Raw genomic sequence first — 230,686 nt, forward strand, 5'->3', positions numbered from 1 at the left:
CTCATCCTCGAACTCATCGTATAGATCGCCTACAATCTCCTCCAAAATCTCTTCCGCTGTCAATAAGCCGGCGGTGCCGCCATACTCGTCAACAACAAGCGTCATCTGGGAGTGCTTTTTCTGCATGAGGCGCAGTACATGACTGATTTCCATGGACTCAGGGACATTCAAAATGGGTCGAACGAGTGAGGCCAGGTTCTGCTGCTGCTCCGGTGCCGCCAAAAGCAGGTCCGTAATATGGATAAATCCGATAATTTCGTCTTTATCCTCAACAGCGACAGGATAACGGGAATGCTTCGTTGCATTAATGATTTTTAGGTTTTCTTCCAAAGACAACTGAGTATACAGGCAATCCATATCCGTACGCGGAAGCATGATCTCCCGAGCAAGCATATCCGAAAAATCAAAGATGTTATCCATCAATTTGATTTCATCCTTATCAATGACACCGCTCTTCGCACTCTGTTTCATCAAAATGCGAAGTTCATCTTCAGAATGGGCCTCGCCTTCACTGGCAGGCTCAATACCTGCCAGTCGCAGCAGCGCGTTTGCCGACGCATTGAGAATCCAGATGAACGGAAAGAAGATTTTGTAGAACATCAGCAATGGTGCGGATAATAGCAGCGCCACTCCATCCGTTTTTTGAATAGCAAGCGACTTCGGTGCAAGTTCTCCGAGCACAATATGCAGAAACGTAATAATACAGAAACCGATGATGACGGACACTGTAGAGATTAGTCCCGTATCTGCTACACCCAGTTTAAACATTAGCGGTTCTACCAACAATTCGGAGATAGCCGGTTCACCGAGCCAGCCGAGCCCCAGTGATGTCAGAGTGATGCCGAACTGGGTTGCCGACAAATATGCATCCAGTTTACCATTCACTTTTAGCGCATAACCGGCCAGCCGATTTCCCTCACTCTGTAATTGAGTCAAACGGGTCTGTCTGACCTTAACCAGGGAAAATTCCGCTGCGACGAACACACCATTCAAAAATACAAGCAGAAAAACACAGACCAGATTGAACAGCAGCTGTCCGAGATGAAATTCAGTATGAATATCCAAGTCGACACTCCCCTTTTCTATCTATTTCAGGAATACACCTGGAATATCAGCGTGTGATTGCTTTTCTGGATTTGAAGTCAACACCTTTATAATACATGTCAGCCACCAGCAGGTTGGGTCCACAGCAGGACGCAGCATCACAGTGACAATTTACAGTTTGATTCAACGGGTGCTCCGCTGACCATTCATGAAATACATCATCCAGCCTGCGATCACGTATGTTGCCAAAAGCAGGGATGTCAGCAAAATCCGTAACATACACATTGCCCGTAAACATGTTAACGTTAACGCGGTTCCGACCGTCCGGATCATTCCGCACTGTCACGTTAGGCTCACTGTACAGACGATTAATCAATTCCCGATCCTGATCTGCTGCACTGCATGCAAAGAACGGAAGTGTACCGAACAGCATCCACATCTCCTTGTCACGCACATCCAGCAAACGATGAATGGCTGCACGCATATGGTCCAGAGACAGGACAGGTAGCGTGGAAGCAAAATTCGAATTATACATCGGGTGCACTTCATGACGTACACAACCCATCTCACGAATCAGTTGATGGATGCCCTCCAATTTATCGTGAGTACGAAAATTAATCATGGACTCGGCAGAGATGAACATGCCTGCTTCACTGAGTTTGCGGGAATTTTCTATCATTTTCTCATACATTTTTACCGCCACTTCACGCTTGACGGGTCTGCCGCTGTTGGCAAATCCGACTTGATGGAAATCATCGGCATTCAAATAGTTGAATGAAATATGCATCACATCAAGGTAAGGCAGCAGCTTCTCATAACGTGCGAGATCCAGCGTCAGATTGGAATTGATCTGTGATCTTATTCCGCGTTCCTTGGCATATTTCAGCAGCGGAATGATCATCTCGTCAACTGTCTTTTGACTGAAGCTTGGCTCACCACCCGTCAGACTAATGGTCTGCAGATGCTCCACTTCGTCCAGTCGTTTCAGCATCAAGGGCAAGGGTAACGCGGGAGCTTCACGCATGGTGAGCATATCCCCTACCGCACAGTGTTCACAGCGCATATTGCACAGATGAGTCACGGTCATTTCTACACTGGTCAGCACATGGCGTCCATATGTACGCAAAGAGCCGATCGGATCCCATGGATCATTAGTCGGCGATAAAGGCATCGGTTCTACCGATCCTGAGTTTAGCATGGTCATTGTTCTTCACCTTATTCCTTTTATTAACCTAAAAAGTTTTATTTACATCATACTCCGCCAATATCTTTTTGGAGTTATCTTTTATCATAGCACAATTTTGAACGAATCGGCATGAAGCGCTCTGTCCATTACATGACAAAAACGCCCATACAACACCATGGCCTGCCCGGCCCGGATATTGCTATGAGCGCAGCCGCTGCTGGCTGAATTCAACAGCCATCAGGAAAATTCATCACAGGCTGGTACCGGAGGCACCCCTTCATCCCCTTCAACACCTGTGATCATAACCGATAACGCTGTGGACAGATCTATTTCATACGGTGCCTTTAACGTCTGACCTTCCGCATCTTTTAATACGCGGATCCGCGGCCGCTGTGGAATGCGTGAGTCGATAGATGCAACAACCCCTACCTCTCCCGTACTCAGCGTCACGGAAATGCCTATGGGATAAATGGCCACACAATCACGGAATTTCTCCAACATACGTTGTTCGTACAGCGAGCCAGATCCTGTATATAAGACTTCAACCGCCTGATGAGGCAGCAGGGCCTGACGGTATACCCGATTGCTTGTCATCGCGTCATACGAATCGGCAAGAGCAATCCACTTGGCGTACTCATGAATCTCGGAGCCCTTTAGGCCAAACGGATAGCCGCTGCCGTCAATTCGTTCATGGTGCTGCAGGGCGCAATGTGCAGCGAGTAGCGGTATACCGGGTTCATTTTTTAAAATACGATGTCCATATGTAGTATGCTGCTGTATGATTTTAAATTCCTCATCACTTAACTTGGCAGGCTTGTGCAAAATATCTGGAGCGATCTGTGTCTTTCCAATATCATGCAGCAGGGCCCCAAGTCCAATTTCCATCAGCTGCTGCCTGGAGTAACCGGAAGCCACGCCCAGAACCAGTGTATACACGCATACATTCAACGAGTGGTTGTACAGGTCAAAATCACTGGAGTTCATATCCATCAGCATAATCATCGCTTCCTTTTGGCCGCCGATGTCCTCCAGAATGGTATTCATCAGACCACTTAGCGTTTTGCCAAAGTGGGGAATCCGACTTTTGGTTTTCAACCCCGACATGCTCTGAAACTGCTGCTTAATTTCTACCAATGCCCTGCGTCTGGTCTCTTCCTGAAGCATATCGGGAACAATAATATCCTCGGTTGCTGCTTCCTTAATATAAACGTAACCTACGCCCAGATCCTTCAGACGTCCTATCAACCGATCGGTCAGTTCCACTTCTTCACTGAGCAGAACCAAACCCTCTTCACTATAAATCCGTTTCCCCAGCTTCATGCCAGGCTGCAATAGGTTTATATGTACCAAACGCACAGCCTATCCTCTCCCGCTCCGTAGATGTCATTTCCACTAGCCGCCGCTTCAGCAGAAGGCAAGTACTCGTTATATCCTTTCGTGCCAGTGGGACCGCAGGCTGTCATCCAGCGCCCCTGGTCTTTTTAACTCAATCTCAAGCAAGTCCCTTATGAATTCAGGAAGTCGGTATGCTATTTCGGTTCCCTGAGCTAACGAAGGATATCCCACGTTGAACGTAAACATGTCCAGAGTCCCGACCACATATTCCTGTTCATCCCCCATTGGCTTGCCCTCGATGTATATTGCACGAATCTTTTTATATGGAGGTTCTTGTGGGTCAAACTCTACTTCCATACCATCCATGCACAGCGTACCGAGGATTTTCCCGCGGAATCCAAACCCAATAATTGGTTTTTCGATATACTCTGGCAGCAAGGACTGCTCCAGTGCCTCACGAATCTCACTGCCTTTCAGCTTTATTGTACAGGCATTGATCGGAGAAGGACATAGGGAATGCAGCATCCCCTTGCTGATGTTCCCTTGCGGTAGTTCACCCAGGAGCTGACCGGCATTAACGAGAGACAACTGCGCTCCCGTAAAATGTCTTACAGCCTGTGCCAGCAGCGATGCAAATGGTGACTCCTCTTCATACTTTATCGGAAGATTTCTGTCAATCATTACAGCTGTCTGGCCAAGAGTACGTTCTGCCTCAGCACGATGTGCGGCGATTGCCAGTGCAACATTCTCATCCAGCATCTGGTTCTTCAAGGGAATACAGCCACTGCTAACCAGTGCAAGCTGATTCGCCCCACTTTCCCGCTCCAGCACGACTTTTCCAAGCCACTGACCGAACTTCCCTGCTGCTCCAAGCACCGCATCTCCAATGACCAGAGGTTCTTCGAGTACATGGTGTGTGTGTCCGCCAAGAATAACGTCAATGCCCTCAATTTGCTCCGCCAGTTTCCGATCGGTTGAAAGACCCAGGTGAGAGAGAATAATCACGACATCCACATCAGGCCGTAATGCTTCGACTTGCTTGCGCAGCGTCTCCACCGGATCCAGCAGCTTCCATCCCAGCAAGTCATAAAAAGCCGTAAAGGGTGCGGTAGCTCCGAGCAGACCTATCCGAAATGGACCTTTGTCCACAATAAGAGAAGTCTTCATCCACCCTGGAGGAAGGCCGCTGACCTCTTCCACAACATTCCCGCACACCACAGGACACAAAAGTCCGGAATATGACTGTTCCAGCTGCTCTGGCGTAAATGTCAGTCCCTCGTTATTGCCTATCGTTATGGCATCATACCCCGTCAGATTGATTACATCAACGTTGGCTGCACCCAGTGTCCCTTCCGTTTCAACGGCCATCCGGTCCATATGATCCCCAATATCCAGAACCAGAATGTTATCGCCCTGTTCTCTCTCCTGTGCAATCATGGCGGCGATAGAGCTCATGGAACCAAAATGACTATGGATGTCATTCGTATGCAGAATGGTTAAGGTTTGTGTTTCCTTGGTGCTCATCACACCGCCTCCTCTCTATCCTTGCTTAACGCACATTCCTCTAATAGATAAGCATAACATTTTCCGCGTCGTTATGATATATTGAAAGGGTTTAGAGATCAAAAAGAGGTGACGCATACGTATGAAACTAACCATTCAACTATTTGCAGGTATTGCTGAACGTCTGGGCACTTCCCTGCTCGAATACGAATACTCGGAGAGCATCCTGACAGCAGCTCATCTGAAAGAAAGCCTTGCCCTTGCCTATCCGGAAGCTGCTTCACAGATTCGAGCTTCCTTTCTGGCAGTTAACCAGCAGTACGCTCCTGCCGATACAGTAATTGAGACCGGGGATGAACTGGCATTAATTCCTCCAGTCTCAGGAGGAGATGGCACCGGAGACTCAGATACCGAGCATAGGTCTTCGCTCTCCGAGCATCGTACCCAAGACGGTTTGTATTTGATCACCAAGTCCCCCCTTTCGGTGGAAGCTACAACTGCTTTGGTTATCACGGCAAACCACGGAGCAGCCCTGACTTTTGTGGGAACAACTCGTGAAATGACCGGAGAACAGAGAACGGTTCATCTGGAATATGAGGCCTACGTGCCTATGGCTCTCTCTCAAATGGCTGCCATCGGAAGCGAAATCTCCGAGCGCTGGCCCGGGGTAAGATGTGCAATCAGTCATCGGATTGGTCAGGTTGACGTGGCAGAGATCAGTGTCGTTATTGCTGTTTCCTCGCCTCACCGCAGCGATTGTTATGATGCCAGCCGCTACGCCATAGAGAGACTGAAACAAACCGTCCCGATCTGGAAAAAGGAAATATGGGAGGATGGTTCCGAGTGGAAGGGGCATCAACTGGGACCCTGGAACCCCATGGGCAATTAATAATTAGTCATTCCACCTCTTGCAAGGCTAATTAAATTAGTAAATAAGTCGTTGTCAACCCATTTTTTTCTTGTTATTATAAACCTATGTGTCGATATAAGTCGAGGAAAAGGTGGTTTATACGTGAGAGTGCATGTTACTGATCTTAAACCTGGGGATCTGTTAAAAAACGATGTATACAACAGTTCAGGTCTCCACATGCTGATGAAAGGTTCCTTACTCAGCGAAGACGATATTACCAAATTGCTGCAACATGGAATCGATTACGCAGATGTAGAACATACAACATCCGACCTACACTCTGATACGCAAACCTTACCTTCCGATCAAACCCGTCTGTTAGCTACCCTGTTTGACGATACGATCAAAGGTACCGAATCCCTGTTTAAGCAAGCCATGGAGAAAGGGTTTATTGACGAAGCTCAGGTCGATGAGATTTTGATTAACTTAACCTCACAACTGGAGAAGCAAAAAGATGTCGTTTCCCTCCTGCTGATGCTTGACGGTGATAATGATTATACCTACAACCATTCATTGCAAGTGGGGATGCTTGCATTTTATATCGCTGGCTGGATGGGCTACAACCCCGATGAATGTCTGACAGTGGCCAAAGCGGGTTATTTGCATGATATCGGCAAGTCCAAGATTGCTCCTGAAATGCTACATAAACCGGGGAAATTAACGCCGGAAGAATTCGAAGAAATGAAGAAACATACGTTATACGGATACGAAATTGTCAAACAGTCTACCCAGGATGAGCTTCTTGCAACGGTGGCCCTTCAGCATCATGAGCGGGAAGACGGCAGTGGCTATCCCCATGGGCTGAAAGGGAACGATATCCATCCATATGCCCGTATTACGGCCGTAGCTGACGTTTACAGCGCGATGACGACCAATCGGGTATATCAGACCAAGCAGGAGTTAATCTCCGTTCTGTGCGAGTTGTACAGCCTTAGCTTCGGCCAGCTCAATGCGGAGGCTACTCAGGAACTCATCAAACATATGCTGCCCAATTTTATAGGCAAAAGGGTTCTACTGACATCAGGGGAAACCGGCATTATCGTCATGAATAACCCTGCAGACTATTTCCGCCCACTCGTTCAGACATCTTCAGCCTTTATCGATTTAGCAAAAGAAAGAGATATCGCCATCGTCGAAATTTATGTTCAATAACTACTTTTTTTATGAAAGCAACATCTAGAAAAAGAAATACAATTAGAGCACTTCATACGAACTTATGACTGCTAGACGAATAAAAGGGAAGCCGGAATCGGCTTCCCTTTTTGCTTATTCAGGCTTGCTGCCCGTATTACACGTAGAATGCTTTAGTGATGATTACCAACAGGATGAACAGAACCAAGATTGCACCTGTCGATGTGAATGGGTTGTATCCACCTACGCCGCCTACGTTGCCACCACAGCCATATCCAACTTCGCTCATGTGATTGCCTCCTCTTCATAAGGTATACCCTAACATATGATCTTGCAGGAGGTACGAACCGGGCGAAATGGCAATATTCATTAAATGGTCTTCAGCCTGCTTCTAGCACGCGATGAATTCTCATGGGGCGCTCATTGGTTCATGTTTTACTTTTCCGAATCAGTCGGGACTTTGATCCCTTTCTCCTTGCGATACATAATAACCAGCAACCGCCAAAAGTCGTAACTGCCTGTATCCGTCATTATAAAAGAATGATAATAGTTATACGCTTCAGCTGCCCAAGGCGGACAAGGCATATTGGAAAGTTGTTTCTGCTGCGCGATCCAGGACGCTTGGGCTTCCAGCGACTTTTCCATCGCTTCAAAAGCTTTCTTCTCCTCACTCGTCATCGGCGGGGCCTCCTGCTCTTCAGATATAGAGCCGAATTCCGATTGCAAATAGGCTTCCGGCTCAACCACTCCATCCACACTCGCCGTGTATCCATAAGAAGGTGTACTCGCTTTTCGAATCTCATAATGGACATGAGGGCCTGTGCTTTGACCAGTGCTGCCTTGATTACCCAGAAGCTGACCTCGTTTGATCCGTTGTCCCACGCTAACCGCAATCCGTGAAAGATGGGCATAACAATGGAGATACCCACGATGGTCCTGTATAGCTACCGTAAGCCCATAACCGCCAAATCCAGAGCCTGTGGCTCCTTCAGCAGCAAATTGTACGGTCCCTTCCATAAATGCATACACAGGGCCATTCCATGGCTCTGTCACGAGGTCAATCCCCCGATGGAATGTCTGTCCACCATGGATCGGATGGATGCGATAACCAAACGAACTTGTGATGCGATATCCTGCAAAAGGATTGAAGCTCATAGATTCACCATCCTTTTCTATCAATAGATGCAGCAATCTATGAAATCGCCTGTGCTGTTGAACCTATTTTATACTAAAAAACAAACCTGTGATCCATTTTAAATAATTCAACGTCAGCTGGCAGATTCAAAATAAAAAAGGATCAGGGGAAAATCCCCTGATCCTTATTCAAGCAGCCATTAACCAATACTGCCTTCCATTTCAAATTTAATCAATCTGTTCATTTCTACCGCATATTCCATTGGCAATTCTTTGGTGAACGGTTCAATGAAGCCCATGATGATCATTTGTGTTGCTTCAGCTTCGGTCAGACCACGGCTCATCAGATAGAAGAGTTGATCCTCGGACACTTTGGATACCGTTGCTTCGTGCTCCAGCATAATGTTATCGTTCATGATTTCATTGTATGGAATCGTATCGGACGTGGACTCATTATCCAGAATGAGCGTATCACATTTGATATTGGATTTGGCACCTTCCGCTTGACGTCCAAAGGAAGCCAGACCACGGTAGGTTACTTTACCACCATGTTTACTGATGGACTTGGATACAATGGTGGAAGTTGTATCTGGAGCCAAGTGAATCATTTTCGCACCTGCATCCTGATGCTGATTTTTACCAGCTACAGCGATGGAGAGTACGGAACCTTTTGCTCCACGGCCTTTCAATACAACGGCAGGATATTTCATCGTCAGTTTGGAACCGATGTTACCATCGACCCATTCCATCGTTGCATTTTCTTCAGCAACAGCACGTTTGGTTACGAGGTTGTAGATGTTTGGTGCCCAGTTTTGAATCGTTGTGTAACGAACACGGGCATTTTTCTTACAGATGATCTCAACTACTGCACTGTGCAGCGAGTTCGTGCTGTAGATTGGAGCTGTACAGCCTTCAACATAGTGAACGAAGCTGTCTTCGTCAGCAATGATAAGTGTACGCTCGAATTGTCCCATATTTTCGGAGTTAATCCGGAAATAGGCTTGCAGAGGCACTTCACATTTAACGCCCTTAGGCACGTAGATGAAGCTTCCTCCGGACCATACAGCGCTGTTCAGTGCTGCAAATTTGTTGTCCGCTGGCGGAATAACCGTAGCGAAGTATTCACGAAGGATTTCCGGGTGCTCTCTAAGAGCCGTATCGGTATCCATGAAGATCACGCCTTGATCTTCAAGTTCCTTTTGCATGTTGTGGTATACAACCTCGGATTCATACTGGGCGGATACACCTGCGAGGAACTTTTGTTCTGCCTCCGGAATCCCCAGTTTATCGAAGGTTTCCTTAATTTCGGAAGGAACCTCTTCCCATGTTTTCCCTTGCTTCTCAGAAGGACGAACATAGTACTGAATATCGTTGAAATCCAGACCATCGAGATCTCCGCCCCATTTTGGCATTGGCATTTTCTCAAATTGTTTCAGTGCTTTCAGGCGGAATTCGAGCATCCACTCCGGTTCGTTCTTAATCCGGGAAATTTCGGTAACAACTTCTGCAGTCAGACCTTTACCGGTTTGAAAGATGGATTTGTGCTCGTCGCGAAAACCATATTTATACTCTTCCATTTCTGGTGCTTTTTTAGCCATCTTGCTCTACCTCCCTATCGTTATTGTACATTGTCCTCTTCGTCAATTCCTTTGCGTAAAGCATTCCAGGCCAGAGTGGCACATTTGATGCGTGCAGGGAACTTGTTCACACCGGATAGGGCTTCGAGATCTTCATAATCGTCGAAATCGACTTCTTCCCCTTTCATCAGTGAGGAAAAACGGTTAGCCATGTCGAGTGCCTGATCCATTGTTTTGCCTTTGACTGCCTCCGTCATCATCGATGCCGAAGACATGCTGATGGAGCAGCCTTCTCCCGTATACTTGGCTTCCTGAACGATTCCGTCTTTCAGTAAAAGCTGTAATGAAATCCGGTCGCCACACGTAGGATTGTTCAAATTCACCGTGACAGCGTCATTGTCAAACGTTCCGCGATTACGCGGGTTTTTGTAGTGGTCCATTATGACACGCCGGTACAGATCATCAAGTTGCATCGCCAAAATACTCCTTTGTCTGAATTAAGGCGCTGACAAGCCGGTCCACATCTTGTTCATTATTATATAGATAGAAGCTGGCACGAGCTGTTGAGCTGACTTGCAGCCAGCGCATAAGCGGCTGACAGCAGTGGTGTCCGGCACGAATGGCCACGCCACTCGCATCCAAAACAGTAGCCACATCATGTGGATGTACATCCCCCAGGTTGAAGGTGACCACACCAACATGACGCTTCGCTGGGCCATAGATCGTCAGCCCGTCAATCTCTGCCATACGTTCTGTTGCGTAAGCTGCCAGTACACTTTCATGATGGGCAATCTCATCCATCCCAATCTGCTCCAGAAAATCGATCGCTGCACCCAGACCAACCGCACCTGCGATAATTGGGGTTCCGCCTTCGAATTTCCAGGGAAGTTCTTTCCAATTGGATTCGTAGAGACCGACATCATCAATCATTTCACCGCCGAACTCAACCGGTTCCATGGACTCCAGCAGCGCCTTTTTGCCGTAAAGTGCACCGATCCCGGTTGGTCCGCACATTTTGTGGCCAGACAATGCGTAGAAATCACAGTCCAGGTCCTGTACGTCCACCTTCATGTGCGGTGTGCTCTGTGCGCCGTCAACAACAATGACAGCACCATTGCGGTGTGCAATTTCAGCAATTTGTTTTACCGGATGAATGACACCCATTACATTGGATACATAAGCGATTGCTACAATTTTTGTCTTGTTCGTAATCGTCTTCTCCACATCCGCCAAATCAATATTGCCATCTGGCTGAAGCGGAATATATTTCAATGTCGCACCTGTTTCCTTGGCTACCTGCTGCCATGGAATCAGGTTGCTGTGATGTTCCATCGGTGTGATAACGATCTCGTCGCCTTCCTTGCATACTGCCCGACCGTAGGACGAAGCCACCAAATTGAGCGCTGTGGTCGTCCCGCGGGTGAAAATGATCTCCTGTGTACGGCGTGCGTTGATAAACTTGGCAACCTTCTCACGTGCACCTTCATACGCATCTGTTGCCCGGCTTCCAAGTGTATGCACACCACGATGCACATTGGAGTTCTCAAATTCATAATAATGTTTAATCGCTTCGATAACAGCCAGCGGCTTCTGGGAAGTCGCAGCGTTATCTAAATATACGAGCGGATGTCCGTTGATTTCCTGGTGGAGGATCGGGAACTGCTCGCGAATCGATGGGTTCATTGTCCCAGTTTCCGTTCGATGAGAGACTGCAATTGGGTACGCAGTGCTTCCAGAGGAATATCCGCCACCACCGGAGCCAGGAAGCCGTAGATAATCAGACGTTCCGCATCCGTACGGTTAATCCCGCGCGACATCAAGTAATGGATTTGCTCTGCATTGACTTGACCTACAGAAGCCGCGTGACCTGCTGTAACATCGTCCTCATCAATCAGAAGGATTGGGTTGGCATCTCCGCGTGCTTTCGGGCTCAACATCAGTACTTTCTCTGTTTGCTGTCCATCCGCTTTGGTTGCACCTTTTTCGATCTTGGTAATTCCGTTGATGATGGCAGAAGCTTCTTCACGCATAACGGCGCGAGTAATCATCTGACTTGGCGTGTTTTTGCCAAAGTGGCGAGCTTCTGTTGTGTAGTTGATTTTTTGGGATCCTGAACCAACTGCGATTACTTTCGAATCCGAGCTGGAACCATTGCCTTTCAGCACGGACATGGTGTTGCTGGCTGTATCGCCATTGTTCATTTCCCCAACGATCCACTCGATTGTTCCATCGTTCTCAACCACTGCACGGCGGAAGGAAACGTCAGTAACGTTCGTAGACAGCTGGTGAACAGACGCAAAACGTACTTTTGCACCGGCTTTAACGAACACTTCCACGACACCGTTGTGGAAAACAGGGGCGGACAGTTCACCGGAAACATAGTTATCCACGTAGGTCACAGAGCTGTTTGCCTCAGCTACAACAAGCACATGAGGTGCAAATGTTGCAGATGCATCATCTGTGAGCAGCACAGCTTGAAGCGGAACTTCAATCTCAACATTTTTCGGAACATACAGGAATACCCCGCCATTCCAAAGAGCTGCATGCAGAGCAGCAAGTGAATGCTCATCTGCCTTCACAGCTGTGTTCAGATAAGGTTTCACCAGATCACCATGCTCGCGAACCGCTGTAGCGAGATCCGTGAAGATAACTCCTTTTGCTGCCAGATCAGCAGATAGCTTGGAGTAAACTGTGCCGGAATTGCGCTGGATAACCAGACTGCCTTCCGCTTGGTCCTGAACGAGATCTTTGATAGAAGCTGGTACTTCTTCCAACGAGGAAATAGCTTCACTTGCTTTGTATGTGCCGTATTCGCTGACATTCCAGCGTTCAATTTTTTGTTTTTCCAGTTTCGGAAGCGCAAGACCACTTGCAAGCTTAAGGGCTTCAAGCCGCTGCTCGGTCAACCAGCCGGGTTCATTGTTACTTTCCGACAAGGCGCGAAGCGCTTCAGATTCAACCGGAAGAATTGTTTGTGTAGTCATTGATTATCCTCCTCCGTTTTGTCTTTACGCTTCTTGGCCTACAGTTTCGTCTGTAATTCCCAGTTCTTCCTTAACCCAGTCATATCCTTCTGCTTCCAGACGGTGAGCCAGTTCAGGTCCGCCGGATTTCACGATACGACCTTGCATCATTACGTGTACGTAGTCAGGTGTGATGTAGTTCAACAGGCGTTGGTAGTGAGTAATGATGAGGAATCCACGATCTTCGCTCTTCATTGCGTTCACACCGTTTGCCACGATTTTCAAAGCATCGATATCCAGACCGGAGTCAATCTCATCGAGTACTACGATTTTCGGATCAAGCAGCATCATTTGCAGAATTTCGTTACGTTTTTTCTCACCACCGGAGAAACCTTCGTTCAGGTAACGATGAGCAAACTCAGGGTTCATGTCGAGTTCTTTCATTTTGCCTTCCATTTGACGGATGAACTTGATCAAAGAAATCTCATTTCCTTCGCCGCGACGTGCGTTAATTGCACTGCGCAGGAAGTCAGAGTTGGTTACCCCAGCAATTTCACTTGGATACTGCATAGCCAAGAACAGACCTGCACGCGCCCGCTCGTCAACTGCCATATCCAGTACATCTTCACCATCAAGCGTAACTGTACCGTCTGTTACTTCATATTTAGGGTGACCCATCAGAGCGGATGCCAATGTGGATTTACCTGTTCCGTTTGGACCCATGATTGCGTGGATTTCTCCACCTTTCATTTCCAGGTTGATGCCTTTCAGGATTTCTTTACCTTCGATCGTCGCTTTCAGACCTTCAATGACGAAATTCGTAGCCATGTGTATTGTTTCCCTCCATTGATTAAATTGATGTTTGCTGTCGAAAACGAAAAAGCGCCTATTTAATATCTGAACAGGGCTTCCCCTGAATTTCTACAAGTACCGCAATTCTCAAAGCAATAATCACTTTAGAATAATTCTAAACTGATTCTCATTGATTATCAAGTCATTTCCGAGAACACTTGTCCCATACTGGAAACATGATTCTACCTGATTCTATAATAAAAGCGGGTTTGAATCAAATAAGAAACCGTCATTCCTTCCAACTCACAGTGAGAAAAATCACTGAGATTCATTATTTCATTCGATATAACCCTTGCCAAAAAAGGGCTTATCCATATTTTGGACAAGCCCTTCATTATTTCATTCATATTTTGAGCATATCGTTAATCTTCTGTACCTGTTTGTCAAAATCCGCAACGTCCACTGCCAGCGTCATTTCGCGCGGCACCGGACCATTCGGAATGGAAATCCATGAACGGCACCCATTATATTCAGGCAGTACCGGTATCTCCATCGGTTCATTCAAACGGTACACACGGAGTATTAATACATGTAAGGGATCTTTCCGTTTCCATTTCAAGCGGTCCTCGGCAAAATCCGATGTCCACATATGAAAGTCCTGAAGTCGGTCCAGCATCTCCTGATCTCTGATCTCCAAATCCTGCGTCACTTCGGCATATGCAGTAATACGGATCGTCGAAGCTTCGGGCACCCATTCGGCCAATGATTCTTCAACATAGGAATGATCTGAGGACTTAATCAGTTCTTTACGCTGATGTTCATAAGTCGGATACAGATAAAACGCTGGACTTTTCAGCTCAAAATGTCTGGTTTCCTCCACAATTCCGCCTTTACGCATCACCAGGATCTGGCGACCGTTTTCCAGCGCCTTAATTGCGGAAGCCCACTCTTTTAATGCCGGTGTCGTTGTGCCTAACATGGCGTATCTCCTCCCGAAATGAGTCTTGTCAGCAGTATAGACGCTTTGTTTGTTCCTGACAACTTAGATCGAGATCCGGGAAACACCCTGATAGTGAGACAAAGACCTTACATAAACAGCACTATAAGTTTGGCTTAGCCCAGAAAAGAGCGCAGCATCCACATATGTTTCTCCAGATCCGCTTTGAACCCGGTGAGCATGTCTGATGTCGGTTGGTCCTCGGCGGCTTCTGCCACTTCAATACCTTCCTGATACTCATTGGACAATGTAGCAAAATCCTCAATCAGGTTTTGCACCATGGTATTCGCATCTTCGCCGCCGGCCGCTTCCTGAATGGAGGATAGCTCCAGATATTCTTTCATTGTTGCTGCAGGGCTGCCTTTCAGCGTAAGAATGCGCTCTGCGATTTCATCCATTTGTACGGTGATTTCATTATAGAACTCTTCAAATTTTACATGCAGTGTGAAAAAGTTTGGTCCTTTTACATACCAGTGATAGTTATGGACTTTGACATACAGGACGTTCAGGTTTGCCACCTGACGATTAAGTACTTGTTCTACGGATTTCGCTTGATCTGTTTTGTTTTTTGTAGCCATCTGAATCCCATCCTTTATTATAAAATTAGTCTATTATGTATGGTGGACAGTGTAACTTGCCCTGCATAATAGAGATTTAACAATATGGCACCGCTATAGGGCGGCGAGCCTTTCGGCAGCAATCTGTGAACCGTCCGGCCTATTCGTTTTTACCCTTGCACATGAAGTTCGAAACAAGACAGGCTGCTTTCATCTCAAAAAAAGGGTACAAAAAACGGGTTAATTCCGATATACTGACTTATACCAAGCAAAGAAGTAGGTTTTCCTGTTTCTTCATATATATGGAGGTGGCATCCTTGTCCCAATATCACCCTTTAACACCCCAGGAAGCAATCGAACTGGCCAAAACATTACCGGGTCCATTTACGGCAGATGCGAATCTGGAATGTCGTGAAATCGGCGATGGCAATCTGAATTTGGTTTTTCATATTACCGATCAGAACTCCGATAAAAGTATCATTATCAAACAGGCGCTTCCTTATGCGAAAGTGGTTGGGGAATCTTGGCCACTATCTCTCGTACGTGCCCGAATTGAACGTGAAATTCTTCAGGAAGAGTACCGCCTCTGCCCGGGAATGGTGCCAGAAGTGTATCACTATGACGATGATCTCGCATTGACGGTGATGGAAGATCTCAGTGATCATGTAATCATGCGCAAAGGCCTTATTGAAGGTGTCACCTACCCTCTCTTTGCACAGCATATCGGGGAGTTCATGGCAAGAACGCTATTTTTCACATCCGATCTTGGCATGAACCAACAATTAAAAAAAGAAAAACAAGGTCGATTCGTTAATCCGGATCAGTGTAAAATAACGGAAGATCTGATCTTTGATGAGCCTTATCGGATCGCTGAAAAAAATAATTATGATGCATCGATTGAGGATGAAGCTGAAGCGCTTCGAACAGATGGAGCACTCCATCTTGAGGTAGCTTTGCTACGGGAAAAATTTCTGACTCATGGACAAGCCTTGCTTCATGGAGACCTGCATACGGGAAGTATTTTTGTCACACCAGAATCCACAAAGGTTATTGATCCCGAGTTTGCCTTTTATGGCCCTATTGGATTTGACGTGGGTGCCGTACTCGCCAACCTGCTTTTGAACTACGCTTCTTTGCCAGGATGGATTCAGAATGAAACTGCCCTCCATAAGCGTGAGACACTTTTGCTGGACATGGTTCGTGATGTATGGAATGAATTTGAAACTCGCTTCCGCGCATTATGGGTTTCTGATCTCGTTGATCCGATGGCTAAAGCGCCAGGTTATGAAGACCTCTATGTACAACAATTATTCAGAGATTCGATCGGCTTTGCGGGCACCAAAATGGTCCGTCGTATTGTGGGCCTTGCCCATGTTGCCGATATTGATACCATACCGGATGCTGCTGAACGTGAACATGCTCAGCGGAAAGCGCTCGCTATCGGTAAAACACTAATTAAAAACAATCGCCGCTTGAATACCATCGGTGAAGTGCTGGACCTTGTGTCGACAGCCATCTCCTCAATCAAAGTTTAACTTAGGAACGGAGGAACATCCATGACAAACCCTGAACATCAGCCTCTGTCCTCTCTGATCTGGAAACAGGACAAGCTCGAAATGCTTGACCAGCGTCTGCTGCCGGAAACCATACTGATGCTGAAACTTTACACTCCCGAAGAAGTGTGGGAGGCTATCCATTCCATGAAAGTTCGCGGTGCTCCAGCCATTGGAATCGCTGCTGCGTTCGGTGTGGTTTTGGGTGCCAAAGCATATGATGGACTCTTTGTGCAAGGCTGGCTGGATCATGTGAAATCCATCTGTGCCCATCTGGCCACTTCACGCCCCACAGCGGTGAACCTGTTTTGGGCACTGGATCGCATGATGCAAAAAGCAAGTGACCTGGCCGAAGCTGGCACAGGCATTGAAGATAGCAACGCAGCCCTGGAAGCCGAAGCCCTCCTGATTCAAAAAGAGGATGAAGAAGTTTGCCGTATGATCGGAGAGCATGCCCTTCCACTCTTCGAAGATGGTATGGGCGTGTTAACGCACTGCAACGCTGGTGGACTTGCTACAGCCAAATACGGCACGGCAACCGCTCCAATGTATCTCGCACAGGAACGCGGCATTAACCTTAAGGTATTCGCGGACGAAACTCGCCCTGTACTTCAAGGCGCTCGGCTTACCGCATTCGAACTGCAGCAAGCGGGTATCGATGTTACGCTTCTGTGCGACAATATGGCAGGCATGGTGATGTCCAAAGGATGGATCCAGGCCGTTATCGTTGGTACAGACCGCGTTGCAGCAAACGGTGATGTAGCAAACAAAATCGGAACATACAGCGTAGCGGTACTAGCCAAAGCGCACAATATTCCGTTCTATGTAGCCAGCCCTTTGTCCACCATTGACTTGTCCACGCCTTCCGGTGATCTCATTCCGATTGAGGAACGTTCTGCAGAGGAAGTGACCGAAGGATTTGGCAAGCGAACAGCACCGCAGGGTATAAAAGTGTTTAACCCGGCATTTGATGTGACGCCTAATGAATATGTAACAGCCATCATCACGGAGAAAGGCGTTGTTCGAGCTCCGTTCAAGGAAAATCTTGCTGCCTTGTTTGCCAAGGAAGAAGCTTAGTTATATGGCTTGACATGCATGATTAGCATACAAAAAGGGCTCCCACGGGAGCCCTTTTTATTATTGTAAATGAGTTTGTTGTTGAGAAAGAGAATGCCGTCCGACTTACATCCAATTTTCTTAGAAGCATCGGAATTTGTCCAGAATCAGATCATCTTCAGTAAGGCTTCTACACCTGTCATGCCAACAGTAATGCCCATGGCCTCAGCTTCTGTTGTTACAGACTCCATAGGTGCATGCAGCAACTGTTCCAATGTGCGCACCCCTACTGCCCGAGCCGCAATGATCTTGCGATCCCCAAGCTTTTCGTTAAGTAATCCGACATCAAGTGCTCCACACATGATATATCCTTTGGATGTGTTTATCGTCAGTAACGTGGTTTTGGGCAGCTTCACTTCCACCCCGACCAACACATGCTCTCCAACTACAATCGGTTCCATGCTCACCATAATCTCACGATCCACCTCCTATTCCCACAGGTCAGGATAATTGTATGCCCCATTCCGATTCTCGGTGTGGACACCTGCGGAAAACAAACCAAAACGGTTAGAAATGTCATATTGAAGTTGTTATTAGATTCCCGGTGCAATGCGTTATTTTCTACATCTTTAGTACTATGATTATTGTTACATTAATGATATAGTGAATTGAAATGGTTTATTGACTGACATATCTACAAACGGGGCTGGGATGAATGAAAGAAACCTTATCCAACGGAGAAGAAGTTGGCTTTTTATTTAATGTCGACATTCTTATCAAGAGCCGCTCGAATGCCTTGGCGCTACAGTCCCTGTTGGAGCTCATGAACAAAGAGGAACAGATTGCGGACTTTCGGATTCAATCCGGCTTAGAGCTTGGCAAAATTATTGAAGCGACAATTCAGTCCAAAAAAGACTCTATTACCTCCCTTCACAACGAACGGAAAAAATCTCAATTGGGCGGAATGAAAACAGCTCCATCGAATCAATCAACAAATTCATCGATTTCGGCAAAACCACAAGACCAAAAGGAAACGGTTACTTCCCAGAAGGCAGCTGCACCAGAGCCGGCCAGTGCTTCTCAAGGGAATTCGTTTGATGAGTGGATTGACACCCTCATTAAGGAAAACCGGCTTACACGGATTGTGGTAAACAACAAGAACGGCAAACATCAGAGCATTCCATGCCGCATTTTGAATTTTGATCGGGATAACAGCATTGTAAGTGTCTACCATGTTGATGAAAAACAGGTCTATTCATTCCGAACGAATGAAATTGACGAATTTTTGTAGATCATTCAACGAGCGCAAACAAACAAAAAGCAGCTTACGTGGAAATTTCACAACATTCCACGCAAGCTGCTTTTTTCATTCTTATATGACCCGTTAGTTGGGTCAGGATGCTTCTCCCTGTCCATAGTTTGTAGTACCCGGGCGAGTAAAGTAGAATCGAATGATTCAAAATGCTTATGTAAGCGCAGCATTTTCTTAAGGAAGACTCACCGGATGGGGTTGTCCACTCGCTCCCAATCAGGAACGGTTTTTTCCACGTTGCCACACGTCTACTGCAAAGAACAGCCATCCAGCAATAAAAGCGACACCGCCAATTGGCGTGATGGCACCTAAAACCTTGATGTCCGTAATACTAAGTACATACAAGCTGCCCGAGAACACAATAATACCAATAAACAGCAGGCGCGCCGCCCATTTTAGCTTGGAGGATGCTCCGAGTTGACCCGCTGTTAATCCCACAATCAGCAGTGCAAGGGCATGTATCATGTGATACTGTACTCCAGTTTCATACACGGCAATGGCATCTGCGCCGATTCGTTCCTTCAGCATGTGGGCACCAAACGCACCAATTGCTACAGACAGCATCGTCAAAACAGCACCAATCGTCATCCATATTCGTTGCATTAACTTCTCTCCTTTATGTCATGTCACACTAATGATATTCTAGCGAATCTCTGAGCTGTTTACCAGTTAAGCGGTCTGGTGAGAGACATCCATACTTTTCGTGAAAATCTGATTCATATCAGGACCTGTCTACTAGGGTACAAAGTGAAGAGAAACCTTGATTTTTATCGTTAATTATGGAAAAGTAAAAAGGTCTGTACTCCTGCAGCTGTCAGGAGAATCACCATACTTAAATGAGGTTAATAACAACAACAATGATTAAGGAGGGATATGATATTAATGGAACATAAAAATACGTTTGAATCCGATTCCGGCAACAACGACCTATTTACGACTTATCCTGAAGAACCTAGTGATCCTGTACTGAACAGAATGAAACATTCCGGCCCGGGCATCGCCAGTTTTGTCATTGGACTCGTTGCACTTCTGGGTTATATTCTGACTTTCTTCCTTGCAGCCATTGCACTCAGCGGTGTCATCGGAACTCTGACAACACCTGCGCAGGTTGAGGAAATTGCTCTGCATCCGGCTGTACTGCTGTCATCCTTATTTATCCTGGTTTGTCTTGTTCTTAATTTCGCTGGTCTTATACTCGGAGTCATCGGTCTTGTGCTTAAAAAGCGTAAAAAGGTTTTCCCTATTATCGGAACTGTACTTAATGGGATTATGGTCCTTGCATTTGCAGGACTCATTCTAGCTGGCATGTATATGACATAAAACGGTCAGAAAATCGATCATATTGCCAAATTCTCATATCCAAAGGAGATTGACATGTCAAGAATCAAAATTTTTGCTGATAGCACCAGTGATCTGACACCAGACTGGATTAAAACTCATGATATCGGTATCATTCCATTGTATGTGGTATTCGGTGATGAATCTTTGAAGGATGGTGCCGAGATTACACCGGAACAGCTGTACGAGCGCGTAAGCAAGGAAGGAAGGCTGCCCAAGACGGCTGCCCCATCACCTGCTGATTTTATAACGGCTTTTCAACCTTACATAGAACAAGGGGACGACATCCTGTATATCAGCCTGTCTTCTGAACTTTCTTCCACGTATCAAAACGCGCTGCTGGCAAGTTCAGAGTTTCCGGAAGGTCGGATCTCTGTTGTGGACTCACTCAATCTTTCATCCGGGATTGGCCTGCTTGTTATGAAAGCAGTGCATGCTGCAGAAAAAGGACAGAACCTGAATGAAATTACCCATTTGGTTGAAGCGATAAAACCGAATGTACGGACCGAATTTGTCATTGATACCTTGGAGTATCTTCACAAAGGGGGCCGCTGTTCGGGAATGCAGAACCTGATCGGAAGCCTGCTTAAAATTCGCCCTGTCATTCGGGTAGCGGATGGCAAGATGTCGCCTGCCTACAAAGTACGTGGCAAACGGGAAAAGGCTCTTGATCAAATGCTGCAAAATACGCTTAGCCAGAAGCATCAGATCGATACAGACCTGATCATTGTTGTACATACGATGGCTGAAGAGGATGCACTTGATTTGCAGAAGTCTCTGCAGGAACAGACCGGTGCTCGTGTTGAGTTAACTACGGCAGGATGCGTGATCTGCAGTCATTGCGGCCCCAAAACGATCGGAATCATCTATAACACGGTTTTATAAAAACAAACTTAACGTTATGAGCGTATTTATACGTCTGAAATTAACCCACAAAGGGCATCCTGGCTGTACCTAGCCAAGGATGCCCTTCTATTTATTACTATATTCGCTTTAATAACTTTTCGTTTTCAATTCATTCAAACTTTTGAACGCGTATCCCTGTTTCCGTGCTTCATCTATGATTGAGCCCAGAGCCTCCGTGTTATCTTTGGAGACGGAATGCAGGAGAATAACGGCCCCAGGATGTAATTGCTTGAGCACCTGTTGACGTGCATAGTCAGCTCCACGCTGAACATTGACATCCCAATCCTTATAAGCCAGGGACCAGAACACATTGATGTACCCCTGAGCATGGCTCTCCGCAAGAGTGCGGTTGTTAAAAATGCCACGCGGCGGTCGCAAAAAGGTCGCTTGCTGTCCAGTCAAACGATTCACTTCCGACTTAACCTGTTCAAGCTCCGTTTTCAGCTTTTCATTGGATACCCGTGTCATATCCGGATGGCTCCAGGAATGGTTGCCTACAATATGCCCCTCTGCAGCCATGCGTTTAACCAGTTCCGGCTGATCTTTCAGATAATGGCCGGTGACAAAAAAAGCGGCAGGCACCTTTTTATCACGCAGCACATCCAGTATTGCTGGTGTATAGCCATTTTCGTATCCATTATCAAACGTGAGATATAGTTCTTTCTGTTTGGTATCTCCCAAAAAGATGGCATCATTATGCTGCAGGATCGATTTGAAACCTTCCTGATCAATGGAGGGCAGCTGCCCGTTCTGGCTTTTCTTGAATCCAAAGTGAAACGCTCCGGTCACTGGCGACGCTTCAGTATGCACCGGAAAAATGCTGAACGCCATTACGGCAGTCAACAGCATGTATGAAACCCATCGCTTCATTTCAACCGCTCCTGTTCCTGAATAATTGGTTGTCGCTTCCTATCACGATCCCCTTCAGGTAATATGCCACAGGAACAGCTAATGTATGTAACTTTTGAATCATGTCACGCGAACTTACAGAATCAGAAGCGTTTATTACTCTGTTCGGGCTGATGCAGCAATTCAATCAATGTCTGCGGCTTGCCGCTGGAAGATAACCACTCCCTAACCGTTTCGATCGCCTTAGTCTGTCCGTCACCGCGGTCACGCCAAGTTAGCAATTCTATGACTTTTATAATCAGTGCAGACATGTTGTGATAATCCATTTCTGAACGATCTGCCCTCATTTTATGATATAACGCCTCCTGCTCCCAATCGAGCAATATTTCTTCACCAATCGTCGGTTTCATTAAGGTGTAAGCCCTATTACACCCTGAGCAACGTACGGTACTTACCTGCTGTACAGCAAAACTCACTTGGATGTCATGCTCACAGTCCGCACATTGAAAGCTGACCTGTATGTTCTGTATTTTTTCGTTCATATTGCTCTTCCTCCTGCTATGGGTGTACTACATCTATACCCGAAAATGATGAAGTTCACGCTACACCTTAAATCATTAAAAATCGTGCTATATTCTTGAAAATATGTTAAAATATAATACATATCATGAGTAGGAGAGGCGGATATCCATGTCGAAGGAAGAACGCAACATTACCTGGCAGCAGTCCAGCTTAAGCAGGCAGGAACGGGAAATACATAACGGCCATCGCAGCCGTGCACTGTGGTTTACCGGACTATCCGGTGCTGGTAAATCCTCGCTTGCATTTGCCTTGGAACAGCATCTTTATGAGCGAGGCGTTCGTTGTTATGTACTGGATGGAGACAATGTACGCCATGGCCTTAACCGCGACCTTGGCTTTACAGCTGAGGATCGGCAAGAGAACTTGCGTCGTATTGGTGAAGTGGCCAAATTAATGGTGGACGCCGGGTTGCTCGTTCTTTCAGCCTTTATTTCTCCTCATGCACAGGATCGGAAAATGGTCAGAGATTTGTTTGAACCGGAAGATTTCATTGAAATCTATGTTCAATGTTCCATTGAGGAATGTGAGCGACGTGATCCAAAAGGTCTGTACAAAAAAGCACGCAGCGGGGACATCCCCCATTTTACCGGCATCTCGGCACCTTATGATATACCGGAAGAGCCTTCCCTTATTATTGATACAGAACAGCTGTCTTTGCATGAAGCCGTACAGGAGATTGTACGTTATCTCGAGTTGACAGGAGCCCTTCAACTGCCTCTTGCTCCCACCACCAGCCACGTTTAATCAGCGTCTATAGATTAATTATCGAAAATATCAGATAAAAGGCACAGTGACCATCCTGTGCCTTTTTAGAATGTAAGGGTTATTTTTCAAAACCATCCAATTACTGCCCAACGACACCTGCCTGCATATTTAATAACTTACTGAAGGTTCCTACAGGGTCTGTAGATAGTTGTTGGTACCCTCCTTGTTGGATAACCCGACCTTCCTCCAATACGATCACCCGGTCCGCTGTACGGATTGTGGATAAACGATGGGCAATCACGATTATGGTGACATGGCCTTTCAGTCGTTCAAGTGCAGCATGAATGTGCTGCTCGTTCTCACTATCCAATGCACTAGTTGCTTCATCCAAGATGAGTACAGACGGATTGCGCAGCATGGCTCTTGCCAGTACCAGACGCTGGCGTTCCCCTCCGGATAAGCGAATCCCCCGATCCCCAATCATCGTATCCAGCCCTTGAGGAAGTCTGCGGACAAACGCAGCCGAGGAGGAAAATTGTAAGGCTTGCCACATCTGTTCCTCGCTAGCATCAGGATCTACCAGCCTCAAGTTTTCTCTGATGCTGGTATGGAACAAAAATGGATCCTGCGATACATAACCAATGGAGCTTCTCCACGCCAATAATAGCTCCTCCGATAGTGGGACACCATCGATAAGAATCTGCCCACTCTCTGGTCGAACCAGTCCCATAACAAGATCAATCAGGGTGCTCTTTCCGGCACCTGATTTGCCGACAATGGCTGTCATGCCTTTCGCAGGGATCGAGGCATTAACATTTTCGAGTGAGTAAGACTGACTGCCCTCATAACGGTAATTGACATTCATACACTCAATGGAACGCATTAATTCGAGTGGTTGAACGGGATGAAGCTCTCCCCCCTTATTTCCGATCGTTTCTGTGGTTACGTTGGTGAAATCGCTAATCTCGCGACTCAATTCAGTCTCAGCCTGCAGCTTTCGGACAAGCTGAAACGCCGGCAGCATAGAGCTAATATACTCCAGATTGGACTGAATGGATGTAAACCTGGGCCATAACCGGGAAAAAATAAGGATAATAAGCAATAGACTTGCCGGGGGTACGGCAAGAACACGCAGTGACAAATAAATGAAGGCGGCAATAATCACAGCGGAAGATACGCGATGAATAAGCTGTGTACCGCTGTTCAACTGGCTGAATTGGATGACGTTACGTTCGATTCGTTTGCATATTTTTTCAAACCATCCGATATGCGAGTTCTCGAGCATGTTGCTTTTGATGTCCTTGATACCGTTAAAATGCTCTGTAATGCCATTATAGTAATGTTGGGATAATTCGGATGTCTGATCCCCAATCTGCTTTGCCCTCTGGACGAATTTTTTGAGGACGAAGAACAAAACAAGTCCGAAGACAAGTACAATGGCAGTTAACTTGGCGGACAGCCAAAAAGCGAGAGCGATCTGAATACCTGTAAAGATTAAAGACGCAGCCATTTGCAGAATCAGATTCGTTCCTTGGCTGACACGAGCGAGTTCGGTCGTTAATATATGGTTAAAATCGGATTTTCGTTTTTGGAGAAAAAAAGACCATTTGGCCATAATGATGGCCCGATAGGTTTCCTGACGCAATGTTCTTATGAATTGCTGCTGAATCCGCGTGTTCCGAATCGTCTGAAGACGCTGAAGCCATGCCTGTCCGGAGAGAATTACAACGAAAACGCCCAGTACCAGCAGCAACTGACTATTTTCGGAGAGACGACCTAGTAATTCTGATAGCCAGGGTAACTGTAAACCGGTTGAGCTCATTTCAAACACACCGATTAAACTTAACATCGGAACAAGCATATAAATGCCGATTCCCTCCATTAAACTAATGCAGATCATACCCAGCAAGTTCCAATAGAGGACGGGTCCTGTTATATCACGCAGCTTGCGCATATAAAATCGAAGTTCTGAAATCATGGATTAACCCCTTTCCGTCATCGTGTTCCTTTTCATTCGCCGCCAGAACCAGAGAAAAGGACGTAACGGAAAATATAGAAAGTGCAAAGAGCGAGGAAGCGGCAGCTGTTCCACATCCCAGGTACTCGGATATAATCGTTCAATGAAAAAAAACATTTTCTGTCTGGTGCTTCTCAGCGCAAACAGATAGGAACGGTAACTTCGTAAATTCGCCGGAGTTTCCAGCATTTCATTCATAAATAACACGCCATGTTTAGCCAGCCGTTCGCCAGCACGTTCCTGAGAAGTTAATAAGCCGCGATAACTCGCATCCAAAGGTGTGTTCAGCAGCACGGATACAAGCCGCAGAGCCTGTGCACCAATGGAGAGCCGTCCTTCCGCTTTTAAACGCCTTGTCAGCAGATTTACATCCAGAGGCATGCTGCGAATCATCTGATCGATGTCCATAAGCCAGCGTAATCTGAACCAGCCATGCCGGGCACCATGAGTCACCAGATAGGCCCACAGATCTTCTCGTTCAAGCATTCGAACCGGAGTTTGAGTATACGTGCTAAACCGACTGCGCTGCCACAGTAATTCAAAATCAGTTTCCTTACCGGAATCCGGATTAAGCCGCCAGTGAATTTCCACTTGTGTTTTTTTGAGAGGATGCTTGTAACAGATATGATGCTCCCGCCATTTCCAGCTTTGAACGGTTGGCGTGCGTTTACCTTCCTTGGATACATAACCGAGTGTTACGAGAATCTGTTCCGCAGACTCCACATCTTCAAATGGGATGAGAATGTCCAAATCCTTGGATGTCCTTAAAGACACATCTCCGTAGAGATCGTGGGCGAGCGCAGGCCCTTTTAACGTAATACTCCGAATCCCTTTTTCATTAAAAGCTGTACAAACCTGCTCCATTTCGGCCGTCAGGTGCAGCATGCGAAACGTATTAGCCGTATATTCCTGTCTTAAACCCTCTACGACAGCAGCAGGAATAAATGGAGATTCTAATGATTTGAGTTTCATATAAAGGACCGAGTACAACCTGTGATGATAGACCAGTCGTAAAAAGAGCTGCCAGTCCGTTCCTTCGGTCAAAGCTTTGACTGCTCCCGGAGCAAGCTCCTGCAGCTCATCTTTCATAATGATCAAAATCAGCTTGAGCTCCTGCGGAAACCCTCTTGTGTAGTCATCAAATTCAAGATTCATAGACAATTTCTCCAGTTCCCTTCTCCGGACAACGTTTGCCGAACACGCCGACAACCGTATATTGGTCCATAGTATCTGCTCCGGTCACGATTAATTTCCCACTTCGCAGCCAGGCATGAGCCATCATTTGTCCTTGCTTGTTGCGCGCAGTTCCCATATATAGCGTACTCTCTATTTTGCGGCGTTCCAGCATTTTCATTGCAGCGATCGCCATGACTAGACAGCGACTCTCCCATAAGGTGTACTTGCTTGCCAGCATAATGGCTTTGGAAACGTTCCTAATCGCTAAAATCTGATTTCGATTCATTCCGTTCATGGGGGTTTCATACAGCGCTGTACCGAGCCCTGGGGCGATTTTGGCAAAGGGTCTTGCTTTGAGGATTCGGGCCCACCCCAAATGAATGTAGGCTTCCCAAACCATAAGCCGGACCTCGCGTGGCAACGAAAGATAAGCTTTGATTTTACGCAGCATTGTCCTAACCCTCGTGAGCGATGTTGATTAATCCCTCACGGGACATGTGCTCAAGAAACTGAACAACTTGTTCGTGACACGTATCCGCATCAATTTCGTACTCGGAGGCCAGCACTTCGACCAAGTCAGCCAGTGTCCGTTCCTCGGCCAGTAGATCCCAGATTCGTCCTCCGGTACTGCCAAGATTGTAGTATTTTCCGCTTTGGATACTCATCATGACTTTTTCCCCGCCCATGTCACTGACGAGGTTGCCTTCCTTCTGCTTTACACGATCTTTCCAATCGAATTGTTTTGTACTTTTCATTGTCCTGTATGCACTCCTTTGCGTATATGATCTGTGATTCGTTCGACCATCTCGAATGCAGTAAATTCAGAGCCTGACCTTGTCAATCTGCAAACTTCTACACTGGCAGACAGTCTGGAGACTGTTTCGAACAACCACTGCGCAAGACCTTGCCGTGCCACAAGAGCACTTCGGAAGGTATGTGTGCACAGCATATGAAGTCTTTCCAATCCCTGAATCTGTGTCAGCTTGGTGGGCTCGTGAAGGGCATCCGGTTTGGGATTCAGCTCAAAAATGCCGGCAAGCGGAACAGCTCTCTCATGGAAATAATGCTGCACAGGTATCGCGTATTTCGTAATCTCGGCATGTACGGTGGCATAGTTTTGTTCTTTCATACCAAACCCGTCCAGACTGGGCTGCCACAGTTTCTGCTGTGGATACCCCGGGGATACAATGGCTCTCCCTCCGGCGTCCCAGGTTATGGCAACCACATCATCGGTCAGAAGCGGATATCCGCGCGAAGCCAGAGCAGCTGATAAAGTGGATTTGCCCGCACCCGAATGCCCAACAAATGCATACGCCCATCCATCGATCACCACGGCACTTCCATGTAGTGGCAGAATACCCCGCTGCATCATAATGACCGCCATACATGTGCCGAGAATAAACAATCGGACCTTTTTTTCATCTGCGTCCTGCTTAGGGCTAACAATAATTCTTCGTCCTTGTTCGATCAGGAACAGGCCTGTATCTTCAATTCGAAAAAACAGACGGCCGTCACGAGATACAAAATTTTCATTTCCCACATTCCACTCTTCCCACAGTAGGGTTAAATCGTCAGACTGGATATGTACGTCGATATCACCAGCATCCGTGCTGTCTTGCACGATCTGGAGTTCTGGCATTTGAAATTGGCTTAGCCAACGCAATCCATATGCTTCATACTGCACAGGCACCAATGAATGACTCCTCCTTAGCAAGGCTGAATGTAAAAAAGCCCTTATATTCATATGACTCAAATATAAGGGCGGTGGCGAAAAGATCATGTTGTCTTTCCGCCCTTTAAGTATAATGGCACTTCGTGAAGCTTAAAAACTTAGGAAGTTGGATCGTAGAGGTCTGCATCATGCTCGGAGATCCAGTCAATTTGTCTGTAACCAGTTCCAGCCATAGTTTGGTTTACTTCCAACACTTCCAGTGCAGGTGCTTGCCATTCCTTCTTTTCCATTTGTTGTTCACCTCCTTTCAGAGTTTACATTGGTACCTCGCATGTTCATTTCTCATGGTCAGAACTTGCGAATAAAGCGATATACGATCAAGCTGTGCATCATCAAACGCATATCCGGGTGTGATGCCAGCTCGGGTCGTGGATCGGGAATGTTCTTAAGCGCCGACTGTATTCGTTCGGTGTTTAATATGCCGGCCACACGGCTATCAGAACAAAGAGATTGTACTTCTGCTGTAAACGCACCCCAATCGGGGATCATCCGATGCAGCCAATCCGCGGGCTGAATGCCGCGAATACGCTGATTGAGTCTAACCTTGTCAGGCAGTTCGGGCGATGTCGCACGCCTGATTAAAGAGCGATCTGTCCCCTTACTGACATACTGTTCAATCGGAACGGAGAGGCAAAATTGAATGACACGTGCGTCACTGGTCGGATCACGCTCCCATGCACGATAACGCAAGGAACATTTGGTTGCCACTGCTCCATTTTTGTTGGCAATAGCCAGATTATTAAACTTCTCAGCTCTGACTTTCAGCGCATCTGCTCTGGCGCCGCCCTGAAGCTGAACCAGTGATCCGAGTCGTTCCAGCACGCCTGTTCTACTGGCGAATTCCGGATGAATGAGTTGGTTGGCAGAGGCACTCGCGGCCCCTTTTGAGGGGTTATGGAAATGTTCCGGGTATGCCTTTTGCGCCGTAATGCGTGCAATCCTCGAAAATTTCATTCCGGTCCGCTGAGAATATTGTCTCATCTCCTGCAGCATGCGGAACCAGCGTCCACTTTTCATCAGACTGGCGTAATAGTCCAGCGCTGGCCCCCAGGAGATGGTGAAGTTCCCCCTGGCTCCAGTAAGTAGAACTCCTGCATCCTGCTGACTTGCCTTTTCGTAAAATCCCCGGATCCAGAATGAATTCTCGAAATACTTATACGGCATCTCCATCATGTCCAGCCAGGTATCTATTTCACTCAAAGGACTTCTGCCCTCGAAGTCCAGGTAGTTCTCCGAAATGTTTCCGATATGCTCGACCGTAGAGCGAATGAAAGGCCGCTCATCAGCGAGCAGTGTTTTGGAAGTATAATCTGTGAAATCAGAGACAGGTACATAACTGTATGCATTTAATCTTTTCCCCTGGCTGCGCAGTGATCCCGAAGCAAAACCGGCAACAGCCCCGGAATCCAGCCCTCCACTTAATGCAGCTGCCACCTGCCGATGTGTTCGCAAGCGGGCACTGACTGCCTGAGAGAATACTTCACGAAACGCTTCGACGTATTCCCCGTCCGATTTGAGATGCAACGGCTCAATTTCGTTCCAGCGGTGATACTGCTTCAGTTCCACTTTTCCCACTCCAGCCCGGAAGACAAGGGTGTGTGCAGGTGGAAGCTGGTTTACTCCATGATAAGCCGTCATATGGATATCTGCCGATCCATGCATCTCTGGAATGGCCAGAAATTCGGACAACCAGGTCTCATTCAAATCCTTGGTTACCCCTTCCAAGTCAAGCAGGGGAGCAATGAGTGTGCAAAATGAAAAACGTTTGCCGTCATGACGGTAATACAACGTCCTCATGCCGGTAATATCTCTCGCTGCAAACAACGTCCGCTTGCGCTCATCCCAGATTGCAAAAGCAAAGTCTCCCAGAAGCTTGCTCGCCGCTTCTTCACCCCATCGCTGATAAGCTCTCATAATAAGTTCACTGTCTGAGAGTACAGACAGCTGACTTCTGGAGATGAACAATTGATCAGCGAGCTGTTCCCGATTATCCAAAATAGCGTCTGCGGTAATCGTGAGACCGCTGGCCTCATCAGCCAGAGGCAGTTTTTCATTGACCGATTCGGGCGTGATCCACTGAGCATGACAGCTAAGGAATGCTTCATTCCCCTTCCATACCCCCGTTGTATCCGCAGGAATATGTCCCAGGCTTGCATACAAGTGCCAGCTATCTTCCCATAGCGCTTGCTGACCATCGGTATGAACAATTCCCGCTATCGCGCTCATGACTTTCCTCCCCGAAGTATCTTGCGCTGGGATGCCCAGGCACTGATTTGCTGTCCAAAGGGTATCCATGATTTAATTCGCTGAAGCTTGCTGTGAGCAGAAGCCAGCTGCTGCTTCAATCGTTCCCGTTCACTGTAGCCTCGCTCCAATCGGTTATCTGCCGCACGGAGTGCAGCTTCCAGTTGTCTGATCGTTGCGAGTGCAGCCAGTGTCGGGTCTGTATTCGGCTCTGACGGACTGGTAATTCCATGTGCCTCATTTATCGTTGTACCTTCATTAGAAGCTCCCTGTATGTGATAATGCGGTTGCCATATGCAGCCCGTTGCTTCCGTAAACTGACGGCTTAGTCGTTCAATGACTTCCTGATCCGGGTCAGCTTCGTAACGGACTCCTGTCCATTGTTCTGCCTCATGCAACTGTTCAGAGTAACCCATACGATGAAATACGTCTGCGCCCAGTACGCGGCAGTATGTTTCTACTTCAGAAGCGTTCAGTATACTTTTCCAGTTGTTAACAGAATTTTTGTGTGCTTCTTGATGTGTAGACAAGAATGGGTCACCGACCCCCATGCTGTAGAACATATTGGATTTCGTACTGTCCACATGACGACCATATTGCTCGATTCCCTGTTCATATCCAACACCGAGAAACTCGCATAACTTCTCCATTTCCTCTCTCGGTTGGGAAACCAGCTGTTCATATCGGAGCTCATACGCGTTCGCATGTGGTACTGCGAAGTAATCATTCAACCGAAGTAATCCGAGCGTGAGATCGACGGCTTTCATATTCATGTTTGGACTCTGCAGACTGCTGATGAGATTAAAGCCTTCTCCATTGTTACGGTTTACTTTCTTGTATGAAGCAGCGATGGAAAGTGGATTACGCTGGAGATGGATGCGTTTGGATTGAGGAAAAAGTCGATCCAGCCATTCAAGCATATAGTAATAACGCGGAGATTTATCGACAACGAAATCTGCCCCGTTTCCCTGCAGAAATCCGTTATATATTTCAAGAGCAAAGCTCCTGCATGCCTTCTCAAATACATCATCCGAGACCATGGCACTATAAAATTGACGAATAATGGGGCTTCCTCCGTAAGGACGGGCATCCGCTTTTGACAGATCCACCAGGCTCATCAGAAACCACATTTCTTGTGTTGCAAAGATGCGGCTGTGATTTTGCAGCATAACGGTGGAGAGTGAGCTTCCACTACGAGGGACACAGAGTAAAAAGACAAGTCCGTTACCTTGAACATCTACCACTGGCATCTCCTCCTCTGTCCAAATATAATGAGCATGCAGTTGGTATCATCGAATTCTCATCCTTTTATTGTTAAAACAGAAGATGTATAGTCGCAATTCTATGAAGTTTCGACACCTTTCAGATACGGTGTGTATTCATAGTTTTACTCTATGATACAAAATGTATCATGTCAATCTTTTATTTTCACTTTTTCATAATTTCCTTTCCGCTTCACTCTATTCTCATCCGGATCAGTTCAGCACTCCATACTTATTCCACTGCCCCTCTCAAATATGACTGTGCACAAACATGAAAAAAACTCCGAATCTGTCTCTTATGAACAGACCCGGAGCAGCTATTTCTTTATTATATTTTATTGAAATAAATGGAATTATCCGCTATGTCCAGCATTCGGACCATGGATAGGCATGGTTCCCTTCAAAGTGCGGTTGTCCTCCCGATCTGCTTCAAGTGCGTCGTTCATGCCCTGCTTGACTTTCACTGTCATCAAGACAGCCATACCCGCGATGAAGAAAAAGAGCAGGGAAAGAATACCCCATCGGCTTGAACCTGTAATCTGACCCACCCAGCCAAAAACAAAGGGGCCAAAAATGGATGAGAATTTGCCGGTAATATTTACGAAGCCGAAATACTCTCCTGTTCTGCCAGAAGGCATCAGGTTGCTGAACAGTGAGCGGGCAGTCGATTGACTGACTCCTTGTACGACGCCAACCAGTCCCGCAAGCATGTAGAAATGGATCGCTTCCGTCATGAAAAATCCGAGTATGACAATACACATGTAGATAGACAAACTTAACATCAGCACCGGCTTCGCTCCCCAGCGTTGTGCCCATGCGCCCAGCAGCAAAGTGCAAGGGAAACCGATGAATTGGGTGAGCAGCAAGGCAAGCATCAGATCAGCTGTCCCGATTCCGATACTTGTCCCATAGATGGTCGCCATCAATATGATCGTATTAATCCCATCATTGAAAAACCAAAAAGCCACCAGCATCCGAATCAGCTGGGGAAAACGCAGCATCTGGCGGAAGGTTTGACGCAACCTTCGCATCCCTACCTCTGCATATCCCTTCCAGGAGCCAGGCATGTCCGGTGCCGCAGGACGACGGGGAGCATGACGGAACAGCGGGATTGAGAATAGCAGCCACCAGAGCGCTACAGAAATAAAGGCGAGTCTGGTACCTGCCAGGGTGCTTCCCATGCCAAACCAACCAGGCTGCTGAATCATGAGCATGTTGATGGCCAGAAGCAATCCACCACCAATGTAACCATATGCATACCCTTTGGACGAGATCATATCCCTGCGGTCTGCTGCCACCAGATCTGGCAGCATGGCATCGTAGAACGTATTCCCCCCGGCAAATCCTATGGTCGAGATGACAAGCAAGGCAGAAGCCAGCAGCCAGTCCCCTTCTCCAACCGCGCTGAAGCCAAGGGTCGCAATCATTCCGGTTATAGCAAATACCCGTAGAAAATCACCTTTGCGGCCGGACAAATCAGATAGTGCTCCCAGCAGCGGGGTTAACAAGGCTACACATAACATTCCGACCGAATGCGTGTAGGCCAGGTAAGATGCCGCTGTGTCTGCATCCAGAGTTGCTGCCGCTACTGATGCATAGAAGACAGGGAGTACGGCGGCCAGCACCGTCGTTGCGTATGCAGAATTGGCCCAGTCGTACATTATCCAAGCTTTAACTGCCCGTTTATCCAAGTCAGATCCTTCCTTTGCATGCATCCGTGTCAGAATGCCAATTCAATGCCTGTTTTTATTGTAAAGGAAGTTTGTCACGCATGTTCATCGTTTCTGTAAAAAGTTCGGTATACGGCAGCATTTGGAGCTGCATCCAAAAACGCAGACGCATAATTGTATCATTTTATCTCCTCTCGCATCACATATCGTCACCGCCCGTGAATATACTTAATTACCGACAGGCCAAACTGTGCCGCGTAATTAATGGGGGGTGCCTACATGTCAAATTCACACCAGCCTTACTCGTTCGTCGTATCCCGGGAAGATTGGTCGCTTCACCGCAAAGGGTACCAGGACCAGCAGCGCCATCAGCAAAAGGTTAAAGATGTCATTAAGCAAAATCTGCCTGATCTGATTACGGAAGAAAACATTATCATGTCCGATGGAAAACAAATCATTAAGGTACCAATCCGCAGTCTGGATGAGTACCGTTTTGTGTATAACTACCAAAAGCAAAAACACGTCGGTCAAGGCGACGGTGACAGTCAGGTCGGAGATGTCATCGGTCGTGATCCTGCCTCACAAAAGCCGGGTAAAGGCGAAAAAGCCGGTGATCAGCCTGGTCATGATATTGTAGAAGCTGAAGTCAGCATTGAAGAACTGGAAGATATGCTGTTCTCTGAACTGGAGCTTCCGGATCTGAAGCAGAAAGATAAGGATCAAATCGAAACCCACACGGTGGTATTCAACGATATCCGCAAAAAAGGTATGCAGTCCAATATTGACAAGAAACGAACCATCCTTGAGAATCTTCGCCGCAATGCCACGACCGGGAATCCGGGCATTCACCATATTAGTCCGGATGATCTGCGCTACAAGACGTGGGAAGACAAAATTATTCCGCAGTCCAATGCCGTTATTATCGCCATGATGGATACGTCCGGATCGATGGGTTCCTTTGAAAAATACTGCGCCCGCAGCTTCTTCTTCTGGATGACCCGGTTTCTGCGTCGTCAGTACGAAAAGGTTGAAATTGTATTTCTTGCCCATCACACAGAAGCCAAAGAAGTGACGGAAGAAGAATTTTTCACCCGTGGCGAGAGCGGAGGCACCATCTGCTCCTCTGTATATATGAAGGCTCTTGATATCATCGACCGGCGTTACCCGCCTTCAAGTTACAACATCTACCCTTTTCATTTCTCGGATGGCGATAATCTCACCTCGGATAATGAGCGCTGCGTGAAACTGATCGGTGAGTTGATGAAACGCAGCAACATGTTTGGATATGGCGAGGTCAATCAATATAATCGCAGCAGCACATTAATGTCGGCTTATCGTCATATTAAGATCGATCAGTTCATGTACTATGTAATCAAAGAAAAAGGCGAAGTGTACAAAGCTTTGCGCAGCTTTTTCCAGAAACGGGAAGGAGGCAGCGTAAGATGACAGATGAAATCCGCGACCTTGAATACGCCATTGCCGAGATTATGGAGATTGCCGATGGATTCGGCCTCGATTATTATCCAATGCGTTATGAAATATGCCCCGCAGATATTATTTACACTTTTGGGGCTTACGGGATGCCAACCCGGTTCAGTCACTGGAGCTTTGGCAAAACGTTTCACAAGATGAAGATGCAGTATGATTTTGGTCTCAGCAAAATTTATGAGCTCGTCATTAATTCCAACCCTTGCTATGCTTTTCTGCTGGATGGCAATTCCCTGATTCAGAACAAATTGATTGTGGCACACGTACTCGCGCACTGTGACTTTTTCAAAAATAATGCCCGCTTCTCCAAATCGAACCGAAATATGGTCGAAAGCATGGCCGCCACGGCGGACCGGATCAGCAACTATGAAATGGAGTATGGGACTGAAGCGGTTGAGGCGTTCATCGATGCCGTTATTGCCATTCAGGAACATGTGGACCCCCAACTCATCAACCCCCGTCATTTGGACAAACAACGCTATATGGAGATGAAAATGCGGGAGCAGCGTGGTGAAAAACCACCACGTCCGGAAGGACGTTATGACGACTTATGGTCGCTTGATGATGTGCAGAACGAGGAGCCGCCTGCTGAAGGAATACAGGTTCATCACTTCCCACCAGAACCGGAAAAAGACATCATGTGGTTTATTCAGGAGTTCTCGGAGGTGTTGACGGATTGGCAGCGGGATATCATGAGTATGATGCGTGAAGAAATGCTGTATTTCTGGCCACAAATGGAAACCAAAATCATGAACGAAGGCTGGGCCTCCTACTGGCATCAACGTATTATACGCGAGCTGGACCTGAGTAGTGAAGACACGATCGAATTTGCCAAATTGAACTCTTCTGTCGTGCAACCTTCCAAACAAAGTTTGAATCCCTACTATTTGGGGCTTAAAATTTTTGAAGATATTGAACGCCGCTGGGATCATCCGTCCAGGGAAGAACAGGAGCGTTGGGGCCGTAAACCCGGCCAAGGCCGAGCCAAAATGTTCGAGGTTCGTGAATTTGATTCCGATACCTCTTTCATCCGAAACTACATGACCAAGCAGCTAACCGAAGATCTTGACCTCTACGTATTCGAGAAAAAAGGCCCGGACTGGAAAATTACCGACAAGTCCTGGGAAAACATACGCGATCAACTCGTCTTTTCACGCATTAACGGAGGATCTCCGTATCTGGTCGTTCAGGATGCAGATTACCTGCGGACAGGTGAGCTTGTGCTCAAACACCAATATGAAGGCATTGAGCTGGATCTGAAATATATGGAACGTACCCTTCCTTATCTGTACCGGCTCTGGGGACGAACCGTGCATGTTGAGACTCGCGTCGAGGATAAGCCGATCTGGTTTACGTATGACGGCAAGAAGCACCATCGCAAATTTATGTGAACTTCCTTCTATATAATGGATGACAAAAAAAGCGGCAAGTCCCTGGCAGATGGCGGGGACTTGCCGCTTGGCATTTCTAATCAATCCTATTTTAAAATGATGGGTTCTCCTTGCAGGCGCAGCGGCACAAAAAAATCATGTTCAACTTCATTTGCTGGCAGCGGACGGCTGAAATAGTATCCCTGGATTTCCCGGCAATCGTTCTGCATCAGGATATCCAGCTGACCTTTCGTTTCAATCCCTTCGGCAATAACATCCATTTTCAAATTCTGCGCCATTGTTATGATGGTTGCCACAATAGCCTGGTCACTTTGGCTCTCTGTAATATCCGTAACAAACGAACGATCAATCTTCAGCTTATGAATCGGAAAATGCTTCAGGTAACTCAGCGAGCTATACCCTGTGCCAAAATCATCAAGACTAATCTTGACCCCAAGCGAAGTAAGCTCATTTAGGATACCTATTGATACTGAAGCATCCATCATCATGCTTTCCGTTATTTCAAGTTCCAGATAGCGGGCTTCCAACCCCGTTTCCGCAAGGGCACTCTGAACCTGCTCCACCAGATTGAACTGATGAAATTGCTGGCTGGACAGGTTAACCGATACCGGAATCAGCGGGCCACCGCTGGCATGCCATAGTTTCATCTGCCTGCAGGCTTCACGCAGCGTCCAGTTTCCTATGTCATAAATGATGCCTGTTTCCTCGGCAAGAGGAATGAACACATTGGGTGTCAAAATCCCCTTGAGCGGATGCTTCCAGCGAATTAGAGCCTCCACACCGATCATCCGGCTATCCGCCGTACGAATCTGGGGCTGGTAATACAGAACCATCTCATTACGTTCCAGCGCTTTGCGAAGATATCCCTCCAGTTCAATACGCTCATACAATTCGGAATCCAGCTCAGTTGTATAAAACTGAAATCCGTTTTTGCCATTCTTCTTCACTTCATACATGGCAGTATCCGCATGTTTCAACAGGGCATCCGCTTCTGTTCCATGATCCGGATACATGGCAATACCAATGCTGGCAGTAACGTAAAAGTCATTCTCTTTTAACCGATATGGCAACTGGATGGCTCCAACAATCTGTTCTGCAAGGATGGTGACACGCTCGACATTCCCCTGCTCGTTTGTAACCACCAGCGTAAATTCATCTCCACCCATACGGGCCAGCATAACATTATCCATGCCTTTTAAATCGGACTCACGGATCGCCTTAAGGATTCTGTCGCTAACTTCCCTTAGAAATACGTCCCCGATGGAATGTCCCAGTGAATCATTAATCATTTTGAAACGGTCAATATCCATCACCATCACGGCAAACGAACCTTGAGATATCGCTGAAGATGCAATCGTTTCGGCAAGTACCTCATCCAGTTTACGTCTGTTCGGCAGTCCAGTAAGTGGATCATGCAGAGCCTGATAACGGATCGTTTCCTGTGCCCTCTTCTCCTCGGTGATATCCTTGATCAGAATATGACTGCCGACATCATTACCTTCAATTAATACAGGCACCACACTTATGCTCAAATCCAGATGTTGCCCATGAAACCCTCTCATGCTTGCCGTATAATAACGACGTTCAAGGCTGCTATTTGTCCAGCCCGAGCTTTGAAGCCCTTCTGAACTCCATTGAATATCGACGTGCTTCACAATTTCGTCCAGTGAGCGATGGATGACCGCCCTCTCCGGATATCCTGTAATACGCGTAACCGCAGCATTTATGCCTTTTACAACCCCCACATTATCCACCGAAATAATGGCATCCGAATGGTTTTCATACAAAGCCTGATACCACTGTTCATTTTCACGAATTCGCTGATCTTTTATGGACATTCGTTGATTAATATAAATGCCAAAGAGTGTAAATCCAAGCGTGATGAACGTGCCTGCTGCAATCAGATATGCCAACAAATCCGGTTCAATCTGCATCACGGAATTTGCCGTTGGAATATGCGTATGTTGATGAAACTGTGCCGCCGACATCCCTGTATAATGCATGCCTGTGATACCGATCCCCATAATGAGCCCACTACCCATTTTGTACACCCAAGTGAACCGCGTCTGATGCTGGCTTAAATAAAACATGAGCCATAATGCTGCAAAGGAAGCACCTGCTGCAATCAATACAGATACAAATACTCTATCTGCCTCGTAACTAATCGGAACCGACATAGCAACCATGCCCACATAATGCATACTGGTGATCCCTGCTGTCATAAGCAGACCAGCAACCATAATTTGTCGTAAATTGCCTGACTTACGGCCCGCAATGTGTAACGCAATACCCGATGCAGCCACCGCGAGCAGGACGGACATAACTACTTTGTCCATCGAATAGGACACATGCATGGGAAGGACAAACGCAAGCATGCCCACAAAATGCATCGACCAGATACCAAGTCCCATGGACATAGCACCGCTGGTAAGCCATACAATTCTGGACAGTCCCTTGGCCAAACTTACCCTGCCGGCAAGGTCAAGCGCAGCATAAGAAGCAAGAGCGGCAATAATGTATGATAAAATAACCAGTTCCAAATTATACGTTCCATGTATATGTTCCACTCCGTCTTTCCTTTCAACCGGGAAGATCTTGTATGCAGGCATAATGTAAAAAAAGAAGGGGCGCACTGTCCGGGTGACAGGCGCTCCCTTCGCATCATTTTGACTAGTGACCACTAACTTCCAAAGCACCGCAGCCGTACATCAGAAACCCTTTTAATTGTGATGTGTATAGTCTAAACGTCCTAGAGTCGAAAATCAACACTTTTTTCCAGTAAACGGAACATTATTAGGGTTAATAAATCTTTAAATTTACAGTGATATATCCTATAACCGTTTCTTCCTAGCCCTTCCGTATTTTCACGTTACAGGACCAATATGTGATCACACCGAAAAAGCACAGCCGACGGCTGTGCTTGGTTCGTGCATCCTTACGCTTTGACAGGCGCAGTGGTCTGACGAATAACCAGATTGGATGGCTCCGTAACAACTGGAGGAGAATAATCCGGATTCTCAATCATCGCAATCAGATACTCAATCGACTTGATGCCGATGGAATATATATTTTGGTTAATCGTTGTAAGTCCTGGCTTGAATACTTGAGCATAATACGTATTATCGAAGCCAACAACAGAAATATCTTCAGGCACACTCAGGCCGTGCTTCTCGATTTCATGGATCGCACCAAATGCGGCCATGTCCGAGGCACAAACGATTCCTGTCGGTTGATCTTTCAAAGCAAGCAATCGTCTCGCAGCCTTACTTCCCTCTTCAAAGGAATAGTCACATACCTCCAGATAAACGGTCGAGTACGGAATGCCGCACTCACGCAATCCTTCACGGTACCCCTCCAGCCGAAGATTGGCTACAGCGGGTCCAAGTGTACCCGAGATATAGGCAATTTTGTGATGACCCAGCTCATGAAGGTGTCTGACGCTCATCGCAATCGCATTGGAGTTGTCCGTAGTAATATACCCGGCCCGTTTGCCAAACAAGTCCGTGTCAATAAACATGGTTGGAATCTCTGCTTGGACCAATTCTTCGATACTTTTGTTGTCTCTGCCTTCCCCGAACACAACAACGCCATCCACATTCCGGCTGCGGCAGTGTTTGATAAACGAGTACCCCGGATCATCGAAACGTGTGGACAGTCGGACAAGATCATAACCGCTATTCTCAAGTGCTGTCTTGATGCCTTCAAGCAATTCCGAAACAAATGGATTGGTAAAAGGAACCGTCAACAGTACTCCCACCGTCCAAGAACGGCGTTTTACAAGTCCGCGTGCCACCACATTCGGTTGATATTTCAATAGTTCAATGGCTATATTGACTTTTTTGCGAGTCTTGTCACTTACATCGGGATAATCGTTCAGCACTTTGGAAACGGTTGCAACAGATACGCCCGCTTCTTTGGCCACATCATGGATAGAAGCCACCTGATCACCTCAACCTCTTTCAAATCCCCTGTCTCCGGCTGCATTCACTATAACATTCGGCAGGTTTGTCTACCCATTATAGCTCAAAATAGCCAGAAACGGTATCGCAGGATCAGGAGGTGCTTATGTCTATACCGGGCGGTCCAGTTTCTTCAGATCGAGCGCAAGTTTCTCCATCGTTGTTGCGAATACGGCAAGTTCCTCCGAGCGGGAAGCTTGGCGTCTTGCTCCTTGGGATGTGTGCTCCGATTCATGTTGTACACTTCCGAGCTTTTTCATGATCTGTTCGAGGTTCGCCTGAATTTTCCCTTGTGCCTCCCGGGAACTGGCAGCGAGCTTGCGGACTTCGCTTGCAACTACCTCGAATCCCCGGCCGAATTCGCCTGCATGTGCAGCTTCGATGGCTGCATTCAGACCGACAAGATGGCTTTGCTCCGAGATTTCACGAATGAGTTCCCCCATTTTGCCAATTTGATGGATTTCCCCTGTTAATGCCTCCAGCAATTCATGGGCCTGGTCTTGTGAAGCTGCCGTTTCTCTCGCTACGTCCGAGATGGCCTGGGCATTCTCGTTCAGTTCGCAAATCATGCCCGTCAATTGCTGGGTAATCTGCGTAACTGACTGCAGTGTATGCTGCTGATCCGCGGCGAGCTGATGCAATTTTTCTTTTTCCTTCTTCTCGTAAGCCTCAAGAACAAGCTGGGAATCGAGATTAAACATTTTGCTTAGTGCCTGAATGACACGATGCCAGGAATCAGGAATGACCTGCTGAAATATACTTGTGGCAATATCGAGATAAACCATGTATGTCCCCAAATAATAATCTTCAGATAAGCCAATGCGGGAATGCACCAGTCCAATCGCGATACGCTGTTCAATATAAGCCTCATCCACGATACCGTCAGTCATGGACAACCAGTACATTTGCTGTGTTTCTTTTAAACGGTCAATGGATGAAAATCGGGTAATCATCTCTGCGAGTTCTGGATAATTCCCAACATGATTGTAAAAGTGATCCACCACATCATGCACGACCTTTTTAAATATCGGCCTGTGGTCGGCTAGCAATTGAAGATCTGCCCTGGTAAGTCCAATATAATCGAGTTGCTTTTGTCTTGCTGCAGTAATACTCATATCTAGTTCCGTCAACTCCTTAATAACTACTAAAATACTCCAATTTATAAAATTACTGTACCGATTATAGACTAAACTACCTAAATTTGCATATATCTTTAGAACTAATTCTCCATAAATTTAACCTTTAGTGTCAGTTTTTCGGTTTGTTTAAATGAATATTTACGCAAAAAGACTCCTTAGCCTGCCGTGAAGGAGCCTCACAGCAGGCATCAGGAGCCTGATCCGGAATGGTTTGATTCAGATTAGCGATTGAGCAGACTGCCCACATAACGCAGCAGTTCATTCGCGCTGGCGGCAGTATATCCATGTTCCTCAATTAACCGTTTGATCACTTCATTCATACGCTTCAATTGTGTCGCATCCGGTGTTTTGGTTGAGGTTGTAATCTTAACGATGTCTTTCAAATCGGCAAACAGCTTCTTCTCAATGGCTTCACGCAGACGATCATGGCTGCTGTATTCGAATTTGCGCTCCTTGCGGGAGTAAGCCGAGATTCGAATGAGAATCTCTTCCCGGAATGCTTTTTTCGCATTTTCGGAAATGCCGATCTGCTCCTCAATCGAACGCATCAAGCGCTCATCCGGGTCCATCTCCTCATCGGTTAACGGATCACGAATTTTCGACCAGTTGCAGAAGGCCTCGATGTTATCGAGGTAATTTTCGAACAGCGTTCGGGCAGACTCCTCAAACGAGTACACAAACGCTTTTTGGACTTCCTTTTTTGCCAGTTCGTCATATTCTTTTCGTGCCAAGGCAATAAAGTTCAGGTAACGCTCGCGCTCTTCTTTGGTAATGGAAGCATGCTGGTCCAGACCGTCCTTGATTGCCCGCAAAATATCCAATGCGTTAATGCACTGAAGGTTTTGCTTAATCAAAGCACTGGATATCCGGTTGATGACATAACGTGGATCAATGCCGGACATCCCTTCATCCAAATACTCATTTTGCATTTCACGCAGATCGGCTTCCTTGTAACCCTCAACTTCCTCACCATCATACATCCGCATTTTTTTGACGAGATCCATGCCTTGTTTTTTCGTTTCCTTCAAGCGGGTAAGTATGGAGAAAATGGCTGCGGTCCGCAGGGCATGCGGCGCAATATGAACATGTTTCATGTCACTTTGCTGAATGAGCTTTCCATAAATCTTCTCTTCTTCGGAGACCTTCAGATTGTAGGGAATTGGCATAACGATCATCCGGGATTGCAGGGCTTCATTCTTTTTATTTGAAATAAACGACTTGTACTCGGATTCATTCGTATGAGCAACAATCATTTCATCGGCACTGATTAAAGCGAATCGACCCGCTTTGAAATTGCCTTCCTGTGTGAGCGACAAAAGATTCCACAGAAACTTCTCATCACATTTCAACATCTCCTGGAATTCCATCAATCCACGGTTTGCCTTGTTCAACTCGCCATCAAAACGATACGCACGCGGATCGGATTCAGAACCAAACTCGGTAATGGTCGAGAAGTCGATACTGCCGGTCAGGTCGGCAATATCCTGTGATTTCGGATCGGATGGACTGAACGTACCAATTCCCACCCGGTTATCTTCGGAAACAATGACCCGTTCCACCCGGACCTTGCTGATATCACCATCGTATTCAGTACGAAGTCTCATCTGGCAGGATGGGCAAAGGTTACCCTCAATGCGGACACCGATTTCCTTCTCCACTTCAGGACGAAGCTCAAGTGGAATCAGATGCAGCGGCTCCTCATGCATTGGGCATCCCTCAATGGCGTATATGGCGCCTTTCTCTGTCCGTGAGAACTGTTCAAGACCACGCTTCAGCAGCGTCACGAGTGTCGACTTCCCTCCACTTACAGGACCCATCAGGAGCAGAATCCGTTTCCGTACATCCAAACGGCGTGCTGCCGAATGAAAGTATTCCTCGACCAGCTTCTCAATGGAGCGATCCAGTCCAAATATCTCCTGTTCAAAAAACTTGTACCGTTTGTGCCCCCCGACTTCTTCCACGCCAAACGATTCAATCATCTGGTACACTCGTGCGTGAGCCGTCATTGCCGGAGTCGGGTCCTCTCTCAACAGTGCAATATAATCTTCAAATGTTCCATTCCATGACAAACGGTCACTCTCTGCCCGATATTCCGCAACGCGTTCAAAAATATTCATGCTTGGTACCTCCCATGGCTCCTTTAGTGTGATTGTCAACCATTCCGAATGGTATGAAGAAATCAATAGAATTGCAGCTCCTGCTTGAATACCAATCTGCGGTCCGGATTAGTCCCGCCACCCTCTGTCCAAACGTGTTGTATTGTTGTGAAAAGTGTATTACATACCTATGCGGCAAATCGGATAAGTTGACCTCTTTTTTTCAATTCAAGGGTCTTAATTTCAGCTATTCCCTGTTCTATCAGACATCTTGTGCCCTCAGAAAAAAAAACACGGTTATGATATAATAAAGGTTCTAAATTCAGGAAACCGGACAACGTCCCGCCACGGACAACTTCTTGGGAAAGGGGCAGAAACGATGGCAGTAAAATACGAGACCGAGTTGTATTCGCCGCTAAAAACCTTCTTCGAGCAGCGTGGCTTCATCATCAAGGCTGAAGTCAGACATTGCGACCTGGTTGGGGTTAAACCCGGTCAGGATGAACCACTTATTGTGGAGATGAAAAAAACGTTCAATCTTTCCCTGCTGCTGCAGGGGATGCAGCGATTGAAGCTCAGTCCATTCGTTTATCTTGCAGTAGAACGGAACCGGAGCAAACGAGGTGCTGTCAATCAGCGCTGGAGTGAAATTGCAGCACTGTGCCAACAACTTGGGCTGGGCCTGATTACCGTGACGTTCTATAAGACAAAGTCACCACTCATTGATGTGCTGTGCGAGCCTGCGGCACTGAACAGCACAAGCCGTGGCCCTTCCCGCAAAGGTGGAGTACGGCGTCAACGGCTGCTGCGAGAGTTCGAGGAGCGCAGCGGAGACTATAATACGGGTGGCAGTGCCCGCAGACAGTTGGTAACTGCATACCGGGAGAAGGCATTGCGCGTCGCTTCTGCCCTTCGAAGCCATGGAGAGGCGTCCCCTGCCGTATTGGCGAGACAAACGGGTGTCGGCCCAGCTGCGGCCATCTTGCAAAAGAATTATTATGGCTGGTTCGAACGATTGTCACGTGGGAAATACGTGCTCTCGATTAGGGGGGTTCAAGCCCTGACCGAACATGCGCACATGCTGGAAGACCACAAGGTGTTGGAACAAAATATGCATGTGTCAGGAAGCCAGAATTCTACAGATGACTTCAATGTTGAAGGTCTAGAGGAAATTGCAGAGGTAACAGAACAGTATCTGGTGCATGAAGGTGGTTCTTCCGCCCGGACGTCCAAAGATTGAATAGCATGCAGCACTCATGCTGCACAAAAAAAGAGCCTGTTATCTCTGAGGAGATAACAGGCTCTTTTTGAAATGATTCTATATAATAGCGATTAGAAGCTTGCTGCTACTTCAGCAGCCAATTTCAGGCCAGCGTCCACGATCTCTTGGGAACGATCAGGAGAAGCATTGTGACCTTCAACGATAACGAGCTCAGGGTTTTGGATACCCCAGAAGTTAAGTACGTTTGTTACATATTTTACGGACATTTCAGCAGATGCCATTGGCTCTACGGAGTAAACGCCGCCACGTGCATTCAGCAATGCCACTTTTTTGTCGCCAACGAGACCTACAGGGCCTTCAGCTGTGTATTTGAACATTTTGCCAGCTTGGCTCAGATAGGAAATGTAGTTTACCAGTGGTGCAGGAACAGTGAAGTTCCACAGTGGGAATGCAAATACCACTTTGTCAGCTGCCAGGAATTGATCTTGCAATTGAGCTGCCAGTGCAGCAGCTTGCTGCTCTTCAGCAGTTGCTTCGATTCCGTTAGCGGCTTTGTATCCACCTGTAATTACAGTGTTGCCGTAGTAAGGAATATCTGTATTGTAGAGATCCAGCTCAGTGATTGTATCACCTGGGTGGGATTCTTTGTATGCGCTCAGAAATGCATCGTACAATTTGACACTGACTGCTTGATCCGCAGGACGGTCGTTTGCTTTTACAAATAAAATGTTGGACATGTTCGTTCCCCCGTTAATTAAAATATATGAGTGCTTCTCCTGAAATGGCATTAAACACAGCTTATATAAAGAAAATAACAACTCATTAATACATATTATATATAAAAATGTTAGTGGATGCAATAACGTAATTACTTTGGGATATGCCACCCTTTATAAATTATTCAAAATCTCAAGCTTCCTAAATTACAACCCACAGCTGCAGCTGCAATCTGAAGGAGCCCTCTCTCGATCTCTCCCTCGTGGCGTGGTTAATTGCGCGCCGTAAATTCCGAGATGGCCTCACTGATCAGGTTCATTCCAAGCAGCAGCTCATCGCGGCCGGGATGACTGAAATTCAATCGAATGTGACGCTGATCGGGAACACCCGTAGAACATAGAGAGCCAGGCAGGAAGGATACCCCTTTGGACAGTGCGACTTTGAGCAAGGCGCCGCTATCCAGGCCCTCAGGCAGCTGCACCCACAGATACATGCCCCCTTTGGGGATCGTATACTGCACACCTTTCCAGCCAGGCCTTTTGAGCAATTCAAGCATCAGTTTCAGTCTGATCTTGTATTCCCGGTTCAGCATGGAGAGATGGTCACTCCATTTAAATGGAGATTGAGCGAGCAGCTGGTACAACAACCGTTGATTCATTGGACTGGATTGCCCGTCCGCAATCCGTTTGACCGAAGCCATGGCTTGTATCAGGGCAGGATGGCCTGCCGCCCAGCCCGTACGAAGTGCAGGTGCAACCGTTTTGCTGAACGAGCCGATATACAGAACATGCCCGCCCTGATCAGCCGTATCCAGCGCAAATAATGAGGGAAACTTGCGATAAAAGTCTGCCGTCTCCAGACCGTCGAAGTGAAGCTCGCCATACGAGTCATCCTCTACCAGCAATACTCCATAACGGGAGCACAGATCAAGCACTGCCTCTCTCCGTTCCATGGACCATAGTATGCCTGTGGGGTTCGAAAAACTGGGTGCAGCAAAAAGCAGCTTGGGTCTCAGCTGCTGCATGTGGTGCTCCAACAGATCGGGTAAAATGCCGTCAGAATCCCCAAGGACAGGAACAATTTTGGCTCCTTGCATTTCCAGAACTTCGAGACAGCCTGGAGAGGTAGGATACTCCACCAAAACGGAATCCCCCGGCTCCAGCAGCAGACGCATGACCAAATCAATCGCCTGCTGGGTTCCTGTGGTTAATAAAATCTGTTCAGGTACTGTACGTATGTCTTTTCGGATATTCCAGTCCTTGCCCAGCCACTCTCTTAAAGGCCTGTAGCCGGCCGGCTCACCATACTGAAGAGCAGATGGTCCAGAACTGAATACAGACACTGCCGCTTCTTCCAGCAGCTTGAACGGAAATAATTCCTCTGCAGGTAACTCTTCGGCCAGAGAAATGAAATAATCCCGGCCAGACATCTCACGAATATCCCGGAGTGGTGAAGACAACAGCCTGTTTGTACGGGAGGCGAAGAAATATTTCATCGGTCCGTTCCCCTTTCATCAATTCCGAACTGTGCTCGCAGTCCGCAGCCACTACAACCTATTCCTGCTGAACGCCGAATATGACGATTAACCTTCCCTCCTGTTCCAAACCTTTACTCGCATTTAAAATGAAGCACGATGATCAGGAGAGTGTCTTGGCCTGTCTCGCATATAAGGCGTAACGTTCAATCGCTTGCGCGCGGCTGCTTACATCCAGCTTTACATAGATTTTGCGCAGGTAGTTATCAATGGAACGTCGGCTGACGTTAATCTCACTGGCTATTTTATCATAGGTTACGCCCTGAACAATTCTTTCCATAATAAAAGTTTCAGTTTCTGTCAGTTCAACAAGAAACTCTTCTACCGGAGAGTCAACCGGCTGAGCCCAGTCTGTGCTTGTAAGCCAGGACAACGGAATGGACACACATCCCTCCCGCAACCCCGAAATAAGGTGTATCAGCTGGCTAGGGGAAGCCTGTTTCGACAACATACCGCTCGCACCGAGACCCATCAGATGACGAAACAGCTTCACATTGTCTTCATCTGTCAAAATAATGACATGACTGTGTGCGGACAGATTTTTCATCTGGGTTATATATGGATCGGCCTGTCCTTCAGGAAGCCGATAATCCATCAAGATCAGGTCGGGTTGATGGATTTTAACCAACTCTAGTCCTTCTGTACCGGTTGATGTCATGCCCCGTACAAGCAAATCCTGCTGCTCTTCCAATATCAATTTGGTACCCAGCATGCTGGTCGGGTGGATATCTACGATGACCACCTGCCATACTTTTTTCATGATTGTTCCCCCTGGTTATGTATTGGACAAATACTTTTCTACTTTTTTGCCTTGATTCTGCCACCATACCTGCGACAGTCCGCTTATAGAGGAAGCAAAGTCGAACAGTGTCGAAATTTGATGAAAAATAAACTTAACAGCTGCATAGCTGCTCTTTTTCTACTTCATTTCACCATAACAGTGTCATGACATTGAATTCCATATGCCTCACCCATGCAAAATATAGTATAATTTTCCTGCATCACTAGCTAAAAAAGTCGAAAATCCTGCCCAAAGTTCCTACTTATTGCATCTATAAGAAATTGTATCCTAGGACTTCCTTCCGATGCAATCTCTTTTTATCCTATTACTTAAAGAATTTCATTTTTGCGTAATCAATAGTGGCATGATAGAATGAGGACTGGAATTTTTTTTGTACCTATTAATAACCAGGAGTGATGATATGAAACCTTCTGCTCAACCTTCTGACATCCATCACACCCGGAGCGCCAAAGGCAAGGCCGGATCTTCAGTCAAGCTGTTTCTGGTCATGTGGATTGTTCTCATTGCACTGGGAGTTGTGGGAACCTACTATTATAGCAACCACCTTCAGAAACAGATGATAAGTCAGGTTCAGGCCCATAATCAGCAGCAGATTGCCGCGCTAAAAGCGGACTATGAAAAGCAGCTAACAACGATATCTAAGGAAGTAGCCGACCTGCAGGGACAAGTACAATCCTTCAATGAGCTGCTGACGTTTACCAAGGATAATGCAAGCGACAAAACGGATAACAGCAACAAGTTGTACACCCAACTGAGCGAAGTCAAAAAGCAGCTGGAAACACTCCAGAAAAAGATGGACCTGCTCAAATGATTACACCCGTCAAACAGGTTAATCGTTTTTTTCTGCTTGCACTTGCTCCCTTTATTGGACTGATCTTCTGTTTGCTGCTGCTTCGTCCCCCGCTTGAAACCGGGGATTTGATTCATTCCGGACTATCAGAGGAAACAATTACTCCCCAGACCCAGGCGATTCGTCATGAGCTTGCTGGGGCTAGGGAAGCTGCCGTTCAAACTTCTTCTTCTATTAAAAGAACAACAGAGCTGTATAATCGTACAACCAGTACGATGTCTACCATCGTACAATCGGCATCGGTGCAGGCCGCACGCCCGGAAACGATATACAATCAGCGTATTTCGGCCAAGCTGGGCGTTCCGATCGAACGGGTTAACAGTGACCGGCTAACGATTGAACTCTACCGAGTGAACCCAGGCTCGTATAAGGGCTATGCAATGAAAATCAAACTCAAAGACCCTACAGCCATGAAAATGGCTCTGAGCAGCGAACCAGGAAGAGCTGAGACGACCATGCAGGCCGTCAAGCGAAATGGTGCAATCGCCGGAATCAATGCCGGAGGATTCGCAGATAGTGGAGGCAAACGTTACCCGCTAAGTACCACGGTTATGGACGGCAAGTATGTGAACGGATTCCAGGCCAGCTTCAAGGACCTGTTTTTTGTAGGACTCAACGATACTGGCAAACTGATCGGCGGCAAATTTTTCGATAAAAGTTCGCTGGATCGCCTAAAACCACAATTCGGAGCAACCTTTGTGCCTGTCCTGCTCCAGAACGGGAAGAAAACAGTTATCCCATCCAAGTGGAAAGTATCACCCAAGAGAGCCCCTCGTACCGTGATCGGTAATTATAAGGACGATCAGCTGCTCATTATTGTTGTGGATGGATATAACGAAAGCGGCAGCTCGGGAGCCACCCTTGAAGAGCTTCAGGGCCGATTGTACAAGCTGGGCGTGGTTGATGCCTATAATCTGGATGGCGGCGGCTCCTCCTCGCTGATCCTGAACAACCGGGTTGTGAACAATCCATCGGATGGCAATCTCAGACCCGTGCCTACTCACTTTTTATTTTACAAATGATCCTCTGTAGGCATTCCTTTTCTTCCTTTATTGGTTATAATAGAAGAAAGTGCTAATTGTGCAGGAGGTGGCAAGTGTATGTCGTTCTCATTGACATTCTGGATTATTGCAATTGTACTCGCATTGTATATGACAGGCATTTTCACTGCATCCTACAACAACGACAAAACCAAGGGCCTCTAAAGGCCAAGCCTCTCTTATGAGAGGTTTTTTTTATGCTTAGATACGTGTATATACCAAGAGACAAGGCTTAAAAGAATGCTGTAATTCTTCTAAGCCTTGTCTCTTGAGGTGCAGTAACAGCATGGTTTGAAGCTGGCCATGATGAACCATTTTGCAAAAACAATCCCTGCCATTAATAGCTGACCGCCCGTTCATGGCGAATCGGCAAACGAATCTCTTGTTGAACCTGGCTGCGAACGGAGCCGCCTTCCACCAGAGTGACATAGATCCGTTCATGATCCACGGGTTCTCCCGCAATAATTTTAATTAACTGCTCGGCTGCGAGGGAGCCCCATTTCCGTTTGGAATAATCGATGGTGACCAATCTCGGCTGAACATATTTGCTCAGTTCAATGTTGTCAAAACCGATAACGTCAACATCCCGGCCAATCTGCAGCTCACTTTCCGCTAGACGGTTACATAGCCCAATCGCCATCTCGTCATTAAGACAAAATACAGCAACGGGTTCCTTATAGTCCCGAATAATCAACTCAGCCGCCTGTTCTCCGCCACTTTTCTCAAAATCCCCCTCAATCTCGATCCATTCCACATTCGCTTCACGCTCGGTGACCTGCCTTACCGCCTTCATCCGCTGGGCGGAGTCAAATGAACCTTCTGGCCCTGTAACAACATAAATCTTCGTATGCCCCTGATCAATAAGATGCTCCATTGCCAGTGTGGCTCCTGCCTTGTTATCCAGCAGCACCTGATTGATGTTGGGATGATCCAATTCCCGGTCAAGAACGACAATTTTATGGCCCCGATCGGCATATTGCAGCAGTTCCTTGCTGGCAAATGTGTGGTCGAGTATAACCGCTCCATCAATCATTCGCTCTGGAAGCATCCGATGCGATTGCTTACCACTGCAGACAATCAGGTCATAACCTTGCGCATTACAAACAGTCTTCATACCACTAAGCAAATCACCGTATACATCTCCGCTAAAGTCTGTCAGAAATACACCGAGAATTTTGGACTCGCGTTTCTTCAACGTTCTCGCGGCAGCGTTCGGAACATAGTTCAGCTCTTTGGCAATGGCCAAAATTTTGGAGCTGGTCTCGTCTGTCACTTTATTGCTGCCATTCAGCGCATACGACACGGTAGAGATCGAAACTCCCGCCTTTTTGGCGATATCCTTGATACTGACCACAATCTTCGCTCCCCTGTTATGTTGATCAGGCCCTCCGTGTTGGAGGACCTGACTTCTTTTTTAGCCGTAAATCTCAATCACATTGCTCTCGCCAAGATTCTGTTCAAGGGTTGTGCGAGAAATCCGCAGTCCTCCTTGACGATATGGCTGTTGCAGTCTCGTAGATTCCAGTTCCTTGCCATTCAACAGCATGCGTCGTACCGGTTCTCCGGTAAGATGATAGACAAATGTCACTTTCTTCCCGTTATATTGGAAGTCAAAATGCAATCCATCCAGACTGGCTGGCAAGATCGGGTCAAGTACGAGATCTTCTTCCTCTTGACGAATGCCCAGCGCGTTTGAGATCAGCTGGTTCATGTAGATCCCCGGTCCACTGGAGTAGATTCTCCATCCGCCTTTTACCTGAACATCACCGGTGCGAAGCTTACCAAACTGTTCCTGTGCTTCATATCGATTGTTGAATTTGCCGTCAGAACTGCTGAAATAAGCATTGCTTTGACGAAGATCCGCATTAGGCACGACTTGCTGAATACCTACAGGGTTGATGATGCCCAGACCATTCCAGACTTCCTCGGGATGACCAAGCTTTGCCATTGCCTCAATGTAGCGGATATGTGCATGCACATATTGTAGGCCTACTTCACGTCCGAAGTTGGATGCCTGTTCTGCACGTTTGAAATGCGTGCTGACCCCGCCATCGTATTGTGCTGGACGGTTCATGAGCCTTACCCCATCCGGACAGAACAGCTTCTCCTTAATCAGACGATAATGGGAAGCCGCCTGTTCAGGCTCCAGAAGCTCGGCAATCATGCTGCGTGTCATTGGCAAAAGGCGGTACTGGATGCCTGTCTCGCTGTCATCCGGATGCAGCATGCGCTTGGCCTGTTCCGGATCTTCCATATATACAAAACCAGGGATAACCTCTGTATCCAGCATATATTTGTTAAAATCCTTTTTCACACCTGCTGCCATGCTGCTTAATTCTGCTGCAAGTTCCGGCTTTACAGGTACAAGTGCTCTGGATAACTGACTCAGCGTTTGATACGTGAGAGCAACGGTCCAGCTGCTGACCATGTACTGTTTCAATTGGGCATTCGCCGGTTGAAGTGTATCATCCCAGTCTCCGTCTCCATACGAAGAAAGGAAGGTATCATGCAGGAAGTGGCTGCGGATATATTCCAGCTCTTTCTGTGCATGCTCCAGCACCGTTGCCTTAGCTTCACTGAAGTGGAAACCGTGTTTAACGGTGTAAGGAACCTTTTCATCCAGAATGGAATAATCTTTGGTGGCGATTAGATAGTCACTTAGTACTTTGAGCGGCCATACAATGATGTCTCCATGGCTCTCTTCCTGCTGAATTTTGAAATACCGATCGAACATGAACCATTGTGGCCAGTTGCCATCATCCTCGTACTGGTGCGAGTACACCATTTTCAGAATATCGCGAACCTGTTCATATTTCTGTGTAGCCATGAAGTATTCGACCGGTCCCTGACATACATCACGCGTTCCCCAAGCAGCACCACCATATTGCTCCAAACCATGTGGAACAGAGTAATGTACCAGCATATTGTGGGTGTACCACCATGCAAGTGCATTAACCTTGAACAGCTCTTCCGCATTTTGCTTCCCAGGACGTGACAGATGGAACCCGTTCATGACTTCCGCATAAAAGGCACGATAAGCGTCAACTTCTTCCTCGAAGCTGCGTGGGGACAACACCACATCTCCACCTTCAAGCAGACCTTGAATCGTCATTGTCCATTCTTCCGTACTGCCCAGCTGCAATGTAAAGAGTGAACCATCGCCCGAATTTACACCACTCGCCAATCGGGTTTCATCCCCAACCTTCACTGCCGCTCCGCTTACTGACATGCGGTACTCCAGATTCGGGTACTCTTTGGCACTAAGGGAACTTGGATTCGCCTTAATGCTCAGTTCGCCATTCTGTTCGGTTACACGGGCAGGAAGCTCGTATTCATTCACATTCATGGTGATCTGATTGGTAATCAGATAGCGATAGGCAATTCCTTTTTCCGATTTCACATGCAAACGTATTTCGGGAGTATCCAATGTTGTATAGTTGGTGACGATCAGCGTGTCCTGAGCCGTTTTGTAATACCAGCGCACGTAGTTGAAACCCATCTCGAAGAGGGATGGCATCGTGAGCAAATGGAAGATCCCCTCGATCTCAACGTAAATCCGCTGGCCGGAGGATTTGGCGACATTCAGTGCACTTCGCGCATTGCTCATCATTTTGTTGAAATTGGTATTGCCAACAACAATGTGCGAGTTAAAAATACCATACATATAGGAAGTGGTTGTGATCACGTTCTGACCCAGTTTCACATTGTTGCCGCTCATCAGAATATGGCCGTGTGGGCGCTCCACAAGCATTTCTTTTTCCTTGAGAACAATATGTTCATACGTGTCTGTAAAAAAAGCCAACAGCTCGCCATCGACGCTTTCTTCCTGATGTCTTTTTGAAGCCGGGAAACGGGAATTCACTTCGTCTTCGGACATAGCCAAAGCACGCAGCGGCTCACCCAGAGCCGGGTTCAGGGAAACTTTGGGCAAAGCGTTGGCAGAGCCAGCTGCTGCAGCTGCGTTCGCTGTACGTTTCGCTTCATATTCGTCCCAGGCTTGTTCCACAACTTCCTTATATTCCAGTTCCTTCACGGCTGCTGCGTGATTCGCCTGGAAAAGGCCGTAAAAGACAAAGCGGGTTTCGCCATTCAAAACCACTTTCTCCGACTGGAGGGCCGTATACGCAAATTCATACTGATATACTTCATTCGCCAGTGACGGCTTAAGCAAGCTCTCCGGAATATTCGTTTCCTTGTAACTTAAGCCGAAGAACTGGAAACCATCTGTCGAATAACCGATGGCACGGGTCAATGAACCCTGCTGCACATAAGGAAACACCCCGCCCTGAGGTTGGTTTTGCCGGGAAGCTACAATATAGCCCAGCTTGTCATCTTCAAACACGGCATGATCAATATATTGTGACAGATAAGCTTCGTTACTCCGTACAGCTCCCGGATCGGCAATACCGATGTCCTGGCCGTAGATAACATCTACTTCTTCCCCTTCCCCGTTAACCGTGACATCCCAGAACCAAACTCCTTGGGCAGCAGGCGCAAAAACAACCCGATACGTCACACCTTCGGCATTTCCCGTCCACACCAAGCGGTCTTTGTCATGATGGACCTGGCTGTCGGAATGTATGCCAAGCATTGGAACAAAACGAATACCGGATTCGTTATGAAAACGCAAATAGAGATTGTTCATAGCCCCGTCCACCGGGCTCGTCATTAATTGATTGATCATGGCCTGTCCACTTACGGCCTGGAACAAATCACCGCTCTCCCAGAACGTAAAACTCAGTTCGCCGGCTTGAATGTTAATTTGCGACCTAGTCATCGTATTCATTTATCTTTTCATATCCTCCTATCCTGCCTTCTTCCCCTGCCAAGCAGCAAAGGAAGAAGACAGTGCAGCTTCACTGCCTTTTTATGTGAAGTCCATTCACCTGAAATGTTCTTAACGTTCTGATCAATTACACCAGCTTAAACGTACTTTCCTGCGTATCGCGGCTATTAGGTCCGACAAAAATCTGGAATGTCCCTTTGTCACTGCGATAACTCAAATCGGAATGATGATAGCGAAGTTGTTCTTCATTTAAAGAAAATGTTGCAGTACCGCTCTCGCCTGGTGCGAGTGCAAGTTTCGTATAACCCTTCAGTTCACGCATTGGTCGTACCACTTCACCGGATACATCACGTACATATAGTTGAACAGTCTCCACACCTGCGCGCTGACCGGTATTAGTTACATGAACCTGAATGCTGATCGGTTGATTGGCAGTCATTTCTTGGCTCGATACTTCCAGAGCACCGTATTCGAACGTGGTATATGACAAGCCATAACCAAACGGAAGCAGCGGCTCGTTCGGACTATCAATATATTTTGAAACATATCGTTCTTCCGTCTTCTCCGGATTCAGTGGGCGTCCCGTATTGAAATGGTTGTAATATACCGGGATCTGACCTACGGATTGCGGGAACGACATGGTCAGACGTGCAGATGGATTTACTACACCCAGGAGAACATCAGCAATCGCTGCTCCGCCTTCACTGCCCGGGAACCATGCTTCAAGCACGGCATCAGATTCTTCGAACACACCATGCAGATCCAAAGGACGGCCATTGAAAATTACACTGGCGATGGGTTTACCAATCGTCTTCAGATGTTTAACGAGTTCCAGCTGCGCCGCTGGCAGGCGAATATCGGTACGTGAGCCGCCTTCGCCGCTCATTTCAGCGTCTTCTCCCAGAGCCAGGACGATAAGATCTGCCTTGCTCGCCGTTTCCAGTGCTTCAGCGATTTGTTCCGCTGTAATGGTGTGAACATCGCTACCTTGGGCAATGTGAATCTGTCCGTGCTGCAGACGCTCCTGCAGTGCGCTTCCCAGTTTGACGGCATCTTCCTTCACGCCTTCACAGGACCACCAGCCGAGAATATCCTCGCTTTGGGCAAACGGACCAATCAACGCCACATTCGCTTCGGGCTGAAGAGGCAGAACACTGTTCTCATTTTTTAGCAAGACTGCCGATTTGGTTGCCAGCTCATAGGATACCTGACGATGTTCCTTCGAGAATACAATTTCGCGCTCACGTTCCGGATCCGCAGCACGGAGTGGATTGTCGAACAATCCCAGTTTTTCTTTCAGCTGCAAAATACGCAATACCGCTTCATCTATAAGCTTCTCTTCCACTTCACCACTCTGAATCAGCTCAGGCAGATGACTAACATAACAAGGAGTCATCATCTCGATATCGACTCCTGCACGAATGGCACGGTATGCAGCTTCACGGTCATCTTCAGCCGCTCCATGTGCAATCATCTCGCGGATGGAAGCCCAGTCCGAGATCAATACACCATCAAAGCCCCACTCGTCACGTAAAATGTCGCGCATCAGCTTCTCATTTCCACTCGCTGGAATGCCATCTACAGTATTGAACGAAGCCATTACCATTTCGACGCCTGCGTCCAAAGCAGCTTTGTAAGCCGGCAAATAATATTCACGCAGGTTTCGCTCGGACATGTCTACTGTGTTGTAGTCGCGTCCACCTTCTGCTGCTCCATACGCCGCAAAGTGCTTCACACATGCAGCCAGACGGTCCGGCTCATCCTTAAGGCTGTCTCCCTGATATCCGCGTACAAAGGCAGCCGAAAACAGGCTGTTGAGATAAGGATCTTCGCCTGTCGTTTCCATTACACGGCCCCAGCGCGGGTCACGAACCAGATCGACCATTGGTGCAAATGTGACATGCAAACCGGATACTGCCGATTCGCGTGCGGCAATCTCTGCGCTTTTCTCTGCCAAGTCCGTATCCCATGAACAGCCAATAGCCAGCGGGATCGGGAAAATGGTTTTGAAACCATGAACCACGTCTGCCATAAACAAGAGCGGAATGCCAAGTCGGCTTTTTTTCATATAAGCTTGCTGCACATCAATGATGGCCTGTGCGCCTGACAAGCCCAGGATCGAGCCACTGGCATCGACAGATTGTTTTGTAATCCCCATCTCTTCCATCGGTCCTGTAATCTGGCCCTCCACATTGGTTCCTTCGTAAAAATTGGCGGTCAGCTGAAGAAGCTGGGCGGTTTTTTCTTCCAGCGTCATTTGTTTGACAAGGTCAAGCAACTGCTCATTGTTCATATCTGTTATCCTCCACTGCATGTTGTTGAAATAAAGAACCCGGCTGCGTTCGGGGAGAGACCGCGCACCGGGTTCAGAATGTTACTTCAGATTGTTCAGTTCATCCAGAACTGGTTGAACCAGTGACATTTTGCTGTTCACCCATTCTTTCCAGTTGGCTTCCAGATCGCCGCTTTTCAGAATCAGGTTGGCATACTCGTTTTGGTATTCAAATGTAGCCTGGTTTTTCGCTTTGGAATCATACAATTGAACATCCCAATCGTAGGTAGCGAGTGCACCGCCCTCAGTTCCGAGCTTCGCTTTATCTTGGAAGTGTTTAACCGATCTATCACGATATTCTTGCTTGATCGCCGGGTTAATCATACTGAAATCGTCACCCAGCAGGTACAAACCTTCGAAACGGCTTGGGTACTTATCTTCCAGTGTAGTGCCTTCAGGCAACAGACTTACCAATTCGTTGTTCTCGCCATATTTCCAATCTTTGTCTTTGAAGCCCATATTCAGAAGCAGCTGGCCTTCTTCACTGATGGAGTAGTCCATCAGATCCATGATACGTTCGAATTTCTCATCGCTGATATCTGGGGAGAAAATGGTCGCGGACCAGTAGTTTACTTGCTCCAAGTTACGATACTTGCCATCATCGCCTACGACGATTGCTGTGTGAACCAGCTCATCGCTATCAACACCCAAGTTTTTCTTCATTTGAGTATCCATATCTTGTCTGTAGGATGCCAGACCGCCAAGGCTTGTTACAGCAGCTACGCCGTTGACTCTGAAATTGTCGCTGCCTTCGCTGTTTTTCCAAGTGTAGAATTCAGGATTAAGCAGACCTTTTTTATAAGCTTCTTGCATCAGTTTCAAACCTGTAAGGGTTTCAGGATCTGCAGGACCCCAGTGATATTTGCCATCCTCGCCTTTGTAAAAGGCGGATTCCACACGAGCATGCTCACTGTTGGCAACAACGATGTTTGTCAGTGCATCATCGGCGTTGTAGGACAGAGGAACAAGTTTGTTTCCGACTTTACCTGGATCTTTGTCTTTAACCAGTTGTGCATATTCCATCAGTTCGGAAGTCGTGTAAGCATCTTTCAATTCGAACCCAACGGCTTCTGCCCAGTCTTTACGCAATGCAATGACGCCAATTTGGTTAACCAGCGGATCTGCCGGTTTGTTTTCGAAATATACCGGTCTAGGCAGAATGTAAGTTCCGCCTTTCAATTCTTCCAGCTTCTCACCAAGGCCAGTCAGCTTGTAAGCTGCCGCCACGTTAGGCCAGCGCTCTTTCCAATCATCCGGGAATTTGTAAAGCAAACCTTGGTCGATGTAGTTCATGGCATCACCGTGAACGTAATTCCAGCTGGAAACGTCAGGAAGGTCACCGGAGTTGATCCACAGACGAAGCTTCTCGCCCCATGAATCCCACTCTACGAAGTTGTAATCCCAAGTGATATTGAATTTGTCCATCCAGTATTTGTGGAACTCGTTATCCAATTGGCCATCTTTCAGTTGAATCGTACTTGCTACGGAAATATCGAGCTTATCTTTGTAGTTTCCGTTTTCGTCTTTCTCGTTGCTACCCGAAGCCCCTTCGCTTGAACAAGCAGTCACCATCAGCATGACTACACTAAGCGTGATGGCAAAAAGTGATCGTACAGATAACTTTTTCTTCGTTTTCATGTTTTACCCCCATGGTTTAGTTAGAATTTTTGACTCAAAATCCTATGTGTATAATCAGGTCTTGATAGCACCTGTTAATACCCCTTTGGCAAAGTGCTTTTGCAGCATTGGGAAGAAGCACATAATCGGAACCATTGTGACGAACACGGCGGCCATCTTCATCCCTGTGGAGAACTTGGCTGCGGCTCCGGCTGCATCCACGCTGGAAGCGTTGGAAGCATTTGTCTGGGATTCGACAATAATGGTTCGCAGTACGTTTTGCAGCGGTAACTGATCCGCCTTTCGCAGGAAGATCATCGCATCATACCAGCTGTTCCAGTACGCCACGCCGTAGAACAGCGTGATTGTTGCAATAATTGGTGTAGCCAGTGGAAGAACGACGGAGAACAGGATTCTCCACTCGCCGGCTCCATCCAATCGAGCTGACTCCATTAGCGATTCCGGCAGCGTGTAGAAGTAGTTCATCATCAGGATCATGTTGAACGCACTGAAGCTTCCTGCCAGAATAACGGACCATAGCGATCCTGTCAGATGAAGAGATTTCATGATCAGATAGAGTGGTACGATACCACCATTGAAGATCATGGTGAACAGCACTAGGAAAAAGATGAATTTCTTAAATGGAAATTTGCTGCGACTTAGTCCATACGCCATGCTTGTTGTCAGGAACATGCTGAGAGGCAAACCGATAACAAGCAGGATTAATGTATTTTTGTACCCTGTCAGGATACTTCCATCAGCGAAAAGCGCTTTATAGGAATCAAAGGTGAATTCTTTAGGGAACATTAGCATTGGATTGTCGGCATATTCTTTTTGTGTTGCGAATGAGATCATGATGACATTCCAGAATGGGATCAGAATCATCAAGGCAAGTACAAGTAATATGGCGAAGATAACGTAATCAAGAAGCGTCATTCGTTCTGTACCAATCTTCGACTTTTTGGCAGCTTTCTTGCTCATTTCATTTTTCCTCCTTTCTTATCGGAACAATCCGTCTCCGCCAAGCAGTTTGGCAAATCTGTCAGCAAGAAGCAGCAAGATCATATTCACAAGGGAACGGAACAAGCTGACCGCCGTCGAGAAGGAGAAGTCGGTTGATGACTGGAACGTAATCCGATAGATGTATACATCAAGTACTTCCGATACGTTTTTGGTTGCGGCATTCGCCAAGTTGAAGATCTGATCGAAACCGGAAGACATCAATCCGCCGACAGACAGGATAAACATAACCGTAATGGTCGGCATGATGTTCGGCAGCGTGATCCGGAACATCTGCTGCAAACGGGACGCTCCGTCGATCTGTGCGGATTCGTATTGATCCTGATCGATACCGGAGATCGCTGCGAGGAAGATGATGGCACTCCAACCACTTGACTTCCAGATATCGGTTAACAGAAGCATCGGTACAAAGTTCGACTCGGAACCCAGGAAGTTAATGGTTGGCAATCCGAGCAACGCAAGCGTACTATTCACCAAACCGTCATACGCCAGTACGTTGATGACAACCCCGGATACGATAATCCAGGACAGGAAGTGCGGGAAAGTAAGAACGGTTTGGAACCACTTTTTCCCTCTGCGCATCCGCAATTCGTTCAGTAACAGGGCTAAAATAATCGGGAACGGGAATTGAATGATCAGTTTCAAAATATTGATGTACAATGTCCGCCATACCGCGTCAATGAACGTCGGATCCCGGAAAACGTATTTGAAGTTTTCAAATCCGCTCCATGGACTTCCCCAGATGCCCAGGTTCGCCTTGTAATCTTTGAATGCCAGGGATAAGCCGCCCATTGGCATGTAGGCGAACAGGATCAGCCATACGAGTCCCGGAATAAGCAGGGTGTACGTCATTCTGTGCTTCCAGATTTCACTCCAGAGCGAATTGCCTTTCAAGTTTCCCTTCAGCTTTTTGCTAGGTCCTTCGGCTGCAGGTTTCAATTTGCATCTCCTCACTCTACTATGGTCTTGTCGTTATACAGAAAATCAAACATGGTTCTCAGGTGCTGCTCCCAAAATCTCCATTCATGAGCTCCCGGAGATTCAACATACCGGAATTGATACGCAGTCCCCTGCATGTACTCGGCAAATCTGCGGTTCATTTCAACAAATGGATCACTTTCACCGCAGCAGCTAAGTACTTCCGGTAAGGGCCGACCCTCTTGCAGCAATTTTGCTGACAGTGCGTAGATGTCCTGATCGGGCTTCACCTGTAACCGTTCTCCAAAAACCGCTTTCATTTCCTTGATCATGCCTGGTGGCATATGCGGATCATGAAGCCGTGTCTGAATGTCGGTAACCCCGGATAAGGAGACCACCTTGCGATAACGTTCGGGATAAGTCAGTGCACATTTTAAAGCACCATATCCCCCCATGGACAAACCCGCAACGTAAGTCTTCGCAGGATCCGTATTCAGGTTGAGCTGACGCCTGCATAACTCAGGCAATTCCTGAGTAATGTAATGGAAGTAATTCAGGCCGTATTCCATATCGGTGTAGTAGCTTCGGTTTGCCTCTGGCATGATGATCGTACAGCCATATTGTGCAGCGTACATTTCGATTGTAGTCAATCGCTGCCACGTACTCGCATTATCGCCTGCCCCATGCAGCAGATATAGCGTACCGCCTGAAGTCTCTCCGGAGTCACAGGACACTACATGTATGCTTGTGTTCATGCATAGTGTAGGCGATCCGGTTTCGATCGTTATGTGCGCCATATGGAACCCCTTTCATCATCAGTTGTCGCCTGTACTCTCTCTACTTTTGTTTTCCTGCTACAACTCCTTGCCATTCCCCCGTAGCCTACTAGGTTATCGAAACGATTTTCTCGAATCGTTTCAAAACATAGCTAACGTTGATTCATATGGTCTTAAAAACAGCACTTTTTACTTGGAAGCGATTTCTTCGAATCGTTTCGAATAAATCATAATCCCGATGAGTAAATCCTGTCAATAACCTTTTTACAAATTTCGCGTTTTTTTCTCAAAAAACTTCTTGTTCACGTGTAAATTTGCGTCAAAAGGCACTTTTATTGTGAAAATATAACCTTTTGGTAACCGGTTGCACATCTTTCATTGACATCACTTCAGGTTTGTACTAACATAAACCCTAATTTTGGTTCCAGATTGCGGAAACGTTTCACCAACTCTAAAATTGCGTCTTTTTTTTGCAGAAAGGATGTTATTATGTCCAGCGTCTTAAATACTTTTGTTCATCATATCGAAGCTCAGCAATTAAACGTACTCTCTGTTCGGGTGCTGCAGCATGGAGAAACAAGGGAACAGTGGAACCGCACCGAAGATACTCGCCGCTTGCAGCATTCTATAAGTAAGTCTTTTACCTGCATGGCAATAGGATTGGCTCTCGATGAAGGCATATTGACGCTTGAATCCAGGCTGGGAGAATATTTTACATGGCCGACACCTGCCCCTGATTTAACAGCCTTTTCTCCTTCAGACCTCACGTTGTATGACCTGCTGCGGATGTCTTCAGGGCATGATGTTCCAGTGCTCTGGGCAGAGGAGCGGGCTACTCTTAAGGAAAAGGATTGGACTAAATATTACATGTCACTGCCACTCGACAGAGTCCCTGGTGAAACATTTACATACAGCAGTGCCGATACTTTTATGATCTCGGCCATGTTCCAGGCAGCCTCAGGTCAGACAGTGAAGGACTATTTAATTCCCAGATTGTTTGAACCACTGGGGGTTTTCAACGTGGAGTGGGAGACCTCTCCCTTGGGCATTACCCTGGGTTGTGCGGGTTTGCAGCTTACAACTGAGGAATTAGGCAGATTTGGACAGCTATTGCTTCAGAAGGGGAACTGGAAAGGCACTCAACTGATTCCTGCGGAATGGATAGATCTCGCCACAACTCGCCAGATCGCTACCCCTGGAGAAGGGGACTGGGGGCAAGGCTATGGTTATCAATTTTGGCTGTGTTCCCATAACGCTTACCGCGCTGACGGTGCCTATGGCCAATTATGCGTGGTCCTTCCCGAACTCGACGCTGTTGTTGCCATCAATAGTGATGAACTGAACATGCAGGCCATTTTGGACCTGATCTGGTCCGAGATCCTCCCCCATCTTGAAGCCAATCTATAGTGCTGTTTCATAAGTGGTTCAAGACGATCCATACTCCGCCAAAATATCGGATAACAAAAAGAAGTATCATGCCTTTATTGGTCATGATACTTCTTTATCTTTACTTACCCGTGCTGTGGAAGCTGGGTCATTTCATCCAGACATTGTGCGCATATGTAACGCTCTTTAAACTCATTGACTTCTTCCATCGATCCGCAGAAAATACATTTTGGACGGTATCTCTCCAGAATGATATGGTCCCCTTGTACTAAGATCTCTACAGGATCTCCCTCATTCATTTGATACCTTTTACGCAAAGATTTAGGCAATACGATCCTACCCAATTGGTCAACTTTGCGAACTACTCCAGCTGGCTTCATAGCTACGGCACACCTCTCCTATCTTACTCTAAATTTCTAGGTACAATTGTACTATGTTTAAAGATTCGCCAAGATTTTGTCGAATCCTGCTGGAAATAAACATTTTTTGTCCTTTTTTTTGAAAAATGTTTTTTTAGCGAATTCTAACAGTCATCTGATCGCGAAATCTGGTCAATCCAGACCCGGGAAATTTAGCTGTCGTAGTGCCTCATACACGATAATCGCAGCCGAATTGGACAGGTTTAACGAACGAACATCCCCTGTCATGGGCATTTTCATACAAGTATCCGGATTAGCAGCAATCAGTTCTGGAGGCAGTCCTTTGGTCTCTTTGCCAAAAACCAAAAAATCTCCATCTTGGAATGTAAAATCGGTATATCGGTTCTTCGCCTTCGTGGTTGCGTAAAAAAAGCGTCCTTCAGGGTATTGCTCCTGAACCTCAGCGAATGAATCATGATATTCAATGTGAACTGCATGCCAGTAATCCAGGCCAGCCCGTTTCAAGGTAGCATCATCCGTCCGGAATCCGAGAGGGCGAACCAGATGCAGATGAGTGCCCGTAGCCGCGCATGTGCGAGAAATATTGCCGGTATTCGCGGGAATCTCCGGTTCAACCAGAACGATATGCAAAGCCATATGTGTTCAATCTCCTTTAAATTCATGTATCTGTTGCAATCCTCTAATTCTAAAGAAAAGCCTCCCACACGTCAATGTGGAAGGCTCTGGAAGGGCTCTATTTAAACGCTAAGGCTCATCATCTTGTCCCCTATCATTTATCCATTTGTTTGCTGAAAGTGGCTCATAAAGTCTGTCAGTGCCTTAACACTCTCATAAGGAGCTGCATTGTAGATGGAAGCACGAAGGCCCCCAACGCTGCGGTGTCCTTTCAATCCAACGAATCCTTCCTGTTCGGAAGCTTTAATAAATTGTTTCTCCAATTCTTCCGAAGCAAGGCGGAACGTCACGTTCATCAGGGATCGGTCTGCTGCATCAACACAACCCCGGTAGAAGTCGCCAGAGGAATCAATTGTGTTATAGAGCAATTCTGCTTTTTTGATGTTCTTTTGCTCGATGCCCTTCAGTCCGCCTTGTTCTTCAATCCATTTCAAAACCTCATTCACCATATAAACAGAGAAAGAAGGCGGGGTGTTATACAGGGAATTATTTTCGGTATGGGTACTGTAACGAAGCATCGTTGGAATCGTTTTTGGTGATTCACTTACCAGTTCCTCACGGGCAATCACCACGGTAATTCCGGACGGTCCAAGGTTTTTTTGTGCACCCGCATAAATCATGCCAAACTGATTAAGATCGAATGGCTTACAGAAGATATCACTCGACATGTCGGCAATTAGAGGTACAGAGCCTGTATCCGGGAAGGACTTAAACTGCGTACCCTCAATCGTCTCATTGGATGTCAAATGCACATACGCGGTACGATCAGGCAAACTCAAATTAGATACATCCGGCAGTTTCATGTATTTATCTGCTTCGGAAGAAGCCGCAATGTGCGTTTCACCAATCAGCTTCGCTTCAGACAGCGCCTTCTTGGCCCAGCTGCCTGTCATTACGTAACTTGCAGTCTGGCCAGCCCCGAGCAGGTTCATCGGCAGCATGGCGAACTGTGTGCTTGCTCCGCCCTGTAGAAATAGAACCTTGTACCCCTTCGGATTGCCTAGGAGTGATAATAAACGCTCCTGAGCTTCATTATGTACGGACTCGTACACTGCCCCACGGTGTGACATCTCCATAATCGACATGCCTGTATTACGAAAATCAACAAATTCTGCTTGCGCACGCTCCAAAACCTCAAGTGGCAGTGCCGCTGGTCCTGCATTAAAATTATACGCTCTATTTGTCATTTTTCCCCCGCCCTTTCCATCCGTAGCTTACATATGAAGTGAATATTATCGCTATGATATCAGTATTCCCCATCCGCTTCAAGGGCAATAAGCACTGAAGCCAACGATCAGGGTTATCAAATTACTTTATCACCCTGCAAAGTTAACGCACTACATCATCCATTCATGGAAAAGCCTCCGAGAGCGAGTCCCGGAGGCTTTTATTTTGGGAACAGAATCTGTTCCGACCGGATTAGCAGTCGAAGTAGAGGCTGTACTCGTGCGGATGAATGCGAATCGCTACTGCTTTTGCTTCATCACGTTTGAGGTTGATGTAGTTCTCGATGAATTCTTTGGTGAATACGCCACCCTCAGTCAAGAACTCGTTGTCCGCTGCCAGTGCATCAAGTGCCTCTTCCAGGGAAGCTGGTACGCTGCGGATGTTTTCTTTGTCTGCATCAGACAAGTCATAAATGTTTTTGTCGAGCGGACCATATCCAAGCTCAGTTGGGTTGATTTTGCGTTTGATTCCGTCCAGACCCGCCATCAGCATTGCAGAGAATGCCAGGTAAGGGTTAGCTGTGGAGTCAGGCGTACGGAACTCGATGCGACAACCTTTAGGTGTCACGGCTGCAACCGGGATACGTACTGCTGCAGAACGGTTACCTTTGGAATAAACCAGGTTTACCGGTGCTTCGTAACCAGGTACAAGACGTTTGAATGAGTTCGTGCTTGGGTTAGTCAACGCGATCAGAGCCGGTGCGTGGTACAGAATTCCTCCGATGTAGTGCAGAGCCATTTCACTCAGGTTCGCATATCCCGCTTTGTCATAGAACAATGGGGAATCGCCATCGAAGATGGATTGGTGAACGTGCATTCCGCTACCATTATCACCGAACAACGGCTTCGGCATGAATGTAGCTACTTTGCCATATTGACGTGCAGTGTTGTGCACGATGTATTTGTATACAAGCAGGTTATCTGCTGTTTTCTTCAATGTATCAAAACGGAAGTTGATTTCGGCTTGACCGGCTGTTGCCACTTCGTGGTGATGACGCTCGATTGACAGGCCTGCTTCTTCCAACAGACGACACATTTCACTACGAATATCCTGTTGAGTGTCGACTGGTGCCACTGGTACATATCCGCCTTTAGTGCGAACTTTGAAGCCCAGGTTTCCGCCTTCTTCCTTGCGGTTCGTGTTCCATGCAGCTTCTTCGGAATCAACGTAGTAGGAAGAACTGTTTGTGCCGCTCTCATAACGTACATCGTCGAAGATGAAGAATTCGGACTCAGGTGCGAAGAATGCTGCTGTACCTACACCGCTCTCTTTCAGGAAAGCTTCAGCTTTAACAGCAATGCTGCGTGGGTCACGCTCATAACGCTCGCCATCTGGTGTAAAGATATCACACATAACATTCAATGTAGGGTGTGCAGTGAACGGATCGACATAAGTCGCTTCAGGATCTGGCATCATAACCATATCGGACTCTTCAATTCCACGGAAACCTTGGATAGAAGAACCGTCAAAAGCTACTCCATTTACGAATGTGTCTGCATCAACAGCCGAAGCTGGTAACGAGATGTGATGTGCACGACCAGCTAAATCTACAAAACGAAAATCTACCCACTCGATGTTGTTCTCTTGAATTGATTTCAATACGTTTTCAACCGACATGTATTCGTCCTCCCAAATATTCCGAACAATAAACAACCCCACGAAAGAAAATGTCCATATTCGAATTTTTTTCTGTCGTCATTATAAAATCCCAAACATGACATCGTCAATACTTATGTAAGGTATTTTTTGCGACTATGTTAGCTATACTTACATTTTATAAATACTCAAACTTCTCATAACAACGTATTTATTCGATATTTAATCGAGTTAATGCGGTAAAGTAACCAATATAATTTCCTAAAACATGGGAAAAACATTACATCATAAATGTTTCTTATCACTATTGATTAATAAATGCATTCAACAACCCCTTGATATGAAAAACCGGACATCCCCAGTTCCATTCTCTAAGAACGGAAGCATGGGAAATGCCCGGGTATATTCATAATATTCTTGAAAATTAAACGCCTACTCTTGCTGGGAAAAACTCAGCCGGTTGTTTGGCCGTATTAAACGTTTTGCCCACAATTGGTGCAAGTTTCTCCAGATCCTGCAGCAAGTTGGCAAATTGGTCAGGGAACAGCGATTGTACCCCGTCACCGGTCATGGAGTTGTCCGGATCCGTGTGCATCTCGATAATCAGTCCATTGGCACCAGCAGCAACAGACGCCTTCGTCATCGGTTCTACCAGCTCACGGCGTCCTGTGCCGTGGCTCGGATCCGAAATAACAGGAAGATGGCTTAGAGACTGCAGAACAGGGATTGCAGATAGGTCGAGTGTATTGCGAGTATAGGATTCAAAAGTACGAATTCCACGCTCGCAGAGCATTACATTAGGGTTACCGCCAGCAAGGATGTACTCAGCAGCGTTCAGCAGCTCATCGTACGTCGCACTGAAGCCGCGTTTCAACAATACCGGTTTACCGCATTCACCCAGCTTACGAAGCAAATCGAAGTTTTGCATATTTCGTGTGCCGACTTGCAGAATATCCGCGTACTCCGCGCAAATATCAACGTATTCCGGTGTCATCACTTCTGTGATGGTCAGCAAATCATGTTTCTTTCCTGCTTCAGCCATCATGATGAGCCCTTCTACACCTGTCCCCTGGAAGCTGTAAGGACCTGTACGAGGCTTAAATGCACCACCGCGCAGTACCTGGCCACCAGCAGCTTTCACAAGACCGGCAATTTCGTCAATTTGGGCAGCAGATTCTACCGCACATGGTCCCCCCATAACGACGAGTTCTTTACCACCGATATCCACTCCCTTAATGGAAATAACCGTATCTTCAGGGTGGAAGTCACGGCTGGCCAGTTTGTAGGACTTCGAGATTCTTACGACATTCTCTACGCCCTTCATTTGACGAAGGTGCTCCTGCATTTTGGGCTCCACTTTACCAATCAATCCGATAATGGTACGATCCTCCCCGCGGGAGATATGCACCTGAAGTCCTTCCTTTTCAATCACAGCGACGATATCCTGAATCTGTTCCTCTGGTGTTGCTTTACCTGCAATAACGATCATAATTAATTCCCATCCTTCCTTGTATAAGAGCACCTAACTGTTTCGATGTGCGTCTGATTATAAATAAAGTTCTGTCGCGCTTAAACGCTTGTTCGCTTTTAAGCTTTTATCCACTAAAGTAAATATATCATAGTCTGCCTTTCACGTCAAGATGACTGTTCATACCCCACTTACAAAAAAATCCTGTGCTGCAACCCGAATTTGGGCTGAAACACAGGATTCCTCGTTGTACATTTAAGTTGTACGTGTCTTTTCCCGCACAGGAGGCAGCAGCTTGCTCATGTTGACTGTACGTTTAATTTCCCACGTCTCCGGCTGATCATGCTCGTATTGCTCCAGATAACTGATGACTTCCTTCGTAATCGGTGTCGGCGTTGAAGCCCCGGAAGTGACGGCTACCTTATTCACGCCTTTCAGCCATTCCTGCTTAATCTCGGACACATCCGATACCCGATAGGCTGTTACACCCGCAATTTCTTCCGACACTTGTGCAAGCCGGTTCGAGTTATTGCTGCGCGGGTCACCCACAACGATGACCAGATCAGACTGACCCGCCTGCTCTGCCACAGCTTCCTGACGAACCTGTGTAGCGAGGCAAATCTCGTTGTGAATTTCCGCACCTGGAAACTTCTCCAACAGACGGCTCATGATGTGCTTGATATCCCATTGGCTCATTGTCGTCTGATTGGTGATGAGAATTCTGCCAGAAGGCACGTTCAGTTCATCAATTTCTTCTTCCTTCTCGATCAAATGTACCTGGTCTGGTGCCACTCCAACAGCACCCTCAGGTTCGGGATGGTTCTTCTTGCCGATATAGATGATCTGATAACCTTCAGCCGTCTTCTCCCGAATAAGGTCATGCGTTTTGGTGACATCAGGGCATGTTGCATCCACAGTAGTCAGCCCTTTGTCCCGTGCCATCTTGCGCACCTCAGGAGATACTCCATGAGCCGTAAAGATCACTGTACCGCTCTCCACCTGACTCAAAATTTCAATCCGGTTTGGACCGTCCAATGTAATGATACCCTCATCTTCAAAGGAATCCGTCACATGTTTGTTGTGCACAATCATACCCAATATATATATAGGCCGTGGTAGATCCAGATTGCGTGCTGCCTGACGTGCCAAAACCATGGCATCCACAACTCCGTAACAATACCCTCGCGGCGAAATTCGCAGTACTTCCACTTGGTTGCCACCCGCTTTCTTTTTCGGCACTAGCTGCCGATGTAATTGCAGTCCAGTCTATTATACCTTTATTCGATAGGTGGAGCAAAGACAACTGGCATCCAAATGATGAAAGTCGTTCCTTCTCCGCGTCTGGTTACTACCTCAACGGAGCCCTGATGCTCCTCAATAATCCATTTGGCAATGGATAACCCAAGACCAATGCCCGGTGTAGCTCCGCGAGATTCATCCGCACGATAGAAACGATCGAAGATAAACGGCACCTCATCCTTATCCATCCCGATTCCTGTATCACTAATCCGGAGGCCAACCTGGCCTTTATAAAGGATTGCATCAAGCGTTACCGTTCCATCCGGTGTGTATTTAAATGCATTTTCAATGAAAATAAAGAGCATCTGCTGGAGATAGTCCTTGCTGCCGTTCACATAAATCCCATTCAAAATGGACAAATCGCCCACCCGCCACTCGGCATGGTGGTCAAGGAATTGGGAACGACGCGCAACCTCCTGGACCAAAATCTGCAGCGGAATCGGATTAAGCTCGATCTTTTGTCCTGTGTCTGCTCTTGCCAGTGACAGCATGTCGCTAATCAGCCTGCTCATGCGTTTGCCTTCGTCCGCCATGTCTTCAATCGCTTCGAGCGACATTTCCTTGACGGTCTCTTCATCCAGATTCGGTCGATCATTACCTTCTTGATCCCATAACTTTTTCAGGAAATCCACATTCCCCCGAATGGTAGTCAGCGGCGTACGCAGCTCGTGCGAAGCATCAGATACGAATCTGCGCTGGGCAGCATTCGTCTCCTCCAGGCCGCGGAAAGAAAGTTCCGTCCGTTCGAGCATGTTATTCACTGTTTCAATCAGGCGACCGATTTCATCCTTGGGACCGGTATACTGTATTCGAACACTCAGGTCATCTCCGGATTGAATCTGATTGGCTGCATCAATGACATTGACGAGTGGACGCATCGATTTGCGGGCAAGAATGAGTCCTGAAGTAATCGCCAGCGCCATAGCCACGAGCCAGCCAAAGATCAAAATGTTAAGCAGTGCCTCGAGCAATCGTTCCTGTGAGCTCACATTGGCGCCCACCTGAAGAAGACCTCTGATTTCATTGGTTCCCTGGAGAGACAAGGGCTGCTGATTGACCAGAAAAGGAGTGCCATTCACGTATATCTTGGATATTCCACGTTTTTCAAGTATTTCATTTGTCTTCAAAACCGGAAATTGGATGCGAACCTTCTCCATGTTCCCGGAGATTTTGCCCGACTGGCTCTGGTAATCCCAGAGCTGAATATAAATTTGAGCTTCCTGCAGCTGACTCTCGGTAAACGGGTCCAGGTCAAGCGTCTGTGACAACGGGTTAACCCCAATTTGGTCCGTGATTCGCGCACTCTTCGACTTCAACTGCTGTTCGACTTCCTGATACGTATTGAAATAAACAAAGGCATAGATTACGACACCCCAAAAAATAAGCACAGCTGCCAAGATGCCAGAATACCATGCGGTTAGTTTTAACCGAATGGACATGTCAGGAGTCACCTCTCAGAATATAACCCGCTCCACGAATCGTCTGGATTAAGCGTTTGCCTCCATACTCTTCTGTTTTTTGCCGGAGCATCGCAATATATACTTCCAGTACATTGGACTCTCCGCTATAGTCATAGCCCCATATTTTATCCATGATCAGATCACGAGAGAGCACTCTTTTCGGATTTTGCATAAATAAGTTCAATAATTCGAACTCCTTGGCTGTCAGCTCAAGACGTTGTCCGTCACGCATTACCTCGCGAGAATCGTTGTCGAGAATGATGTCTTCATACACAAGCCGGTTGTCCGGCGTATCTGCGATGTCCGATTTGCGGCGCAATAATGCGCGTACGCGTGCCAGCAACTCTTCGAGTGCGAATGGTTTTACCAAATAATCGTCCGCACCTGTATCCAGCCCGGTAACCCGGCTCTGAACCTCATCCTTGGCTGTCAACATCAGTACAGGCACTTTGCTGCCCGCTTCTCTTAATCTGCGACACACTTCAAATCCATCGATTTGGGGCATCATGACATCCAGCACCACCACATCCGGTTCCTTATCCATCAGTTTACTGAGGCCCTCAGCCCCGTTGGAGGCAGTCTGCACCTCATAACCTTCAAATGCCAGCCCCCGGCGGAGCATGGACACGATTTTTTCATCATCATCGACAATCAAAATAGTTGAGCGCATGGTCTTTCTCCTTTATCCTCACGTTTTATTCCCATTGTAACAGGCACTAGCACAATCTGCATCTTGGAACGGTTTGTGCTGTTCACCTCTCTCAGGCATCTTCCAAATCCGTCTCATGCGAGACAAAAAAAGCGAAAGGGCCCTCAAAACCCTTCCGCTCTTTTGAACCTACGTATACCACTCTTAATTATGGTTGTGTTTGCTGCTGTTGTTCAGATGTTTGTGAAGTATCATAATCGTTTTTGTTGCCAATTTTGATTTTGATATCCATTTTCTTGCCATCACGTACAACATTCAGTGTGACTTCGCTGCCGATCTCCTGGGTTTTGATGAAATCAATCAGGTCTTGACTTGTGCTGTACGCTGTTCCATTCGCACCAGTAATGATGTCGTAGGCACGCAGATCGGCCTGATATGCCGGAGATTGATAGATGGTGCTCGCTACGACTGAACCTTCAGTGATATCTGTTCCCATTTGTTTCGCCACTTCTGGCGTTAGAGCCATCAGAGATGCACCAATAAACGGTACCGGCTCTTTTGGAACCTCTTTGTTTTCTTTCAAATATTTCACTGCATCCGAGATGACAGTCGAAGGGATGGCAAACCCGATACCTTGCGCATCAGCGCTAACGGCAACGTTCATACCAATGACTTCACCATTAAGGTTAAGCAGCGGACCACCCGAGTTACCCGGGTTAATGGATGCATCGGTTTGCAGCAGGTGGCTGTATTCGCGAGTTTTACCTGTTTCTTCGTCCGGAATGCTAATCGTACGTTCTTTGGCACTCAGTACACCTGCAGTAACGGTATGTTCGAATCCTTCAGGGTTACCAATGGCAACGAGCCATTCACCAACTTGTGTGCTGTTTGAGTCGCCTAGCGGAGCAACAGGGAAATCGTCGTCACCGCTGTTTTTCTCGATTTTCAATACAGCAAGATCCAGATCGAAGCTGCTTCCAAGCAGTTTGGCTTCGTATGGTTTGCTGTTATTCTCCAGTGTAACCTGAATGACATCTGCTCCCTGAATAACGTGCTGGTTCGTCAGGATATATCCTTCTTTGTCAAAGATAAATCCGGAACCAATGCCCATAGGGACAAGTTGATTACTTCCTTGCTGCTGGCTTTGACCTTGATTGCTATCCGTGCCGCCATTACCTCCATTACCGAAGAAGTATTGGTACAACGGATCACTCATCGTCGACCCACCTTGACTTCCACTGCGTGTGGATTGTGTAGCCAGTGTTTCAATTTTGACAACCGCAGGACTTGTGCTCGTGACTACGGAAGATACATCCTCTTTGCCTGTTGGCAGGAGCGATGCGGTCACATTGTTACTGCTGCCCGTATTCGTAGAAGTTGATTCCTGAGCTGCGCTTTGATTCTCTGCACTTGTCAATGCTTCCTGTGGTGTAAACATGTTGGTGCGGTCTGCCGTGTACATTAATACCGTAATGACCAGCATCCCCGCGATAAAAGAGAACAAAAGTGATCTGACCGAGGAACGCGGCTTGCGATTGTTATAATTCCAGTTTCCATTGCCGTTTTTGCCACCATTTCCGCCATCTCCACCGTTACCAGAACCGTTACCGCTGCCTCCGTTGCTGCGGCTAGCCTGGTCCGTTGATCCATTGTTGTAATACATCGGAAGCGGCTTAACAGGTTCTGGTCTCGTAATCTGTACATCGCCTTCTTCACGGTCGCTATGATTCACATGACTGCTTGCTGTATCTTCCTGATTCACGGACTGAAAAGGTCCATAAGAATAATAGTAGGAGGATTCGTCCGTTCCGGATGAATTGCGGTTCTCCGCTTGTTTTGTTTGATTTTCCTCGTCTTGACGGTTCGGTCTGTAATTACGTTCGTCCATGCTTTCTACCTCCCAATCTCTTCTTCACAAGAGATATTCTTTAACTGTCCTTATTTTGTACTTTAAACCTTAACCGTACCTTAAAAACAATTAAAAAGGAGATAAAAGCACGCAATAATAGAACATTTTTCCCGTTAAATCAGCATTTTAACCCTTGTTCTTCACCCAACCCTGACGATGAGCGTAAATAGCCAGTTGTGTTCGGTCATCCATTTCACACTTCATGAGCAGGTTGCTTACATGTGTTTTGACGGTTTTGATACTTATATGTAGTTCTTCTCCGATATCTTTGTTGGTTTTGCCTTCTGCAATCAGCAAAAGGACTTCCTTCTCCCGTTCGGTCAGACCGGATTCGCTCTCTCTTGCTGTGCGCTGCCTGATGCCACGGGTCAAAGCTTGGGACACGTCCCCTGTCATCACTGGCATTCCCCTATAGGCTCCCTGAAGAGCATAGATCAATTCTTCAGCGGATACGGTCTTCAGGACATAGCTGACGGCTCCCGCTTCAATGGCCTGCACAACCAGATCATCTTCGAGGAAACTGGTCAACATTACAATCTTGGACCCCGGAAATTCACCCATGATGGCTTGTGTAGCCTCAGCACCGTTCATGACAGGCATCATCAGATCCATCAAAATGAGATCAGGCATCTCTTCCTTATTCAGCTTGCGCAGCTGGTTAAGCGCGTCCTGTCCATTACCCGCTTCTCCCATCACATGAAATGTAGGCTCAAGCATAAGATACGTTTTCAAGCCCATCCTCACCATATCATGGTCATCCACAATCATTACATTCACTTTTCCGTTCATTCCGTTTCCCCCTCTGGTTCATTCGGGAATTTCGGGATAAGTACCCGTACTGTCGTTCCCGCTCCCGGTTTCGATATTATCTGGACTTGCCCGCCAAGCTTCTCTGCCCGCTCACGCATGGTGGACAATCCATAGGACCCCGGCCGCTCAGTTTGCTGCATGAAGCCCTGACCGTCATCGCTAATGCTCATGCTGATCTGATGCTCACTTTCCCGTATGGACAGGCTAACAAGGCCAGCCTCAGCATGTTTAACCACATTGGCCACGGCCTCCTGAATAACAAGAAACAGCTGGTGCTCGATGGCGTCCGAGACTCCGCCATCCAGTTCCAGCTCTTTCACGCCTTTTAATCCATTCTGTCTGCAATAATCCGGAAACCAGCTGTCCAGCGCCTCAGCAAGATCCCTTCCTTCGAGTTCTACCGGGCGAAGCTGCGCAATCAAACCGCGCATCTGCCGCTGTGCAATGTGCGACATCTGGATTAACTGGTCAAGCACCTTTTGCCCGTGTTCCGGATTCAACTCTAATAACCGTGGCAAGGAAGAGGCAGACATGTGCATGGCGAACAGCTGCTGACTAACCGTATCATGCAGATCCCTAGCCATCCGTCTGCGTTCTTCAAGCACGGCACGTTCGGAAGCTTGCTCTTTCTCAATTACTTCCTGCTCCCCTAGGCGCTGGAGCAGTCTCATTTTTTTCTCAATCGAATCCATCATGACATTGAACTCCTGATACACCCGACCGAAAGAGGCATCATCTGCCTCAGGCATGCGAACGGCCAGGTTTCCTTTGGATACTTTCAGCATATTCAGGTCCAGAAGATCAATTTTGCGCTGAAGCCGCAGGGCAGCAATATATCCGGTAATTACGGTCGCCAGCACGACGACAGCAACATAAGTCCATGCACGCTGGCGCCCCGTTCCCATCAGCACCTCTCCGTACAGCAAGTAGAACCCGCCCAGAGTAATCAGCCCGGTCAGGGCAAAATACATCATCAGCTCCCACTTGTTGGCCTTGAGAATCGTTCGAATCATGCGTTAACCCACCTTATTTACTTTGACATCTCCGATAAATACACTTACAACGATTCGCACCTTTTTTCCTGCTTCGCGGTAATGGGAGGTTTCCGCCTGAGCGCTGCTCAGAAATCCACCCCGTTTTTGGTTCAACAGGGACATATCCCCGATAAACGAGTTGGTGGTGACGGTTACACCCAGATCCATATCTTCCGGTACAAATACCTTTACATCCCCAATAAAAGAGGAAATATTGATTTTAGTCTCGCCATAAGGGATTTGCGCTTTCGTCAAGTCAATAACCGTGTCGCCAATAAAAGCCGAGATATTCATTGGCTTTAAGGAGAACACTTCCTGTCCCATGTAAAGGTCGCCGATAAATGCTGATTTGTTAATGGTATTTCTGTTGTCGTAATCTTCATATTCACTACCGTATCCGCCACCACCATAGTGGTTTCCATACCCGTTACCATCCGGACCATGAGAATGAGAATGATGATGCTTTTTCTTATGCTGATGTCCATGATGCGATTCACCTTCAGGGCCCGTGGAGTAAGAGTCAAAAGGATTGTCCTTCTTCTCCTGTTTCGGCTTGCCAAAAGTTTTCTCGAATTGTTCATCAAAGGAAGAAGGCATCTCCAAATCCTCTGAAGACAATGGCTTGTAAGGTTCCGGTGGTGGAGGTGGCTGCATTTTGTCTTGATGTTTGCGATCACGGCGACGTGGTCCGATCAGGACAAACAATCCGCCTCCAATCAACATGATTGGAATGAGATACCGGACGAACTCACCCATGGAGTAATCGATCCAGCCCAGATTACGTGACAGAAAATACCCACCTATAGCCAGCACAATGACAGGGCCAATAAATGCATACCCGCCATTGCGCCTGATTTCGGTCACCCCTTTTACCCCCCACCAGATTAAAAACAACGGCCAATATGTTCTGAATATATATCCTATATCAATGTCATAACCCAATTGCCGAAACAAAATGATTGCGCCAATCGCAATCAGAGGTATGCCAACCCACCAGCGGTCCCGCGTAGCTCGTTTCATCGCTCATGTCTCCTTCATCTGTATTCTGTATCCAGTGTACCTTAGACGAGTGATCGTTAACAGCGGCGGCAGGTGGAATTCATCTCGGTCTCGAGACTGAGGCTTAAGGATTTTTATGTAAATGGTTCAAAAATAAAACACCCTGGAGCATTAGCTCCAGGGTGGTGATACTTCTATTTATTTCTGGAATTTACCTGCACGGCCGGTTTGGCCTGTTTGTCCAGTGTTTTCTACACCGAACTCTGCATTGTATTTTTCATCAGGTGTTTGGAAATTTTCTTGTACTTTATTTTGCTCGGATTGCTTCACTTTGCTTGCCGCAGTTTCTTGTCCAAACTCAGCATTGTACTTCTCGTTAGGCGTTTGGTACCCTTGTCCTTGTGTTCTTTTAGCCACAACGAATCACCTCTCTCTTCATATTTACGCTGCACTGCTGCTGCGCGGGGTTCGTCCCCAGTCAGTATTATGTGAAGAGAGCACTTTAGTTATTCATCCTTAACATGCCAAATTAAACGGCCTTGTCCAACCACGAATCCGGCACGGATTTATACACATCGATCGCTTCGGACAACTCATCCAGCATCTTTTCCGTGCATTTTCCGTCACCCTGTTTTATCACCTGTACCTCGACGTCCTTTTTGCCCCATTCCTTATACACTTGCTTCGTTGTCGGAAAATAAAGATCAATTTTATTGCCCTTAATGGCTGAACCTGTATCCGCAACAATGCCGTAACCATATCCGGGGATATAGAGAATGGAACCCAGAGGAAACAATTTGGGATCGGCAGCAATTGTTGACACCGTCTCCTTGTCTCTTCGCACCTTCACTCCTGAGTAAGTAATTCCATATTGAGGATGCTTTGGTCCTTTTCCTGTTGACTCCACACCTGCCGTATAGCCAGTCGCTGTCACTTTCTGAGTTCCCAGCACCTGTTCCGAGCGTGGTGCCATGACAGGCATTGAAGGATCCAGCACCACTTGTTTGCCCGGGACCTCGGGCCTCGGAATGACAATGGGCTGTGGTGACCACAATAAAGCCATATAGACCATCGTCGTGACCTGGGCCTGATCACTGTATTCATAGTCGTGGATGGATATTCCGGGCTGTTTTATAATATGTCCCGTTGTTGTTGAAGAAACGTTCTGCCGATTGTCCACATGCAGCACTGCACTTTCCTCTTCGAATGTATACGCCTCTGCCTGATTCCAAGTTAAAATCAATCCGATGGATACGGCACAACTTGAGATCAGAACCCGTAAAAGTGTTGTTGTCATTTTGTAATGCTTTTTCATTTGAAAACCTCCCCCTTACTGCAAAGGTTTTCCAAAAAGCAAAGTTGTTATACACACTGCCGATCACAGTTGTTTTTAGGAAAAAGACGACAGCAAAAAAACGCCTGGACATGGTGTAGAACCCATGCCACAGACGGCCTTCAATCAAAACGGTATACGTTATACTAAGCGTGTGCTAATTTCTTCTTTCAATTGGGCTACGATTTCATCCACAGGTTTCATGCCGAGATCGCCTTCTCCGCGTTTACGCACGGACACCGATTCGGCACTACGTTCATTCTCACCAACGACAAACATATAAGGCATTTTCTCAAGCTGTGCCTCACGGATTTTATATCCGAGCTTCTCGTTCCGCAGATCAGCTTCAGCAGAGATTCCAGCACGTTTCAGCTTCGCTTCCACTTCGCGCGCATAATCGTCAAAGTTTCCGGATACCGGAATGACTTTTGCCTGAACTGGGGAAAGCCACAGTGGGAATGCGCCCGCAAAGTTCTCCAGCAAAAATGCAGTGAAACGTTCCATCGTACTGATTACGCCGCGGTGAATAACGACCGGACGATGTTTCTGTCCGTCATCTCCCACGTATTCCAGTTCGAAGCGTTCTGGCAGCAGGAAGTCCAGTTGTACTGTGGACAACGTTTCCTCCTTGCCCAGTGCTGTCTTGATCTGTACGTCGAGTTTTGGACCATAGAACGCTGCCTCACCTTCTGCTTCATAGAAAGGCAAGTTAAGTTCTTCCACAACTTCACGCAGCATGCGCTGGGACATCTCCCACATCTCATCGTTCTGGAAATATTTCTCGGTATCCTGCGGATCACGGTAAGACAGACGGAAACGATATTCATGAATACCAAAATCCTTGTAAACCGTTTGGATCAATTCAATAACACGAGCGAATTCTTCCTTGATCTGATCGGGACGACAGAAAATGTGTGAGTCATTCAGGGTCATCGCGCGAACGCGGTGCAGACCTGTGAGAGCACCAGACATCTCGTACCGGTGCATCATGCCGAGCTCGGCAATACGGATTGGCAGATCACGATAGCTGTGCATGCTGGACTTGTACACCATCATATGGTGCGGGCAGTTCATTGGACGAAGAACGAGTTCCTCGTTGTCCATAACCATTTTGGGGAACATGTCCTCTTGATAGTGCTCCCAGTGTCCAGACGTTTTGTACAATTCCACATTACCCAGAACCGGAGTGTACACATGCTGGTACCCAAGGCTTTCTTCAAGGTCCACAATATAACGTTCCAATGTACGACGCAGTTTGGCGCCATTAGGCAGCCAGATTGGCAGACCTTGTCCAACCAGTTGGGAGAATGTGAACATTTCAAGTTCTTTACCCAGCTTACGGTGATCCCGTTTACGTGCTTCCTCGAGGAAGTGCAAATGCTCATCCAGCTGAGCTTTTTTCACAAAAGCTGTACCGTAAATACGCTGCAGCATTTTGTTTTTGCTGTCTCCACGCCAGTAAGCACCCGCAACATTCATCAGTTTGAAGACTTTGATTTTGCTAGTCGATGGTACGTGAGGACCACGACACAAGTCGAAGAATTCACCTTGCTCATAAATGGTGATCACGCTGTCTTCTGGCAGGTCACGAATCAACTCAAGTTTGTAAGGATCGCCCACTTCTTCAAACGTTTTGATCGCGTCCTCGCGGCTAACTTCCTTGCGCACAATTGGCAAGTTCTCGTTCACAATACGTTCCATTTCCTTTTCAATCTTTTGCAGATCTTCAGGATTGAGCGGGTGTTCGAGGTCCATATCATAGTAGAAACCATCTTCGATGACAGGGCCAATGCCGAGGCGTACCTCTTTGTTACCATATAAACGTTTCACTGCTTGAGCCATCAAGTGAGCTGTACTATGACGCATCACTTCAATTCCTTCTGGTGAATCCAAAGTTACGATCTCCACCAATGCTCCTTCATGAAGCGTTGTGGACAAGTCCACCACAATACCATCCAGCTTGCCGGCTACGGCATTTTTGCGCAATCCGCTGCTAATGGATGCTGCTACGTCCTCAATACTGCTGCCATCAGCATACTCGCGTACCGAACCATCCGGTAATTTAATGTTAACTGCCATTTGTCTCATTCCTCCTGTTAATGTAACCTACGTCCATCATCATGTTAATGGACTGATGATCTATTGCTGTTCCTGCTAATTGGCAAAGAACGCAAAAAACACCCGTCCCGGCAAAGGGACGAGTGTTGTATACTCGTGGTTCCACCCTAATTCAGCTGCTTCATTCTATAGTCGAATGTCCAGCCCTCATTGGCATGACGGTAACGGGCATGACCCGGCATATCCTTACTCACGGACCACCTTACATAAGGCAACATTCAATCTCCGTTTTCAAAACTGCAGCTACAAAGGGGTAAACCAAACGTGGCATCCGGAGGAAATTTCAGCCTGGTTTCCTCTCTCTGCACCGACCGTGCGTAAGGTCCTTGTCTTTGTCAACGCTTTTGCTTATTGGTTATTGGCTCATCCATAAAATATGTTCCATAATTCATGGATCAACAGTTATTATAATTGCCGAGATCGCTTGCGTCAAGGCCTGACAGCAACCCGGAACGAAGCACTTCACATTCCGGACAGTGATGGCATAATTGCACCTTGTCCTCAAAGATCTGACGAATCGTAGAAATAATCGGCAGATCCGGTGTGCGAGTATGCAGCATTACTTTTTCAGGAGATATCGATATCAGTGTGCTTACAATCATGTCTTCAATATCCATCTCAAGCTCAAGTCCCGGCATTTCCACTACGACTTGTTCATCTTTTTGCACAGGGAGCGGATTCAGCCCCGCATCCAGTACCTGAAATTCATGCGAACCTTTGTGTACCAGATGGACAAGAGGAACTTTAGCTTCCTGAAAGAAAACGAAATATTTTAACAATCCCATAAACTCTTCGTATTGACGATCCATCCAGAACTCATCCAGAGCGTATTCCACCAGCTCGTTCAGCTCTTGCTTGTATTGCTTCATCCGAAAATGAAGAATGCCCTCGAGATGGAAAAAATGAACCTCCTCCAAATCATGTCTGAGACCGTTCGCGAGCGTTAAGCGGCGCTTTTCGCGAAGTCCGGGCTGATCCAGATCGCCATTGAATAGCAAGGGCATACAGATCCGATTCACCTTTTCCACCTCATATTCGTCCATGACAGAGCAGGCTTTGGAAATCATATTTTCTACAATGGAGCGCTCTTGGGTATCCATAATAAAATCAGCCAGTCCTTTGGCAAGCAAATCACTGATTTGAGGCAGCCACTGTTGAAAGTCAGCATGATTTTCATTCCCTCGGCACACCCAGGCTGCTTTGCCGTCATTATGTTTGAAGGTGAGCCTGAAACCTCTTTTGCTTATATGTAAACCTTTGGTTTTTTCTTTGATGCAACGATAAAATTGATCCGCTTCCTCCTGCCCTGACACATCGGTCCATACGGCGAACAGCTCCACAAGAATCACTCCTTTCCTTCCTGTTCAAAGTATATGGCAAGGCTCATGGGGATATACGAAGCGGATTGATGGAAAGCGTGTCATGATTTCTCAGTATATTTGTAAAGGGGTTTGGAGTTACGGCAAAAATGTGTTATTATTTTGATAACAGTATGTTTCACGGAAAAGGGGGGAAGCCAAAATGAGACAACAACCAAGAATGCTCCGCAGTGCTTTAATCATCATTTTGTGTTTGTTCCAAGCGTTGTGCTTCCCTATTCCGATGCAGTCAGAATCCGCTGTTGGTGTATCGGTTGATGCCACTTCCAACAAGGAAGTGTTATTGCAAATACCCGAGGCTCAGCAAAAACCTGCCATCCGCAAATATTCACAAGTGATGGTCAAGCTGATTGCAGTGACGAATAACAAGCCTGTATTTTTGGTGCTTGCCTTATTGCTGATGCTGCGAATTCCTACTCCGCGTCTGCCCTTTAAACCGTTGATTTGTCTGTTTAAGCGCAGATTATATCTGCTACCCATTAAATTCACCAGTATGTATTTGTCCCTCGCCCCTACTGCACCAAGATACGTAAACGCTCTTCGCTAGGCGTTGCACCGTATGTTTGGTTGCCATGCATAGAGACACCTCTTTCCAAATAGACGGTGTGCTTGTGCATAACTTATAACCCTATAAGCAAACGTTAAATAACGACGACAAATTTCAATTATGAACGATGTTGTATTTGTTATATCCATTTTTGTTCAAAATTCAATGTAAACGGCTGTGTGTCAGGAGTACCTGGCTCTGTTTGCCCGCATCATTTAATGTTCCTTCCAATTACAGATCATTCTATTTTCGGGAAATAAGCCTGTCTTCTGTGGCCAGCCCTCAATTTAAGGAGGCATACTAACCATGGATGTACGCGAAACAGATTTGCCGGGAATCGGCAAAAAATTTCAGGTTGAAACGAGCAGCGGAGATAAAATTGTGATCATTATTCATGATGACGGACGTCGGGAAATGTACCATTTTGAATACGACGATCCCGATCAAAGCATCTCCATGATCACGCTTGATGATTATGAAGCCAGACAAATTGCCGCTATCGTTGGCGGATTGACCTATAAGCCAAAACAGCTGGAGAACATTGAAGTTACATTTGACGATCTGATTATCGAATGGTACAAAGTCGAATCCTCCTACGGATGTATCGGCAAATCCATCGGTGAATTGGATGTACGTCAAAATTCTGGGGCAACGGTTATTGCCGTTGTAGAGAAAAACCACAAAAAACATATCAGCCCCGGTCCTGAGGTCGTGATTACTGCTGAATCAACGGTTGTTGCCGTTGGCGAACGCAACCAGCAGAAACTCTTCAAATCCCTCCTCCTGACCGGAAGGGGGTGAGTCGATGGATCATCTGATTTTTGAAGTAGGTCTGGCGCTCGTGCTTATTGCAGCGGCTGGACTTTTATCAGCCAAATTACGTTTTTCGGTCGTCCCGTTTTACATTCTGATCGGGATGGCTGTTGGGCCACATGCCATGAAAATATGGCATTTGGACTTCCGTTTTATTGAAAGTCAGCCTTTCATCGAATTTATGGGCCGGATCGGAATCCTGTTCCTGCTCTTCTATCTTGGACTTGAATTCTCGGTTGGTCGTCTGATCAAATCGGGTAAGTCCATTGCCGTCGGCGGTTCGATCTATATTGGAATTAACTTTACACTTGGATTGATTTTCGGATTTGCATCCGGTTTCCCGCCTGCTGAAGCGCTTGTTATTGCAGGGATCACAACCATATCCTCCAGCGCCATCGTAGCCAAGGTGCTAGTTGATTTGAAACGTACGGCCAACCCGGAAACGGAAATGATTCTCGGCATTATCATGTTTGAAGACGTGTTCCTTGCCGTGTACATCTCCATCCTGTCCGGATTGGTACTCAGTGATTCATCCTCCATCGGAGGTGTCATCGTATCCGCGCTCGTTGCGCTTGGATTCATGCTCATTGTTATCATTCTCGGTCGCAAAGCGACACCACTGCTCAATAAATTGCTTAAAATACGCTCCAACGAGTTGTTCTCCCTTGTGATTTTCGGTGCATTGTTCCTTGTAGCCGGGTTCTCTGAAACCATTCACGTGGCTGAAGCGATTGGTGCATTGCTGGTTGGTCTGGTCCTTGCGGAGACAGAACATGCAAAACGGATTGAGCATCTGATCCTGCCATTCCGTGACTTCTTCGGAGCCATTTTCTTCTTCAGCTTCGGATTGTCCATTGATCCGTTGTCCCTTGGTGGCGAAGCTGTATGGCTGGCATTGATTGCTGTTGTCATTACGCTATTCGGTAACTTCCTGGCAGGCATGCTCGCTGGACGCAGTGCAGGACTGTCTCCAAAAGCTTCTGCCAATATAGGATTAACCATTGTATCCCGAGGTGAGTTCTCGATAATCATGGCCAACATGGGTAAAGCTGGTGGACTTCTACCGCTTCTTCAGCCGTTCGCCGCGCTATACGTACTGATTCTGGCTATTCTTGGACCGCTTCTGACCAAAGAGTCCAAACATGTGTTTAAAATATTGGATAAAATATTCAAGTTCAAAGATCCTCGGAAAAAGAAAGAGGAACCGAAGGTTTTACAGAAAGAAGGATAACACCCGTGCCTGTGCAGAATAGGCATGTGATCGTAACCCGCGGCTCTTCGCCGATCTTTCTGTGATTAACCCAGGGAGAATGGCTCGCCAGCCGCACAAAGGAGGATGACGTATGAAAGTACCTCTGATATCGGCTAATCCGGTGCCACAAACCGCCAAGACCAGAATATCATCCACCCGTCGCTTCCTGAATCTGTTGCTGGTAATCGTAGGTGGGATTCTGGCCTCCGTGGGACTTGAATTGTTCCTGCATCCCAACAAGATTATTATTGGAGGCATCACAGGCATCTCTTCTCTGTTCGCTCATTGGACCGAGATGAGGATTGGATTGTTCCTATTTTTGTTCAATGTTCCCTTTATATTTTTATCCTACAGGCTTGTGCAAAAGAAATTTGTATTGGTTACTGTGCTGGGTCTGGTTGTCTTTTCGATCGGTGCCATCGTGCTTCATCCCATGCCGCCGCTGGTTGAACACCCGCTGGCTGCCGCCGTATTCGGCGGATTATGCCTGGGTGTTGGAATCGGACTGGTGGTGCGGTATGGCGGGACACTGGATACGCTGGAAATCGGTGATCCGTCTTCCCGACCACCTGAACGGATATTTAGCGGGAAACGGATGCTTATCGAAAAAATAATCATGCTGCTCAACTTGCTGATTCTGACAGCCGCTGGTGTTGTCTTCGGCTGGGATCAAGCCATGTACTCTGTCATTGCCTATCTCATTGCTTATGAAATGGTATATATTGCATTCCGTGGATTTTCGCCCACACGCAAACTGTACATTTTGACTACACAAAGCTCACAGGTTGAAAAAGCAGTCCGGAAACGTCTGCGCCGCGAACCCGGTTCTCCCTCACCATCTACTGATCTGGCTTCTTCCGTTCCTGCCGAAGGATGGGTTCAGAACATCCCAGGGGCATTGTATTATGAAGTTCATTTTCTGGAGATGATCTGGTTGAAATCCATTGTGCGACATATTGATCCGCACGCTGGAATTGTCACTCATCCGGAGAAATAATCAAGAATGAAGAAGGCCTGAAATCAAATAAGCTCTCTCTACGCCCTGTGATATGTTATCACTCCAGGTTTAGAGAGAGCTTATTTGTTTTATCAACGTTTTTTTAATTTTTAGTGCTCCATGATTACAGTTCAACTATCGCTTTCACCACATGCGAATTTGGCAACAACCACTTGTCCATGGAGGAAGGCAGCTGAGTAAAATGCTCCCGATGCGTAATGTACCCATCCATGCTGAGCTTCTTCTGCTGTAAGATCGACATCACCTGCTCAAAATCCGTTCGCGTAGCATTTCGGCTGCCCAGAATACTCATCTCACGTTTGTGAAATTCGGGATCATGAAACGTAAGATCGGCTTTGACCAAACCTACATAAACCAATTGCCCCCCATGAGCTACATATCGAATGGCATCATTCATCGACTGTACATTACCCGTTGCATCAAATACGGCTGTAGCGTAATCTCCTTCCGTCACTTCGGCCACCCGCTCCACCGCCTGATCCGAGGCCTGAATTAGAACATCTGCTCCAGCCCAGGTTTGGCTTAATTCCAACCGGTCCGGGTTCCGATCAACGGCTATAACTCGCGCCCCTGCCTGTTTGGCAAAAGCCATTACTCCAAGGCCGATCGGTCCTGCGCCAATCACAACGACTTGTTCCCCAGGCTGCAGCCTAGCTCTTCTGACGGCATGGGCACCGATACTCAGCGGTTCAACCATCGCCGTTTCATCCAGTGTCAATCCTTCTGCCTTAATTAGATGTGAGACAGGTACACTAATTTTCTCGCGCATCCCCCCATCCACATGTACACCCATAACCTGCATGGATGCACAGCAATTGGTTTTACCGTTTCGACAGGCAATACACTGCTCACAGTGTAAATAAGGAATAATGCTTACCTGATCGCCAGCTTGAAAACCGGCTGTATTGGGGCCAATATCGTCAATGATCCCTGCCAGTTCATGTCCCAGAATACGTGGGTAGGTGAAAAAGGGCTGATTGCCCTTATACGCATGCAAATCCGTCCCGCAGATTCCAATCCGCCTTATCGATACAATTGCCTCATTTTCAGTTCGAGCGGGCTCGTCAATATCCTTTAATACCAATCGATTGATCTCTTCACACACAACTGCCTTCATCACTGTTCCTCCTTCGATGCATTCTGCAGCTGTTCGTTATACTCGGGACGACCACTTGACCAAGTCTCGTTGTGAACTGGTGCGAGAATGCGCAGTACTTCTGCCAGAAGCTCTTCATCCAGCAGTTCATCCACCCATGCCGCATTATTGCGGATATTGAGTTCACTCGCACTGCTGACTAGTGTGGTTGGAATTTGTTCATTTGCCGTCGCATACTGTACAGCCAGCTTGGCAATATTCACACCTTGTTCTGCACAGAATTGTGCAGCTTCCAAGCAGGCTCGCTTGACGCGCTCCTGTGCCGGATGCCAGGCAGGCGTGCCTCTCGTGCTTAATAAACCCATGGAGAGAGGCGAAGCATTGACGAGGCCAATTCCCTCTTTTTCCAATAGGGGCAGCAAGGATAGTAACGAGGTATCATTCAATGCGTAGTGGCAATACGAGATGATGGCATCTGCATCAATCTGCGGCAGCACTTTCTCGAACATGGACAGTGGCAGTCCGCAGATCCCTGCATGACGAATCACGCCCTGCTCTTTCAAACGCAGTAAAGTTGGATAGGCCTCTTCTAGAATGATCTCTGCCGGTACAAATTCAATATCATGCAGGAAAAGAATATCGATATAATCGGTATGCAATCGGTTCAAGCTCTCCTGCACACTATCCTGAATGCGCTTACACGAAAAATCAAATTCATTCTCCCCATAACGTCCGGCCTTGGTAGATAAAATAAAAGAACTGCGCGGCTGGCTGCGGATCGCTTCTCCAAGGACCGTCTCAGCCTTTGTCAATCCATAATATGGTGACACGTCTATATAATTCATTCCTGCATCGAGAGCTGCATGTACCGTACGAATACCTTCCTCACGGTCGATGTCGCGAAATACAGAACCCAGGGAAGACGCCCCATAGCTCAATACAGGCACTTCCAAACCGGTCTTTCCAAGTATTCTTTTCTTCATTGGCTTCCCCTTCCCAGCATGTCTGTTACCTGAGTTTCTTTCATTTTATCAGTTCAATATCATTATAAAATATCGTCAAATGTGTAATATGTACTCTTTCATGACCTGGGTCGGATCTTCTCAGGGAGAGGTAACCAACAAAAAGACCACTGATCCCCATAATACGAGCAACCAGTGGTCTTTCATTCTAATACCTATATGGATATAAACTTATTAGTTCTGCATGACAAAATCTTGTTGAACAGAGTTCTCTTCTTCATCAAACATGCGCAAAATATCATATCTCGTATTGCGCTGTGCCGGAATATAACCAGCCTCACGAATAAGTTGCAGGATTGAGCCAATGTTGACTTTATATGTAGCACCTGCAGCAGATACCACATTCTCTTCAATCATCGTGCTGCCGAAATCATTACAGCCAAATTCGAGTGATTTTTTACCAATCTCAGGCCCCATGGTTACCCATGAAGATTGAATGTTCTTGATATTATCGAGTACAAGTCGGCTGATCGCAACTGTCTTCAGATACTCTTCCGGCGTTTGGCGCTCCAGTTTCAGATTCGTATTATCCGGTTGGAACGTCCACGGAATGAATGCGAGGAAACCTTCCGAGTCATACTTGTTGGCAATACACTCGTCCTGGGCCTCACGCACACGAAGCAGGTGCAGCGCACGCTCTTCCATCGATTCACCCAAGCCGATGACCATTGTTGCTGTTGTATTCATTCCGATCCGGTGTGCTGTTTGCATCACGTCCATCCAGTCGCGCCATGAACCTTTCAAACGGCTGATTTTGCGGCGTGTACGGTCATCCAGAATTTCAGCGCCTCCACCTGGCAAGGAATCCAGTCCTGCTTCGTGAATGGCACGAACCACTTCTTCCAATGTAAGGCCATCGGATACTTCTACCATTTTCATAATTTCAGCTGGCGAGAAAGAGTGCATTGTAATGTTAGGGAAACGTTCCTTGATTGCTTTCAACAGGTCCGTGTAATAGCTGAAAGGCAGGTTAGGGTTTGTTCCGCCCTGCATCAGAATCTCGGTCCCGTTCACATCTTGTGTTTCCTGAATTTTTTGGAAGATTACTTCGTCTGGCAATACATACCCTTCGTCCGATCCAGGTCTGCGATAGAAAGCACAAAAACGGCAGTACACATCACACACGTTGGTGTAGTTGACGTTACGCCCGATGACAAATGTTCTGTATGGTTCAGGATGCATGCGTTTCATAATAACATTGGCAGCTGCCCCGATTTTGTCGACTTCGTTCGATTCAAACAGCTGAATCGTGTCTTCCAGGTCTAAACGTTCGCCCCGAAGGGCTTTATCTAAGATACGGTCTACCGTACTCATCGTAAAAAAGCCTCCCTCATGAAGAGAAATATGTTCACGATCCGTCCCGACTTGTATATATGCCAGCCTGATGCATAATTCGATTCCAAACGCTTGCGTACAAGATCTAGACGAAATGGACCGTTTCGATCCATATCTTCGTAATTAAAGACTGTTTCTTTGGATTTATGCAAAAGACGCAGGGCTTGCAAGTTCTGGTGGCAACATCGCATTTCTGTACTCTGTCTATCGTAACACAGGTTACATGTGAAAAAAAGCACCTTATGAACAGGTGCTTTAAAAATAAGTAAAAATATTTACATATTCATTCTATTATAATTCCAGCTTTTTTAGACTTAACTGTGTTGGTAACTCATTCGATAACGTATCTATTATGATTCCTGAAGAGCTTGATCCAAATCAGCAATCAGATCGTCGATATCTTCCAAGCCAACAGAGAAACGCAGCAATCCGTCGGTAATTCCGCGATCTCGTCGAACCTCAGCAGGCATGGCTGCATGCGACATCATAGCAGGATAGGACAGAATACTCTCTACGGCACCGAGACTGACCGCAACGATTGGAAGCTTGACTCGATTCAGCACCGCTTTGGCACGATCACCTGAGCCAACATCAAATGAGACAACCGCCCCATAACCCGTGGACTGGCGCTCGTGAGCTTCACGACCCGGATGCTCCAGCAGTCCCGGATAGTATACGGCCGTTATATCACTTCGTCCGCTGAGCCAAGCCGCCAGCTTGGCTGTGCTCTGTTCACTGTGTGCCATACGCGCTCCAAGTGTCTTCATGCCTCGCATCAAAAGCCAGGATTCTTGAGCTCCGAGCACGGTACCAAGCCCATTTTGAAGCTGCTTGAGTTGTCTTCCCAGCGATTCGGTACGGGCCACAGCAAGACCTGCAAGCACGTCACTATGTCCACCCAGAAACTTGGTTGCGCTATGTACGACAATATCCACACCAAGCTCAATGGGGCGCTGATAATATGGCGTCATAAATGTGTTATCAAGAATTGTAATCAGTTCATGTTCCTGTGCCCAGGATGTGACGGCTGCGATGTCCGTAATCCGGAGCGTCGGGTTTGAAGGTGTCTCCATATATACAGCTTTCGTATTCGGTTTAATGGCCGCCTTCACTTCTTCGATATTGGTCATATCCACAAACGTCGTCTCAATTTGCATCCGGCTAAGAATCGACGTGAGCAGGCGGTATGTTCCCCCATATACATCTTCCGTCACAATCATGTGGTCTCCTGCCGAGAACATCAGGAACACACTGGAGATCGCAGCCATACCTGAAGAGTATGCGAATCCGCGGGCCCCACCCTCAAGCAGGGTGATGTAATCTTCCAATGCCTGTCGTGTAGGGTTACCCGAACGGCTGTAATCATGCTGCGGCGGATTAAAGATGTCAAAATGATGGAAGGTGGACGCCTGATAGATCGGCACACTGGAAGCACCAGTCGTTTTATCCACCTCGTCACCGAAATGCAGCAGTTTGGTGTCAAATTTCAACTCGGATGAATGATCATTGGAATTGGACTTGTTGTTCTGCTCACTCATGATGTACGCCTCCTTCAACCTCGCGCTGTGCAGCTTCCAGGGCATTGCCCAAATCTGCAATCAGGTCGTCTGCATGCTCAATGCCAACGGAGAACCGCAGCAAGCGATCATCGACACCCACTGCATCACGTATTTCAAGCGGTATATCCGCATGTGTCTGCACCGCAGGATACGTCATCAACGATTCCACCCCGCCAAGACTCTCGGCAAAAGCAATCAGTTTGATATGACGCAGCAAAGGTTCAACATAACGGGCATCCTTGACTTTAAACGAGAATATGCCCGTATTTCCTCTGGATTGTTTTTTCTGCACGTCATATCCTGGGTGATCCGACAAACCCGGATGATACACTTCACCCACAGCTGGATGTTCCAGCAGATATTTGGCAATGGTGAGTGAATTATATTCATGACGCTCCATCCGAAGCGCCAAAGTCTTCATGCCTTTCATTAACTGATAGGAATCGCTTGGAGATAACACTGCACCGATGGAGTTATGCAGGAATGCCATTTCGGCCGACAACTCTTCCCCCTTGGTGATGATCAATCCAGCCAGCACATCGTTGTGTCCACCCAGATATTTGGTTGCGCTATGGATAATAATATCAGCTCCAAGCTCAATAGGACGTTGGAAAAAAGGAGTCAGCAGCGTATTGTCCACGATCGTCAGCAGATTATGACTTTTCGCCCAAGTGCTGACCGCCTCTATATCGGTAATCATCATAAGTGGGTTGGTTGGTGTTTCGATAAATACGGCCTTGGTATTCGGCTGACGAATACTTTCCATTGCCGTTATATCATTGGTGTCCACATAACTTGCGGTCACGCCGAAACGGGACAGGATGCGCTCAAGCAAACGATACGTTCCTCCATACAGATCCAGCGATACAATCAGATGATCTCCCTGTCCAAACATGGCAAAGATGGTTTGCAGGGCTGCCATGCCCGAACTACAGGCAAAACCGGCATCACCAGATTCCAGTGCGGCTGCTGCTTCTTCCAACACCTTACGGGTTGGATTAGTTGTACGAATATAATCAAAGCCTGTACTCTGTCCAAGCTTCGGATGACGAAACGCTGTCGATTGATAGATTGGAAAATTTACGGCACCTGTCACCGGTTCATTAACGGACCCGATTTGAGCCAAGCGGCTCTCGATTTTCAACTTATTGTCTTCCATTGCAGCATCCTCCTGTAATCTCGATTAGATTTGCGGGCCAATATCGTAAGGCGTCTCCTGGTACACATAGTAATTGAGCCAATTAGAGAATAATAAGTTTGCATGTGCCCGCCAGGTTGCCGGAGGAACACGGGATGGATCGTCATTTGGAAAATAATGCTTCGGCAAGGCGATATCCAATCCTTTGGATGCATCACGGTCATATTCCCATTTCAGAGACAATGGATCATACTCTGCATGCCCTGTCACAAAAATTTGCTTGCCGTCTTTGGTTGCAACCAGGAAGATGCCTGCTTCCTCTGATTCAGCCAGAATTTCGAGCTTGTCGTTTTTCTCAATATCCTCACGCCGCACTTCAGTATGACGGGAATGAGGAACGTTAAACACTTCATCAAATCCACGCAGCAGCGGCACATGAGATTTGTTGATCGTATGTGGAAATACGCCAAAGCACTTCTCATCCAGCGCGACCTTAGGTACATCAAAATGATGGTATAGTCCAGCCTGGGAAGCCCAACATATATGCATGGTCGAAGTCACATTGGTTTTGGTCCACTCGAAGATTTCCTGAATTTCCTTCCAATAATTGACGTCTTCGAAATCCATTTGCTCCACCGGCGCACCTGTAATGATCATCCCGTCAAAACGGCGATGCTCAATCTCGTCAAAGGTTTTGTAGAAAAGATTCAGATACTCCTGTGACGTGTTCTTCGACGTATGGGATTTGGGATGTACCAGAACGATATCCACTTGAATCGGGGTGTTCCCCACGAGACGAAGCAGCTGGGTTTCTGTCGTTTCTTTGGTAGGCATCAGGTTTAATATAGCAATGCGTAGTGGACGAATATCCTGCTGGTAAGCATGTGTCTCGTCCATAACAAAAATGTTCTCTCCTGCAAGGACTTCCTTGGCAGGCAATGTGTCTGGTATTTTGATTGGCATGATGTACAAACTCCTCCTTGTGCATAGATAGATGCAGCCCGCTGGCTTGATGTGTTCGCATCAATACAGCGTCAGGCAGCCATGAGCTTGTCTACAGGGGATGGGATGGAATGGAAGCCATCTCACGTGACAAACTCAAGTTTCGTAGCGAAAATCAGTGCTGAGAAGTCGGTGCATATAACAAAGACCTTCCTCGGATTCCGAGAAAGGTCATATGTAAATAGATATGCGCCTCTCTCATCTCTCAGTTACAACAGTGTCTCCTTGGACACTTAGTCGCTGCAAGAATTAGCACCGTGCGGTATACCGCCGGTTGCCGGGTTTCATCGGGCCAGTCCCTCCACCTACTCTTGATAAGATTTCGCCATATTCAATTGTGTGCTTAGTGTGGTTCACCGTCTACTTTAAAACATTAATCCTCTCACGTCAAGCATGTAGTTTTGTGTCTGTTCATGTAGGCCGGAACCGTTTGTCTCTTGCTGTCATACACTGCTTCAGGGCGCGAAATAGACACATTTTTGCGCTTGAAAGCACCATGTACCAGCGGTATACTAAACAAGTGTTGCATACCCTTATGTGAGAGGTGACATATTCAATGGATGGCGACCCGAGGCCTGACTGTCAGCCGTATTCCGACAAACTGCATAGAGAATTGACATCAGCATGCCGGCAGCGGGACGTTACTTCCGTTTGATTATAGAGCGAACGCAGTCCTGACTTCCAGGCTCCGCTGCCGACCGGCTGATCTGTTCTTTTTGCGCCCATATTGATGAAAATCCGCCTGTTTGGCGGGTGCAGAAGGAGTGGATGAACGATGAAAATCCGGTTGGTAAACAACGGTGTATTTATCCCGGTGGACGATATCCAGCAGGCGCTGACGCCACCAGCAGAGGGATTTTACTGGATCGATGCAGACGTTGATGATCTGGCGGTGCTCCAACCGCTGTTCATGATGCATGATCTGGCTGTAGAGGACTGTTTGAGTGATGAAGAACAGCGCCCGAAGATTGAAATTTATGAGAGCCATTATTTTATTGTAATCAACAGCATTCGTTTTGATGATGAAGAGATCTTTTTACGTGCTGTCAACCTGTTTCTAGGGAGACATTTTATTATTAGTGTGACGAAGCAGAAAGTCAGCGAACTTCGTACATTGAAGCCAATTCTGTGGGAACAGGAAGTCAGTACACCCGATCGTCTCCTGTATTTGCTGGTCGACTTGATTGTGGATAACTACTTTACGGTCGGAGACCGCATTGAAGCACGCATTGAGAAGCTCGAAGAAGATATTCTGATGCACACCAAGAAATCTCATCTGAATGAAATTATCGGACTGCGCAGTGAGATTCTGTGGCTCAAAAAGGTGCTGGGGCCTCAAAAAGAGGTTATTAATACGCTCAATAAAAAAGACTTGCGGCTGATCGATGATCAACTGCAAAAGTACTTCAGTGACATCTATGAGAATGCCGTGAAAATATCCGAGACATTTGAGACCTATCGGGACCTGATGGGGAACTTGCGAGAAGCTTACCAATCCAGTATCGCCAACCGGGCGAATGAAATCATGCGTGTGTTTACCGCCATTACAACGGTGTTCATGCCCCTGACGGTTATCACCGGGATCTACGGGATGAACTTCAACAACATGCCTGAGCTGGACTGGAAGTATGGATATTTTGTCGTCATTGGCCTGATGGTAACCTTGGGCTTGAGCATGTTCTTTATTTTCCGTAAAAAAGATTGGATCTGAACTGAACGTACCAAATAGAAAGACGAAGCGCTCCATTTCAGGGAGAGACTGCTTCGTCTTTTTTTGGCTTTGCGTAACTTCTGTCAGTCTATTTTTGGTTCTTATCCAGCATTCCGCTCCGCCTCTGCATGTCTCCGGAACCGAATGCGTATCATGCGCAATCTCTCATACACCTGCTCCAGATTACCGCCACCCGGCTTATCTCCGCCATAAACTTTATGTAACACGGGTTTCAGGAAGCTGTCTCCCAGTTCCTCGTATGCATTCCATACGGCCTCCTGCTCCTGCTCGGGCATGACCGCGAGCTCTGCGTCCAAAAGACTATCCGTGTCATAGCCTTCCAGATCAAGTGTCTCCAGCAGTTCGATCAGCTCTCTGCGGGATAATCCGGAGCGATTCACAATCTCTTCCAGCGTGTATCCTTCCTTCATGCCCTCAAGCACCTGCTTGCGGGTGGTGAACTTGTCCAGCTCCTGCTTGTATTTCTGCTCTTTCTGTTTGTATAACCAGCTCTCATATTCATCTTCGGACAAAACAGACTGTACCCAATCGAGAGGAAATGCGGTCGAACGTTCTACCCCGCTCGTAAGCTCCATCCACTCCTGCCCATATTCATTTGCCTTGCTCTCCCCAACACCCGGTAACTGCATCAGCTCATCCATGGTCTGTGGAACAAATGCGCTGATCATGCGCAGCAAACGATTCGTTGCAATAAAATAGGGCGCCTTCCGGTCAGATGCGGCTCTCCTCCTCCGCCATGTGCACAGATCTGCATACAGCTCTTCATTGCCATAGCGTTCACTATAACAATGGAGACGCTGTCCCCCATAACTGCGTGACTTCAAATCCTCACTTTCGTGAAAGAGTCCCTGAATCAGTGGACGATATCCTTCGCTCATCTGGATCGCCAACTGATGGCGATAAATATGAAGCAGTTCATCCCAGGAGCTCCCCTCATACCAGCTGCTGTCTTCCCGATCCCCTTCCTCATAACGACTCCACCCGAGGTGCCAGGTACCTTCTTCCTCGCCAATCCATAACTGAGCGTGTTCTTCATGCTGACCGGACAATTTGGACAATCTGTTCATGAAAATGACTTCCATCGGTTTCCCCTCCTCAATATTGCAGCTATTCACAGTTAAATGAGCCACCTTCAGGCAACAAAAAAAAGCACCTCTCCTGCAAATCCATGCAAGAGAGGTGCTTCCTCATTAACCGTACTATGCTGTTGCTCATATCTTACCACAATGGAGAAATTCGTCAACCATTTGATGATAAAAGTATTTAATTGTTCAATGCCAATTTTGCCAAAGCCAGCGAGCCGCACAGTCCGGCGTTATCACCCAGACCTGGCGGAACAACATACTCGTCGATTCCCGAGTGAAGAGCAGGGTGCTGAACATATCCAGCCAGCAGTTCCTGCAGTTTGCTGCGTACCATAGGGAAAAGATGCTCCTGCTTCATCACTCCGCCACCCATTACAATTTTTTGTGGGGAGAGAATCAGTACATAATTCATGAGTGCGTGTGCCAGATAGTGAGCTTCAATCTCCCAGGCTTTGTGATCTGCGGGCAGTTCGTATGCTGGCTGCTCCCAACGTTTGTTGATCGCCGGGCCCGCTGCGAGTCCTTCCAGACAATCCCCATGGTACGGACAGAAGCCTTCATATGTATCCTCAGGATGTCTGCGCACAATAATATGACCCATCTCAGGGTGAGACAAACCATGCACCATTTTGCCGCCTACAACGGCACCAGCACCGATCCCTGTTCCAACAGTAATATACAGGCAGCTCTCAAGCCCCTGTGCTGCTCCCCAGGTCGCTTCGCCCAAGGCCGCCCCGTTTACATCCGTATCAAATGTCATCGGCACATCAAAATGTTCCTTGAGTTTGCCAATGAGATCATACTGACCCCAATGCGGCTTAGGTGTAGTTGTAATGTAACCATACGTAGGACTTCCTTCAATCGGGTCAATCGGGCCAAAAGAACCCACACCCAAGGCTTCGATCCCCTTGCCTTCAAAAAATGCGATAACCTGCGCCATCGTTTCTTCCGGTGTCGTTGTAGGAAAGCTTACCCGTTCAAGCACCTCTCCGTTCTCTGTACCGATCCCACATACAAATTTGGTTCCTCCAGCTTCAATTGCGCCTAAAATCGTCAAGTTAGTCACACTCCCAAGTTAGTTTAAAATGGAATTCATTTTTTGTTTCTGAACGATGATATGGTGAAGAACTATTGCCCGCTCTCCAGCTTGTCCAAACGTTTCAATAACGTCTGCCTCCAGCTATCTGACAGCTCTGGAATGGCCAGTAGTGCACGCATTCCGGCAGCATCCTTTCTCCCCTGATGCATGATTCGATTGGCTTCAAGAACAGTCATGGATGCAGGATTGGTGCGGATTCGCCGCAATGCAGAGGCAGGTTCCACTTCCCCCTCCTGCATCACGCGAAAATAAAATCCGGTATAGCCGCTCTCCTGAAAATATACAGGCAGCTCTTTGAAATCATACCGGGCAGCGAGTTTGAAGCAGGGTTGTCTTGGCTGGCTCACCTGGACCAATGCTTTGCCCAGTTCGTATACATCACCAATCCGGACTTGATCCTCAGGACACCCTTTAACCGTCAAATTTTCACCACAGGCTCCCCAGTCCAGCTTGCGATTCATCAGTTGTTCGAGCACAGAATATCGACTGTAATCGTATACACAAACAGCCTTATCCGGTCCCCCATGATTCTCCAGATCCGCCTGGGCATCTCCCGTCATTCCAGTGAATGACAGGAAAACCGGACCGGATACGGGATGTTTCACAATGCCGCTGAGCACTTCACGCTTCTGGCCAGGAAGGGGCTGAGGCTGTCCCACGTTGATGGCAAGAACAGCTGTATCCTGCTCTGCTGGCTGTTGATCAGGTGTGAGTGTCATCTGCTTCATACCTCCCATTAATAAACTGTTCTTTAACGGACTGAGCCACCAAAAACGAGTGTATTGCTTAACAGACGCCCTGGTGAAGTCAGCATCTTACCACCTGCATACATGCCTGAGGATGCACCACCATCCAGATTCATCGCCTGCTTGGCACCCAGCTTCTGCATGACTGCCGCCCACTCTTTGATGGTCGCTCCCGAAACGGTTGCCAGCATGACCGAACCGTCTGCCATGATTGCAATCCCGCTTCTGGCCCCCGAGGCATTCAGAATTTTGGTATCCTTGAAGCCTTCGCTTGTTGGATTCACGGCGACTTTACCGTCTTTTACCAGACGGGGACCAGCACCAACGGCAGTAACCACATCCTGCCAAGGGATTTCTTTGCCTGCTGCATTGGTATACTTATAATTCATTTCTACTGTTGAACCTACGGTAAAGCGGTCGGCAGAGGATTTCTGATTGCCCGTGAAGACCAATACAGACCCGTTCTTCGGAATCGCCACATTGTTATTCGCCACTTTCTTGGTGACAATCCCTTTTTCCATCACAACCGCAATACCGCCTTTAAATCCGACCTTAGGGCCACGTTCCGGAGTGTACAGCATTGAAATGCTCGCACTCGCGGAAGGCGTACGGTTGATGAATGTTGCATACCAGCTGCGTGATTTACCTGTTGAATCGGTAACTTTACCTGTAAGACTTACCTGGAGAGAATCCATAATGGCTGTGCCATCTTCCTTAAAACCTATCGTTGTTCCGTATCGTCCAATATGTATAACTTTTCCATTTGTTATTAACATGCCGTACGGATCTGGTGCTCCATTGTAAGCTTCAAAGAAAGCGCCGTTAATGGCAGCTTGGGCTCCATAAGCTTTCACAATTGAAGGCAATGTGGCCGTTTGACCAACCTGTTTTTTGGCTAATCCCACGGTAACCGGTGTTCCCTTCGGAATACTTACCGTTTGCACAGTAAAATTTCGTCCTGCTGCTGCTACTTTCTGTACTTTGGTGCTAATTGCCGCTTTTGCATCGGCTGTCTGTGGAGCGCCCACCGCTCCTGAAAATAACACCGGCAAAGCCAGGACGAGGGCCATAGCCCCTGTCCACCACTTTCTACCGGCCCGTTTTGTCTGCGTGTTGCTCACCCTATTGCCACTCCCATCCAAGAGCCCAGGCTCTTCATCTCAAGTTGTTCAAACTTGTCCATCACCATATCCGGATCAAGACGCAATTCACATACATCCAGTGCACAGGCAACCGGTACAGCGCAGTGAATCTCTGCCAGTTTGCGGGACAGATGCAGCATGTCGAGATCGTTCTCGATCTTGTTGCGTACCGAAGGTGTCAGCTTATCCAGATTATCCAGGATTCCCTCAATGGAGCCGTATTCCTGCACAAGCTTCAGAGCCGTTTTCTCACCAATACCACGTACGCCCGGGTAATTGTCACTTGCATCCCCCATCAGACCCTTCATATCAATCACTTGACGAGGTGTCAGCTGCTTCTCTGCCATGAGAGATTCAGGCGTGTATACCATGTAATTGCCATGACCTTTTTTCATAATAATAATGCTTGTGCGGTCATTGATCAGTTGCAACATATCGTGGTCACCGGTCAGCACCATCACGTTCATCTCGGTCTGCTCGGTGTAATACTTGGCCAGTGTACCGATGCAATCATCGGCTTCATATCCCTCTGCTCCGATATTTGGAATACCCAGGCTGTCCATAACCTCACGGATCAGTGCAAACTGGGGAATCAGATCATTCGGCGCTTCAGGGCGATTGCCTTTGTATGCCGCATATTCTTCACCGCGAAACGTCTTGCCCCCCATATCCCAGCAGCATACCACATGACTTGGTCCGAAAGTCTGAACCGCATCCCAGAAATAACGGATAAATCCGTATACCGCGTTGGTTGGCAATCCTGCCTTTGTACGTCTGATATATCCGCTCGCAGATGTCGCGTAGAATGCCCGGAACAACACCGCCATACCGTCTACCAGCAACAAAGTAGGTTCATTACGTTGATTCACTTGATTTTGTTCTCTCCTATCCTGGTTCTATATAACTCAAACTAACGAATTACACTAGACCACTTCAATCGCAGTACCTCTTCCGATCACTGTTATCCCCTGATTTTTTTGAATCCCTTCTCCAAAGGGAAAAATCAGGGGATAAAGGTTCTGCACTTTCCGTTCCCATGTAAATGTTAATCCAACTTATATAGCAAATAAAATATCGAAACTAATTCTATCATTATAGCATAGTTCCGCCAAGCATCGTTCAGCCAAAAAAGCCCTGAATTTTGAACAATTCAGGGCTGGGATTGCCACTTCATATATGATCGGACAATCACGCTAATCTATGCTTATTTATGCGTTGTTCCATTCCTGTTCATACGCCTCTTCCTTGAATCCCACAGTCACCTTTTCTCCATCCGTAACAATTGGACGTTTAATCAGACGACCATTGGAAGCGAGCAGACGAATCTGTTCTTCGGCAGACATGCCAGGCAGCTTGTCCTTCAACTGCTGCTCCTTGTACACCTCTCCACTTGTGTTGAAAAACTTCTTCACTTCAAGTCCGCTCTTCTGAATGAGATCGGTTAATTCGAATTCGGATGGCGGTGTGTCGAAAATGGGGATTAACTCCAGCTCATGTCCCTGAGCTTCAAGCCATTTTACAGCTTTGCGGCAAGTGCCGCATTTGGCATACTGGTATACTTTCAGATTACTCATTACAACTGTTCCTCCTAAAAGCTCCGGTTTCGATTTCTCGCTTCCCTTGGTTTGCTTCGCAAATCCAAAAGTCACTCCAAATCGATACCATCGCAATACGTCTAAAAATGATTAAAACCATAGATTCGAAAGCTACTCCAGCTCTTCTCGGGGAGCTGCCTCATCATTCAAACGTTTCTCCAGCGCAGCCATATCTGATGGAAGCGGGGCATGGAACGTCATTTTTTCCTGTGTAAGGGGATGTACAAACGAAAGCTCACACGCGTGTAATGCCTGACGCCAAATCCACTGATCCCGCTCCTCGCGTTCAGCCACGGTCTGCTCATCAATTTCATCCGTAGCTAGTGTCTTGTACATTCGATCGCCGATCAGCGGACATCCGACAGACGTCATATGTACACGAATCTGATGGGTTCTGCCGCTCTCCAGCTTCAGGTTTACCGCACTTGCAGTCCCACCAGCCCACCTTGTTATCGTGGTGTATAATGTTCTCGCTGCGTAACCGTCAGGCGTGACAATACGTCGATGAGGCTCCTCCGGATCACGGTCGATGGCACCATCAATGGAACCCTGCTCGGGAACTGGGGATCCATGTACAAAAGCGATATACTTTTTATCCACCGTTCCTGCGATCATTTGTTCAGACACATGCTGGTGCACGTACGGATTTTTGGCAATGGCCAGTACCCCGGATGTCTCCTGATCCAATCGATGAATAGGCCTAAACCGGAAACGCTCTCCCTTGGACTTCCAGTAATGAACAACCCCATTGGCTAATGTCCCTGTATAATGTCCATGTGTCGGATGCACAATTACGCCGGCATCCTTGTTAACGATGAGCAGATGCTCATCTTCGTACAAAATGGTAAAAGGAATGGACTCTGGCAGAATGTCATCGGATTCCTCCTGTTCCATTCGAACCTCCAGTACATCGCCTGCGGATACTTTGACGCTGATATACACACGTTCTCCATTTAACATGACTCCCTGCTCCGTGAGCTTAAGCCTTGATAAGAGCTTGCGTGATATCTGCAGCCGGCGCTGAAGCACGGTTTTCAGCAGCCAGCCATCTTCCTGCTCAGGAATCGTGTAGACGATTGGCGAATAATATCCGCTCATTCTTTGCTGCGGAACACTTTTTTGCTCCGTACATATTCAATATCCGACACCTGCTGTCTGGCATTGGCGGTCCGTGCTACAACGAAGAAATAATCCGACAGGCGGTTCAAATAACGGCGTACCGAAGGATTAATATCTGTATGCTGACCCAATGTTACGGCACGACGTTCTGCACGGCGGCATACCGTACGGCATACATGAAGTGCTGAAGACAGCGGACTGCCGCCCGGGATAATAAACCGTTCCACTTTCGGGTTCTCTGCATCGTACTGGTCTATCCATTGTTCAAGCCGGGTGACCATGTCATCCCGTACCTTGTACTTGGTTTCGCTAATTTTCACAAATGCCAAATCCGACCCGCAATCAAACAATTCCTGCTGTACCTCCAGCAAATGTTCGCGCAAATCCTCGAATTTCCCCTCTGCATCATCAATCAGACTGATCGCCTGGCCGACAAAACAATTCAACTCATCTATAGTGCCATAAGCTTCCACCCGGTCATCATCTTTGATAACCCGTCCCCCGATGACCGAAGTTTGTCCTTCATCACCTGTTCGTGTATAGATGCCCATTTGCCATCCCTCCAAACGTTTAATTTTAATTCACATGGCAGAACATTAGGTTAATTCGGTTAATTTTTGTATTCATGCCCTTCTAACATCAACTTAACCAGTATACTTGACCTCAGATGGTTACGGAAATGCATTTTTTTCAGAAACCGGTTGTACCCTTTGCACGTATATATGAATTGGCGTGCTCTGCCCGAGTATACGTCAAATTCAGGTAAATCAAAAGTAGAGGAGACGATTATGCAAAACTGGATAACCGATTTCATGGAACAATACGGCTACATAGGCATAGCACTCATTATTGCTCTAGAAAACGTATTTCCTCCCATTCCATCGGAAATTATTTTGCCTTTCGGCGGATTCATGACGACGTACACCAGCCTTACCCTTCCTGGTGTAATCATTGCAGCTACCATTGGTTCTGTGCTGGGTGCTATGATTCTCTATGGTATCGGACTTCTGATTGACGTGAATCGTCTGGAGAAAATTGTAGATCGCTGGGGACATATTTTGCGAATCAAAAAAGAGGATATTCACCGTGTCGATGCATGGTTTGACAAATATGGAATGTGGACCGTATTATTCTGCCGCATGGTGCCTCTCGTTCGCAGTCTTATCTCGATTCCTGCAGGCATGTCCAACATGAAATTCGGTTTGTTCGTCCTCTTCACAACCATCGGGACACTTGCTTGGAATATCATTCTGGTCTCGGTCGGGGCTGCACTTGGCGCTTCTTGGGAGAATATTTTGCACTTTATGGACGTCTATTCTCTGGTCGTCTATGCGCTGCTCGCCATCATCCTGGTTGGCTGCATCATCTGGTGGATCAGACGTATAAAAAAACGTAAATAAAGATCGTTCATCACAAACAACTGCTTGTAATTTTACACTCCGTAGATAAATAAGCCTCCGTCCACAATAGTGGTTACGGAGGCTTTTGTATGCCTGTGCATCTTTCACATTTATTTTCTTTTACTCATCGTATCGCATTTCTTGCTCTTTCAAATCAATCGCCAGTCCTGATATCACCATATACATGCGATCTGAGTGGGCCTGGAGCGCCCGGTTCACCGAAGCCATTCTCGCTGCAAAGATGCGTTCCTTTTCCGATGGATACAGCGAACCATGCATTTCATTAGTAATGACCAGCAGCTTGCCTTGATAAGATAGCAAGGCATCAAGCAGCTGTTGTGTATGTACGCGTTGTTGATCCAGATCATCCGTTGCTCTAAACCCGGCAGCCATCCATGAGGTCAGACTGTCCACGATGACTATTCGCTGATCAGCCAGAAACAGATTCGATTCCCGATTGATCTGGTGAATGACCTCCGTCAGATGATGACCGTTGCCGGGTGAAATGGCGCGATAATGAGCGGATGGCAGTTCCGGAATCACCGGATCATGATCGCCTGTGGATAAATAGATTCCTTCCCGGCTGATTTGGGCTGCGTAACCCAGGGCAAACCTGGTTTTACCACTCCCTATACCGCCAGTGACCGTAATCAGCAATCCGCTCCCCTCCTTCAGTTACCATACTGCATTACGCTATTCTGTCAGCGCCTTCAGCACTTTTTTGGAATCTTCAACATTGGCAGCCGATAGCGGAATGGTAGCGAACAGATTTTGAGCGGCATAGTCCAGATCCTTGAACATTTGCATCTCTTCTAGCGGGATACCATAGAGATGTGATTCTTTCTTAATGTCAGTACCGTCGTCTCCTTGACCCTGCTCAACAAGGACTCCGCCGTCAAACACACCACGTTTATACTTCTCTGGATCAAATGTATCATCAAGCGGAATATTGGAGCCGTTACTCCCATATTGTTTCATATCCGCTTCCGGCAGGATGAAAATATCATGACTCCCTGCTGCGTACTCTACCATGATTTTCTGGACATCGTACATTGCACTCGTAATGACTTCCACTTTGGGCTCCTCACCCAGTTTTTTCTGCAAATTGGCCTGTAACTGCTCCGAGATTACGGATGGGTTACCTTGATTATCAATGATGAAAATGGTAAATCCGTCCTTCCCACCACATCCAGCAAGCAGAAAAATCAATGAAACGATTGCTGTTAGCCCCCAAAATCTCTTCATTCCAGTTCCCCCTTTAGTCTCCTAAGTACAATATATCACAATTGTTCCACGCAAAAAAATAACCCGTTCAATTAAGAGATTACATAACCACATCAAAAAAAGACCCTGAAGGGTCTCCTTTGCATTTCATATGGGTAACGTTTTCGTTAACAGCAATTTATCTCCCTTTTATCGGGTTAGCTTTCATGTATTCATTAATCTTCAAATCCAACAAGCTGCTGATTTCAATCACAATTTCCGAGGTGAAGGATTTCTCCTCAAGGAAAATCTGTTCCATCTTGCGACGAAGGATATGGATCTCATCTTCCAAGGAAATGTCATGCAAAGATTCGTGATCCGGTCTCACCGACCACCGGTCGCCATGATCGCTCTCAGCCAGATAATGCCCACGATTAGTCGGTAAATCATATTCAACACAAAACAATGCCAACCCCTCCTTGGAAAATTAGTTTCCAAATATATGAAAAACATATTTCAAATTGAAATTATATCACAATATTTTGTAAATGAAAGTTATTTTTTTCTAAATTACAAAATGGACACATTTGCAAAAAGTTTCTACTTCCTATTAACCCTCTTTTTGCAGTTTGTAAACAAAATTTCCGATTCGTTCCAATGCTTCGTTCAATTGGGTCACTGAAGTGGCATAGGAACAGCGCAGAAAACCTTCTCCCTGAGGGCCAAACACGTTCCCAGGAACAGCAGCCACCTTATTTTCGGTTAAGAGACGCTCTGCAAAAAGATCAGAGTTGAGACCCGTTTTCTGAATGCTAGGAAATGCATAGAATGCTCCCTGAGGTTCGTGACAATCCAGGCCAATATCACGGAAACCCTGTACGATAAGACGTCTGCGCTGATTATAGGACTCCACCATTCGGTCCTTCTCCCCCAGCCCATTCGTTAACGCTTCAAGCGCTGCGACCTGCCCCATGGCTGGAGCACACATTACCGTATACTGATGAATCTTCAACATGGCTGCGATAAGTTCAGGATGACCGCACATGTAACCGATTCGCCAGCCTGTCATGGCAAATGCCTTTGAGAAGCCGCTCACAAGAATGGTCCGTTCCTTCATATCCGGAATTGATGCGAAGCTGACATGTTTTTGTGTATACGTCAGTTCTGCATAAATTTCATCAGCAATTACGATGAGATCATGCTTCTTGATGACTTCTGCAATCGGCAGCCAGTCTTCGTACGTCATAATGGCCCCCGTCGGATTGCTCGGATAACATAAAATCACAACTTTGGACTTCGGCGTAATGCCTGCTTCCAGTGCCTCGGCAGTCAGCTTAAATTGATCTTTCGCATAGGTCTCAACACCCACAGGAACTCCTCCGCCTATGGAAGCAATTGGAGAATAGGCCACGTATGAAGGCTCCGGAATCAGAATTTCGTCCCCAGGCACAATTAATGCACGCAGCGCAAGGTCAATGGCCTCACTGCCGCCAACCGTAACAATAATCTCATCCTTGGGATCATACTTGGTATCGAATTGAGTATCCAGGTAATTACTGATGGCTTCTCTCAACTTGGGCATCCCTGCATTCGATGTATAACTTGTCATGCCTCTTTCGAGGGAATATACACAAGCTTCACGCATATGCCAAGGCGTAACGAAGTCGGGTTCACCAACACCCAGCGTAATAATATCCTTGTTGTCGCCCACCAGGTCGAAAAACTTGCGAATCCCGGATGGGGGTATCTGTTGAACCAGAGGTGCCAGATACGAGGTCATCTTCTTGTTGTTCCCTGTTGTCTGTTCATTCACTATCATGACACATCTTCCTTTACGGCGAGATCATGAGACGGTTATCTTCCTGATGGTCTTCAAAAATGATCCCGTCCTGCTTATATTTTTTAAGAATAAAGTTCGTTTTGGTCGAAAGCACAGAATCGATCGGTGACAGTTTCTCCGATACAAAGTTAGCGACTTCACGCAGGTTGCCACCTTCTACTTCTACGAGCAGATCGTATGCACCTGACATGAGATAAACTGATTTCACTTGCGGATACAGATAAATGCGTTCGGCGATGCCCTCAAAACCACGACCGCGTTCCGGTGTGATCTGTACTTCAATCAGGGCTGTTACTTTCTCATCATCAATTTTGCTCCAGTTAACCACGGTTGCATACTTTACAATAACGTGATCCTGTTCAAGCTGGGCCACAGCGTTCTTGATCTTGTCTTCAGACTCCCCCAACAGTGTAGACAGCAGCGCTGGAGACCTTCTAGCGTCTTCCTTCAGCAGATCCAGAACTTTTAATTGCAGATCGTTCAAATCTTTCATGACTTTCCCTCCAGCGTCATCCAGGTTCCTGAAAATGAATTAATACTTATATTACATGAATTTAACGTCCATGCAAAGATAAAAACCGCCTGCCCTGAATTCAGGCAAGCGGTGGTATGGTCCATAAAAACTTGAGCTTTAACCCAATTCACAGATATGCTTCAACCTGTTCGTAAAAAGGCTACATGTAATAAGGGTTCACGTAATTGGGTTGATGCTGAGGCACATTAGGTGCTTGGCTGTAAGGACTGGACTGTGTATTCTTTTCCTGAATGAACTGATTACACTTTTGCTGTGTTTGTTGTGCTGACTGAATCGTCTTGTCTAATTCGCTTCGAGTGGCCTTCGAAGAAGCCGAGTACATGTTGTTCTGCTGCATCAGATTAAACAATTCCCCCTGCAATCTAAGGGTACTGTTCGTCAGGTCTGTAAACATTCTGCGGGTCACCGGGCAGGAAGATTCTGTTGTTGCTGTTGTGTATTCACGCGAAGTTCGTCTTAAATCTGCAAGAATCGACTTCAACAGGTCCTGTTCCTGCATAAAATTCCCACCAGATGACAAAGATTGAGAGTACATGCGATTTCCTCCTGTGTGTTTAGATTTCCGGGACTATTGAGCTTGTGTAGGCGCAATGGACTGATGCTGCTGAAGCACATTGACGAGTGTGTTTAGATGCTGTTCATGTGAGCGAACATACTGGTTCAGAGCCTGCTGGATTTGCGGGTTATGTGTGATGGAAGCTGTTGCTGCACACTGTTTGATCAGCATTTCTTCATTGGAGATCGAGTCTGCAATATAGTTCAGTTCTTTGGGGCTAAGTGCCTGCATTTGTGTATTTTGCATGTACCGTCTTCCTCCTTAATCTAAAGTTTATGCGAGTTTATTTTTACCTTGTCCTGCAAAAGTATACTCATTTAACCATTCAATTGAGGTGATTTCATTATGGAACTTATAAATGGCAATACGATTTGGCCAACTACTTTCCAACCCCATTTCAACTATCCGGTTCTCGAAGGTGAGGTCAACTGTGATTGTCTCATTATCGGTGGTGGCATGGGAGGAGCCCTGTCCGCCAAACTTCTAACTGAACGAGGATTACGCACGATAGTCATTGATAAGAGAGAGATCGGTCATGGCAGCAGCATGGCCAACTTGGGACTGCTGCAATACTCTAATGATAAGACACTCACGTCCTGCATACATACCTTTGGTGAAAAACGTGGGATACGATTTTACGAATTGTGCCGTATTGCCCTGCAGCAGCTGGAGGACATCGTCTCCAGTTTGGAGATTGACCCATGGTATGTCCCTCGTACAAGTTTGTACTGTGCCAGCTGCGAAGATGATGCATCCATGTTGGAAGAAGAATATTGCACGCTCAAAACCTACGGGTTCGATGTGGAGCTGTGGAATCGGGACAAAATTAGCACCCACTTCCCTTTTAGCAAGCCGATCGCATTGTTCACCAATGGAGATGCGGAAGTTAATCCCTTCAGGCTGGTGCACGGCTTGCTTCAATCTGCTTCCAGAAAGGGTGCCCGGATCTACGAACGGACCGAGATGATCCATTGTGACTATGGTGAAGACGGTGTCGTCTGTTACACGCCTAATGGGACAATTCGCGCCAAGCAGGTCATTTTTTCAACAGGATACGAAACTCAAGAGATTAAGAATGACCGCGGAGCCTATCTGCAGAGTACTTATGCTATTGCAACCAAACCACTGAAGGATCTCAGTAGTTGGTATAACCGTAGCTTGATATGGGAAACGGCTCGTCCTTATTTATACATGCGAACAACCCACGACGGCAGAATTCTGGCCGGGGGACTTGATGAGGAGATTCCACATGATGACCAGCGTGCAATTAGAGCCAGAAGTAAAGGGGAGACTTTACTGTATAAAATAGCTGACTACTTTCCACTGCCAGATCTGGAAATTGATTATGCTTGGGAAGCTGTTTTTGGCAGCACCCATGATGGACTCCCTTTTGTCGGCCCGCACCCCGATTACCCCAATTGTTATTTTATTGAAGGGTATGGGGGCAACGGTACGGTATATAGCATGATTGCCGCATCCATTCTTGCAGATGTCATTACTATGGGCAAGAACGAGGACATGGAGTTGTTCTCATTAACCAGAACCAATAAACCTTCTCCTGTGTAAAATGAAAAAAGGTGCAGATCAGGAATTCCTTCCTGTTTCTGCACCTTTTTTTGTTTCTGACAATCTGATGAGGACAGCAGTGTTACCGCTGTGTTTGAGTTAGCATTTTACGCATAAAGATCCAGCCGATCAGTGGGAAAGCACCTAAAACCACAATCAGCCAGGTTAGCATCTGCAGTGAAGGGCCATTCATCACGATGAGGATAAATACAGCCAGACCAGACAAGCGCCCTGTCATAAGACAGAGCTCCCTTAATACGACAAGTTCAACCCTTTTCTCCACATTTTCGCCGCTCACTCCCATCAAGTCGAATCCTGCCGCGATCATGGGCAGCATGTATAACGGCATGGCGAGAGCTGAACCAACTCCCATAATTAAGAGTGTGCCATAGCTCACTTTCCAGATTAAGGGGAGCAGGACGACAAATAAAATGATGGCCCCCGTCAACATGCCTTTGGATCTATAGTGAGGTTTGAACCACTTGCCCACCATCCAGTAACTGACCAAGGCTACTGCAGATGTAATCAATGAAAACTGACCCAGCTTGTACTCCTGTTCCGTGGCTACATAAACCAGGAGCGCGATAAGAAAGGCAAATACACCTTCCCTAACACCCTGGGCGAACAACCCAAGACCAACAGGCCTCCATTCACTCCCTGCACGAGATAGCTGTTGCCAAGGTTCCGACCAGCGGTAGGTACCGCTGACTTTTCTCTTTTTCAGGAAAAAGCTGAAGACCACAGCTATCACGTATATCACGAGTGACACGGTAAAAATGAGACGATAACCTGAGTTATCAGCCATCCTTGAAATGATTAAACCTGAAAACCACGGGCCGACAATCCCTGTCATGGAGCCCAGTAATCCTACCCATCCATTAAACAGGTCTCTGTTCTCCCGGTCTGTTACTTCAAAGTACACTACGTTAAAAGCAATCCAGAACAGACCCAAAGCACATCCGAGCAATATACCGAGCGGCCATATCCAGTCCACCGCCCGTGGACCCGCCCAGAGAACCAGCATATAGAAGATGCCGGACAGCGCTGTTCCCAAACGCAGTGCACTCATTTTATTATGTTCCTTCACCCATTTACCGGCTAACCAAAATGTCAATCCAAGGGCAAGCTGCTGACTTACCGTAAACCATCCGAGCATGGCATAGTCTGGACGACTCTTCCACAAATATACATTCAGAAACGTTCCCGACAAAGCTCCGGCTAACACAAACAATCCATTCACGCCCAGAAGCAGAATGGATTGTCGGCCCAGAGATATCTTCATCTGCTCCCTCCTTATTCCACTTGAAGTCAGCACTTCGCAGGCAGGTCTTAGGGTTAACCTACCCCAAGCAGAGGAAAAACATGATGAATCTCAGGAATAATTCATTTTTAATGGAGTGGAAATTACTTCTTGGCGCTTAGATTTCGAATGAGACGCAGCCGATCATCTTCGGACAGACTATATTGCACTTGGAAACATCCAGAGCAGATATACATCTGTACCGTGAACGGTGCGTCCAGCAGGGAATCAGCGCTTGAAACCGCATTGGCAGCAGGTGTGAACGTGTCCGGTTTGGAGGTTTGTGTGCCCGCCAGAATCATGAATTCACGGCAATGCGGACATTCCGGCACTTCTTCCTGCAGGTCAAGCTGCTTTTCCACACCTTCTTCGTATTGGATCAGATCGTTGCCTTCATCTGCATATTTGGTCAAGGTACGCAGTTCGGGCAATTTCAGTTCTACTTCATCCCCCCACAATGCAGCAATATCAGAGGTCTGGTCACGGTCCTGAACATCATCTACATCGTAAATATCGTCTGCTGCATCTTCTTCTTCTTCATCTCCGATGTTAATGTTCAGTGTACGGTAACCCTTCAGTTCATTGTGGCAATACGGACATTCTTCTTCAGGTCCCAATTCCTCATCCCATACGATTTCGGTGTGGCACCAAGGACATACTGTTGTTTCCAAATTAGATCAACCTTTCTTTATACAATCTTCTTGTCAGGTGTTCAGGACATAAATGACACCGATAGCAAAAAACACAATAGATGCCGCGAACAAAATCCGTATCAATATTTTCATGCCAGGTCCCCCTACATGATGCTCGCGCCGATTACAAATGACAACGAGACGGAAATAATCATGGATATTAAACCAACTGCCCGATTATCTCGTGCAATTTCCTTGTCTATTGAGAAAACGGGTGTCAAAAACTCGAACAGAAAGTAGGCAATGAGCAGAAGAACAAAGCCTACAAAAGACCATGTCATCGCTTCATACACAGAAGACTTGGCCTGAATGCAGAATCGAAGCACGTTGCAGATCCCAAAGATCTTGCCTCCCGTCGCCATGGCAACAGCCACATTGCCTTTCTTGATCTCGTCCCAACATTTGTATTTGGTTACAAGTTCAAAACATGCCAGAAAAACAAGCAGCTCCATGATGGCTACCGAGAAAAAACCGAGTACCATCCCCAAGGGATGAGACAGCAATTGGTCAATCGTCCCTTTCACTCACTGTTCCCCTTCCCTGTTCCACTGCCCCTCTCACCATTGGCATTGGAACATCGTTGTTTCATGGTTGGGCTATTCCAATTCTGCAACGGTTACGCCGTTTCCGCCTTCTCCATAGTTGCCCAGCCGGTAACTTTTAATATGTTTATGCTTACGCAGATAATCCTGAATACCGGAACGCAAAATTCCTGTTCCTTTACCGTGAATAATGTAAATTTGACCCAGATTCGCCAGGAAGGCTTCATCGATAAAACGGTCTGTCTCCATCAATGCTTCCTCCAAGTTGGTTCCCCGTAAGTCCAATTCACTCTTCACATTGTCGTCACGTGTGCGCTTCATGCCAGTGACCGGTTTCTGTTTGGGCTTCGCTTCAGGCGCAGATTGCTTCAGCTCCAGATCATCCAGAGATACTTTCATTTTCATGATCCCCAGCTGCACAACCGCTTCTTTGCTACCGGACAATTCAACGACATGCCCTTTTTGGTTCAAGCTGTACACATGCACCTCATCGCCTGGGCCGATAGCCCGGGTTTTGGTTGCAGCCCCTGTGCGCTTCACTGTTTTCTTGCGTTTTTCCGGCTCGGCTTCATCCAGTTGTTTACGGGCAGCAATAAGTTTATGCTCTTTTACGGATGCGCCTTCTTCCATCGCGAGCTGACGCAGATCGGCAATAATTTTCTCTGCTTCCGCTCTGGCCTTGTCTACGATATTGCGAGCATCTTCCTCTGCTTTTTCAATCCGGCGTTCACGCTGCTGTTCCAGTTTCTCCAGCTCGGATTGATGACGACTGCGTAATTTCTCCATATCCTGACGCAGACGCTCCGCATTCTCCCGTTCCTGTTCTGCTGTAAGCCGGTTCTCTTCAAGGGATGCAATCATGTGTTCCACACGCTGATCCTCTTCCTTCACCTCACCACGAGCATAATCCAAAATATATCCCGGCAATCCAAGACGTTCGGCGATCGCAAACGCGTTGCTTCGTCCCGGAACACCTACGAGTAGACGATACGTCGGGCTCAGTGTATTCACGTCAAACTCCATGCTGGCGTTAATGACGCCTTTACGTTCGTAAGCATAAGCTTTCAGCTCACTGTAATGCGTTGTCGCTACCATGCGGCATCCCGTCTGATGCATATGTTCCAGAATGGAGATCGCCAGTGCCGATCCTTCGGCAGGATCTGTTCCTGCCCCCAGCTCGTCAAGCAGCACCAAACTTTTGGTAGTCATATTTTTCAGAATTCGGATAATGTTTGTCATATGGCTGGAGAACGTACTCAGATTCTGCTCAATGCTCTGCTCGTCCCCAATATCGGCATAGATTGCGTCAAACACACAGAGCTGACTGCCATCTTCGGCAGGAACAAACAGACCGGACATTGCCATGAGGCTCAGCAAACCAATTGTTTTGAGTGTTACTGTCTTACCACCCGTATTCGGCCCCGTCACAATAATGGATGTATAATCATTGCCCAGTTCAATGTCGGTCGGTACCACGTTTTCGATGGCGATCAGCGGATGACGTCCTTTTTTGAGCTTGATAAATCCACGATCATTCATGCGAGGCAAAGTGGCTTTCAGTTCACGGGCATGCCGCGCCTTGGCAAAGATAAAATCCAGAGATCCCAGCAAATCGACGTCGTACAACAGCCATTCCGCCTGCTCGCTGACAAGTGCCGTCAATTTCTGCAAAATCACTTCAATTTCGCGTTCTTCCCGAATCCGGGTCTCACGCAATTTGTTGTTCATCGCTACGATGGACTCAGGCTCGATAAACAGTGTTGCTCCTGAACCGGACTGATCGTGCACGATCCCGCCAAAGTAAGAACGATATTCCGCTTTTACCGGGATGACGAATCGATCTCCACGAATGGTGATCAGCTGATCCTGAAGCATCTTGGACACCGTAGAGGAACGAATCATGGAATCCAGTTTCTCGCGAATTCTCGATTCCCCGCCACGAAGCTCACGCCGAATCTGCGCCAGCGTTACACTCGCGCTGTCTGCAACTTCAGCGTTGTCATCGATGCAGACCCGAATGGCGTCTTCAAGCGCTTTTTGCTCCGACAGTTGATCGCTGATAAAAAACAATGACTCAATCTTTTCATCTTCATGAAGGGCCGCGATTTGACGCTTCAAGCGGCGAGCTGCCAAAGTTGTGTTGGAAATTCCAAGAAGTTCATGCGGATTCAGGGTTCCTCCAATTTCGGCTCGTTTCACGGATGCCGTGATGTCAACAATGCCTCCAAAAGAAGGTGAACCTTTCAGACGGTCATATGTGAATGCTTCATCGGTTTGTTGGAGTAATCTTTTTACTTCTTCCAACTCACTGATGGGTTCCAATTGTTCCGCTTTCTTTTTCCCCATGGTCGTCTGTGCATAGCTTTGTAATGTATTTAAAATTTTGCGGTATTCCAGTGTGTGTAAAATTTTCGTGTCCAAGTGTACAACTCCTTCCAAACTATATCTGTATTATAACGAAAGAAACTATGTCGCGCTATTTAACGAATCCTTCCACACATAAGTTCTGACATCATGCTACAAACTACAGGTGTCAGGATTTTGCAGCCTCTCCGTGTGATGGGATGACAAACGCATAATCCGATCTGAACTTAAAGGAGGTAAACACGTTGAACTTCTTGGGACATGTTGTACGTTTTATCATCGCTGCGATCGTATTAATGGTTGTCAGCTGGATTGTTCCCGGATTTGCTGTCGGTGGTTTCTGGAGCGCCCTGCTGCTCGCTCTGGTTATTGCACTGCTCGGTTGGATCATTGAAGGCGTTTTTGGCAAAAGGGTCACCCCTTTTGGCCGCGGGATCGTCGGCTTTATTGTCAGCGCATTGGTGATCTGGCTCGGTCAATATATTGTTGACCATGTCGAAGTTAGTCTGCTTGGTGCCATCCTGGCTGCGCTGGTGATTGGGATTATCGATCTGTTCATTCCGGTATCCACACCTTTCGAAGCGGGACGAAGCTCCAAGAATAACTAAGAAGTGCCTGATATTGCAACTGTTTTAAACACCTGCGAGTTCTCCTTCAACCTCTGATGGCCAATATGCCAGATGAGGTTTTTTCATTTCCATAGGGTCTCAGCCGCTCTTCTGGATTAGAGAGAAATTCTACTTGCTAATCTTCAAAAAAACGACTTATCCTTCATGTACAGGCCTTACCATTTTGCGGTATGATGACTTGAGAAATGTTTAAAATTTCATCTATATCATGCTTAAGGAGGCACATGATGAAAAAGACTATGGCTTGGCTTGCAGCCTGCATGTTGATCTTGGTTCTCGCCGCTTGCGGAGGAGCCAACCAGTCCGCAGACTCGGGCAGCAGCGGTGATTCCGATGCCGGCGTAACCGCAAGCGAGGAACTCGTAATCAAGGCAAGCAACTATGAATTCGACCAACCGGAATACCATCTCAAAAAAGGGGTCCCGGTTAACATTGTTTACGAAAATGTCAATGGTAATCATGGCATTCTCGTTCCTGAGCTGAATTTGCAGCTCGATACCAAAAACAGCTCTAAAGTGATTACCCCCGACAAAGTAGGAGAATTCGAAATGTCCTGCTCCGTGTTTTGTGGAAGTGGGCATAGCAGCATGATCTCCAAAATCATTGTCGAAGAATAATAAGCCCCAAGACAAGGAGCCCCCGCAGCGACGGGAGCTCTTTCTGTATTATAACAAATTGTACATTCGTACGATGCCCATGATTCCAGTCATGATCTGATTCCGTTAGGTCTGATCCTGTTCAATCAATTCGATCCATTCGTTATATTCCGTCTGCAACTTCGTATATTCATCGTGCAGCTGTCGATACTCCATGTTCAGCTGCTCTGCCTTCTCCTGCTCCATTTCACGTTCCACCTGCAGCAAACGCAGCTGATTCGCTGCAAGCTCGTACCGCTCGCCAATCTCCAGCAGTTCATTTTCCATCGTTTGCTTCTCTTCTATTGCTTCCGCGCGCAGTTGGTCCAGCTGCTGTCGTTCCTGCTCCAGCTCTTCCACCTTTTCAACAGTGGCGGCACTTTCCTTCTGCCATACGCTCAATTCGTTCTCAAGCAGGTTCCAGCGTTCCTGCCAGGATTGTTCCTGTACAGCCCATTCTTCTGCACGACGCTGCCAGACCTTATCCTGCTGTTCGGCTTGTTCAGCTCGAGCAAGAAGCTGAGCTTCCCGCTCTTTTAACTCGTTCAGCCGTGATGCGAGCTCTGCCTGTGACGCAGACAATTCTTCATGCTTGATTTGCCATTCCAGCGCTTCCTCCTCTGTCTGTGCAAGCAAACCGCTCTGTTCAGCAAGTTGTTCCGATAGCTTGGTGGCATGCTCTCTCGACTTCGCAAGCGCCTGTTCCAGCGACTGCTTTTCTTGGCCTAGTTCATCCAGCTCGCGAGTCCGATCCTCTTCGCGCTGAAGTGCATCCCCATAATCATTCCGGATTAGTTTATAGGTTTCCTGGAGTTTGTTCAGTTCTTCACGGATACGGTTAAGTTCATCTTCGAGTTGTACACGTTCCTGGTGCTCACGACTTGCCTGCTCGTTGTAGCGATTCGCTTCTTCTCTGTACCCGCGAGCTTCTTCCTTAACCACGGATAATTCATCATGAAGTGACTGTACACCAGACTCCAGTGTTTCATTCTGTTCTGCTGCCTCAAGCACTTGAGTCTCCAGCTCTCCCATTTCGACAAGACGTTGTTCTGCCAGTTCCTTCCATGACTTTTCACTTTCGGTAAGCGTACTGATTTCATTTTGCAATGTACGTACGGCAGCATGTGCCTGCTCCAGAACCTTCTGCAATCTGCGTTGTTCATTCTCCGACTTCTCTTCGGCTTCACGCAGCTTCTGAATATCCTTTTCAAGGAGTCCATGCTGCTCTTGAATTTTGCGAAGCTGTGCTGTGAGAGAAGTTTCTCGCTCCACCGTATCATTGTATTGCTGTTTCCACTCTTGCTCGGTTTCACGAGACTGCTGCAAGGCATTCTCCGTTTCGCGAAGCTGCTCCTGCAGCTGGACACTGTCTTCCTTCAGCTGTCCCAATTGCTGTTCAAGTTCCGCTATCCGGCGTATCTGAACTTCCTGCTCTTGTTTGCGTAACGTATGTTCATTCCGCAAAGTATCAAGTTGATTGCGTTCGTTCTGAAGCTGCTGTTCCTGATCCGCAACCACTTCCTGTGCCTCTGCCAGCTGCTTCCGTAGATTGCCCAGTTCGTTTTCAATCTCCGTGATGTGATCCGCAGCCCGCGCCCGCTCTTGATCAAGCTGTTGCAACAGTTTTTCCCGTTCTTCTTGCAACGCAGCTTCAGCACTAGCCGCGGCTTCTGTAACCTGAATGGCTGCAGCTTCTTTTGCTTGCTGCAATTGCTCCTCGTAAGCAGCTTCCTTTTCCATCCATTCCAATTCAGACTGCTCCGCGGATTCGTGGAAATCGGCTTTTAGCTTTTCAATCTCGGTTACGTGGTTCTGTACCATTCGTTGTTGCTGTGCTGCCTGTTCTTCCTTCACCTTGGCCAGTTGCAAGCTTAATTGCTCAGCAGCCTGCTGCTCGGCCTCCTGCAAGCGCTGATTCGTTTGGGCCTGAAGTTCACGGTATTGAAGCTCAGATTCTTCCTGAACCTTCTTCAATTGGCTCTCAGCCTGCTCCAGCTCAGACAAAATCGCGGCCTCAGCTTCCTCTTTGGCTGCCTGTACCTGCTGTGCCGCCTTCGCTTCGATCTTCTGCCGTTCTGCTGCAGCACGAGTTTCGGCTTCCTTGAGCTGAGCTGCTGTCTTATCCTGAAGCTCTTTGTACTGTGCAGTTGCCTTGATCTGACTCTGCTGCAATTCGGCTGCAGCGCGTGCCTGTACTTCTTTCAGTTGAGAAGCAGCTTGAGCCTGAGCCTGTTTAAGCTGATTTGCTGCTTTTTCTTCTGCTTCTTTCAGCCGCAACTTCATCTTCTCTTCGGCTTCCCTCAGCTGCGCAGCAGTCTGTGACTGCCATTTTTGTTCACGGGCTGCCGCCTGTGCACGTTCCTGCTCCAGCATGGCACTCAGCTTGTTTAACTCTGCCTGCTTCTCGGATTGCAGTTTCGCCATGGCCTGTTCTACCTCGGACTTCTGCTTGGTCGCTTCAGCAAGCGCCTGGTCACGACGCTCCAGTTCCTGCTGATGTTCACTTTGAATCGCATTCAGCCTGTTCAATTCATTTCTAAGTTCTGTACGTTCACCGGTCAGCATTTTCAATTCATTCCGGATCTCCTGAGTCTGTAGAGACTGCTCAGCCATATGTACAGCCGCCAGCACCGCAATACGCGGAGTATCCAGACGGGAGTGATGCTTGGAAATTGCGTTCATGCGCTCATCTACCAAATTAGCTACTTGTTTCATATAGTCGGAACTGCTGCCAACCAGTTTATAGGAAGTCCCGTAGATCTCTACGGTGACGCGTGTACGATCAGGTGTAGTCACAGTTGTGCCCTCCTTCAAGTCTGTATGTTGATTCTAAGCTGTAATGACAAAAAAGTCACATCGATCCTCTAATGCTAAGGATTCGATGTGACTTCAAGCAATTCCTGCTAATCTTTGTTCAAAAAATTGGGTTCTGTTCTATTTGCGCAATTCTGCTCCGAATTGCTCCTCCAGACGGGCAACCACACGAGCATGAACCTCAGTAATTTCCTCATCCGTCAACGTACGTTCACGGGTGCGATACACAAGAGCCATAGCTACACTCTTCTTGTCTTCACCCAATTTGCTGCCAGTAAACACATCGAATACCTGTACTGTCTGCAGCAGTTCACCCGCAGCTTCACGAATTGTGCGCAGCATATCTCCCGCTTCAATGTCCTTGCTTACAACTACCGCAATATCACGTTCTACGGCTGGGAAGCGCGGAAGTTCGCGGTAACGAATGTCTACATCTGCTTCATTGTATATTGCTTCAAGAGCAATCTCTGCGATGTACACATCATTCAGATCGTATTGCTGCTGCAGTTCAGGATGCAACTGACCCATGGTACCGATCAGTTTGCCTTCGCTACCATTCTTCCCATCCAAATATACGGAAGCGGAACGTCCCGGATGGAAGCCTTCAGGACTGTTTGCCACAAGACGAATACGTTGTTCCAGTCCGACATAGGAGAACAGGTTCTCAAGTGCACCTTTCAGGTCGAAGAAGTCCACTTTTTCTGCTCCCACATTCCACTGCTGGGAGGCACGGTTGCCGGTAAGCAGCAGGCTCAGGACCGGAATCTCATGCGGTTGTTTAGTCAGCTTTTCTTCTTCGGTGAAGAACACGCTGCCTACTTCAAACACAGCCAGTGAATCCTGCTTACGGTTCATGTTGTAGACCGCTGCATCCAGCATTTGCGGCAGAATGCTTGTGCGAAGAACACTGCGATCCTCACTCATAGGCATAGCCAGCTTCACTGCCTTGCTTCCTTCGGTCAATGCCGGGAACAGAGTTGCTTTATCCGGATGTACAAAAGAGTAACTGATCATTTCCTGCCAGCCACTTCCTGCAAGCAGGCCACGAATAGTGCGGCGCATCGCTTGGGAGCGCGTGTAGGCACCTGGTGTTGTTGGTCCTTCAATCAATGTGGTTGGAATGTTGTCATATCCATAGAGCCGTGCAATTTCTTCGAAGAGATCTACGTCACGGGTAATGTCGCCTCTACGTGTCGGCACTTCCACATCAAGCAGTCCCTGCTCAGCGTCTCCGCACGCAAAGTGCAGACGAGCAAAAATGGTTTTCACCTCAAGCAGTGACAGCTCTGTTCCCAGATAACGATTCAATCTGTCCAGCGACAGCTGTATAACGCGTTTCTCTGCCACTTCTGCTCCAGCTTCCACGATTCCCTGGTGCACTTGCCCTTCAGCATAACGTTGAATCAATTCAGCTGCACGATCCAGTGCCGTAATGACAGCCCCCGGGTCAACTTCCTTCTCAAAACGCATGCTTGCTTCGGAACGCAGCCCCAGTTGGCGCGACGTTTTCCGAACAGTACCGCCGTCGAACTTGGCGGATTCGAGCAAAAGATTGACGGTGCTTTCCGAAACCTCGGAATTCTCGCCACCCATAACACCAGCGATGGCTACCGGCTTCACGCCATCCGTAATCAGCAGCATGTGCGGTTCGAGCTTGCGCTCCTGGCCATCCAAAGTCACGATCGTTTCGCCTTCCTTGGCCATACGTACTTCGATATGACCTTTCTCCAGCTTATCTGCATCAAATGCATGCAGCGGTTGACCATATTCCAGCATCACATAGTTTGTGATATCCACAATGTTATTGATAGGACGAACACCAGCCGCAACCAGACGGTTTTGCATCCAGAGGGGAGAAGCTCCAAGTTTAATGCCTGTCACATAACGTGCTGCATAGTGACTGCATTGTTCCTGAGCTGCGATCTCCACCGAGATATGATCCGCAGCAGCATCACCGATCTCAACCAGCTGCTCTTTTGGGTCAGGCAGCTTCACTTCACGACCCAGAATGGCGCCTACTTCGTAAGCTGCACCGCGCATGCTCAGGCAGTCGGAACGATTTGGTGTCAAATCCAGTTCAAGCACATGATCATCCAGTCCAAGCACTTGGCTGATCGGCGTGCCAATTTCGGTTTGCTCCGGCAAGACAAGAATGCCTTCCTGCTGATCTTTTGGCAGCAACTTGTCATTCATGCCCAGCTCTTTCGCAGAGCAGATCATGCCGAGTGAAACGACGCCGCGCAGCTTGGCTTTTTTGATATCCAGTCCACCAGGGAGTTTCGCTCCAACCAGGGCCACAGCTACCTTTTGACCTGCATCCACATTTTTCGCTCCACATACGATCTGCAGATCTTCTTCCTGTCCGGCATCAATGATACATACGTTCAATTTGTCGGCATCCGGGTGCTTCTCTTTGCTCTTCACATAACCTACAACCACTTTGTTTACGCCCTGGTTGCGGTTCTCTACAACATCGATTTCAATCCCTGCACGTGTAATTTTCTCTGCCAGTTCCTGTGGCGTCACACCTTCAAGGGCAATATAATCAGACAGCCAATCTGTCGATACTCTCATGGACGTTCACTTCCTTAATCTATAAATTAGTTTTGCAGTTCAAGCGCTGCGCTTGCTTATCGTTAAGTTACAGCCGTCCGAATTGCTTCAGGAATGCCATATCACTGTTATAGAAATGACGAATATCATCGATACCGTACTTCAGCATCGCGATACGCTCAACCCCCATACCAAATGCGAAACCGCTGTATTTCTCAGGGTCATATCCCCCCATTTCCAGCACTTTCGGATGAACCATACCGCCGCCCAGAATTTCAAGCCATCCAGTTTGTTTACATACCCGGCAGCCGCTACCGCCACATTGTACACAGGTTACATCCACTTCCGCACTCGGCTCGGTGAACGGGAAGAAGCTTGGACGCAAACGAATTTCCGTGTGAGCACCGAACATTTCACGCACAAATTGCAGCAGGGTTCCCTTCAGGTCACTCATACGAATGTTCTCGCTGATGACCAAGCCTTCAACCTGGTTGAATTGGAAGGAATGCGTAGCATCGTCATCATCGCGGCGGTATACTTTACCCGGGCAAATGACTTTGACAGGCACTTCCCCTTTCATGCTCTGCATGGTCCGCACTTGAACCGGAGACGTATGGGTACGCATCAACAGGTCTTCTGTTACATAGAAGGAATCCTGCATATCGCGGGCCGGGTGGTTCTTCGGCAGGTTCAGTGCTTCAAAGTTATAGTAATCCATTTCCACTTCAGGACCTTCCGCTACGCGGTATCCCATACCGATGAAAATATCTTCGATTTCCTGTACCACTTTGGTAAGCGGATGCAGGCCGCCTTGACGTCCACGACGTCCAGGGAGGGTCACATCAATTTTCTCGGATTGAAGGCGCTTCGCTGTCTCTTCCTTCTGGAACTGCTCCTGCTTGCTGTCGATGACTTCCTCAATGGCACTGCGAACATCGTTGGCCACTTGCCCAATCACTGGACGTTCCTCCGCACTAAGTGCACCCATACCACGTAAAATCTCGGTCAATGCGCCCTTTTTCCCCAAATACTTTACACGCAGATCACCAAGCGTCTGCGGATCATTTACGCCGGACAACTGTTCCAGCGCTTCGATCTTCAATGCCTCTAAACGTTCTTTCATGTGTAATTGCCCCCTTTATGTGGTGTTATTGCAACAAAAAAAGGCCTTTTCTCCCCAAAAGGGACGAAAAGACCGTGGTACCACCCTTGTTAGACATCCGGCGCTGCCTGGCCCTTCCGGCCTGCAACACGTCTGTCTCACTCTGTACGGAATAACGACCGTTAACCGTTTGCCCCTACTGCTGACACTCTGCAAATGAATGCAAAGCCAAGTTCAGGGAACCGCTTCGGAGTGAATTTCGGCAGCCTTGTTCTACAGAAACGCTCTCAATCTACGGCGCTTCCTCCCTGTCCAGAGGCACTGCTTACTTGTCTCCATCATCACGTTTGTTGATTAGTCAAACCTGTATCGATGTAATTATCGATGATCGTCCATAATTATATGCAAATTCAATCGAAATAGCAAGCCGGTCATCCATCTAATTTTCGGTCGCAGCCTTCTTCTTCAGCTGTTCTAACCGCTTTTGAATTTCCCGGATCTCGGCTGCTTCAGCTGCTCGTTCCTCATCAGCTCCTGGATGTGAAAATACACCTTTACCCGCATCACTCATCGGAGACAGCAACTCGGACAACCGCAATTCCAGCCGTAATCGTTCATCGTCCGAGTCCCGCTGGTCGAGCGCAGAATTTCGAAGTTTTCTTGACTGTTCCCAATCTTCAACTCCTCCTTCGAATACCGCAACCCTACCTCCCGGTTCCAGGTCAACCAAACGGTTAGCCAGCATCTTGGTCAACATTCGATCATGGGATACAAGCACCAATGCGCCCGAAGCCTGCTTTAATACATTTTCCATGACTTCCTGGGTATCGATATCCAGATAGTTCGTTGGTTCATCCAACACCAGCAAGTTGGCACCGCCAAAGTATAGTCTTAGAAACGCCACTCTGCATTTCTCTCCCATACTCAGGTCCCCGATGCGCTTGAATACATCTTCTCTGGTAAACAGAAAACATCCCAGAATGGTTCGTGCTGAGCTCTGGGTCATGGACGGAAGACTGAGTAAACTGTCCAGCAGGGTCAGATTCTCGGGAAGTCCCTCGAGCTCTTGTGAAAAATATCCGATCTTCAGCTGTGGGTGCCGTGTCACCTTACCGTGCTCCGGTTCCAGCTCCCCGATCATCAATTTAAGCAGGGTCGTCTTGCCCGTACCATTTGGCCCACGTACGGCAAGCCGATCACCACGCTCGACAGCCATTCCCAGATCGTGAAATAATGGCTTTCCTCCCGGATAAGCAAAACTGACTTCGCTCAGTCCAAGTAGCTGGCGTGCCGCCAGCGTGTTGACTTGCAGTTCCATGTTTAATTTTGCTGCTTCACGAGGTTTATCTACCCGCTCATTCTCCAGGCGTTCCAACTGCTTCTGTTTTGCATGGTAACGCGAGATGTTTTTGTTGGCTTTGGCTTTGTAAAAGCTCTGGGTGATCTTAACCTCCACATCCGTTGCTGAATTGTGGGCCTTATGGAACCATTGCTGATAATTGCGAATGGTCTCTTCAAGCGCTTTGCGCTCCAGTTCCTGTTTGCGGTAAAGGGTTTCCTGCTCACGCCGCTCCCTCTCCTTGTGAACTTTGTAGTCAGAGTACCCGCCTTTATATTTGGTCAGCGCTTGTGGGCTGAACTCAACGACGCCTGTTGCTACCTGATCAATAAAGGTTCGGTCATGTGAAACAAAGAGCAGTGTGCCTGTGTAGTTAGTTAGCCATTCTTCGAGCCAGCGCATGCTGTCTTCATCCAGATGATTCGTCGGTTCATCCAAAATCAGAAATTTGGGCTTGCTGACCAGTAGTCCTGCCAGCCTCGCCTTGGTTTTTTGTCCACCACTCAAGGATTGATAGGGTCTGTTCCAAAATTCCGAGCTTAACCCAAGACGGGTCAATACCTTTTCCACCTCGGTCTCCCACATGTATCCGTTCAGCTGCTCATATTGCTCTATGGCTATGGTATAGGCTTCAAGCAGCTGCGGCTCCTCATCACTCCCACTCATGCCCATTCGCCGTTCCAGTTCTTCCAACTCACGTTTCACTTCATACATCCGGCCACTTTCCTTCCGTACAGCATCCAGCACCTTCATTCCGGGTTCAATTAGGGAGCGCTGACGCATGAATCCCCATTCCTGCTGCGGAATATGGCGCTCAATGCGTCCACCACCCTCCTCTTCTCCTAGAATGATACGTAACAATGTCGTTTTTCCGCATCCATTGCGACCCAGAATGGCAAGCCGCTCACCTTCGTTGATCTCCATATTCAATCCTGCAAACAATTCCATCCCGTTCCACTCTTTTGATACTTCATGTAGGCGCACCAATGTCATCATAAGACCTCATCCTTCCTGCGTTAAAATCGAATACATCCCCAACAATGATGTGAAATTCTGTCGTTAATCTCGGTCACTATTGGAGCTGCCACGGTTCACAGGAAATTCATAACGAATATTTCCTGAACAAAAAAACCGCTGGCATCGGCCGGCGGTCTGGCAATTCAGGTTTGGATCAAGCGTCAAAAAACAAGCATAAGGCACCCAGGCATGAAGAAATATACCCCTAAACAAGGTAAACGCAAACCATAACAAACACACACCTGATCCCATTGCTGAATTTGGACACACGAATCCCCTCATTGCTCAGCCGCTCCGGCTGACTGCGTCATACACGCTCTGCAGTTACTGGGGTTCAATTCATGTGTCTTACTTCATGGGACGTGTGGTTACCTCTCATTCATGTATAGTATCCATTCTTCATTATTGTACCAGAAGATGGATTAAATGCAAAGGTTTGAGTGGTTTAAGACATTGTGAGGATTCCACTTTCCGGACAAAAAGAAACCCCCTTGCGATTAACAAGGGGGTTTCTTAAATGAAGTTAAGCGGGTGATGGGAATCGAACCCACGCTATTAGCTTGGAAGGCTAAAGTTCTACCATTGAACTACACCCGCACAATTGACGATCGGGACGACACGATTTGAACATGCGACCCCCTGGTCCCAAACCAGGTGCTCTACCAAGCTGAGCTACGTCCCGTTAAGTTCCTAGGAATCTTAACATGGTTTTTACAAAAACTAATATAACATGTTCCTCCAATCCTTGCAAGTTCCATTTACCACTTTTTCCTTCGTACATAAAAAAAGACAGAAGCGATCCACGCCCCTGCCTGATGTTTATCCTGTAGGTTTATCCACATCTCGTAAAAACTGCTTCTCAAAATCGGCTGCAACGATCGGTTTACTGAAAAAGTAGCCTTGTGCTTCATGGCAATGCTGATCACGAAGGAAAAGGAGTTGTGCCTCGTTCTCCACCCCTTCGGCCGTCACCTTCAATTGCAGGTGATGCGCCATGGATGTAATGGTAGATACAATCGCCGCATTGTTGCGATCTTCCATGACTTCATTGACGAATGAGCGATCAATTTTGAGCCGGTCAATCGGCAGATCCTTCAGATAATGCAGTGAGCTGTACCCTGTTCCAAAATCATCAATACTGATATGAACACCAATTTCTTTAATTTTGCGCAGCTGCTCAAACGCACGATCTTTATCAAATGTCATGCTCTCGGTAATCTCGAGTTCAAGCCAAGAAGGCTCCAATCCGGTTTCCCTTAGAATACCACTGATGTTGTCCAGCAAATGGGAATGTCTGAATTGTCTCATTGAGAGATTGACTGATACACATAGCTTGCGATACCCAGCTTCCTGCCACAGCTTGTTCTGTGCACATGCCTCCCGAAGCACCCACTCACCCAGCGGCACGATCAACCCACTTTCTTCTGCCAGAGGAATGAACTCTGCCGGGGATATCGATCCACGTTGCGGATGCTGCCAGCGTACCAACGCCTCCATACCTACAATCATTCCACTTGCGAGATTAATCTGTGGCTGATATACAAGGTAGAACTGGCCCCGATCCAGCGCCTTGCGCAGATCATTCTCCAGCTGCAGGCGTTCCTGTGCCTTCATCTGCATTGCATGGGCATACCGATTCAGCTCAATGCCCTGTTCCTTGGCATTATGCAGGGCTGTATCCGCATTTTGAATAATTTCCTCCGGTGATCCCCCGTCATGGGGATATATGGCCATGCCTATGCCAAGCGTAATATGATAGTCATTGCCATCGACCATAACGGGCTTTTCAAACAGCTGCAAAATTGATCTTGTTCGGCGCAGTGCATTTTCTGTTGTCCAGAAGTCCGTCATCGTGACCACAAACTCGTCCCGTCCAAAACCATACACTTCCTCGCCCGGCAGAGACGAATGCTTGAGGCGCTGCCCCACTTGACGGAGGACACGGTTGGCTGCTTGCTGACCAAGAGAATCGTTAATCATTTTGAAGCGGTTAATATTCAGTACAAGCACACCCACTAGCTGTTCCTGCTCCACTGCATCGTCCAGTAACGTTCTCAATCTTTGGGAGAGGCGGCGACGATTCGGCAGACCTGTCACATCATCATGATGAGCAATATACTTCATTTTGGCTTCAGCGGCCTGCTGTTTCAGGAACGGTGTATCCACGGCCGTTGTGTAAAGTCCTTTTTGTATAAAAAAGTAACCCATGCAGTTCATACACATTGCAAACAACAGATTCAGGTCGTTCACTTCCGCAGCAGAGACCAGGTAGCATTCTCCGTAGAAAAAACACAGGGCTCCGCACAGGATAAAGGGAAGATCCCCGTCCTTGCCCTTCTTCCATTTCAGAAACAACACAACCGCAGTAATGCCGTACAGAAGTCCTGTCAAAAAGTGAATTCTCGTAAACGTTCCGCTGAGCAGACCTTCCTGGGTTAGCTTCGGCACCCAGCTCCATTCCTGGACACCCAATGTGTATAATATGACAAACGTACCCAACGTTCCGCTGAATAGTATAAATTTACGTGGTAACGCAATTTCTTTTTCTCTCACTACATAAATGAGCAGTAATCCGGCTGTACAAACCACAGAGCCAAGGGTCATCATTTTCAACGAGAACTCTGATTCCATCATCGCTCCGCTCGGCACCTCTTCTGCATATGAAACGATATGAATCAATTCAAACAGACCTATTAATAAAAAGAGTGTTGTGATCAGGACCCTGCGCAGGGTAAGCTTCTGGGTCTGGAACAACCAGCTTTGGTTGTAAATGCCGATACAGGCTGCTGCTGCAATGAATCCACCCAATAGCGTCAGAACCGGGTATCCGGATATGATTAGATCAGAGCTTGCAGAGGAACGATACCATTGACTTGCCAGGAAACACAATAAGCCGCCTAGCGCGACCCAGATTACTTTTCTCTGATCTTGCGAATTTGCCTTCATGCCGTGTTTTTCCTTCCCGGGATCACCTATCCTGAATAAACCTTTAGCCAATGTTGTGACGTTCAGGCTTGAAAACTTTCATTGTTACACCATTCGACAATAAATATTTACCAACGTTCAATTCACATGCGAATACATGCTATCTGGTACATAATAACATTTAATTCTGCGGACGTGAACTACAAATTTAGTTTAAAATAGGAATATGTATTCATATCTATGCAGGAAAACAAGGTACTAAGAACTAAAAAAACATGAATCTCCAATTGGAGTCCATGTTTTTTTAGTTTACAACTTTATTTCAGACCATTTTGCTAATGGTTCAGAACAGCGGCAGTCAATTGTGAATATTTGACCGCAATTATTTATCGAAATTCACTTCAGGCGTTGTCAGCTTGTCGTAGAAATCCACAACGTTATCCTTCTCCGATGACGAACGCAGCGCCATTGCCGAACGAGGATGCTCGTCCAGTGCACCGGTAATCATGTATGGCAGAATGTAACCCCATTCTTCTTTTTCACGCAGAGGAACCATCAATTGTTCCAAAACGCCCAGTACCGGACGCAGATTGTATTTCGTTCCCTTCAGATGCGCAACAAGAAGTTCTGTTGGGCAGTTACCGGCTGCACGGCCCATACCATACACAGAGGCATCCAGCAGTTCAACGCCGAGCTCAGCAGCCACAAGAGTGTTGGAGAACGCAAGCTGCATGTTATTGTGAGTATGCACACCAAGACGTTTGTTTGGCAAATGGGTTTTAAATTTCTCTACAAGATATTTCACATCGTTATGGTCAAGGCTTCCGTAGGAGTCAACAATGTACACAACGTCTACCGAGCTATCTTTGATCAATTCAAAAGCTTCGAGCAGCTCGTTTTCCATAACATTGGACAATGCCATGATGTTGAGAGTCGTTTCATATCCACGATCGTGGAACGTTTGAACAAGCGCAAGCGCCTTGTCTACATCTTTGCTGTAGCAGGCTACACGAATCAGATCCAGCATGCTCTCGCTGCGTGGCAAAATATCATTCTCGTCCACACGTCCAACGTCAACCAGAGCAGACAATTTGGTATTTCCTTTTTGCGGGATCACTTTGCGCAGGAAATCATCATTCAGGAAACGCCAAGGTCCTGCCTCTTCGGCACCTTTCAGCAGTTTCGGCGAGTTTTTATAGCCAATTTCCATATAATCAACGCCTGCCTCATTCAATCCAGCGTACAGCTGTTGAACGAAGTCCACGCTAAAGTCCCAATTATTTACCAATCCGCCATCACGAATGGTGCAATCTACAATCTTGCAATGATTTGTCTTCATTTGTCTGCTCCTTTTCTGACCAACTTGTGTATTCCTCTCATGATACTTGAACGTGACAAGAAAAGTAAAGGGATAAACACGTTATTGGGTCTATTGGGACTTCCAGATTCGATCCATCTCGCCCATCTCGGAAGGGTCCGGAACTTTTTTTCCATAGCGTACTGCGTTATAGGCACCAGGCAACACCTCTGAGAGTTTCTGTTCCTCTTGCTTGCCTGATGAGCGCTTATGATGAAGGATAGCCTCTGCTGCTTCCAGCGGAGTCTGCGCGCCTTCGATTTCCACGCCTCGACGTTTGGCACTATCGATCCATTTCCTGTAATAGTAACGTACACGCTCGGCTTCCTCTGATGGGGGTAATTCTTTTTTTCGAAACCATGGTTTTCGTTCTCTCACAGGCGTTTCCAGTGTTTCACTAATATCGATGTATTCGGTCCGCGGTTCGGCACTCCGTTCCTTGGGTTCCATCATCCCCTTCAATCGGTCCATAAGACGATCTATCACCTTCCGTCCCAATTTGAAGATAAGCCATAGAATCAGGGCAGCAGATGCTCCAAGGACGACCCAACCCAGTATGTCCCAGAAAACAGATGGTTCTGACGGTTCCTCCACTCCGCCCGGAAGCATTGACGGGTCCATAGTAGGGGTAGGTGTAATGGGCAGCTCCTGATTGGGAGATGAGCCTATTAACCCCCTGATCCATGCGAGCAGACGATCCCGTAGAGGAGCCAGCCATGCGGCAAGACTGGGAAATGCTCCAATTCCCGTAATGATAATCAACATCCATATCAACCGCTGATGATTCGATCTGGCAAACTCCCGAAGCACCATTCTTTTGCTGCCATCGTTTAGTACAGCCCTGTCCAGCTGCGAGCTGTACACGACCAGCAAACAGCCCACAAAGCTGATTAGACCTGATACGTATAACGTTCCCACATACGGCTGTAGCGGGTAAAGAGGTTCCAGCCAGCGTGAGAAACTACTCAGTATAATGGAACCAACCACACCGAAAATCTGCCATCTCCACATCAAGGTGGAGCGAAGTGTCGGTTCGGGCGCCAAACCTATATAGGCTGATATGATTCCCCATATAAGACCTGTGAACAACTCCGGCAATGAAAGTCCGGCTGCCAAAGTTAATACCAAAGCGAAAAGTGCTCCCAAAAGCAGAGCTGCACCTAACCGAATCCAGGTATTCATTCCCAATCGCTGAAACTTTTGCTTCAGTACCACACTTAACCCGCTTGCTAAAACATAAATGATCATTAATGTGTATGGCAGATAACCGGTTGCATAGAGCGAGGTCAGGGTTAGCAGCGGATACATATAAATGCCTGTCAGTAGGGCTGCTAACAAAGGTATTCCGAGTCTGGATCTGCTCGAAGTCGGTTCACTCATGCACTCACCGCCTTGTTGTTCTTCGCACCGCTTTGTTCACGCTCTACAGGAAGAACAGTTACCCGATGACCTTGCTCATGTAGGCGAGCAATCTCATGCTCCATCGCAGAAGAAACATAGGATGTGATTAAAAGATAACTTTGAACTTGCTGAGCTTCCTCATTGCGCTCCACTTCAGCATGCAGAAATTGCTCCATGGGAACCATGCATTTCAACTCTGTCTCCGCCATCGCTTCCAGCAGCAGCTCCAGATGTGGGCTGCCATAATCGGGCTCAATCCGAAGCGGATCACGCCCTCCGTTTACCCGATAGCCATTATGGGCAAAACCTGCAGGTAGCCCTCTGCCGATCGCATCCACCGCAGCTGTTGCAGCATATCGCAATGCACGTTCAATTGTCTCAGGCCGGGTCACCACGCTCCACATATCCGCTGATTCCTGAATGTTTACAATAATCCAGGACTGTGGATCAGCAGTCCATCCCTGCTTGTATACCTGCAGCTCACCTGTTCGTGCGCTCGCTTTCCAATGAATACGATTCATGGGGTCTCCTGCACCGTAGGGACGGACACCCAGAATGAGAAATGGATCTTCCACGATCCAGCGTGACACTTCAACTTCACCTTGCCACACCTGATAGATGGCAGGCAGTTCCTCTGCATGGACCAGTGAAGGGTATACGATCATGGACAGATGAACAGGGATGGGTTTCGAAGTGCGCCAAATGCCGAACAGATCTCCACCGGTCATTGTCACCGTGTTCAGAGTATATATACCGCGTTGAGTGCACACAAAGGGATGTTTGCGTGTGATACGCGTAAACGGTTTTAATGTAAAGATACTTTTATGATTCTGATAAATGTCGCCTTGACTGATATCCATGCCTGAACTGCTGCGAAATACAAAAGAGCCAGGCATCATCGCCTCAAGTCTCAGCCAGTGAACCGAAACCCGCTTCTCATTGGCAATCGTCTCCACCATCTCCAGCTCATCCCCTGCATAACAGCGAAGTTTGCTGAATTCACGTGTATACTTCAGTTTTCGCAATGCCGGACGTCCAAACCATATGCCTTGTAAGCCAATGACAATGCTCCCGACAACGACAAGCCATAACAATGCCATACTTACCGTCCACTGGCGGTGCCAATGTTCTCCGTAGGCACTTCAGCCTGGCTCAGAATCTCCTGAATCATTCGCTCAGCCATACCCTCCTGCTGTCGTACCCTGTTACGGAATACTAGCCGGTGAGCCAACACAGGCTCAGCAAGCACCTTGATATCATCAGGCAGAATGTAGTCTCTGCCATGCAGCGCTGCCCATGCCTGACTTGCCTTCAGCAGGGCTTGGGCTCCCCTTGGGCTAACGCCAAGCGATAGCTCGGGGTGTCGGCGTGTCTCTTCCGTGAGACGGATGATATATTTTAGCAGGTCTTCTTCGACCTGAACAGACTGGTATGTACGCTGTGCTTCCAGCAATTTTTCGCGACTTATAATTGATGTAAGATCGGCGACCGATCGACCGGCGACAGTACGTCTCAAAATTTCTACACTTTCATCACTGCTCGGATACCCCATCCGAATTTTCATCATAAATCGATCCATTTGTGCCTCAGGCAGCGGGAAGGTCCCCTGGTTGTCAATCGGGTTCTGGGTTGCTATGACGATAAATGGCCGCTCCAGCTGTCTCGTTGAACCATCGATACTGATCTGCCGCTCTTCCATGCATTCCAGCAAGCTTGATTGGGTACGAGGTGTAGCGCGATTGATCTCGTCGGCCAGCACCAGGTTCGCAAATAACGGACCGGGTCTGAACTCGAAATCCCCGGCTTTTTGATTGTAAAAGTGAATCCCAGTTAAATCTGACGGCAACAAGTCAGGAGTGAATTGTATGCGTTGAAACGTGCAATCCAGAGATGAGGCGACCGATTTCGCCAGCATCGTTTTGCCCGTACCCGGCACATCCTCAAGCAGAACGTGTCCTGATGCAATAATGGCTGTCATGATCAGCTCTATGGTTCGTTCCTTGCCTACAATAATTTGACCCACGTGCTCTGTCAGATGCTTGTTCATCTGTTCCATTCCCTGAATATCCATAATGACCTTCCTTTCACAGCTATGATTATGTATCCGCATTCATCCTAACTATAACCCGAATTGTTCGCAAAAAAAACAAAAGGAATCGACGAACGCGTCGATTCCTTTCCAATGTCCTGCAGTTACACCAATGGGAGCATAATCATAAACCGTGTTCCTTCACCCTTTTTACTATCAACAGAGATTGTACCCCCATGGTTTTTGATAATCCGATAACTTACAGAGAGTCCAAGGCCTGTCCCGCTCTCTTTGGTCGTAAAGAATGGATCAAACAGGCGTACAAGCGTGTTGTGGTCCATACCCTGACCATTATCCGCAATGGAAATCTGCACATACCTGTTCTCGGTTCCAGTTGAAATTCGAATTAGGCCTGTATGTTCTTCACCAACGTCCTCGATGGCATCCATCGCATTTTTTACCATATTCAAAATAACCTGCTTAATCTGTTTGACATCGATGGAGACATTCATCGGCGAGTCCGCTTCATCGAGCGTAATCTCGCAACCTTTCATCAAGCCTTCGCTTTCCGTCAGCAGGACCACTTCTTTGAGCAGAGAGTCTACAGACATAATCGTCTTCTGCGGTGCTGACGGTTTGGATGAGTTTAGAAATTCATAAATAATGTCGTTCGCCCTGTCAATCTCCGTCAATATGATCCTGGCGTACTCATCTTTACCCAATTGCAGCAAATGGGGGCGCAGCAGCTGTATAAACCCGCGGATCGCTGTCAAAGGATTGCGAATCTCATGAGCAATGGATGCCGAAATGCGCCCAAGCATGGCAAGTTTGTCATTTTGATAAGCGGTCTGTTCAATTTGTTTATAATCGGATACATCCTTGACACTGAACAAAAAATCTCCATCCATCTGATCTCCGTACGTAACCGTGACCAGCCAGTGTCTGCCATACTCGTCAATCAATTCATGATAGCGCTTACGGTGGAAAATGGTTTCCCGATAGATGCGTAAAATTTTCTTTTTCTTGAATCGGCTCATCTGGGGATGATGCAGCATTTGCATCAGGGTGCAGCCGCTCAACAGACTTCGGGGAAGCTCCAACAATTTTGCCATTTGAACGTTAATAAACGTCAATACACCGTTGCTGTCAAACAACATAATACCGCTATCCAAATGTTCCAGAACATTTTCATATTTGTTGTTATCGAGATGTACAGGCGGGAATCCGTTCGTTGGGTGAGGCACTGTGTCCTGAAATTCACTAATCATGTCAGGTTCCTCCTTTTCACGTAAATGATAAACTTGCCATTCGGACATCATATCATCACAGAAACAGGAAGGGCCGATTTTATTTTTCATTACCGGTGCCCTTTCATTGGGGGGCTGAGCCGCCGAAAATATGGATGGCACGTCCGGAACCCTAGCTGGTCTTTTCCCGGTAACCAACAGTTGATCCGGAAAATAATATACGTTTGTTCCATTCTAACCTATCTCCTATTCCCAAACACGAACACTTTTTTGCTCCGCCTCTTTTGCAAGTCTGTTTTTATCATAGACAAGTTTATAGAAGAGAGTCAATCGGAGAAAGTGTCGAATGGAAATTATTTTAAGAAAAACCTCGAAATAGCGTTTTCGAAAACACAAAAACGAAGCCTTTTCGCTTAAATTGCGAATCAGCTCCGTTCGTATCAGATCACGATCTATATCATGCATATTACATCTATAGCCCGCTTTTGTTATGCTGAATTTTAAGTCTGCGCTGGCTCATCACGGCTAATCGGCGTTTGAGTTCGCTCTCCCATTTCTCATCCTTCATTTCCTTGGCAAGCCTTAGAAGGTCCAAGGACATGTCGATCTGTCGCTGCACGATGACCATTGCATCCTCGCTCTCGCGGTTTACGCAATTTTCGAAGATTGCATCTTCATCCTCAGTCACATAATCCTGAAAATCAATCTCGGAAGCACCGTCACCATGCGCATATTCAGCCAAAATTTCATATTCATTTTCCACTTTGTAATGCACTTCTACCCGGTGACATACCGGACAAAACAGCAGGGGAACATTATGAACCTGGGTGCGGTAATGCTTCAGCGTGCCCTTCGTTCCCACCATACTTGCCCCACAACAGTAACTCATTTTTGTTCACCCTCCTTATTACGTGTCGGGATCTTATATTAGAAACGGCTCTCCCGTACACTTGCACCTTTTCTGAAAAGGAAATCGTTCCATCAGTGTGTCACATTCATCAAAATATTATCATTGCCATGCCCCAAAATATTTACGGGGTTTCCATACCCTATTCGCCTTCAGGCTCTTCAATTCCTCTTTCGAGAGATGTAAAAAACCTCTTATTCCTATAATACATCATTAACACGATTCTTACCCTGTCTAAACACCCCTGTACAACCTCATTTTATATTTGGAAAAAAGGGTGCAAAAAGCCCTCAATCCCGAGAGGGATGAGGGCTTGAACAACAATCGTTCAAGTTAATCAGGCTTACAGGTTGCTGTCGCCTGGTTTCCAGTTCATTGCACACAATCCGCCGGATTGCAGAGCTTGCAGTACGCGAAGTGTTTCTTCAACACTGCGGCCTACATCATTGTGGTTAACTACTTGATATTTCAGTTCGCCTTCTGGATCGATGATGAACAGACCGCGCAATGCAACGCCTTCTTCTTCAATCAGAACGCCGTAATCCTTAGCAACTTGCTTCGTGATATCGGAAGCCAGTGGGAAGTTCAATTGACCCAGGCCATTGCTGTCTTTAGGTGTGTTGATCCAAGCTTTGTGGCTGTGTACGGAGTCAACGCTCACGCCAAGAATTTCAGTATCCAAAGCTTTGAATTGCTCGGAAGCATCGCTCAAAGCTGTAATTTCAGTTGGGCACACAAATGTGAAGTCCAAAGGATAAAAGAAGAATACGAGCCATTTGCCACGATAATCGGACAGTTTCACGGAACCAAAATCTTGTCCGTCTCCCGATACTGTTTCCATTGCGAAATCTGGTGCTGGTCTACCAACCAAACGTTCTGCCATAACTAAAAATTCCTCCTTTGGGATTATGTAAGCAACCCTATGGATTGCTCATCATCAAGAAAAACGCGGACGTTTTTCCTGTTATTAAAGTGTTTTGATACTTGGTAACAAGTACAAGTAAAATGTTATCATCCGGACTTCTCAAAGTCAAGATTATAAACGTTATTTTTTTATAATTATTATAAATAAGAAATTTTCGTGCCAAAAAGATAAAGGGACAGCCCTCTATCTTTCCTGCTGGAAAGCTAAGGGCTGCCTGATCATGATGTCTTATTATGCCTGTTTACGGATCGCTGCAACGATCAGATCGCCCATTTCCGTAGTGCTGATGGCTTTGCTCTTATCTACTGCAATGTCGCTCGTACGATGTCCGGCATTCAGTACCTCGGATACGGCTGCCTCGATGGCATCCGCGCCTTCGGCATAACCGAAGGTTGTACGGAACATGAGCGCTACAGACAAAATTGTTGCGATTGGGTTCGCCAATCCTTGACCGGCAATATCCGGCGCTGAACCATGTACTGGCTCATACAGTCCGAAGCTGCCTTCGCCCAGCGACGCAGAGGCCAGCATGCCAATCGAACCTGTCAGCATTGCTGCTTCATCACTGAGAATATCTCCAAACATATTTTCCGTTACGATAACGTCAAAGCTTGCTGGACGACGCAACAGCTGCATTGCACAGTTGTCTACGAGTACATGCTCCACTTCAACATCCGGATACTCCGGGGCTACCCGGTTAACCACTTCACGCCAGAGACGGGACGTTTCCAGGACGTTTGCTTTGTCCACAGAAGCCAGTTTTTTGCGGCGTCCTTGAGCAATCTCAAACGCCTGACGAACGATACGCTCCACTTCCGTTACATTATATACACAGGTGTCGACTGCTTCTTCACCCTGTGAGCCTTCACGTCTGAACTTCTCCCCGAAGTAAATACCTCCGGTCAGCTCTCGCACCACCATCAGATCTGTACCTTCCAGTACTTCAGGTTTCAAGGTGGATGCATCCTTCAGGCAATCAAATACAACAGCTGGGCGCAAGTTGGAGAACAATCCGAGCGCTTTGCGGATTCCCAGCAAGCCCGTTTCGGGACGAAGTTCCTTGCTGTTGTTGTCCCATTTTGGACCGCCAACGGCTCCGAGCAGTACTGCGTCTGCGCTTTTACATACGCTGAGCGTCTCCTCTGGAAGAGGTGTGCCTTTCTCGTCGATGGCAATTCCGCCAAACAGTGCATGTTCGGTTTCAAAACGATATCCAAACACTTCCTCCGTGCGTTTGAGTACTCTCTCTGCTTCTGCTACAACTTCCGGACCGATTCCGTCACCTGCGATGACTGCAATTTTTTTCACGTCTGTCATGGGTTGTCCAACTCCTTCATTCATCTCAATACGTACGTGTCATACTTAACTCTCTCTTTTGTATCATATTCAGTGGTCATTTGACCAAGATATACAATCTATGACTTTAATAGATTTTGCCTATAAGAGGGTTGGAGTCTGTTGTTCTGCTCGTCTGCGTGGGGTAAAATATAATTTGAAGTCAAATTCAGGTAACTCAGGAGGGATTGCAACCATGCAATACACGTACTTGGGAAAATCAGGTCTCAAAGTCAGCCGGATATGTCTCGGCACCATGAATTTTGGGCCTGCTACAGACGAAAAAGAAGCATTCCGCATTATGGATGCAGCATTGGATGCAGGCGTAAATTTTTTTGATACCGCTAACATTTACGGCTGGGGTGAGAATTCGGGCCTTACCGAGGAGATTATCGGACGCTGGTTTAGCCAGGGTGGCGGCAGACGTGAGAAAGTGGTGCTTGCGACCAAAGTATATGGCTCCATGCATGATGAAACGGATGGTCCCAACAACGATGCCGGCCTCTCAGCCTATAAAATCAGACGCCATCTGGAGGGTTCCCTTCGCCGCCTGCAGACAGATCATGTCGAGCTGTACCAGATGCACCATGTTGATCCGGCCATTTCCTGGGACGAGCTGTGGGGTGCATTTGAAAATGCTGTCCATCAAGGCAAAATTGGTTATGTAGGATCAAGCAACTTCGCTGCATGGCAGATTGCCATCGCTCAAAGTGAAGCCAAAAACCGCCATTTCCTCGGCCTGGTTTCCGAGCAGCATAAATACAGCCTCAACTGCCGTTTGCCTGAACTCGAAGTGCTGCCTGCAGCCAAAGAGCTGGGTCTAGGCGTGATTCCGTGGAGTCCACTTGATGGTGGCTTGCTGGGTCGCAATGCACTTCAGAAACTGGAAGGCACACGCAGTGGAGGCATCGCTGAGCATATTGAGCGTCATAAAACACAGCTTGAGGAATTTGCTGCACTGTGCCGTGATCTCGGCGAGCCACAGGATACCGTCGCTTTAGCCTGGGTTGCTGCCAATCCGGCAGTGACTGCCCCCATTATTGGGCCACGTACGCTGGAGCAGTTCGAAACTTCACTCAAATGTCTGGAAGTGACTTTGGATGAAGCTGTACTTAAACGTCTTGATGAGATTTTCCCTGGTCCCGGTGGACATGCGCCTAACGCGTATGCGTGGTAATTTGGTCTACCTGCAATCATTCGTAATCCATCCTAATTCATAAACCTGTTCACTTAAGGTTATAACAAAAAGTCTGACCCTTCCGTAATCGTTGAGGGTCAGACTTTTTAGATTGTGCATCGAACTGCTGCGCAGATATCAATGCATCCTATGCTTGCTGCAATAATTATTAGAGGTTCACGTTAACCCGATTGGTATATGTTTTGCGTTTCTCGATCAGCTGGTTAAGGCCGTCCACATACGCACGTGCACTTGCGCCCAAAATATCGGTGCTTACGCCGCGTCCCTGAACGGAAACCTGATTTTGGGTCAATACAACATGCACTTCACCGAGCGCATCTTTACCATGCGTAACCGATTTGATGGAGTAATCAGACAGTGTCACTTCTTCCCCGCTTACCTGGTCAATCGCATTGTAAATGGCATCTACGGAACCGTTTCCTTCCGCTTGCTTTTCAACCGTGCTGCCGTCAAGCGTAGCAATACGGACTTTGGCTGTCGGAGTCGATTCATCGCCATATGTCACGAAGATGGATTCCAGTTTGTACACCTCAGGTGCATCCTGCAATTTCTCTTCAATCACGGCCAGCAAATCCTCGTCAGTGACTTCTTTTTTCTTGTCAGCCAGATCCTTGAATTGGGCAAAAGCCCGATTCAGAGCTTCTTCTTCCAGTTCATATCCCAGTTCAATCAAACGTTCACGGAAAGCATGACGTCCGGAGTGTTTACCCAGTACGAGCTTGCTTTCCTTCAGACCAATGGTCTCTGGCGTCATGATCTCGTACGTTGTTTTCTCCTTCAGCATACCATCCTGATGAATACCGGATTCATGTGCGAATGCGTTTGCGCCGACAATGGCTTTGTTTCCAGGGACAACCATCCCTGTCAAACGGCTGACGAGCCGGCTGGTACGTGCAATTTCCGAGAGCTGCAGCGAAGTTTTCGCCTGGAAAAATTCCTGACGTGTCTCCAGTGCCATGGCAATCTCTTCGATTGCAGTGTTCCCTGCGCGTTCACCGATTCCGTTAATCGTACCTTCAATCTGATCGGCACCGTTCAGAATGGCAGCCAGTGTATTGGCTGTTGCCATCCCCAGGTCATTGTGGCAATGTGCGCTCAGCTGTACTTTTTCAATGCCGTGCACATTCTCTTTGAGATGTTTAAAAATGTTACCGTACTCGTATGGGCTCAGATATCCCACCGTATCCGGGATGTTGACAACCGATGCGCCTTCCTCTACGGCCATGTTTACCATCTCGACGAGGAAGTCATATTCGGTACGGCCTGCATCCTCCAGGGAGAATTCAATTTTGGAAAATGATTTCTTCGCATAACGAATGGCTGAACGAGCAGTATCCAGCACCTGCCCTTTGTCCATACGCAATTTATGTTGGCGGTGAATCGGTGAGGTTGCCAGAAAAACATGAATACACGGGTCCTGTGCACCTTTCAGCGCTTCTCTAACCGCATCAATATCCTGCTCTCTGGAGCGGGACAAGCCGATAACTGTAATATTTTTAACCGCTTTCGCTACTGCATTCACCGCTGCCAGGTCGCCTGGAGATGCTGCCGGAAAACCGGCTTCCATCCGGTCAATCCCAAGCCGCTCGAGCTGATGGGCAATTTCCACCTTTTCACGAGTGTTCAGATTGACTCCCGGCGATTGCTCACCATCACGCAGCGTTGTGTCAAATACATAGATTTTACGCACGCCTCGCACCTCCTAGACTGTAATGTATGATTGCCTCTAAACCAGCAATAGCGGCACACGCATAAGCACGGCCGCTATTTCCGGTTAAAGCTGTAAAATCGCTTATTTTATAAGTGCTTGTTCAAAAAGTCAACGATTCAGCACCGAGAAGGTTGCGAGAACCTGAAGGAGGAAGAGCGGAATGTAGGCAAACCTACATGAGCACCGGACTCCGAAGGTAAACGCAAGATTCGATGTCGAGTTCGCTTCATGGGCTACTTCGTGATCAATTGAGGACTTTTGGGACTACCTCTAAGTGCAAATGCTTACTTCTTGATCCAGTGCATCATTTCACGCAATTGTCCGCCAACCACTTCGATTGGGTGTTCAGCTTCGTTGCGGCGAGTTGCTGTCAGGAAAGCACGACCGGATTGGTTTTCCAGGATGAAGTCACGTGCGAATTTACCTTGTTGGATATCCGAAAGAACTTCTTTCATTGCTTTCTTCGTATCTTCAGTCACAACGCGAGGTCCAGTTACATAGTCACCGTACTCAGCTGTGTTACTGATGGAATCGCGCATGCTAGCCAGTCCACCTTCATACATCAGGTCAACGATCAGTTTCAATTCGTGCAGACACTCGAAGTATGCCATTTCAGGAGCGTAACCCGCTTCTGTCAATGTTTCGAAACCAGCTTTTACCAGGGCACTTACACCGCCACACAGAACAGCTTGCTCACCGAACAGGTCTGTTTCTGTTTCTTCACGGAAGGACGTTTCGATAACGCCTGCACGTGTGCAGCCGATACCTTTTGCGTAAGCAAGACCGATGTCTTTTGCTTTACCAGTTGCATCCTGCTCGATTGCGATCAGGCCTGGTACACCGAATCCTTCCACGTAGGTACGACGTACCATGTGGCCAGGGGACTTAGGAGCTACCAGCAGAACATCGCTGTCTTTTGGAGCAACGATTTGACCGAAATGAACGTTGAAACCGTGAGAGAAGAGCAATGCTGCGCCTTTTTTCAGGTTTGGTTCGATTTCGTTTTTGTATACAGAAGCTTGCGTTTCATCAGGGAGCAAGATTTGAACCACATCTGCACGGCTAGTTGCTTCAGCCGGGGACAATACTTCGAATCCGTCGTTTTTCGCAGTGTCAAACGATTTACCTTCACGAAGTCCGATGACTACGTTCAAGCCGCTGTCACGCAAGTTTTGTGCTTGGGCGTGGCCCTGGCTACCGTAACCAATTACGGCGATCGTTTTTCCTTTCAATACGCTAAGCTCTGCATCCTGTTCATAATAAGTAGTTACTGGCATGTTTATAAGTCCTCCTTTGTATTGTAAAGAACCCTTCATTAATGAGCGGGTGTCTCAAGGGACCGGCATGCTGGGTATTCCAGCAACTCAGGTCTGATCCGATCCGTTCAGACACCCGCCCTTTAAAGCGGGTGTGTAGCTCTCTTTTCAAGCGTTACATCACTAAAATGTCGACTTGCAGCAGATGCAGGACTACTATGTCATTCAAGAATCAGTCGAAGTATGTTGGTACTGCTTCTTTTCGCACCCTTGTCACTTTCCCGATATGCATATTAGACCATACAATTAGATCTATTGGCAATTATACGTTGCCACGTACCAGTGCAGTTACTCCAGTCCGCGACAGTTCGCGAATGCCATAAGGCTTAAGCAATTCGATCATGGCATCAATTTTGTCGGTATCCCCAACCACCTGAACCATCAGACTGCTTGGACCAATATCTACAACTGACGCGCGGAACGTTTCTACCACACCCATAATTTCAGGACGTTCGGAAGGTTCTGCTTTTACTTTAATCAATGCGAGTTCACGGGCGACCATCGGCTTAAGGCTGAAATCCACCACTTTGATTACGTCAATGATTTTGTAGAGCTGCTTCTCAATCTGTTCCAGCGTTTTGTCGTCACCAATGGTGACAATGACCATACGGGACAAACCCGCTTCTTCCGACTGGCCTACCGTAATACTCTCAATGTTAAATCCACGTCGACCGAACAATCCGGATACCCGCTGCAGGACGCCAGGCTGATCGTTGACCAAAATCGAAATCGTATGTCTAATCATTCCTCAGCATCCCCCATCAGCATTTGATCAATTGTTGCTCCTTGCGGAACCATTGGATATACATTTTCTTCTTTGCGTACAACAAATTCTACAACGACCGGTCCCGGTGTATCCAGCGCTTCCTGCCATGCCCGTTCAGCTTCTTCCTTGTTCGTGGCACGCAGTCCTTTAACACCATATGCTTCAGCCAGTTTTACAAAATCCGGGCTTCCCGCAAGATCGATGTGGCTGTAACGATTCTCATAGATAATTTCCTGCCATTGACGAACCATTCCAAGCACCTGGTTGTTGATAATGACAATTTTGACCGGAATGTTATTAATCGCGCAGATTGCCAGTTCCTGTGAACACATCTGCATTCCGCCATCGCCGTTAATCGAGATTACGAGTCTGTCAGGGTTCGCCATCTGTGCACCGATTGCCGAAGGGAATCCAAAGCCCATTGTTCCCAGACCGCCAGAGGTTACCCATGAACGCGGTTGATTGAACTTGTAATATTGCGCTGCCCACATCTGATGCTGACCAACGTCAGTGGTAACGATCGCCTCACCTTTGGTTGTATCATTTAACAGTTCAACAACCCACTGCGGCTTCAACTCGTCTTCGGAATCTGTATAACTATAAGGTTTTTCTTGTTTCCATTGCTTGATCTGGTCTCTCCAAGCATCCGCACGCTCTGCACGTTGCACTTCCTTGTTCGCTATTTCGAGTACCGTCTTCACATCACCAACGATAGGGATGTCTGTTGCAATGTTTTTGCCAATCTCCGCCGGGTCAATATCAATGTGTACGATTTTGGCATGTGGCGCAAAACCGTCCAGTTTACCTGTAACCCGGTCATCGAAACGCGCCCCGATGTTAATCAGCAAATCCGCTTGTTGAATCGCCTGATTCGATGTGTATGTTCCGTGCATCCCCGGCATTCCGGTCCAAAGTTCATGTCCGCTTGGGAATGCTCCAAGTCCAAGAAGCGTTGTCGTAATTGGAATGCCCGTTTTTTCAACAAATTCGAACAGCTCTTCGTGTCCACCTGAGTAAACAACCCCGCCACCTGCAAGAATCATCGGACGTTCAGCTTCCTGAATGGCTTGGGCCAGACGATCAACCTGAAGCTTGTTGGGAACCGTCCGAGGGTTATAACCTCTCAGCGTAACCGGTTCAGTGATTGGTTCAAACAACGTTTTGTTAGCTGATACATCCTTCGGAATGTCGATTAACACCGGACCTTTACGGCCTGTATTCGCGATATGGAATGCCTCATGAATGACACGCGGCAGATCTTTAACGTCTTTTACCAGGTAACTGTGTTTGGTAATTGGCATTGTAATACCGGTGATATCCGCTTCCTGGAAAGCATCCGAGCCGATCAGGCTGGAAATGACGTTCCCCGTAATAACTACGAGTGGTACGGAATCCATATAAGCCGTTGCAATACCGGTTACCAGATTCGTCGCACCAGGTCCGGAGGTAGCAATACAAACCCCCACTTTACCGCTCGCACGTGCATATCCATCTGCTGCATGAATGGCACCTTGTTCGTGACGTGTTAATACGTGTTTGAAATCCTCAAAACCATACATGGCATCGTAAATGTACAACACTGCACCACCTGGATAACCGAAGACGCACTCTACACCTTCCAGCAACAAGCTTCTTAGCAGAATTTCGGAACCGCTAATGACCTCCGGCTTCATCCATTTTTCACGTAATTCATCTGTTGATCGTACTTCTGGAATTTGAGCTCCCATCAGTCATCCTCCTCTCGGAATTTACACCATTCTGACATTTGAAGTTACAAAAAAAACCTTTCATCCCTGCAAACAAGTTAATGCTTGCGAGGGACGAAAGGTTGTTGCTTCCGTGGTACCACCCAACTTTGTCCGAAATTTCGCAATAACGGACCTTACCAGGTACAAAAAACGATAGATCAAACGGACACAGCCGTTTTCCATACCTGTTGTCTGTAACGCAGACATACGATTTTCCCTAATACGCAGATGGAGTGACATCCAGTGCTTTTCAGGAAAACAGCTCCGAGGTGAGCTCGTATATAAGGGATTATGGTGGTGGTTTCAGCAGATCCAGCCACTCTCTGAGCAAAAGAGCCCTTAAAACTTCGTCCTCTTCATAGCCGATTAAATATTCTCGTTAAATGTTAGGAACATTATATGATTCCTCGAACCGATAAGTCAATACCTGATTCAGATAAAAATTTCAAACGTCTTCCATCACACTTCTTCGATTCTTAACGTAACCCCATTCCCTGCACTTCATACAGTCACCTTTTCTCTTGCTGCAGGCATAGGATATACGAGCAGCACGACTGGTCCTGAAAGGAGAATACGCATGGTGATTCGGCAACGCAAATCGAGGCTGGATGATGGGGCCATCATGAGTTTAATTGACTCACAACTTGTTCCTCTTTCCCATATGAGTACAAATGAAATCAACAAAATCCGCAAAGATATACCCCTGCGAATGAACAGGGGCATGACCTTTGTGATCTCGCCGGAACAGAATAAAGAGGCTGTTGCATTTGTTCATTTTCTCATGCATGGCGAGCTGTTATATGTGGATATGATGGCTGTTGCTACGAAGGAGCAGCGCAAACGGTATGGTCAGACTTTGCTGCAAAAGGCCGAAAACTTCGCCGCATCACGGGGCTGTAAAAGATCCAAAGTGATGGTCGATGAAGGCAATACAAAGGGACTGCAATTTTATCAAAAAAATGGTTACAGTACTGTTCGTTATATTATGACAAGCCGCTGTTATGAGATGGAAAAAACATTATAGCATGGCCTAGAAAAACCCTGGTGGACGTGGACCCTGACCATAAGGGCCGAATCCAGGGCCAGGGCCAAAGCCGCCACCAAGTCCATATCCCGGTCCGTAGCCTGGACCATATCCAGGGCCAGGTTTCGGTCCAGGTCCATATCCGGGACCGAAGCCAGGGCCAGGACCATAAGCATAAGGCAGTGTAGCAATAGCGAGCAGGTCAAACAATACCAGTGGCAAAATAGCTTTTGTGCGCACTTTTTTACCATCCATACGCTTTAGCACTAATTTATTGCCGGATACTTTCAACAGCTTTCCCGTTACCCGAGTGCCGTCTTTTTTCACCGCAACGATATTTTTGCCTATGAATTTCACCGCTTCACGACGCGTAACATGTTGTTTCATACTTTCCCCTCCTCCTCGGATCATTCAAAACAGTGTATTCGTCCAAGACCTGCTTCGCCTGTTTCTTTGTCCCTACTAAAAAATATGGGTATTCTACCTAACACTCTGATTTGAGAAAATAGCTTGTTAGAAAGCAAAAAAAGGGCCCGCACACAGCGGACCCTTTTCTCTGTAAAACTTGTTAAAAAATTTAATCGATTGCTTGTCTTACCTTTTCCCCGGATCGTATGGTTCGCCGAGTGCAGACGGAGCAGAAGAACGCCCGACTGCCGCGATAAGCACGATAATCGTGAGAAGATAAGGCAGCATATAAATAATTTCCTGGGGAATACTTTGAGACCATTCGAACAACTGCACATAATTTCGGATCGCTTGTGAAAATCCAAAGAATACAGCAGCACCGAAAGCTCCGATTGGATTCCATTTACCAAATATCATGGCTGCAATTGCAATGTATCCTTGACCGGAAACCGTATTATGTGAAAACGTGCCTGTTGTTGTCAGTGTGATAGCAGCACCACCAATAGCCGCAAGTGCACCACTGATCATTACGCCAACATAGCGATAGCGACGAACCTTCACACCTACAGTGTCGGCTGCACTCGGGTGTTCACCCACAGAACGCAGACGAAGTCCAAATGGCGTTTTGAACAGAACGTAATACGTCAGGAACACTAGAATAATCGCCAAATATGTTGTTGGGTAGACGTTCTTAAACAACGCTTCCCCGAGCAAAGGAATATCCTTCAGGAGCGGCACGTCAAATTTGCTGAAGCCCTGTACCAATGGTGAGTCTCCTGATCCTTCAAACAGCAATTTAACCAAATATAGCGTACTTCCTGCTGCCAGGAAGTTGATAACAATACCACTGATAATCTGGTCTGCCTTAAACGTAATCGACGCAACAGCGTGAATAAGAGATACAAGCACGCCCAATGCCACTGCAACCAAAACACCCATCCAGGCAGACGTTGTTCCACCCATGCCTGCTTCTTGGGCATAGTGCGCCCCGATCCCGGCTGCAAACGCACCGAAGACCATAAAACCTTCGAGTCCCAGGTTAGTTACACCGGATTTCTCTGAGAATATCCCGCCAAGGGAAGCAAAAATCAATGCGGTAGCAAAGACAAGCGTCGTATTGATAATTTGCCCAATTGTCAACAAGTCCATCTACAACACCTTCTCTTTCTTGCGCTTGGAATAGAACGGTTTAAGTACCCAGCGCACGATGCCTTGTGCCGCAATGAAGAAGATAATCGATCCAATTACAATCCGAATAATCTCCGGCGGTACATCCGCAGCAAAACTCATACCAGCAGATCCATAGGTAAGCGTACCAAACAACAACGCTCCCAGGAGCACACCAAACGGATGGTTCAAACCAATCAAGGCAACGGCAATGCCGTCAAAACCAGTTCCTGGAGATCCCGACATTACTGTCTGGTACTGGAATACGCCAAGCACCTGGAAAGCTCCACCAAGACCTGCAAGCATACCACTGATAAACATGGCTTTTACGATATTACGATTGACATGCATACCTGCATATTCAGCCGCGTTCGGGTTGTAACCTACAGCACGGATTTCATACCCTTGCTTGGTTTTCCACATGTAGATATAAAAGAGCACAGCCATAACCAGGGCGATCAATGTTCCCATGTGAACACGGGAATTGCCCATGAGTTCGGATAACCAAGTCAAACTGATAGAAGCTGATTCACTGATATCGACTGAACGGTTCTCCCCTTGAAGCAGCAAAAACTGGCGTACAATCAGGTTAGCCAAATACAGACCGATCCAGTTCAGCATAATACTGCTGATAACTTCGTTCACTCCGCGAGCAGCCTTCAAATAACCCGCAATCGCTGCCCACAGACCACCGAATACTGCACCAGCAATCAGTGCCAGTGGAGCATGAATATAGATCGGAAGACCTGCGAATTTAACCCCCACAAATGTAGCTGCTGTCATACCAACGAGAAATTGTCCTTCCCCACCGATATTAAACAGTCCTGCACGGGACGCAAAGGCAAACGCAAGACCCGTCATGATGAGCGGCGTCATCTCACGTACTGCTTCTCCGAAGTTGTACATGTCACCAAAGACCTTTTTAAACAGTGCGCCATATGCTTCAATGGGGTTGTATCCTCCAATTAGCATGACGATACCGCCCAGGATCAATCCCATAAGGATCGCAACAATAGGCAGAATAAAGGAATCACGGGTAAACCATTTCAATACTTTACTCATGTACAGTACCTCTCTTTTGGGTGCTGCCCGCCATCATCAAGCCGAGCTCCCTGTCATTCGTTTCTTCCGGCAGCACCTCACCGACGATCTGGCCCTCATAAATGACAGCAATCCGATCCGAAACGTTAATAATTTCATCGAGCTCGAAGGAAATGAGCAATACCGCTTTTCCTTGGTCACGCTGAGCAATCAACTGTTTCTGGACAAACTCAATAGCACCTACGTCCAAGCCACGCGTTGGCTGAGCCGCAATAAGCAGTTCTGGATTTTTATCGACTTCCCGTGCAATGATTGCCTTCTGCTGGTTACCCCCTGACAGGGAGCGTGCTTTCGTTTCAATGCTAGGTGTCCGCACGTCAAATGCCTCAACAAGACGCTTTGCCTGCTTTTTAATCGCATCGAAATTAAGGAATCCTTTACGCGTGTAAGGAGATTTATAATAAGATTCCAAAACGATATTTTCACTGACAGAGAAATCCAGAACCAATCCGTGTTTATGTCTGTCTTCCGGGATATGACCCACTCCCGATTCCGAAATATGACGCGGCGAATGGTTGGACAATTCTTTCCCTTGCAGACGGATTGATCCGCTATCTACCTTGCGCAATCCGGTCAGGGCTTCAATCAGTTCACTCTGCCCGTTACCATCAACGCCCGCGATGCCCAAAATTTCACCTGCACGAACATTCAGATTCAGTTCATTCAGGACGGAAATACCTTCTTTGTTCTTGGCAGTCAATTTGCTGACTTCAAGCACGTTGGCTCCAGGTGTAGCCGGTTTTTTATCCACCTTGAACGTCACATTACGGCCAACCATTTTTTCGGCAAGCTCATTGGGATTCGTTTCCGACGTTTTTACAGAGTCGATTACTTTTCCGCGACGAATAATGGTGACCGTATCGGAGATCTCCATGATTTCTTTCAGCTTATGCGTGATCAAAATGATGGATTTGCCCTCGGCGACGAGCTTTTTCATGATGACCATCAATTCCTTGATCTCCTGAGGTGTCAGAACAGCTGTCGGTTCATCAAAGATAAGGATATCAGCGCCACGGTACAATGTTTTCACAATTTCAACACGCTGCTGCATGCCGACAGAAATATCATGAATTTTGGCATGCGGATTCACTTTGAGTCCGTATTGCTCGGATAAACGCTGCACTTCGGCAGCCGCTTTTTTATAGTTAATGTTGAGACCTTTCGTTGGTTCAGATCCCAAAATAATGTTCTCTGTTACCGTGAACGGCTGTACAAGCTTAAAGTGCTGATGCACCATGCCGATACCCAGTTCGATTGCTTTGTTAGGGCTGTCGATCATGACAGGCTTGCCATTCACTTCTATGGAACCTTCATCTGGCTGATAGAGACCAAATACAATATTCATCAACGTTGACTTACCAGCGCCGTTTTCGCCCAGCAGGGCATGAATCTCGCCTTTACGAAGCTGAAGGCTGATGGCGTCGTTGGCAACAATGCCTGGAAAACGCTTCGTGATTTGTTTTAACTCAACGACGGGGGTTGCTGCACCCATGTAATCACCCTTATAACTGATATAGTGTGGTTCCGTAAACGTAAGAAAAACGTCCTATCGACGTATGTTCAAGGGAAAAGACCGCGGTTGCGGTTATTTTTCTTGAGATTATCGAATCCATTCAGCTCAGCTGAAACGTATAAATTCCATAATCTTAAGAAAAGCTCCTTCCGGAGCGTTATAGCGTTATTGCTAAAACATTGATTCTGCATTTGGAAGGTTTCCAACAAGCATCCTATAAAACAACGTACAAATGTTATGATGGCCTGAGCAAATTTTCCTGTCCTGACAATCATAAGGCCGGTCAAGACCGGCCTCTGTGATTATTCAATTCGCAGGCTAAGCAATTACTCTGTAGGTACTTTGATTTCGCCGTTGATGATTTTTTCTTTGTATTCGTCTACTTTTGCAAGGATGTCAGCAGAAACATTTTTTGTAGAAGTATCAGCAATACCTACACCGTTCTCTTTCAGAGTCAGGTTTTCGGAACCGCCAGCAAATGTGCCGTCAATAACTTCTTGGTTTACTTTCTTAACTGCTTCGTCAACTTTTTTGATCATGGAAGTCAGGGTAACATCGTCACCGAACTCCAGGGATTGGTCTTTGTCCACACCGATTACCCAAACATCTTGTCCTTGTTTTTTACGGGCAATTGCTTCGTTGAACACGCCGTTACCTGTAGCACCGGAAGAGTGGAAAATAATATCCGCGCCTTGGTTGTAGATTGTAGCAGCTGCTGCTTTACCAAGGTCTGGTTTATCGAATGCACCTGTATAGTTGGAGATCAACTCAGCGTCAGGGTTAACTGCTTTAACGCCTTCTCTGAACCCAACTTCAAATTTCTTGATCAGTGGGCTGTCCATTCCGCCAACAAAACCGATTTTGTTCGTTTTTGTAGTCAGACCGGCAACAACGCCAACCAAGAAGGAACCTTGCTCTTCAGCAAATGTTACGGATTTAACGTTAGGAGAATCTACGACACTATCGATGATCGCCAGTTTGGAATCAGGGTTTTGGTCAGCAACCGTTTTGATTGCATCAGCCAATTGGAAACCGATACCCCAAGTCAGGTCATATCCGCCTTTAACGAACTCGTTCAGGTTAGGAATGTACTCTTCATCAGATTTACTTTGCAGGTATTTTACAGCAGTACCTGTTTCAGTTTCAGTTGCCTGCAGGGCTTCCCATGCGGATTGGTTAAAGGATTTGTCGTTAACGCCACCTACGTCAGTAACCATACCGATCTGCAAATCGGATTTTGCTTCAGTGGATTCGCCACCTGTAGTTCCTCCGGCATTTGTTTCTTCCTTCGGTTTGCTTCCGCAACCTGCGAGCATTACCGAAACTGCCAGCAACATGACCAAAGACAAGCTGAGCATCTTTTTCATTTCTCTTGTTCCCCCTTAATGATATATACCTAATTCCTACCCAGGTCGATATTGAACGATGAACAGATGTCAGATATCATTTTCAAGCGGAATGTATGGTTTCTTCGACATAAAGAGCACATTCACGTCTTAACTTTACCGGATCATCAGCCGAAAAACCGAACATTATGACTAGGAGAGAAAAGTTTAGGACTTGCCTACTAGAGGTGATTATACATTCAACCAGTGTTAAAATCCAGATGTTTCATGACCAAAAATCACATATTTTTAGTCTTTTATTGTTGAAAACGCTTAAAATTTTAGCAGTTTAACACGCTAACGTCACAGCGATGTGATGTTATATAACAAAATTATACCATCATTATCACCAATAACCAGTAACTCCTAGTTTTCATTTGCATTATATGACTGTTCGGTTTTTATGTATCTGCCAGTGGTCTGATAGCTGTAAACCGCATCCAATCTAAGTTTGTCCTCTCGGACCATACTGTATTCGTCCTGCGCTTTCTGGCGTGAAAAAAGCCGCCATAAGGTACGGCGGCTTGCATAATACAATTTAAGCGTTGATTTTGCCTTTAGCTACAGTAGCCAAAGAGTTGAACGCATTGATGTCGTTAACGGCCAGATCAGCCAACATTTTGCGGTTCATGTCCACTCCAGCAAGTTTCAATCCATGGATCAGTTTGTTGTAAGACAAACCGTTTTGGCGTGCTGCTGCGTTAATACGAACGATCCACAGTCTGCGGAAGTTACGTTTTGTGTTGCGACGGTCACGGTATGCGTAAACCAGGGATTTCATTACTTGCTCGTTAGCTGTTTTAAAAATGCGGTGTTTGGAACCGAAATAACCTCTAGCCAGTTTCAAAACCTTTTTATGACGACGACGTACTACAAAACCGCCTTTTACTCTTGCCATATTAAAGAACCTCCCAAATAAATATAAATGTATCCGTGGTATGTGTACGGCCGAAGCCGATCCCCCATACGGAATTTACTAATTTTAAATTTAGCCTTTCAAGTTAGCCAAACCTTGTTTCAAACGTCTTACGTCCCCGGCTGCCATTACTGGGTTACCGTTCAGAACGCGCTTAGCACGTTTGGATTTGTGGGAAAGCAAGTGGTTTTTGTGTGCTTTGTAACGAAGGACTTTACCGGAACCGGTAATTTTGAAGCGTCCTTTCAAACTGCTGTGTGTTTTCATTTTAGGCATTTTGTGTTTCCTCCTTCAATGTTATCAGGCTTTAGGAGCCAGAATCATGATCATACTGCGGCCTTCCAGTTTCGGTTGACGTTCGATGGTGCAGAGTTCTGCAACCTCCACCTTAACGCGCTCCAGAATCCGTTGACCAATGGCGGCATGCGCAATTTCACGTCCGCGATAACGAACAGAACATTTAACCTTGTCGCCTTCTTTCAAAAACTTAACTACATTACGAAGCTTCGTTTGATAATCGTGCTCCTCAATATTGGAACGGAACCATACTTCTTTAATGTCAACAATTTTCTGGTTCTTACGGGCTTCTTTGTCTTTCTTTTGCTGCTCATAGCGGAACTTGCCATAGTCCATGATGCGGCATACCGGCGGTTTAGCCTGTGGTGCCACATTGACCAGATCCAAGTTCAGATCAATCGCCATTTGCAGTGCTTCCCGAATGGGCTTGATCCCAATTTGTTCTCCTTCAGCTCCGACAAGGCGTACTTCCTTCGCCCGAATCTCATCATTAATCATGTGATCTTTACTAATAACCGTCCACCTCCAGGTCATTTTAAATACTGTTAAACAAAAATAAAAGGGATGCCGGTCAAGCTACCGACATCCCTGTAATCAACACAATTCTTCATGAGCATACACTTCATAAATTATTGGGATCGTTGACCAGCCAACGCGAATGTTGGTCAGGTGAGAAGTCGGACTCCTGCTTGTGATTCCATCGCTATTCATTTAACGCACTTGAATACTATACCATCATTGTTGACTATAGTCAACACCTTTAAAACATTTTATTAGATACAGTGGCTTTTCAGCCATTCAACACTCTACCCTTGCTTGCTCTGCACCTCATCCAAACGTACAACACGCGTATGCTGGGTATGACTCCATTGCTTGTTGTTCTGCGTGAAGAACGCATAGAACGTAATTGGATACCAAGATAACAAATAAATCGGGAACACAATCAGATACAGATACACTTTCGCAAAAGTGACCTTCTCCAGTGCCATCGACAGCAGGAACGTGAGAATGTTCAAACCGATGGCAACGAATCCTACCCATAACGGGAAGTAACCGTAGATGTTGGCGATGTGCGGACCACTGAATATAGCTGTATCAACCCACATAACAGCTGTCATCAGGAAGGTCAGCAATACAACGTATACGTTCGCTCCATATACTGCAAGGTCAAATTTGACCAAACTTCTTTCCTTGATACTTTGCCACAGCAGCGGGAAGAAATATCTCCGCGCAACCGTAAAGTGACCTTGCATCCAGCGCAGACGCTGTCTGGCCGAAGCTTTGAATGTCAAAGGTTTCTCATCAAATACTTTGGCATCATAGTTAAATACGGGATACACGTTACGCTGCACACTCCGCATCGTAAACTCCAAGTCCTCGACCAAGCTTGTTGCGCCCCAGCCGATTTCTTTCAGCAAATTTGTCTCAAAACACATGCCTGTACCGCCAAGGAAATTGGCCATGTTCAGGTTGTGACGAGACAACTGCCACAAACGGTTAATGTACCAATACGATACACCGTAAGCTGCAGTAATCCAGGAATCCTCTGGATTTTTGGTATCGATATATCCTTGGATGACACGCGAACCGTTGCACAAGTCATTGTTCATCTCAAGCAGGAAATTGCGATCAACCAGGTTATCGGCATCAAACATCACAACGGCGTCATACTGACGCGGCAATTTCCACAGATACTTAAGCATCCATTCAATCGCGTAGCCCTTACCTCTCAGATCGGCGTTTGTACGCACACATGCATTCAAGCCATGATCTCTGACGATTTGAGCCGTACCATCCGTACAGTTATCACAGATAACAAACACATCGTACAGATCTTCCGGATAATCGAGTTGTTTCAGGTTTTCCATTAACGCACCAATGACCTGTTCTTCATTGTGCGCTGCAACGAGTACAGCGAATGACTTTGTCGCAGGATAATGTTTCTTTTTCTTTTTCTTATACAGACCGAACAGCGAAAACGTGAATTGGTACACGGCTAGCAGTGCCAGTATGACCTGCATCGTGACGAATATAGCGTCCAACATCGTTCTCTGTTACCCCCTTTTTTTCAAACCCTGTTTACTTTAGCGTTTCTCTACCTGATTCTGCATCTTTGTTTTTTTGTAATGTGCAGAATATGACCCTGGTCTTTTGTTTATTACGCATGTGTTTCAAGCATGGTTGCTACCAATTTGGCTGCTTTATCGATTTTGGATGCTTTTCAGCCATTTGTCAAAACCGCAATTTCACTTCCTGAAGCAGAAATGTGAACATTAAACGCTAAATTGGCACTTCGTGATACTGCGCCCTCGCATTCATGCCTGTTATATCTTATTTTCAGCCGTTTGCTTGATTTTTATTTCTAAAGTCCCTGCTTTTTTCATCACCCAGCACTGTCCAAACAGAGGCTTTACCTAAATAACGCAAGCAGGTACCAAAAAGTTCAATATAAAACTCACATTTTTTTAACCTCATTTCAGCCATGTTGAATCATTGTATCTTTTTTAGCTCGTCCGAGTCAAAAAGTTAAGTTGGATGATTAACCACTCTTTAACATGAATTTTACGTTGTTCACATGTCTTCTTCTTGAAAAGGACAACATTTAAAAATATGATAAACATATACCTGAAATAACCTGAACTTCACGAAAAACGGTTATATAGTAATCAGGGCAACACCGGACCCAGGAAACATACCGGAAATACTGCCGCCAATTCGGGCGGCCTGACTGGCAGGAGGCCAATATGAGCCGTTTATTCGTTAAGTTTCAAGAGTATGATCGTAATGTGTTTATGTGGATTAATGGTCGACTTCATAATCGATTTATGAATTTTTGGCTGTATTATCTCACCCATCTGGGCGGAGCAACTTTTTCTATTGCTGTATCCTTATTGGTATGGCTGCTCGCTCCGGCTCCTTGGAATACGACAGGTCTTCAGGCCTGCATCGCATTGGCCGTCAGCCATATTCCCGTGGCGATTGCCAAAAGGCTGTATCCCCGCATCCGGCCGTATCTGGCCATGCCGGATACAATTACATTCCGCAATCCCCTGACGGACCACTCATTTCCTTCAGGACATACAACCGCGGTCTTCTCAGTAACCGTTCCGTTTATGGCTATGGAACCTTTTTTGCTGATGCTGCTGCTGCCGGTTGCGCTGATTGTCGGATTCTCCCGAATTTACCTGGGATTGCACTATCCTTCGGATGTGCTCGCAGGGGCTACAATCGGTACTTTAGTCGCACTTGCAACAGTTGCATTATGGACCTAAAGCGGATATGTTAGACTAAGGAAAACCTAGCAGGAACAGGTGAAGCAAGCGTGGAAAAAAAACGAGTATTACTACTATCCGAAGGCTTTGGGGCAGGTCATACGCAAGCTGCCTATGCACTGTCCAGCAGTTTGAAAAAACTCTCTCCGGAAGTACAAACCAAAGTGCTTGAGCTGGGAAGTTTTCTGAATCCCAGAGTTGCACCACTCATTATTACGGCATACAAAAAAACGGTAACCAACCAGCCCAAACTTGTAGGATACGTATATAGGCATCAATATAAAAAGTCATTAAACCGATTGACTACACTGGCGCTGCACAAGCTGTTTTACACTCATACACGCAGCATCGTACGGCAGCTGCGTCCAAATGCCATTGTATGCACACACCCGATCCCAAGTGCCGTCATATCAAGATTGAAGCGTCTGGGGGTACAAGTGCCGCTCTGCACAGTCATTACGGATTATGACGCACATGGCACATGGATCAGTCCCGAAGTGGACCTGTATCTGGTATCTACAGATGAGGTAAAGTCCAAACTGATGCTTCGAGGAGTTTCCGCAGACAAAATACGAGTTACAGGCATCCCGGTTCACCCCAACTTCTGGGAACATCCTGGCCGGGATGAGATTCGCAACAAGTTCAACCTGAAAGACATGCCCACCGTTCTTGTGATGGGCGGCGGCTGGGGTATGCTAAGTGATGAAGTTGTTAATAAGCTTCTGACTCGGTGGCATAATGATATTCAGATCATTTTCTGTCTCGGACGGAATGACAAAATCCGGATCAGCATGGAACAGGATCCGCAATATCGGAAGGAAAACATTCATATTATCGGCTATACCAAGGAAGTGGACAAATTAATGGAAGTATCCGATCTGCTTATTACTAAGCCCGGTGGAATGACCTGCACCGAAGGTCTTGCCAAAGGCATTCCGATGTTGTTCCATAATCCCATTCCGGGACAGGAAGAAGAGAATGTTCAATACTTTACAGCCAGAGGACTGGGAGAGCCGATTACTTCCCTTGATGTTGTGGTCAAATGGATGAACAAATTGGTACATAAATATCCCGACATCGTTCGCAAACGCAAACGCCATTTGGCACAGATCGCCAAATATCGTCCGATGGAAAGTGCACAAAGCATCATCGATCTTCTGGACCTGCGGCCATTTCAGGCAGATCAGGCCTGATTGCGATGAATGGACTGCGACAAACAAGCCGTGTACACATGTGCACAGAAAAAAAGGTGCCTTCAATCGAAGGCACCCTTTTTTGGTCTTTATTGGATGCAGTAAAATACAAATTACTGAATGCCTGCCGACTTCAAATACGAAGTACAGAACGGCAGCTCATTGATTGCCTAATGACAGGCAAAACGTGCGAAGCCAAACAAATCTATACGGATATTGAGGAAGAGACAGCCGTTCGCAGATGAGCTCTCCATGTCCCCCATTTATATCAGCAGGCTGTATAAACAATTGACGTTAAAAGGGGACTGACGGACGTTATTAACGAAACCCGCATAATGAAAGCCCAGCATCTGCTGATTGAAACCGAGAACTCTGTAGCAGAATTGCAGAGAAAACGGGTTTCACCAACAGCTCCTATTTCTATCGCATGTTCAAAAAGTTCAATGGCGTAACTCCAAATGATTATCGTCGCAAAGAGCTGCACTCGGAGCAACTGTAACCGAGAATACGAAGTACACGAATTACGAACAAAAAAAAGCGACACACGAGGAAAACCAAACCATCCTCACTGTGTCGCTTGTACATTTTACTCCTGATCGTCTCCGGATTCATCCGAAGCTTCACGTACTTTATACTTGTCCAGACGCATTTGTTGATACTCCCGCAGCGCTTCTTCGCCTACGATCACTTCCACACGATGGATGTTCATGCCTTTGCCCATGAATTTTTGCTCGTATTCGGTCATGACATGCTCTTCATTCAATCCATCACGGTGAAGGTTCAGGGACAGATTGGTCATTTGCAGACCGTAGTCGGCAATCGCGTTAAGCGAGAACTCGAACAATGTCTCCGAATCGGTTTTGAAATGAATTTGTCCTTTGCTGTTAAGCAATTCCGTGTATTTCTTCAGAAAACGCGGATGTGTCAAACGACGGCGTGCATGCTTGGCTTTTGGCCATGGATCACTGAAGTTCAAATAAATTCGTTCCAGCTCTCCCGTTTCAAATACATCCTCGATCTGTTCAATGTTCGCCAGTACAAGCTTCACGTTGGGCGGAGTTTCTACATCAGCCTGACTCCAGGCATTACGAGCCTTCTCACTAGCCCGGCGCACCAATTCATCATACATATCAATACCAATAAAATTGTATTGGGGATATTTATAACTCATTTGGCTGATAAACTGACCTTTACCCATGCCAAATTCAACAAAGATCGGGTGGTCATTGCCAAACAGTTCAGCCCATTTCCCCTTGTACTGTTTGGGATCCAGAACAACAAGATCCACTTGCTCCTCCAAATTTTCCCGAATCCCTTTTCTGCCACGTAAACGCATTTTATTCCTCCGTTTGTCCATACTTGTCTCAGACTCATTTTGCCGAAGAACCGGCCAATTGTAAAGAGCAATGAAAAAGGAATCTTCGGATCTGCCACTTGGGGCAAATCTCAAAGATTCCCTCTTCGATTTATTTGGAATTGGGGTCCAACTACTTTAATAGTTCATAGTCTACCTTATCTGGGTGTGAAAAATCAAATGTCTTTTCGAAAGCATTGCGGACTTTTTGTCTTGCAGCCGCTTCCACTTTCGGATTGCCATTGAAACGAACACCTGTCAAGGCCAGTGCCTCTTCTGCCGTCAGTTCTACTGAAACATGATGAAGATTACTGTTTTTAACTTGGGAATTCATTCATATCACCTCACGGTATAGTATGGTCCATGACGTCAATTTTGATTCAAATGCTATGATGAATAGTACCCATTGGATGCTGTCTGACGTTAAGTTAAATATAACACAAGGTGTAAACTATAGCAAGGAGAAAACCTTGATTTTACAGTCTATTTTTGAGTTCGGATTCCCCTTTTTTTGAGTTTTTTGATACAATGGATAAAGTCCATGGAGACACGGATTTGAGGATACGTTCTATCACGTGAATAGATAAACACCTGTCACTTCCAAGAGGGAATGCGGCAGCCAAAGGAGCACCCTGAAGATGAATGCACCTGCAATACAAACTCCTCTTTCCTGGGGAGATAAACGATTCCATACCTGGAATTATGAGATGCGAAACGAGTTTAACAATAAAGTGTTCAAGGTTATGCTTGACGCGGGATTCACCTGTCCGAACCGTGACGGTTCGATTGCCAAAGGCGGATGTACCTTCTGCAGCGCCCGGGGATCAGGCGATTTTGCCGGCAGCAGACGGGATGATCTGGTGACTCAATTTAATACGATTAGAGATAAACAGCATCTGAAGTGGCCAACGGCCCAATATATCGGTTACTTTCAGGCCTACACGAACACATACGCTCCTGTTGAAGAACTGCGTGAGTATTTTGAAGTCATTTTACAGCAGCCTGGCGTCGTTGGTCTCTCCATAGCCACAAGGCCGGATTGTTTGCCAGATGATGTTGTGGATTATTTGGCCGAACTGAATGAGCGCACATACCTGTGGGTTGAAATGGGGCTCCAAACCATTCACGAGTCCACTTCGACGCTCATTAACCGCGCGCACGATACCAAATGTTATGAAGAAGCGGTTGAGAAGCTGAGAAAACGGAATATTCGCGTTTGTACGCATATCATTTATGGCTTGCCTCAAGAAACGCATGAAATGATGCTGGATACAGGACGTGCTGTAGCTAATATGGATGTTCAAGGCATTAAGATCCATCTGCTGCATCTGATGCGCAAAACGCCAATGGTTAAACAATATGAAGCCGGACTTCTTCGTTTCCTGGAACAGGACGAGTACATTAAACTGATTGTCGATACGCTGGAGATGCTTCCACCGGACATGATTGTGCACCGCCTTACCGGGGATGCCCCACGTGATTTGCTGATTGGTCCCATGTGGTCCATGAAAAAGTGGGAAGTGCTGAATTCCATTGACCGAGAGCTGCGATTACGCGATTCATGGCAGGGTAAATATTGGAGGGGAGCATAAGATGGGATTTCTCTCTGTTCTAAGCTGTGCCCATCAGTGGGTATCCTCCCGGTTGCAGCCTGGGGATTATGCGATCGATGCCACAGTAGGGACTGGTGCGGACACACTTTTTTTGGCACAGCAAGTTGGCAAACGCGGCCAGGTCATCGGCTTCGATATTCAAAGTGAAGCGCTGACTCTCGCACAAGCCAGGATTCGCAAACAGGAAGATGGTACGAAGCTTGGCTCCATCTCCCTGTTGGAATTAAGCCATGACCGAATGGCTGAAGCTGTTCCTGAACGATGGCAGGGTGCAGTAGGCGCAATTATGTTTAATTTGGGCTACCTTCCTGCCGAGGGAGCTGACGCCTCCATTATTACTCAAACGGACAGCACGATTGCCGCACTGGAAGCTGCCCTGAGTTTATTGAGACCACGCGGCATTATAACTGCAGTATTGTACCCAGGCCACGACGGAGGTGCACAAGAAGCAGATGCAGTCGTGGAATGGTGCTCCGCCTTGCCTGTTGATCAGGCACAAGTGGTAATATACCGCCAGCTGCAGCGTACATCTTCCCCTTTTCTGATTGGCATTGAGAAAAAGTAATTTCCTTTACTCTCCAAATGCCATAAAATGAACACATTAAAATGCACGACATCGGCGTACATGTATAACGGGCCAAGCCTTATTACCGGTTCGGTTGTTATGACGATGCGTGCTTTACATACTTGTCTGCTGCAACCGTATACAATCGGGAATGCAACAGGCATGAATTGATTAAAGCGATTCACCATTTCATATACTAGAGGAGAGATTACGATGTCTAAGCCATACCCACTGCAATTTCAACCCGAGTTCAAAGAACGTGTATGGGGAGGTCGGGCGCTGGAGCAATTCGGTCTGACACCACCTGAAGGACATATTGGAGAAGGCTGGATGATTGCTGATCATCCCAATGGTACAACCAAAGTCATTAATGGTGCGCTTGCGGGCAAAGGCCTGGATGAAGTACGGGAACAGCTGGGAACGGCATGGCTCGGAACGAAAGGCGTATCTGAAAAAGGAGGGCGTTTCCCTCTCCTGATCAAATTGCTTGACTGCAATGACGATCTGTCCGTACAGGTTCATCCTACAGATGATTATGAGGCACTTCCTCCCGGTGAACTGGGTAAAACGGAAATGTGGTATGTGCTTGACGCCAAACCGGGAGCACACATCATCTATGGATTGAATGAAGGAGTCGATCGTGCGGTACTGAAAGAAGCACTGAAGAATGGCACGGTAATGGACACACTTCGTCAAGTGCCCGTGGAGGCGGGAGACACCTTCTTTATTCCTGCCGGAACAGTGCATGCGCTGTGTGCAGGAGTTGTCGTTGCCGAAATCCAACAAAATTCGGATACGACTTACCGGATTTATGACTACAATCGCCCAGGACTCGATGGAAAACCACGTGAACTTCATGTTGAAGATTCGTTGAATGTGACTGCCTATGAAGGTGCCGGAGCAACCACAATGAAAACCAATAACGCCACACCAGGCGAATGGCTGAAGCTTGCGGAATGTCCTTATTTTGTCGTAGAAAAAGGGATTGTTACGGATCGCTGGGAACTCTCTACCCATGCTGACAGCTTCACTATTCTTGTGGTTTGCGAAGGTAATGGAACCCTGGAATGGGACAATGATACACAGGAGAAAATCGAATTAAGCGCGGGACAGTGCTACCTGCTGCCTGCCAATCTGGGTTCTTATACACTGGACGGCAATACAACAGTCCTTCGTTCTTATCTACCTTAATCAACCAGTGAAGGAGGGGTTACACGATGCAGGAATCTACTTTTGCCCTTGTGGGTAATGAAGGTACCCGTATTCATGTCTACCGCTGGCTTCCCGATCCGGAATGCAAAATCAAAGGCATTGTACAAATTGCTCACGGCATGGCCGAGACCGCAGCACGATATGAGGAATTCGCAAAGTGTCTCACCAGCCACGGGTATGCTGTCTATGCCAATGACCACCGAGGACATGGAAAATCTGTGGAAAGTCCGAAACTGCTCGGCAATGCCGGAGTTGATGCTTTCCGCTGGATGGCAAGTGATATGATTAACCTCGGCGAAGTTGCTTCCAAGGAGCATCCGGGTGTTCCTTTGTTTCTGATGGGACATAGTATGGGATCGTTCTTGGTGCAGCATTTGATGTATGCAGGCCATGAGCGTTACCACGCGTTCATTTTGTCCGGAACCAATGGGAAACGCGGCCTTCTCCGTTTTGGTGAAAAACTGGCTGTTATGCAATGTGGTATTCAGGGTGCCACGCATCCGAGCATGCTGCTCAATGCCATTGTATTTGGCGGATTCAATCGTGCCTTCCGGCCGGCAAGCACACCTTTTGATTGGCTATCGCGAGATGCAGATGAAGTCAAACGATTTATCGACGATCCGTTATGCGGGGCCATCTGTACCGCCGGATTCTTTCGTGATTTTTTCAGGCTTCTGCTGGAAATTCATATGCCCGAGAATATGGAGCGAATCCCAAAAGATAAACCGGTGTACCTCTTCTCGGGAGAACAGGACCCGGTGGGATTGCATGGTAAAGGCGTTCATAACCTGGTTGCCCAATATAGGCAGCTTCAGCTTCACGATGTGGAGTACCGCCTGTATCCTGAAGGACGCCATGAGATGCTGCACGAAACCAATCGTGAAGAAGTATGCTTGCATGTGGTGGACTGGCTAGAGCGTCATATGCCGGCTTTCAGTCAAGACAGTCCTTCTGAGGTTGATGAGGTTATCGCTGATTCAGTATAATGTTCTTCATCATATCCATACAAACGAAAGCCCCTACCGATGAGTACAGCTTATGCTGCGCTTCAGTAGGGGCTTTCGCTTTCACGAATCTATAATGATAGCTGTTTATATTTCAATCGAGTTACCCTTCAATTAACAGGGATTCCGGATCTTCCAACAGTTCCTTCACTGTGACAAGGAAACGCACTGCCTCGCTTCCGTCGATAATACGGTGATCGTACGACAATGCGATATACATCATTGGACGATTTTCCATCCGCTCTGCATCAATCGCAACAGGACGAAGCTGAATCTTATGCATACCGAGAATACCCACTTGAGGTGTATTCAGGATCGGGGTCGACAACAGGGAGCCAAATGTTCCGCCGTTGGTAATCGTGAATGTACCACCTTGCAGGTCGGAAAGTGCAAGTGAGTTCGAGCGCGCTTTGGAAGCTAGGTCCGCAATGCTCTTTTCAATCTCGGCAAAGCCCAGACGATCTGCATCACGAACGACTGGAACGACAAGACCTTCCTTGGCAGATACTGCGATTCCGATATCATAATACTTTTTGAGGACAACATCTTCCCCATCAATCTCAGCATTGATCGTTGGGAATTTTTTCAGTGCCCCAACAACTGCTTTGGTGAAGAAAGACATAAATCCAAGACCAATATCATGCTTTTCCTTGAACTTGTCCTTACGACGCTTACGAACATCCATGATTGCAGTCATGTCTACTTCGTTAAACGTTGTCAGCATCGCCGCGGTTTGCTGTGCTTCAACCAAACGCTTCGCAATCGTAGCCCGGCGACGGGACATGCGTTGACGTTCTACCGGTTTCGCATAGGTCGATCCTCCAGTTGCCGGAGCACTTGCTGGTGCTGCCGGAGCTTTGCTTGCAGGAGCTGGCGTCGGAGCAGGTGCCTGCGTGCTATGACTTTTCACGTCTTCCTGGTATACACGTCCAATCGGATCTTTGCTCTGAACCTGATCCAGCTCAATGCCACGCTCGCGAGCAAGCTTGCGTGCCGCAGGTGACGCTGTTTTGGTTCCGTTATCGGAAGATTCCGTTGCCGTTGCTACAGCAACGGGAGCAGGTGGTGCAGCTACAGCTGCTGCTTCAGGAGCTGGCACCGCAGCCTGTTTCTGTTCTGCTGCCGGCTCAGAAGCGGGTGCTCCGTTTCCTCCTCCAGCTGCGAGTGTACCAATCGTTTCTCCGATTTCAACAGTCTCGCCTTCCTGACGAATGATTTTCTCGAGTACTCCGCTCTCTTCCGCACTGATTTCGATATTTACCTTATCTGTTTCCAGTTCCAGAAGAACGTCGCCCTGATTCACGGTTTCCCCTTCTTTGACAAGCCATCTGGAAACCGTTCCTTCGGTAATTGATTCACCCATTGCAGGTACTTTAATTTCACTCACAGCTGTTACCTCCCCAGTGGAATATTATTCTTCGTCGTTTGCTTCAACGCGGATGTAATAATCAGTTGCTGTTCCATGCTATGCACACTTTGATAACCGCTGGAAGGACTCGCGTGTTCCGGACGGCCTTCATATTTCACGGTTGTTCCTTCCGGTGCAATGGCACGCAAGCGAGGTTCCATGTATGTCCAGGCTCCCATGTTTTTGTTCTCTTCCTGAACCCAAACCAGTTCTTTCAGCTTGCTGAAACGTGAAAGTACACGCTTGATTTCTTCCGCCGGGAACGGATACAGCTGTTCAACACGGATAATGTGAAGCCAGGACCAATCTGCTTTGTCTTTCTCAAAAGCATCCTCGAGATCAATGGCGATTTTACCACTGCACAAAATGATGCGTTCCACGCGATCCGGTTTGGTTCCCAGCCCAGCTTGCTCCAGTACAGGCTCAAACTTGCCTTCACTAAATGCTGTAGCGGGTGATGCCACACGCGGATTGCGAATGAGGCTTTTCGGCGACATCAATACCAGTGGACGTGCATCTTCCGTTTCTGTCAACGATGCCTGACGACGCAGCAGATGGAAGTACTGGGATGCACTCGTCAAATTGGCAACCGTCATATTATCTTCTGCACAGAGCTGCAGGAAACGTTCGAGACGTGCACTTGTATGCTCAGGTCCCTGTCCCTCGTTTGCGTGAGGAAGCAGCATGACCAGACTCGATTTTTGAGACCATTTGGCACGGCCGGCGGATACAAATTGGTCAAAAATAACCTGCGCACAGTTGGCAAAATCACCAAACTGGGCTTCCCAGATGACAAGCGTGTCCGGGGAATACACATTGTATCCATACTCGAATCCAAGCACCGATTCCTCAGACAATGGACTGTTGTAGATCGCAAATGCTGCACGTGCTTGTGGCAAGTGATGCAGCGGGCAGAACGTTGTGCCGTTCTCTGAATCATGCAATACCAGATTTCGATGGGCAAATGTTGCACGCTCTGCATCCTGTCCGCTGATCCGGATAGGCTTGCCGTCAGCGAGAATCGTGGCAAAGGCAAGTGTCTCGGCAAGACTCCAGTCCACTTTTTCACCCTCGTTCAGGGCAGTACTGCGACGCTGCAAGATACGCTGCAACTTCGGATACACATTGAAGTTCTCTGGCCATTTCAGCAGATCGGCATTGATGCTCCGCAGATTCTCCAGCGGTACTGCTGTTGGAATAAGCGATACTGCCTCAGGCTGACTGGCTTTCAATTGGGACTGTTCATGAACTTCGTTTTTCTTCATTTGTTCGTAAGCTTCTTTTAGGCGGCCCGTCACCGCATCACGAATGCTATTAATGGATGTATCATCGATAACCGACTCCTGTTTGAGTTGGTCCTGATACAGATGACTCACTGTAGGGTGACTCTTCACTTTTTCATAAACCTTTGGTTGCGTTGTTTCCGGATCGTCTGTTTCATTGTGACCGTAGCGACGGTAACCGATCAGATCAATCAGGAAATCCTTCTTGAACTTGTTGCGATACTCTGCTGCCATACGGATAGCTGCGATGCATGCTTCCGGATTATCCGCATTCACATGGACAATTGGAATCTCGTACCCTTTGGCTAGGTCACTCGCGTAATACGTTGAGCGGGAATCACTGCTATCCGTTGTAAAACCGAGACGGTTGTTCACGATAATGTGAATTGTTCCGCCATTTTGATAGCCCGGCAGTGCTTTGAAATTAAGTGTTTCCGCCACAATGCCTTCACCAGGGAAAGCCGCGTCACCATGCATAAGAATCGTCGCTGCTTTTGTAACGTCCTGTTTCGGATATCCCGGATCACGCCGATCATCCTGTGCCGCGCGAGCAAAACCTTGAACTACAGGGTTCACGTATTCAAGGTGACTCGGGTTATTAGCCAATGTCAGACGAGCCTGTACTGCTTCGCCATCTTTCACAAAGCGATTCGCACCGAGATGATATTTGACATCCCCAGTCCATCCATAATTGATTCCGGTCGATCCTTCGGACGGAACCAGATCCTTGTTCGGGGAATGATGAAATTCAGAGAAAATTTTGCTATACGGTTTGCCCAGTACATGAGCTAGTACGTTCAGGCGACCACGGTGGGCCATCCCCATCAAAATGTGACTCGAGCCCGCTTGCGCCATAATGCGTACCGCTTCATCCAGCATCGGTACAAGCACATCGTTCCCTTCAATGGAGAAACGCTTTTGTCCCACAAATGTTTTGTGAAGGAAATCCTCGAACTGCTCCACTTCAACCAGACGTTCCAGCAATGCCTTCCGTTCCTCCTGATCCAACGGTGCAGGAGACGTACGGGATTCCGCACGACGGTTAAGCCACTCACGTTCATGCACTTCATGAACATGGCTGAATTCATACGCCATCGGTCCAGTATAGATCTGACGCAAACGCTGAATTGCATCCCAGCCGTTTGTGGTCTGTCCATCTGCACCTTCCCAAATCAGGGAAGCGGGCAGTGCTTTCAAATCTTCTTCATTTAATTCAAAATGCTTCGGTTCCAATAAAGATGTATCTGAATCTTCACTTATGCCAAGCGGATCAATATCCGCGGCAAGGTGTCCATACGTTCGAATATTCCAAACCAGTTTCCCGGCTGTAACCGCTTTCTGTAATAACTGAATATCCACGCTCCCGGAAGCCGTTTGGGCGTTGCCGGAATAAGTGGCTGTATGTGCATCTCTGCCGGGCATCGGCGGAGCACCCCATTGTTCAAACAAATCCCGATATGCCGGTGTCACCGAATTAGGGTCTTGAGAGAATAATTCATATTGTTCCTGTACGTATCCCAGATTGGGTCCATAGTAACTTTCCCAGGGCTTCTTGTTGCCTTCCTCGATCGTCATCGACGTTCCCTCCGTCTTGATTTAGTCGTGTTTTTTGACGGAAATCATTGACTAAGCCGTAATTTGCGTTCGTTCAACATTTTAAGCGAAATTTTTCATGAAGTCCAATCATCGTGCTGTTGGGGGTAAATTACGTTGTTTCGACGCTCCCGTCAAGGTTTGTCTGCGTTTTCAATAACATAATAAACAATAATTGTATATCCCGTCGCGCAGATGTCGAATACTGTCCAGATCCGTTCGAGGGTTACACTCAGCTCAACTTAGAATTGAAGTCGTGTTCTACTGTCTATTCTATAAACTTTTGCGCTCAGGAGCATTTCCTATTTTTAGTTCGATTGATGCATAAATTAGATGAATCAGAGAAATGAGGCATAAACTCTACATATCGTAGATGAATAAGCTCCAAAGTTTCCGCGTTAACCCCCTTTAATAAGAATTGTGGTCCATAACCAGCCAAAACAAACCGTCAAGTTAAACATTAACCATTTGAGAACAAATTCAATAAAAAAAGACCGTGAATCCGCAGATTCACAGCCTTTATACCCAGTGTAAAAAATTGAATCGGAGTAGCGGGATTTGAACCCACGACCTCACCCACCCCAAGGGCGCGCGCTACCAGGCTGCGCTATACCCCGATATAATCGCAAATCGAATTCGCGAATTATAAATTGCATTTCTTTTGCATACCACCTGTCATTTGACCTCGAACAGGATGTTAGTTCAAACATTATCCAGATTATACCTTACGGCCGCTTTGCCTGGCAATATATAACATCATGTCTATTTTCACAAAAATAACTTCAGTACATCTTGTCTGTATTTCTATATTCAATCCGGATTTTCAACCACGCCCATGGATCATATGCGATGCAAACGGTGTTAAGGAGAGATGTCGAACCTGCTCCAAAGTAAACCAGTCGGCACCCAATGAATCCTCACCATCCGGTTCCTTCCTGATCTCATTGGCCTGACTGTCTGATTTTAAATACACATGATACAGAATACCGATATGATGCATCTCTTCCGGCTTTCCCTGATAGACCCACTGCACCACATTGGATTCCGTAGAGTGTATGATCACTTGCACATCTGTGAGACCCGTTTCTTCTTCAATCTCGCGGTGTAGAGCGGCTTCTGGTTTTTCTCCAAACTCAAGCCTGCCACCAGGTAAATCCCAATGCCCCTCATATGCCCCGCGTGCCTTATGAATCAACAGCACCTTGTGCTGCCATTGGACCAGACCGTATACTCCCAGATGTGTATGTCGATCCATTAATGACTCCTTCTTTCGTCTGTGAGATACCTGACCTGTTCTTCCAGTTTACGTATGCGCTTATTCATCTGATAAAACGATGGAGTGAAGATTAACCCCGTTATAATGACAACCACCCAGATCATACTCAAAGGCTTCAGCTCCACTTCTCAGATTCAATTGCCTGTAACGACAAACGAATAACCAGCTCAGCTCCTTCAATCAGCAAGGCAGTTAATCCAAGTTCAGAGCCGGATTGATGATTTTCACCATCCTTCCAGAACGCAGCTTCTCCAGCACGGATAACCACACGTTCACCTGCCTCTCCTTCAACCCAACCTTCACCTTCCAGCACCATAAATACTTGCTCACCCACCGCTGGATGCAGCCCTAGATGCCCTCCCGCTGCCAGTTTTAGATGAGACACATGGCATCCTGATGTGTTTTGGAGGATCGGTGTAATTTTTGCTCCGCTGCTGCCAAAGGCCGTAATGATTCGAGCATTCTCAGCTTCCATGCGATATAATTTCACTTATCGTTCTCCCTTGTAAGGGTATCCAGGTCCAAGGCCAGACGGATCATATCCACGCAACGAATACCGTCTTCCACAATTTCTTCCTCATAGTGTCTCACAAAGAAATCGCGATCGACCCCTACAATACGGAAACCGCAGCGCTGATAGAGCTTCAGCTGGTGAAAGCTTGAATTGCCTGTTCCAATCTCGACAGTTCGACAGCCCAGCCTGCCTGCAGCTTCGATCGCTTCCTTGATCATGTGTTTGCCCACGCCCTGTCCCTGTAATTCTTCCTGAACAGCAATATTCACAATCTCAGCAGTCTCTGGCCGAGTCTTAAGCAGGACAAACTCGCCTACCATCTCACCTTCATATTCAGCAATAAAACAAACCCCTCGACTTAAATATTCGTCCACCTTGGTTTTGGAGGGATCAGCCATTAACAAAAGATCGTATGGTTTTTCTTCTTCCCAGTCCAATATTCTGAACGTTAGTCTCATGCGAATCTCCACCTTTTCATCGTACAATATTCATTTACGGCCCGTTTGCGGAAGCCTATGTATCGGCAAAATCATCAAACTTGGTGTTTCTCGCCAATCGCGCCACCAGATTTATACCGTAGTAGCGAAACGTATTAAGTTCTCTTCTAATCTGGTTACAACCCACTTTTGATCAAAACTCTAACTGCTCTGCTGCTCCATCCTGATTGGAATAATGGCGAACCATCATGCCGCTGGCTCTGCTCATGCCCTGTTTCTCATAGAAAGGCTGTGTTTCTACATCGCACAACAGATCGATCATGTATAGACTTTGGAGCCTATTCAGCATTCTCTCTGTCAACGTTGTCCCGATTCCCTTGCCCTGAAACTCCGGTACCACTTCCAGCAAAGGGATATACGCACTGAGCACCCCGTCCGAAATCGCCTGAATAAAACCTATGACATTTCCGGTCTCATCATCCACTGCCAGTTCAACGGCATAGGATTGTTCCAACAGTTTTAGAAAAGTCGCCGGGGATGGGGGATTCGGCCAGCCATCAAAAAAATTTCCGCTTAGTTGTTCAACACCTATTCCGTCCAGCTTCGATCGGTATGACACCTTCATCGTTCATATCTCCCTTCAAAAAAAAGCAAACTTCATTATATCACAATATATGGATACGTATACATAGAAATGGATGATACATTCTGTTCAATCCTTATTTGGGATTAAAGCTAAATTACTGCTTATATCCTTCAGGCGCCCTACTATTTCAATACCGCATCGGTATACATCATAAACGTTTCTTTTAGCGTACGGTTCGTCGACTTTTCCCAAATGACACTTCGTTCAAAAGTACCCTCCTGAAAAAATCGCGGAAATCGCTCCGCAAACCAATCCTGCATGGGCAGATCAAGTGCCTGTTCAACAGGGATCCATAATAATTCACCTTCAGGCGGATCCTGCAGCAATTCACCCACGAATGAAGTTGCCAAATAATTAAATACCATATAACGCAGTCCCTGCTCCGGGTCACAAAACTCATCCAATCCCTTATATGTAATCTCACTGACCATTAGTCCCGTTTCTTCCTGAACTTCCCGCATGGCTCCGTCCACGATGCTTTCCGGAAAATCCACCTTGCCTCCAGGCGCAATGTATCCCGGAAATCCTTTGCGATCAGGCCTGTTCATCAACAGAACCTGTCCATTCAACTTGTCCCATACCATACACATCGTGAATATTTCAATTCTCGTATTCATTACGTTCCCCCTACTGCTGATCTCACATGGTTGTACATTAACATTTCTGGTCATCCCATGGATTTTCCTGCCTCTTCGTATAGGTAAAAAATAAAAGCAAACAGACCCCGAAGGTTTCTTCGAGGCCTGCTATTAATCGTCCATGTTCAGTCCATACTTGTAATCAATACTCTGCGTTCTTTCCACTCGGCGCGTCGGTATGCCTGAAGCAGACCAAATTTGCGGATACTTGCTTTGGGTACCGATTTGTAAGGCAGACCAACTGTGAATTCCTGCGTAAATGGAAAGTAAGAGAGTCCTACTTTATCACTGGTGAGCCATTCGGCCCGAATCGGTTGTCTCCCACATGCATCAAAGGTACAGCTGAGTCCCTCGGCAAAAAAGTCATAACGTGACGCAGGGGTGCCCGGCTCCTCCATACAGAGAAAGAGGCTTAGCTGATCACAGAAAAGTATAATTTCCAAATCGCTCTGCAGACTCTTCTTAAGCGGCTCTCCTCCGCCCAACTGCTGCTCCCAATCCGTCTGCAGCTTCTGTTCTTCGTTCAGATAGTCCCTGATATCATCATCATCAATAGGGTTAGCACCAAGGGTTTTCTGGAACAGCTCGGTGTACATCATACTGCACAACAATCCTGCATACAGACTTTTTTGACGGACTTCCTCAATCCCTTTTTGGTAAAATACAAAACGCGGGCGCAGCGGAAAATCGCGGAATGAATACGGCGACTGGCTGTAATCGTTCCAGAACGGTGCAGAATCCAGCTCAATCCAGCCCCGGTCATGTTCTCTTGCAGCAAGGATAAGCTCCTCCCGGTGACGGGAATCGGCGAGCAGTTCATCTTTCCAATGGGAAGCCATCACACCGGCTACTTGTCCATGCTCATGCTGTGCGGTCAAAACAAAATCATGCTCTCTCTCATATACGATCATTTGCTGTCACCCTTCCGCATGGTATACTTCGAATTTAACAACTACTGGTACAAATCTTTCGGATATCACTTCATTTATTCATCTTCATGGGGCAGCGTAACAGAATTGCAAATGTAAAGGTGTTGTCAGTTCCCTGAAATTTGGTACACTAAAGATTGTGTCACTGATTACATTACATACAGAAAGCGGGATCTCATGAATTTATACTCTCCTTACATCGAGTTTAACCGCAAGGAATGGGCTGAACTGAAGGAACATCAGACCACTCTTCCACTGACGGAAGCCGAATTGGAACAGCTAAAGGGATTGAATGAAGAGGTATCCATTCAGGAAGTGGAAGATATTTACTTACCTCTTACCCACTTTATTGACTTATATGCAAGAGTTTCGCGCGAATTGAATCGATTGACCGCTTCTTTTTTGAAAAAGGAACAATATCCCGCTCCCTACATCATTGGTATTGGGGGCAGTGTTGCCGTGGGCAAAAGCACAACTGCCCGTTTGCTCCAAGCCATGCTTGCCAGAGGCAAAAACAAACCCAAGGTTGATCTCGTTACGACCGACGGTTTCCTATATCCCAATGCCATTTTGGAAGAGAAGGGCATCATGAACCGGAAGGGATTCCCCGAAAGTTACGATATCAAATCACTCATTCAGTTCATGGGCGATGTGAAATCGGGTAAACCCGAAGTAAAAGCACCGGTGTATTCCCATCTTGCCTATGATGTCATTCAAGGGGAAGAGCAAACGATCTGCCAACCGGACATACTCATTATTGAAGGCATTAACGTCCTGCAGGTGAAAAAAGAAACTCCGCTGCTGGTCAGCGATTTTTTTGACTTTTCCATCTATATTGATGCGGAAGAGGAGCACATCCGGCATTGGTACATTGAGCGGTTCAAGCTGCTGCGCAGCACAGCGTTTCAAAATGCGAATTCCTTTTTCCATGACCGCTTTGCGAATATCGGTGAAGAGGAAGCAGTACTTACGGCCAGTCAAATCTGGCAGGATATTAACGCCAAAAATTTGCACGAGAACATTTTGCCAACCAAGGGGCGGGCCAGACTAATCTTAAGAAAAGAAGCCGACCACTCTATTCAGCACATTAAACTGCGTAAACTGTAGGTGCTCTCAGCAAGGTATACTGAAGGTCAATCTACCCATCTTCTAAAGGAGACAATAGCCTATGCAAACCTTAGTTGTACTCGGTAGTATCATGATGTTGCTCGCCGTAGCACTCGGAGCATTCGGTGCACACGCGCTCAAGCGCAAATTATCTGCTGACATGATCAAAATCTACGAAACCGGGGTTCAGTATCACATCGCTCACGGTCTCGGATTAATTCTGCTTGGATTGATTGCTGATCGCCTGGAACAGCCTTCCCTCATTATGGTAGCCGGATGGCTGCTGTTCGCAGGCATTCTCCTGTTCTCGGGCAGCCTATATGCGCTAAGCATAACGGGAGTTCGCAAACTTGGTGCCATCACGCCACTTGGCGGAGTCGCATTTCTGGCCGGCTGGATCTTGGTGATGATTGCCGCGTTGTAATGTAATCTTGAATTGTAGACGAAAAAGAGTGTTCTAGCCGATGTAAATGATCGCTGGAGCACTCTTTGTTGTTTAATCGATCCAGATTCTGCGAATGGAGGGTGACTTATGATCTCCTTGCTGCCGTTCCAGCACATATACATCAGGATTCGTGAGCAGCTTCCACTCTTCGTATCCAAAGGACATATCATAATGACGAATGAGCAGAGATAACAAGTTGCCGTGAGTTACTACAGCTGCACAATACTCTGGACGGTTCCATAACTCCTCCAACACTTCCATCCCGCGCGCAGCAGCGTAACGCGATGACTCTCCGCCTTCTTCGATCCAGTCCTCGTCCGTGTATGTACGTTCCAGTACTTCCATCCAGTTCTCCAGATGACGGGTACTAAGCACCCTTTCCTGAAGCCGCTCATCGGTATGTATATGCTGCCCTGCTGCCCTACCGAGCGGCATTGCCGTCTGGAGCGCCCTTTTCCACGGACTGGATACAATATAGGATATGGAATGTACAGCAAGCATTTCGGCCAAATTTTCCGCCTGACGAAGTCCTTCATCTGTAAGCTCTGCATCCGGTTCCTGTCCTGTAGCCTTGGCGTGACGAATGAGGTAAATAGACTGCAGGGTTCTCACCTCCTAGGGATCCATTCACATGTAATTGGTGTCAAGGTACTCCAGTGCACGTCTCATGTTCTCCTGATCTTCCAAACGACCTGATGAGCTGAGAAATGTCACCTGCTCCCTCGGTCTCATTCCAGTTTGCTCCGTCAATCCGAGCAGGTGCTTCAGGCGGTTGACTGTGCCTGTGCTGCCATCAATAATTTGCACGTGATCCGGAAGAACGGTACGTAAAATTTGTGTATAGAACGGATAATGCGTACAGCCAAGAACAACCGTCCCGTATGCATTCAGGTCAAGATCAGCCAGCTTCCGGCGAAAGTACGCTGCACTCTTTTCCGGATCAAAATCCAGCTGCTCACACCATTCCACAAGTTCAGGAAGCGGTATGGAATCCACACTGTGGTGGTCATCCACACGCGATACCAGTTCGTTATATTTGTTCTGACTCAAGGTCAGAGCCGTTGCAAATACAAGCACTCTTTTTCCGCTTTCACGGTTCATCTCTACTGCTGGCTTCACAGCAGGTTCCATCCCAATGACCGGGATATCATACATGGCACGCAAATCCTTCACAGCAAGACTTGTCGCCGTGTTGCACGCAATAACGATCGCTTTTACGTTTTCCCGAACGATTGCTTCAGCGCATTCGAAGATGTGACCTCTTACTTCATCTGCAGATTTGGTTCCATAGGGAACATGTAGTGTATCAGCATAATACAGGAATTGTTCTTGCGGCAGCTGCTGCATAGCCTTATGCAGGACCGTTAAGCCGCCAATGCCCGAGTCAAAAAATGCAATTTTCTTATTCAAGGGTTTCACCTCTATAACGTATTCTTTTGGGTTCCAGGAACCTCTATTTCCTGCTCATGATGACTGGAGGTGAGGTATGTTCATCGAGAATTGTTTTATTCTTCGTTTATTTTATACTGCCTGAGCCAGTCTTTGCCACTATGCCATTCGTTCACAAAATTCCGCTCCCCGAGCAGCTCCGTACTCGCCTGGGCCATAATCCATTCCTTGAGACCGTTCTCCGGACTGGATTCAAGTTCCTGCAGCAGAACGCGCAGTCCTTCCTCACCCGTATTCAAGATTTGTTCGTACGCATCCGGGCTGCCAGCAATATAGTCATTCGGATTACTGCTGGCCATAATAACAGGTTTACTAACCATCTGCTGCAGGCTGCGTTCAATTGTCCCTGCTATATTTTGTTCTTCCGTCTGAGTGGAGCACGCAGCCATCATGAATACTGTACTCAGAGATACCAAGCCGCGTACCAAACGATTACGAATCACTGTTCCACTCCTTTCAACAAAAAGTTTAATGAAACAGGGACTTGCCGTCCATTTCCCAGTATCGTTCCTCCGCAGGCACCCGACCCAGGAAATCCTCATAAGTTCCAATCCAGCCTTCAGGCATGTAATGTTCAAAGGACGCAGGCTCAGGGAACATGGAGCAAAACTGCCTTTTGTCAAAATCCACAAGGAATGACGGTACGAACTTCAACCATTCATCGCCTTCCCTGTGCTGTTCCCTGAATTGATGCAAGTGGTATCTCAGCTCTGCGGCGGTCACTTGCTCGTCCTGAATGGCCTGCAGGAATTGGGCGGCGGTGTCCTCATTCAGCACTTGAATGCCGAACCGTTCCTCCATCTCCACATTCAAAAACCAGTACTCCCGCTCGGTTACATACCAGCACCACGTTCCATGAAATAGGACTCCTGTAATGGTATTCTTCGCATAGACCGGTTCTGTCTTCATGATCAAGCCTCCTGTTCCTGCTCCAGAGCGAGAGCTGTGTCATTGCCCGAAAGTCCAAATGCATTCACCGCATTCGTGATAAATTCAGCATAGCGATCATCATAATTATACGCTTCCCGATAAATACGGATATGGGCTTCAATGACATATTGCAGATCCTTTTTTACATACGTTCGAATCAACCGAATCCATCCTTTATGATGTAGTCGTGATGCTGAAATCCATGCCGAACTGGATTAACCCCAACTTGCGGGCCACCTGCTGTGAAGGGAGATTGTCCCAGGATGTACTGTAGAGAGGAATGCGTCCGCTCTCTTGAACATGATACTGCCAGCATTTTACCGTCTCTACTGCATATCCATAGCCCCTGTATGCAGGCACAGTGTATAAACTCGCCTCAGCGCCCCGCTGTGAAACTCGGGCAGAGCAGCATACAGCAACGGCCGAATCTGCAATAATATAAGCGGCCACAGGCATTTTCACACCCAAGCGATCCATTAATACCGGGAAATGCTCTTTTAGCAGGAAACGGTTATTATAATCAATGAACTGTACATTCAAGTTCCATTCGTCATACTTCTCCCGAAAGGTATATGCAGGTCCCATCCATATTTCCTTCACGGGCTTAAACGTCTCTACCCTCCGCATCAACTTCGGAATATCAATCGGCAGCTTCACGTCATGACCCATCTGATGAACCAGTTCCAGCGGCAACTGCTCATGGTAATAAGGAAGAGGGCCTGCAGACGACATGCCAATAAACAGGGCCGGAGCATGACCACCTTCCGGTTCGTTAATGCCTGTCAGACGCTGCTGTGTGTTCATCGTATATAGGGTTTGTGCCTGCATTTCCATCAGTTCCAACGGTGCGATGTTTGATATTGGACACATGTTCGGGCTGCACCCCCTCATTAATTTCCATTATACGGGATATTTCATGCAGATACGAATGTAAAATGCGCAATTGCGAATGGAGCATGTACCGATCTTTTTATCCACCACTCACGAACAACAACTCATTGCCCCTGCCTCATCGCCAGCTTCCAGGCTTCACCCAGATCCGCTACGGATGCATAGCGACAGGCCCGATCAGGATCAACTGCCCGAACAGCAACCTCATACAACGCTCTTTCAGCATCCCACTTGGCATACGAGCGGTCCTTCTCCCCTCCAAGCAGCGAAAATGCCATCGCCCCCATATTGAATACGTTGGTTATTCCGTCAATAGGTGCCCCAAGCTCAAACTCCTCCGGAGACATAAAGCGGGATGAGCCCCACATGCGTCCCATGGTATTGGTAAAAGAGCCCTTATTATACAGATCGATATCACATATCTTGATCTTGTTTTGCTCAAAATCATAGATCAGGCTGCCATCGTAAAAATCAACCGCCACATATCCTTTCCGTTCCACCTCCATATGAAAATCCAGAATCTGCCCCATCGCCTGAATCCGTGCCTTTACGGGAAGCTGCCGGAAACGATAGTACGGTGAACGCGGATCTTCATATTTGGCAGGTGGCGGAAAACTCCAATGCGGATGCAGACCCTCTCCATCCACCCAATCAAATACACAGGCATAACCCTGGTCTGTTGCAAAATGATTCGTTAATCGAATCAGGGTATCATGCGCCAAATTTTCATAGACTGAAACAGATGATTTCAGATTACGAATCGCTTCCAGAGGACTATTTGCACTACTCGCATGAATGGTGCTTGCTCCGGCATATTTTACAAACAGCCTGTGTCCATCCTGCTGCACAATGCCAAAAGACAGATTCCCTGAATCCTGCTGATCAAATACACGAAATATATTACCCAAAGGCCGCAGCCATTCGAAAGAATGAGGCTCTAATAAAACGAAGGAAACACCGTCCATTTCGAGCTGAAATTGATCTGTCATATAGACCTCCTGAGGGGATAAACGTACGTCATGTGGGCTTCATCATAACCTTGTCCCTCAACTTCGAGGGCGTGTTTCTCGATCCCATACGTTTCAAAACCATATTTTTCGTATAGACGTCTGGCTGATTCATTTGTTGTAACCACGCTCAGATTAATTTGCCTGATGCCCTCCAGTTCACTTCCACGATCCAACACTTCACGGAGCAACCGGGAAGCAAGCCCATTCCCCCGAAATTGCGGAGCGAGATACACTCCCCAGATGAACCCTTTGTGTCTGAGTTTAAGACCATATTCTCTTTTGAACCCCATCGTTCCAACGAGTGTTCCTTCTTCTGTAAACGCTCCAAGGATGTAATCATCGGGTTCGTTATGTATGCGATCCTGCACTTCATTCATGGGAAGCGGAACGGACGCCTCGTACGATGATCCAAAGGCCTCCGGATGATTTTTCAGAGCCTCCAGGCGCAAAGGCCAGTACTTGTCCGCCTCATCCCGCCGAATATTGCGAATAGTAAACATGTCCTGTTTCCGCTCTTCACTCATTGCTCCACCACTCCCTGCATGACATATGGATAATCGATCTGAAGCTTCACATTCTCTGCCGCTTCCTGCCCGGCAAGCAATCCGAGCACATAAATTCCGAGATCAATCGACGTGGCTACGCCTCCGGCTGTGATTACATTCCCGTCTTTTACAATCCGGGTCTGAACAACTTCCGCGACGTAAGGCTTAAGCAGATCATACACATTGGGATGTGTCGTTGCTTTTTTACCAGTAAGAAAACCCGCTGCACCCAGCAGCAGAGAGCCTGTGCACACCGATACCTTCAACGGTACCTTCTCCGCCTGTCGTAACCATCCCACAAAAGCCTCATCAAACCGAAGCTTGCGCGTACCCATGCCACCAGGCACAAACACAAGATCGTACTCGGCCAAGTCCGGCTTCACTCGGTCCACCTTGAGCGTCAATCCGGATTCATCCGTGACCTGATCTGTCATCGCACAGGTTTCCCATGTGCTGCCCTTGGTTGGTTCAAAGAAATTCAACCGATTGATCACATCGTAAAATCCTGCAAAATCAAGAAAAGTCAGGCCATCAAACAAAACAAAAGCCATTTTCATCGAAAAGACCTCCCGTATTTTTATTTCGACGCGTCGCGTTCCATCGCTTCCTTGACCCAGTCACGTTCAGGCAGCTTACTATTGATTCGAAAAAGCAGTCCCACAACAGCTAAAAGCAATATGATAACGATGATTTCGAACATGACCAAGTACCTCCTGCGTTGAATTCCTGACTGCCCTATTTCAGACCACGGGCAATAATCCACTCCAGCCACTTCCAGGGAAGCAGCGTTTTGCCAAAGATGATCAGACGTGAACCTTTACCCAGGGCATAGCGAAGTCGTGGTGAACGCATTCGGGCAATCCTGGCAATCAAGTCGGCCACTTCCTGCGGATCCGGCGCAGTCTGACCCGCATGCCTGGAATAACGGAGAACCGCATCCAGTTTATCTTTATACGGAGAGTCATCACTCCGGTGAATTTCGCCCAGTCCTTTGTCCCAAATGGGTGTACGATAAGCTCCCGGCTCAACCAAAACAACCCGTATCCCAAACGACGTCATTTCATGGCGAAGGCTCTCCGTGAAACCTTCCACGGCAAATTTGGAAGCCGCGTAGGGCGCATAGCCCGGGAAACCGGACAACCCGCTAACGCTGGAGAGATTGATGATGAGTCCCTGCTGCTGTTTACGCATGACAGGGAGAACGGCACGCGTCATCGCAATGAGACCGAAGAGATTTGTCTCCATTTGCCGCCGCCAATCGTCCATCGATACTTCCTCAATAAATCCGCCAACCGCAAACCCTGCATTGTTGACCAGCATGTCGATCCGGCCATACAACTGAAGCACCCCTGTGACAGCCGCCTGTACTGAATCCGAATCCGTCACATCCAGATGTATGTAGTGCAATCGATCCGCAATACCTGCTTGTTCCGCCAGTCTATCCAACTCTCCGTTCCGGCTCAAATCCCGCATGGTTGCGGCAACCCGGTATCCCTGCTTGGCCAGTGAAATGGCAGTAAGCATGCCGAACCCACTCGAGGTACCCGTAATTAATGCTACGGGTGCAGTCTCTACCTTAGTCTTCTGTACCATCTCCCTTTCCACCTTCCTCTGCTGAATCTATTCACTTCCTCCCTGAGCATAACTTTGTTCGTTATTTCTCCTTCCGCTCAGGTATGCTGCCGCTCCACTCGGCGCAGTTTGGTCATCCCTGGTTCGAATGTATATGGAACGTAGCTGGTCCTAGGAACGATGCATGTAAGCCGTTCTCCCAGCTTCGTCAGCTGACGCTGCACCTCTGCTTGCACCTGCTCCGGATCGCCACCTTCGCCAAGGTGAAGAGCAATTTCCAGTGACCCATCACGGCGTTGAACGACGCGGTAGTGCTCAAGATCCGGAGAGGCGGCAATCACTGCACGGGTAACAAAGTCCGGAAATATAGGTACGGCTTCGCCGGTATGCCGATGTGGAAAATAAAGCGTGTCATCACAGCGACCCTCGATTCGCTCAATGGCGGTAAAGAGGGAACCACAGGCACATGGAACGGCCGCCTCGGTCAAAATGTCGTTTAGCCGATACCGGATAATTGGCTGCGATGTTCTGGAGAAGTCCGTGATGATAGGTACAAAGCGCCGGGAGGCAGGATCGATAAACTCTTTTTCAATGTGGACAATATCTTCATTCAGATGCAATGTGCCGAAGCTGCAGGTCGCACCCAGGAACCCCTCTGTGCACTGGTAGACCTGATGAATCGTTTGACCGAAGACGCGTTCCAGCACCTTGCGATCGAGCGGGTCTAACACTTCAGCAACGGATATGATTTTCTCGGGTGTTGCAGTCAATGTGCCATCCAGGTAGGCATCAGCCAGCATTCTCAGCATGGATGGAGGGGCTACCCATACGGTAGGACGATACTCTTCCATACGCTCAACCAAGGTATCCACGCGCTCCAGCAGATCGAAATATTGAAATTGCAGCCTGCCCCGCTGGACTGATTCATACAGATTGCTGTTAGCCCGCAGGAAAAAAGCAATCTTGGCAGGCTTCCACAGTCCCCCAGGCAGCACCTTGGCCAGCACCGTTCCGGTCCAGGCATCCTGTTCACGCTCACTCACGAGAAATAAACCCCGATTGCCTGATGTCCCTGAGGACAGCCCCACCGTAATGCCTTGAACAGACGGCTTGAAATTACGTGTATCCTCACTTGCTCCGGCGAGAGCCATGGCTTCATCCTTCGAAATCCCAACCGTGTTCAGCTGGTCGAAATGCTGCATCATGATGTTTTTGTCGATCAGCGGGAAGCTTCTCCAGTCCGATGCATCAGCACCTCCCCACCACTTCCGGTAAAACGGAGACTGTGTACGAATTCGCTCAACTTGCCGAGTAATCCGACGTTTCTGCCAGCGTTCCAGCTCCTCACGTGATTTCCATTTTCGAAGCCCACGGGCCAAAGCATAATGATAGACAATACGCAATGTACTCATAGGTTATCTCCCTCCATTCCCCAAGCGCTCAGCGCTTCACGGCAATGGCTGGGTACAATCCGAATCTCGGGGAACTGCTGATGCAGCTGCACAAGTCTGTCAAAATTCATCCTGTACTCCAACCGATTGGACATGATGATGCCTGCGAGCGCATGGGGTCTGCGCTGTTCACGGAAAGCCCTGCTGGACCAAACCGCATCGGCGCACAGAAAATAGTCATGCTCCCCCGTACTGAGCAGGAGTCCCATCATGCCATCGGCATGACCGGATACATCGACACCCAGCAGGCTCCCATCACCGAAAATATCGTAGACCTCGGAAAAGGGAAACTCTTCTCCTGCACTCGCCCATCGCTCCGGCTGTTTCATGACCGGCAATGATCGGTCTGCAAAGTTTTCCGGCAGTAGACCTGACAAAAAGCCAGCCTTAACGGCAGCCATTGGGCCGAGTGACCTTACGGCGTCATACGCCCTCGGCAGATAGATCAGCTGTGCTTCCGGGAAGTCACGCACCCCGGCGATATGATCGCCGTGAAAATGGGAGAGAATGATGTACCGGATATCAGCTGCTTTTAACCCGAGCTTAGCAAGAAATTGTACCGCACTGTCTTCTTCCCGATATACCACAGGCGTAATATGGCGGTACAGCGCATTGGGCAGATGAGCCGTCTCCTTGAAGAAACGTGAGCTGTATCCCGTATCCAGCAGCATCGGACCATGCACGGGATGAATAATACAGGCAAAGCCTGCAGGAAAAGGTACCGGACGCAAACTCCCCCCTCGCAGCGTTAAAAATTCCGGATGTGTGCAGTATCCCGCTGCTCCCAGATGAAGTTCTACCCTTGTTGTTGTCAGCATGATTCCACCCTCCACCAATCTGCAAACTGCTTCAGACCTTCTTCAATGGATACTCGCGGTGTATATCCTATTCGCTCACGGGCGTCATTAATATCCAGCGTCTGCGGAATGGTTAACGAACCGACCGTATACCTTGTCAGCTGTGGTTCACCCAGCATAGGAAGGAGACGATGCACACTTTCCATCAGCGCAGCCGCCCCATAAGCCGCTCGATAAGGAATATTTCGTCGAACCAAGGGCATTTCCAACAACCCAAACAATTGACTCACCAGTTCGTTGAACGGCCTCGGGTCTCCATTGGAAATATTATATGCCCTCCCGAGCGCATCTGGCGGTGCACTCCAGCATAACAACAGCGCATCCACCACATTATCCACACAAGTAAGGTCGATGACTGCCTGCCCTCCTCCGATCATGGGTACACCTGTTTTACGGTTAGCTGCGACGAGTCTGGGGAAAAGCGTCTGGTCATAAGGGCCGAAGATCGCCCTCGGACGAATCATGATGGAAGGAAGTCCACTCGCATGAGCCTGCAGCACCACTTGCTCCGCCATTCGCTTGGTCGCTGCATAATGATTGGCTGGTTTGGTTGGCAAAGGGTCATCCTCATGAACGTCATAACGGGGTACATAGTTAAAGTACACGCTCGGTGTCGAAACATGGATGAATCGCTGTACACCAGCAAGCAGACTGCCATCCACCAGATGCTGTGTCCCTTCCACATTGCTGCTGTAAAAGTCCCGGTATTTGCCCCATGGTGACGATAGTGCCGCGCAATGAAACACCGCATCCTGATCGGCACACGCCTGGGTTATGGCCGCCTTGTCCCGCAGATCACCGCGGTAAAACCGGATACCTTTGGCTTCCAGCTGTGCAGCATGTTCTTGTTTTCGCCCCATACCAGTCACTTTCCAGCCCTGCCCCGCGAGCCGTATCGCCAGATGTCTGCCCAGACATCCCGTTGCTCCTGTAACCAATGCTCTATTCATGGTAGTTCACCGTTCCATTCTATGTCGTGAGTCAAAGCTTCAGTCAGGGATAGCTTGTGCACGCGTGCAAGACGCCAGGCGGATAGCACAACGGCCACTTGCTCCAACAAGGGACGGGTATCATTATGCAAGTAAACTACATCCCTCGTACCCCGCCAGGCCGTCACCCATGCCTTCCATCGATCCAGCCTTCCGATCTGCTGCCATCCACTTCCCAGCATGGGAAGCATAAGCATGGCCCTGCTATGCTGCTTCGGGATTACTACTGTTCCTTCCTCTACTAGCGAATCAGGCGACATCAATGCACATACCAAGCCATCACCCGGGTGAAACAGATGGATTCCGCTGGTTGCCCTGGGATTACATTCGATTGCATAGACTCGGCCCTCTGGTCCTTCAATAAAATCAAAACCAATCTGGCCGCTAAATCCAGTAGCCCGAACAAATTGCCGAACCCACTCATAGGTACCCTCGTGTTCCATGTGTTCAAAATAAACGCTGGCTCCCACGTTTCCTGTGCGATAGCGGCTGTCATACGTGGAATGTGCCACAACCTGTCCTTCGTGCGCGACACTATATGTACACCATGCACGCCCGGCAATATAGGCCTGTGCTACCCAAGGGGAAGCCGGAGATATTTCTGCCTCCCCCGGCGGATCGTTCCGTGAACCCGGCATGCGAACTCTGGCAGCAAAACGGGAATATACTGGCTTCCATACCCACTCTCCCTCGGTTTCCAGAACAGATTGTGTTCGAATCCATTCTTGGCGGCTGTTAATCAGACGGGTATCCGGCACGGTAAGGCCAATCTCCTCTGCAAGCTGGATAAAATGGTATTTGTGATGCAATTCATGCAGCTGCTCCAATGGAGAAACAAGGACGCGGCAGTGAGAACGCAGTTTCTCCGCTCCCTGCGCAATATAAAATACTTCTTCACACATCGGAATGAGCAGGTCGATCTGCCATGCTTGAACAATCTGCTCCAGCTCAGACAAATATGCCGCTGTTTCATGACGCGGAGATGACACCCTAAAGCAATGCTCCACCGCACTGGACAATCTGCATAGATGACGGGCTGCACTCTCCGCAACGTATACCCGGTAACCTGCACGCCGGAGCATGCGAGCCAGATCGAGTGTGACCGGGGCACGGCCACCTGTGAGCAATACATTTCCCGTTGCAGCAGCGTCAAGGCCTGACTCTCTGAATCTAGTAGTCAAAAATGAGTCCTCCCAATGACAATCCAGCGGCAGTCCCGATCATCAGCACCCGATCCCCTCGCCGGATACGCTGCTGCTTGATCGCCTCATGCAGCCCCATGGGAATGGAGGCAGCAATCGTATTACCGTGGTTTCGTGTAATATCCATAAACCGGTCTTCGGCAATCCCCAATTTTTTGCGGATTAATCTCATCGCCATGGCACTGCCCTGATGCGGGATAACCAATTGAAAATCTTCCATCCGGTTCCCAGTGGCCTTCAGCATATCGTCCATGAATCCGGGAAGAAGTCTTGAAGCCATACGGAAGATCGCCTGGCCATCCATATGAAAAAGATATGGCTCCGGCTGGTCCGCCTTATAATTCGAGGCATGCAGCCGTGTACCTCCACCGGCAATTTCCGAGAACCGCGCCCCGCGACTGTACGTCTTCAGGGAAGCGTGCACAATCTGCGAGGAGCCCCCTTCCTCGGAACGCTCAATAATTACAGCAGCAGCACCATCACCAAAGAGCGCTGCACTCTCCTTATCCGACCAATTCAACCCGGCGGAAGCAATTTCAGTCGCTACGAGCAATACTCTTCGGTAACGGCCGGCATCCACCATATAGGAGATGACGTCCAGTCCGTTCAGAAAGCTCAAACAGGTTGCATCCATGTCAAAAGCCGGTGTGCCTGAATCCTGCTCTCCCATGGCTTGTTGAATGAATACCGCTGTACTTGGCAAAGGCTGCTCCTTCGTACCACTGGTACATACCAGACAGTCCATGTCTGAGAATTGCAATCCTGCATCGGCAAGCGCAGCTTCTGCGGCCCTCGCGCCCATGAACGAAGACGTTTCTTCACCAGAAGCATAATGACGCACACCTACACCTGTGGCTCTGGCGACCCAGCCAGAGGGCACATTCAAGCGGAGATCCAGTTCCTCGTCTGTCACTTTCCGCTCAGGCAGATATTTGCCGGTTCCAACAATTCTCACTCTTCTAAGCTGCATTTCCCCAACCTCTTTCTGTTCCATCTGACTGATTTAAATGACTCATACACTGCACCTGAAATGACGAAACGTCAGCGGCTAGATTCTTGAGAACATACAGCAGAAGGGCAGATGCATCTGCCCTTCTGGGTGAAACTTTTTATTCAACTGTTGTTTAATAATCTGCCTATTTCAAAATCTCGTGTAGTGCGGTGTCGAGCGTATCATATATAAAGGTAAATCCTTCCTGCTCAAGCCTCTCGGGAATGACCCAGCGGCTTTTGAGCACCAGCTCCGTTTCCGTCCGAATCAACCGAGCTCCCAGCTCCAGCATCCAGCGAGGGGATGGCAGTCCGATACGAATACCCATCTGTCGTCTCAGACTCTCCATCAGTTGACGATTCGTGACGGGATGCGGAGACGAAGCATTAAATACTCCCTCAAGGGCTGGGTGCTGCTGAAAATAGAGTACCATGCGAAACAGATCTTCGATATGAATCCAGCTGAATTGCTGTGTTCCCGATCCCTGTGATCCTCCCAAGCCAAAACGAACCAGATTCGTTAGTGGCTCCATGACACCGCCCTTGCCAAGCACAATCGCAATTCGCAGGGCAATCTGTCGGGTAGACGGCAGACTGAATTCGAAGAAAGCCTGTTCCCACGCCTTGGCGACGTCCACCGAGAAACCGGAGCCTATCTCTCCCTCTTTTTCCGTCATTGGGCGGTCTTCTGCATGTCTGTATATCGTGGCTGTGCTCGAGTTAATCCATAGTTCAGGCGGCTGGTCACAAGCAAGGACAGATTCGCCAAGAATACGTGTGGTCCGGGTTCTGGATTCAAGAATAATCCTGCGATTCTCGTTCGTATAACGGCAGTTTACGGATTTACCCGCAAGGTTAATCAACATTTCTGCACCTTCAAGCGCTTGTCTGATCCCCTCCCGATCCTCCCAGGCAATATGACCTGATTGACGTGAGATAATGAGCACTTCATATCCAAGTTTCTTGAATCTTTGCGCAAAATCCTGACCAACAAATCCAGTACCTCCGGCCAAAACAACCTTCTTCACGGTATCCCCTCATTTCCATAAGCGATAAGACTAACCCTTATATATGGATAAACACGGTTTCTACACGTTTCGTTCGATTTTATCTGGCACCCATTGCTGCATACAAGCGATCTCGCTCCTGGATAGCCCAAGCATTCGAAGGATTCTGCTCCAGTTGATAACGGAGTTCATCATAGAAATCATGAATCATGAACCCCTCAGGGAGTGCTCCTAGCATGGTCGTGAAATCATACTCCTGCAGGGCTCTGCGTCCTTCGCCAACCTGCTTCAGCCAGTCCATCCATGAGGGAAGATCAAGCACTCCTTCCTGCCACAGTTCTGCTTGTAATCCCAGAACATCCTGAAGCTGCTCATACGCAGAGGGATTGGACAATTGTCGGCAAGCCTTAACAGCCAGTTCATATAGCTCAATGACAGCCGGCCGTATTTCATGCTTAAGCTCCATTTCCAAACCTTCGGTAAAATCCTCAACCTGAATGTTTAGTCCGTCATCATATAGTAACGGTGCGTGTGCAAGCAGGCGTACAATCTCTTCCATATCGTTCGTTGAAATCTTCTTTTGCTCATAGAGAGCGGGTAATGGATATCCTGTAATCATCGTTCACTCCTACATCATTCTTCTATTCGTAACCTATATTATATCATGATTTGGCTGGTTACCCTTGAATTCACTTTAAGAACGACAAAAAGCAGTTAAGCCGGAATACATTCTGCTCAACTGCTATTTGGATGTCATGTAATGCAGGAACCTCGTAAAACTTTAATAGAGACTAGAAAAAAAGTTAACTCTACATAAAAGCCTTGACCACCGCAAAATATTCACGGATCATATTGATCGGTTTCAGGTAACCCGGTGACGGAGCGGATATGCCGTATTCGGCAGCGTAACCATTCTTGGCAGCCAGATACTTCGACCGGAACATATGGTAGTCACTGGTGACAATCATGATCTCAGGATGCTCCAGCCCTGATTTGTCTATTATCTTTTTGGAAAAAGCCATATTCTCCTGTGTACTGGTTGATTGATCTTCCATGATGACCTGGGCTGGCTTGATGCCTTGATCCACAAGATAGTTTTTCATCGCGAGAGCTTCAGGAATCGACTCCCCCGGTCCCTGCCCTCCCGATACTATCACTGGCGTTTGCGGATGGTTACGGATGTAATCCAGGCTCGCATCCAGCCTCTGCTTCAAGGTCAACGACAGCTCTGTACCTTTGATGCCTGATCCCAGAATGATGACATAATCTGCTTCTTCCGGATCATTCGCATTCAACTGTGTAAATACCAATGCTTCGATGATGACAAAGGAAACGGCCGCTATCCCGAATCCCGTTAACAAAATGCGCTTGAGTACCACATGTTTCTGATAATCAATCCGTCGAAGCACGATAAAGGCCACCGTGAGCAAGCCAAAAAACATCACTGCGAACTTCTGGCCCCAGAATATCAGAAAAATGATAAAACAGGCGAGCAGAGCAAGATCAATAATCAGGCCTTTTTCTCGTAGGAACTTTTTCATAAATCCAGCAACACTCCTTCTTGTACCTGCACCGCATTTCACTAAACCTGATCTCAGGCTGTTGTATGCCAAATAAACAACATAAGAAAACTCATGCTTTAACGATGGTAAGCTTCGGCCATTGGTCCTGCCAACGTTTCTGCTCTACACGCCGGTTGTACTCCTTCGCATCCGTGTACAACGGACTTCGGCGAACGGTTAACGCGTACAAATCATCCAACCCATACGGGGCACAGATGCCAATTTGGTCCTTCTCATCCAGCTGCACGCCTATGGCGGTTACAATCTCGGGCCAGTACCGAAGGGCGTCTTCTGTGGATTGATAGGGTTCTGTGCCATTGCGCAGATGCATTCTGGCCTGGTTTTTTACAGACCACTTGGGATTGCCCGTTTCGTCCCGCAGCTGATTTTCCAGCCGCACATCCCGCACCTCATCCATGTCTTCGGCATCAAAGTAAACGACATCAATATCACTATGCAGCTCGCGCTGGGCATATCCATGAAGAACGTCCCATATATAATTGCGAATATATCCTGCACCTATATAACACTGAGGCAGCGCAAGGCTCCGGACTCGCTGCAAGTCATGCATCAACCGCTCATGTGCTCTTATTGACTGGATTAATTTCGCCTCGTGTAGCACTTGGACCCTCTCCTTACTGCATGCTCTCTTCAGCCGACTCTACTTACTCTACCTTTTTGAACACGTCTGACTCCAATATATCATGTTTATGTACCTGCGATAAAATGAACAAATCCCCTCAGTCCATACCTTGAAGAGCATCTGGACAGATGTTCCTTGAGGTTCGGTTAATCTGAGGGGATTAAATAAATTACAAATAAATTACTTTGAATCATCATCAACAAGCTTAAGTTGTCCGTCTTTCTCCTGGATGGGGAAAATAACCGGGCGTTCATTCGGGTGATCGTTTGGTACATGGATGGTCAGACACAACTGTCCTTCGAACGTACGGAATAACATGCCATGCCCTCCGTTTTTGGTGAATAGTGGTGAGTCATCCTGCTTCCATGGACCTTGCGGTTTTCCCGATATCGAGCGGGCAAGACCCAGGGTATATCCATCTTGTCCCGTTGTGGACCACATCATGACCAGTTCATTATTTTGCATCCGATACAGAAAGGGACCATCCGTGACATAGCGGTTATGCTGTTCTCCGCTTCCGATGGACCATGAAGCTTCCGAAGCTCGGAATAGCAAAATGGGCTGACCAATCGCACCTTTTAAATCGGGCGTCAGACGAACTGCATACATCTCGCCATCCTCGACCTGTACCCACTCTTTGCAAAAGATCATCCATGGATCACCATGATCATCCACATAGAGTGTGCCGTCCAGGCATTCCCAATCCGGGGGAGTCAGAGAGCGGCTCCACAATGTGAACGGACCTTCCGGCTGATCAGCCACCAGCACTCCGGTTACCCTTGGGATATCCTCCGCCTTGAAACTGGCAAACATATAATAGCGCCCTTCCCATTCATACACTTCCGGTGCCCAATAGTGATGATCTGACCAAAAGTCCGCAGGCGGACGGAAACACGGAATAGGGCCATGCCAATGAACCAAATCTTCGCTCTCATAGGCATCGAAGCCAATCGCTGGGCCACTCCACACATTTTGTCCGATGGAGCCGTACAAATAGTATTTCTTCCGGGATGGCAGAGCCAGTATGTAGGGGTCACGAAAATGGATATCTTCCAAACGGTGCATGTTCAATGATTCATCCTCCTTGTGAAAGCGGTTCAATATTCACGAGTATACACCATATCTCCAGAATCTGGAATTCCATTCATCCCCACATGCCAATAAGCAGGATGCCACCAAATATAACGATTGAACAGAGGATGCGCTTCTCCCCCTGCTGTTCTTTCAATAGCAGAATGCCGAGAAACGCTGCAAATACCGTTCCCACCTCACGCAAAGGGCCCAGTCTCGCCATCGGTGCCTGCTGCAGCGCAAACAGGAATAACAGGTACGAACCCGGGTTTAACAGCGCTCCAAGCAGGATGGTGGATCGATTCACTTTCCATTCCTGACGCAATTGACGGGAAGCGAGCAGCGCTGGAGTCAGTCCGGCGACAAAGCCAATGTTCGTCACCTCAAGCAGCGACAAAGGTGAGATATGCTCTAGATTCAATTTGTCCACGAATACATAACTGGTTGTACATAGCCCCACACATAGTGCCATCAAGACCGGCTTCGTTCCCTGTACCTGTGAGCCTGTCTTAGCCCTCCTGCTTCCCACACCGCCGAGTACCATAAATCCACCAAGCATGCAGGCAATGCCGATCCACCCGAACGAAGATAATGTTTCCCCAAGAAAAATCACCCCGATCAAAGGCACCAGCAAGGTGCTCGTTCCCCGCATTATCGGATAAATCTGCGACAAGTCACCGAGTTCATAGGTCTGAGACAACAGCCAGGAATACAAAGCCTGCAAAGCCATCGACAGAACCAGCAGAGCATAAGCTGGCATGGATAAGGGCTCACGTACCAACTCCACAATGAGCACAGGCAGCAATATCACAGTAGGGATCATCATAATGGACCACAAAAACACACTCTTATTCAAACTTCGTTTGGTGAACATGCTCCAGACCGCATGGGCCATGCCAGATGCAAGCACCAGAAATATCGGTAAAATCATCATTTAAAAATTCCTCTCTAACCCCTTGCCCTTCCAACTTACTTCGCCGCAGCGCTCTCCGGGTGATGTTCTGGCTGTTCCATGACGACCGATCCGTCTTCCAGACGAAGCCAGGTGTCGAAACTGCACTGTCCTAACTGCAATTGAATGACTCTTCCTCCACGCAGCATGTCTGCTCTTCCATAGGTATTGTGCCCACTCGAACGCCCGTAACAGAGACGAATGCCGTGGAGTTCCCCCTGAAAATCATTAACGTGATCGTGCCCGCAAAACGTACCCATAACATCGCCCATCTCCAGCAGCGCCGAGAACAGACCGGAGTTAACTTGCGCAGCACAGACGGGTTCATGCTTGCTGCCGTAACATGTCTGTGTGTCCCACATCACTTGATATTCCGGAATCGGGATATGGAAAAACGCCAGGGCTGGAAGCTTCTCCCCGCGGCTGCGGCCGGGATTAACGCGTGTGGATTCAGACATCAGCCATTGGATCTGATTGGGCTGAATCCAGCCATAACCGGGTACCGTCGGGACCTCGGAATAGCTCCCCGAATCGAGAAAGTACAATACCGCTGCCGGGCTGCCATCCGCTCCCGCAATCTCCAGTGTGTAATTGCCCAAGCCTGCAATCCCGCTTGGACCCGGTTCTGTCACCGTATGGGCATGTTCCTGGACAACCTCCATCAGGCCAGCCGGAGTAATTCGATTTTCCGTATCATGGTTGCCATATACAAACGCCCAAGGAATACCACATTCCTCCACAACCGATACGGCTTCGCGAAAGGCCTGTTCGGGGTGTTCACATGCCTTCTTCCCAGGATCGACAGGGCCTGTATAAATGACATCTCCCGTAAATACCACCAGATCCGGCTGCTCCGCTTCGATCACCGTTTTCATTAACTGACGGGTGCGCATGTCTTCAGGCCGGCCATCTTTCCAATGCAGATCTGTAAACTGAACGATTTTGAAGGTTTCATTTTCTTGAAATGCAAGCTGTCGTTTCACCTTGTATCCCCCCATAAGTGCGTTATGTACATATACCACTGATATGTGGTATCTTGTGGTTTTATGTTGTTTGTTTGATCCGATCTTATCTCTACCTTTTCATCCTGTCAATACATGATTTGGATCATCCATGTAGCTAGCAGTATGAAAATTGACGTAGAATAGGAAAGAGAACTAGACAGAAAACCAGGAGGCATAACCCATGTCGTTAACCTACGAAGAACGCAGACAGACTATTTTGGCTCAATTGGCGACCCAAGGAAAGGTTCAGGTTCAGCTGCTGGCTGACCTCTTTCAGGTATCCACGGAGACCATCCGGCGGGATTTGGACCGGCTTGAAAAGGAAGGTGAGTTGCGTAAAGTCTATGGCGGTGCAGTTCGTGTGCGCTCAGGAATGATTGAAGCCCCTTTTCAGAAGCGTTCATTACTGCAAATGACCGAAAAACAGCGGATCGGTGCTGCCGCTGCCGCTCTCATTGAAGATGGGGAAACGATCATGCTGGACAACGGGACAACCACCCTGGAAATCATGCGCCAGCTGAGAAATCGCTCACAGGTCACCGTTATTACCAATTCCGTGCCCATTCTTGCCTGTGCGCTGGAGGACTTTGCCGGAAAAATCATTTTCGCCGGAGGGGAAATCAATCCTGCGGTACAAGCCTCGACCGGACCTGTAGCTCATGAATTGTTGAATCAGTTCAAAGTCAATAAGGCATTCATCTCTGCCGGAGGGATATCGTTAACGGACGGCATCACGGATTATATGCTGGAGGAAGCCCTGATCTCCCGCAAGATGATGGAACGTGCGGAGGAATCCGTTCTTGTAGCAGATCATACGAAGTTTGGCCGCTCCACCTTTGCGCAGATTGCACCCCTGGATCAGATCTCCATGGTGATTACGGACGATGGCTGCCCCGCAGAGTGGTTGAACGCCCTGCATCAAATGGAGATCGAGATGGTGCACAGCATTTGACAGCTGGATTTGATTGTTATATTTTGGGTGATATAATGATCGTTCTATCTGATGCATAAAGGGAGAGAATTGCGGATATGAGCAGCAAGAAGGAAATGCTGTTAAACGTGGCGGAGGACTTATTCTATCACCATGGATTTCACTCTATCGGCTTGAAGCGGATCATCACGGATGCCGAGATTGCCATTATGACGTTGTATAATCACTTTGATTCCAAGGACGATCTGATCGTCGAAGTGCTTCTTCGGCGAGAGCAGCGATATCTGGAACAACTGAGACAGTATGCGGATAACAAGGCACAGCCCTTGTTTCAGAATCTGGCCGAAGGGCATGCACGCTGGCTGATGGACCACGAATCCCGAGGATGCATGTTTCTGCGTGCCAAGGAAGAATTTGGCGCCGATCCCGATCACGTAATCGTCCAGACTGTCAATGCGCACAAAAAACATGTGATGACCCTGATAAAAAAATTGGATTCGTCCATTACGGATCAGGACTTAATCCGCTTCTCCCTGCTCTTGGAGGGCTCCACCGCGCTCGCTGAGACTCAAGATGTAAAAATCGTCTGCCAGGAGCTTCTGGGTATGACACGTGACAGTTTCAAGTAGTCCCACAACGGGTGAGTTATAGTTCAACTCACTTTTTTTATTTCAGCAGAAATATAATGATCGTTCTATCTAAAAAGGCGGTGGATATGTTGAAAAAAATTGTTTTTCCTGGGATTGCACTTATTTCGGTATGTTATGCGTTTGGAAGATTCAGTTATGGCCTGTTTATGCCGGAAATTTCAGAATCCCTGCAGCTGGATGATACCCAGTCCGGTGCAATCAATTCTGCTACTTATATTGCCTATTGTCTTTCTTTACTCGTAGCACCTTTGTTTATTAATCGTATCGGTCACTACCACGTCATTCATATGGCGGGAATCAGCGCGATACTCGGTTTACTTGGCATTGCCCTTTCTCCGAATGCTCTGGTCCTGACCATAGCCATATTTCTGGCAGGACTAAGTACAGGACTGGCTTCTCCTGCCCTGGGCAACACCGTCTATGCCGAACTTCCGCCTGAGCAGCAGGCCAGAGGCAACAGCTGGATTAACACGGGAACAAGCTTCGGCATTATCGTTTCCGGTCCGATCTACTTATTGTTTAGTGAATACTGGCGCTGGTCGTACATTTTTTTCGCTGTTCTCGGTGTTTTGGTTTTGTTTTGGAACAGACGCGTTCTTTCGACACGCAAAACCGAGCCTTGCACCAAATCCCTCTGGGCATGCATGAAACCAACCAGACCCGGTATGGCTCTGCTTATGGCTTCCCTCTTGACAGGCTTCAGCTCTGCGATCTATTGGACATTCGCGCGAAGCTTTCTGACCGACGAAAAAGGGGCCTCCGATATGGAAGCCGTAGTGTTCTGGATTGTGATGGGGATTATGGGTATCTTGGGTGGATGCGCCGGTCGAATCATTGAACGCATCGGTATAGGACGTTCCTATCATGTGGGCATCCTGCTGCTAGCCATTTCACTCGGTGTGATTATTCTGCCTTCCATGACTGCCAGCCTGAGCTCTGCCGTCATGTTCGGGAGCACCTATATTTTTCTGACCAGCGTGTTTATCGTGTGGGCGACCAGACTATTTCGTCCGAATACGTCCATCGGAATCAGCCTTGCCTTTCTTGCACTGGGTGCGGGGCAGTTCTTCGGCTCGTCCATTGCAGGGTATACCATTGATCTGTTCTCCAACACAACAGCATTTCTGGCCTTCGCTGTTCTTGGACTGTTCGGAATGCTGATTCGGGTTAAGGTGGCAGATTGACGCCTACGCAACTATACAGTCAATACATTCGCTGCACATCGGAAACCGATGTGTCCAGTGGATGTATCCGGCGTATTGAGGATTCTTGCTGCAACTCGATAACGATTGCAGTAGGAGCGGTGACATAGGTAGGAACCTCCTTTTAACACCTTGCGGACTTCATGGGAAGAGGCTGTGATGTCAGCCATTATTGATCTCTCGTGATCTGTGACGTAGTTGTCCGCGCACCATTCCCACACGTTGCCTGACATGTTATACAAGCCGTATGCATTAGGTGGGAAAGATCTGGATGGAGCCGTGCCCACATACCCATCGGCTGCATTGTTCTTTGTTGGGAAAACGCCCTGCCAGATGTTGCAGTAGTGCTGACCTTCAGGCCGTAAGGTATCACCCCAGGGGTATTTCTTCTGGATCAGGCCACCCCGGGCTGCATATTCCCACTCGGCTTCTGTTGGCAGTCGTTTCCCAGCCCAATGACAATAGGCGTTAGCATCGTTCCAGGAGATATGAATAACCGGATGGTCAGCCCTGTCACGGATATGAGTGTCCGGACCTTCGGGGTGCGCCCAGTCCGCACCTTCGACAACCCACCACCAGGGCGTGTGCTGCACCACAGTTTGGACCTTTGCCGCCGTTTGCGAAGAAACAAACGATTGAAACACAAAGGACCAGCCAAAACGCTCAGCTTCAGTCCGGTACCCGGTCTGTCGTACAAACTGTTCGAACTCGGAATTGGTGACCGTGCAGGCGTCCAGATAAAAGGAGTCTACCTGGATTTCCCTAACAGGGCCTTCCCCATCGGACGCAAAGGCTTCGGGGTCATTTGTGCCCATCAGGAAACGCCCGCCTGTGATTAGAAGTCGCTCCGCATCCTTCTTGCCAGCCTGCGCAATGCCATGATGTTCCTTTCCCCCGGCCTCATTGACATGAAGCATGTCCGAATGCGGTGAGGCATAAGTGGCTGGCGTATTAAGCTCACTGGAAACTGCAATCTCCGGTCCATCCTGCGAGGTGATCTTCTCCTCCAATGGACCGCCTCGGCTTGCAGCGCAGCAGCAAGAAGATTTAATTTGAGGAATCTGATCAGGCAACTGACTCATCTCCTTCCGCATGTTTATAACTCCGTCGTATCCTTATTGTACACGGCAGGGCGAATATTCGGATACGGAGGTTCTGACATGCCGTCGCCCAGATAATAATCCGTCAACAAAGATTGCATATATCCTTTTACAGTCAGGCCATTGCGGTATGCCGGGTTATGCGGCAGCGTGTAGAGGCGAACATCCGACGGTATCGTTGTCGTGTACAGACGCAGTTCTTTGAAATCACTCGTTTCATAGAGAATCTCCTCTCTCCAGTCTCCAAGCAGATCGCCGTACAGTACCGGCGCATTTCTGGAATTCACGCGAACATCATCGGCTGTAAACAAACGTGTTGTCGTGTTCTGTTCCCATTCCCACTTTTCTACAAAGTCCTTATCCAGCAGCTCGCCGAGCACATCACCATCCCACCAAATTCTAAAATTGGTTGAAGGCTGAACCGAACTGATCTCTTCGCCGTCCACATTGTAGATATTGCCTGAGCTGGACCACATCTCAAGCCCTCTGTGCCGCGGATCAATATCTGCCAGCGTTCCCCTTGCAACGTCCTGCGGGACCTCTCCAGTACGAATAATCTCGCCCGTCGCCCCATCGGCATAGAACCAGGGAAATTGATTAAAGTTCCCGTTCTCAGCCTGCTGAATGCCGAATTGCTCCAGTCCCGGTCGATCCGGATCAATATCCGTAATGTGGAACCGATCACCATGGACTGCACCAGGCAGACTGTATAACGTTTCCCCGTTATCATCCAGTGCCCAACCGCCAAAGGAAAGCTCATCCTTCCCATCCCCGTCGAGATCCAATATGCGAATTTGGTGGAAAAATTCACCGTCCGCCCCAGCATGTCTCCATCGCTCGGTCAGAGTCCCGCCTGCATAGTCGTAAGCGGACGTCACATACTGAAAATTGCGACTGAGCGCACGATTCTTGAGCGCTGTAATCAGGCTGGGATGTTCACCGTCCAGATAGGCAATACCAAAGTGCCCGCTGAGCGGACCATCGGCTGCATAATCATTGGAAATTGTTGTACGTGCTGCCTCTGTACCGGTCAGTCCATCCACGACGGACACATATTGTGCGCGTTCCGCTGTGGCAGGCACGATCTCGCCATCCGCAAAGGTTACACCTTCAAAGGTACGCAGCAGTACTTCGGACTTCCCGTCACTGTCCAGATCAAACACGGTAATATTGTCGTTATCCCGCCAGCCGCCAAGTCCCGCAACACCGAACTCACTCACTGAAGCAGGCGGTGCATTATAGGTATCAATCGTTGTGACACTGTATGGACCCAGATCAATTCGCCAAAGGAAACCTTCAGTCAGACCGTATGCCTCCACATATTTGTTGCCGCCATTTACAGGTATCCGGGTAACCACATATTCATATTCACCGTCTCCATCCAGATCGCCTGGCCAGCCATGCTGCACGAAATAATCGGACGGATTGGACGTTATATCTTGCAGCGGAATGCTGAAGTAATCGCGAATCTCGGGATCGGCTTCGAGTACCACCTCTGCACTTTTCCCCTGAAAGGCACCATTTACATAGGACTTCACAATGTACGTATGACTCCGGGTTACATCCACTTCGGTGTCCGTATAATTGGTTCCTTGTGCAAGCGGCTGATCATTCAGTTTAATCTCTTCTGTTCCCGTACGCCGGTAGATATCAAATGTAACCTGCTGCGGTTCCGTTCCCAGCAGACGCCAGCTTAGATACACTTTGTTTTCGCCTAAATAAACGGCAGTAAGGCCTCTTCCCAGATCTTCAACCAAACGCGGTGCAGACACTTCTGCAGCATCTGCCTGAGCTTTAACTCCTCCTGGTGAAGCAACACCTGACAACACAATGACCCCACTCAACAGCCATGTGAAAAGCACTTTCGTTCTTCCTGCCACAGTTGTTCTGGTTTTCATCAACGAATCCCCTCCATCAATTGATTGGCATAATGCAATGCATATCAAAAAAGCAAAGCTTGCTATCTCCGCCCCATAAGCCAATCTAATAAGATTGACTGAACTGGTTCAGCAATAACCGCTTTGCCTCCGGCTGCCCGGTCAACATAGTGCGCATGTCCAGCATCTGGCATGCATGAACAATGAAATGTGCTCTGTTATGTCAACATTTCAGTTGGTATCATTAGTGGGTTTAGAACAACGATTGCTCTCACGTCTCTAATGGTTTGGTTCCTCCACGATCATAGAAAAAGGGTCCTTTTGCCCAGCTGACTGCTAGGTGCATCAGAAGCTCCGTCTTCAGCTGCTCCCTGATGGTTGCATGCTGCTGATCTTCATATAGATTCGTCCATTCATGCGGGTCAACAGTCAGATGATACAATTCGCCTTTCGTTTCATGTACTCTGGATGCAGACTCCGCAACAGAACCCTCAATGTACAGAATGAGCTTCCACTCCGTTGTCCGCCACATATAAGCTGGTGCAGAATGAGGCGCTGTTACACCTTTGCCATGAAATTCGCAAAAGGTTCCGCGGTGCCTGAGATCACCCAGCAAATCCACCCCCGGTAGCATCGGGTTCGCTGCAAGTCCTGCTGCACGTGTTAGCGTCGGTACCAGATCCACTAATTCCGCAGGCCTCAGATCAATCGTTCCTCGCTTGTCCGGCGGGATATGGGAACCAGCCAGTACGAGCGGTACCCTTACGCTGCTGTCATAGAGATTATATTTGGTGAAGCGATACTGTCGTTCTCCCAGCATCTCACCATGATCCGATACAAATACTATCAGCGCATGGTCCAGCCTTCCCTGTTTCTCCAACTTCTCCAGTGTCTGTCCAAAATAATGGTCCAGCCAGGAGCAATTCGCCCAGTACCTCAGCGTTGTTCTCCGTCGCTCCTCCGGACTGCGCTGCTCCCATACTCTCTTCTTATCCAGGTAAGACTCACGGCTGTTCACATTCAGATCATCCGAAGCGGCCAGATGCGTGTGAGTTTCATCTTCCCATGGCGGCTGGGGAATGTCCGGGATGTCTTCCAGCCTGTAGAGATCTTCGAACTCTTGAGGCACGTTGAATCCGGCATGCGGTTTCAGGAAGGAGAGATAAAAAAACAGCGGTCTCTTCGGATCCAGCCCACTATCCAAAAACTCCAGCGCCTGCTCGGCCACCCATCCATCCCGATGCTGGTTCATCGGAATTTGGCTTGTAAGCCCCGTGTAGCCGTTGACATTTTCCTCTCCGCCGCCAAAGTCCTTCGTCTCTTGATGATATGCTTCCAGCGCTTCAGGATGAGAGTCTCCCATCATTGTTGCACCCTGCTCATAATGACCGCTCTGACGGGAGAGACCAATCGACCTCACCTCAAACCCGCGCGTGGACGGCTCGTCTACACCTTCGTTATGATTCCAATGCGTTTTCCCAAATCCGGCTGTCTGATACCCCGCACGCATCATCAATGCCGGCAGTGGCTCGGATGGCAATTTGTCTTCCTCAAACAAACCGCCGTAATTCGTGCGAACCCCAAGCTGTGACGGGTAATATCCCATCATCATGGAACTCCGGCTTGGTGCACACATGGGGGATTGGCATACGGCTTCACGGAAGGTAATTCCCTCGGAAGCAAGCCTATCCAGGTTCGGCGTATAAATATGTTCGTTAAATGTACCAATACAGTCCCATCGCTGTTGATCCGTCATGAGAAAAATAATGTTTGGCTTGTCCTGTGACACGATGCATTCCACTCTCCTTTGACCGGAAAATTAGACGGAGCAGTTGCCCCGAGTATGCCCGCTCTTCTTACGAACGTCCTCCCGGTAACGACTGGGCGTTGTTCCCTCGCTTTTCTTGAACAAGCGGTTAAAATAACTGGGCTGATAGCCGACCTGCTCCGCAATTTCATTAATTTTGACGTCAGTGGATTCAAGCAGCTTCTTAGCCCGATTGAGTCTTACCTCTGTCAAATAATCCACAAAGTTTTGCCCGAATGCCTGTTTAAACGCCCGGCTTAACGTGTAAGAATGAATCCCGTGAAGGTCTGCCAGTTCATCCAGCGATAACGCTTCTGCGTATTGCTGTTCGGCATGCTCCTTCATCTGATGAACGGCCATCTGTATCTGCTTCTCTTCCTTGCCCGTGAATTCCTCTACACATATGTGCACGATTCGTCCCCTGAACCATAAGAACAACTCCTCCAGCTCATGCAGCTGCATAACCTCTTCATACACCGCCAAACCGAACAGTTTAACCGGGTCTTCGCCTAACTGCAAAAGCGCATGTTGGATCCGGGCGAGCAGTTGAAACAGTGCCTGCCTGGCATGATTCTCTGCTGACTCAGTACGGGCGTAGCTGCCAATGAACAATTGGAAATGCTCTATGGCTGCTTCCTGATCGCCGTTTCGTAATGCCGAGATAATGTCCTGTTCCAATTCAAGCGGATAAACTCCCTGTTCCTTCATATCCTGTTCTGCCTCTTCATTCATATCGATAATGGCTGCGCCTGAAGAAAACTGCCTTTGCCGCAAAACAGATCTCGACTCTCTGACCAGCTGTGGAATATGCGAGGCATCCGATGTGAGCTTGCTGATAACGATCATCATGCGCACATCCAATTCGGACTGCACTATCTCCAACCATCGCTGCCCCATCTCCATTAATTCCTCGCGGAATGCAAGAGTCTCTGGCTGGGCCTCTGGAGGAACGGCGAGCAGCAGAGCGATCGACATGTCGTGATAATTGAGCGTTTCTGCTCGGTAAGGGAACCCCTCCAGCTGTGTGTTCAAAATATCAGCTGCAGCTAAGCTGATCCATTCCTGTGATTCACTCCGATTGGCGTAGCCGCTCCCATGAAGGAGAGCAGCACCCGGCCGAATGTGGGCCAGCATGATTATGAACTGCTCATCATGCAGAGCCCATCCCAGTTGTGACAAACGTTCCCGCCATTCACGATCAGAGGGTAACAATAAGTGACCTAATGTCAGCTGAAGCAGCAGACTTTCCCTCGCGAGCGGGAGATGTTCCTCCAGTCGCTGCTGCAAGGATGCCCGTTCCCGATTCACACCAATCCAGTGCTGTTCAATATGCTTAATTTCATCAAGTTGCAGGGACGGGCTATGAGGCAGCGCAGAAGCTGCCGTTCCTCTTTGCCATGAAGGCCGAACAGGTTTTACAGCTTCTGCAGATTCTCCGTTTGCAGTAAACATTCGCAGCAATTTCGTGAACGGTTTGTAGAGCTGAAGCGAACCGATCCATGACAGGAGTAGAGCCAGTAATAGTCCACATCCGTTTACGAGCAGAACGATTCGGGGTACCGACACAATCGGAGCTACAATTTCATTTAACGGAGCGGCGGACACATAGGTCCAATCTGTACCCAATCTGCGAAAAGTACCAGATTGCACCGAATAGGTCATGCCCTCGTATTCCATCAGGAAGGAAGCAGGTTTTTCTTCAAGATTGAGCACATGATCACGGACTGCATTCTGTAATCCACCCAGCTCTTGGTCCTGTGGAAGCATGGGCTTCCCCTGCTCATCCAGCAAAAATGTCGTCCCGCCTTCATACGGAGACAAGGTCTGCAGCATGCTGCCAAGCTGCTTGTTATCCAGCGTAATGGTTAATGCACCCAGAGCATCGTCACTTCCACCCGGAAGCCGATTCACCATCATCATGGACGCGCCATCCATGGAACGAGACCAATAGGTGGCCCGCGGCTGTTCCGTTAACTTGTTATACTTTTCAATTTCATTAGGGTCATTCATAAAATCATAACGCTCTGAATCCATCTTCACTGCTCTTGGTTCTTCAAGATACAGTTGAACCTTGCCAATGAGTGTATTGGAATTCTGAATCATCAGCAGCAAACGGTAGAGCTCATGAACCTGCTTATACTTGTATACAAAATCGAGCTCTTTCAGGCGATTATCGAAGACCGGATCGAAAGCCCACTGGGAGAAAGTCAGTTCAAGCGTATCCAATTGTTCGCCAACCCATGCGGTGCGTTGTTCAAACTGTCGCAGATGGGTTTGCTGAAGGATATTTTCCATTTTGACGGTAACCCAGCCATACAGCAGGATCCCTGTAATGACTCCCGGAATGCAGGCGATCAACAGAATCATCATCAGGCTGCGCCTGAAATAACGCCCTTTGGGCAATTGGTCTCCTGTGCGCTTGAATAACATATGTCTGTACCTCCTTCCCGGGAATACCGGCCTGAATGCAGATTTATCCTTTGACTGAGGCGATCATGGCTCCTTTCGCAAAGTGCTTTTGTATAAATGGGTATACCACCAGCACAGGCAAAATGGCTACAATGATGGCTGCCATCTTCAACATCTCTGTCGGCGGTGTCTCCACCTGCTGTCCAGGTGCAACCAGGTCAATGTTCGACGCGTTCAGCAGCATGTTCTGCAGCAGTACCTGGATGGGCCACTTCGCAGAATCGTTCAGATATAACAATGCCGCGAAAAATTGGTTCCAGTACCCCACCGCGAAAAACAAACCAAATGCAGCAAGCGCAGGCATCGACAAAGGCAGCACAATGGTGTACCAGGTTCGGATTGCACTGCAACCGTCAATGGAAGCCGCCTCGCTGATCTCCGCAGGCAGACTGTCGAAGAAATTTTTCATGAGCAATACCGTCCAGCCATTGGCGAGCGCAGGCAGAATTAATGCCCAGATGTTATTAATCAGCCCCAGCTCCCGAACCAGCAGGTAATTCGGAATAATTCCCGGACTGAACAAAATGGTCAGTACAATCAGGAACATCAGTACTTTTCTGAAATAAAACCTCTTCTGGGACAGGGCATAGGCCAGGGAAGAGGATACAGCCAGGCTGCACACCGTACCTACGGTTGCCAGAAAAGCACTGTTCCCCAGTGAGCGTGCAAAAGCAGGCGTGGACAACAAATAGGTATATGCTTCGACAGACCATCGTTCCGGGAAGAGTACGATTTTCTTTTGCAAATATTCTCCGGGATCCGTGAACGAAACAACAAAAACATAATACAGCGGAAAAAACATGGCCACCGCCAGCAGCCCAAGCACGACAGCATTCAGAGACTGACCGATCCTCTCACTCCATTTCAAACGATGCATCCCAAAACCTCCTCCCACTAGTTCGTATGGACACGGACCGGAATCAGCAGGCACTAATAGACCCCTTCTTGACCCATGCGTTTCACCAAACGGTTTGCAGCCACTACGAGCACCAGCCCGACCACTGATTTAAACAGTCCAACCGCCGTACTATAGCTAAAATCACCCTGCTCGATCCCCGTACGGTATACATAAGTGTCAAATACTTCGGCTACTTCAGATACAGCGCCATTGTACATCAGGAAGATCTGCTCAAACCCAACCTCCATGATGTCCCCCAGTCTTAAAATAAGAAGCACGATGATGACACTGCGGATGGCAGGCAGCGTAATGTGCCAGATCTGGCGCAGCCGCCCTGCTCCATCCATTCGTGCTGCTTCATATAGTTGGGTGTCCACACTTGCCATGGCGGCCAGAAACACAATCGTTCCCCAGCCCGCTTCCTTCCACATCGCTTGCAAGGTGACCATGATCCAGAAACTGTCCGGGTTCGTCAGAATGTCCACCCTCGGCCAGCCCCATATGGCAAATAGCTCGTTGACCAGTCCTGTTCCCTTGGCAAACAGAAGGAGTGTCAGTCCTGCAATAATCACCCAGGAGAGGAAGTGCGGCATGTATATCACCGTCTGGATCAGTCTCTTGTACGTCACATTGCGCAGTTCATTGAGCCCCAGCGAGATCAGAATCGGAAAAGGAAAAAACAAGATCAAATTCAGCAGGCTGATGGCAAGGGTATTTCGAAACAGTAAGGCAAAGTCCGGGTTGGCAAAAAGGGTCGTAAAGTGCTGCAATCCAACCCATTCGCTTCCCTGAATCCCCCGAAAGGGGGAATAGTCCTGGAACGCAATGACAATGCCCCACATCGGGATATATTTGAAAACGAGAAAAAACAGGATGCCGGGCAGTGCAAGCAAATATAACGATCGATCGCGCCGCAGCGCAGAGAGCCATTTCGTCCTTCTGTTCCTTTTGGCTGAAGTCTGCTTTCCCTTGTGTGTGCTAAGGTGTTGCTCGGTTACGCTCATGGTTAGCAGCTCCTTCCCTCAGATTCACTGTCCGTTTCTTTTCTTGTAAGCCTCGGTCATCTCATCACTCATGGCCTGAACATTCGGATCATTGCGCAGGGACTCCACAAAGGTATCCCATGCTTCAATTGGCTCACGACCCAGAATAATTTTTGCCTTGAGATCCTGGATCTTCTTGTTCAGTTCAGGCAGAATCTTCTGTCCTGTTTCCGATTGAAGACCAGCGGATAGGTCGGCCACACTCGTTTTGTCCCGTTCGGCCTCCACTTTCTTGAACAGTTCATTCGCCTGTGTCTCCTCATCCGTTTCGCCTGTGGTATCCCAAGGCAGATCAATGACGTTAACGATATGATTGAAATCCGAGGCGTTGTCCGCCGTCAATTTCTCGGTACTCGCTACCTTTTTGCCATCGACCACTTCATAATGCGTGCCTTTAATTCCGAACTGCTGAATTTCAAACACTTCCGGATTCATCCAGGTATCGACGAGTTGGAGAATTCGTTTCATTTTCTCTTCCGGTACACTTGCAGGGATCGCCAGAATGCCGTTGTATCCCGACCCTTTTGGATTATAGCCATTCAGATTGGTCAGAGGATAAAAATCCGTATACTTAAAAGAAGGATCAACCTTCTTCAGATCATCGGCATAGATTTTGCGCATCGTGCCTGTCTTGTCCACAATAATGCCCGCCTGATTACGCTTGAACAGTTCTCTTGCCTGCGTCAGCTTGAGCGAAAGAAGATCCTCAGGCATCATGCCGCTGCTGTAGGCTTTCGTCAGATATTGAAGGGACTCTCTTACCTCGGGCAGCAGTTCCCTGTAGATCAGTTTGCCCTCTGTTTCATCCCACTTCCAACTGCTGTTGCTTCCGATAAAAGAACTTTCAATGGCACCCAGTACCGGTCCCAGATTGCCGCCCCAACCCAGATCATCCGGACTGACATAAGCGGCCAGTGCCGTGGTATCGGATTGTCCGTTTCCATCCGGGTCCTGTTCCACAAATGCCTTCATCACATCGAACAATTCATCTGTCGTCTCCGGCACCTGCAGGTTTAATTTGTCGAGCCAGTCCTTGCGGATAATGAAAAAGGAATCTCCCGTTACCGGACGAGGACGCGGTATGCCGTAATTGTTGCCGTCTGCGGCCTTGGTTGTTTCCCAGGCAATATCCGGAATGCCCTTGCTCAGGTTCGGATAGTCCTGGATGTAAGGCGTAATATCCCAGAATGCATCTTGCTTGACCATCTTGGTAAAGGTGCTTCCGAACGGATCATTAATCATGATCAAATCGGGAATATCCCCGGATGCAAGCGTCAGGTTCAGCTTGTCGCCATAAATATTGTTCGAGACCCACTGAATACTCATTTTGGAGTTGGTTGCTTTTTCAATCGCGCGTTTGATTACATTGTCATCAGCTGCTGGAACTGCACTTGGTGTAATCGTCATGATGCTAACTTCCAATGGATCATCAGCAGTGCCGCTGCTGCTTCCATTCGTCTGCGCTCCTTCTTTACTTCCGCATGCACTGAGCACGACAGACATGACCATGACAATGGATACGATCCAGGCCAGATTACGGGTGTTACGTTTCCCCACTTTTTGCATAGGTTTCCTCATCCTCCTTAGTCTCTTAAACCTATCGTATTAATCGGATTAACGATTAAAAAAGGAGCTTTGACAGGCTAATGAGGAAGAATCCTCCTGGTCCAATCAAAGCTTTCACCCACTATAACGAACACCTGTATTTCCTGCAATTGCACTTTTTTGCACTCGTTAAATCGGCTGTCAATCAGCCTTAAATACCCGTGTGTGGTTGGATAATACGTTCGTCCCACACCTGTACTTCAATATAACGCTCCGGGCCGAGATCGCCCATTCGGTTCCGGTGATAAAGGCGAACGCTTTGCTTCTCCAGATTGGTTCTGCCTCTCCGTTAACGTGTGTATGTATTTTATGATTTATATCGTCTATTCCTCATACAGCTTGACCCTTTGAATAATGGATTGAATAAACGGAGCCTTGGCAGCCGTGTATCCAACACGGTCATGCCTGAACTGCTGTTCCAGCTTCTTTTTCAATACATAATACGCTTGCCTAACTTCGGGGTCTCTCCTGAGAGCATTGCGAAACAGCAAATGTTCATTCCATTCCACACTCTTATACCTATATACATGAAGATGGTGAGTACCTGCTCTCCACTGCCCTTTACGAAAAAACAGGCGCTCCGTAAACTCCGGCTTGGGCACATATTCATAACCCAGTTCAGCCAAAGCTTTAATATGTAATGTTTGTACATCAGCTAAATCATGCACACCTGCCATCATATCGATTAATGGTTTCGCGCCCAGACCCGGCACGGATGTACTTCCGATGTGTTCGAAATCCACACAGATATCTGTCAGGACCCTCAAGATTTCTACGCGTTCTGCGTTATAATCCTCTACCCAACTTGGGTCATATTCGGATACAATCACTTCTTCTTTCATAATAGGTTTACGCCTTTCTATCCCTTACATTGTTTGTCTTAGTGTACATCATGTGAACTTTGATGGAAATAACTGTTGTAAATCAATTCGATATATCAAATCCGTTACCCTTGACGACACCTATGGTGGCAGTGAACCTTCGGCCATTCGAATTGGTGCAGCATACGGCGCATCCGGAACGATTTTAATCCATACAACCAATCACTCCTACGTTCTGTTCACTTCCAATGAGACCTTATTTCCGAAGATCAGTGCTCTGATATCCTACACAGCGAGTTAACCATTCATTCAGGCCTCATCCTATCGTACATAAAAACACTATAAAAAGCGCCAGCAACCGCATAATTTCTTATGCTTTGCTAACGCTTTTTTTGGGTGCATGATGTTCTGAACGGCTTGAACAGCTAATTCCAGCTCCACTTCGGTAATTCATCCAAGGTTACGACATAGTCGCTGTTGTACACTTCCTTCAAGAAATCCACTGTATTATGATTGCCACCCCTCAGGAATTCACCTGTCCAGGTACAGAACCAGCTCCAATGCACACCCTGTTCCTTCATCTGCTTGGGATCAGGAATGGAACCGTTCTCAGCTAATGCAATGATTTTACTGTCATTCACCAGTTCACGCAGATTCTCATAGCGTTCAGCAAGCGGGCTGTGATTCCCTGCCTCCGGGTATACATCAACACTCACGATGTCCACCACATCATCACCCGGATACCACTCTGGCTTTTCCGAGTTCCACACCCAGATGAGATTGCCCAGCTCATGCTTGTTGACTAATCGATCATACAGCAAACGATATAACTGTTTGGCAGGCTCGGGTCCTTTGGCTCCCCACCAAAACCAACCACCTTCGGCTTCATGAAGCGGCCGGAATAATACGGGCACACCAGCATCCTTCAGTTCTTGCAGATGCCCAGCGATCACATCGATATCACGGATCAACAGTTTATAGGCTTCGGAATCCGGGCTAGCCAGCGCGGAGGCGAGGTCAAAAGTGGTCGCATTCGTATAAAAGCCGCGCCACCATTCCTTGCCTGGTTCGTCAATCAGATCCTTCGGTGCATTCCAGTGCCAGCAGAGGGTCACGATTCCTCCTTGCTGGTGCCAAGCGATCGCATCCCTTATCTCTTGTGAACTGGCGCCGCGTTCAGCTCTTGAAGGAGAATATTCCATGAGATCAAAGCCAATCACAGCGGGCTTCCGGCCTGTGTTTTCATTAATCCAGTTCAGATTGCCGTAATCCTGCTGACCCGACAGAACCCCTTTCCCATAGTGCTCTGCCAAGTATTTCATCAGTTCTCTAGCCTCGGAAGTCGCATCTTGATTCACCAAAATACTGCTTATCTTTTGTTCCGTCATTGATAATCCCCCATTCCAAGGCATGGTACATAGTAACCCAAATATCAAAAGCACCCGAATTACACTTCCTATACGCCTACTCAAATCCCGCTTACCCAACAACACCGGAACGTTCAATACTCTCCACGAAATAACGCTGTACAAACAGATACAAAATAATCAGCGGCGCAATCGCCAGCAAAATGCCCGTATCCACAATCATGGCAACATAGTTCGGATCGGCCTTCATGCCGGAACTCGAACCAAAACCCATGAGTTGTGGAATCAATTGGTTCGCCTGAGCGGGTAAGGATGCCACCTTCAGCGAGATCAGAGGACTTTCGCTCATGAATAGCGCCGAATAGAACGTATCATTATACTGCCAGACAAAGGAGAACAGAATGACCGTGATCAGTGGTGAAATGGCGTTGGGCAGCATGATCCGGGCAAATGTCCGGAACCCGCCCGCACCATCAATCAGCGCAGCTTCTTCAATTTCCTTGGGCATGCCCTTGAAGAACTGACGGAAAATATAAATGAACAGCCCTGCCTTGAGCCCTCCTGCCGTCGCTGCGGTAATCATGGAAGGCCAGTACGTATTTAACAGGTTGATCCCTTCACGCCCCGTAAACAGATGAATGATGCCCAGAAAGTCAAAACTGCGAAAGTGCAGATACATCGGCACCATCAGGGTACTTGTCGGAACCAGAATGGTGAGGATAACCAGTACAAAGAGGATATTACTGCCTGGAAAAGTAAACCGGGCGAAGCCATATCCGGCAAGCGCACAGGACATCGCCGTTAAGAGCGTCGTGATCGTGACAAACAGCAAAGTGTTTGCCAGCAAAGGCAGGTAATCCATCACCTGTGCCGCAAGTTTGATATTATCCAGCGTAAAATGCCGGGGAATCATATAGATGGTCGGATTGTAGATGTCCTGTTTATCTTTGAACGCAACCGATATTTTAAGAAATAACGGGTACAAAATAATAAAAGAAATGCCAATGACCAGTGCATATCTGAAAATGGAATACAGGAGGTCCGATGTTTTGTTTCGCACCCGCTGCATGTGATAATTCTGCTTCGGAACCACCACCATGCGATCCGTTCCCGACACAGCCATGTCTGATGCCCTCCTTTGACGTTAACCGTCAGTTGTAATGTACCCGCCGTGACAGCACCCAGCCAACCACGAGCAATACGAGTCCAATGACCAGCGTATACAGCCAGGACATAGCCGAGCTCAGTCCGAAATTTTGGGTTTTAAATGCCGTCTGATAGATGGCCTCTGTGACCGGACTTCCCGCAAATGAATCAATAATGGTATAGATTACATTCGTCAATATCAACGGGCTGACCATGGGAAATGTAATCTTCCAGAATGATTCATAGGCTGTTGCCCCTTCGATTTTGGCTACTTCGTACATGGAACCCGGTACCGATTGCAGTGCTGCGAGAAAAATCAGAATCTGAACGCCCGAGCTGCTAATGATCTCGTAGATTCGCATGATCGCTTCGACAATGTAATCCACGTAGGCCATCGGCAAACCAACATTAGCCAGCATCCTGACGATGGAAACAACGTTGAACGAAGCTCCCCCATCGGCAGTCGACTCAACAGCACTGGCGTCCCCCATCAGGTTGATTAACCCGGCTGACTCGGCTGCTGCCACCGCACTGGAGGCCAGAATGACAGGCAGGAAGAAGATGGCTCGTGCCATGGTTCTGCCCTTGAATTTCTGGTTGAGCAGTGTTGCCGTAAACAGGCTGAAAAACAAAATCATGGGCACATTCAGCAGCATCGCACCCACCGAATCAATCAATATCCGGTTAAATGTAGCGTCAACCAGAAGTGCATCCTTGAAATTTTTCAAACCGACAAAGTCGAGAACGTACCCTCCCGGAGCAACCGACAGATTGCTGAAACTGAACCGGATCGATTGCAGCAGCGGCGTTGCAAAGAGGAAGATGAAACCAATCAGCCATGGCGAGATAAACGCAAGTCCAAGCAGCGCTCTCCGAGATTTCAACGATAAACGAAGGGTTCTCATCGGCTCACTCCTTCCACCGCGTAATCTGCACCGCCAACCGTAATTCCCCCTACGGTAACCGGCTCGTTCGTGTAATTCACGAGAATCGAACCGCCGCCGCTGTACGTGACCCGGACCACGCCGTCCTGAATCCGTTCATGTTCGGAGATCTGCTGGTTTCCCAGTCCTTTTAACACCTGATTCGCTTCCTTATACAAGGCAACCGCATCATCCATCCAGTCTCCATACGCTGTAGCATAAGCCGAATCATAATTCGTTAACTTCAGCCTGGATGACGGTTCATATGTCCACTGGAATTGCGGGGCTGCACCGAGTTCGAGACTTTGCAACAGCTTCTTACGCAAGTCCTGATCCCCGAAAGTATTCATTGGAGAAGCGGCATAGTTGATATATCCATGAATGACCATTTCGTAAAAAGGAACTTCCTCATCAGTAATGTTGAATCGACTGGAGCCTGATGGCACATCTACAATGTGCTGCCCATATCCCCACGCATAAGCGTTAGCCGATGATAACATCATGTTCGGATATTCCTGCTGCAGCTTGCCCAGCTGCTCCTTCACAATGTTCTTTGCGGTCTCTCGGTGGATTACACGGCTATCCCGATAATCAGAGGCCAGTACCTGCCCGAGATCACGAAGTGACAATCCGCTGAGTTCCAGTTTGCCTGTTTTCGCGGCAAACTCGCTCACCACATAAGGAAGCTTGGCAGCCGAAAGCAGATAGTAACTATCCTTGCTCTGGTCCATCCGGTTGAGTGCAGGACTGTAAGGATACAATTCCGCTGTCTCCTTGGTTACAAAACGTGCTGCATCAGAAGATGGCGCAAAGCGCCAGTCATCGTGATAGATCCGTTGAAATGCCACATCAGGAAATAACGCACCCCCGGACTGCTTCAACTGGGCAGACAGGTCCTGTAACTCGGAACGACTGCCCAATTCACTGTCCAGCTTCACCCGGGTTGGCATATGATGGTTAATACCACCGCCGAACCATCCCTGATATCGCATTTGCACGTGATTCACACCTTCCTGCTGTAACTTCGCGGCCATTTCGGCTGCCTGTTCGTATGTGGTCATGGCTAACGTGGTCCGATAGGGAACACCAAGAAACGAAGCTTTTTTGTCCACGGCACCAAGCACATCCACATAAAATGGCAGCTCCATCTGTTCTGTCAACGGTTTTAGTACATCCTGCTCTACCAACTGCTGCTGATACAAGCGGGCCATGCCAGAATAACTGGCATCTTCTCCATGAAGGAAATGGTAGCGGACCTGAAGATCTCCTCGATAAGGCTCTTCACTAAGCAGCTGAATCTCCTGCATTTTCTGCGAGGTGTACATCTCCAGTTCATCCTCGCCACGTAGAGAAAAGGTCGCATGAACATGATTGTAACTGTTCTGTCTGCCTCCAATATCCGCAGTAATGCTGGCCATGCCGTCCCCTTTTTCAATTACCGCAAACCAGGCATGCTCCCCGTTCTTCAAACCAAACACAGGCATATGTGCAGATTCACTGACCTGAGGGCGATTAAGCGAATTATCGTTGGGATCTGCTCCATATACGCGTTGCACATACTGTTCTTCCTTGATCTTTCCGTTGTTCAGGTGAATCAGGCTGCCTGAACCGTCAGGCACAAACATATAGCCCTCTCCCTCCGTATCCGCTGCCCCAAAGTAAGCAAGCAAGTCGATATTTCGAATACGGTATGGTCCACTTTCTTCCACTTGGTTTAGAGGTACGCTCACAATCAACGAGCCTTGATCCAGCCGGTATTCTACCGGAATGACGAAGCTTGGCTTATCCGATGCGGCACTGCCTTCCACCCCGTTCTCCTGATTGTCAAAAGCAAGATCATCAGCGGTATAACCCGCTGTCTCAAAGGCATCCAGCATCTTGTTCAGGACAAGCTGCTTCGAAATCTGTCCATCGAGCCTTTCCAGCACATCCGGATTGTTCTTGGTCGGATAGTAACGGGCAGACGTATATCTTGCGACTGTAGCATCCAGTTTCGAAAGAACCTTCTCCTCCAGACGCTGCTTGCTAATCAACTTGGGCAGTGCATCGATCCCGAGCGAGGTATCTCCCAGCGTATAAGTAATCCGAATTCCCTGATCCACATTGGCAGCAACAAATTGTTTGTTACTAATACTGGAGCTGAAGTTGGGGAAATTCTCCAACGTACCAATTGTATCCCGGTAGGACACATTCAGCTGGGAGGACAGAACTTCCTTTTCATAAGCGGATGCCAGACCATCTTGATGACGCTCTTTTGGATTGCTGTACCAGATCTCTCCGCTCTTCCCGTCACGTACTGCGATTTCCGTTGTCTCCTCGTTATAGTACAGTGCCAGTCCCTGATCTTCGGCAATCAGTTGCATACCAGGAACCCCCTGAGAAGAATCGGTAAGGAATTGCAGTGGCTCCGTTTCGGTTGGGACGGCCTCGGTTGTCACTTCAAGATAAGCCGTTGCTTCCACGGCAGGAACTCCCCTGTTGTTCATATACAGCAGTCCGGCTGCAATCAGGATCACAGCTGCACCACTGGCCAGCACCGTATATAATCGTTGCCTTTTGTTCACGGATGCCGCCTCCTTTAGGTCTGAAAAATCAACTCGCGATAAATGTTGTAACCGAATTCATATAGCTGCTGCAGCATGCTGAAGACGAGTGCTCCAAGGAATACGATAATGCCCATCACGATGACTGTCAGCAGCATGGTCATCAACGTTTTGATCACCGTGTACTGGTGTACCGTCATCATGCCGATGAACAGAAGCAGCATAAACCAGAAGAACGCGATGGCATTGAACAGATAATAAAAAGCCGTTTCTTCCTGTACCATAAACCTGCTAACGATAATCATCGGGGCGTAGATCACAATAATCGGAATCAGCGAGTATCCCGTTGCCAGAACGATTTCCCTGAACTTGCCTTCCCCTTCCATCAGGGTGGTTACAGCCCAGTTGGCCATGCACCAAAGAAAGAACGGTACCGCAACTGTTGCGATCTCCCCTATGCTGTTGATTGTGCGAGGATCGATGTAATTCACCAGAAATCCCGCGTATTGCTTTTGCAAAATCATCATGACAATGGTAAGTGCCAGTGCTGCAAAAGCGACAAGCAACCGGCCCCGGTTATCCGACTTGAGATCCCAGAATGCATCGATGGGGTGAAAAATGAGATGCAGCGGAAACTTAATGTAATCCTGCTTCACGATCAACCTGCCTCCTCCGTCTCCATTTAACCGCCACCCGGGTCAGGATCAGAATGAAAATCAGCGCCATCGAAGCGGTCAGGAACGTTCCGAAGTGTTCCTTCATCATCTCCCGCCGATACCTTTTGAATGCGACAGAATAACTCTTGCGATCCATCCCAAGTTCGAAGTAACCCAGTGCTTCCTCGTTTTTCTTCTCCATCAGCAGGGACTTGCCGATCCCGATATAGGCGATATCATAGTTGGCGTTCAGCTTCAGCACTTCTCTCCAAATATGGACGGCCTCTGTATCCTCGCCCTGATAGTGAAGAGCAACCGCCTCATTCACGCTCGCTCCGAACCGTGTCGGCTCATAGACAACCAGATTGCTTCTGCCCCGGTCAAGGACCAACTGATGCTCACCGGATTGCTCAATGGCGACGGGCGTTTTGAGTGTGCCTACCTGATTTCCTTTGCCACCATATATGTAGAGCAGATGACCTTCATCGTCATAAGTGAACACCCTGTTCTGTGTCGCATCCAGTACACTGTACATGCCGTTGCCCAGCACTTTCACATCAATCAGCTTGGATGGCCCCGGGTTATTGCGGAATCGGATGTCTCCTTTGACGTCAAAATAGCCAAATCGCTTCAGCACATCTTCACCGGAGGGATTCAGGCGTTTGATCGGTTCATTCGAGCCGGGGTCAATATTCGTTGCATATACAAATCCCTTATGGTCCATATCCACATTGGAAAACTCCGTTGGGACAAACAGGACCATCTGTGCCCGCTGGGCTTTGGTCGATAACATCCGCCAGATATATTCACCGTAGTCCCGTTCTACCTTGTTGGTGCCGACGTATCCAATGAACTTCCCCTTTTCATCAAACTGCATAATTCCCTCATAGACACCCTGAGCCACCACGAATACCCGACCTACACGGTCAACGGTCAACTTCAGCGGCTGAAACTGAAAATCGGTAGCGAGAATATCGGACTCGGGCTTCGTAATGGTATGAATCAGCCCACCTTCTCCATCAAGGACGACCACGCGACTGTTACCCGTATCTGCAACGTATATGCGTTCTTCTTCATCCACAAACAATCCGCCTGGAAGGTTGAAGGTCTCCTTGCTGCCATCCATCACAAATCCATCAATCACGCGCATCAGTTTATAATTGGTGTCCAATACGATAATTCGACTGTTGCCGCTATCCAAAATATAGATCAACCCGGAGGGAGAAACGTTCACATCACCGGGGTCTTTGAACTCACTAATGCCGAGGTCACTGCCTGATATGGTACGCTCGGGCAGATAGGCGTCCGGCGAAGGAACGGCTTCTTTCCAATAGTTGTAGTTATAACTCTCATACGGCGCCGGGGAGGCCGCCGCAGGCACGGCATTCACCAGCAGCAGAGATACTGCCGCCAGGAGAACAAGCCATCTTTTCACTGTGCGTGCCATATCGTTCCCCCTTAATCCTTCATGCCCGAGCTCGCCATCGTCTCAATGATTCGGCTCTGAGAGAAAATAAATAGCGTGATCGGCACACTCATCAAAATAAGTGCTACCGCAGCACCTGCTCCTGCCCGGGATATTCCGCCCTGAATAATCTGCCCTGCTGCATAATGCAGTGTCTTGAGCTGCTCGCTGTAGATGTATCCATTGCCATCACTGCCCCACAGCATCTGAAACAGCAGAATAATCAATGTAAGCCAGGCTGGCTTCACATTCGGCATGACGATGGACCAGAAGATCCGGTATTCACTGGCACCATCAATCTTGGCTGCTTCCAGCAGCGCATCCGGGATCTGCTCCATGAACTGTTTCATGAGATATAAACCTAATGAATAGGCAAATGCCGGAATGATGACAGCCCAATACGTATCGATCCATCCAAGCCATGACATGATCATATAGTTCGGGATCGCTGTTACGGCAGGCGTGAACATCAGGGACAGGACAACCACCTGAAACATGAATACTTTGCCTGGAAATTTGTGTTTAGCCAGCGGGTACGCCGCTGCGGAAGCAAGGAGCACATGACCCACGATGCCAATGCCCGTAATAAATACCGTATTGAATATATAGCGCGAGAACGGCACCCACGAGTCACTCAGCAGATTCAGCAGATCCGTAAAGTTGCTGAACGTGGGATTTTTGACAAACAGTGTTGGCGGAAAGGTAAAAATCTCATCCAGCGGTTTAAATGCATTGTTGATTGCATAGATCAGCGGCAGCACCATGAAAGCACCAAATACGAGCAGAAGGGCAAACAGGGAGAGACTTCCCGACAGCGAGCGATTCACCCGCTTTTTGCCTGTTGCAATTGCAGCCATAGCTATTCTCCCACCCTTCGAAGCAGTTTCTGTACCAGCAGGTTGGTGCCTACCATAATCATGAACAGCACGGTTGCAATCGCCGAGGCGTAACCCATCTCAAACCGTGTTGTACCGAAGTCGATCAAATGGGTGACCACGGTCTCTGCCGCATAGTTCACGCTCGGGAATCCGGCAAGTGCTATCGACACATCTGCCACGGCAAACGAGGTCGTGAGCTGAATGACTGCGCCGAACATTAGCTGTGGACGCATTGAAGGCAATGTAATATACCATAGCTCCTGCCAGCGATTCTTGATCCCATCCACGGCTCCCGCTTCATATAACGTCCGATCAACCGTCTGCAAACCGGCGATGAATGCCAGGAAGCCCGTGCCCAGACTCAGCCACAATTGCACCAGAATGAGGATCGGCATAATGTAGGCTTCCGTCTTCAACCACTGAATTGGCTCGAGCAGAAAGCCCCATTTGATCAGGAGTCCATTGGCTATACCATAACGATCCCCCGAGAAAATCATCAGCCAGATAAAATAGACATTCCCTGAAATGGACGGCGCATAGAAAATCAGCGTCATGAACGCTCTCCATTTGGGTGTTAATTCATTAATGATCCATGCAAACACGAAACAGGCAATATAACTGATCGGTCCGGTAATAATGGCGAAGAGCAGCGTATTCTTGATGGCAATCAGGAATACGTCATCTTCCAGAAACAGCCGTGTATAGTTCTGCCAGCCAATAAAACGCGGAAACTCCAGCATGTTGAAGTAGGTGAAGCTGAGTATGATCGAGATAACTACCGGAATCACGGTGAACATGGTGAACAGGATCATATAGGGGGCCAGCAGGACATAGGAATGTTTGCTGGCCTTCATCTCCTGGAGCTTCCAGCCCCACCATGATTTCATGCCCATCCTTGATGCTTTCTCAGGAGGACTGTTTTGCCCATCTCGGAGTGATATTTGTGACACGGTTAACCCTCCCTCTGCTTACGGAAGACCAAATTCATTACGCTTGACGCGAATCTCGTCCTGAATATACTGGGTGTAGTCCATAATGGATTCCCTTGCTTCCACTTGTCCTACAACCGTCTTGTAAAAGGCATTAAACAGATGACGTCCGGTAAAATAACCGCCAGGCACTTCAGGAATGCCCTTCACCGTCTCGAATTGTGCCTTCAGGTTCGCATAATCCTCAGCGGGCCACGGGAGCGAATCGAGTGCCTTGATGTTGGCGGTCGGATAACGTGCAGCTGCACCCATCAGTCCTTCCATCTCACGACCAAACTCGGCCTGGATTGGTGTACTGGTCCACCATTTCATGAACTCCCATGCAGCTTCCTGATCCTTGGCGCTCTCGAGCATCATGACCGCGCTGCCGCCGCCCGGAACGTCCCGATTCAATGTTCCATCCGACTGCACAGTACCCGGGACAGGAACAAACCCCCATAATCCGCGGATCTCCGGGGCAAATACGGACAGCTGGTTATACATCGTGTAATCCGTCAGACCAATTGGCATCTGCCCTGTCCGGAAACGGTTGGCAAAGTCATATTCCCGCTCCAGCTTGTAATCGGTATAAAACTCTGTCCATTTCTTAAATGTCTCAATACCGATGCGGGAATCCAGGTCCGATTCCTTGCCGTCATTACGATAAAACGAGCCTCCGTTCTGCAGGAGCATCGTTGCATACTGCGAGTTAGGCGGAATGTTGACACCCTGCATGTTGGCCTGGGCCACCACCGGCATGCCAAATTCCATATGATTTTTGCTCAGAATCGCCAGCAGGCTCTCGACATCATCCCATGTTTGAGGAACTTCAAGGCCCAATTCTTCCATGACATCTTTCCGGTAAAACAACATATTAAAGGTCTGTGTTTCCGGCAAGGCATATACGCCTGAATCATAGACGTAAGGTACGATGGCACTTCCCCGGAATTCCTGTTCCACCGAGGTATAGTCACTGAACTTGGTCAGGTCAACGGCCGAGTTACGCATGGCAAAGTTCACCGGGAGATCATTGCCGATCTGCATTGCTACATCCGGCCCTTCACCCGATAATGTGGCTGGCAATAACGTACCCATGTTAACCAGCTTCAGATTGACGTTGATACCACTCTCGGGTGTGAACGTCTCATCAATCATGGCTTTCATTGTATTGGCCTGATCACGTCCACTACCGATCCATACCGTCACCGTTCGCTGATCTTCCGATGTGGATACGTTTCCGATCTGGTTATAATCGATGAAAAATGAATTATAAAAAGTCTTCGCCTCGTGACCGATCTTCGCCAGCGCTCCCATGCCTGTATCGGGAATGCTGCGGTCGGGAGACGCAACATACAGGGCATCAATTTCGAGCGGTTGCTCACGAGCCTGCTGCACCCATGTACCGAGCCCGCCTGTATTCGTTTTGTAAGCGGCAAGCCTTCTTGGAATGGTATCCGGCTTGTCGATCATCTCATCCAACTGCTGGGCCATCGTTTTGATTAACGCTTCCTGATCACTGGATTGACCTGACAGAATGCGAAGCTGCGCTGCTACTTCCTTCAAGCGTTTGCTTTCCCCGCTGAACACCTCCAGCAGATTCGGAATCTGCTTCTCCACCCGGTAATCCCGGAATTCATCAGGCTTGGTCCCCGTGATCATCAGAATTCGCCGATACATGGAATTCAGGTTATACAGACTGTCCTCCACATTGCGGATGAGTGGCGCGAAGTCACCAAGGCTGTTCTCCAGCCGTATGACATGTTTGCCTTTTTCCAGCTGAAACTTGTATGCTTCCTTGCCTCCCATCACATCAATGCGATAGTCACTCTGGTAACGGAAAGGCGCTTTGGTCATCTCGGCAAACGGAACTTCGCCATCGATGGTCAGCTTGCGCGTGGAATAAATGCCTTTGACGAAATTTTGCTGTGCAGTAAAACCGATATGATAAAGTCCACTCTCCGGCACATCCACTTCCCATTCGATCCACTGTCCTGGCAGACGCCAGTTATAGCCACCAATCGTATTGATGCGTACCTGGGAAGCACTGTAAGGAGATACCGCTGAACTTGATCTTTCACTGGTCGGGTATAGCGTAGGTGAGGATTTGGCCACTGCCGCTTCTCCTTCAACCCGAATGAGCACATCTTTCGGTTGCCCGGTAGAATCCGGCTGCTGCGCCCCTGCAGTCTCCGCATATGGAACGGTAGGCTTCTCATTGAATAGCCGTATCGATCGAATTACCATCGGTTCACGCGATGATTTCAGCGTTAGGGTGTGTTCCCCTTTTTCCAGATAAAACCTGAATGGAGCCTGTTCGTACCCGTCTGAGTCCTGAAACGTTTCTTCCATCCAGCGAGGTTTCTCCACTTGTTTGGGACGAAGATCATTGCCCTGATTATCCTGTTGGGCGGCTTCTTTCTCATTGCCCCATACCCGGTCAAACTGCAAATAGGCGGCTTCTGCAAACGGAAGTTCACCGTCAATATACAATGCGCGCTCAATCGCAGAACTCTTGCCTTCTACGGGAAAATAAACAGCGGATAGGTTATACAGTCCGGTTTCCGGCACATCCACAACCCAGTCAACCTCTCCCGTCTCTCCGGTATGAAGCGATACACCTGCCATGCCCTCATAATCATTCAGTTTGCGTACCTCTTCACCTTCCGCCCGTTTGTAGTCCTCTGCTTCAATGGTGATGTCCACATTCGGCAGTGGGGCATCGCCTGCTTTGGACAGATATTGTTCATACCCTTTCTTCTGCCTCGTCTGCTGCAAAATGGCATCCACCTCAATGGCAGGCAGACTGCCAGGCGGAACATCTGCACTCTCTACGTCCGTACCGGAGGTAAAATACAGTATGACGCAGGCTGCCGCTGCTACCATTACTGTGGGCAGGATCCATTTCTTTCGTTGTAGAATTCCAGCCATTCTACGAGTCCTCCTCATCAAGGCTGATGCCAGCTTCACCCTGTTTCAGGGTTCAGGAAAAGAGGCGCCGCGTAACTCTCGGGCACGCAGCACCTCTGCCTGATATACGGCTGGTGTTATTGTTTGCCGAGTTTATCAATCGCAGCTTGTGCCTGCGCTTTGTACTTCTCGGCTGTTGCAGTAACGGAAGCATTATTTTTAATGATATCGTTGACATAATCACCGATTGGATAGCCTGCGTAGGCATCATCCAGCAGGATGCGTCCCGTGCCCGCAATATGTTCGCGAATCATGGTGATGTCCTTCTCATCTGTATAACGGCTCTCCAGGTAATCCTGACCCGGGTATTCTTCAATCTGTGGGATGTCGAAGGTCTCTTCGTAAATTTGGTATACCATCTTAGGATCTTCTACACCTTTGGGAATGAACTTCGCGGAGGCTGCGTTGTTGGCGTAAGTCACATCCTTGCTGCCCTGAGGTCCGTTCGGAATAGGGACTACACCAGCAGCAAAGGTAATATCCCCCAGCTGCCATTCAGCGGCGGTGAACAAGGCAACGTCTCCATCCTTGAATGTATTGCTTTCCTCCCAGTTGGTTTTGTCTCCCGTCTTGACCTTCACGACATTCTCCACGTTAAACAGGCGTTTAACGAATTCGGCAGCCTCAATGGTTTTGGGGTCGGACAACCCTTCTTTTGCGTTCTCGTCATCTACGATCGTGCCGCCATTGGCAGCGGTAAAGTGACGAAGCACGTCGATCGGCCAGCCGGAGAATCCGTATACGTCGATTTTGCCGTCATTATCCGTATCTTTGGTTGCCTGTTTGGCCAGTTCCATAAATTTGTCCCAATCCCACTCACCTTTGTTATATAGCTCCTGCGGATCAGGCAGCGACAATTTTTTGAACAAATCGCGGTTATAGTGAAGTCCCAGACCGATGCTGATCGGATTATCGAATGAGTAGTAATCACCTGCAATGGCAGGATATTTTGTGATCAGGTTGGCCTCCTGATTGATGTTGTTCTCAGCTGTGGTGAATTCGGAGATCGGCAGTAGTTGCCCCTTGAGGATGGCGGGAAGTGCAGATTTGTATTCCATTTGAACGATGTCTGCGAATGGTTCGCCAGCCAGCGCAGTGGTTGTAAATTTATTCATGTATTCTTCGAATGGGACGTTTACAAACTCGATTTTCACGTTATATTTCTTCTCGACTTCAGCAATCTTATCGAGACGAGCCTTATCTGAGGCTGTCTCCCCCGCCGGTTTTAGATCCCACCAGGCAGCAACCTTGATGACGCGTCCACCCAAATCCGGTACATCGACTGCCGCTTCTTCCGCTCCGCCTTCTTTATCTGTCTCAGCGACTTCGGTGCTGTTTCCTGAGTTCGTTGCTCCCCCTGCATCGGTCCCAGTCTGCGTTGTACCCCCGCCACTGCAAGCGGATACAAATAGCATCACGACCAGTAACATCAGTGGCAGAACGTTCCATTTTCTTCTCATGATTTGTACAACCTCCCCGAATGTGTGTGTCTAATACGGTCATGCAAAAACAACCAACCTCACCCCACCTAATAAAATTAGACCACCACCGCCATTTGTTATTTTATCGTTTGGTTCGAACAAACAAAATTTAACATAGCAAAATGTAAGCGTCAACATTTTATTGTTAACATTTTCTATTTTTTCTGTTATGATGCTGACATAACCAGTAAAAAAAGGCTGTTTAACAGTATTTTCATCACATTGTCTTCTGAGTGTATCGATAATAAAGCGATTTTCAACCTTTAAAATTTGTTATTTTATAAAATAACAAATTCATAATTTTTAAGACAGAATTCGTGCTTTACTCTCAAAAACTTCATCTCTGTCGTTCCAATTCCATCGTACAATCCTAGGGATCACTAACATTTATTATTCTGTGTCCGTTATTAGATTAGAGGAAATATATCATGATATACTGGAATCAGTTTCATGCTACATGGTCAAGAATACGGCAGAACTAAGAATGTAAGGATGGTATGATGAAGACGAAGGTAACAATTCAGGAAATAGCACATTTTACGGGTCTGTCAAAATTTGCGGTCTCACGTGCACTCTCTGGGAAATCCGGTGTGAGTGATCAGACACGGGACATTATCCTTAAGGCCGCTGGCAAACTTGGATATTTCAAAGATAACAGCATGTTATCTGGCGATATGAACAACAGCAATGAACTTCACGACCCACAACACATGCGTTGGAGCGGAACGATCCTCATTTTGTTTCCAAATGTTCGTTACCAAAACCAGGAGTCTGTCTACTGGGGGCCCGTCTTTAACGGGATATCATCCAGACTGAACCAGAAAGGGATCAATATTCTTACCCTCACGGAGCCTTCTGCGGACCAATTATTTACACTGCTAAATCCCGATGCCATTCGGGGCATTATTACGGTAGGTTCGATTACCACCCCCATTTTGCTTGAAATTAAGCGCCTGGGGATTCCCGTTGTTATGGTTGATCATCTCGATCCGGTCTTCCACAGTGACAGCATTTTTACAGACAACTTTACTTCGATGCGTGAAATCATGCTATATCTCCTTCGTAAGGGTTTCAAGAGCTTTCAATTTGTCGGGAATATCAGCGATGCTCACAGCTTCTATGAACGATGGATCGCGTACAGTTCTGTGCTTATGGGCAATGGTATAGAAATGAATCAGATACCGGAGTTGTGCAGTCCAGCCGTCGATGATTTCCGCCAAACGTTTACGTCAGTGGTTCATGAAGCCAACTTGCCAGAGGTGTTTGTATGTGCCAATGACTTCTCCGCGCTCTACACGATTGAAGCACTGGAGAGCATGGGAATAACCGTACCTGATCAATGTGTTGTCACGGGTTTTGATAATTTGTACGACAATATTCCGGTGCTCGCCACGGTCAACGTAAACAAGGAATTGCTTGGTGCGCGTGCAGTGGACCAGATGTTGTGGCGCATCGTAAACCCCGAGAGTAATGTGGAGAAAAAATTGATCATGGCAGACGTCATCATCCGGGAACAATACAGCCGACATAGCGGATAAACAGCTGCAATGACAAAAAACACCCCCATACCAGTGTTTTACTGGCTGGGGGTATTTGAAATTAGATATATCCTATTTAGGGCGTTACGTATCTGTCCGTACATCATCCCATTCCTGATCCAGATAACATATCAGCCAATTTAACGCACGGTGACGTTCATAAGCGACTCCACCATTCAACCCGGCAGGAGGTGCCTGGTCATTCACACGGCTGTCTACACATACCCAGTTGTAACGGTAGATCAGGTCAGCAGCGTCCAGAATTTCACTTTTGCTGCGCAGGGATGCTTCGGCCAGAAAATCCTCAAAAGTGTCCTTTTGCTGCAAATATCCTACAGCCTGTCCAACGTTACACAGATCTACTGGAGCTCCAAGTTCCTCGACGTAACCAAGCGCCCATAACATTACATGATAAGCCTCGTACCCCCATGAAAAAGAGATTACATCCTGTTGTTCAGCCCCATGCTGCTCGATAAACCTCTTCTCGACAGGTGAGAAAAATGAGGCCGCATCGTACTTGTCGATGACTTCCTGAACCAGCGCTGCCGTATCTTCCGCACTCTCTCCGGCACCCAGACATTCACCCTTGAGTGCTGCGATACAGAGGGCAACTGCACGCCGTGCCACTTCTTCTGCACTTCGGATCATTGTGTGCTCATCTCCGGCCCTGGCGGGCAAATGAACATTGAATGGAATGCCCTGTTTTGCCAAAATGGACTCGGACTTTTCTTTTCGCCAGGCTCCAGACTCGGAATGCGGTCTGACATCATCCAAAAAGCTGGTGTGCGCCGTTACCTTGTAATCTTCCACCTCGGATTCTCCGTTGACATCGAGCAATAACTGCCCTTGTGCGTTGAGTAGGGACCCTCCGCCCCAGAAAATAACCGCATCCAGTCCTTGGGCAAGCTTCAATAATTCCTGGAAGAACTCCTCGGATATGTCCTCTTCAGTCTCAATCCCAACGACCATGTTCAGGGTCGAGCATTTGATCAGCACTTTCTCCTGCACTGCCGGATTGCGTCCCTCAATCTGACTCAGGAAGCCCATCATGCCCTGAATCATTGAGGTGAACTCCTCGGGGTTTGTCTGACTTGTCATGATGTTGAAACCTTTGGTCTTCTTGCTAAGCCACTTTTTGCGAATCACTTGAATATGTGTTTTGTCTTCCTTGCGCTCGATCTTATCCTGTGGGTAGATGGATTGAATGAGTTCAAACAGCTGATCCAGGTCAAACTGGGAGCTGTACAATGCGCAGTTTCTCATGAGTTCACCTTCTTTGGTTATGTTAGTTCCTGTTATGTGTGACGTCAACTAGAGGGCTAATTAGTCCTTGTATGGATCGAATTCATTGCCACCAGCCATGGCAACACCGACAGGGCGCAGGAAATGATTAATTTTCAAGGTGTGTGCATGAGCATTCAATACATCCTGCAGCTTTTTATACACAAAAGGACTTTCGTCCGTGCCTGCGCCCCTCAGCTCGACACCATAGGCACGAATTGCTGCCTGCATCTGTTCCTCGCTGATCTCACCGCCCATGCGTGTGCGCAGCTTGTAATTCATTTTGCCCGCGGCCTGAGTACGGCTCATAATCCGTCCTGCCCCATGTACGGTGCTACGGAATGACTCGCTATTCTCCTCACTGTGGATTCCTTCCACAATTACAGAGATATCTCCCATACTTCCTCCCACAAAACCAAGCTGCCCAGGAGCCAGCGGAGTTGCCCCTTTACGGACAACCACCACATCTTCACCCATATGCTGTTCTTTCCATGCAAAGTTATGATGGTTGTGCACCGAATACTCCGCACTTGCTCCAAGAATATCAAGCACCTGGTCGATAACGTAATCCCGGCCTGCATAGGCGTAACGGCCTGCGAGAGTCATTCCGTCCCAATACATCTCACCCATTTCACTGTTCAGGTCAAACAACGTAGGCGGCTGATCCATGGATTCTCCGGGTGCCTTCCCGCTAAACTCACGACCCGCAGCCAGATTAAGAAATCCGCTCGCAACCTTATGGCCGAATCCACGACTGCCAAAATGATTCGCAATCCATACTTTGCCCGTTGATTCTTCCACGAAAATATCTACAAAATGATTGCCACTGCCTACAGTGCCAAGCTGGTTACGTGCCAGTGTTTTTAATTTGTGCTGCAATCCAGGCTCGATTGTGTCGAACAATTTCCAGCTGGCATCATCAAACAGCTCATGATCGACTGGGGTTGGATTATTCCTGCCCACGCCAAACGATACGTTTGCATTGATATCATCCATAATAACGCCAATCTGATCCTTGATCTCCTCCCACATGAGGTTGGTGCGTACCGCTTTGTTACCGCAGGCAATATCATATCCGACTCCTGACGGACTGATCATATTACGGTAGGCGACCACACCTCCGATCGGCTGCGAATATCCTTTGTGATGGTCGGCCATTAGAGCTACGCCAAGCACATCGCCATGCTGCGAGCAAGTCACTGCCTGACTTACCGCATTCTCCAGCGGCTCCCCCCAAACTTTGATGTTATCCACGATTCTCATACTCTATATAAACCTCCTGTCTTATCAAACACTTTGTATATATTACCAAAAACTATGCCATATGGGCAGTAAATCAATTCCTGCTGGATGATACACATTGCCATTTCGATTGCAGCGTCCTCTACCAATCGCTGTACGTTATTGTGTAACTTTAGATTTGTTTTATTTTCACAGATTGTATTTTATACCAAACAAAATGACATATATATATTGCAAAAAGCCTCAAATAATATTATCATGAAGTTCATAAGAAATATTTACCACATTATTTTCAAATCTCTATGAAGGAGAGGTCAATCATGAAATGGTTTAAAACAAATGGCAATCAGGATGAGCGTATCGTCAATCTGAAAAACAAGGTGTATAAGGAAGCTTACACTTTAATCATGTGGATCTGCGGCATCTCCATCCTGATCAAAAGCTTTCTCAGTTGGGAGACTTACTCCATGCTGACGGAAGTGATCGTCCTTCTCGCAGGAAGTATCTATTTCGGAGTTCGTTCCGTCATGCTGGGCATTTATTCGGATGAAGTTGAGGTCCATGACCAGACGAGCAAAATTTCATATAGCCTGCGCAACATAATTACGGGTCTTATTATCGGTTTTTCCATGGCCTTGTTCCTGGGCATACGAAGTTCCGTTTTGTTTGCCGAAACAGCGAATGAGAAGTGGTGGTTTTTCTTCCTCGTTTTTATTATTTCACTGCTGCTTTATATTCCGCTCTTTGCAGGATTCAATGTCATCGTTCATCACTTCGCAAACAAGGCGAGTCAAAAAGCCGCTCGAAAAGATCAGTGGGATTCATAGAAAGGATACAAGGGTGAATGGGCATGAAAAATATACGATTGAAAGTCGCCCGGGTCGAAAAGGATCTATCGCAGGACGATCTGGCACGGATCGTTGGTGTATCGAGGCAAACCATTGGTCTCATTGAACTGGGAAAGTATAATCCGTCCCTCAGCTTATGTATTGCCATATGCAAGGCACTCTCAAGAACACTGAATGACCTGTTCTGGGACGAAGAGCAGACATAAGCCGGATGGTTCAAATACTTAATCATTTATTTATCAACTACACGACGAATGAAGGAGGCTAAATTTTGATTTATTTCAGGAAAAGAAAGATTGGTACTGTCCTTGCACTGACTTCAGCCTTACTGGCAAGTTCGCTCTATCCAGCAGTGCACGCAGGCGCTGCAGCATCATCAGCCAGGGAAACCGTACAGGGTCAGGTAACCCAGGTGCAATCCGCAAAAACATCGGATGAGAAAATTGCAGAATGGAACGAATGGGCTAGAGATCACGCATATCGACTGGATAGCATCCAGCCTGTGAAGACAGGTCAGGAGCCTGATTCCTTCTCGGATCTGGAGATGCTGAAACCTCTACTCTATGACAAGCGAATTGTGTTTCTGGGTGAAAGCTCCCATGGGGTTGCCGAATTTAATCTGGCGAAAACCCGGCTGATCCAGTTTTTGCATCAGGAAATGGGATATAACATTCTTGCCTTTGAAAGCGGTCTTTCCAACACATCGCTTGCTAATGCCATGGTAAAACAGCAACTTCCCGAACAAACGATGAAAAACTCCATCTTCGGCGTCTGGTGGTCCAAGGAAATCATGCCTTTATTCGATTATCTCAAAACGAGCGCACAGACTGAACAACCCCTGATTCTAACCGGTTTCGACATGCAGCTGCAATTCCCGCTATTGGACGGTAACTGGCTGAAGGATAAAGAGCTCGCCAAGCGACTCGCACAAACGGAACAAAAGCTGTCCAAATTCTCTGCCGGAACGGATCTGAAAGCCTATCGCGCTGAGAAAAATGAAATTATCAAGGTATACAAAGACGTCCTTCAATCCCTGAAATCCAAATCGAACCAGGCCTATCTGCAAAAAGAATACCCGGATCAACCGAAACTTTCCATGCTGCTGGAGCGAAGCCTCAGTGATCGAATTCGTGTAGCAAGGGAATATGTCGATCTTTCGATCCGTGCAGCGGCTGAAATGAATGAAGGAAAATATGAGTCGTTTTTTGATTCCATGGAGTGGCGCGATCAGGCGATGCACGACAATCTCATGTGGCTCGCAACCGAAGTGTATCCAAACGAAAAATTTATAGTATGGGGACATAACGATCACATAAGAAAGGCGCATAGCGAAGTCATGGGCTCGCCCTATCCCATAACCATGATGGGAGAAAAACTTTCGGAAGAAATGAAAAAATCAAGTTATGTTTTGGGATTGTATGCATCCAGCGGTCAAACGGCCGATAATTCCGGCGGACTTCATGCCGTTGAGCCGGCAAAACCCGGTTCCATTGAAGGCATTATGTCAGCAACGAATACACCCTACAGTTTCCTGGACCTGCGGTATCAGAACAGGGAAACAGGCAACTCATGGATGTTCGAACCACGATTTGCATACAGCTGGGGCATGATCCCTGAGAGTTTTGTCCCGCGCGATCAGTATGACGGCATTTTAATGATTGACGACGTTCATCCACCGCAATATATTCGATCCTCCTCATCAGGCTCCAAAGAACAAAGTAAGGAATAATTACAAAAAGAAAGAGAGCTGGCAGCTCTCTTTTTTTCTTACCATTTTCCTGTTTTTACTTTTTGCTAATCTTGAACTTGAACTCCCACGTCGCCGTGTTACCCGAATAACGGCCCCTGTTCTCTTTCACAACAACGGAAAGGGTCTTATTCGTCGATTTGGAGAAGGAGGATACTTTAACGTTGGTGCTTTTGCTTCCCTTATCCGGAATCTTGTCCTGTTCTTCGGCATTCGCTTTTAATTTCAACGTATCTGTTGATTTCAGCTTTAATGTAACAGAAGAACCTTCATTCAGGTTTTTACCGTTCACACTTGCACCTAGGGCCCAATCGTTACCTACGGAGTTATTCTCTACCAGTTCCGCACTGACCAGTGTCACAGTTACATTAACCGTTTTGGCGGCAGCGTGGGATGTCGGGGAACATACGGCAAATACCAAACTCAGAATCATCAAGACATTAGCCCACTTTTTAAACACGAAAGTGCCACCCTCATATCCATGCTTTTGATTTATGACTATGCCTTATTCGCCTTACTCCTTAAGTAATCCTTCTGGTCATCAAGGAAATTCTTCCACTCTAGTGTTTGCCGCTGATCCAATTTTTCACTTCGCTCGTGCATAGCTTCTCCATTAGCAGCAAATACCTAACTTAGAGGTGTTGACCATATGTTCCAATTTAATTCCAGAAAAAAACAAAGCACACCGTCCCTGCCTGTACCAACAGGCCCTCAAGCGGAGACAGCTGATCAAGCAAGTGCTACTTCTGATTTCATCCAAGCAAATCTTAAGTCCAATCTTCAGGGATTACAAAATTCCTTCACAAACTGCTCTGATGTCGTCTTTCGTACGATCAATGTCGAAAACTCTCTAGCCGCTTGCCTGATCTATGTTGATGGCTTGTGTGACACCCAATTGCTCGATCAGCTGCTGCTCCAGCCTTTTCTTCCAGGGGGAGAACTTGCTCAGGCTGCTGCAGAAAAGAAATTGGGCGCCTTAACGCGCGATAAACTGGCAGCAGCAGGCAAGGTACAGCAGACTCAAACATTGTCCAACCTGATGGATGGCATCCTGGTTGGACAAACCGGGATCCTTATTGAGGGAGAAAACCAAGGCCTTCTCGCGGATTTCTCCAAATCTGCTCAACGAGGCATTGAGGAACCTACCTCAGAAAAGGTCGTGCGCGGTCCCAGGGATGGCTTTACTGAAACTCTGCGTGTTAACACTTCACTACTGCGTAAAAGAATTCACAGCAGCCAGCTGAAGATGGAATCCATGAGCATGGGTGAACTGACTAGAACGGAAGTCGTCCTCTGTTATATCGAGGGTATCGTTCAGGATGAGCTGCTTAATCTCGTTCGGAAGAGGCTGCAGCAGATCCATATTCAGGCTTTGGGAGGGTCAGCTAATATTGAGGAGCTGATTGAGGACAATCCCTATTCCCCATTTCCCCAACTGCAGAACACCGAACGACCGGATGTAACAGCAGCCAGTCTGCTGGAAGGCAAGGTTGCCATCATTGTGGACAACAACCCTTTTGTACTGATTGCTCCGATGAATTATTGGACTGGTCTCCAGTCTGCCGAAGACTACCATGAACGTTTTCAATACATGACGTTTGTACGCTGGATTCGCTATACTTTTGTACACATTTCCCTGCTGCTTCCGTCTCTGTATGTCGCACTGACTACCTTTCATCCGCAGGTCATTCCAACATCCCTATTGATTAGCGTTGCCTCTGCCCGCGAAGGAGTTCCTTTACCGGCCGTTTTTGAAGCGATCATCATGGAATTTGTGTTTGAAGGACTGCGTGAAGCAGGAATCAGACTGCCTCAGCAAGTCGGTCCTGCAGTCAGCATTGCAGGTGCCTTGGTCATCGGTCAGGCTGCAGTAGAAGCGGGCATTATTTCGGCACCCATGGTGATTATTGTCGCTACGACTGGAATTGCCTCCCTTGCTTTTCCCAGATACAATCTGGGATTTGCATTCCGGATGCTCCGTTTCCCTCTGCTTGTGTGCGCTGGTTTTATGGGTTTCTATGGGATTGTATTGTTTCTGATTGCGCTGAGTGTCCACCTTGTTTCGCTGAAGCCATTTGGTGTCCCGTACATGACTCCTGTTGCACCATCATCTTCCCGCCATCTGAATGACGTTCTATTCCGAGGGCCGGTATGGAAAAAGAAAGATAAAAAACAGATGCTTGCCAGCATTCCGCCCGATGTTGAGTCAGACCAATCCCAAGAGAGCAGGAGCAAATCCAAATGAACAGCGTTCGATTCTATACCATGATGCCGCTTCTCTTCGTACTTTTGGTTATCACTACTGGCTGCTGGGACCGACAAGAAATGAATGACCGGGCGATCATTCTTGGCTGGGGTATGGACCTTAACGAAGATGGGAGCTTCACGGCAACAGCTAACATTGTGGTACCCACGAATACCAAATCAGGTGGTGCTCAAGGAGGAAATAATGAATATATGTTGCAGACGGCAAAAGGCAGAAGTGTCATTGACGCTGCACAAAACATTCAAAAAAAAATGTCACGTGTTTTGTTCGCAAGCCATCGCCGCAATATTTTTCTCGGGGAGTCCTTGGCCAAGAAGGGCGTTGGCCATATTGTCGATGAATATGCCAGAAACCCGGAGTTGCGGCTAAGAACCAATATATTCGTGGTCAAAGGAGGAACAGCCCAGCAGGCTATGTCGTTGTCCAATCAGATGGAAAAGAACCCCTCAGTCGCCGTACTCAAGATTCAGGAAAAAATCGGCGCACCGGTAGGCCGTTCTCTACTCGATTTTTTTATCATGAGTAATGCTTACGGCGGATCGGTCATGCCTGTGCTGCAAATTGCTTCACCGCCTGGCGAGTCTAAAAAAAAGAATGAGAATGATAGCCCCCCCACGCCGACACTGGAGGCAGCTGGTTCCGCTATCTTTGACCGTTCCCTGAAACTGACCGGATACCTGGGTTTCAACGAATACTGGGCAAGATTATGGATCGTCAACAAACTTCGTAACCGGGATTTGATCGCGCAGATGGATGGACGGGAGAGCACAGTCGCAGTACGAGCCAGGAATTTCAAATCCAAAGTCAAACCGGTTATCAACACCCATCCCATTCGGCTGAACGTCGAGCTGTCTGCTCAAGGACAGATACCCGAGAACAATACCGGTTTAGATCTGTCGATTCCCGAGAATATCAAGAAAGTGGAGACGCGCTTGAATCAGCAGCTCCAACGACAAATCGAACATATCGTGACCAAAGTTCAGGATGAATTTCAGACAGATATTTTTGATTTCGGAGATATCATCCATCGTAAGTATCCTCAGCAGTGGAAAAAGATGGCCGGAGACTGGAATACGCTTTTCCGAACCGCAGATATTTCCGTTAAAGTGCGTGTCAAAGTGGATGGAGCGGGGCTGACGGGAAAATCGTTGCTGCCGGATGTGTCCAAAGGAGAAGAATAAAATGCAGATCAATAACCGTCAATTGTTCTGGCTTATCATGTCTATCGAAATCGGCATGAACTTGCTGCTCTCCATTAACTTTGCAATCCAGAGCAGCAAGCAGGATGTCTGGATATCAATGATCCTGGCCGGTCTGGTCAGCCTGTTCATCGGGTGGATATGTATCAAGGTCAGCCTGCTATATCCGGACCAGACACTGATCGAATTCACCACCACCATCCTCGGCAAAGGATTAGGGAAAGTTGTAGGTTTTTTCTATCTTGCTCAGTGGTATTGGGTGATCGCAGTTATGCTCAGGGAGGAATATACTTTTATCCGGCTCAGCCTGTTACCCAAAACACCCGACTATCTGATTGTCCTGGCTATGCTTGCTGTTGTCGTCTATGCTGTCTACAAAGGTGGGATTGAGACCATTGGACGCTTAAGTGAACTCTGGGGCCCCATTCTTCTGCTCATTCTTGTGTTCACCATTATTTTGACTTCCCATAATCTGCGGGTAAATGCCCTGCTGCCTATCTATTCCGATTCAGGCATGTTCCCGATTATGAGAGGGGCCCTGGCCCCGACCTCTTTGCTCGGCGAAGTCTCTCTAGTCATGATGCTGATCTCTTTTACCTCCTTTTCCAACAAAGCAGATAAACAGCGGCAGCTATCCAAAAGTATACTGAGCGCTGTCTTCTTATCGACGACGTTTCTGATTTTGGGTGCTGTGTGGGTCATCATGACCTTTGGAGCAGAATTGGCCAAACGAATCCATTATCCTTTTTTCGAAATGGTCAAACTCGTCTATCTGATGGAATTTATTCAGAGTCTGGAAATTATCATGGTTTCCATCTGGGTGATCAGTGTCTTCATTAAGCAATCCGTCTACCTGTTCATCGCCAGTTATGGCTCAGCCCAATGGATCGGTCGAACCAATGGGTGGAAAAAGTGGTTGTGGGTTGCTGCGTTTATCATTGGGGCTTTGGCCATGACAATAGTCAGGCTCGATCCTTCGTCCAAAACCCTGCTGGAAGTAATCTGGATCCGCTTTGTGCTGCCGATTAATTTCCTCCTTTTCCCAACGTTACTATATATCGTCGGACGCTTACGCAAGAGAAAACAGGAACACAAAGCAAGCCCATGATTGTACACATCAGAACACCAGAATTCCCCTCTCGTGCAACAAAACGTTCATTCCTATAATGGAAGCATCAACTGCCCGAGAGGTTTTACCATTCCTTTCCTGAATTACAAACCGACCTATCCACGCTCGCTCCCGGGTACAATTACAGACGGAAAATACTCAGCTCAAATGCTTACGGTACCCTTGAACCTTCTCATCCTTGAATCCAAGCTTCTCATAGAAAACATGGGCTTCCTTGCGCTGATCGCCAGATACCAAAATCATGTACTCACACCCGAGATCCTTCGCAATCCGTTCAATCTGGAGCATCAGCTTCTGACCAATCCCCTGCCTGCGGACCTGATCCGATACGATTACATTCTCCACGACCATGAAAGGCTTGCATTGACCCACGAGGTCCATACATTCGATCCCCATGACAGATCCAGCCAGCTTGCCATTATAAAAAGCACCAAGCACGTGATAATGACCATTTTGCTGTATGTAGCGAAACATTTTTTGCATCTGCTGCTCATTGGTTGGTGTCCCCATTAACTCATTGTACAGTTTGCTTAAGGCTGGTAAATCCTGAAGTTCAATGGCTTTGATTGTAACCATAGACCCATCCCCCTGACTTTCTGTCTTATTCTGTACTCTATACTCTATGTGAGATCCTTTTTAAAATAATAATGACGATGCCCTGTTGGGGCATTTTCAAGGGTTGCCATCAATTGATAGCCATGCTTCTTGTAGAATTCCGGTGCCTGGAACGAGAATGTATTCAGCATAATAAAATCACAGCCTTTCTCACGCGCTATGCGTTCGACTTCAAGCAATAATCGGGAACCATATCCTCGATGACGCTGCTGCTCATCTACCCAGAGGATATCAAGCTCCAGCCAGTTCCAGCACAGCGTGCTCAGAACACCAGCAACGATTTCTCCAGCCTCATTTTTGATATTAAAATTCAATTCTTCATAGCGGTGTTTCAGTTCCTCGCTCAGATGCGCCGCATTAAACGCAATCAATTGATGACGAACGTAGGCTGAATCTTCCGCCGTACTCGGATTCATCGTTCCTTGGGACATCTCCATTCCCCTCCCTTGTCATTTCCTCATTAAAAACGGAATAATTCCTGGCATCTCCTTGAGTATTTTAACATTATCTGACGGTATGCAGCATAAAAATAACGCACCTCCAATGGAGATGCGCTCATCCTTTTATAGTTCAATTACAATTCAAAGCAATTCTTCTTTCATCTTAAGCATGACCTCTACATATCCCGTGTCCATTTTGCCCAACATGTCTCTTGCCTGCACGTTAATCCGAATTGGGGTTTCGCTTGATGCAAGAGCTCTGACGTACAGCTTCTGTCCATCCATTCTGACTTCAGCCAGTTGTGGATCCGGTGATTCGGCTGTAAGGACCAGTGTTGATCTCTCGTCATCCTCATCTTCAAACATGTATCCCAGGTCAATCTCGGTCTCTTCATCTCCGACATAAGCTGTATTTCCCGCGGGTGCCTCAATCAGCATAGGTGCAGCATCATCGAAATCGTACATCGGTAAACGTTCGAGCAGTCCCAGATGTAAAGTAAAGTCAGGTTCGTCTCTAAGCAAAATGGAGTTGTTACTGATATTTAAATATTGCAGCAAAGATAGGTCAGCGATTCCGGTTGGAAAATGAGCCAACTCGTTGTCACCAATGTCCAACAACTCAAGAGAATTCAATCCACTTACATCAAGGGATGTCATCTGATTGTAGGACAATACGAGTTCCTGAAGATCCGTAAGTCCGGAAACATGAACCTCTGTAAGTTGATTGCCAGCCAAATTCAGCTTCTTCAATTGCGTGAAGCCTGCAGCGTCCACCTGGCTGATGTTGTTGCCTGACAGGTCAATTTCCGTAACGTTCATACCTTTGAAAATTTCGTATCCCGTCAAATCGGAAATACCTGCATTTCTGGCATAGAGTCCTCCGTCGGTCTGTACCAGTGCTTCCACCAGTTCCTCTTTGGTCAACGGATCATTTACATCCTTCTCGAGCCAATAGGCAATGGCTCCCGCTAAATAAGGATCAGGGAATTGTCGACTGATCGTATTGGCAAGGACCGTGATTTTGAGCTGTGCAGTAACACTAGCCCCTTGATTATCGACAGCCTTGACTGTCAAAACTGCTTCTCCCTCAGCGATTGGTGCAAGTTTGATCATCTGGCCATCTACCGTGGCAGCAACGATGGCTTCATCTCCATCCACAATACTCAATTGCAGGGCGTCTCCATCGGGATCACTGAAGTAGGAGGAAGCCTGAAAATCCAGAGGCGCATGATCCAATATAAGTTCCTGATCCGGTAATCCCTCACGAACGACCACCGGAGCTTGGTTCACCGGTTCTGGGGTGGATGGCGTCGTTGGATTTGTTGGATTTGTTGGATTTGTCGGATTCGTTGGGTTGCTTGGCGTTGAGCCTCCTCCTCCTGTACTCCCGCCTCCATTACCGGAATTGGTTCCCGACCCATTCGTTGTATTCCCGGCAGAATTCCCGGCAGCTCCATTGCCTGAAGTCGTCCCCTCCACTTCCGTCACTTGTTCAGGCTTATCCGAATCAGGATCTGAATCGGAATCTGAACCGGCATTCCCCTGTTCGGAAGTTCCTTCAAGCATCTTGATCGCATCGCTTCCACGCAGCGCAATTACAGCCATCTCTTGTCTTGTAGTAGGACGTTTCGGAGCAAAGTTACCATTCTCCCCTTTTAACAAACCCAATTCAACAGCCCGCTGCACGCTCTCTAATGCCCATGAACTGATGCTTGAAGTATCCTTGAATGACAATATGTTGGTCTTCCCTACAGGCTCGGCATATCCCCTGACATTCAGCATTCGGATCAACGTTGCCGCCAGTTCCTCCCTGGTCACGAGCCCGTCTGGACGAAACGTACCATCAGGATAACCTTTCATGATTCCTGCCGATTTAACCAATTCAATAGAAGCCAAATTCTCGGTCTGGGTGTACAGATCCTTGAACTGTCCTGCTTGAACTTGGACCTCAGACTTCAGATCCAACC

213 protein-coding genes, 3 tRNA genes and 1 riboswitch (2 of these 217 running past the window's edge) are annotated in these 230,686 nt (G+C 47.6%); of the genes, 47 read left to right on the top strand and 169 right to left on the bottom strand.

Going from position 1 to position 230,686, the window contains the following annotated elements:
- The 4 genes from AB3N00_RS09020 to AB3N00_RS09035 all read right to left on the bottom strand — a co-directional run.
- Nucleotides 1–1,065, bottom strand: the 5' portion of a protein-coding gene (locus tag AB3N00_RS09020) for a hemolysin family protein (RefSeq protein ID WP_413034232.1). 315 nt of this gene lie to the left of the window's left edge; the window shows 1,065 of its 1,380 coding nt (coding positions 1–1,065); its start codon is at nt 1,063–1,065; its stop codon lies off the left edge, out of view.
- 46 nt (nt 1,066–1,111) lie between these two features.
- A complete protein-coding gene (yfkAB, locus tag AB3N00_RS09025) occupies nt 1,112–2,248 on the bottom strand; it encodes a radical SAM/CxCxxxxC motif protein YfkAB (RefSeq protein ID WP_413034233.1) in 1,137 nt (378 codons plus the stop codon).
- 219 nt (nt 2,249–2,467) lie between these two features.
- Nucleotides 2,468–3,586, bottom strand: a complete 1,119-nt coding sequence (locus tag AB3N00_RS09030; protein WP_413034234.1) for an HD-GYP domain-containing protein — start codon at nt 3,584–3,586, stop codon at nt 2,468–2,470.
- A 69-nt stretch (nt 3,587–3,655) separates the two neighbouring features.
- Complete coding sequence (locus AB3N00_RS09035) at nt 3,656–5,089, bottom strand: bifunctional metallophosphatase/5'-nucleotidase (protein ID WP_413034235.1); 1,434 nt, start codon at nt 5,087–5,089, stop codon at nt 3,656–3,658.
- 121 nt (nt 5,090–5,210) lie between these two features.
- Here AB3N00_RS09035 and AB3N00_RS09040 point away from each other — a divergent pair, with 121 nt between their 5' ends.
- Together AB3N00_RS09040 and AB3N00_RS09045 are read left to right on the top strand one after the other, a co-directional pair.
- Nucleotides 5,211–5,957, top strand: a complete 747-nt coding sequence (locus AB3N00_RS09040) for a molybdenum cofactor biosynthesis protein (protein WP_413034236.1) — start codon at nt 5,211–5,213, stop codon at nt 5,955–5,957.
- A gap of 123 nt (nt 5,958–6,080) precedes the next feature.
- Nucleotides 6,081–7,130 (top strand): HD-GYP domain-containing protein, encoded by a 1,050-nt coding sequence (locus AB3N00_RS09045; protein WP_413034237.1) that lies wholly within the window; start codon nt 6,081–6,083, stop codon nt 7,128–7,130.
- Between the two features lie 136 nt (nt 7,131–7,266).
- Here the strand turns inward: AB3N00_RS09045 and AB3N00_RS09050 are convergent, their stop codons facing one another.
- From AB3N00_RS09050 to AB3N00_RS09090, 9 genes are all read right to left on the bottom strand, one after another.
- A complete protein-coding gene (locus tag AB3N00_RS09050; protein WP_222125181.1) occupies nt 7,267–7,398 on the bottom strand; it encodes a YjcZ family sporulation protein in 132 nt (43 codons plus the stop codon).
- 146 nt (nt 7,399–7,544) lie between these two features.
- Nucleotides 7,545–8,264: a M23 family metallopeptidase gene (locus AB3N00_RS09055; RefSeq protein ID WP_413034238.1), complete on the bottom strand. Its 720-nt coding sequence runs from the start codon at nt 8,262–8,264 to the stop codon at nt 7,545–7,547.
- Between the two features lie 179 nt (nt 8,265–8,443).
- Nucleotides 8,444–9,841 carry a Fe-S cluster assembly protein SufB gene (sufB, locus tag AB3N00_RS09060; RefSeq protein WP_413034239.1) on the bottom strand — a complete coding sequence of 466 codons (1,398 nt, stop codon included), beginning with the start codon at nt 9,839–9,841 and terminating at the stop codon, nt 8,444–8,446.
- A 20-nt stretch (nt 9,842–9,861) separates the two neighbouring features.
- Complete coding sequence (gene sufU, locus AB3N00_RS09065; RefSeq protein WP_024629096.1) at nt 9,862–10,293, bottom strand: Fe-S cluster assembly sulfur transfer protein SufU; 432 nt, start codon at nt 10,291–10,293, stop codon at nt 9,862–9,864.
- Nucleotides 10,283–11,503 carry a cysteine desulfurase gene (locus AB3N00_RS09070; RefSeq protein ID WP_413034240.1) on the bottom strand — a complete coding sequence of 407 codons (1,221 nt, stop codon included), beginning with the start codon at nt 11,501–11,503 and terminating at the stop codon, nt 10,283–10,285. Before AB3N00_RS09070 ends, sufU begins: the two co-directional genes overlap by 11 nt.
- The gene (sufD, locus tag AB3N00_RS09075) at nt 11,500–12,804 is read right to left on the bottom strand and encodes a Fe-S cluster assembly protein SufD (protein ID WP_413034241.1); all 1,305 of its coding nucleotides are present in this window, start codon (nt 12,802–12,804) and stop codon (nt 11,500–11,502) included. Before sufD ends, AB3N00_RS09070 begins: the two co-directional genes overlap by 4 nt.
- A 24-nt stretch (nt 12,805–12,828) precedes the next feature.
- Nucleotides 12,829–13,611 (bottom strand): Fe-S cluster assembly ATPase SufC, encoded by a 783-nt coding sequence (gene sufC / locus AB3N00_RS09080; protein ID WP_095288227.1) that lies wholly within the window; start codon nt 13,609–13,611, stop codon nt 12,829–12,831.
- A 367-nt stretch (nt 13,612–13,978) separates the two neighbouring features.
- The gene (locus AB3N00_RS09085; RefSeq protein ID WP_413034242.1) at nt 13,979–14,554 is read right to left on the bottom strand and encodes a DUF1802 family protein; all 576 of its coding nucleotides are present in this window, start codon (nt 14,552–14,554) and stop codon (nt 13,979–13,981) included.
- 134 nt (nt 14,555–14,688) lie between these two features.
- A complete protein-coding gene (locus AB3N00_RS09090; protein ID WP_175399607.1) occupies nt 14,689–15,150 on the bottom strand; it encodes a Dps family protein in 462 nt (153 codons plus the stop codon).
- A 296-nt stretch (nt 15,151–15,446) separates the two neighbouring features.
- Between AB3N00_RS09090 and mtnK the strand changes: the two genes are divergently transcribed.
- Both mtnK and mtnA read left to right on the top strand, forming a co-directional pair.
- Nucleotides 15,447–16,664 carry an S-methyl-5-thioribose kinase gene (gene mtnK / locus AB3N00_RS09095; RefSeq protein ID WP_413034243.1) on the top strand — a complete coding sequence of 406 codons (1,218 nt, stop codon included), beginning with the start codon at nt 15,447–15,449 and terminating at the stop codon, nt 16,662–16,664.
- Between the two features lie 21 nt (nt 16,665–16,685).
- Nucleotides 16,686–17,759 carry an S-methyl-5-thioribose-1-phosphate isomerase gene (gene mtnA, locus AB3N00_RS09100; RefSeq protein WP_413034244.1) on the top strand — a complete coding sequence of 358 codons (1,074 nt, stop codon included), beginning with the start codon at nt 16,686–16,688 and terminating at the stop codon, nt 17,757–17,759.
- 146 nt (nt 17,760–17,905) lie between these two features.
- Here the strand turns inward: mtnA and AB3N00_RS09105 are convergent, their stop codons facing one another.
- Nucleotides 17,906–18,208, bottom strand: coding sequence for a YunC family protein (locus AB3N00_RS09105; RefSeq protein WP_095288232.1), 303 nt, complete (start codon nt 18,206–18,208; stop codon nt 17,906–17,908).
- A 245-nt stretch (nt 18,209–18,453) separates the two neighbouring features.
- Here AB3N00_RS09105 and AB3N00_RS09110 point away from each other — a divergent pair, with 245 nt between their 5' ends.
- Nucleotides 18,454–19,029, top strand: coding sequence for a hypothetical protein (locus tag AB3N00_RS09110; RefSeq protein WP_413034245.1), 576 nt, complete (start codon nt 18,454–18,456; stop codon nt 19,027–19,029).
- Between the two features lie 237 nt (nt 19,030–19,266).
- Here the strand turns inward: AB3N00_RS09110 and AB3N00_RS09115 are convergent, their stop codons facing one another.
- A complete protein-coding gene (locus AB3N00_RS09115) occupies nt 19,267–19,653 on the bottom strand; it encodes a DUF423 domain-containing protein (RefSeq protein WP_413034246.1) in 387 nt (128 codons plus the stop codon).
- Between the two features lie 279 nt (nt 19,654–19,932).
- Between AB3N00_RS09115 and AB3N00_RS09120 the strand changes: the two genes are divergently transcribed.
- Entirely contained in the window at nt 19,933–20,370 is a 438-nt protein-coding gene (locus AB3N00_RS09120) for a hypothetical protein (RefSeq protein WP_413034247.1), read from the top strand.
- A gap of 54 nt (nt 20,371–20,424) precedes the next feature.
- Nucleotides 20,425–21,273: a DegV family protein gene (locus tag AB3N00_RS09125; RefSeq protein WP_413034248.1), complete on the top strand. Its 849-nt coding sequence runs from the start codon at nt 20,425–20,427 to the stop codon at nt 21,271–21,273.
- Nucleotides 21,274–21,381: 108 nt separating this feature from the next.
- Here AB3N00_RS09125 and pdaA read toward each other — a convergent pair whose 3' ends face one another.
- The gene (gene pdaA, locus AB3N00_RS09130; RefSeq protein ID WP_413034249.1) at nt 21,382–22,164 is read right to left on the bottom strand and encodes a delta-lactam-biosynthetic de-N-acetylase; all 783 of its coding nucleotides are present in this window, start codon (nt 22,162–22,164) and stop codon (nt 21,382–21,384) included.
- A 122-nt stretch (nt 22,165–22,286) separates the two neighbouring features.
- Nucleotides 22,287–22,685 carry a hypothetical protein gene (locus AB3N00_RS09135; RefSeq protein ID WP_413034250.1) on the bottom strand — a complete coding sequence of 133 codons (399 nt, stop codon included), beginning with the start codon at nt 22,683–22,685 and terminating at the stop codon, nt 22,287–22,289.
- A 148-nt stretch (nt 22,686–22,833) separates the two neighbouring features.
- Here AB3N00_RS09135 and cysC point away from each other — a divergent pair, with 148 nt between their 5' ends.
- On the top strand, nt 22,834–23,469 hold the full coding sequence (gene cysC, locus AB3N00_RS09140; protein WP_413034251.1) for an adenylyl-sulfate kinase: 636 nt from the start codon (nt 22,834–22,836) through the stop codon (nt 23,467–23,469).
- A 100-nt stretch (nt 23,470–23,569) separates the two neighbouring features.
- Here cysC and AB3N00_RS09145 read toward each other — a convergent pair whose 3' ends face one another.
- The 9 genes from AB3N00_RS09145 to AB3N00_RS09185 form a co-directional block, all read right to left on the bottom strand.
- Nucleotides 23,570–25,405 carry an ABC transporter ATP-binding protein gene (locus AB3N00_RS09145; protein WP_413035232.1) on the bottom strand — a complete coding sequence of 612 codons (1,836 nt, stop codon included), beginning with the start codon at nt 25,403–25,405 and terminating at the stop codon, nt 23,570–23,572.
- Nucleotides 25,406–25,411: 6 nt separating this feature from the next.
- Complete coding sequence (locus tag AB3N00_RS09150; protein ID WP_413034252.1) at nt 25,412–26,602, bottom strand: nucleotidyltransferase family protein; 1,191 nt, start codon at nt 26,600–26,602, stop codon at nt 25,412–25,414.
- Nucleotides 26,592–27,074, bottom strand: a complete 483-nt coding sequence (locus tag AB3N00_RS09155; RefSeq protein ID WP_413034253.1) for a lasso peptide biosynthesis B2 protein — start codon at nt 27,072–27,074, stop codon at nt 26,592–26,594. The genes AB3N00_RS09150 and AB3N00_RS09155 overlap by 11 nt, the downstream gene beginning before the upstream one ends.
- A 4-nt stretch (nt 27,075–27,078) precedes the next feature.
- The gene (locus tag AB3N00_RS09160) at nt 27,079–27,378 is read right to left on the bottom strand and encodes a lasso peptide biosynthesis PqqD family chaperone (protein ID WP_413034254.1); all 300 of its coding nucleotides are present in this window, start codon (nt 27,376–27,378) and stop codon (nt 27,079–27,081) included.
- Nucleotides 27,375–28,316: an aldolase gene (locus tag AB3N00_RS09165; RefSeq protein WP_413034255.1), complete on the bottom strand. Its 942-nt coding sequence runs from the start codon at nt 28,314–28,316 to the stop codon at nt 27,375–27,377. Before AB3N00_RS09165 ends, AB3N00_RS09160 begins: the two co-directional genes overlap by 4 nt.
- 137 nt (nt 28,317–28,453) lie before the next feature.
- Nucleotides 28,454–28,585, bottom strand: a complete 132-nt coding sequence (locus tag AB3N00_RS09170; protein WP_413034256.1) for a paeninodin family lasso peptide — start codon at nt 28,583–28,585, stop codon at nt 28,454–28,456.
- A gap of 58 nt (nt 28,586–28,643) precedes the next feature.
- Nucleotides 28,644–30,581 (bottom strand): asparagine synthase-related protein, encoded by a 1,938-nt coding sequence (locus AB3N00_RS09175; protein ID WP_413034257.1) that lies wholly within the window; start codon nt 30,579–30,581, stop codon nt 28,644–28,646.
- Nucleotides 30,578–31,849: a sulfotransferase family protein gene (locus tag AB3N00_RS09180; RefSeq protein ID WP_413034258.1), complete on the bottom strand. Its 1,272-nt coding sequence runs from the start codon at nt 31,847–31,849 to the stop codon at nt 30,578–30,580. Before AB3N00_RS09180 ends, AB3N00_RS09175 begins: the two co-directional genes overlap by 4 nt.
- Nucleotides 31,850–32,214: 365 nt before the next feature.
- The gene (locus AB3N00_RS09185) at nt 32,215–33,552 is read right to left on the bottom strand and encodes an MFS transporter (RefSeq protein WP_413034259.1); all 1,338 of its coding nucleotides are present in this window, start codon (nt 33,550–33,552) and stop codon (nt 32,215–32,217) included.
- A 258-nt stretch (nt 33,553–33,810) separates the two neighbouring features.
- Between AB3N00_RS09185 and yhbH the strand changes: the two genes are divergently transcribed.
- Nucleotides 33,811–34,977 carry a sporulation protein YhbH gene (yhbH, locus tag AB3N00_RS09190; RefSeq protein WP_413034260.1) on the top strand — a complete coding sequence of 389 codons (1,167 nt, stop codon included), beginning with the start codon at nt 33,811–33,813 and terminating at the stop codon, nt 34,975–34,977.
- Entirely contained in the window at nt 34,974–36,410 is a 1,437-nt protein-coding gene (locus AB3N00_RS09195) for a SpoVR family protein (RefSeq protein WP_413034261.1), read from the top strand. Before yhbH ends, AB3N00_RS09195 begins: the two co-directional genes overlap by 4 nt.
- Nucleotides 36,411–36,496: 86 nt before the next feature.
- Here AB3N00_RS09195 and AB3N00_RS09200 read toward each other — a convergent pair whose 3' ends face one another.
- The 4 genes from AB3N00_RS09200 to AB3N00_RS09215 all read right to left on the bottom strand — a co-directional run bounded on the left by AB3N00_RS09200 (nt 36,497) and on the right by AB3N00_RS09215 (nt 43,625).
- Nucleotides 36,497–38,977: an EAL domain-containing protein gene (locus AB3N00_RS09200; RefSeq protein WP_413034262.1), complete on the bottom strand. Its 2,481-nt coding sequence runs from the start codon at nt 38,975–38,977 to the stop codon at nt 36,497–36,499.
- Between the two features lie 368 nt (nt 38,978–39,345).
- Nucleotides 39,346–40,350, bottom strand: coding sequence for a LacI family DNA-binding transcriptional regulator (locus AB3N00_RS09205; RefSeq protein WP_175399569.1), 1,005 nt, complete (start codon nt 40,348–40,350; stop codon nt 39,346–39,348).
- 129 nt (nt 40,351–40,479) lie between these two features.
- A complete protein-coding gene (locus AB3N00_RS09210) occupies nt 40,480–41,484 on the bottom strand; it encodes a protoglobin domain-containing protein (RefSeq protein WP_413034263.1) in 1,005 nt (334 codons plus the stop codon).
- A gap of 245 nt (nt 41,485–41,729) precedes the next feature.
- The gene (locus AB3N00_RS09215; protein WP_175399567.1) at nt 41,730–43,625 is read right to left on the bottom strand and encodes a PrkA family serine protein kinase; all 1,896 of its coding nucleotides are present in this window, start codon (nt 43,623–43,625) and stop codon (nt 41,730–41,732) included.
- Nucleotides 43,626–43,983: 358 nt separating this feature from the next.
- Between AB3N00_RS09215 and AB3N00_RS09220 the strand changes: the two genes are divergently transcribed.
- On the top strand, nt 43,984–44,844 hold the full coding sequence (locus tag AB3N00_RS09220; protein ID WP_413034264.1) for a DUF2161 family putative PD-(D/E)XK-type phosphodiesterase: 861 nt from the start codon (nt 43,984–43,986) through the stop codon (nt 44,842–44,844).
- 92 nt (nt 44,845–44,936) lie between these two features.
- On the opposite strand, the gene AB3N00_RS09225 is transcribed toward AB3N00_RS09220, so the two are convergent.
- From AB3N00_RS09225 to AB3N00_RS09235, 3 genes are all read right to left on the bottom strand, one after another.
- Entirely contained in the window at nt 44,937–45,614 is a 678-nt protein-coding gene (locus AB3N00_RS09225; RefSeq protein WP_413034265.1) for an FMN-dependent NADH-azoreductase, read from the bottom strand.
- Between the two features lie 200 nt (nt 45,615–45,814).
- The gene (locus AB3N00_RS09230; protein ID WP_413034266.1) at nt 45,815–47,038 is read right to left on the bottom strand and encodes a PLP-dependent aminotransferase family protein; all 1,224 of its coding nucleotides are present in this window, start codon (nt 47,036–47,038) and stop codon (nt 45,815–45,817) included.
- Between the two features lie 142 nt (nt 47,039–47,180).
- Nucleotides 47,181–47,837: a response regulator transcription factor gene (locus AB3N00_RS09235; RefSeq protein ID WP_413034267.1), complete on the bottom strand. Its 657-nt coding sequence runs from the start codon at nt 47,835–47,837 to the stop codon at nt 47,181–47,183.
- Between the two features lie 442 nt (nt 47,838–48,279).
- Between AB3N00_RS09235 and AB3N00_RS09240 the strand changes: the two genes are divergently transcribed.
- Both AB3N00_RS09240 and AB3N00_RS09245 read left to right on the top strand, forming a co-directional pair.
- Nucleotides 48,280–48,690, top strand: coding sequence for a hypothetical protein (locus tag AB3N00_RS09240; RefSeq protein WP_413034268.1), 411 nt, complete (start codon nt 48,280–48,282; stop codon nt 48,688–48,690).
- A complete protein-coding gene (locus AB3N00_RS09245; protein WP_413034269.1) occupies nt 48,687–49,751 on the top strand; it encodes a phosphodiester glycosidase family protein in 1,065 nt (354 codons plus the stop codon). Before AB3N00_RS09240 ends, AB3N00_RS09245 begins: the two co-directional genes overlap by 4 nt.
- Before the next feature lie 355 nt (nt 49,752–50,106).
- On the opposite strand, the gene AB3N00_RS09250 is transcribed toward AB3N00_RS09245, so the two are convergent.
- From AB3N00_RS09250 to AB3N00_RS09280, 7 genes are all read right to left on the bottom strand, one after another.
- The gene (locus AB3N00_RS09250) at nt 50,107–51,123 is read right to left on the bottom strand and encodes a LacI family DNA-binding transcriptional regulator (RefSeq protein ID WP_413034270.1); all 1,017 of its coding nucleotides are present in this window, start codon (nt 51,121–51,123) and stop codon (nt 50,107–50,109) included.
- A gap of 60 nt (nt 51,124–51,183) precedes the next feature.
- Nucleotides 51,184–54,555, bottom strand: a complete 3,372-nt coding sequence (locus AB3N00_RS09255; protein WP_413034271.1) for a GH36-type glycosyl hydrolase domain-containing protein — start codon at nt 54,553–54,555, stop codon at nt 51,184–51,186.
- A 127-nt stretch (nt 54,556–54,682) separates the two neighbouring features.
- Nucleotides 54,683–56,848 (bottom strand): beta-glucosidase BglX, encoded by a 2,166-nt coding sequence (gene bglX, locus AB3N00_RS09260; RefSeq protein WP_413034272.1) that lies wholly within the window; start codon nt 56,846–56,848, stop codon nt 54,683–54,685.
- Between the two features lie 81 nt (nt 56,849–56,929).
- Nucleotides 56,930–58,525, bottom strand: coding sequence for an extracellular solute-binding protein (locus AB3N00_RS09265; RefSeq protein WP_413034273.1), 1,596 nt, complete (start codon nt 58,523–58,525; stop codon nt 56,930–56,932).
- Nucleotides 58,526–58,579: 54 nt separating this feature from the next.
- A complete protein-coding gene (locus AB3N00_RS09270; RefSeq protein WP_413034274.1) occupies nt 58,580–59,485 on the bottom strand; it encodes a carbohydrate ABC transporter permease in 906 nt (301 codons plus the stop codon).
- 18 nt (nt 59,486–59,503) lie between these two features.
- On the bottom strand, nt 59,504–60,463 hold the full coding sequence (locus tag AB3N00_RS09275; protein ID WP_413034275.1) for an ABC transporter permease: 960 nt from the start codon (nt 60,461–60,463) through the stop codon (nt 59,504–59,506).
- Between the two features lie 11 nt (nt 60,464–60,474).
- On the bottom strand, nt 60,475–61,239 hold the full coding sequence (locus AB3N00_RS09280; RefSeq protein ID WP_413034276.1) for an alpha/beta hydrolase: 765 nt from the start codon (nt 61,237–61,239) through the stop codon (nt 60,475–60,477).
- A 468-nt stretch (nt 61,240–61,707) separates the two neighbouring features.
- Between AB3N00_RS09280 and AB3N00_RS09285 the strand changes: the two genes are divergently transcribed.
- Nucleotides 61,708–62,625, top strand: coding sequence for a serine hydrolase domain-containing protein (locus AB3N00_RS09285; protein ID WP_413034277.1), 918 nt, complete (start codon nt 61,708–61,710; stop codon nt 62,623–62,625).
- Between the two features lie 104 nt (nt 62,626–62,729).
- On the opposite strand, the gene AB3N00_RS09290 is transcribed toward AB3N00_RS09285, so the two are convergent.
- The 15 genes from AB3N00_RS09290 to thrS form a co-directional block, all read right to left on the bottom strand.
- Entirely contained in the window at nt 62,730–62,984 is a 255-nt protein-coding gene (locus AB3N00_RS09290) for an AbrB/MazE/SpoVT family DNA-binding domain-containing protein (protein WP_024629045.1), read from the bottom strand.
- Between the two features lie 171 nt (nt 62,985–63,155).
- Nucleotides 63,156–63,620: a tRNA (uridine(34)/cytosine(34)/5-carboxymethylaminomethyluridine(34)-2'-O)-methyltransferase TrmL gene (gene trmL / locus AB3N00_RS09295; RefSeq protein ID WP_413034278.1), complete on the bottom strand. Its 465-nt coding sequence runs from the start codon at nt 63,618–63,620 to the stop codon at nt 63,156–63,158.
- A 137-nt stretch (nt 63,621–63,757) separates the two neighbouring features.
- Nucleotides 63,758–64,846, bottom strand: coding sequence for a 3-phosphoserine/phosphohydroxythreonine transaminase (gene serC, locus AB3N00_RS09300; RefSeq protein WP_413034279.1), 1,089 nt, complete (start codon nt 64,844–64,846; stop codon nt 63,758–63,760).
- 232 nt (nt 64,847–65,078) lie between these two features.
- Nucleotides 65,079–66,503 carry a type I glutamate--ammonia ligase gene (gene glnA, locus AB3N00_RS09305; RefSeq protein ID WP_413034280.1) on the bottom strand — a complete coding sequence of 475 codons (1,425 nt, stop codon included), beginning with the start codon at nt 66,501–66,503 and terminating at the stop codon, nt 65,079–65,081.
- A 403-nt stretch (nt 66,504–66,906) separates the two neighbouring features.
- Nucleotides 66,907–67,971 (bottom strand): 3-deoxy-7-phosphoheptulonate synthase, encoded by a 1,065-nt coding sequence (gene aroF, locus AB3N00_RS09310; RefSeq protein ID WP_095288271.1) that lies wholly within the window; start codon nt 67,969–67,971, stop codon nt 66,907–66,909.
- A 234-nt stretch (nt 67,972–68,205) separates the two neighbouring features.
- Nucleotides 68,206–69,159, bottom strand: coding sequence for a 4-hydroxy-3-methylbut-2-enyl diphosphate reductase (locus tag AB3N00_RS09315; protein ID WP_413035233.1), 954 nt, complete (start codon nt 69,157–69,159; stop codon nt 68,206–68,208).
- 68 nt (nt 69,160–69,227) lie between these two features.
- On the bottom strand, nt 69,228–70,688 hold the full coding sequence (locus AB3N00_RS09320; protein ID WP_413034281.1) for a sensor histidine kinase: 1,461 nt from the start codon (nt 70,686–70,688) through the stop codon (nt 69,228–69,230).
- Nucleotide 70,689: 1 nt separating this feature from the next.
- A complete protein-coding gene (locus AB3N00_RS09325) occupies nt 70,690–71,379 on the bottom strand; it encodes a response regulator transcription factor (protein WP_175399546.1) in 690 nt (229 codons plus the stop codon).
- A 187-nt stretch (nt 71,380–71,566) separates the two neighbouring features.
- On the bottom strand, nt 71,567–73,246 hold the full coding sequence (locus tag AB3N00_RS09330) for a S1C family serine protease (protein ID WP_413034282.1): 1,680 nt from the start codon (nt 73,244–73,246) through the stop codon (nt 71,567–71,569).
- A gap of 147 nt (nt 73,247–73,393) precedes the next feature.
- Nucleotides 73,394–74,056 carry a response regulator gene (locus AB3N00_RS09335; RefSeq protein ID WP_175399544.1) on the bottom strand — a complete coding sequence of 221 codons (663 nt, stop codon included), beginning with the start codon at nt 74,054–74,056 and terminating at the stop codon, nt 73,394–73,396.
- Nucleotides 74,053–75,090 carry a HAMP domain-containing sensor histidine kinase gene (locus AB3N00_RS09340; RefSeq protein WP_413034283.1) on the bottom strand — a complete coding sequence of 346 codons (1,038 nt, stop codon included), beginning with the start codon at nt 75,088–75,090 and terminating at the stop codon, nt 74,053–74,055. The genes AB3N00_RS09335 and AB3N00_RS09340 overlap by 4 nt, the downstream gene beginning before the upstream one ends.
- A gap of 3 nt (nt 75,091–75,093) precedes the next feature.
- Nucleotides 75,094–76,131 carry a cell wall-active antibiotics response protein LiaF gene (gene liaF / locus AB3N00_RS09345; RefSeq protein WP_413034284.1) on the bottom strand — a complete coding sequence of 346 codons (1,038 nt, stop codon included), beginning with the start codon at nt 76,129–76,131 and terminating at the stop codon, nt 75,094–75,096.
- Between the two features lie 177 nt (nt 76,132–76,308).
- Nucleotides 76,309–76,527: a hypothetical protein gene (locus AB3N00_RS09350; RefSeq protein ID WP_175399541.1), complete on the bottom strand. Its 219-nt coding sequence runs from the start codon at nt 76,525–76,527 to the stop codon at nt 76,309–76,311.
- A gap of 112 nt (nt 76,528–76,639) precedes the next feature.
- Nucleotides 76,640–77,182, bottom strand: coding sequence for a 3D domain-containing protein (locus AB3N00_RS09355; RefSeq protein ID WP_413035234.1), 543 nt, complete (start codon nt 77,180–77,182; stop codon nt 76,640–76,642).
- Nucleotides 77,183–77,584: 402 nt separating this feature from the next.
- Nucleotides 77,585–79,522, bottom strand: a complete 1,938-nt coding sequence (gene thrS, locus AB3N00_RS09360) for a threonine--tRNA ligase (RefSeq protein WP_413034285.1) — start codon at nt 79,520–79,522, stop codon at nt 77,585–77,587.
- Nucleotides 79,523–79,601: 79 nt separating this feature from the next.
- Between thrS and AB3N00_RS09365 the strand changes: the two genes are divergently transcribed.
- Complete coding sequence (locus AB3N00_RS09365; RefSeq protein ID WP_413034286.1) at nt 79,602–79,934, top strand: hypothetical protein; 333 nt, start codon at nt 79,602–79,604, stop codon at nt 79,932–79,934.
- A gap of 22 nt (nt 79,935–79,956) precedes the next feature.
- Here the strand turns inward: AB3N00_RS09365 and AB3N00_RS09370 are convergent, their stop codons facing one another.
- The gene (locus tag AB3N00_RS09370) at nt 79,957–80,910 is read right to left on the bottom strand and encodes a putative sporulation protein YtxC (protein WP_413034287.1); all 954 of its coding nucleotides are present in this window, start codon (nt 80,908–80,910) and stop codon (nt 79,957–79,959) included.
- A 172-nt stretch (nt 80,911–81,082) separates the two neighbouring features.
- On the opposite strand from AB3N00_RS09370, the gene AB3N00_RS09375 reads away from it, so the two are divergent.
- The 4 genes from AB3N00_RS09375 (at nt 81,083) to AB3N00_RS09390 (ending at nt 84,549) form a co-directional block, all read left to right on the top strand.
- Nucleotides 81,083–81,487: a hypothetical protein gene (locus AB3N00_RS09375; RefSeq protein ID WP_413034288.1), complete on the top strand. Its 405-nt coding sequence runs from the start codon at nt 81,083–81,085 to the stop codon at nt 81,485–81,487.
- Nucleotides 81,488–81,793: 306 nt separating this feature from the next.
- Nucleotides 81,794–82,288 (top strand): cation:proton antiporter regulatory subunit, encoded by a 495-nt coding sequence (locus AB3N00_RS09380; RefSeq protein WP_413034289.1) that lies wholly within the window; start codon nt 81,794–81,796, stop codon nt 82,286–82,288.
- A gap of 4 nt (nt 82,289–82,292) precedes the next feature.
- Nucleotides 82,293–83,531: a cation:proton antiporter gene (locus AB3N00_RS09385; protein WP_413034290.1), complete on the top strand. Its 1,239-nt coding sequence runs from the start codon at nt 82,293–82,295 to the stop codon at nt 83,529–83,531.
- Nucleotides 83,532–83,643: 112 nt separating this feature from the next.
- Nucleotides 83,644–84,549 (top strand): YitT family protein, encoded by a 906-nt coding sequence (locus AB3N00_RS09390; protein WP_413034291.1) that lies wholly within the window; start codon nt 83,644–83,646, stop codon nt 84,547–84,549.
- Between the two features lie 124 nt (nt 84,550–84,673).
- On the opposite strand, the gene AB3N00_RS09395 is transcribed toward AB3N00_RS09390, so the two are convergent.
- The 7 genes from AB3N00_RS09395 to AB3N00_RS09425 form a co-directional block, all read right to left on the bottom strand.
- Nucleotides 84,674–85,687 (bottom strand): zinc-binding alcohol dehydrogenase family protein, encoded by a 1,014-nt coding sequence (locus tag AB3N00_RS09395; RefSeq protein ID WP_413034292.1) that lies wholly within the window; start codon nt 85,685–85,687, stop codon nt 84,674–84,676.
- Entirely contained in the window at nt 85,687–86,649 is a 963-nt protein-coding gene (locus AB3N00_RS09400) for an aldo/keto reductase (protein ID WP_413034293.1), read from the bottom strand. Before AB3N00_RS09400 ends, AB3N00_RS09395 begins: the two co-directional genes overlap by 1 nt.
- Nucleotides 86,650–86,862: 213 nt before the next feature.
- On the bottom strand, nt 86,863–88,002 hold the full coding sequence (mqnC, locus tag AB3N00_RS09405) for a cyclic dehypoxanthinyl futalosine synthase (RefSeq protein ID WP_095288286.1): 1,140 nt from the start codon (nt 88,000–88,002) through the stop codon (nt 86,863–86,865).
- A 371-nt stretch (nt 88,003–88,373) separates the two neighbouring features.
- On the bottom strand, nt 88,374–89,561 hold the full coding sequence (locus AB3N00_RS09410; RefSeq protein WP_413034294.1) for a trans-sulfuration enzyme family protein: 1,188 nt from the start codon (nt 89,559–89,561) through the stop codon (nt 88,374–88,376).
- Nucleotides 89,554–90,741 carry an aminotransferase class I/II-fold pyridoxal phosphate-dependent enzyme gene (locus tag AB3N00_RS09415; protein WP_413034295.1) on the bottom strand — a complete coding sequence of 396 codons (1,188 nt, stop codon included), beginning with the start codon at nt 90,739–90,741 and terminating at the stop codon, nt 89,554–89,556. The genes AB3N00_RS09410 and AB3N00_RS09415 overlap by 8 nt, the downstream gene beginning before the upstream one ends.
- Nucleotides 90,742–90,765: 24 nt before the next feature.
- Nucleotides 90,766–91,683, bottom strand: a complete 918-nt coding sequence (gene metA, locus AB3N00_RS09420) for a homoserine O-acetyltransferase MetA (RefSeq protein WP_413034296.1) — start codon at nt 91,681–91,683, stop codon at nt 90,766–90,768.
- Between the two features lie 234 nt (nt 91,684–91,917).
- Nucleotides 91,918–92,043: riboswitch (SAM riboswitch) on the bottom strand.
- A gap of 261 nt (nt 92,044–92,304) precedes the next feature.
- Nucleotides 92,305–92,448: a hypothetical protein gene (locus AB3N00_RS09425; protein ID WP_347381856.1), complete on the bottom strand. Its 144-nt coding sequence runs from the start codon at nt 92,446–92,448 to the stop codon at nt 92,305–92,307.
- A gap of 49 nt (nt 92,449–92,497) precedes the next feature.
- Between AB3N00_RS09425 and corA the strand changes: the two genes are divergently transcribed.
- A complete protein-coding gene (corA, locus tag AB3N00_RS09430; RefSeq protein ID WP_413034297.1) occupies nt 92,498–93,433 on the top strand; it encodes a magnesium/cobalt transporter CorA in 936 nt (311 codons plus the stop codon).
- Between the two features lie 101 nt (nt 93,434–93,534).
- Here the strand turns inward: corA and AB3N00_RS09435 are convergent, their stop codons facing one another.
- The 8 genes from AB3N00_RS09435 to AB3N00_RS09470 form a co-directional block, all read right to left on the bottom strand.
- Nucleotides 93,535–94,536: an HRDC domain-containing protein gene (locus tag AB3N00_RS09435; protein WP_413034298.1), complete on the bottom strand. Its 1,002-nt coding sequence runs from the start codon at nt 94,534–94,536 to the stop codon at nt 93,535–93,537.
- Nucleotides 94,537–94,717: 181 nt separating this feature from the next.
- Nucleotides 94,718–95,596, bottom strand: coding sequence for an ROK family protein (locus AB3N00_RS09440; RefSeq protein ID WP_413034299.1), 879 nt, complete (start codon nt 95,594–95,596; stop codon nt 94,718–94,720).
- A gap of 71 nt (nt 95,597–95,667) precedes the next feature.
- Nucleotides 95,668–96,357, bottom strand: a complete 690-nt coding sequence (locus AB3N00_RS09445; protein ID WP_413034300.1) for an MOSC domain-containing protein — start codon at nt 96,355–96,357, stop codon at nt 95,668–95,670.
- Between the two features lie 32 nt (nt 96,358–96,389).
- On the bottom strand, nt 96,390–97,505 hold the full coding sequence (locus AB3N00_RS09450) for a phosphodiester glycosidase family protein (RefSeq protein ID WP_413034301.1): 1,116 nt from the start codon (nt 97,503–97,505) through the stop codon (nt 96,390–96,392).
- On the bottom strand, nt 97,502–98,395 hold the full coding sequence (locus tag AB3N00_RS09455; RefSeq protein WP_413034302.1) for a 5'-3' exonuclease: 894 nt from the start codon (nt 98,393–98,395) through the stop codon (nt 97,502–97,504). The genes AB3N00_RS09450 and AB3N00_RS09455 overlap by 4 nt, the downstream gene beginning before the upstream one ends.
- A gap of 339 nt (nt 98,396–98,734) precedes the next feature.
- Entirely contained in the window at nt 98,735–99,100 is a 366-nt protein-coding gene (locus AB3N00_RS09460) for an arsenate reductase family protein (protein WP_413034303.1), read from the bottom strand.
- A gap of 132 nt (nt 99,101–99,232) precedes the next feature.
- Nucleotides 99,233–100,219 carry an RluA family pseudouridine synthase gene (locus AB3N00_RS09465; protein ID WP_413034304.1) on the bottom strand — a complete coding sequence of 329 codons (987 nt, stop codon included), beginning with the start codon at nt 100,217–100,219 and terminating at the stop codon, nt 99,233–99,235.
- On the bottom strand, nt 100,216–100,791 hold the full coding sequence (locus AB3N00_RS09470; protein WP_413034305.1) for a cob(I)yrinic acid a,c-diamide adenosyltransferase: 576 nt from the start codon (nt 100,789–100,791) through the stop codon (nt 100,216–100,218). Before AB3N00_RS09470 ends, AB3N00_RS09465 begins: the two co-directional genes overlap by 4 nt.
- A gap of 237 nt (nt 100,792–101,028) precedes the next feature.
- Between AB3N00_RS09470 and AB3N00_RS09475 the strand changes: the two genes are divergently transcribed.
- Nucleotides 101,029–101,640, top strand: coding sequence for a DedA family protein (locus AB3N00_RS09475; protein ID WP_413034306.1), 612 nt, complete (start codon nt 101,029–101,031; stop codon nt 101,638–101,640).
- A gap of 120 nt (nt 101,641–101,760) precedes the next feature.
- On the opposite strand, the gene AB3N00_RS09480 is transcribed toward AB3N00_RS09475, so the two are convergent.
- The 7 genes from AB3N00_RS09480 to AB3N00_RS09510 all read right to left on the bottom strand — a co-directional run bounded on the left by AB3N00_RS09480 (nt 101,761) and on the right by AB3N00_RS09510 (nt 106,020).
- Nucleotides 101,761–102,297, bottom strand: a complete 537-nt coding sequence (locus AB3N00_RS09480; RefSeq protein ID WP_413034307.1) for a bifunctional adenosylcobinamide kinase/adenosylcobinamide-phosphate guanylyltransferase — start codon at nt 102,295–102,297, stop codon at nt 101,761–101,763.
- Between the two features lie 36 nt (nt 102,298–102,333).
- Complete coding sequence (locus tag AB3N00_RS09485) at nt 102,334–102,885, bottom strand: hypothetical protein (protein ID WP_413034308.1); 552 nt, start codon at nt 102,883–102,885, stop codon at nt 102,334–102,336.
- 157 nt (nt 102,886–103,042) lie between these two features.
- Entirely contained in the window at nt 103,043–103,231 is a 189-nt protein-coding gene (locus AB3N00_RS09490) for an aspartyl-phosphate phosphatase Spo0E family protein (RefSeq protein ID WP_312884395.1), read from the bottom strand.
- 222 nt (nt 103,232–103,453) lie between these two features.
- Complete coding sequence (locus AB3N00_RS09495; RefSeq protein WP_413034309.1) at nt 103,454–104,662, bottom strand: aminotransferase class I/II-fold pyridoxal phosphate-dependent enzyme; 1,209 nt, start codon at nt 104,660–104,662, stop codon at nt 103,454–103,456.
- 13 nt (nt 104,663–104,675) lie between these two features.
- A complete protein-coding gene (locus AB3N00_RS09500) occupies nt 104,676–105,176 on the bottom strand; it encodes an Lrp/AsnC family transcriptional regulator (protein ID WP_095288304.1) in 501 nt (166 codons plus the stop codon).
- A 181-nt stretch (nt 105,177–105,357) separates the two neighbouring features.
- A complete protein-coding gene (locus AB3N00_RS09505) occupies nt 105,358–105,753 on the bottom strand; it encodes a spore coat protein (RefSeq protein ID WP_413034310.1) in 396 nt (131 codons plus the stop codon).
- Nucleotides 105,754–105,786: 33 nt separating this feature from the next.
- The gene (locus tag AB3N00_RS09510) at nt 105,787–106,020 is read right to left on the bottom strand and encodes a hypothetical protein (protein ID WP_413034311.1); all 234 of its coding nucleotides are present in this window, start codon (nt 106,018–106,020) and stop codon (nt 105,787–105,789) included.
- Nucleotides 106,021–106,119: 99 nt separating this feature from the next.
- Between AB3N00_RS09510 and AB3N00_RS09515 the strand changes: the two genes are divergently transcribed.
- Nucleotides 106,120–107,340 carry an NAD(P)/FAD-dependent oxidoreductase gene (locus tag AB3N00_RS09515; protein ID WP_413034312.1) on the top strand — a complete coding sequence of 407 codons (1,221 nt, stop codon included), beginning with the start codon at nt 106,120–106,122 and terminating at the stop codon, nt 107,338–107,340.
- Between the two features lie 82 nt (nt 107,341–107,422).
- Here AB3N00_RS09515 and AB3N00_RS09520 read toward each other — a convergent pair whose 3' ends face one another.
- From AB3N00_RS09520 to AB3N00_RS09535, 4 genes are all read right to left on the bottom strand, one after another.
- On the bottom strand, nt 107,423–108,622 hold the full coding sequence (locus tag AB3N00_RS09520; RefSeq protein WP_413034313.1) for an MFS transporter: 1,200 nt from the start codon (nt 108,620–108,622) through the stop codon (nt 107,423–107,425).
- A gap of 122 nt (nt 108,623–108,744) precedes the next feature.
- Nucleotides 108,745–109,311 (bottom strand): hypothetical protein, encoded by a 567-nt coding sequence (locus AB3N00_RS09525; RefSeq protein ID WP_413034314.1) that lies wholly within the window; start codon nt 109,309–109,311, stop codon nt 108,745–108,747.
- Between the two features lie 125 nt (nt 109,312–109,436).
- Nucleotides 109,437–109,814 carry a DUF350 domain-containing protein gene (locus AB3N00_RS09530; protein ID WP_175399851.1) on the bottom strand — a complete coding sequence of 126 codons (378 nt, stop codon included), beginning with the start codon at nt 109,812–109,814 and terminating at the stop codon, nt 109,437–109,439.
- Nucleotides 109,815–109,928: 114 nt separating this feature from the next.
- Nucleotides 109,929–112,295: an endonuclease MutS2 gene (locus AB3N00_RS09535; RefSeq protein ID WP_413034315.1), complete on the bottom strand. Its 2,367-nt coding sequence runs from the start codon at nt 112,293–112,295 to the stop codon at nt 109,929–109,931.
- Between the two features lie 188 nt (nt 112,296–112,483).
- On the opposite strand from AB3N00_RS09535, the gene AB3N00_RS09540 reads away from it, so the two are divergent.
- Nucleotides 112,484–112,846, top strand: coding sequence for a phage holin family protein (locus AB3N00_RS09540; protein WP_127539412.1), 363 nt, complete (start codon nt 112,484–112,486; stop codon nt 112,844–112,846).
- A gap of 248 nt (nt 112,847–113,094) precedes the next feature.
- Entirely contained in the window at nt 113,095–113,484 is a 390-nt protein-coding gene (locus AB3N00_RS09545) for a cytochrome C oxidase subunit II (protein ID WP_413034316.1), read from the top strand.
- Between the two features lie 105 nt (nt 113,485–113,589).
- On the opposite strand, the gene AB3N00_RS09550 is transcribed toward AB3N00_RS09545, so the two are convergent.
- From AB3N00_RS09550 to leuB, 15 genes are all read right to left on the bottom strand, one after another.
- Nucleotides 113,590–116,298: a hypothetical protein gene (locus AB3N00_RS09550; protein WP_413034317.1), complete on the bottom strand. Its 2,709-nt coding sequence runs from the start codon at nt 116,296–116,298 to the stop codon at nt 113,590–113,592.
- 138 nt (nt 116,299–116,436) lie between these two features.
- Nucleotides 116,437–118,890 (bottom strand): phenylalanine--tRNA ligase subunit beta, encoded by a 2,454-nt coding sequence (gene pheT, locus AB3N00_RS09555; protein ID WP_413034318.1) that lies wholly within the window; start codon nt 118,888–118,890, stop codon nt 116,437–116,439.
- A 67-nt stretch (nt 118,891–118,957) separates the two neighbouring features.
- Nucleotides 118,958–119,992: a phenylalanine--tRNA ligase subunit alpha gene (gene pheS / locus AB3N00_RS09560; protein ID WP_175399507.1), complete on the bottom strand. Its 1,035-nt coding sequence runs from the start codon at nt 119,990–119,992 to the stop codon at nt 118,958–118,960.
- 418 nt (nt 119,993–120,410) lie between these two features.
- Complete coding sequence (gene abc-f / locus AB3N00_RS09565; protein ID WP_413034319.1) at nt 120,411–122,306, bottom strand: ribosomal protection-like ABC-F family protein; 1,896 nt, start codon at nt 122,304–122,306, stop codon at nt 120,411–120,413.
- Between the two features lie 547 nt (nt 122,307–122,853).
- Nucleotides 122,854–122,924: transfer RNA gene (locus AB3N00_RS09570), tRNA-Gly, on the bottom strand.
- A gap of 11 nt (nt 122,925–122,935) precedes the next feature.
- Nucleotides 122,936–123,009, bottom strand: a tRNA-Pro gene (locus AB3N00_RS09575).
- 137 nt (nt 123,010–123,146) lie between these two features.
- Nucleotides 123,147–125,273: an EAL domain-containing protein gene (locus AB3N00_RS09580; RefSeq protein WP_413034320.1), complete on the bottom strand. Its 2,127-nt coding sequence runs from the start codon at nt 125,271–125,273 to the stop codon at nt 123,147–123,149.
- 361 nt (nt 125,274–125,634) lie between these two features.
- A complete protein-coding gene (locus tag AB3N00_RS09585; protein WP_175399504.1) occupies nt 125,635–126,591 on the bottom strand; it encodes an aldolase catalytic domain-containing protein in 957 nt (318 codons plus the stop codon).
- A gap of 90 nt (nt 126,592–126,681) precedes the next feature.
- Nucleotides 126,682–127,989: a hypothetical protein gene (locus AB3N00_RS09590; RefSeq protein WP_413034321.1), complete on the bottom strand. Its 1,308-nt coding sequence runs from the start codon at nt 127,987–127,989 to the stop codon at nt 126,682–126,684.
- Nucleotides 127,986–129,110 carry a DUF58 domain-containing protein gene (locus AB3N00_RS09595; RefSeq protein WP_413034322.1) on the bottom strand — a complete coding sequence of 375 codons (1,125 nt, stop codon included), beginning with the start codon at nt 129,108–129,110 and terminating at the stop codon, nt 127,986–127,988. The genes AB3N00_RS09590 and AB3N00_RS09595 overlap by 4 nt, the downstream gene beginning before the upstream one ends.
- A 2-nt stretch (nt 129,111–129,112) precedes the next feature.
- On the bottom strand, nt 129,113–130,081 hold the full coding sequence (locus AB3N00_RS09600) for an AAA family ATPase (RefSeq protein WP_413034323.1): 969 nt from the start codon (nt 130,079–130,081) through the stop codon (nt 129,113–129,115).
- Nucleotides 130,082–130,203: 122 nt separating this feature from the next.
- Nucleotides 130,204–131,307 (bottom strand): ATP-binding protein, encoded by a 1,104-nt coding sequence (locus AB3N00_RS09605; RefSeq protein WP_413034324.1) that lies wholly within the window; start codon nt 131,305–131,307, stop codon nt 130,204–130,206.
- Between the two features lie 451 nt (nt 131,308–131,758).
- Nucleotides 131,759–132,175, bottom strand: coding sequence for a hypothetical protein (locus tag AB3N00_RS09610; RefSeq protein ID WP_024628323.1), 417 nt, complete (start codon nt 132,173–132,175; stop codon nt 131,759–131,761).
- A 361-nt stretch (nt 132,176–132,536) separates the two neighbouring features.
- The gene (locus AB3N00_RS09615) at nt 132,537–133,076 is read right to left on the bottom strand and encodes a peroxiredoxin (RefSeq protein ID WP_062320195.1); all 540 of its coding nucleotides are present in this window, start codon (nt 133,074–133,076) and stop codon (nt 132,537–132,539) included.
- Between the two features lie 273 nt (nt 133,077–133,349).
- Nucleotides 133,350–134,435 carry a 3-isopropylmalate dehydrogenase gene (leuB, locus tag AB3N00_RS09620; RefSeq protein ID WP_413034325.1) on the bottom strand — a complete coding sequence of 362 codons (1,086 nt, stop codon included), beginning with the start codon at nt 134,433–134,435 and terminating at the stop codon, nt 133,350–133,352.
- 214 nt (nt 134,436–134,649) lie between these two features.
- On the opposite strand from leuB, the gene AB3N00_RS09625 reads away from it, so the two are divergent.
- Nucleotides 134,650–135,630, top strand: a complete 981-nt coding sequence (locus tag AB3N00_RS09625) for an aldo/keto reductase (RefSeq protein ID WP_413034326.1) — start codon at nt 134,650–134,652, stop codon at nt 135,628–135,630.
- A gap of 169 nt (nt 135,631–135,799) precedes the next feature.
- Here AB3N00_RS09625 and AB3N00_RS09630 read toward each other — a convergent pair whose 3' ends face one another.
- From AB3N00_RS09630 to ilvB, 4 genes are all read right to left on the bottom strand, one after another.
- Nucleotides 135,800–137,341 carry a 2-isopropylmalate synthase gene (locus AB3N00_RS09630; RefSeq protein ID WP_413034327.1) on the bottom strand — a complete coding sequence of 514 codons (1,542 nt, stop codon included), beginning with the start codon at nt 137,339–137,341 and terminating at the stop codon, nt 135,800–135,802.
- Nucleotides 137,342–137,646: 305 nt separating this feature from the next.
- Nucleotides 137,647–138,639, bottom strand: coding sequence for a ketol-acid reductoisomerase (gene ilvC / locus AB3N00_RS09635; RefSeq protein WP_095288327.1), 993 nt, complete (start codon nt 138,637–138,639; stop codon nt 137,647–137,649).
- A 301-nt stretch (nt 138,640–138,940) separates the two neighbouring features.
- Complete coding sequence (gene ilvN / locus AB3N00_RS09640; RefSeq protein WP_095288328.1) at nt 138,941–139,423, bottom strand: acetolactate synthase small subunit; 483 nt, start codon at nt 139,421–139,423, stop codon at nt 138,941–138,943.
- Nucleotides 139,420–141,171, bottom strand: a complete 1,752-nt coding sequence (gene ilvB, locus AB3N00_RS09645; protein ID WP_175399494.1) for a biosynthetic-type acetolactate synthase large subunit — start codon at nt 141,169–141,171, stop codon at nt 139,420–139,422. The genes ilvN and ilvB overlap by 4 nt, the downstream gene beginning before the upstream one ends.
- A 601-nt stretch (nt 141,172–141,772) precedes the next feature.
- On the opposite strand from ilvB, the gene AB3N00_RS09650 reads away from it, so the two are divergent.
- Nucleotides 141,773–142,216, top strand: coding sequence for a GNAT family N-acetyltransferase (locus AB3N00_RS09650; RefSeq protein ID WP_413035235.1), 444 nt, complete (start codon nt 141,773–141,775; stop codon nt 142,214–142,216).
- Nucleotides 142,217–142,222: 6 nt separating this feature from the next.
- Here the strand turns inward: AB3N00_RS09650 and AB3N00_RS09655 are convergent, their stop codons facing one another.
- The 10 genes from AB3N00_RS09655 to AB3N00_RS09700 form a co-directional block, all read right to left on the bottom strand.
- Nucleotides 142,223–142,603: a hypothetical protein gene (locus AB3N00_RS09655; RefSeq protein WP_413034328.1), complete on the bottom strand. Its 381-nt coding sequence runs from the start codon at nt 142,601–142,603 to the stop codon at nt 142,223–142,225.
- A 207-nt stretch (nt 142,604–142,810) separates the two neighbouring features.
- On the bottom strand, nt 142,811–143,773 hold the full coding sequence (locus AB3N00_RS09660) for an ABC transporter permease (protein ID WP_175399492.1): 963 nt from the start codon (nt 143,771–143,773) through the stop codon (nt 142,811–142,813).
- Nucleotides 143,774–144,853, bottom strand: a complete 1,080-nt coding sequence (locus tag AB3N00_RS09665) for an ABC transporter permease (RefSeq protein WP_095359125.1) — start codon at nt 144,851–144,853, stop codon at nt 143,774–143,776.
- Nucleotides 144,846–146,384 carry an ABC transporter ATP-binding protein gene (locus AB3N00_RS09670; protein WP_175399491.1) on the bottom strand — a complete coding sequence of 513 codons (1,539 nt, stop codon included), beginning with the start codon at nt 146,382–146,384 and terminating at the stop codon, nt 144,846–144,848. The genes AB3N00_RS09665 and AB3N00_RS09670 overlap by 8 nt, the downstream gene beginning before the upstream one ends.
- A 347-nt stretch (nt 146,385–146,731) precedes the next feature.
- Nucleotides 146,732–147,772, bottom strand: a complete 1,041-nt coding sequence (locus AB3N00_RS09675; protein ID WP_175399490.1) for a BMP family lipoprotein — start codon at nt 147,770–147,772, stop codon at nt 146,732–146,734.
- A 556-nt stretch (nt 147,773–148,328) separates the two neighbouring features.
- Nucleotides 148,329–148,688 carry a 50S ribosomal protein L20 gene (gene rplT / locus AB3N00_RS09680; RefSeq protein ID WP_095288335.1) on the bottom strand — a complete coding sequence of 120 codons (360 nt, stop codon included), beginning with the start codon at nt 148,686–148,688 and terminating at the stop codon, nt 148,329–148,331.
- Between the two features lie 90 nt (nt 148,689–148,778).
- Nucleotides 148,779–148,982, bottom strand: a complete 204-nt coding sequence (gene rpmI / locus AB3N00_RS09685; RefSeq protein WP_017689665.1) for a 50S ribosomal protein L35 — start codon at nt 148,980–148,982, stop codon at nt 148,779–148,781.
- A gap of 24 nt (nt 148,983–149,006) precedes the next feature.
- The gene (gene infC, locus AB3N00_RS09690) at nt 149,007–149,501 is read right to left on the bottom strand and encodes a translation initiation factor IF-3 (protein ID WP_110821116.1); all 495 of its coding nucleotides are present in this window, start codon (nt 149,499–149,501) and stop codon (nt 149,007–149,009) included.
- A gap of 308 nt (nt 149,502–149,809) precedes the next feature.
- Nucleotides 149,810–151,048, bottom strand: coding sequence for a glycosyltransferase family 2 protein (locus AB3N00_RS09695; protein ID WP_153977672.1), 1,239 nt, complete (start codon nt 151,046–151,048; stop codon nt 149,810–149,812).
- A 292-nt stretch (nt 151,049–151,340) separates the two neighbouring features.
- Entirely contained in the window at nt 151,341–151,487 is a 147-nt protein-coding gene (locus tag AB3N00_RS09700; protein WP_413034329.1) for a hypothetical protein, read from the bottom strand.
- A gap of 260 nt (nt 151,488–151,747) precedes the next feature.
- Between AB3N00_RS09700 and AB3N00_RS09705 the strand changes: the two genes are divergently transcribed.
- The 4 genes from AB3N00_RS09705 to AB3N00_RS09720 all read left to right on the top strand — a co-directional run bounded on the left by AB3N00_RS09705 (nt 151,748) and on the right by AB3N00_RS09720 (nt 153,967).
- Entirely contained in the window at nt 151,748–152,275 is a 528-nt protein-coding gene (locus AB3N00_RS09705; RefSeq protein ID WP_413034330.1) for a phosphatase PAP2 family protein, read from the top strand.
- Nucleotides 152,276–152,325: 50 nt separating this feature from the next.
- Nucleotides 152,326–153,468: an MGDG synthase family glycosyltransferase gene (locus AB3N00_RS09710; protein ID WP_413034331.1), complete on the top strand. Its 1,143-nt coding sequence runs from the start codon at nt 152,326–152,328 to the stop codon at nt 153,466–153,468.
- 38 nt (nt 153,469–153,506) lie between these two features.
- The gene (locus AB3N00_RS09715) at nt 153,507–153,713 is read left to right on the top strand and encodes a hypothetical protein (RefSeq protein ID WP_413034332.1); all 207 of its coding nucleotides are present in this window, start codon (nt 153,507–153,509) and stop codon (nt 153,711–153,713) included.
- 137 nt (nt 153,714–153,850) lie between these two features.
- Entirely contained in the window at nt 153,851–153,967 is a 117-nt protein-coding gene (locus AB3N00_RS09720; protein WP_413035236.1) for a helix-turn-helix domain-containing protein, read from the top strand.
- Between the two features lie 87 nt (nt 153,968–154,054).
- Here AB3N00_RS09720 and trmB read toward each other — a convergent pair whose 3' ends face one another.
- Complete coding sequence (gene trmB / locus AB3N00_RS09725) at nt 154,055–154,804, bottom strand: tRNA (guanosine(46)-N7)-methyltransferase TrmB (RefSeq protein ID WP_413034333.1); 750 nt, start codon at nt 154,802–154,804, stop codon at nt 154,055–154,057.
- A 151-nt stretch (nt 154,805–154,955) separates the two neighbouring features.
- Nucleotides 154,956–155,156: a hypothetical protein gene (locus tag AB3N00_RS09730; RefSeq protein WP_413034334.1), complete on the bottom strand. Its 201-nt coding sequence runs from the start codon at nt 155,154–155,156 to the stop codon at nt 154,956–154,958.
- A 304-nt stretch (nt 155,157–155,460) separates the two neighbouring features.
- Here AB3N00_RS09730 and AB3N00_RS09735 point away from each other — a divergent pair, with 304 nt between their 5' ends.
- From AB3N00_RS09735 to AB3N00_RS09755, 5 genes are read left to right on the top strand one after another with little or no spacing between them, the layout of a single operon-like run.
- Nucleotides 155,461–156,414 carry a TIGR01212 family radical SAM protein gene (locus AB3N00_RS09735; RefSeq protein ID WP_175399484.1) on the top strand — a complete coding sequence of 318 codons (954 nt, stop codon included), beginning with the start codon at nt 155,461–155,463 and terminating at the stop codon, nt 156,412–156,414.
- A gap of 1 nt (nt 156,415) precedes the next feature.
- The gene (locus AB3N00_RS09740; RefSeq protein WP_413034335.1) at nt 156,416–157,000 is read left to right on the top strand and encodes a class I SAM-dependent methyltransferase; all 585 of its coding nucleotides are present in this window, start codon (nt 156,416–156,418) and stop codon (nt 156,998–157,000) included.
- A gap of 27 nt (nt 157,001–157,027) precedes the next feature.
- Nucleotides 157,028–157,171: a hypothetical protein gene (locus AB3N00_RS09745; RefSeq protein WP_413034336.1), complete on the top strand. Its 144-nt coding sequence runs from the start codon at nt 157,028–157,030 to the stop codon at nt 157,169–157,171.
- Between the two features lie 42 nt (nt 157,172–157,213).
- Nucleotides 157,214–158,191, top strand: coding sequence for a type I phosphomannose isomerase catalytic subunit (locus AB3N00_RS09750; protein ID WP_413034337.1), 978 nt, complete (start codon nt 157,214–157,216; stop codon nt 158,189–158,191).
- A 26-nt stretch (nt 158,192–158,217) separates the two neighbouring features.
- Complete coding sequence (locus AB3N00_RS09755; protein ID WP_413034338.1) at nt 158,218–159,198, top strand: alpha/beta fold hydrolase; 981 nt, start codon at nt 158,218–158,220, stop codon at nt 159,196–159,198.
- Nucleotides 159,199–159,319: 121 nt separating this feature from the next.
- Here AB3N00_RS09755 and odhB read toward each other — a convergent pair whose 3' ends face one another.
- The 9 genes from odhB to AB3N00_RS09800 all read right to left on the bottom strand — a co-directional run bounded on the left by odhB (nt 159,320) and on the right by AB3N00_RS09800 (nt 167,922).
- Entirely contained in the window at nt 159,320–160,603 is a 1,284-nt protein-coding gene (gene odhB / locus AB3N00_RS09760) for a 2-oxoglutarate dehydrogenase complex dihydrolipoyllysine-residue succinyltransferase (protein ID WP_413034339.1), read from the bottom strand.
- A 5-nt stretch (nt 160,604–160,608) separates the two neighbouring features.
- Nucleotides 160,609–163,482, bottom strand: coding sequence for a 2-oxoglutarate dehydrogenase E1 component (locus AB3N00_RS09765; RefSeq protein ID WP_413034340.1), 2,874 nt, complete (start codon nt 163,480–163,482; stop codon nt 160,609–160,611).
- Between the two features lie 561 nt (nt 163,483–164,043).
- Nucleotides 164,044–164,117 (bottom strand) — tRNA-Pro (locus AB3N00_RS09770).
- Between the two features lie 206 nt (nt 164,118–164,323).
- A complete protein-coding gene (locus AB3N00_RS09775; protein ID WP_413034341.1) occupies nt 164,324–164,755 on the bottom strand; it encodes an NUDIX domain-containing protein in 432 nt (143 codons plus the stop codon).
- Nucleotides 164,756–164,891: 136 nt separating this feature from the next.
- Entirely contained in the window at nt 164,892–165,266 is a 375-nt protein-coding gene (locus tag AB3N00_RS09780) for a cupin domain-containing protein (RefSeq protein WP_413034342.1), read from the bottom strand.
- Entirely contained in the window at nt 165,263–165,748 is a 486-nt protein-coding gene (locus AB3N00_RS09785; RefSeq protein WP_413034343.1) for a GNAT family N-acetyltransferase, read from the bottom strand. Before AB3N00_RS09785 ends, AB3N00_RS09780 begins: the two co-directional genes overlap by 4 nt.
- A 172-nt stretch (nt 165,749–165,920) precedes the next feature.
- Nucleotides 165,921–166,352 carry a GNAT family N-acetyltransferase gene (locus AB3N00_RS09790; RefSeq protein WP_413034344.1) on the bottom strand — a complete coding sequence of 144 codons (432 nt, stop codon included), beginning with the start codon at nt 166,350–166,352 and terminating at the stop codon, nt 165,921–165,923.
- 143 nt (nt 166,353–166,495) lie between these two features.
- Nucleotides 166,496–166,990: an 8-oxo-dGTP diphosphatase gene (locus AB3N00_RS09795; RefSeq protein ID WP_413034345.1), complete on the bottom strand. Its 495-nt coding sequence runs from the start codon at nt 166,988–166,990 to the stop codon at nt 166,496–166,498.
- Between the two features lie 146 nt (nt 166,991–167,136).
- Entirely contained in the window at nt 167,137–167,922 is a 786-nt protein-coding gene (locus AB3N00_RS09800) for a DUF3891 family protein (RefSeq protein ID WP_413034346.1), read from the bottom strand.
- Between the two features lie 195 nt (nt 167,923–168,117).
- On the opposite strand from AB3N00_RS09800, the gene coaA reads away from it, so the two are divergent.
- Together coaA and AB3N00_RS09810 are read left to right on the top strand one after the other, a co-directional pair.
- Nucleotides 168,118–169,047 (top strand): type I pantothenate kinase, encoded by a 930-nt coding sequence (gene coaA / locus AB3N00_RS09805; RefSeq protein ID WP_413034347.1) that lies wholly within the window; start codon nt 168,118–168,120, stop codon nt 169,045–169,047.
- Nucleotides 169,048–169,108: 61 nt separating this feature from the next.
- Nucleotides 169,109–169,471 carry a DUF423 domain-containing protein gene (locus tag AB3N00_RS09810; protein ID WP_413034348.1) on the top strand — a complete coding sequence of 121 codons (363 nt, stop codon included), beginning with the start codon at nt 169,109–169,111 and terminating at the stop codon, nt 169,469–169,471.
- A gap of 72 nt (nt 169,472–169,543) precedes the next feature.
- Here AB3N00_RS09810 and AB3N00_RS09815 read toward each other — a convergent pair whose 3' ends face one another.
- From AB3N00_RS09815 to AB3N00_RS09925, 23 genes are all read right to left on the bottom strand, one after another.
- On the bottom strand, nt 169,544–170,104 hold the full coding sequence (locus tag AB3N00_RS09815) for a histidine phosphatase family protein (protein ID WP_413034349.1): 561 nt from the start codon (nt 170,102–170,104) through the stop codon (nt 169,544–169,546).
- 15 nt (nt 170,105–170,119) lie between these two features.
- Nucleotides 170,120–170,902 carry a glutamate racemase gene (gene murI, locus AB3N00_RS09820; protein ID WP_413034350.1) on the bottom strand — a complete coding sequence of 261 codons (783 nt, stop codon included), beginning with the start codon at nt 170,900–170,902 and terminating at the stop codon, nt 170,120–170,122.
- Between the two features lie 95 nt (nt 170,903–170,997).
- Nucleotides 170,998–171,384, bottom strand: a complete 387-nt coding sequence (locus tag AB3N00_RS09825) for a hypothetical protein (RefSeq protein ID WP_413034351.1) — start codon at nt 171,382–171,384, stop codon at nt 170,998–171,000.
- A gap of 25 nt (nt 171,385–171,409) precedes the next feature.
- Nucleotides 171,410–171,850, bottom strand: a complete 441-nt coding sequence (locus AB3N00_RS09830) for a hypothetical protein (RefSeq protein ID WP_413034352.1) — start codon at nt 171,848–171,850, stop codon at nt 171,410–171,412.
- Nucleotides 171,851–171,852: 2 nt separating this feature from the next.
- Nucleotides 171,853–172,032, bottom strand: a complete 180-nt coding sequence (locus AB3N00_RS09835; protein ID WP_413034353.1) for a hypothetical protein — start codon at nt 172,030–172,032, stop codon at nt 171,853–171,855.
- Between the two features lie 13 nt (nt 172,033–172,045).
- Nucleotides 172,046–172,741, bottom strand: a complete 696-nt coding sequence (locus AB3N00_RS09840; protein ID WP_413034354.1) for a GNAT family N-acetyltransferase — start codon at nt 172,739–172,741, stop codon at nt 172,046–172,048.
- A 125-nt stretch (nt 172,742–172,866) separates the two neighbouring features.
- Entirely contained in the window at nt 172,867–173,751 is an 885-nt protein-coding gene (locus AB3N00_RS09845; RefSeq protein ID WP_413034355.1) for a serine/threonine protein kinase, read from the bottom strand.
- Nucleotides 173,748–174,296, bottom strand: a complete 549-nt coding sequence (locus AB3N00_RS09850; protein ID WP_413034356.1) for a GNAT family N-acetyltransferase — start codon at nt 174,294–174,296, stop codon at nt 173,748–173,750. The genes AB3N00_RS09845 and AB3N00_RS09850 overlap by 4 nt, the downstream gene beginning before the upstream one ends.
- Nucleotides 174,293–174,874, bottom strand: a complete 582-nt coding sequence (locus AB3N00_RS09855; RefSeq protein WP_413034357.1) for a DJ-1/PfpI family protein — start codon at nt 174,872–174,874, stop codon at nt 174,293–174,295. Before AB3N00_RS09855 ends, AB3N00_RS09850 begins: the two co-directional genes overlap by 4 nt.
- A 20-nt stretch (nt 174,875–174,894) precedes the next feature.
- On the bottom strand, nt 174,895–175,017 hold the full coding sequence (locus AB3N00_RS09860; RefSeq protein ID WP_281366175.1) for a hypothetical protein: 123 nt from the start codon (nt 175,015–175,017) through the stop codon (nt 174,895–174,897).
- Between the two features lie 35 nt (nt 175,018–175,052).
- Nucleotides 175,053–175,910 (bottom strand): SDR family oxidoreductase, encoded by an 858-nt coding sequence (locus AB3N00_RS09865; protein WP_413034358.1) that lies wholly within the window; start codon nt 175,908–175,910, stop codon nt 175,053–175,055.
- Nucleotides 175,911–175,987: 77 nt separating this feature from the next.
- Nucleotides 175,988–177,301: a F390 synthetase-related protein gene (locus tag AB3N00_RS09870; RefSeq protein WP_413034359.1), complete on the bottom strand. Its 1,314-nt coding sequence runs from the start codon at nt 177,299–177,301 to the stop codon at nt 175,988–175,990.
- Nucleotides 177,298–178,158 (bottom strand): MBL fold metallo-hydrolase, encoded by an 861-nt coding sequence (locus AB3N00_RS09875; protein WP_413034360.1) that lies wholly within the window; start codon nt 178,156–178,158, stop codon nt 177,298–177,300. Before AB3N00_RS09875 ends, AB3N00_RS09870 begins: the two co-directional genes overlap by 4 nt.
- Nucleotides 178,152–179,147 (bottom strand): NAD-dependent epimerase/dehydratase family protein, encoded by a 996-nt coding sequence (locus AB3N00_RS09880; RefSeq protein WP_413034361.1) that lies wholly within the window; start codon nt 179,145–179,147, stop codon nt 178,152–178,154. The genes AB3N00_RS09875 and AB3N00_RS09880 overlap by 7 nt, the downstream gene beginning before the upstream one ends.
- A complete protein-coding gene (locus tag AB3N00_RS09885; RefSeq protein WP_413034362.1) occupies nt 179,144–180,367 on the bottom strand; it encodes an ATP-grasp domain-containing protein in 1,224 nt (407 codons plus the stop codon). The genes AB3N00_RS09880 and AB3N00_RS09885 overlap by 4 nt, the downstream gene beginning before the upstream one ends.
- Nucleotides 180,357–181,358 (bottom strand): beta-ketoacyl-ACP synthase III, encoded by a 1,002-nt coding sequence (locus AB3N00_RS09890; RefSeq protein ID WP_413034363.1) that lies wholly within the window; start codon nt 181,356–181,358, stop codon nt 180,357–180,359. The genes AB3N00_RS09885 and AB3N00_RS09890 overlap by 11 nt, the downstream gene beginning before the upstream one ends.
- A 166-nt stretch (nt 181,359–181,524) precedes the next feature.
- Nucleotides 181,525–182,406 carry a TIGR01777 family oxidoreductase gene (locus tag AB3N00_RS09895; protein WP_413034364.1) on the bottom strand — a complete coding sequence of 294 codons (882 nt, stop codon included), beginning with the start codon at nt 182,404–182,406 and terminating at the stop codon, nt 181,525–181,527.
- 79 nt (nt 182,407–182,485) lie between these two features.
- A complete protein-coding gene (locus tag AB3N00_RS09900) occupies nt 182,486–183,004 on the bottom strand; it encodes a hypothetical protein (RefSeq protein WP_413034365.1) in 519 nt (172 codons plus the stop codon).
- 190 nt (nt 183,005–183,194) lie between these two features.
- Nucleotides 183,195–183,926 carry a YdcF family protein gene (locus AB3N00_RS09905; RefSeq protein WP_413034366.1) on the bottom strand — a complete coding sequence of 244 codons (732 nt, stop codon included), beginning with the start codon at nt 183,924–183,926 and terminating at the stop codon, nt 183,195–183,197.
- Between the two features lie 91 nt (nt 183,927–184,017).
- The gene (locus AB3N00_RS09910; protein WP_413034367.1) at nt 184,018–184,569 is read right to left on the bottom strand and encodes a nucleotidyltransferase family protein; all 552 of its coding nucleotides are present in this window, start codon (nt 184,567–184,569) and stop codon (nt 184,018–184,020) included.
- Nucleotides 184,570–184,770: 201 nt separating this feature from the next.
- On the bottom strand, nt 184,771–185,655 hold the full coding sequence (locus AB3N00_RS09915) for a glycoside hydrolase family 43 protein (RefSeq protein ID WP_413035237.1): 885 nt from the start codon (nt 185,653–185,655) through the stop codon (nt 184,771–184,773).
- A gap of 79 nt (nt 185,656–185,734) precedes the next feature.
- Entirely contained in the window at nt 185,735–186,595 is an 861-nt protein-coding gene (locus tag AB3N00_RS09920) for an EamA family transporter (RefSeq protein WP_413034368.1), read from the bottom strand.
- A gap of 35 nt (nt 186,596–186,630) precedes the next feature.
- Nucleotides 186,631–187,596, bottom strand: a complete 966-nt coding sequence (locus AB3N00_RS09925; protein ID WP_413034369.1) for a metallophosphoesterase family protein — start codon at nt 187,594–187,596, stop codon at nt 186,631–186,633.
- Nucleotides 187,597–187,798: 202 nt separating this feature from the next.
- On the opposite strand from AB3N00_RS09925, the gene AB3N00_RS09930 reads away from it, so the two are divergent.
- From AB3N00_RS09930 to AB3N00_RS09940, 3 genes are all read left to right on the top strand, one after another.
- Complete coding sequence (locus tag AB3N00_RS09930; RefSeq protein ID WP_413034370.1) at nt 187,799–188,569, top strand: DeoR/GlpR family DNA-binding transcription regulator; 771 nt, start codon at nt 187,799–187,801, stop codon at nt 188,567–188,569.
- A 77-nt stretch (nt 188,570–188,646) separates the two neighbouring features.
- Nucleotides 188,647–189,177: a TetR/AcrR family transcriptional regulator gene (locus tag AB3N00_RS09935; protein WP_175399456.1), complete on the top strand. Its 531-nt coding sequence runs from the start codon at nt 188,647–188,649 to the stop codon at nt 189,175–189,177.
- Nucleotides 189,178–189,266: 89 nt separating this feature from the next.
- Complete coding sequence (locus AB3N00_RS09940; RefSeq protein ID WP_413034371.1) at nt 189,267–190,382, top strand: MFS transporter; 1,116 nt, start codon at nt 189,267–189,269, stop codon at nt 190,380–190,382.
- An 11-nt stretch (nt 190,383–190,393) separates the two neighbouring features.
- On the opposite strand, the gene AB3N00_RS09945 is transcribed toward AB3N00_RS09940, so the two are convergent.
- The 18 genes from AB3N00_RS09945 to AB3N00_RS10030 all read right to left on the bottom strand — a co-directional run bounded on the left by AB3N00_RS09945 (nt 190,394) and on the right by AB3N00_RS10030 (nt 216,393).
- Nucleotides 190,394–191,494, bottom strand: a complete 1,101-nt coding sequence (locus tag AB3N00_RS09945; RefSeq protein WP_413034372.1) for a formylglycine-generating enzyme family protein — start codon at nt 191,492–191,494, stop codon at nt 190,394–190,396.
- A gap of 2 nt (nt 191,495–191,496) precedes the next feature.
- Nucleotides 191,497–193,398 (bottom strand): hypothetical protein, encoded by a 1,902-nt coding sequence (locus AB3N00_RS09950; RefSeq protein ID WP_413034373.1) that lies wholly within the window; start codon nt 193,396–193,398, stop codon nt 191,497–191,499.
- 250 nt (nt 193,399–193,648) lie between these two features.
- Nucleotides 193,649–195,166, bottom strand: coding sequence for a sulfatase (locus AB3N00_RS09955; RefSeq protein ID WP_413034374.1), 1,518 nt, complete (start codon nt 195,164–195,166; stop codon nt 193,649–193,651).
- A gap of 30 nt (nt 195,167–195,196) precedes the next feature.
- Entirely contained in the window at nt 195,197–197,614 is a 2,418-nt protein-coding gene (locus tag AB3N00_RS09960; protein ID WP_413034375.1) for an AraC family transcriptional regulator, read from the bottom strand.
- A 43-nt stretch (nt 197,615–197,657) separates the two neighbouring features.
- Entirely contained in the window at nt 197,658–198,530 is an 873-nt protein-coding gene (locus AB3N00_RS09965; protein ID WP_413034376.1) for a carbohydrate ABC transporter permease, read from the bottom strand.
- Nucleotides 198,531–198,583: 53 nt separating this feature from the next.
- Nucleotides 198,584–199,555 carry an ABC transporter permease gene (locus AB3N00_RS09970; RefSeq protein WP_413034377.1) on the bottom strand — a complete coding sequence of 324 codons (972 nt, stop codon included), beginning with the start codon at nt 199,553–199,555 and terminating at the stop codon, nt 198,584–198,586.
- A gap of 24 nt (nt 199,556–199,579) precedes the next feature.
- The gene (locus AB3N00_RS09975) at nt 199,580–201,160 is read right to left on the bottom strand and encodes an extracellular solute-binding protein (RefSeq protein WP_413034378.1); all 1,581 of its coding nucleotides are present in this window, start codon (nt 201,158–201,160) and stop codon (nt 199,580–199,582) included.
- Between the two features lie 362 nt (nt 201,161–201,522).
- Complete coding sequence (locus AB3N00_RS09980) at nt 201,523–202,041, bottom strand: GrpB family protein (RefSeq protein ID WP_413034379.1); 519 nt, start codon at nt 202,039–202,041, stop codon at nt 201,523–201,525.
- Nucleotides 202,042–202,445: 404 nt separating this feature from the next.
- On the bottom strand, nt 202,446–203,408 hold the full coding sequence (locus tag AB3N00_RS09985; protein WP_413034380.1) for a glycosyl hydrolase: 963 nt from the start codon (nt 203,406–203,408) through the stop codon (nt 202,446–202,448).
- Between the two features lie 91 nt (nt 203,409–203,499).
- Nucleotides 203,500–204,456, bottom strand: a complete 957-nt coding sequence (locus AB3N00_RS09990) for a carbohydrate ABC transporter permease (RefSeq protein WP_413035238.1) — start codon at nt 204,454–204,456, stop codon at nt 203,500–203,502.
- An 82-nt stretch (nt 204,457–204,538) separates the two neighbouring features.
- Entirely contained in the window at nt 204,539–205,438 is a 900-nt protein-coding gene (locus AB3N00_RS09995; RefSeq protein WP_413034381.1) for a carbohydrate ABC transporter permease, read from the bottom strand.
- Nucleotides 205,435–208,020: a DUF5696 domain-containing protein gene (locus AB3N00_RS10000; protein WP_413034382.1), complete on the bottom strand. Its 2,586-nt coding sequence runs from the start codon at nt 208,018–208,020 to the stop codon at nt 205,435–205,437. The genes AB3N00_RS09995 and AB3N00_RS10000 overlap by 4 nt, the downstream gene beginning before the upstream one ends.
- A gap of 14 nt (nt 208,021–208,034) precedes the next feature.
- Complete coding sequence (locus tag AB3N00_RS10005) at nt 208,035–208,655, bottom strand: YIP1 family protein (RefSeq protein ID WP_413034383.1); 621 nt, start codon at nt 208,653–208,655, stop codon at nt 208,035–208,037.
- A complete protein-coding gene (locus tag AB3N00_RS10010) occupies nt 208,636–210,102 on the bottom strand; it encodes a gluconolactonase (protein ID WP_413034384.1) in 1,467 nt (488 codons plus the stop codon). Before AB3N00_RS10010 ends, AB3N00_RS10005 begins: the two co-directional genes overlap by 20 nt.
- A gap of 11 nt (nt 210,103–210,113) precedes the next feature.
- Nucleotides 210,114–210,977, bottom strand: a complete 864-nt coding sequence (locus AB3N00_RS10015) for a carbohydrate ABC transporter permease (RefSeq protein ID WP_017689719.1) — start codon at nt 210,975–210,977, stop codon at nt 210,114–210,116.
- 2 nt (nt 210,978–210,979) lie between these two features.
- Nucleotides 210,980–211,891, bottom strand: coding sequence for a carbohydrate ABC transporter permease (locus AB3N00_RS10020; protein WP_413035239.1), 912 nt, complete (start codon nt 211,889–211,891; stop codon nt 210,980–210,982).
- Nucleotides 211,892–211,966: 75 nt separating this feature from the next.
- Entirely contained in the window at nt 211,967–214,894 is a 2,928-nt protein-coding gene (locus AB3N00_RS10025) for an extracellular solute-binding protein (RefSeq protein WP_413034385.1), read from the bottom strand.
- A 116-nt stretch (nt 214,895–215,010) separates the two neighbouring features.
- Nucleotides 215,011–216,393, bottom strand: coding sequence for an ABC transporter substrate-binding protein (locus AB3N00_RS10030; RefSeq protein ID WP_413034386.1), 1,383 nt, complete (start codon nt 216,391–216,393; stop codon nt 215,011–215,013).
- Nucleotides 216,394–216,914: 521 nt separating this feature from the next.
- On the opposite strand from AB3N00_RS10030, the gene AB3N00_RS10035 reads away from it, so the two are divergent.
- Nucleotides 216,915–217,952: a LacI family DNA-binding transcriptional regulator gene (locus AB3N00_RS10035; protein ID WP_413034387.1), complete on the top strand. Its 1,038-nt coding sequence runs from the start codon at nt 216,915–216,917 to the stop codon at nt 217,950–217,952.
- Nucleotides 217,953–218,036: 84 nt separating this feature from the next.
- On the opposite strand, the gene AB3N00_RS10040 is transcribed toward AB3N00_RS10035, so the two are convergent.
- Entirely contained in the window at nt 218,037–219,215 is a 1,179-nt protein-coding gene (locus tag AB3N00_RS10040; protein WP_413034388.1) for a DUF4272 domain-containing protein, read from the bottom strand.
- Between the two features lie 60 nt (nt 219,216–219,275).
- Nucleotides 219,276–220,496, bottom strand: coding sequence for an RtcB family protein (locus AB3N00_RS10045; RefSeq protein ID WP_413034389.1), 1,221 nt, complete (start codon nt 220,494–220,496; stop codon nt 219,276–219,278).
- A 299-nt stretch (nt 220,497–220,795) separates the two neighbouring features.
- Here AB3N00_RS10045 and AB3N00_RS10050 point away from each other — a divergent pair, with 299 nt between their 5' ends.
- The 3 genes from AB3N00_RS10050 to AB3N00_RS10060 all read left to right on the top strand — a co-directional run bounded on the left by AB3N00_RS10050 (nt 220,796) and on the right by AB3N00_RS10060 (nt 223,052).
- A complete protein-coding gene (locus AB3N00_RS10050; protein WP_413034390.1) occupies nt 220,796–221,302 on the top strand; it encodes a DUF6773 family protein in 507 nt (168 codons plus the stop codon).
- A 23-nt stretch (nt 221,303–221,325) separates the two neighbouring features.
- Nucleotides 221,326–221,529 (top strand): helix-turn-helix transcriptional regulator, encoded by a 204-nt coding sequence (locus AB3N00_RS10055; RefSeq protein WP_175399435.1) that lies wholly within the window; start codon nt 221,326–221,328, stop codon nt 221,527–221,529.
- Nucleotides 221,530–221,594: 65 nt separating this feature from the next.
- Nucleotides 221,595–223,052 carry an erythromycin esterase family protein gene (locus AB3N00_RS10060; protein ID WP_413034391.1) on the top strand — a complete coding sequence of 486 codons (1,458 nt, stop codon included), beginning with the start codon at nt 221,595–221,597 and terminating at the stop codon, nt 223,050–223,052.
- Between the two features lie 55 nt (nt 223,053–223,107).
- Here the strand turns inward: AB3N00_RS10060 and AB3N00_RS10065 are convergent, their stop codons facing one another.
- Nucleotides 223,108–223,530, bottom strand: a complete 423-nt coding sequence (locus tag AB3N00_RS10065; protein WP_413034392.1) for a hypothetical protein — start codon at nt 223,528–223,530, stop codon at nt 223,108–223,110.
- Nucleotides 223,531–223,719: 189 nt separating this feature from the next.
- Between AB3N00_RS10065 and AB3N00_RS10070 the strand changes: the two genes are divergently transcribed.
- The 3 genes from AB3N00_RS10070 to AB3N00_RS10080 are packed head-to-tail and all read left to right on the top strand — an operon-like array spanning nt 223,720 to nt 227,643.
- On the top strand, nt 223,720–225,315 hold the full coding sequence (locus AB3N00_RS10070) for a spore germination protein (RefSeq protein ID WP_413034393.1): 1,596 nt from the start codon (nt 223,720–223,722) through the stop codon (nt 225,313–225,315).
- Nucleotides 225,312–226,517, top strand: coding sequence for a Ger(x)C family spore germination protein (locus AB3N00_RS10075; protein WP_413034394.1), 1,206 nt, complete (start codon nt 225,312–225,314; stop codon nt 226,515–226,517). Before AB3N00_RS10070 ends, AB3N00_RS10075 begins: the two co-directional genes overlap by 4 nt.
- Nucleotide 226,518: 1 nt before the next feature.
- On the top strand, nt 226,519–227,643 hold the full coding sequence (locus AB3N00_RS10080) for a GerAB/ArcD/ProY family transporter (protein ID WP_413034395.1): 1,125 nt from the start codon (nt 226,519–226,521) through the stop codon (nt 227,641–227,643).
- 159 nt (nt 227,644–227,802) lie between these two features.
- Here AB3N00_RS10080 and AB3N00_RS10085 read toward each other — a convergent pair whose 3' ends face one another.
- The 3 genes from AB3N00_RS10085 to AB3N00_RS10095 form a co-directional block, all read right to left on the bottom strand.
- On the bottom strand, nt 227,803–228,240 hold the full coding sequence (locus AB3N00_RS10085; protein WP_413034396.1) for a GNAT family N-acetyltransferase: 438 nt from the start codon (nt 228,238–228,240) through the stop codon (nt 227,803–227,805).
- A gap of 44 nt (nt 228,241–228,284) precedes the next feature.
- Nucleotides 228,285–228,710: a GNAT family N-acetyltransferase gene (locus AB3N00_RS10090; protein ID WP_413034397.1), complete on the bottom strand. Its 426-nt coding sequence runs from the start codon at nt 228,708–228,710 to the stop codon at nt 228,285–228,287.
- A gap of 150 nt (nt 228,711–228,860) precedes the next feature.
- A protein-coding gene (locus AB3N00_RS10095; RefSeq protein WP_413034398.1) for an S-layer homology domain-containing protein crosses the window boundary here: on the bottom strand, nt 228,861–230,686 show its 3' portion. The gene runs 286 nt beyond the window's last position; the window shows 1,826 of its 2,112 coding nt (coding positions 287–2,112); its start codon lies off the right edge, out of view — the gene reads right to left on this strand; the stop codon is at nt 228,861–228,863.

It is taken from the genome of Paenibacillus xylanilyticus (assembly GCF_047246825.1).
GTDB classification, from domain to species: domain Bacteria; phylum Bacillota; class Bacilli; order Paenibacillales; family Paenibacillaceae; genus Paenibacillus; species Paenibacillus xylanilyticus_B.

Coding starts and splice junctions, on each gene's coding strand:
- yfkAB (WP_413034233.1), bottom strand. CDS start 2,248: ATGACCATGCTAAACTCAGGATCGGTAGAACCGATGCCTTTATCGCCG.
- AB3N00_RS09035 (WP_413034235.1), bottom strand. CDS start 5,089: ATGAGCACCAAGGAAACACAAACCTTAACCATTCTGCATACGAATGAC.
- AB3N00_RS09040 (WP_413034236.1), top strand. CDS start 5,211: ATGAAACTAACCATTCAACTATTTGCAGGTATTGCTGAACGTCTGGGC.
- AB3N00_RS09050 (WP_222125181.1), bottom strand. CDS start 7,398: ATGAGCGAAGTTGGATATGGCTGTGGTGGCAACGTAGGCGGCGTAGGT.
- AB3N00_RS09055 (WP_413034238.1), bottom strand. CDS start 8,264: ATGAGCTTCAATCCTTTTGCAGGATATCGCATCACAAGTTCGTTTGGT.
- sufB (WP_413034239.1), bottom strand. CDS start 9,841: ATGGCTAAAAAAGCACCAGAAATGGAAGAGTATAAATATGGTTTTCGC.
- sufU (WP_024629096.1), bottom strand. CDS start 10,293: ATGCAACTTGATGATCTGTACCGGCGTGTCATAATGGACCACTACAAA.
- AB3N00_RS09070 (WP_413034240.1), bottom strand. CDS start 11,503: ATGAACCCATCGATTCGCGAGCAGTTCCCGATCCTCCACCAGGAAATC.
- sufD (WP_413034241.1), bottom strand. CDS start 12,804: ATGACTACACAAACAATTCTTCCGGTTGAATCTGAAGCGCTTCGCGCC.
- sufC (WP_095288227.1), bottom strand. CDS start 13,611: ATGGCTACGAATTTCGTCATTGAAGGTCTGAAAGCGACGATCGAAGGT.
- AB3N00_RS09085 (WP_413034242.1), bottom strand. CDS start 14,554: ATGTTAGGCACAACGACACCGGCATTAAAAGAGTGGGCTTCCGCAATT.
- AB3N00_RS09090 (WP_175399607.1), bottom strand. CDS start 15,150: ATGGCTACAAAAAACAAAACAGATCAAGCGAAATCCGTAGAACAAGTA.
- mtnA (WP_413034244.1), top strand. CDS start 16,686: ATGACAAACCCTGAACATCAGCCTCTGTCCTCTCTGATCTGGAAACAG.
- AB3N00_RS09105 (WP_095288232.1), bottom strand. CDS start 18,208: ATGGTGAGCATGGAACCGATTGTAGTTGGAGAGCATGTGTTGGTCGGG.
- AB3N00_RS09110 (WP_413034245.1), top strand. CDS start 18,454: ATGAAAGAAACCTTATCCAACGGAGAAGAAGTTGGCTTTTTATTTAAT.
- AB3N00_RS09115 (WP_413034246.1), bottom strand. CDS start 19,653: ATGCAACGAATATGGATGACGATTGGTGCTGTTTTGACGATGCTGTCT.
- AB3N00_RS09120 (WP_413034247.1), top strand. CDS start 19,933: ATGGAACATAAAAATACGTTTGAATCCGATTCCGGCAACAACGACCTA.
- AB3N00_RS09125 (WP_413034248.1), top strand. CDS start 20,425: ATGTCAAGAATCAAAATTTTTGCTGATAGCACCAGTGATCTGACACCA.
- pdaA (WP_413034249.1), bottom strand. CDS start 22,164: ATGAAGCGATGGGTTTCATACATGCTGTTGACTGCCGTAATGGCGTTC.
- AB3N00_RS09135 (WP_413034250.1), bottom strand. CDS start 22,685: ATGAACGAAAAAATACAGAACATACAGGTCAGCTTTCAATGTGCGGAC.
- cysC (WP_413034251.1), top strand. CDS start 22,834: ATGTCGAAGGAAGAACGCAACATTACCTGGCAGCAGTCCAGCTTAAGC.
- AB3N00_RS09150 (WP_413034252.1), bottom strand. CDS start 26,602: ATGAATCTTGAATTTGATGACTACACAAGAGGGTTTCCGCAGGAGCTC.
- AB3N00_RS09155 (WP_413034253.1), bottom strand. CDS start 27,074: ATGCTGCGTAAAATCAAAGCTTATCTTTCGTTGCCACGCGAGGTCCGG.
- AB3N00_RS09160 (WP_413034254.1), bottom strand. CDS start 27,378: ATGAAAAGTACAAAACAATTCGATTGGAAAGATCGTGTAAAGCAGAAG.
- AB3N00_RS09170 (WP_413034256.1), bottom strand. CDS start 28,585: ATGGAAAAGAAGGAATGGCAAGCACCTGCACTGGAAGTGTTGGAAGTA.
- AB3N00_RS09175 (WP_413034257.1), bottom strand. CDS start 30,581: ATGAGCGCGATAGCGGGAATTGTTCATACCGATGGTCAGCAAGCGCTA.
- AB3N00_RS09180 (WP_413034258.1), bottom strand. CDS start 31,849: ATGCCAGTGGTAGATGTTCAAGGTAACGGACTTGTCTTTTTACTCTGT.
- yhbH (WP_413034260.1), top strand. CDS start 33,811: ATGTCAAATTCACACCAGCCTTACTCGTTCGTCGTATCCCGGGAAGAT.
- AB3N00_RS09195 (WP_413034261.1), top strand. CDS start 34,974: ATGACAGATGAAATCCGCGACCTTGAATACGCCATTGCCGAGATTATG.
- AB3N00_RS09210 (WP_413034263.1), bottom strand. CDS start 41,484: ATGAGTATTACTGCAGCAAGACAAAAGCAACTCGATTATATTGGACTT.
- AB3N00_RS09215 (WP_175399567.1), bottom strand. CDS start 43,625: ATGAATATTTTTGAACGCGTTGCGGAATATCGGGCAGAGAGTGACCGT.
- AB3N00_RS09220 (WP_413034264.1), top strand. CDS start 43,984: ATGGCAGTAAAATACGAGACCGAGTTGTATTCGCCGCTAAAAACCTTC.
- AB3N00_RS09225 (WP_413034265.1), bottom strand. CDS start 45,614: ATGCCATTTCAGGAGAAGCACTCATATATTTTAATTAACGGGGGAACG.
- AB3N00_RS09230 (WP_413034266.1), bottom strand. CDS start 47,038: ATGAAATATTTCTTCGCCTCCCGTACAAACAGGCTGTTGTCTTCACCA.
- AB3N00_RS09235 (WP_413034267.1), bottom strand. CDS start 47,837: ATGAAAAAAGTATGGCAGGTGGTCATCGTAGATATCCACCCGACCAGC.
- AB3N00_RS09240 (WP_413034268.1), top strand. CDS start 48,280: ATGAAACCTTCTGCTCAACCTTCTGACATCCATCACACCCGGAGCGCC.
- AB3N00_RS09245 (WP_413034269.1), top strand. CDS start 48,687: ATGATTACACCCGTCAAACAGGTTAATCGTTTTTTTCTGCTTGCACTT.
- AB3N00_RS09255 (WP_413034271.1), bottom strand. CDS start 54,555: ATGAATACGATGACTAGGTCGCAAATTAACATTCAAGCCGGCGAACTG.
- bglX (WP_413034272.1), bottom strand. CDS start 56,848: ATGAACAATGAGCAGTTGCTTGACCTTGTCAAACAAATGACGCTGGAA.
- AB3N00_RS09265 (WP_413034273.1), bottom strand. CDS start 58,525: ATGAAAACGAAGAAAAAGTTATCTGTACGATCACTTTTTGCCATCACG.
- AB3N00_RS09270 (WP_413034274.1), bottom strand. CDS start 59,485: ATGAGCAAGAAAGCTGCCAAAAAGTCGAAGATTGGTACAGAACGAATG.
- AB3N00_RS09280 (WP_413034276.1), bottom strand. CDS start 61,239: ATGGCGCACATAACGATCGAAACCGGATCGCCTACACTATGCATGAAC.
- AB3N00_RS09285 (WP_413034277.1), top strand. CDS start 61,708: ATGTCCAGCGTCTTAAATACTTTTGTTCATCATATCGAAGCTCAGCAA.
- AB3N00_RS09290 (WP_024629045.1), bottom strand. CDS start 62,984: ATGAAGCCAGCTGGAGTAGTTCGCAAAGTTGACCAATTGGGTAGGATC.
- trmL (WP_413034278.1), bottom strand. CDS start 63,620: ATGGCTTTGCATATCGTTCTGGTTGAACCGGAGATTCCCGCGAATACC.
- serC (WP_413034279.1), bottom strand. CDS start 64,846: ATGACAAATAGAGCGTATAATTTTAATGCAGGACCAGCGGCACTGCCA.
- glnA (WP_413034280.1), bottom strand. CDS start 66,503: ATGTCGGTTGAAAACGTATTGAAATCAATTCAAGAGAACAACATCGAG.
- aroF (WP_095288271.1), bottom strand. CDS start 67,971: ATGATCGTTATTGCAGGTAAAGCAACACCAGAGGAACAGATTCAGGAT.
- AB3N00_RS09320 (WP_413034281.1), bottom strand. CDS start 70,688: ATGTCCATTCGGTTAAAACTAACCGCATGGTATTCTGGCATCTTGGCA.
- AB3N00_RS09325 (WP_175399546.1), bottom strand. CDS start 71,379: ATGCGCTCAACTATTTTGATTGTCGATGATGATGAAAAAATCGTGTCC.
- AB3N00_RS09330 (WP_413034282.1), bottom strand. CDS start 73,246: ATGGACGAACGTAATTACAGACCGAACCGTCAAGACGAGGAAAATCAA.
- AB3N00_RS09335 (WP_175399544.1), bottom strand. CDS start 74,056: ATGAACGGAAAAGTGAATGTAATGATTGTGGATGACCATGATATGGTG.
- AB3N00_RS09340 (WP_413034283.1), bottom strand. CDS start 75,090: ATGATTCGAACGATTCTCAAGGCCAACAAGTGGGAGCTGATGATGTAT.
- liaF (WP_413034284.1), bottom strand. CDS start 76,131: ATGAAACGAGCTACGCGGGACCGCTGGTGGGTTGGCATACCTCTGATT.
- AB3N00_RS09355 (WP_413035234.1), bottom strand. CDS start 77,182: ATGGTCTATATGGCTTTATTGTGGTCACCACAGCCCATTGTCATTCCG.
- thrS (WP_413034285.1), bottom strand. CDS start 79,522: ATGGCAGTTAACATTAAATTACCGGATGGTTCGGTACGCGAGTATGCT.
- AB3N00_RS09375 (WP_413034288.1), top strand. CDS start 81,083: ATGAGACAACAACCAAGAATGCTCCGCAGTGCTTTAATCATCATTTTG.
- AB3N00_RS09380 (WP_413034289.1), top strand. CDS start 81,794: ATGGATGTACGCGAAACAGATTTGCCGGGAATCGGCAAAAAATTTCAG.
- AB3N00_RS09385 (WP_413034290.1), top strand. CDS start 82,293: ATGGATCATCTGATTTTTGAAGTAGGTCTGGCGCTCGTGCTTATTGCA.
- AB3N00_RS09390 (WP_413034291.1), top strand. CDS start 83,644: ATGAAAGTACCTCTGATATCGGCTAATCCGGTGCCACAAACCGCCAAG.
- AB3N00_RS09395 (WP_413034292.1), bottom strand. CDS start 85,687: ATGAAGGCAGTTGTGTGTGAAGAGATCAATCGATTGGTATTAAAGGAT.
- AB3N00_RS09400 (WP_413034293.1), bottom strand. CDS start 86,649: ATGAAGAAAAGAATACTTGGAAAGACCGGTTTGGAAGTGCCTGTATTG.
- mqnC (WP_095288286.1), bottom strand. CDS start 88,002: ATGAGTACGGTAGACCGTATCTTAGATAAAGCCCTTCGGGGCGAACGT.
- AB3N00_RS09410 (WP_413034294.1), bottom strand. CDS start 89,561: ATGAGTGAGCAGAACAACAAGTCCAATTCCAATGATCATTCATCCGAG.
- AB3N00_RS09415 (WP_413034295.1), bottom strand. CDS start 90,741: ATGGAAGACAATAAGTTGAAAATCGAGAGCCGCTTGGCTCAAATCGGG.
- metA (WP_413034296.1), bottom strand. CDS start 91,683: ATGCCAATCAAAATACCAGACACATTGCCTGCCAAGGAAGTCCTTGCA.
- AB3N00_RS09425 (WP_347381856.1), bottom strand. CDS start 92,448: ATGGGCGCAAAAAGAACAGATCAGCCGGTCGGCAGCGGAGCCTGGAAG.
- corA (WP_413034297.1), top strand. CDS start 92,498: ATGAAAATCCGGTTGGTAAACAACGGTGTATTTATCCCGGTGGACGAT.
- AB3N00_RS09435 (WP_413034298.1), bottom strand. CDS start 94,536: ATGGAAGTCATTTTCATGAACAGATTGTCCAAATTGTCCGGTCAGCAT.
- AB3N00_RS09445 (WP_413034300.1), bottom strand. CDS start 96,357: ATGACACTCACACCTGATCAACAGCCAGCAGAGCAGGATACAGCTGTT.
- AB3N00_RS09460 (WP_413034303.1), bottom strand. CDS start 99,100: ATGAGTAATCTGAAAGTATACCAGTATGCCAAATGCGGCACTTGCCGC.
- AB3N00_RS09465 (WP_413034304.1), bottom strand. CDS start 100,219: ATGAGCGGATATTATTCGCCAATCGTCTACACGATTCCTGAGCAGGAA.
- AB3N00_RS09470 (WP_413034305.1), bottom strand. CDS start 100,791: ATGGGCATCTATACACGAACAGGTGATGAAGGACAAACTTCGGTCATC.
- AB3N00_RS09475 (WP_413034306.1), top strand. CDS start 101,029: ATGCAAAACTGGATAACCGATTTCATGGAACAATACGGCTACATAGGC.
- AB3N00_RS09485 (WP_413034308.1), bottom strand. CDS start 102,885: ATGAAGAGATTTTGGGGGCTAACAGCAATCGTTTCATTGATTTTTCTG.
- AB3N00_RS09495 (WP_413034309.1), bottom strand. CDS start 104,662: ATGATAGTGAATGAACAGACAACAGGGAACAACAAGAAGATGACCTCG.
- AB3N00_RS09500 (WP_095288304.1), bottom strand. CDS start 105,176: ATGAAAGATTTGAACGATCTGCAATTAAAAGTTCTGGATCTGCTGAAG.
- AB3N00_RS09505 (WP_413034310.1), bottom strand. CDS start 105,753: ATGTACTCTCAATCTTTGTCATCTGGTGGGAATTTTATGCAGGAACAG.
- AB3N00_RS09510 (WP_413034311.1), bottom strand. CDS start 106,020: ATGCAAAATACACAAATGCAGGCACTTAGCCCCAAAGAACTGAACTAT.
- AB3N00_RS09515 (WP_413034312.1), top strand. CDS start 106,120: ATGGAACTTATAAATGGCAATACGATTTGGCCAACTACTTTCCAACCC.
- AB3N00_RS09520 (WP_413034313.1), bottom strand. CDS start 108,622: ATGAAGATATCTCTGGGCCGACAATCCATTCTGCTTCTGGGCGTGAAT.
- AB3N00_RS09530 (WP_175399851.1), bottom strand. CDS start 109,814: ATGGTACTCGGTTTTTTCTCGGTAGCCATCATGGAGCTGCTTGTTTTT.
- AB3N00_RS09545 (WP_413034316.1), top strand. CDS start 113,095: ATGAAAAAGACTATGGCTTGGCTTGCAGCCTGCATGTTGATCTTGGTT.
- pheT (WP_413034318.1), bottom strand. CDS start 118,890: ATGAGAGTATCGACAGATTGGCTGTCTGATTATATTGCCCTTGAAGGT.
- pheS (WP_175399507.1), bottom strand. CDS start 119,992: ATGAAAGAACGTTTAGAGGCATTGAAGATCGAAGCGCTGGAACAGTTG.
- abc-f (WP_413034319.1), bottom strand. CDS start 122,306: ATGATGACATTGGTGCGCCTACATGAAGTATCAAAAGAGTGGAACGGG.
- AB3N00_RS09580 (WP_413034320.1), bottom strand. CDS start 125,273: ATGAAGGCAAATTCGCAAGATCAGAGAAAAGTAATCTGGGTCGCGCTA.
- AB3N00_RS09585 (WP_175399504.1), bottom strand. CDS start 126,591: ATGAAGACAAATCATTGCAAGATTGTAGATTGCACCATTCGTGATGGC.
- AB3N00_RS09590 (WP_413034321.1), bottom strand. CDS start 127,989: ATGAGTGAACCGACTTCGAGCAGATCCAGACTCGGAATACCTTTGTTA.
- AB3N00_RS09595 (WP_413034322.1), bottom strand. CDS start 129,110: ATGGCATTGTTATGGCTTGTCGTTGTCGGGAGCATTGTCATTGGCTTA.
- AB3N00_RS09600 (WP_413034323.1), bottom strand. CDS start 130,081: ATGGATATTCAGGGAATGGAACAGATGAACAAGCATCTGACAGAGCAC.
- AB3N00_RS09605 (WP_413034324.1), bottom strand. CDS start 131,307: ATGATTAGTGAATTTCAGGACACAGTGCCTCACCCAACGAACGGATTC.
- AB3N00_RS09610 (WP_024628323.1), bottom strand. CDS start 132,175: ATGAGTTACTGTTGTGGGGCAAGTATGGTGGGAACGAAGGGCACGCTG.
- AB3N00_RS09615 (WP_062320195.1), bottom strand. CDS start 133,076: ATGGCAGAACGTTTGGTTGGTAGACCAGCACCAGATTTCGCAATGGAA.
- leuB (WP_413034325.1), bottom strand. CDS start 134,435: ATGACAGACGTGAAAAAAATTGCAGTCATCGCAGGTGACGGAATCGGT.
- AB3N00_RS09625 (WP_413034326.1), top strand. CDS start 134,650: ATGCAATACACGTACTTGGGAAAATCAGGTCTCAAAGTCAGCCGGATA.
- ilvC (WP_095288327.1), bottom strand. CDS start 138,639: ATGCCAGTAACTACTTATTATGAACAGGATGCAGAGCTTAGCGTATTG.
- ilvN (WP_095288328.1), bottom strand. CDS start 139,423: ATGATTAGACATACGATTTCGATTTTGGTCAACGATCAGCCTGGCGTC.
- ilvB (WP_175399494.1), bottom strand. CDS start 141,171: ATGGGAGCTCAAATTCCAGAAGTACGATCAACAGATGAATTACGTGAA.
- AB3N00_RS09655 (WP_413034328.1), bottom strand. CDS start 142,603: ATGAAACAACATGTTACGCGTCGTGAAGCGGTGAAATTCATAGGCAAA.
- AB3N00_RS09660 (WP_175399492.1), bottom strand. CDS start 143,773: ATGGACTTGTTGACAATTGGGCAAATTATCAATACGACGCTTGTCTTT.
- AB3N00_RS09665 (WP_095359125.1), bottom strand. CDS start 144,853: ATGAGTAAAGTATTGAAATGGTTTACCCGTGATTCCTTTATTCTGCCT.
- AB3N00_RS09670 (WP_175399491.1), bottom strand. CDS start 146,384: ATGGGTGCAGCAACCCCCGTCGTTGAGTTAAAACAAATCACGAAGCGT.
- AB3N00_RS09675 (WP_175399490.1), bottom strand. CDS start 147,772: ATGAAAAAGATGCTCAGCTTGTCTTTGGTCATGTTGCTGGCAGTTTCG.
- rplT (WP_095288335.1), bottom strand. CDS start 148,688: ATGGCAAGAGTAAAAGGCGGTTTTGTAGTACGTCGTCGTCATAAAAAG.
- rpmI (WP_017689665.1), bottom strand. CDS start 148,982: ATGCCTAAAATGAAAACACACAGCAGTTTGAAAGGACGCTTCAAAATT.
- infC (WP_110821116.1), bottom strand. CDS start 149,501: ATGATTAATGATGAGATTCGGGCGAAGGAAGTACGCCTTGTCGGAGCT.
- AB3N00_RS09695 (WP_153977672.1), bottom strand. CDS start 151,048: ATGTTGGACGCTATATTCGTCACGATGCAGGTCATACTGGCACTGCTA.
- AB3N00_RS09700 (WP_413034329.1), bottom strand. CDS start 151,487: ATGGCTGAAATGAGGTTAAAAAAATGTGAGTTTTATATTGAACTTTTT.
- AB3N00_RS09705 (WP_413034330.1), top strand. CDS start 151,748: ATGAGCCGTTTATTCGTTAAGTTTCAAGAGTATGATCGTAATGTGTTT.
- AB3N00_RS09715 (WP_413034332.1), top strand. CDS start 153,507: ATGTGCACAGAAAAAAAGGTGCCTTCAATCGAAGGCACCCTTTTTTGG.
- trmB (WP_413034333.1), bottom strand. CDS start 154,804: ATGCGTTTACGTGGCAGAAAAGGGATTCGGGAAAATTTGGAGGAGCAA.
- AB3N00_RS09730 (WP_413034334.1), bottom strand. CDS start 155,156: ATGAATTCCCAAGTTAAAAACAGTAATCTTCATCATGTTTCAGTAGAA.
- AB3N00_RS09735 (WP_175399484.1), top strand. CDS start 155,461: ATGAATGCACCTGCAATACAAACTCCTCTTTCCTGGGGAGATAAACGA.
- AB3N00_RS09740 (WP_413034335.1), top strand. CDS start 156,416: ATGGGATTTCTCTCTGTTCTAAGCTGTGCCCATCAGTGGGTATCCTCC.
- AB3N00_RS09745 (WP_413034336.1), top strand. CDS start 157,028: ATGAACACATTAAAATGCACGACATCGGCGTACATGTATAACGGGCCA.
- AB3N00_RS09750 (WP_413034337.1), top strand. CDS start 157,214: ATGTCTAAGCCATACCCACTGCAATTTCAACCCGAGTTCAAAGAACGT.
- AB3N00_RS09755 (WP_413034338.1), top strand. CDS start 158,218: ATGCAGGAATCTACTTTTGCCCTTGTGGGTAATGAAGGTACCCGTATT.
- AB3N00_RS09765 (WP_413034340.1), bottom strand. CDS start 163,482: ATGACGATCGAGGAAGGCAACAAGAAGCCCTGGGAAAGTTACTATGGA.
- AB3N00_RS09775 (WP_413034341.1), bottom strand. CDS start 164,755: ATGGATCGACATACACATCTGGGAGTATACGGTCTGGTCCAATGGCAG.
- AB3N00_RS09785 (WP_413034343.1), bottom strand. CDS start 165,748: ATGAGACTAACGTTCAGAATATTGGACTGGGAAGAAGAAAAACCATAC.
- AB3N00_RS09790 (WP_413034344.1), bottom strand. CDS start 166,352: ATGAAGGTGTCATACCGATCGAAGCTGGACGGAATAGGTGTTGAACAA.
- AB3N00_RS09795 (WP_413034345.1), bottom strand. CDS start 166,990: ATGAATACGAGAATTGAAATATTCACGATGTGTATGGTATGGGACAAG.
- AB3N00_RS09800 (WP_413034346.1), bottom strand. CDS start 167,922: ATGATCGTATATGAGAGAGAGCATGATTTTGTTTTGACCGCACAGCAT.
- coaA (WP_413034347.1), top strand. CDS start 168,118: ATGAATTTATACTCTCCTTACATCGAGTTTAACCGCAAGGAATGGGCT.
- AB3N00_RS09810 (WP_413034348.1), top strand. CDS start 169,109: ATGCAAACCTTAGTTGTACTCGGTAGTATCATGATGTTGCTCGCCGTA.
- AB3N00_RS09830 (WP_413034352.1), bottom strand. CDS start 171,850: ATGAAGACAGAACCGGTCTATGCGAAGAATACCATTACAGGAGTCCTA.
- AB3N00_RS09840 (WP_413034354.1), bottom strand. CDS start 172,741: ATGTGTCCAATATCAAACATCGCACCGTTGGAACTGATGGAAATGCAG.
- AB3N00_RS09845 (WP_413034355.1), bottom strand. CDS start 173,751: ATGACAGATCAATTTCAGCTCGAAATGGACGGTGTTTCCTTCGTTTTA.
- AB3N00_RS09850 (WP_413034356.1), bottom strand. CDS start 174,296: ATGAGTGAAGAGCGGAAACAGGACATGTTTACTATTCGCAATATTCGG.
- AB3N00_RS09855 (WP_413034357.1), bottom strand. CDS start 174,874: ATGAAAATGGCTTTTGTTTTGTTTGATGGCCTGACTTTTCTTGATTTT.
- AB3N00_RS09860 (WP_281366175.1), bottom strand. CDS start 175,017: ATGTTCGAAATCATCGTTATCATATTGCTTTTAGCTGTTGTGGGACTG.
- AB3N00_RS09865 (WP_413034358.1), bottom strand. CDS start 175,910: ATGGTACAGAAGACTAAGGTAGAGACTGCACCCGTAGCATTAATTACG.
- AB3N00_RS09870 (WP_413034359.1), bottom strand. CDS start 177,301: ATGAGTACATTGCGTATTGTCTATCATTATGCTTTGGCCCGTGGGCTT.
- AB3N00_RS09875 (WP_413034360.1), bottom strand. CDS start 178,158: ATGCTGACAACAACAAGGGTAGAACTTCATCTGGGAGCAGCGGGATAC.
- AB3N00_RS09880 (WP_413034361.1), bottom strand. CDS start 179,147: ATGAATAGAGCATTGGTTACAGGAGCAACGGGATGTCTGGGCAGACAT.
- AB3N00_RS09890 (WP_413034363.1), bottom strand. CDS start 181,358: ATGCAGCTTAGAAGAGTGAGAATTGTTGGAACCGGCAAATATCTGCCT.
- AB3N00_RS09900 (WP_413034365.1), bottom strand. CDS start 183,004: ATGATTACAGGATATCCATTACCCGCTCTCTATGAGCAAAAGAAGATT.
- AB3N00_RS09905 (WP_413034366.1), bottom strand. CDS start 183,926: ATGAAAAAGTTCCTACGAGAAAAAGGCCTGATTATTGATCTTGCTCTG.
- AB3N00_RS09915 (WP_413035237.1), bottom strand. CDS start 185,655: ATGCACCGTTTGGAAGATATCCATTTTCGTGACCCCTACATACTGGCT.
- AB3N00_RS09920 (WP_413034368.1), bottom strand. CDS start 186,595: ATGATGATTTTACCGATATTTCTGGTGCTTGCATCTGGCATGGCCCAT.
- AB3N00_RS09930 (WP_413034370.1), top strand. CDS start 187,799: ATGTCGTTAACCTACGAAGAACGCAGACAGACTATTTTGGCTCAATTG.
- AB3N00_RS09935 (WP_175399456.1), top strand. CDS start 188,647: ATGAGCAGCAAGAAGGAAATGCTGTTAAACGTGGCGGAGGACTTATTC.
- AB3N00_RS09945 (WP_413034372.1), bottom strand. CDS start 191,494: ATGCGGAAGGAGATGAGTCAGTTGCCTGATCAGATTCCTCAAATTAAA.
- AB3N00_RS09950 (WP_413034373.1), bottom strand. CDS start 193,398: ATGAAAACCAGAACAACTGTGGCAGGAAGAACGAAAGTGCTTTTCACA.
- AB3N00_RS09960 (WP_413034375.1), bottom strand. CDS start 197,614: ATGTTATTCAAGCGCACAGGAGACCAATTGCCCAAAGGGCGTTATTTC.
- AB3N00_RS09965 (WP_413034376.1), bottom strand. CDS start 198,530: ATGCATCGTTTGAAATGGAGTGAGAGGATCGGTCAGTCTCTGAATGCT.
- AB3N00_RS09970 (WP_413034377.1), bottom strand. CDS start 199,555: ATGAGCGTAACCGAGCAACACCTTAGCACACACAAGGGAAAGCAGACT.
- AB3N00_RS09975 (WP_413034378.1), bottom strand. CDS start 201,160: ATGCAAAAAGTGGGGAAACGTAACACCCGTAATCTGGCCTGGATCGTA.
- AB3N00_RS09980 (WP_413034379.1), bottom strand. CDS start 202,041: ATGAAAGAAGAAGTGATTGTATCCGAATATGACCCAAGTTGGGTAGAG.
- AB3N00_RS09985 (WP_413034380.1), bottom strand. CDS start 203,408: ATGACGGAACAAAAGATAAGCAGTATTTTGGTGAATCAAGATGCGACT.
- AB3N00_RS09990 (WP_413035238.1), bottom strand. CDS start 204,456: ATGCAGCGGGTGCGAAACAAAACATCGGACCTCCTGTATTCCATTTTC.
- AB3N00_RS09995 (WP_413034381.1), bottom strand. CDS start 205,438: ATGAGAACCCTTCGTTTATCGTTGAAATCTCGGAGAGCGCTGCTTGGA.
- AB3N00_RS10010 (WP_413034384.1), bottom strand. CDS start 210,102: ATGGCACGCACAGTGAAAAGATGGCTTGTTCTCCTGGCGGCAGTATCT.
- AB3N00_RS10015 (WP_017689719.1), bottom strand. CDS start 210,977: ATGGCTGCAATTGCAACAGGCAAAAAGCGGGTGAATCGCTCGCTGTCG.
- AB3N00_RS10020 (WP_413035239.1), bottom strand. CDS start 211,891: ATGGGCATGAAATCATGGTGGGGCTGGAAGCTCCAGGAGATGAAGGCC.
- AB3N00_RS10025 (WP_413034385.1), bottom strand. CDS start 214,894: ATGGCTGGAATTCTACAACGAAAGAAATGGATCCTGCCCACAGTAATG.
- AB3N00_RS10030 (WP_413034386.1), bottom strand. CDS start 216,393: ATGAGAAGAAAATGGAACGTTCTGCCACTGATGTTACTGGTCGTGATG.
- AB3N00_RS10035 (WP_413034387.1), top strand. CDS start 216,915: ATGAAGACGAAGGTAACAATTCAGGAAATAGCACATTTTACGGGTCTG.
- AB3N00_RS10040 (WP_413034388.1), bottom strand. CDS start 219,215: ATGAGAAACTGCGCATTGTACAGCTCCCAGTTTGACCTGGATCAGCTG.
- AB3N00_RS10045 (WP_413034389.1), bottom strand. CDS start 220,496: ATGAGAATCGTGGATAACATCAAAGTTTGGGGGGAGCCGCTGGAGAAT.
- AB3N00_RS10050 (WP_413034390.1), top strand. CDS start 220,796: ATGAAATGGTTTAAAACAAATGGCAATCAGGATGAGCGTATCGTCAAT.
- AB3N00_RS10055 (WP_175399435.1), top strand. CDS start 221,326: ATGAAAAATATACGATTGAAAGTCGCCCGGGTCGAAAAGGATCTATCG.
- AB3N00_RS10070 (WP_413034393.1), top strand. CDS start 223,720: ATGTTCCAATTTAATTCCAGAAAAAAACAAAGCACACCGTCCCTGCCT.
- AB3N00_RS10075 (WP_413034394.1), top strand. CDS start 225,312: ATGAACAGCGTTCGATTCTATACCATGATGCCGCTTCTCTTCGTACTT.
- AB3N00_RS10080 (WP_413034395.1), top strand. CDS start 226,519: ATGCAGATCAATAACCGTCAATTGTTCTGGCTTATCATGTCTATCGAA.
- AB3N00_RS10085 (WP_413034396.1), bottom strand. CDS start 228,240: ATGGTTACAATCAAAGCCATTGAACTTCAGGATTTACCAGCCTTAAGC.
- AB3N00_RS10090 (WP_413034397.1), bottom strand. CDS start 228,710: ATGTCCCAAGGAACGATGAATCCGAGTACGGCGGAAGATTCAGCCTAC.